Here is a 230686-nt window from a genome sequence, read left to right as displayed (position 1 = left end):
TCTTACTGGAAGCAGAGAATGATACCCACTTCCAAGCTTAGGATTGCAGCAAAAGCGCAGGGATAAAGGGCAGCAACCCAAAGAAAGATCCTTTTTCCCTTCCGCTTCACCCTTAGCAGAAGTTATATAGCACTTTTACCTTTTATATTTATTTTTATTGATATGCTTATTTTCAAAACTAAACAGCTTAACTGGGCAATGTTCTTCTTGTTAGGCTTAGGATATTTCAGTGTTATGTCTCATTTAGAAATCAACTATTTCTTAAAAAACCTGATTGCGATCGCGCCAATACAGGTGGCAGCGATTATTTATGTCACCTATTCCCGCAAGGAGGCTCACACTGAACCTGATAAGGTCAGTGCCCTTGAAGAATTGCGGGTTAAAAACGAAACGTCTTCCGAATAATAACAACCGCAGGTTATTGAAAGAGTGAAGACAGTTGAGTTTTTAACAAATAAGTCTCTGTTACAACACGACTGTTTTGATGTATTATACTCATCTGTGATTAGGTCGAAATCATGGAACAAGTATTGACGCTGGTTTGCAAACTCAACCCCACTCAAAAACAGGCTCTTGAAATCGAACTGGTACTGAAGTTTTTTGCTGATGCGTGTAACTACGCCAACCAGAAAGTTAAACCTCAGATAACCAGCAAGACCACTATTCAAAACATGGTCTATAACGAGATTCGTACTTTGTTTGGATTGAGTGCAAACTTAGCTGTTCGCGCTTGTGCCAGAGTTGGAGCTAATCGCAAAACTGCCAAACAAAAAGACAAACCAGTTAAAGCGTTTAAGCCGACATCGGCTGATTATGATGCCAGGATTTTCTCATTCAGAGAGAAAGACTGGACTGTAAGCTTAACTTTAATGAATGGTAGAGAGCATATTAAAATCGATGCTGGTAATTATCAAAAAGGGAAGCTTAAAGGTAGAAAACCAACATCAGCACAGTTATGTAAGCATCGTGACGGCAACTATTACATCCACATTCAAATTAAGGATGAAGCCCCGACACCAATGAAGTCGAATAATGTAATTGGTGTTGATTTTGGGCGCAGAAACGTTGCTGTAACTAGCAATGGTAATAAGTGGGATGGGAAACAAATTAACGATGTTAGAGACAAGTTTTCTAGGGTGAGAGCTTCTCTCCAGCATATTGCCACGAAAGGCACAAGGTCTACTCGCCGCAGGGCAAGGCAGATTTTGAAACGGCTGTCGGGTAAGGAGAGAAAATTTCAACAATGGCTAAACCACAACATTAGCAAATCCATAATTCAGGACGCATTAAAAAACAATGCGATAGTAGCAATTGAAGACTTAACAGGTATTCGTGAAAGAACTAATCAAAAGCCAAGAAATAAGACAGAACGCAGACGTTCAAACTCTTGGTCTTTTTATCAATTGCGTTCTTTTTTGGAATACAAAGGTGTTCAATTTGGAATAGAAGTAATTGCTGTTCCTCCAGCTTGGACTAGTCTTACCTGTCATCAATGCCTACATATTGGACTGCGTTCTGACAAGCGTTTCAAATGTACTAATGAGACTTGCTCTTGGAGTGGTGACGCTGATTTCAACGGAGCAAAAATTATTGCTGCTATTGGGGTGACTCTCGTAAACTCACCCAGAGGCTCGAACTGTTTGTGCTGTACTTTGCACACAGACAGTTCAGGGCTACTAAAAGCCTACACTCCCACAAGCGGTGAGCGTAGGTAGTTTACTTATCGACGTTGGAACTGTCAACCCCCAGTAGGGGAATTAAAAATTTAAAATTTAAAATTCAAAATTAAAAACTCTACAGATAAATCTGGGAACTTGGAACCTTGAATTAAGTACAGCGATAGTCGTTCATGCCCAACAAAGTACGATAAATTAAGAATTTTAATATGGTTGACATTGAGTCATAGTTCCATATTTAGCCTACGCTCGAATTAGAGACGCTTTTAGTCAGGCGTTGAATTTCTGTAGCGAATCTAAACACAAGCCATGCAACTTGTCCCGAAAACTAAGCCAGCCCTAGAACTTGACCCAATCCTAGAGAAGATTATTCTAGATGTTGGGGGTATGAAGTGTGCTGGGTGTGTGAACGCAGTAGAGCGACAGCTGACCCAACATCCAGGAGTCAAGAGTGCCTGTGTGAACCTGGCCACAGAGGTAGCAGTTGTAGAGTCAGAAGTTGGTGCAATAGATGCAGATGCACTGGCACAGCGATTAACAGCCGTTGGATTCCCGACTCAACCCCGAAAAGCTAATGGCATAGCGGGCGAAATATCGACCTTACCAGATCCAGCAGAACGACAACGCCGAGAAATGCGTTCTTCTCTATGGCAGTTGGCGATCGCAGCTGTGTTGCTGATATTGTCGGGAAGTGGACATTTTGGTAATCTTGGTAGCTCAGTGCTGCCAGTGCTAAATAACATCTGGTTTCACTGTGGACTGGCGACAGTAGCGCTGTTAATTCCCGGTCGCCCGATTTTAGTAGATGGCTGGCTGGGCTGGCGGCGAAATGCGCCTAACATGAACACCCTAGTGGGATTGGGAACGCTGACAGCTTACATTGCTAGTTTAGTAGCGTTGCTTTTTCCCCAATTAGGTTGGGAGTGCTTTTTTGACGAGCCAGTAATGATGCTAGGCTTTATTCTCTTAGGAAGGACATTAGAGCAACAAGCTAGAGGTCGCGCGGCTGCTGCATTTAGGAAATTACTAGCACTCCAGCCACTCTTAGCGCGATTGATTGCCAACCCAGAGAAAGCCGGAATGGGTTCTTCTAGTGTTGAGATTCCTGCTGAACAGGTGCGTATCGGTGAATGCTTACAAGTGCTACCAGGCGATAAAATCCCCGTTGATGGTGAAGTGGTGGTTGGTCAAACAACGGTCGATGAGTCCATGCTAACTGGGGAAGCAGTGCCAGTAATCAAGAAACCAGGAGATATGGTGACAGGGGGGACGCTAAACCAGTCAGGAGCGATCGCTATTCAGGCAACCCGGATTGGAAGTGATACAACTCTAGCTCAAATTGTCGCCCTAGTAGAAGCCGCCCAAACTCGGAAAGCCCCAGTACAAAAATTAGCGGATACAGTAGCTGGTTACTTTACCTACGGGGTGCTAACAGCATCTGTCTTAACATTTGGATTTTGGTACTTTTTCGGTACTCACATTTGGACTGATATCACCATGTCTGGTGGCATGGAAATGATGAGCCACGCTACACATGAAGCCCAGCACTCCCCACTCTCGACTCCCCATTCCCCTTTATTAATTAGTTTAAAACTAGCGATCGCAGTTATGGTAGTCGCCTGTCCCTGTGCTTTGGGACTTGCCACACCAACAGCCATTCTGGTTGGAACTGCTATGGGTGCAGAACGAGGTTTGTTAATCAAAGGTGGCGATGTTTTAGAAAGAGTACACCAGTTAAACACCGTAGTATTTGATAAAACTGGCACTCTCACCACAGGTAATCCCATCGTCACAGATTGTCTGTTAATTTCAGAAATGGGCAGTAGGAAGTGGGGAGTGGGGAATAGTGAATCCCACTACTTAATTCAACTAGCAGCAGCCGTAGAAAGCGGTACTCACCATCCCCTAGCAAAAGCGATTCAGCAAGAAGCACAGCGGCAACAGTTATCTATTCCAGAGGCTGTAGACTTTCACACGGAACCAGGACTAGGGGTATCTGCTGTGGTAGAAGACACAGTTGTATTGTTGGGTAACTGGGAATGGTTGAGTTGGCACGGCATTGCCATTAACGAAACCGCAAAACAGGTAGCACAGGATTTAGCAACAGATGGTAAAACAGTCGTTTGTGTAGCAATTGGCGGAACTTTAGCCGGACTAATTGGTGTTTCTGATACCCTCAGATCGGATGCTAGATCCACTGTAGATAAGTTGCGTCAGATGGGCTTACGGGTAATGTTGCTCAGTGGCGATCGCCTAGAAGCAGCTAGCGCCATAGCCAAACAATTAGGATTAGATAGCGCTGATGTAATTGCAGGTGTTCCCCCAGCTAAAAAAGCGGCGGCAATACAGTCTCTCCAGTTAGAAGGGACAAGGGGACAAGGAGACAAGGGGGCAAAGAAAACTCCTAACTCCCGACTCAGCACTCAGCACTCGGTAGTCGCAATGGTAGGAGATGGAATCAACGATGCTCCAGCTTTATCCCAAGCTGATGTAGGAATTGCTTTACACTCCGGGACAGATGTGGCGATGGAAACTGCTGAAATTATTTTAATGCGCGATCGCCTAAACGATGTCGTCGAATCTATTCAGCTTAGTCGCGCCACCTTCAACAAAATCCGCCAAAATTTATTCTGGGCTTTTGCATATAATACACTTGGCATTCCTTTAGCAGCAGGTGTTTTATTCCCTAGTCTGGGTTTTGTACTTAACCCATCTGGTGCTGCTGCATTAATGGCTTTTAGCTCTGTTAGCGTCGTCACCAACTCAATATTATTACGGCGATTCGCTCATCGCCTGTAGAATACTCCTTTACACGTCCAATTTGCCACCACAAATATTGGTTATCAAAACAGAATTCAGGAGTCAATCGTCAGATTAAAACACTTAGCAAAGCTATCATAGCTACTGGAGTAGAACGGCCATGTTCTACTCTTTCAAGGTATTATGCAATTTTAAAGCTTATTTAGATTAGCACCACAGACTGATGGTGCGCGAAAATGGCAAGATACGATACTAAACAAATCTTAATCAATTACAGTTCCACCGATTTGTCAATGGCAGCCGAAACCAATGAAAACCATCTACTGATTATTGAAGACGATCAAGGTCGCAAAGAATTTTCTCTGGAGCACCCCGTCTACTCTATTGGTAGAGACCGCGAATGTAATATCCGTTTAATGTCGCAGTTTGTCTCCCGCCGCCATGCCACATTAGTGAGATTGCCACGAGAGCATAATAGTCATAGCTACTATTACCGGATTGTAGATGGCGATGCCAAAGGTAAGCCTAGTTCCAACGGTTTGATGATTAATGGACGCAAGATACCAGCCCACGATCTCAGAAATGAAGACGAGATCGTTTTTGGGCCTCAAGTACGTGCCATTTATTACCTTTTAAGAAACACTCAGCGTTTAGGACAAACGGATTCGAGTGAGTATGATATTACACTAATAAACCCCGGTATGGCCGAGGATTTAGAGGAGTAGGATATTGAATTATAACTACCAATCACAGTCTGACACTTCCACGGCTTAAAGCCGTGGGAGTATGAATTCAATCGCCAAAGCTATCCTGCAATACTTTCAATCAAATGCCAATGGCGGCTACTTTCAATAGATTGCTTGATTAACTCAAACATTTGTCGACAGTAATTATCTAAGTGAAGTGGTAGTTCTTCATTTTTAATCACAATACTCATCCGGGTTTCTGTTTCAGTAGATTTTGATTTGTCAATCAGTACTTCTACCGTTATTAATTTAGGAAAAGGAACATTTCCAGGAACTTCACGACCGATAATATATTCGGCTGTGTGATATTGAATATCCAACTGACAGTCCTGTAGAAGTTCTACAAGTAACGGCAACAGATGGTCACTAGGAACAGAAACAATAAATGAACAGGTATAGCGAGCCATAATAGCCCCAAGCCTTGCAACACTCCGTCCATCCTATAATACCGAAGTATCTAAATATAAAGTCATTAAAAAATCAAAGTTTTTGAGAGCAGGTATTACCAGATATACAGTCAATGAAGAGGCAGGGGGCAGGAGGCAGGAGGCAGGGGGCAGAGGAGTAGGGGGAAAAGTTCCAAGCTACGTCTGCAAGTATCAAAGCCTCATTAATGAGTATCAAAGACTCATTAAAGGAGTTCAAAGCCTCATTAATGAGTATCAAAGACTCATTAAAGGAGTTCAAAGACTCATTAAAGGAGTTCAAAGACTCATTAATGAGTATCAAAACCTCATTAAAGGAGTTCAAAGCCTCATTAATGAGTATCAAAACCTCATTAAAGGAGTTCAAAGCCTCATTAATGAGTATCAAAGACTCATTAAAGTATAGTGACACTAACATTGCATTCTAAAACATATCTCCTCTGCCCCCTGCCCCCTGCCCCCTGCTCCTCTGACTTCTTTGGTAAGCTGAAAGTTTGATCAAAAACTTTACAATAAAGGTTTGGCTGAGGTAGAAAATGAAAGTCGCAATTACTGGGGCAACAGGATTTGTCGGTAGTCGTTTGGTACAACGATTACAGGGGGAAGGTCATACAATAGTTGTATTAACTCGGAACACCACTTTTGCTCAAAAGGTTTTTCCCTCTGAGGCTTTCCCTAGTGTAGAAATTGTTGCCTACACACCAAATGCATCTGGTTCTTGGCAAAGTGTCATCGCTGGTTGTGATGGCGTAGTTAATTTGGCAGGAGAACCTATTGGTGAAGGGCGCTGGACACCAGAACGGAAACAAGAAATCCTCAATAGCCGGAAGTTAGGTACACAAAAAATAGTTGAAGCAATAGCCAATGCTAACTCCAAACCATCTGTGTTAATTAACGCTTCAGCTATTGGCTACTACGGCACCAGTGAAACGGCTACCTTTGATGAAACCAGTCAATCTGGTAACGATTTTCTTGCCCAAGTCTGCCAAGCGTGGGAAGCTGAAGCGAGAAAAGTAAAAGATGCTGGTGTGCGACTAGTAATTTTGCGTTTTGGGATTGTTTTGGGCAATGGTGGCGCTTTAGGTAAAATGATTCCACCTTTCAAACTCTTCGCTGGTGGGCCTATTGGCAGTGGTCGGCAGTGGTTCTCATGGATTCACGTAGACGATTTAGTTAACCTGATTTTGCAAGCTTTAACTAAACCGGAAATAGAAGGTGTATACAATGCCACTGCCCCTAATCCAGTTCGGATGGCAGATTTAAGCCAAACTTTAGGACAAGTGATGAATCGTCCTTCTTGGTTGCCTGTTCCTGCTTTTGCGATCGAAGCCCTTTTAGGAGACGGGGCGATAGTAGTTTTAGAAGGTCAGCAAGTTATCCCAAAACGCACCGTGCAAACAGGTTTTGAGTACAAATATCCTAATTTGCAACCCGCATTAACACAAATTCTTAATTAAAAGGGACTGGGGACTGGGGACTGGGGACTGGGGACTGGGGATTGGGTAAAACAGGCAGAGGCGCAGAGGAGAGAAATTTTACCCCTGCTAATCTGCTTCTTTTTCATTACCCAGTCCCCAGTCCCTAATTCCCAGTCCCCAGTCTATTGACTAGAAAGAAATTTTTTGGAAACCCAACTGATAATACCGCTGAGAATGGCACCGCCCATGAGAATGCCAATTGCGGGGTTAAACAAGGGTTGCCACAGTTGATGCCACAAATCCAAACCCAGGTTTACTCCGGCGGCATCACCGATCGCAGCGATCGCTAACCAGCCAAAGCCAAACAAAACCAAAAAAACATCCGCGACTAAAACCATGTTTAGCCAATTTAATAATTTATCTTTCATGATTGGATTGGGGATTGGGGATTGGGGATTGGGGATTGGGGATTGGGGATTGGGGATTGGGAAGAGACAACCTAGAGACTTACTTCAATAAATTCCCTCTTGTCCCTCTTGTCCTCCTAGTCCTCAGTCCCCAGTCCCCATCCTCTACTTTTCAAACAGCCAATTTTTGACTTTTGTTAAACTCTGCCAATCTGGTTTTCTACTTAAACCGTCCTCAATACTACTTTTTATTTCATCACTCCATTCTTCGTTGACAAAAATCAACTGCTGTGCTATGTCAATATGTTCCCGCAAACCTTTTTGCTTTGTTTCCAGCATTGCTAAGGCGAGATTGATTCTAGCCTGGGGATCTTGTGGATTTAACTTGACTGCCTTCTGTCCAGCTTTGTAAGCCAAATTGGGTTTGTTATCGAGTAGATACAACCACGTTAAACAAACCCAAGCAGCACTAGTTTTAGGAGCGCGATCGCACACTTCTTTAAACACAGGGATTAAAGATTCTACTGATTCTCCTGCTTTATAGCGTTCTAAGCCTGTATCAAACAGGGATTCAACTGTTTGAGTCATAGTAAATTAATCATGAGTCATGAGTCATTGGTGAGTCAGTGCGGTCTTCTCCCAAAGGGAGAGGCTAGCGCCAAGGGGGTTTCCCTCATGAGCAACTGGCGAACCCGAAGGGTCAATTGTCATTTGTCTTTCGTCCAATAACCAGGGACAAATGACAACTGACAATATTACACCCCAAATGACTTACCGCAACCACAAGTTTGATTAGCATTGGGGTTAGTAAACTGGAAACCACCGCCAATCATGGCATCGCTGTAATCGAGCATTAAACCGTAGAGATATAATAAACTCTTGCGATCGCTGACAATTTTGAAGCCATCATAGTCAAAAACTTCATCATCAGGGGTGATCTTGCTGGTATCTTCAAAATCCATCATGTAAGACATCCCAGAACAGCCACCCTGACGTACTCCTACCCGTAAGCAGAAGTCTGTGCCTTGCTTGTCCCGGAGGGATTTTACCTGGTGCAATGCGGCTTCGCTCAACAGAATTCCGCGTTGTTGAGCCTGAATTGCTTGTGTCATCTGCTTTTCAACTCCTTAATTAGTATAAGCGTTACCCTGTATCGGCTTGTTAATGCTTCTGGGTTGCTCGTTAAGTGTTTTTGTATTCATTCTAGCGGCTTAGATGTTGCTAGATGCCAAATTGTAAACACTCCGTCAAAAGTAGCCAAAGATTTCTATTCTAGAATTGAGAGACTCAGTGTGTTTATACATTCGGTATTCTTAAAATTCAAGCCCTACGGCAGCAACAGAAGCAACCACCCTTCAGGTGCAGCCATAAAAATTTAATCCGAGGCTAGCTAGCCCCCAAAGTTTACTTCCAAATTGCTTCTTTTGATCTCTATGACAAGTTTTAATCGCTCTACCAGTCGTCGGTTGAAGAAATTAACTCAAATTCCTTCTGTATGGGAGGGCGATCGCCGTCCGTTGTCATCACCAAACCAGTTCTCAGACTCAGAGGCAAAGGGAGAGTGCATTCTTTGGGTAGATTTCTCCCAAGGTGTTGTTCGAGGAATGGACGTGGTAGCTTCAGATACCGGCCCAGAAGCAATAGTTCGTACCTTAATGCAAGCAATGGAGCATCCCCAAAGTCCGGCAAGACCTGCTAGACCCCAAAGAATTGTAGTTAAAGACCGCGAGATCCAATTTTACCTGCGGGGAGTGCTGCAAGATTTGGATATCGCCATTGACTATGCACCAGAACTGCCTTTAATTGACGAACTATTTCGTGGATTCGCCGACATCCTCGATAGTCAAACCCCCGACTTACCCCCACAGTATGCACAAATCTTGCGAGAGAAAGCATTTGCAATTTGGCAAGCAGCACCTTGGGAATTTTTGGAAGAACAGCAAATTTTGTCAATCGAGATTAATAAGTGGGATGTTGGCACACTCTACGCCTCAGTTATGGGAATGCTGGGAATGGAGTATGGGATTTTGTTTTATCGCTCAGAAGAATCTTTAAAACAGTTTCGCGCCGCAGTTTTAACGGATGAAGAATCAACAGAGCATCTAGAAGAAGCGTTCCTCAAGCAAGATTGCTTATTTCTCACTTTTGAGAGCGTTGACGAAACCGATGAAGATGACGATGAAGAAAATGATTTGGCGGATCTGCCATTATCAGAAATTGACCCTACTTTTGGTAATATCCACCCCTTAGAAGGACTACGGTCTGTTTTGTATGACGAAGAGGCATTGGTAATCTTGGTTGCGATAGAAAGCCTGAGCCGCTTTATTCGCGATCACCGTCGCCAACTTCATGAGGATATCTTCCCTACTCTGGGCCGTCGCTATCGCATTTCTCTACCGCAGTCGGAAGAATCAACTAAATCAGTCCCTGTGACAGTCTCTACCATGCCGCAGTTAGCAGCAGAATTAGAGGAAATGGCAGGCTTTGATATTGATGACGAGGAGATTGACAACCTTGATTTTCAATCATTGCGAGATGACTTGATACCAGAAGATTCCTTCCTCAGCTTAGGTGTAGTGTCCTGGGAAATGTTGGATTCTCTGCGAAAGGGGGTCAGCTACCACCAAGCTAGTGAAATCAAACAAGTGGGTGACGGTTTGCCGGTGATTCTGATTCAAACCTCCCGGCCTAAGGCGAAGACTGTAATTGAAAGAATTGAAGCAGCAGGCGGACTGAGAGCAATTTGCTTTAATCCAGGTGCCAATCCTTTTGATGGCGATCGCTACGACCTGGGTTTATTGCAAACTCAAAATGGCGAATTGTTCCTATTCGGTGAATTTTTAGATGAAGATCCGATTCATGTCGAAGCCCGAAAAAAATGGAATCAGCGGTGTAAAAATACTCAGGGCTACTGTGGCTTAATCATTGCCAAAGGACTAACGGGAGCCTCCCGTGGCAATCCTCAGTTACGAGATATGATGGCTTTGTTTGAAGGGCGATCGCTTTCACCTAAAGATTTAGGTATTGGCACTCTCCAACTTATGCCCCAACTGAAATTTGAGTAATTGCATGAATTGCCGCAATCCTCAATCTCAAATTATCGATATGAGAAATTAAGTTGATATGTATTTGATTGGCATATTGACTGAAACTGTAATTTGATAGGGGAAAAGGGGAAAGGCTTTGCCTTTTAACGTTTACCCCTCTTCTCTTTACCAACGGAGTAATTAATTCTGCGGTGCTGAGTACTGTCTTACCCCATAGTGAAACGGGAAGATTGAAGTAAGGGCGCATTATTTGACTGTTTCAGTGAAGTAAAAAGTACTCAGGATTTTCACTTTTATATATACCCCATACCTTATAGGCAGTCTTTTAGTCCGAAGCAGAGCGTTTCCGGTTCCACTCAGTCTTCGTCATCCGCCTAGCTATCAGAGCGCGGCACTTTCTAATGAATATTCATGTATGTGTCAATACTAATAAGCGACCAATCATGAGAAGGTAACTTTACCTGAATTTCATGAAGTATCTGTATTTTCATCGTTTTCTAGTCATTTTATATAAATATTACTCAGTATAAATAACTACAGAAAATTAAAAATTTATCTATAAAGACTGCTTGAATCAAACCTAACTGATGCACTTAGAGATTGGAATCTTTTTTTTAACAAGTTTTTGAGTTTAGCATCCTGTTATGTATCAATATCATTAAGCAAAAGTTCAAATGCATATATTTTTCTTTGTAATTTTTTTATAAAGGATGAAAAATAGCTTAGTTAGTGTCTAAATGAAGATTATTTAAAGTCCGTAAATAATAGCTATAATAAACACACTGCCGAAAAAATTAAAATATACGATTCTTTTTATAGGTATACTTACCAGATAAAAAATAGTTGTAATAAAAATTTTATTGGCAGTAATTTATCTCTTGGCTTAGAGATGAGGAAAAGATTTTATGTCAAACTTCTAGCGCCCTGCTTGGCTAAAAATGATTTATATAACCTCCAGATAGATGAAGACTAAAAATCGCAAAAAATTGCTGATTTTAAGGCAAGCTAAATCGCTAAAATGAAGATAAAAAATATGCAAAATTTCATTGCATTCTGACGATAATTTATTGTAAAAGTATGAAACAAAACTAAAATATTATTATCGACAACAGTCAAGTAACATCACATAGATTCTGGATTAATTTATCTGTGTGAAATTACAGATATTGCTGTCAAAATTTACCAATATATTTGGCATTTTACACTCAGTAGACTGAGCATTGTCCCCTTTTCCTGGCTACTATATTGGCACTTGTATTGGCACTTGTATTGGCACTGAAAAGCAATCAGCTTGATCGAGGTAAGCCAAAATTCATAACTGTTCAAGTAGCTCTTAACTTCTTAGTTGCAGTATGGTTACAGATAAGTGTTTGTCGCTTATTTGCCTACTAACAAGAGTGACTATTCACGCTCCATACACACCACTCTAACCCGCCTGTAAGCCAGGATTTCAGCATGATAATGATTCTGAAGCTTTATTTTTTGGGGTTCTAGCAGATGCTCTCTCCAAGCAGGTTTGGTGAACTTAGTTAAGAGAGAAGGTCAAATGCTTTCAACAGAGAATAACTTTGGAAATCTTGATTGAGTCAATAGTAGGTGTCTCGAAATCCTTTATAAAATTTCATTGTCAGGCTTTACTCATGCTGTTAGTAGGGTTATTATCTTCAAAAGCAACTATGTGCTATTTATGCTGTCACAATAGTAACAAATAAAGTGTAGTATTTTGATTTTTTTAGAAAATGATCAATCCTTTGACAAAACAAACATTTTTAATATTAATGGTATTACTTGTTTCCTGAGACAAACTCTGATAACCTTATCGGTTCCCTCTTTAATTTAGACTCTTTCGACCATCTAAATATACAGCAGATAGCATGATAGCAATGACAAATAAAAAATGGGCCGTTAAACGCATAACAGTTAATCTCGCAACGCAGGAAGCGGAAAAACTAGAAAAATATTGCCAACAAACAGGTAGACCTGCAACTGACGTGATTCGTGAACTGATTAGAAGTTTGCCCATCTCCGACGACGGCAAAGATGTAAATAACTAAGAAGTGACTTTCAAAACTTATCCAGAAAACTGCTTTGCCAACAAAAAAATATCTCTGATACTTTTGAGAGTCCGTCGCTATGGACAAAAGTTTGTCTAGATGATACAGACGCGTTTTTATCGCGTCTGGTCATTTACCGGGACTAAAAAAAGTAATCAAAGAAGTTTTAGTATCGATATTGGCAAGCCTTAATATGCTGCTGGAGTTGATATTAAGTAGCAAATTCCGACACCAACCCAGTTACAATCTGTAAAGAAACTGAAAAGGAACAACGGAATGCGTGTTGCAATCGTAGGTGCGGGACTGGCTGGGCTAGCAACCGCAGTAGATTTAGCTGATGCTGGTTGTGAAATAGAGATTTTTGAGTCTCGTCCGTTTGTCGGTGGTAAAGTTGGCAGTTGGGTTGATGGAGATGGCAACCATCTAGAAATGGGGTTGCATGTATTTTTCGGGTGCTACTACCAACTATTTGATTTGATGAAAAAAGTGGGGGTGTTAGAAAACTTACGCCTCAAGGAACATACCCACACTTTTATTAATAAAGGTGGGCGCACTGGTGCTTTAGATTTTCGTTTTATTACAGGTGCGCCTTTCAATGGGTTAAAGGCATTTTTCACAACTTCCCAACTATCGTTGCAGGATAAATTGCAAAATGCGATCGCTTTGGGTACTAGTCCGATAGTTCGCGGGTTGGTAGACTTTAATGGAGCGATGAAAACTATCCGCAATTTAGATAAAGTTAGCTTTGCCGATTGGTTCCGCAGTCATGGTGGGAGTAATGGCAGCATTAAGCGCTTATGGAATCCCATCGCCTACGCATTGGGATTTATTGATTGCGAAAATATGTCTGCCCGTTGTATGTTAACCATATTCCAGCTATTTGCAGTTAGAACTGAAGCTTCAGTTTTGCGAATGCTGGAAGGTTCTCCATCTGAATATTTACACAAGCCGATTCTGGAATATTTGGAAGCTAGAGGCACCAAAGTTTACACGCGCCGACAAGTTCGGGAAATTCAGTTTACAGAGTCAGCTGAACAAACCCGTGTCACTGGTATTGTAGTTGCCCAAGGTGATGCAGTAGAAACGATCGCTGCTGATGCTTACGTTTTTGCCTGTGATGTTCCAGGAATTCAACGCATCCTACCCCAGGAGTGGCGTAAGTGGTCAGAATTTGACAATATTTACAAACTGGATGCAGTGCCAGTGGCTACAGTCCAGTTACGCTTTGATGGTTGGGTGACAGAACTGAACGATGGAGAGCAACGTAAACAGCTAAACCATGCGGCTGGAATCGATAATTTACTTTACACAGCCGATGCTGACTTTTCTTGTTTTGCTGATTTAGCGTTGACTAGCCCTGCTGATTATTATCGCCCAGGACAGGGGTCGTTATTACAGTTAGTGCTGACACCAGGAGATCCGTTTATTGCACAAACTAATGAAGCGATCGCACAACATGTTCTCAAGCAAGTGCATGAACTGTTTCCCTCGTCGCGGGAGCTAAATATGACTTGGTATAGTGTTGTAAAGCTTGCTCAGTCTCTCTATCGAGAAGCGCCAGGGATGGATGCGTACCGTCCCAACCAAAAAACACCAGTAGATAATTTCTTCCTTGCAGGCAGTTATACTCAGCAAGATTACATCGACAGCATGGAAGGTGCTACTATTTCTGGACGACGTGCGGCAAAAGTGATTTTGGAGAGTTTAAAGAAATAACATAGATACCGCAGACTACCGCAAAGAGCGCGTCGCAAAGCATCTCGTAGAGAAGGAAAAAGAGAAATGCCAGACTGGTTAGAGCATACTGTGCAGGTAGAAGTAGAGGCTCCTATAGATTTAGTATGGAGCCTCTGGTCTGATTTAGAGCAAATGCCCCGGTGGATGAAGTGGATTGATTCGGTGAAAATTCCGCCAGATAATCCAGATATATCTCTTTGGAAATTAAAAACTGGCAGTCTAGAATTTAATTGGCAATCCCGAATTCTCAAAGTTATTCCCAAGCAAATTATCCAATGGGAATCGGTTGATGGTTTGCCAAATCAGGGAGCGATTCGCTTTTACGATCGCCACGATAGTAGCATTGTCAAAATGACCATTTCCTACGCTATCCCCGGCATTCTTGGCAAAATTATGGATAACTTGTTTTTGGGGCGGATAGTTGAATCAACGATTCAAGCTGATTTGGAAAGGTTTAAAGAATACGCGCTGAATGTTAAAGCTAATTGATATAGATAGCAAAACCAGGCAGTAAGAAACAAGGTATAAAAGTTTCTTATTGTCTGATGGAAAAATATGGATTTTTTAATCGCGTGTCTTTATTACGAAGTAGAAGTTAGAGAGTGCTTTATCTTTTCTATAGCTTGATTCAATCCTTTTGTGTGAATCCAACCTACATAACCACCAAAAAGCATTTTGTTGTTGTTGTCAGCTAAAAAAATATGCTTTACGTTAGCTGGATTAATAAAAATTTTAATGACAGTACCATCTTTAAGAGTAAAAATAGGTGTTGCTCTCCTGAAATCTCTGCTGTGGGCTTGAGCCATACCTGGGACATTGACTAATATTTCAACAACTTTTTGAGCGATTTGAGAAATACTGCTAGCTATTTCTGCTTCAGTATTCCATTCCTCCAGCCAATCTATTCCTTTTTGACTTAAGCGAAAATCTTCTTTTACAGCAAGCTTCTTATTCACTAAACTAGACAAATTTTTTATATACAAAATAACCGTAATAATATATAAAATAATTTTGGCAAATCTACCTGTAATCTTTGCAACTATTTGATTTGACATATTAACTATTGCCTGTTATGACGATACGATTCCTAGTCCTTAACTATAAAAATTCTCTAAATGTAAAAAACCAGTAATAATACGTGAAAATACTATTTAAACTAACTAAAATAATCCGCGATCGCACAAATTGTGCAACATTAGTTACCACCTAGTAAAGTGCGTTAACGCACCCTATTTACTGTTGGTTCTGGAAGTGAATCACCCGTAGCTTCGTAAGCAATAATTAGAGACTCTAAGGCTTCAATTCCATTTACCACAGCCAACTCATAAGTATCCCCATGAGTCCGCCAGCGTTGTCCTGGAAAATCAGGGAATCCTACTAAGAAGCAATCATCTTCCTCAGACCACTGAATAACCATTTGGTACTTAAGCTTACTCATCTTCTTTTTTTCCTTCTATTTCCTCAATTGCCTGTTTTACTTCCTTCTCTTGGTAGCGTTTAGCATCTGCTCTGTCTTTGCCTGAAATCGTGATTTTTCCATCCACTATAGAGGGGATGCACCCAGTTAGTATGACTTCCTTTTTCTGGGACTTCTGTAAAACATACTTGGGAAAGCATTTGCTTCAGTTCCCGGATTTTCTTTGGCATTAATTTTCTGAAAAAATGCGATCGCCACAGTAAGAAACAATGGGTCAAACTTTCTTGCTGTCTATCCAAAAAATCTAATCATTGATTAGGTTTTGTTTATGCATTGACTTGTTTGTACTCAGGTAATATCCGAGGAGAAATAGTTGCCTGAATTTCTTCACCCATTTTTTCTTCAGCTAGTCTAAGCTCATAATTCTTTTGTAAATTCATCCACAACTCGGCACCAGTACCAAACCATTGGCCTAATCGTAATGCTGTGTCAGCAGTAATTGCCCGTTCACCATTAATTATTTCAGTAATACGGTTTGTTGGTACATGAAGGATACGTGCTAATTCGCTTGCGCTCATCTGCAATTCATGAAGCTCATCAGCAAGAATTTTTCCAGGATGGATAGGTGGCCGTGCCATGTTGTTATTCTTTAAGAATGATAGTCTGTAATTTCGATGTTGAAAGGTTTAGATTCTTCGTCTGGCCAATTGAAACAAATTCGCCATTGCTTATTTATCCGAATGCTGTATTGACCTTTTCGATCACCCTCCAAAGACTCAAAATGGTTGCTCGGTAGTTTCATCAGAGATTCTTTGTTAGTAGCGGCGTCTAATATATCAAGTCGTTTGTATGCTTGATCTGTAAAAGCCTGAAACTCTTTTACCCTCTCACCTAAAGCAAACCGCTCCGTCCTTTTATCTTTAAACTTTGGATATTTTTCTGACGGAGACATACATTAACAATGATAGATATTATGCGTTACGTAACTCATAAGTTCTTTTATTCACAATAACACAATATAATACCCACGTAGCATACCAATCCTTATTCAATAAGAGGGGTGGCATTACCAAGTAGGGTCGCTAAACAAATTAATCGTCAATTCCTCGCGTGGCGGTATTCCGGTGATACAAGCGCGGATGATCTCTCCATCCTCTAATTCGACGGTGCAAGCGTGACAAGACCCCATGAGACAACCGGTGGGAATAAACACCCCAGCCCGGTCTGCTACATCTAAGAGGGCTTCTCCCACTTCGGCATCTACTGTGACATCATCTGGTAAAAAGCGGACACGAACAATCATCAATGTTATGCATTTAATAGAGTTGTCATTTGTCAGTTGTCCTTTGTCCTTTGCAAATGACTAATGACATTTCAAGGAATTTTAGCTTAAGACAAAAACAGACTTAAGTCTAAATGGCTTTCAACTTCAGTAGCTAGAGAGTCCAAAATCTGCTCTCGCTGTTCGCGATAGTTAGCAACACCGGTGGGCAAAGATTTTAAACCGCGCTGTTGACGGAGGCGATTTAACCAAGCGCGTCGCCAAGGGCCATTGTCAAAAAGCCCGTGGAGGTAACTACCCCACACTGATTGACAACTATCTACTAACCCTAAATTAATATCGTCAAATAGGGCATGGTAGGATTGAGGATCTATGCCTTGCTGTTCGATGCGCGATCGCCCTTGGTGGATTTCAAAGCCATTGACTGGCAAGCCTTGTTGTGGATAATTTGAGCTAACTTGGCGCTGGCGGGCGATTTTTTGTCCTGTAATGACAGTTCTAATTGGTAAAAGATTTAACCCTTGGAATCTGCCAGCTTGTCCCTCTATCCCTTCTGGATCGGCGATGATTTGACCGAGCATTTGATAGCCACCGCAGATACCTAAAACTGTTCCCCCAGAAGCAGCGTAGTTTTGGATTGCTTCTGCCATACCGCTTTTTTGCAACAGTAGCAAGTCAGCAATTGTGGTCTTTGTACCTGGGATAATTACTGCATCAGGATGTCCCAAATCTTGCTTAGGACTTAAGTATTTAACTGAAACTGTACTTTCTGATTCCAGTGGGTCAAAGTCGGTGAAATTGGCAATTCTTGGTAAGCGGATGACGGCAATGTTGAGGTCAGTTTGGGCTTTATTCGACGATGATTGACGTTCTAGCAGGTCAAGAGAATCTTCTGCTGGAAACATTTCTTGCAAGTAGGGTATAACACCGATAACGGGGATGCCTGTGCGTTCTTCTAACCATTTTATCCCCGGATCTAAGAGCGATCGCTGCCCTCGAAACTTATTAATTACTATACCTTTAATTAAGGCGCGTTCATCTGGTTCCAATAACTCTAGGGTGCCTACTACATGGGCAAAAGCACCACCCCGGTCAATATCAACTACTAACATCGTTGGCGCATTTAAATATTTTGCCACCCGCATATTAGTTAAGTCGCGGTGTTTGAGGTTAATTTCCGCAGGACTACCGGCACCTTCGCAAACCACTAAGTCAAATTCTGTTCCTAAATGCTGTAGCGATTCTTCAATTGTCCGCCACCCCAGTTCAAAATATTGCTCATAGTAATCTGAGGCACTCACTTTACCAACAGACCTACCTTTAATAATTACTTGGGAAGTCATATCCCCTTGGGGTTTGAGTAAAATTGGGTTCATTTCTACCCAAGGTACGACTCCGGCAGCCCAAGCTTGCACTGCTTGAGCGTAGCCAATTTCTCCACCACTGGCAGTGACATAAGCATTTAAAGCCATATTTTGACCTTTAAAGGGAGCCACTCGCCAACCACGCCGCGACAGAATGCGACAAATAGCTGTAGTTAAAAGTGATTTCCCTGCATGGGATGTTGTCCCCACTACCATAATTGATTTCATAGTTGCTTATCACTTAGTTTTTCAAAATACAGGTTAATTTTTAGGAGCGAACAACAGGGGAGCAGCACTTCGGCTACGCTCAGTGACCGAGGTTGCAGTAAGTTTTTCCCCTCTGCCTCTCTGCCCCTTTGCACCTCTGGCTTTTGTGCCCAATGCCCACTATAACCATCACAAATTATAGTTGGATGGTTATGGTAAAGACTTCATGAATAGATGTGATGTTTCCGTGTATATTGTTCCCTTTGATTCTCTAATCCTAACTCTGGGATTTTTTATTCTAAAAAGGTATCCGTAACCAACGAATCACTGCATCATAGAAACGATCGCGCCATGAAGGAGTACGCCAATTTTTACCCTGGTACTGTTCCACTAACTGGCGTCCCAAGGGAGTGAGACGAAAACTATCTGTAATTCCCTGACCATCGACTTCTCGGCGCAATACACCTACTTGAATCAACCAGCCCAAAGCGTCATCACAGGCTAATTCTGATAAAGGGCGCTTAGTATAGCCCTGCTTGAGTCCATTTTCCAGAGCGATCGCAGTTACTGATACACTCTGGTGGCCCATCACTTCAAATAAAGATACATTAAAAGGCGAACACACTAGCGATCGCTCGGCTCTTTCTACTGTGCTTTGAGTATAGACAAAAATATTTGGGTTTTGGGAATCAACAGCAGGCATCGTGTATGGGTATAATTTTTTCTTCTAATAAAGATTAATTTAATAATCTATTTTTTCTTATACTAAATACCCCATTAAACCAAAATTAGTTACCTAAAGTATATTTATCCTATTTTTTAGTAATTATATTTAAACATTATAAATTAATGTAAAATTTCAAGTGCATCAACAATCTGAAACAGGAAAGGTTAATTATGCCTCTAGCAGTTGGTACGGATGCACCTGCATTTACCGCCAAAGATACAAACGGCAACACAGTCTCGTTATCTGATTTTGCCGGAAAGACGGTTGTTTTGTATTTTTACCCCAAAGATGACACGCCAGGCTGCACCAAGCAAGCCTGTAGTTTTCGGGATGCCCAGTCTCAATATCAAGGTAAAGATATTGTCATCTTGGGAGTCAGTGCAGATGATGAAGTCTCCCATCAAGCATTCACCCAAAAATATAATTTGAATTTTCCTCTACTGACTGACAGCGACAAATCCCTAATCAAAGCTTTCGATGTGGATGGCGGCGGTTATGCCAAGCGCGTAACCTACGTAATTGACCCCAGCGGTAAAATTACCCATGTTGACAGTGCTGTAAATACCACCACCCATGCTAGCGATGTTTTAGCTGCACTTGGGCTGATCTGATAATTCAGGATTTTTTAAATGGTCTTAGCCCCAAGCCTCTAGAGGCTTGGGGTTCTTTATTTGAATTCAGTTACCTGATTGTGGTGTCACCAATGGCGGCGTAACTGATGGTTGTGTAACCGTTGGCAAACTGAGGGTTGGTTGCTGTTGTTGACCTTGAATTAGTTTTTGTTGCCTTGCTTTAAAGGCTGCTGCTGCTGAGTTTAGTTCTTCGTTCTGTTGGTTAGAATCCCAGTTGAGATTCCCGAAATTTGCCCGATGAATCAGATCGAACATATTGAAATTGTCTGAATTGGAACGGGCGAAAGGATCGGTATTTTGGTCTGTTGTACTATTGCTGGGGAAAGCATCCGCTGGGCTGCTGACTTGAGCGGAACTTGGTTGAGCCGTGAGCAAGGAAGCAAAGCTAATTCCTGCTGCTATAGCTACAAAGAGTCTAGTAATTTGTAAAAATGGTTTTTTCATGGGTTTTGACCCTACCTAAAATTTATCTATTCTATCTTTTTAAGCCAGAGTCCGCCGCAGTTGGGGTTGAATACTTACTAAGGCGACTAGGGCAAAGCCAAACAACACCAGCAATGCTCCCCCAAACGTAACATTGCCCCAAGGAGCCTGCATCACTACACTACCTAGTTCCCAATTACTGTGGAAATAGAGATAGCGAATTGGTTCGATCGCATAGCTAAGAGGATTCAGGGTAGCTACAACCTGTAACCACTGAGGCATGAAGGATAGAGGTGCTAAAGCAGTACTCGCAAACAATAACGGTAGGTTAGTGACAAAAATCACTGCAATCAATTCAATGTGTCCGGGTAGAGCGAAAGCTAAACCGAGGGAGATTGCTGTTACACCCAAAGCTAAGAGTAAAACAATTAGAGCGATCGCACTTAAACCCGCTAAATCTGGAAGTCCAGCCCCCAAAAATGCCGCTGCTGCTACAATTACGGCAGCTTGCAATAAACTTTGGCTGATGATGAAAATGGCTGAGGCAAAGACAATGGAAAACCGCGATGCTAACGGTGCTACCAGCAAACGATTCAAAAAGCCGAACTCGCGGTCAAACATTACAGGTAAACCAGCATTCAGCGCCCCAGCAAAGGCTGTAAACACAATGATGCCAGCAGCCAAAAATTGGCCGTAATTTGTTGTATTGCCAAATATACCCTTGGGAGCATTTTGGAACAAAGCACCAAATAGCACTAACCACATTACTGGCTGAATAATTCCAGCAATTAAAGATGAGGGACGGCGTTGCAACTGAATAAACAAGCGACGAGTTAAAGCCAACGTCTCTTGTACCAATTCACCGAAAAAGTTAGGTGCAGTATTAGCATCTGCTTGTGGCGATGCTAATGGCTGCCAATTGATATCAGATTTAGGAGTAACACTCATAGCAATTTTGGATTTTGGATTTTGGATTTTAGATTGGGCACAAGAGGTAGAGGGGCGGAGGGGAAAGACTTACTGCTACTGCTCCCCTGCTCCCCTGCTCCCCTGCTCCCCATTCCCTATCTCATATTCTGCTTCTTTTCAGCTTTGGGATCGCGGGTGGCGACGGCTGCGAGTTCTGCATCCAATAAGGTGCGTCCTGTGGCAGCGAGATAAACGTCATCGAGGCTGGGGCGAGATTGGGCGATGCCAAATATGGGCAAGCCAGCGGTATTCAGCGCTTGCTGTATGTTAATGAGAACATCATTCTGAGGTGTCACTACCAAGTTGAGCGAATTACCTTGAGCGCTGTTGATGATGACTTCTTGGACAAAGGGTAAAGGTTTCAGGAGGTTTTTAGCTTTTTCAGCTTCCTCAATGGGGGAAAACTCGCGGATTCGCAAGGTGATGCGATCGCCCCCTACTTGATCTTTCAATTGCGAAGGTGTACCACTGGCAATTACAACGCCGCGATCTATAATTGCCACGCGATCGGCTAAAGCGTCAATTTCTTCTAAGTAATGGCTGGTAATTACTACCGTCGTCCCAGAGGCGCGTAATTTTCTTAAAAAATCCCACACCACAAAACGGGTTTCTATGTCAAGTCCTACAGTTGGCTCATCCAACACTAAAACATCCGGTGCATGGAGCAATCCAGCAGCCAAGTCTAGGCGCTTGCGTAAACCGCCTGAGTAGGTTCCTGTCTTTTTATTAGCGTATTCTTGCAAACCCAGTAAATCTAATACTGTCTCAATACGCTGTTTGGCTACTGCACCTGGAAGGTGATAAAGTGCTGCTTGCAATTGCAGCAGTTCTTTTCCAGTCAACACCTTATCTATAGCGACTTCCTGAGCTACATAGCCTAGTCGTTGTCTTGCAACTCTGGGATTATCTAACACAGAGATGCCAGATACTTCAATTTTGCCAGCATCCGGTGTGGTCAGCGTACACAAAGCACGCAAGGTAGTAGTTTTCCCAGCACCGTTGGGGCCAAGCAAACCAAAAATTTCTCCTGGTTCTACCTGAAAGGAAACATCTTGGACGGCAACCACTGTACCGTAGCGCTTTTGCAAATTTTGAATGAAAACGGCGGGAGCCATGACAGCCGATCCCCAACTATACAAATCTCAATAAAGTCTATCTTTATTGTAGAAGGTAGAGAGCAAGGAAATAGCGCATGAGCGAAAATCTGTAAACAAATTCGCGTCATGCGCTATGCTGCCAAAAATTTTTAATTATTCTAAACAAGTTGCTCGATTGCGTTTGTAGCGAAACAAACCAAATACTACAGCAATTAATCCTAAAGCTGGAAGATTTGCAGGCTCTGGAACCCGAATACGAGTGGGACGCTTAGGCGGATTGTAGTACCTTATTGGGACATCTGGCAGATCGCCATTAAATAGATAGTTGTGAGACTCGCCATTTCCTGTCAAAGAAGCTACCACTACATTGCCGTTAACTTGACCGTTATTGAAATTGAAATTAGCCAAAGGCGCAAGAATACTACCTTGGATGCCAATTCCACTGGCAGTTAGGTTTGTCGCTTCATAGAAGTTGTAGATTACTTTTTGTTTATCTGCGCCAATGATATTAAACCCAAAGTTTTGCAGTGATACATCCTTACCGCTGATATTGACAACGATAGTTGAATTTGCGTCCCCCTTTATTTCAAAATAGTTTGTCTTGGAGACAGATGAGCCTGCAAGATTAAAAACATTGAAAGCAGTACCACTGCCACTAAGGTTAATAGCACCCCAAGGTTGAACTGTTGTGTTACCAGTAGGAGTCAAGGTTGCCAAATATTCGGATAACCCTCGAAGTTGTTTCCCTGCTTCATTGAAGTCGATGGGATTACCCTGGCCGAGAGTTCCTTGGGGAAATCCTACATTGCTGGATACATTGGCGCTGCCTCCATAGACAGCATTACCGTGGTAGACTTGACCGTTGCTTAAAGTTAAATTCTGTCCAGCGACTACTACGTTGCCGCTATTACCAGAAAGTCTGCTTCCAAGTCCGCCGACGAAATTTATGTTACCGCCAGCAGCAACTTTTCCTTCGATATCTGTATATTTTTGAGAGATATCTCCCAAAACAAATACATTGTAATTAGAGGCAGCGCCTAACTCAACTGCATTCGCTCTTGCTGAGAAACCCAGCGCTAAAGTGAATACAATCGGAGCTGCTACTTGCCCCCAAATATAATAGGTTTTTGATTTCATCTTATAGTTTAGGAATCATCAAGATGATCCTATGGGTATAAATCAAAGATTGCACTAGTCTACTAGCTATTTTTATTGAAGTTTCACATTGGTATAAATACTGTATATTTTTCCCTAACTCATTTTAAAAATCGCACATTTACTATTGACTTCATCAATTAGACTTTTATGAAGAATTCAGGAGTTATAAAGTTATTTCACAACTTTCAAACTTTTGACGCTAATATCATTGCAACCGCTGATAAATCCCCCCATAGCCTGGATTTGTTGTAGGTATTCAAGGACTGATTTGGTGATGACTTCTCCCGGCATTAACACAGGAATTCCAGGAGGATAGGGACAAACGATTTCAGCACAGATGCGTTTATTGGTTTGTGTCAAAGGTAGTATTTCACTGACAGCAAAAAAAGCTTCACGGGGAGAAAGTTGTAAAGCATAATCTAGTGTTCTGTCTAGATTTAGCCAAACCTGGTTTTTAACAGTCAAGTTGCTTCGTCGATATTCTTTGGCAAGAGTTGTGAAACCTTGCACTAATTGTTCAATATCGGCTAGGGTGTTGCCCAAACTAATGATAAAGGTGAGATGTTGCAGTGAGGCAAATTCAGCAGTAACGGCAAATTTTTCATCAAGAATTTCATCTGCTTCAAATCCTGTTAAACCTAAACCAGAAACAGTGACAGTTAGTCGCGTTTTGTCTAAAGCTACAAAGCCGGGAGATCCCGCCAACTGAGGCATTTCCAAAACTGATAATCCAGGAATTTCACTGATTCTCGTTCTAGCTTCTTCAGCAAGTTGCAAAGTGCGAGACATCAGCATTTTTCCGTTGAGTGCCATTTGCTGACGCGCTGCATCTAAAGAAGCTAAAAGTAAATAACTAGGACTGGTAGATTGTAGGAGTTGCAAAGCTTTACTGATGCGATCGCAATCTATCCTATTACCTCGGACGTGCAGCATCGATGCCTGTGTCATCGCACCGAGTACCTTGTGGATCGATTGTACAGTTAAATCTGCACCTGCGGCTAAAGCTGGAGTGGGTAATTCTGGATCAAAGGCAAAGTGTGCGCCGTGTGCCTCATCTACGAGTAGAGGGATATTATATTGATGTGTAATATTGGCGATCGCACTCAAATCTCCGCAAACACCATAATATGTGGGGTAAACTGTCAAAACTGCTTTAGCGTCTGGATGTTGTTGCAGTGCAGATTCTACAGCATTAGGCGTAATGCTGTGGGCAATATCTAAAACTGGATCGTATTCAGGATGGAGAAAAATTGGTATTGTACCGGAGAGAATTAAACCTGCGATCGCAGATGAATGTACATTGCGAGGCAGAATGATTTTATCACCTGTGCCACAGGTAGCCAGAATTGCCGCTTCAATCCCACAGGTAGAACCATTGACAAGGAACCATGTTTGCGAAGCACCAAACGCCTCAGCCGCTAGTTGTTGTGCTTCTTGAATAACGCCTTGGGGTGCAAAGAGATTATCTAAATCTGCTAATTCGGTTAAATCAGCGCGAAAGACAGCTTTGCCAAGTAAATCAGCCAAGGGTTGAGAAATTCCCTCACCTTGTTTATGTCCTGGGGTGTAAAAAGGCGCATGAGGTCTTGCTGCATTGGCTTTTAAGGCATCTAATAGAGGCGTTTGGTTTTGATTAAACATTTAAATAAAACAAAGCGTTAATGATAAAATTTGAAATCTATTAGAGCATATTCATAAAATAATTAGCTTCTTACTGCACGCTCTCTCACCCATTGTTTTAGCAGAGGAATTTCAAAATCATATCCTCCATTGATTTTTTGTAAAATATGATAACGCAACAAGCGGGTTAATACCTTTTCAGCAATTTCAGTAGTTATAGGTAATAAAATATCTGTCTTGGCAACTTGTAATAATAATTCTTGACCAATTACCATTTCTTCTGGTGTAGTTCCTGTAAATTCTGTCCAAATATTTGTAAAATAAGCTTGACCGGAAACAAATGCGTCATTAATAGAAGCTTGCAAGAGTTCAGCAGTAAGAAAATCAGTATGGTTAAAGTTAGCTTGATTCACCATTGATGCGCCCAATAATTGTAGGCAGTAAGGGTGACAATTGGTAATCTTTAATACTTCTTTTACAATATCTGGAGCGTAACGCAGTGTAAAATCTGGATCTGGATTAAGCAGTAAATCCTCGGCTTCGTTAGGTTCAAGATAAAGCATTTCTATCGGGACAACGCTGATAAAATAGTTACTCCAATTTGGGCCTAATTCCTCTAAAGTTTGCACCCCAGAAAAGAGAAAACCGAGTTGTTCATAATGTTGAATTAAGTGGCGTAGTTGGTCAAATAAACGTAAAGTTATCTGTCCGTTTTGGATGGCAGTACCGATTTTTTCAAATTCATCAAGGTTGAGAAGGATGCGCCGTTCGCCAATTTTGGCAGGTGCTTCATCCAACCAATCTTCTAAGGTGGTATAGGGACTTGCTTGAAAATCGGTGCGTTTAGGAATATTTGGTAATTGAACGCCTTGACTTTTGCAGTCTTTATGAATTGCACGGACTAAGCCAAAGCAAAAGTCAGATTCGTTGGTGGTAATGGCGGAACTTTGCATATCCACAAATACGGGGAGGATATCACTGGGAAGCAGGCGGGGAAAGTTATACAAAAAGGAAGTTTTACCACAGCGACGGGGGCCATGCAGCACAAGGGTAGGTCGGTCACGGTCTAAAACTCGACGGACAATTTCATTGGCAAATCTCTGACGACCTTTAAACAAGTTTTTTTGGTCAAGTCGCACCGGATTTCCATATTGGAACGGGTTGATTAGTTCGCCTTGAGAGAGTTTACGTTGTTCAGTTTGTTCCAGTTCAATAACCTTTTGCCAATGTTCCAGTACAGGTGTCCAGCGTTTGATGACTTCGTTTTTAAGTCCCAGAGAGGGTAATTGGGATTGTAATCGAACAAGCTTGTTATTGATTTGTTCTAATCCTCGTTCTCGTAGGGGTATATTTTGATTTTCAAGTGCAGATTGAATATCTTGAATAATAGTTTGCAAGCGAGGAAGAAGGATAGAAAGTTCAGGTTTAACCTTTGGTAAAGGTGTTTCTGGAGTAGGGGTGTTGCTGTCAGAATCGAGGTGATAGAAGGGGGAAATCAGGAAGGGTAATATGGGATGGTCGGAGTTGGCAGTAAAGATTAGTTCTGGAATACTTTGAATTTGCTTGAGTTGGTCGGCGACAATTTGTGGTAAGGCATTTTGCAGGGTTGTTTGAAATCCTGGTAAGGAAAAAGTTTGGGTGTATTGAAAGATTGTTAAGGCTTGTTGAGGTCTTTGACGAAATTCAGAAACAAGAAGTTGAGTATGATTAGGTAAAGGTATCCACAGGAGTTCGCTAGTGTAAGGAGGTAATTTAAAAAGTATTTTTGTTGTTTGAGGACGTAACTGCCTAATTGTTGAATCTGAAAATCTTAAAAGTTTTAGTAAATAATCAGGAAATGTATAATAACCACTTAAAGAGATGATTAAGTTAAAACTAAAGCTATAATCAGGAAATATTCTGTAATAGCTGACTAAGGTTACAGGGATAATTAATGCTGAAAGCCATCCTAAATTTTGGGCAGAAAGAGCTATTAAAATCACTGTAGTGGTGATAAAAACTCTGTTGTCTTTTGCTGGTGCAAGAGCAAAAGCGATTAAACTTGCAACAACCGAAAACCAAGTAAGCGGTAAAGTAGCAACTCCCGCCACGACTGCCGCCACGACTGCCGCCACGACTGCCGCCACGACTCCCGCCACGACTCCCGCCACGACTCCCGCCACGACTCCCGCCACGACTGCCGCCACGGCTCGCGCCACGACTCCCGCCACGACTCGCGCCACGACTCGCGCCACGACTGCCGCCACGACTACCGCCACGACTCCCGCCACGACTACCGCCACGACTGCCGCCACGACTCGCGCCACGACTGCCGCCACGGCTCGCGCCACGACTCCCGCCACGACTGCCGCCACGACTACTGCCACGACTGCCGCCACGACTGCCGCCACGACTGCCGCCACTTTGAACACCACTTCAAACGCATCATCACTATCCGTAATATTTTCTTTTAAGAAAAATAAGGCAAAGCCTGTCATCCCACTGGTTAACAACAGAAACCACCAGTTTTCAGTTGCTAACCATGCACCTAACATCACACTGATTGTTCCCCCTATCACCATTACATTATGAGTAAGGGAAAGATGTTTTTTTTCTAACCGTTGCAACACTAACCAAACAGTTAATGATAAACATACTACCAAAACTGCAAGACCTATCGTTATTTGAAGTAAAGGAGGTAAAATTTTAGTAGCTTCTATTAAGCCCTTTAACCAGCTATCAGGCTTATTTAATACAACTATTAACCACAAGAAGGAGATAACCAGCCCTAAAGGTAAAAATAAAACTCCTGTCGTATAAGCAATTAACATTACACAAGGTAACTGTAACCAATCTAATAATTGATTACGCTCAATCAGTCTTAAAATTAGAGGGATATTATAAATAAATAATAGTAATAGATACTGACTAGTAAATCGTAAGTTTCCGAAATATAAAATATCCCAAAAACTTGTGTCTGGTATGTGCCCATCTTTTTCTTCTTGAGGAAACCATTCATTCATTCGTTGCTGAAGTCTTGAAGGACAAAACATTGCCCACCAAAATAGTTCCCAAGTTTCTCGCAAAAACAGCAACATTTTTTATATTTAATATCTGATTTTTTGGCTTATTACTTTATCTTTGACCTTTTACAAACTCTGCAAACACACTGCTAAATAAACCCCCATTCTTCCGTAGTAAACCATGACGCTGAAGCCTATCTATAATTGCCAGATCAGCAATAGGTAAATTACTCTCTCCCAACTCATAACGTAATGCTAAACGTTCACCTTTGGTTAAATCTTTCCAAAGTTCTTCAAAACGAGGCTTTGCTTGAAAATTAAACTCATTTTTAGCTATTTCTTGATTCTTATTTTGCCACAACATCGCGCCCGCCATCTGCACATAATAAGGCAACCCTCCTGCTAACTCATCCACCCATTGTAATACCGCAGAATTAAGCAGAAATTCTTTATGTCCTTTCTGGATGATGCTTTGCCAAGCTTCGTCCTCTAATGCCCCTAAAATAGTCATACTGAAAATATTGTCAAAGGGAGAATCCATACCCAAAGTTTTGTAAACTTCATTAAGAGGGCGTTTGCTGGCAATTACCATTGTTAATAAACCCGCACAAGCCTTAGAACGCCAATCTCCTCCCCAATCCTGAAACAATTCCAATCTATCTTTTTTACTAGCAATGGCTTCAAACTCATCCAATAAAATAATTAAACGATACCCTTCATCTACTAACACCTGTAAGCCATCTTCTACTGCAAAGCCATCTTCATTATCTTCCTTTAACCAAGGAAAATTCCCTGTTAGTTTGTGAATCCCTCGCCTTAAGCCTTCAATAATCCCCTTTGGAGTATGAAAATTCCCACTCGTTAAATCTAAGGCAACAACTAAAGGCTTTTGTTCTGGTGAACAAAATTCGCTGATTCTTTCTCTGATATATCGCAATAGAGAGGTTTTTCCATTGCGCCGCAATCCTATCAAATTGACACATTGAGGGCTAATCGCGCCAATGCGGTTTTTAATCTCTAAAATCTCTCTTCTCCGTCCGTAAAAACGTTGTGGAGGAACAGGAGAACCATATTCAAATGGATTATCACCTTTGGGCTTTAGCTGATGAAATTGTGTATTAAGTGAGGCAATTTCGGGAAACTGTTGCACAATAACTTGAGCCGAAACTGCCCGCCCACCTAAATCGTTACTCTCATCACGGGAAAGATGTACAATTCCACAAACTTTACCTGTTAGTAAATTTAACAAAGGCGATCCACTAAAGCCTGAGATAACTTGCCCTTGCTTTAACTTATAGAGAATAATATCCTGTTTAAAACTTATTCCTTCATATTTAAAGCTTGCTGAATCCCCCTGCGAATAATCAACTTCGCTATTCTTGGGATAACCGAAAATATATAAGTCATCGTTGGTATTGGGTTCTGTGTCATCCAATTCAACACAGGGATGATCCAAACAATCTTCATCCAGTTGTAAAAGGGCTAAATCAAGGGGATATTTGCATAATTGCGTAACTTTAGCGGTGTAATTCTGGTTTCCTGCTTTCCAGAATACTTGTACAGGGTTATCTTTTGCAGATTCGACTACATGGGCGCAGGTGAGAATCCAATTCGGTGCAACAAAAAAACCTGTTCCCTGACTACTGGCAACATTTAAACGCACTGTACAGCGTTGTAAATCGTCTTCGTTACCCATTAATTGCTCTCACCTAGCATCTTTGTAAAAAGATTACCACAACTGTAAGACAATCAACTGTTATTTACCCCATTCCATCGTAATTTCCAGGTTAGCTGTGCCTGTTCCTTTCACAATTAAAGCGGTTAGTTGTCCTGACTCAACTCCAATTTGTAAACCTAGTTTGACACTAAATTTATCTGGTTTGACTGTCTGGCTAATATCTTTTAATGAACCTGCGACATCTTCAGCAATAGATTTAATAATTTCTGTGGCTTGTTTAAAGACCCTGGTTTCAGCAGAAACAGGTTGTTCTCCTATAGGCGTAACCTCTACTTTAATTATTTTGCCGTCCGAAAGTTCAAAGGAAATAATTTTGGTTTTATCTGCCATACTTTCTTTTTTTCTGTTAATTTTTCGTGCAAGGATCTTCCTAAAGAATGAGAGAAAGGTATATGGTATTGTTACATTTTTCGGGCGAGATTAATTTAAATCTGGCAAGAATTAATAATATGCTATACGTCACTTTGCTCATTTCATTTTTGAAAGGTTTCAGAACTTTATAAGCAGTAATTACAGCCTAAGTATTTTATATAGCGGTTCTCAGTTGAGTTAGGTACAATAACCCCACCCCCAACTCCTCTCGAAAACGAAAGCTGTTTCATTCCCTCAAAGACTCAAAAAAGACTTGTGTTCTGAACGAAAGTTCTCGTGTTCTGGACGAAAGTCCTCGTGTTCTGAACGAAAGTCCTCGTATTCTGAACGAAAGTCCTCGTATTCTGAACGAAAGTCCTCGTATTCTGAACGAAAGTCCTCGTGTTCTGAACGAAAGTCCTCGTATTCTGAACGAAAGTCCTCGTGTTCTGAACGAAAGTCCTTGTGTTCTGAATGAAAGTCCTTGTGTTCTGAACGAAAGCCCTTGTGTTCTGAATGAAAGTACTTGTGTTCTGGACAAAAGTACTTGTGTGTAAACCGTAGGTTCTTCGAGAGGGGACTATGATGTACTTTATGTGATTAGGAAAGGCTATATAACTTTGTATACGTAGCAAATTATTAGCGTTTACCCTTTAGAAAAAAAGTTTTTGGTTTACTGTTCAGGATTGAGAAAAATTGGTATTGCACGCAGAGGCGCAAAGGACACAGAAAAAGAAGAGACTCGTTACGCAGAATGCTATGTTTGCGTTAAAATCCGTAAGTCCTGTGTAGCTGACTAGATGAGACCTTATCATCAAATTCCGATTTTTGAGTGTGGTGAACCGCTTATAGCAATTCCTTTAGAATTGTTTGCGGTGGAATCTCCTCATCCTTATGAAAAATTAGGTGCGCCTTATAGCGATCGCTCCCCCTATTATCTCCGTCAAAGCGTCATCGAAAATTTGATCCAAGCGCAAAATTATCTTGATGTTCTGCATCCTAACTGGCATATCCAAATTTTTGATGCTTATCGCCCGATCGCAGTCCAGCAGTTTATGGTAGATTACAGCTTCGCCCAAGCAGTGCAGGATAGGGGACTGACTAAGGTGGAATTATCCCCAAACCAACGCCAAGACATTTGGGAAGCGGTTTATGCAATTTGGGCTGCACCAAGTTTGGATGAAAAAACTCCGCCTCCTCATAGTACTGGTGCAGCAGTAGATGTAACGCTGGTAGATGATGCAGGGCAGATAGTGAATATGGGTTCGCCAATTGATGAAATGTCAGAGCGATCGCATCCAGATTATTATGCAAATAGCGATCGCTCAGAAACGCAAAAGTATCATGCTCATCGTCAATTATTGCGAGATGTAATGTTAAAAGCAGGTTTTCAACGCAATCCTAGAGAATGGTGGCATTTTTCTGTTGGCGATCAAATGTGGGCTTGGCTGAATAATCAATCTAATCCAGCCAATCCTGTCACAGCACGTTATGGGCGACTTGTATAGATGCGTTATGCATCTTGAGGATTCAGTTCTTTTAACTCGTCGGTAGTGTAAGTACCAATGGGAGTCCAAACTAGATAGGGAAGGAGTAACAGCGCCGCCATTAAAGAAATCGGTAAAACGCAGATTGCCAGGACAACACCTGAAATCAAACCTATCAGCCCAAGAATTTCCCCAGCTTTGAGACTGCGAAACCTGAGCATTATAGGTATGTATGCGACGGTGATAATTTCCACCAAAAGATACAAAGCCATTAGTAGCCAAGTAATGATGCCTCCGGGATTTTTTTCCCAGACAATATAAGCTGAAGCTGCACCGCAAATAAAAATCACAGTCCAGATCACCGGAATCAGTGGCTCAAAAACTAGCCAGCGAGGGCGACTTAACTTTGCAAACCATTTAATATCACGCGGCGTGATCAAGAAACTACCAAGGGCGACGAAGAAAGTTACAGCCCCAATTATTATCCAAGATGGAATCATAATGCACTCAAGTTTTGTGTATTTTGTCAAGTCATACACTGCAAGTTTGACAATTTAAGCTATATGTTTAATCATTCTCTGGTGCGATTCTTAGGCATCTTGAGGATTGAGACGGATCATCTGCCAAGTGGTATAAGTACCAATGGGACTCCAGAGCAAATAAGGAACCAGTAATAGTGCTGCCCAACCAGAAAAACCTAAGACTGCAAGTATTAATAAAGCACAAACGATCAAACCTGTGCCACCAAGAATTGTGCCCACTTTTAGACTGCGAAGCTTAAACATTACAGGCGTATAGGCAATGGTAACAATTTCTAATAGCAGATATAAACCCATGATTAACCAGGTTGAGGTGCTTCCTGGGTCTTTTTCCCAGACAATATAAGCTGACCAAGCACCGCAAATAAATATTACAGTCCAAATAACGGGAATTGCGCCCTCAAAAGTTAGCCATCTTGGTCGTTGTAAACGCTTGAACCATTGGCGATCGCTAGGCGTAATCACGTTCGCAGCTAAAGCAACCAAGAAAGCCACGCCCCCAATCACCATCCAAGATTTAATCATGCCCGTTAGTCCTTTACAAGCGCTATCTATCGCTTAATATCACTCTTTATAGTGTGATTTTGTCAATTTAATTGCTAATTACTCATCATCCCTGAGTTTGAACCCTTCATATCGTTTGGCAGGATTTTCAATTATGGGCATTGGGTATGGGGCATCGCTACCGTTTTGGAGGCGTTGGCGTAGCCCGCCGTAGGCATCGCTTTTGCAACAACTCTATTTTTTTTGGTGAGAATCAATTCCAGCCGACGGACATCATTAGTGTGACTTTTTCAGTGACACGCGATTTCGATGCTATTTTTCCAGATGCGATCGCCAGAGCGCGTCCTGGTTGGGATAATGTGGCCATGTTGTATGTGCAGCAAATGCACGTCGAAGGTAGCTTACAGCGCTGCATTCGGTTCTTAATCCACGCCTATCTACCAGCCTCCGCCTCAATTCATCATATCTATTTACGCAACGCGGCTAGTTTGCGTTCCGACTGGAGTTTACCCCAGTCATTACAAGCATCACAGCCAGCAATGAAGTCAAAAGTGTAAAATACTCAGATTAATAAATATATGTCAAAAACAGCATAAGTTAAGTTACCACATTAGTAACGCTCCTGATCTTGTGGTGAAGCAGTACTTTGAGGTTGATTGTGGGGCAAACTATATCTAATCAATCCCAGTCCAAAGGTTTAATATGAGCAATTTCGCTGAAACTGTAAAGCATTTTTACTCTCAAGGCTACCCAAGAGTTTACGATCAGGGTGAGTTATTAAATATTGAATCACTCCCGATATTCCAACCCAGGTCTTTTCATGTTCATGGGCTAGCTCTTCCAAGAGTAGAAAATCTCAATCAAGAAGAGTTTGCTTCTGTTGATGACTATGATCAATGGGTACGTCAGGTAAGGTTTAGTTTTCATCTTGAACGTATTCAAAAATGGCTTTACGATATTTACAAAGAATCAGTTAGACATAAATCACTCTTTTGATTTTTAGCAAATGCGATCGCATAAAATTGTGCCGCAGTAGAATTTTGGGATTTTTTTGGGATGGTACTATGATTAAATTGTATGTACAACTTTATTTTTTCCAAAGTGTTGAGTAGCTAACGATAGAATCGTGCTTTGTCGGGGATAAAATTATACAGTTTTTTTATTTGCCTACACGTTTAAACGCTACTACAAGCCAATGTACACTTCCTCATGATTTTTTGAGTACTACCTCAAGAAAACCTTTATTTAAAAGTTGCGCGATGACACAGACAACTACAGAGCGTCTATACTCTTTTGAAGAATATCTCGCTTATAACGATGGTACTGATAGCCGTTATGAACTGGTGGATGGGAAACTAGAACGCATGAATCCACCAACTTTTAGACATTTACTAATTTCTGACTTTATTCAGGATAACTTTAAGGCAGAAATCAATCGCTTGAGTTTACCTTGGCTATGTTTTAGAGAGGCAGGGGTAAGAACGGGATGGCGGAAGTCAAGATTGCCTGATGTTTATGTTGTAAGGACTGAACAGGTAATGGAATTCCTTGATGAGTCTGCTGTTTGTCAGTCTGCGCCGATATTAGTAGTGGAAGTTGTCAGTCCTGATTCAGTAAAACGCGATTATCGATATAAACGTTCTGAATATGCAGCGTTAGAGATTCCTGAATATTGGATTGTAGATCCAATAGAGTCAAAAATTACGATTTTATTGTTGTCAGAAGGATTGTACGAGGAAAAAGAGTTTAGCGGGAGTCAGCAAATTGTGTCTGTAACTTTCCCAGAAATTGCGCTTACAGTTGAACAAGTGTTATCTGCGGGTAATGTTGGTTAAAAAAGAGACCATCCCTTCTACTAGTTATGACAAGACCGTAAAACTCTGGGCTTACTTAAATAACCTAGAGGATTTAATTGGATACAGTTGTGCTAAGTCGATATCAGCAAAACTTGCAACAGGCTGGAGTTGCGGTCGTTGTTCTGGTGGCATCTAGTAATCGCCTACCTGATTTGCTTCCATTTATACCCAGTGTTCGCAGTGTCTTAGCAACAGTTGAAATAGCAGATTGTTGACACGAGCTTCATACAACAACTCTATTCTTTTTGATGATGAAATCTAATTCCTAAAAAGATGTCGTAAACGAACTCAAAAAAGTCCTTTTTCTGCAACAATCCTGAAGTTTGATAACATCCTTTTTCATCTAACAGGGGCTTCATCACATAATATGCAGGCTGGTAATTATACCAAGGAATAGAAGGCCATAAATGATGAATTAAGTGGTAATTCTGTCCCATAATCAAGATATTGAGAATCGGGTTAGGATAAACGCGAGCATTTTTCCAGCGATCGCGCTCGGCAAAAGGACGATGGGGTAAATAGTCAAAAAATAATCCCAGTGCTATCCCTACCACAAAAGCCGGTAAAAACCAAAAATTCAGAATATAACCCAAAAAGTGGTACTGCACTGATATATAAACAATTACACCGACAATTAAGCGGCTGATGAACCATTCTAATAGCTCATACTTACGCCACAGTCGCCGTTGAAAGAAAAACACCTCGTGGTACAAAAACCGCACTGCAATCAGCCACAGAGGCCCACCCGTAGAGACATAATGATCTGGGTCGTCTTTAGGATGATTGACATGACCATGATGCTGTAAATGCACTCGCGTAAAGACTGGAAAAGCAAAAGCTAGCATCAACGCACTGCCATGCCCTAACATTGCATTCATCACCCGGTTGCGATGGGCAGATTGGTGACAGGCATCATGAATTACGGTTCCAGCACAATGCAAGGCAATAGTATTAACGCAAAAGCATAGCCAGTGCGGCCATTCCCAAAGCCAGTAACCAAAGTTGGATAACACCAGCATGGATACAGCTACAGAAAACAGCAGCAGCGTCGGATTGAAATCACCAGGAGGCGCTAAAAATTCCTTGGGTGGGATTGTCAGTGGCTTTTGTACCTCCGATGCGATCATCTTTAAGATTGACTCCTTTTTGAGCAGACATTACGAATATACGATAAATATTATTGAATGATAAAGTTTTGCAAATTTTTGTATAGCAATATTTATCCACAGCTTTGCATATCAGCAGATGAATAACGCTATGATTCCAGACGAAGCCTAGTCTTTACTGATAAGTGGGGTATGACAATCGGCAGAAAGTTTATGGAACAAACTCCTTCGTGGGGAGGATGGATACAAGATTGATGTACTATATCTAGTCTATCCCACAGCCCCATTCTCCCATAAACCCTCATCTAACTGCTTATATCTTATTGATATAGCAGTGACTGAAAAGGAGATGCCACTTAAGTTACGATGACTTCCCAGATAGCTCCCTAACTTCAGCCCCTATGCAATTACGAGATTCTCTGCGCCGGACAAAAATTGTCGCTACTATTGGCCCCGCCACTAGCAGTCCTGAAATGCTCAAGGCGATTATTGAAGCGGGAGCCACGACGCTGCGGCTAAACTTCTCCCACGGAACTCATGCCGACCATCAGCGTAGTATTCGCTTAATTCGGCAAACCGCTTTTGAATTAAATCAGCCAGTGGCTATTCTCCAAGACTTGCAGGGCCCAAAAATTCGCTTGGGGAAGTTTGACAACGGGTCTATAGTTTTGGCAAAAGGCGATCGCTTCACCTTGACAAATCGTCCAATAGTAGGCACGCAAGAAATTAGTTGTGTCACCTACGATTATTTAGCCGAAGAAGTCCCAGTTGGGGCAAAAATTCTCCTCGATGATGGACGAGTAGAAATGCTGGTGGAGGAAATTAATCGGGACAAAGGTGATTTGCATTGTCGGATCACCGTGCCTGGTAAACTTTCTAACAATAAAGGCGTAAACTTTCCTGGCGTTTACCTGTCAATTAAGGCAATGACCGACAAAGACCGAGAGGATCTGATGTTTGGTCTAGATCAGGGTGTCGATTGGGTGGCACTTTCCTTTGTCCGCAATCCCCAGGACATGATCGAAATTAAAGAACTAATTTCTAGTACAGGCAAGCAAGTGCCAGTGGTTGCCAAAATTGAAAAGCACGAAGCCATTGAACAAATGGAGGCAATTCTGGCTTTGTGTGATGGCGTGATGGTTGCCAGAGGGGACTTAGGGGTGGAATTGCCAGCGGAAGATGTTCCGGTACTCCAAAAGCGGTTAATTGCAACAGCAAATCGCTTGGGGATTCCGATCATCACTGCTACTCAGATGTTAGATAGCATGGTGAGCAATCCTCGTCCTACCCGCGCTGAAGTATCGGATGTGGCAAATGCGATTTTAGACGGCACAGACGCGGTGATGCTCTCCAACGAAACCGCCGTGGGTAGCTTCCCTGTAGAAGCAGTGGCGACGATGGCGCGAATTGCCGAACGTATGGAGCAGGAAGAAGCCCAACACCTAAACCTACGTTCTACGAGAGATGCCCGACGCTCCATTCCCAATGCGATTAGTCAAGCTGTCGGTCAAATTGCCGAACAACTAGGTGCAGCGGCAATTATGACCCTAACGCAAACGGGGGCAACAGCTCGCAATGTCTCTAAGTTTCGTCCTCATACACCAATTTTGGCAGTGACACCCCATGTAAATGTGGCGCGGCAGCTACAGATGGTGTGGGGAGTCAAACCGTTGTTGGTGCTAGGATTACCTTCCACTGGTCAGACATTTCAGGCTGCGATTAACGTGGCTCAGGAGCTTAAGTTACTGTCTCAGGGTGATTTAGTAGTGATGACGGCTGGTACACTCCAGGGGATTTCTGGCTCTACAGATTTGATTAAGGTAGAGGTGGTGACGGCAGTACTAGGTCACGGAATTGGACTGGGACAAGGTTCAGTAAGTGGTCGCGCACGCGTGGCTAATACTGGTATGGATGTGAGTAACTTTAATCCCGGAGATATTTTGGTTGCATCCCGCACTAGTGCCGATTTTGTTGAGGCAATTCGGAAAGCTGCCGGGATTATTACCGAAGAAGAAAGTCTCACAAGTCACGCGGCAGTAATTGGCTTGCGTCTCGGTGTACCAGTGATTGTTGGTGTGAAGCAGGCAACGCAGGTGATTCGCGATGGGGCGATTATAACGCTGGATCTACAACGGGGTTTGATTTACTCTGGGGCGGTGAGAACGGCTTAGAAGTGGGGAAGGAGCAGGGGAGCAGGGGAGCAGGGGAGCAAAGGAGTTGTAGTAAGTTTTATCCCCTCTGCCTCTTGTGCCCAATCCCCAATCCCTTTATCAAACAGTTACGATCGCAGCCCCCAGCCATCCAGCAAAGTTTTGCTGCTGTGTAGAGTTAGGATAATCAACAGGCTTTACCTGATATCGAGTGGGGCGTGGTGACGCGAGAGTGATGGAATAGGTACGGAGTTCGTCTTGGTGGAAAACTGCGATTTGGATGGTATCGTTGGGTTGGTAATCTTTCAGGCGATCGCTTAAGCCACCCGCCGTTACCTTAATCCCATCAATTGCTAACAACTCATCACCTGCATCAATTCCCCTTACTTGTGCAGGTGAACCAGTCTCCACAAACTTAACGATCTCCCGCCCATTTTCTGTATTTATTCTCACACCCAGGTAAGGTTCTTCCTGCTGATCGGCTACCAACTGCAAGCCAAAGGGTTCTAAATACTGATTGAAAGGCAAATCATCAGTACTATCAATGTAGCGTTTAAAAAAATCAGTCAAATCGATTCCGGCAACAGATTCGATAACTTCCTGCAACTGTTCTGGGGTATAGCCAATTTCATCTTGCCCAAATTGCTGCCACATTTTCAGCATTACGTCATCGAGGGAGCGCTGATTGTTGTGAGTAGAGCGAATCAGCAAATCCAGCAACAACGATACCATTTCTCCTTTTAAATAGTAGGAAATTTGGGAATTACCGCTATTGGCATCCGGGCGATAGAGTTTTATCCAGGCATCAAAACTCGACTCGGAAACGGGTTGTACCTTGCGCCCCGGTGTTATTTCATATCTGGTAATTTCCTTACCCAAGTTATTCAAATACGACTTCACATCATAAATTCCCGCCCGCAAAGGAATTAACAAGTCGTAGTAACTAGTAGTACCTTCACAAAACCATAATGATGGTGTGTAATTTTCTTGGTCGTAATCAAAAACCTCTAATGCTTTTGGGCGAATTCGCTTGACATTCCATAAGTGAAAGAACTCGTGTGCAACTAATTGCAGAAAGCGATCGTATTTTTCCTGAGCGCGAAACCCAAAACGCTGGTAAATTAAAGAGCAAGAGTCTTTATGCTCCAAGCCGCCAAAAGCTTGGCTAAATAAATGTAGCAGAAACACATATCGTTGATATGGCAAACCGCCAAACATCTGCGCTTCTACTTGGATAATTTTTTGGATATCAGCAATCATTTGCTGGGCTTGGTAATTACCTTGTCCCCAGATTGCCAATTCATGAGGTTTTCCTAAGACCTCAAATTTATACAATTGGTGGCTACCAATCTCAAAGGGAGTATCCACCAGAGTATCAAAATCGCCAGCCAAGAAAGTATTTGTTTCCTCACCAACGGGAGGTAAGGCAGTAGTTACCTGCCATTCCGGGTGTGGTGGTACGATAGTGACGCGAATGGGTTGCTTATCCCAACCTGGTATTCTAAAAAATATTGCCGCACCGTTAAAATAACCGTGAGTGGTATCTAAGTGATTGGTTCGTACCGATAGCTCATTCGCAAAAATGCGGTAACGTACAGTTAATTCCGAAACACCTATTTTGTCTACCTGCCAGTGATTTTTACCGATCTTCCGCCAAGCTAAAGGTTTATCCTCTGCAAAAGCCTCAAAATCCTGTAAATTCTTGGCGTATTCTCGGACTAAATAGGAACCTGGTGTCCAAACGGGCAATTTTAAATCGAGAATCGGTGAGGAATAATCCACAAGGCGTAAAGTCACTTCAAACAGATGGGTTTCTGGTTGGGACATTGCCACTAGGTAATGAATCGTTGACCTAGTTTCCTCAACGTAGGTATTGGGACGAGTTGCTGTTGCTTCAGTCATCTTGTTTGCTGAGGTAATTGTTAATAAGCTAGGCCCCACTGCGATCGCGGAGCATCTCATAGAAAAGACAGTAATTCGTAGTTAAGACCTTACAGATAAATCCGCTTACTCTCAAATAAAGATTACACTTTATTTATTTTCCATAACTAAAGTTATAGTACATAAATGCTACACGCAATTTGAGTATTTCAGCGATGTTTAATAGCTGCGATGTCTACGACGGGCTACGCCAACGCACCAAAAAACCGCACTAGTAAGGCCAAGTCAAAAGTAAGCTGGATGGCGCAGATTCTCCGATTGGAAAACCCATTTTGAAAATATAGTTTTCAGGTACAAACTGTAGATGCTCAAATATAATACCCGTATCCTTGACTTCTCAACAGAAGCCGAAGTTCCATCTACTGAGCGTTTATCGAAAATCGAAAATCCATGACACCTTCCGATCTAAAAGCATATTTAGACAACCTTATCCGTAAAAACTTGCAAATTAGTACGATGATTTGGGGGCCTCCTGGCATTGGCAAATCAAGCATTGTCGGACAGATAGCTCAAGAGTATGATATCGACTTTGTGGATGTCCGCCTCAGTCAACTCGCGCCCACCGACTTGCGCGGTTTACCCGTTGCCGAAGATGGTATTTCAAAGTGGTATCCGCCAGAATTCCTGCCTCGTGGCGGTAAAGGCATCCTGTTTTTAGATGAACTAAATATGGCACCGCCAGCAATGCAGGGAGTCGCTCAACAGTTGATTTTAGATCGAAAAGTCGGCTCTTACGTTGTACCATCAGGTTGGTTTGTCTGGGCTGCTGGCAACCGTAAAGAAGACCGTGCAGCTGTCTTTGATATGCCTGCACCTTTAGCAAATAGGTTTTTACATCTGGAGGCACAAGCTGATTTTAACAGCTTCAAAGCTTATGCCTTAGAAGCAGGCGTACACGAGCAAATAATAGCCTTTCTTTCCTTTCGCCCCACATTGTTGCACAAAATCGATCCCCAGCAACCCGCTTGGCCTTCACCTCGTTCTTGGGAAATGGCAAGTGCGCTACACCACGCAGAATTAGATATTACTCCGGCGGTGGGGGTTTCTACAGCGACTGAGTTTCATGCTTTTATTCAGCTTTACAAAACACTACCGAATCTGACACCTATTTTGGCAGGTAAAGGCGATCGCATTCCCTGGCCTCAAGAACCAAGTACTAAGTATGCCACAGCAGTTGGTTTAACAGTGCGGGCTGCTGACGCAAACCAAGCCTACAACGCTTTTATGTGGCTAAGTCAAGTTGCAACAGCCGAATGGGTGCAGTTATTTGCAGTCGATTTATTTCGAGTCATGCGGAGTAAAGGACATCTGGGTGTTTTGGCGCAATTAGTCCAGAAAGACGCAAAATTGCAGCAGTTTATGAAAGATTTTCAACAGCTAATGGGTTTGTAAACGAGACAGAACAGATGAATAATGAAAATAGCTCTCGGATTATCAGTGCTTCTGTGCTGCGTTTGCGGATGAAGTCGCCATTTTTCGCTACTCTGGCATTGTTTGCTCGCTTCGTTCCTTCACAGCAATTACCAACTGCTGCCACTGACGGCAAAGATATCTTTTTTAATCCAGAGTATTTGCTTTCTTTACCCACCACTCAACAGGATGGACTGCTACTGCACGAAGTTTTACACGCTGCACTTCTGCATGTGCCGCGCCGGGGTGTGCGGGAAGCGGAACTGTGGAATATTGCCGCAGATATTGTAGTTAATGGCATTATTAGCCAACAGGGTGTATTTGAACTGCCTCCGGGAAGATTGCGAGAACCTAAACTGGAGCATCTCAGTGTAGAAGAAATTTATGAATTACTGTTAAAGAATACTAATGATTCCGTAAAACTACTGCATCCCGATCTACTCAATGAAGCCCCTTTTGATGCCTCATCCTCTTCAGATGTGACTAACAATGACAGCAGAAATCAGGCAGGAGACGCTCAGGAAACAGGAAAGACAGCACACCCTAACGACTTTGCCCATCCGACTGCTGAAACTTCTTACACAAACAGCGATAGTCTGTCAGAAGCAAGAAAAGCAGCTTTAGAAGCACACTGGCGCAATGCTTTGCAACAAGCTGCTGTTATTGCTCGTACAGTTAATCAAGGCTTACTGCCAGCCGGGATAGAACGGGAACTCGGAGCATTAACCACTGCTCAAATTAATTGGCGTAGTTACCTTTGGCGTTATCTGGTACAGACTCCTACTGACTTTGCAGGCTTTGACCGCCGCTTTATTGGGCGGAAACTGTATTTGGAAACTCTGCAAGCAGAAAATGTAGAGGTATATGTAGCTGTAGATACTAGCGGTTCTATTGATAATCAGCAATTGTGGATGTTTTTAGGCGAGGTGCAGGGAATTTTGAGTGCTTATCCTCATTTAAAATGTGAGCTTTATTACGTTGATGCCGAAGCTTACGGGCCCTACAAACTCAATCTCGATTTGACTCTGCCAAAACCTCAAGGTGGTGGTGGCACATCATTTGTACCGTTTTTTGAGAAAGTTGCAGAAAGTTGGGATGGGCAAACTCAAGGCGTTTGTATTTATTTAACAGATGGTTATGGTACTTTCCCTGATAAACTACCGGAATTACCTGTGTTGTGGGTGGTAACTCCTGGTGGTTTGACTTTAGAGGAGTTTCCTTTTGGGGAAGCAGTGCGGTTATTGTCGGTTTGAAAAGTGCCTATAATTGCGATGTTCGCTTTAATTTCCACAATCGAATGCTGTTTTTGTTACTACTGGCTAACAACTTTCCGTCTGGACTAAATTTTAAATTGATTACTTCTTCTTGATCGGTTTTGAAACAGTGGATTTCTTCCATTGTCTCCAAGTCCCAGAGTCTGAGGGTACTGTCTCTACTGACACTAGCTAAGATTGGCTCTAGGGGACTGAATACTAGAGCCTGAATGCAAGAATACTCTTGTAGCGTTTTAATCTCACAATTTGTCTGCAAATTCCACAGTTTTATTGTATGGTCATAACCTCCACTGGCAAGAATTTGATCATCTGGGCTAAAGACAATTTGCTTCATCCAGTCAGAGCGATCTGTAAAAGTGTAAATCATCGTGTTTGTTTTTACATCCCACAGTGCAATTTTTCCCCGATACCCAGCCGCCAAAATATCTCCAGTCGAACTGAGTGCTAATGGATTGTCATATTCAGTACCTAAATTTACAACACCCAATTCCTCGCCAGTTTGTAAATTCCACAGTTGTACTGGTTGCTCCTCATAGCGTCTTGCCAGTACTTTTCCATCTGCGCTCAGGGTAACACGAGAGCCACAAGACCAACCGGAGCTTCTAGAGTTCCATTTCTCTTCGTCGTTGTTAGCGGGTGTAGCCTGTCTATCTTCAAATTCACCATAGAAATCGCTGCTGATTAAAACTGGATTTGATTGATTATTCCCTTGAGTAAAAGCAATAGTTGGGTAGTACCTGCGTTGCGATCGCAAACAACTATATGTTTCCTTTCTCTCTGTAACTTGCCACAGCTTAAAATCTTCAGCGCTTTTGCTGGCTAAGGTCTGACTATCAGGGCTAAAAGCCAAAGATTGCACTGCTGCTTCGTGTCCGGTGAGCAGGCAAATTTGTTTACCAGTTTGTCTGTCTAGCAGTTCTATCTGACCGTCTAAATCTGGGGCACTTCGGGCAGTGAATTTCCCATCTGGGCTGTGTGCTTGAGTGAGGATACCGCTAGAATAACCCTTTAATGTCCTTGTCTCATGACCAACGTTAATTAACTCAAAGGGTTCTCCTGTACCCATCATACCTAGACCTTCGGCATTGCCATCAAATACAATAGCCGTATAATTGGCGGAGTGGTTTTTGAGATTTTGAATTAACTCCCCCGTTAACGGGTTCCATATTTTCAATTCGTTAACATAAAAACTTTCGTAGAGATTTTGTCCATCTGCACTGAAAACGACTGAAACAACTGGTTCTGATTGCAAATCTATTTGATTAATTTGCTGGCCAGTGTTGGAATTAACCAAGATAATTTTTTCATTCCAAGTATATGCCAGCATCTCACTATCAGGACTAAAGGCAAAAGATGACTCCCATACTTTTAGCTCTAAATGTAGAGAGTGTTCAATTACTTTATCAGTTCGCCCAAAATTGCTAATTCCAAGTTAGCCTGCTTTGCCTGAGTTATTTCTGCTCCTCTTAGGTCAGATCGTGTTAAGATTGCCCCTTCTAGTTCAGTCTTAGTTAGGTCAGCCTTCTGCAAGTTAGCATTTGTCAGGTTTGCTGCTTGTAAATTACCTCCCTGCAAATAAACTTTTTGCAGGCTGGCTTGTTGTAGTTGCGCTTTTCGTAGTCTAACTCCCGTTAGATTAGCCCGATCTAAAACACATTGTTCTAAATTAGCTGCTGTTAAATCGGCACTTACTAATTCAGCTTTTTGGAGGTCGGCTTGCACTAGTTGGACACGAGGCATATAAGCATAACAAAGATTAGCTCCTACCAAAATTGCACGTTTCAAGTTAGCTGCATCCAGCTTTGCTTCGTTGAGATTGGCATCACTTAGATTAGCTGCACTCAAATCAGCGCCTTGCAAATCAACTCTTGCTAGATTGGCTCCTCTCAAGTCTTGTTCGCTGAGATTTGCCCAACTAAGATTAGCTCGATATAAATCAACTTCTTTGATGACTGCATGGCGTAAATCACTACCATTAAGATGAGCGCATCTTAAGTTGGTTTGAGTCAGGTTTGCACCACGTAAGTCTGCTTCTATCAAATTGGCTTCGCTCAGATTCGTCTTGGAAAGATTTGCATTTTTTAGGTTAGCTTTTTCTAGATTAATTCCTGTTAAGTTGGCTTGACTAAGGTCAGCATTTTCGAGGTTAACCTGAGTGAAATCACGTTCTCCAAGTTGATAAGCTGCTAGTAATCCCCCAGCGCCGCCAATTTCTCGGAATGATGTTAAAGTATGTTTTTTTGGAAGCATAATTATGAATTTTTGATTGCGAATTTAAAAGAGGATAAATTCAGTCTTAGAGGTTGTTTTAAAAGTGGTTGGTTGTGATTTTAAGTACTTATAGATCCCCCCTAGCCCCCCTTAAAAAGGGGGGAACCGGAATCAAAGTCCCCCTTTTTAAGGGGGATTTAGGGGGATCTAGAACGTTTTGCTACCGACAAGAGGACTTTTCAAACAACCTCTCTCGCAAAGGCGCAAAGACGCAAAGATAAGAGGGTATTTAGAAAACTAGAAGGAATTCCCAGTCTAAAATTTAAAATTGATGGTATGAGTTTTAAGATTGGGAGAGATTCTGCAATCTATTTTTTGCTGCTGCCCGAACTAGCTGATTGCTGTCTTGTGCCAGTTGAATGAGGATTTGTTGAGTAGCTTGGGGATTTTGAGCTACGGCTAGCCGTTCCAACCAGGAGATAGAAAGGCTTTTTTCTTGTAGTAATTCCTGGGAAATCTGGGGTTGATTTAAGGCAATAAAGCTAACTAAGGGAAATTGGGACTTGGCATAATGATTGAGCGTCACAGCAAGGCTATCAGGATGACGAGATAAAAAATCAGGATTCAGTTTCAAATACTCCGTTGCATATTCGCCGCAAAGAATACGTTCCACTGCTTCTTTCGGTAAACTGGGGTTGAGCATGGCGTTTCGACGCACTAGATTAAATGATTTCTCAACCGCTAGTTCTTCTAAAGTCTCAGCGGACAAGTTAATTTTTGAAGCAACATTCATCCGAACGTTACCGTCTTCATCTCTGGCTAATTTTTCCAGGGTGCTGATTGGCGTATTCGGGTTTTGGGCTACTGCTTCACGAACTTTTGGGTCTGGTGATTGAGCTAGTTTTTCCAAGCTGCTTATAGGGGTGTTGAGGTTTTGCGCTACAGCCTCACACACCTTAACTTTAGTTGATTCAGCAAACTGTGCTAGAAAATTAGCAGGCAAATCAAAGCGCCGAGCGAGAAAAAGACGAGCGGCTTCTCCTCCATCCTGTGCTAATCGCTGCAAAATGGTTTCTAGGGGACTGGTACTTTCTTCTGCTAGGATATCTAAGATACTCTCTACCTCAGGGTATTTACCATATTTTTCACTTGACATTCGATAGGCGATCGCTCTACTTACAGATGCGTCTCTAGCTAATTGCTTAAACAGAAGACTTATTGGTGTATTAAGATTTATACTAACCTGACGACGAACTTCAGAAGAGTCATCCTGAGCTAACTCTTCTAAAATACTGACTGATGCATTGGGGTTTTCAGCAACAGATTCACGCAGTCGTTCATCAACGCTTTTGGAAAATTCTAAGAGCAGTTCTGGCGGTGTATTTGGGTGTTTACAGACACTTCTGGGGTCTTTTTGTGCTAACTTTTCCAACACATAAGGAGGAGTTTTAGGATTCTTCCTAACCGCTTCGGCAGTATATTCCCCTTGTTGTTCTCCTATTACCCTAGCCGCAGCATTAGCAACGTGTATATCTGTATCTTTTGCCAGTCCTTTCACCACATTTAGGGGTGTATTGGGATTTTCAGCAACCCTAATACGAACTATTTGGTCTTGATTTGTACTCAAACTCTCCAAAACATCACTAGGTGTATTTAAATTACGAGCAAGAGCAGTTGGAGCTTGCTTTTCAGTGAACGATTTTCGTAGAGTCTCTGTGGGAGTATTGGGATTTTGGGCTATGCTATACCATATGTAATCATCAGTATGGTTGGCTAGGTGTTTGAGAACATTGGGAAAGGTAGCCGGAGAATCAGCGATCGCTCTACAAAAAAAGTCTTTATAGCTTGAGTCCTGCACCCAATGTTCAACCATAAATTCTGGAACAGGGCAAATCTGAGCTAGAACTGCTAAATAACCAGTACCAGCTTGGCGAGCAGAAGGAATTATTCCTTTAATCACCTCTTTAATTCTTTGTTCGTATTTCTCTGTTAATTCTCCAGCCAGATTGATGTGTAAACGAGCAGATTCCACAACTTGAGAATGTCGGCTTTGAGTTAATCGATTTAACACGCCTTTGGGAGTTTGGACGTTTTTAACTAGCGCCAGTTGTACTTCCAAGTCCGCTTGATCTGCGACTTGTTCCAAAATATATACTGGAACATTTTTCTGTCTGAGAATGCTTCGCAAAGTACTTAAAGGAATTTCTGCAACTAGATTGAGATTTTCCAAAAGCAGTAATGGAAACACGGGGTTATCTAGCAATTCGGACGGAAATTCTGCTCCCAAACGCAACAGGACATCAACTGGAGTGTTGGGATTGCCTGCAACGGACTGACGAGTTTGTTGGTCAGTAGATAATGCTAATTCGCGCAACAGTTCAGGGTCAGTACTAGGTTCTGCTGCTACTAATTGTGCCTGTGTGACGTTTTTTGTCAGGGGTGGAATGGTGTCATCCATTGGGCTAATTTCGTGAAGTACCTACACCTCTAATAAGCAAGTCAACCGACAAGAAGCTTCGGTTGACTTACTTAATATCAAAATTTGTATTGCTGAATAAATAAAACAATCACACTTTGCCAGCCAAGTTCATCAACTGTTTGAAGTTCACAAGATAAGTGATGTTGTTGGCACTATCAATTTTGATCCACCCTTTTTCATGCAGCTTTTCCATGATTTTGGTGGTTTCTTCAACACCGATTTCTGTCACCTCTGCTAAATCTTTAAAGGGAATGTTAAAAATTTCTCTTCCTAAGTCTGATTCCTGACCATAGCTTTCACCTAAAGTCACTAGAGTATGAGCGAGTTTAACTGCTGGTGGTGAAGACCGCATTTGCAAGCGCACGTTAATTTGCCGCAATCGCCGCACCATCAGTTGCAACATTCGGTGATGTAACTGCGGGTCTTTAAACAATATTTGAATAAACCGCTCTCTGGAGACACTAAGCAACTTCACGGGTGAAAGGGCAATGACATCGGTTGAGCGTGGAGATTCATCCAAAATTGCCATTTCTCCAAAAAAATCGCCACGACCAAAAATTGCTAAAGCTACTGAATCTTCCCCGACGGTACGCCGGACTTTGACCCAACCAGAAACCACGAAGTAAACGGCGTTACCCCAGGCATCTTCCATCACAACGGCTCGCCCAGAGGGGTATTCATGTTCAATTGCAACGTTGAGTAGCCATTCCAAAGTTTGTGGATTGGCTGTACTCATTAAGGGGAAAAGTTCACTAAAAACCTCAGTTAACATGAAATATTTGCAACAATAGGATTTAAGAGGGGAAACTAACTTTGCTACTATAAGTAAGTTTTTTTAACCGTAATCTTACTCAGAAGACGATCGCAAAATTTGTATTTATTTGGAGATGAATCTCTAAGCTTTATCAGTCTAGGATTCCATTACAACATAACAATTATGTATGCTAACGAAATCAGCGTTTTCACTTACTGACCGATGATTTACTCTTTGTTGGTAAATTGCTATCTAGTGCCAGTATTTTGATCTGTTGGTCTAAATTTTTCACTAATTGATTCAGGGTAACTAAAGCCTCTAATTGCTGAGAATCAAGGCTAGGATTCAGTAAAAGTCGTTCTTGTAGTTCATGTAACTTTATACTTAGTTGCTGAGAAATTCCTAAAGCATCACCGCTTAGACGCGTTAATTGCTGTTGTTGATAGAATTTTAATGCTGCTCCCCGCAATACTTGGAGTGTTCCCTCTTCACCGTACATTCCCGGCATGACTCGCAAGCGTAATAATAAGCGATTTTTTTGATATACGTATTCCTTTTCTACTTGTTTTGGTTCTGCAATCGTGGTTACAGGCAGGGAAGCAAACCGCTTTAATTCATTCAATACTCCTTGAAAAACTGAGAGCGGCAGTTTGTCTAATACAGACTGCAAAACTCCATTGTCACTCCACAGTATTCTGCCTTCGTAAGCTTGTCTTTCTAAGTACAGCCGACCAATTCCTCCAGCCAAGATTCGCCCTAGTAATTCTTCTAGTAATTTTTTTGGTGGCAGTGTTGTTAGCAACTCAATCGGACTCAGTAGTTCGGAAGCTTGTGTGGGAAAAATAGGTAAATTGTTTGATGATATGGCTTCAGAATCCTCTCCCGGTTGAGTTCTGGGAATAGGGGTCAATAACGTCGTAGTTTGAGATGATTGGTCTAACTCTGGGATAGGAGGCAAGTCTACCCGCTGTCCAGAATTTTGACGCTTTTGTGTCTGAAACACCATCAATACTGGTTGTTGATTTGATTCCGAGTCGGCATCTAAGGAAGGACTAGGTATGTCAGCAATCGTAGCTGGGCTATTCGTTGCGGGAAAGTCCACTGTTGGCTGATGCACTTGTTGGGCATCTAGCTGAGATGTATTCTTATGGTTGAGGTAGGCTGATAGTATTCTGCGGTGGGCATCGGCTGCGATCGCCTCAATCACCATTGTGCAATTGATAGAAGACAAAATGCGACCAACGTAATCTAGGGCTTCGCTCTCTTGTGGATAAACCATGCCTAACAAGAGGTTTTTGTCTTCTAATCCAAAGGGCAAAATTTGGTGGTAGAGGCAAGCTTCAAAGGACAAAAGATGATCGATTAGGTGGAACATTTGTTCGCGATCGCCTCCTTGCTCCCACCTAGTTTGAGCGGCAGTTAGCATTTGCTGTCCATTTGCTGCGGTATCATTTAGTTCGCCCTTTGAAGACAACATAGATTTGATTCGTTGGTATTTACTTATATTTTGCCTCTAATTCAATAGGTAGTTAATAAAGATACTTTGTTAAATTGTTAAAATTTAAATTATATATACTTAAGTAAATGTAAGTAGAAGATGAATTTTAGATTATGGACTGGGGATAATACTGAAGATTGGGTATTGGGCAAAAGAGTGCTGAGTTTTGTTTATTCCCTTGTCCCCTTGTCTCCTCTGCTTCTGGGTTACATAGCGTAGCCGTACCACTTGCCTACGGCAAGCTCCGCGCAGCGTCTCGTAGAGAAGTGCTGCTCCCCACTCCCCCATGCTCCATTTCCCACTACAAGCTAATCCGGGAGCAACGCGAAAAAGTGAGATCGGGGTTTGGTTCTCAATTACGCCCCTATATTCTCAACAAAACCTGGTTTTTTAGTTGCGATCGCATCCTGAAACAAGCTATATACGTCCAAGGTTTCAGCACCTCACAAAATCGCGTTGCTCCCAGCTAATCCTGGGTTCTTAAAGCTTGGGCTGTCAGATAGACTTTCGTCCATTCGCCTAGCACTTGATGGGTTTTGAGTTTTAACTGTTCGGCTATGGCTTCTATTGAGTTACCCGCTTTCCGCAAAGCTAAAATCTGCCGCCCCAGAGGAGTCAATTTTTCATCAAGTTGCTGCCATTGGTTTTGTGTTAACCCCAAGTTATGTTCTTGCAAGGAAATTGAGAGCCAACTTTCCACGAGTTCTGGTTTACCTTTGAGGGCAAAAACACGCACAGCATGATAACTAATTTTTTCTCGTAGTCGATATACCTCTTTAGTCTGCTTATTCAGTTTCTGGGCGATGTCTTCCTGGGACTTACCTTGCAGATAGAGTCGTAGCCATTCCACTGCATCTGTTCCCAGATTTTCTTGTAAATAATCTTCAAATTCTTTTTGTACTGACTGGCGTAGCCCTTGTTGTTCCTCTAGTTGTTGTGCTTCTTGATATTCTGCGATCGCCTGACTATCGACTAAGTTAACTCGATTGTCACTGTCGTCTGTGAGAACTTCTTCTGAGACTAGTCGAACCAAATCACGCCCTGGCACTTGGGTTAAACCACCGCGCTGGGTGCGACGCAAATAATTCACAAATCGGTAAGCTAATAGGGGTTGATTCCGTACTGGCCGCAAACAATATTCTTCTAAACTGGCAAATAACAAACCATCTCCCAATCTTCTATCGGTTGTATATTTGGCAATATCAGCCATTTGCTGTTGCATCTGGCTGTCGTTTTGGAGTAATTCTTGGAGTACTTCTTGTAACACATCCATCACACTGCGCTGGCGATCGCGGCTGAGGGAAACCCAAGTCTGAATCTTATTCCGTAATGTTACTAAACTTCCCAATCGGGTTATCAAGTTGCGATAAGCACGTTCTCGCCCCAGCCCCAAGTAGCGTTGACGTAAAATCCTCCAGCGATATTCCATCGCTTGCTTGGCGATATCGAGTTCTTTAGGATTATACAGATCGAACCGTTTTGAGTCAGATCCCAACAGCCAGAGAATAATGCTTTGCCTTGCGGCTTCATTTTGGTCTGGACATTCGACAGCCAAGCGCTTTTGCCAATCTAGAGCCAGTTTTTCCACATCCGTTGTCATAGTGAGATTGCATTCCTCGAAACTCAATTTTGAAGTTTGCATTACAACCCCCATTCGTCCCACCTAATTGTTTAACTGGCAGCTGCCCCAGATTTCACGAATTTCATGAATTTCATGAAAATAGCTCAGTGATTCTACTTTTATTACGTCTGAATTCATTAGAATTATGCAGAAATTTCTATATTGATGTTTTGCTTTTATTTTAAAAAGTCCAAAACCAACATATATCAAGCATTTGGGTTATTCTGCCCATTTAAACTTTTTGTAAAGTTATGTGTTTTAGTGGAGAACAGAAATCTGCTTAAACTGGGGAGGATACACCTTTCACAAAATGGATCGGGTAAATCTGACATTTTGTAACAGAGCCGAGGAACGAATCTAATTTAACTCAAAGTTGGACGTTATTCCACCAGTATAAGTTTCAACTCTGTACAAACTTTACGTAGTAAGAATATTTAGTTGAATCTCAATATCCTTAGTGTTAATGAGATTTTGCCCTGGAGATTCCGTAATCCCTTTGATAAATTGGCTTAATTTTTTGCTTTTCAAGGAGGATTGGGCTTTAACTGAATCGTGTTCAGTCAATTTTTGCGATCTTTTATGATTTTATCGAACAGAATTCAGGAGTCAGGAGTCAGAATTCAGCAATGTTTTCTGACCGAAAAAGCGGATAGCGCTAACGGCAAGCGAGTCCGCGTACTCTTTCAGAGAAGCAAGCTACGCTTTTAGCGTCTCGTAGAGAGCGTCTTGATTTTGACTCCTGTTAGCGCAGCGGGGCGTAAGCCCATTCTGACTTCTGAATTCTTCTTCAATAAGTATATATACGACAATTAGAGTTTTAAGAGATTGTTTGTTAAGTCGTTGTACAAAATCTTAGATAAATACTATCGCCATAGTGTGGAATTAGTCTCAGTATCTTATGTGGCAATGTCTATGATGGTCACGTCACTTTGTGGAAGCAAGCGTCTCCAAGAGTTGTGCGGGCTACGCCTACGCTATTCTAAATAGTAGGAATTAATAGGCAAATTTATCTTTTTTAAACTAGCTTCAGTCACAACTACACCTTTCATATTGGTTAAGTTATTCTTAAAAGTTTTATATTCCTAAAAATGAACAGTCAACAGTCAATATTGGTTTTGACTATTGACTCTGACTGTTACTTTTCCTCTGCTTCCAAATTCAACTTATGCCAAATCTAAAAACAGCAGAAATGCATTTCTCTAAAGTTTTAATAGTCAGAAGCCTGACAATAAACTTCTCTTTAAATTCATCTATGGGAATTTTTTGTTTTGAATTCCCCCGCAGGAGGTTAAATCTATCGATTGTTTGCTCTAACAATGGGATTTTCTACAGACTCTCGATACCCTTGGACTTGTTCTGTGTAACCAATTGGCAGAACAGCTTCAACGTTTTCATGGGGACGAGCAATAATTACCCAGGATTCAAGTGTACCGCCATAAACATTTTCTGCGGCTTCAACACCAGCAGCCATAGCGGCTTTTACTTCAGAAACATCGCCACGAATATTAACTGTAAAGCGAGCGCTACCTACTCTGATATAACCAACGAGGGTAACTCGACCAGCTTTTACCATAGCATCTGCTGCTGCTAGCACCGCAGGAAAACCTTTAGTTTCAAGTGCTCCAACTGCCTGTAATGACATTATTAATCTCCTGTATGAATAAACTGGGGGCTACAAGTTAATTGTACGAAGCTTCGCTACAGATTTTGATAGCAAAATTGCTTAGAACATACGGAAAGGTTCTGATTCCTCAGTGAAATGGATTGGTAATATGGTTTCCACATTTTCTGGGGGATTAGGAACGATGTAGTAGGTAATTACTGTACCAACTTTTACTTCCTCTCCAGCTACGATTCCGGCTTCAACAGCTCTATTTACTTCAGAAACGTGTCCCCGGACGGCGACTAACAAGCGGGCACTTTCCGCTTGACCATAATACACAATTGTGACTGCGGCAGCTTTGACCATTGCATCTGCTGCTGCTAAGACACTCGGAAAACCTAAAGTTTCAATTACGCCAACCGCCATTGGCATGGCATTAGCTCCTGGATTAAGGGATAAGCGATTTTAATTGTACGTGGCTTTAGTCCCCATTTTTACATTTTGGAAAACTTTCTTTGATGCCATATTTTTTTTGGAGAGTGGAGAGGCGATTAATTGTGTCTGTCCTGTAAGCGATTAATCGCGTCTGTTGGGAGTTAGAATATTTTGATATTACCTGACTTATGTTTTATATATAAATTACAAATAATACTTCAGCATCTTAGGTTGTGTAACTTTATTGTTTAACAAAATCAGTTATGCGTGGAAGCAAGCTAGTACGATAAACTGAAATTTATGTTTCCGAATTTTCTTCCTACGGCAGTTGAGCAACTCACAGAACCTACTTCGATCGCACTAGCTCGGAGTATTCAAACAACTGCGATCGCTACTCCTTTAACTAATCAAGCAGTTACCACAACATTTGTCAAGCAAGGGTGTGGTGGAACTCCGATTTTATTAATTCACGGCTTTGACAGTTCTGTATTAGAATTTCGACGGCTTTTGCCACTGCTTTCTGAAGATAATGAAACTTGGGCAGTGGATTTATTGGGTTTTGGCTTTACAGATAGACTTTCAGGAATTGCCTATAGCCCAACTGCGATTAAAACCCATCTTTATTATTTCTGGAAAAGCCTAATTAACCAACCTGTAATTTTAGTGGGCGCTTCGATGGGCGGTGCGACGGCGATTGATTTTACGTTGGCTTATCCAGAAGCAGTCAAAAAGCTGGTGTTAATTGACAGTGCGGGGTTAGCAGGTGGTTCGCCATTGAGTAAATTCATGTTTTCCCCATTAGATTATTTAGCAACTCGGTTTTTGAGTAATATGAAGGTGCGCGATCGCGTTTCTCGCATTGGATATAAAAATCAAACTCTTGCCTCTATCGATGCGTTATGTTGTGGCGCATTACATCTACAAATGCCGAGTTGGAATCAAGCTCTGATTTCTTTCACTAAAAGTGGTGGTTACAGTGCTTTTAGATTCACAGCCATATCAAAAATTGTGCAACAAACGCTAATTTTGTGGGGCGATTCTGATAAAATTTTGGGTACTAAGGATGCTATAAGATTTAAAAGGGCAATTCCACACAGTACTCTCACGTGGATTCAAGATTGTGGTCATCTCCCACACTTGGAACAACCACAAATCACCGCGCAGCATATTTTAGACTTTTGTGGTCAACCCATTAGACTTCTTGCATAAATAAAAAGCCCTCACCCTAAATCCCTCTCCCAAGCTTGGGAGAGGGACTTTGAATTGGCTTCCCTTCTCCCAATACTGTTCGGTTCTGGTAGCGAAGGGAAGCCAATATTAACTGACGCTAGTCAAGTAACCACATCTCATTAGAACTATCGGGATACTCATTTGGTTGATTTTGAGGTTGATTTTGAGCGAGTGTTTCCGATGACCGATGTGATTTTTTGTAGTTAAGTGGATTGTAGTGGTCTTTTACTGGTTTGATCGCGCTATTTTCTTTGACAACAAGTTTAGATTTCTCTTCTGCTTTTTGTTCTACTTTTTGTTCTGCTTCTTTTTTGAAAGAATTAATTTCTTCTATAAGCAGGGAATTTGCTTCTGCAAGTTGCAGCGCTGTTTTTTTGGTCTCATCAAGTTCTTTTGCTAGCTGTTCTAGTAATGATTTTTGTTCTGATGAAAATGTTTTTTGTTTAGATAATTTTGATTGCAAATCAGTAATTTCTTGTCCAAGAGATGCTTCTTTTTTGTGGCTTGTTTCTAGATTACTTGTCAACTCTTTGACAGTTGCTTCTAAATCAGCTTTAGTAGGACTGCGCTTAGTAGAAGTTGGCTCAAGTGGTTCTCCTAACGATTCCTCATCATCTGAAGCTTGTTCTTCGACAATTTTTTCTGCTGTAACTTCGATCGCAGATTCACCTTCTGGGGGTGTAAATTTTTGCGCCTCTTCTTGTAGTAAGTCAGAGAGACTTTGTTTCCTAGCCATTATTATTTTCTCCAATCACGCTGTAATTCATCAGCTGCACGGCGGTAGTCTAATTCCGCCTCCCGTGCGTTTCCTCCCCGCCATTGAGTAATCGCTACACCTTCTAGTGCTGCTCGTTCATGAGCTTTATAGGCACGGATGAAGGTATTACAAGTAGGAATACCTAAGCGAGTCAGAGTGTTTTTTGCTTCTTGTGCTTCCCCCAGACTGCGCGTATCGACTTTGGTGAGCAATACCCGATGGGGGGTTCCCAAGGGGATGACGGCTTCCTTGACTGTTTCTACGAGGATTGCTAAATCCATTGCAGATGGGGGTGTTGGCAAAACTAGATAATCTGCGTTCGCAACTACCGCCACTAATGCTTCAGAGCGCAGGGCGGGAGGTGTATCCACCACTACTAAATCGTAACCTGTTATCTTTGCTAAATCACCTAAAAGTGCAGGATCGGTTTCTTGAGATAAATCAAATCCCATTCCCTGCTGACTGCGCCCAAACCACCAACTGGCAGAACCTTGAATATCTGCATCAATCAGCAGCACCTTTTTTTTCTTCGCAAAGTTTGCAGCCAGATTGACTGCGGTAGTCGTTTTACCGACTCCTCCTTTACCGTTGAGAATAGCGATGATTTTTGGCACTGCTTACTTCCGATGCTGCCTTTTGTTAGCGGTAGCGGGGCGTTTAGCCCGTGCTGAGTACTGTTAGCGGGAGCGGGGCGTTTAGCCCGTGCTGAGTGCTGAGTTAGGAGTAGAGAGGCGATTAATCGCGTCTGTACAAGAGTCATTATTATCCTCTTTGTCTTCTTTTTCAGTTCCCAGTTTCCAGTCCCTAGTCCCCAATCATGAATATACCGCTTTCTGTAACCCTAAGTAACATGAAAAGTCGTAACAATAAAATTCAGAAGCCATCAACTCCACAAAATTCTATGACAACTACTTACAATCTACCTGATGGGCCTCAAATGCCGCGCTGGCTAAGGATGATCAAGTTTATTACTCAGCCAGTGAAATATGTGGATGATTTTGCCCAAATCTACGGTGACACTTTTACGATCAGGAGTAGTAGCTCTGATAACCATCTTGTGTATTTTAGTCAACCCCAAGCACTTGAGCAGATTTTTACTGCTGATTCCAGCCATTTTGAGGTTGGGAGGGGGAACACAGGACTAAGATTTTTACTTGGCGATCGCTCCTTTATGTTAGCGGATGGCGATCGCCACCAGAGGCAACGGCAACTATTGGCTCCTCCCTTTCATGGCGAAAGGATGCGGGCTTACGGCGAGGAAATTCGGGAAATAACCCGACAGGTGACTAATGAATGGCAAATTGGTAAGCCTTTTAAGATCCGTGAGTCGATGCAAGAAATTACCTTGCGTGTTATTCTCCGGGTTGTATTTGGTTTGAATGATGGAGAACTGTTTGAGGAACTGAGGCGATCGCTAAGTGACTTACTAGACTTCATCACTTCGCCTGTAATGTCTAGCGCCTTCTTTTTCCAGTTCATGCAAAAAGATTTCGGTGCGTGGAGTCCGTGGGGTTGGGTTCTGCAACAACGGCAAAAAATCGATCGACTGATTTATGCTTTACTTCGAGAACGCCGGGCTGAACTCGATCGAGATCGCCAAGATATCCTAAGTTTGATGATGGCGGCTCGTTACGACGATGGTCAAGGGATGTCAGATGAAGAATTACACGACGAGTTAATGACGCTGCTAGTTGCGGGACATGAAACTACCGCTTCAGCATTGACATGGGCTTTTTACTGGATTGATCGTTTACCAGAGGTGCGTGAGAAGTTGCTAAAGGAACTCAACACCATTGGAGTTAACCACGATTTGAGTAGTGTAGGTAAATTGCCCTATTTGACAGCAGTTTGCCAAGAGACACTACGAATTTACCCAATTGTCATGACTGCTTTCCCGCGGATAGTGAAGACCCCAATTACAATTATGGGTTACGAACTGCGAGAAGGAACGTTAATAGTCCCCAGTATTTATTTAGCGCATCATCGGGAAGAAGTCTACCCACAATCCAAGCAGTTCAAACCAGAACGGTTTTTAGAAAGACAATATTCACCTTATGAATATTTACCCTTTGGCGGCGGTAATCGTCGCTGTATTGGGATGGCATTTGCCCAGTATGAAATGAAAATTGTCTTGGCAACTGTTTTGTCAGAATTTCAAGTTTCGCTAGTGAATAAACGTCCCGTGCGTCCTGTGCGCCGTGGGTTAACTTTAGCTGCACCAGCCGGAATGCGGATGGTTGCTACACATCAAGTTAAGCGTGCAAATACACCAGCGCTAGTTTAGGCAATTAGGGTGGGTATTAAAATGCCCATCCTAACTTCGCAATTTGCTAAGATAATCTCGTACCCGGTCAAGAAACACTCACATGAAAAAATACTATGTACTAAAAATTTATGCACATTATCAGTCGTGCAAGACTTGTTGAGTTCTGGGAAAAGCACTCTAATGCACAAACCAGCCTGCGGTTATGGTACAAACTGACATCTGTAGCAGAGTGGCAGAATTTGGTAGAGTTACACCAGGCTTTTCCCTCAGCCGATCAAGTCGGTAATTTCACAGTTTTTAACATAAGTGGTAATAATTATCGACTTATTACTTTAGTAGATTACAAATGCCAAAAAGTCTTTATTCGCCATATCTTGACACATGCCGAATATGACAAAGATGAGTGGAAAAATGATCTTTGGTTCGCTTGATGCTAACTATTATTTTAGGATAACAATTTTACAAATCATTTTTAGACCTTGAAGCCTCAAATATATAGATAGTAATATGAACATAATTCCTAAGTTATAATTAATTAAAATCCCCTATTAGGGATTGAAGCTCTGAGATATTTGGATAGTAATATGAGCATAAGTGTTTGAGTTCCAATTAATCAAAATCCCTATTAGGGATTGAAACAATCAAATATGTGGCAAAATGACCCCTGGAACACCTGTTACTAAAACGTATATTGAATTACTCAAATCATTTCCTCCTCGTCCTGTAACTTCCGAGGAAGAATTAGTGGCTACGCAAGAAGTCATTGATTCCTTGATTGATAAAGGTGAATTAACACCAGATGAACAAGACTATCTCAATGTTTTAGGTACTCTGGTTTATGAGTATGAACAAAAACATCATTCTATACCTGATATTCATGGCGTAGAATTACTTCAAGCAATGATTGCCGAATTTGGTTTGCGACAGAAAGACTTAATTCCTATCTTTAAAACCGAGTCTATTGTATCTGAAGTTTTGAGTGGACAGAGGAAGCTAACAGTTAACCATATTCGCAAACTTGCAGAGTTTTTTCATATTTCGCCTGCTGCTTTTTTTGAGTCATAAGAGGGAAAACTTTACAGATCCTTATTGCATCCAGACTTGACAGCAAGCCATCTGATGTAGCAAGATTCATTTAAGTCCCTTTCGTCCCACATCTCGCAGTGGGTAGGAGGCAATGCATGATTGGCAGTATTTCTTTAACCACGATCGCAGCAATTTAAATCAAGGCACTTACCGCATCTTTGAGCCGGAGTGGAAAGCAGAGATTCTCCACTGGTTCAGCCAAAAGGATGTAGATAAGCAGCAGAAAGAAGATTTTATCCAAGCTTTAATAGATTTTGATGACGGTTGCGGCGATTTTTATCGGTATCGCGCCTATTTTTTGGCGGCTGAGGCTTTATCCCAGTTCCCAGAATGTAGTTTGGGTGATGCAATTGTAGAACAACTGCTCAAATGGAGTTATGCCTATTTTCGGCAAGATAAGCGAGATTGGCAGATATTACCAAAACCATTGGTGAAGACAGCTAGAAAAACGCTGGAATTAACCGATAGAAAACGGGTAATTGCTGCTTTTGTGCATTTGGTTCATACTACAGAAAGTCGTTCAATTCTCCGCGTTGCAGCCGAGAAATTAGGAACACTCGATCCGGGTAATAAAAGTGCGATCGCTGCTTTAACTTTGTTAACACCAGTTGTTGAAAATACACAAACATTCTGCCAGATTAGTCAAAATCCTGGGGAAATACCAGTTGGTGATGAAACTGCGATCGCCTCGTTAGTCCAAACCATAGAGACAACATTGAGCGAAGAAATAAATTTTTTCGCAATCATGGATTTGGGAAAAATTGCTGTGGGTAATTCAATTGCGATCGCCGCATTAATTCACCTTATGGAGACGACACTAAATAAGGACAATTGTTGTTATGCGATCGCAGGTTTGGGAAAAATTGCTGTGGGCGATCAAACTGCGATCGCCTCCCTGATAAAATTCTTGCAAATCAACCAAGGTGATAAAATCTGCTTTGATGCAGCTCAGGCTTTATGGCAAATCGATCCAGGTAATGCAGTCGCACTCAAGAGTTTAGCCTATATCCTCGAAACTTCTGTAAGTGCATCTCTTATAAATCGCGTTGCAACGTATTTACTGAAAATCGATCCAGAATATAAAACTGCGATCGCTACAGGTAATAAGGTGGCTATTAAAATGTTATTCCAGATACTTGAAACTACTGAGCATCAAGCCTCTGAGGATGAATGGGAACGTTTGTATGCAGCCGAAGGTTTAGTGAAAATTGATTCAGGTAATCCAAAGGCGATCGCTACTTTATTCCAAATACGTGAAAGTAGTCAAAATAGATTCATGCGTTTGCAAGCATCTCAAAGTTTAGTAGATGCTATTCAAAATCTAGAACAACTCGATCTAGGCAATAAATTAGTTAAAGAGAGGCTAAAACAAGCTGTCCTTCTTCTTGTTCAGGACATTGAGAATTTTCAGGAATATGATGACTACGAAAACGAATTCAGCCTTAAACCCACACATCAACTATCTTATGAATCCTGTTTATTGGATATAGCAGAAAGCTTGACGAAAATCCTCCAAAGAGAACATTTATCACAAGTAGTCATAACCCTAAAAGACTATCTGAGTGAACAGTTCTACAAAAACAGTTCTTATCGCTACGAAGCTATGTTTAACATCATCTGGTATTGTGCCGAAAATCTAACTTACCCAGATTTCCACAAAGCAATCAACTAAACAACAAGCGCAGAGTTCTTCTCCTCCTCCGCGTTCCTCTGCGCTTCCCTCCGCGTCCCTTTGCGTTAAAAAACAATCTCCCCCCTCATCCTCTCTTCCAACACATCCAATAACCCATCCACATCCTTCCCAACTTCCTCAAAACAAATCGGTGGTGCTGGTTCCGGTGCAAACTGAATTAACTTAATTTCCCCCTTCCCAATCCCAATCATCACAACTTCTACATCCGGCTGATGATTCTCAACAATCCCCAAAATTTCTTGAAGCCGATTTTCAACCTTAATATTTAAATTTTCTATCTGTTCTTTCGGACAATAAACAAAATGCGGCGTTGGCTGCAAATCAATACCAACAGTACCCTGACTGTCACCATTTGCTAACCACAATCCCCAAAACAGCGCCGCCAACTCTTGCTGATTTGCTTTGACAAACTTATCCAACTGGCGACGCCACTTAGTATCACCTGATTCTGGTTGACTATTACCAAAAAACATAAATAATTCGTAATGAAGACACAGACAATAGGCGAAACTTATCTTAAACCTGACTGTACACGCCAGAGCCCGGAATAAATACCGTCTTTCTCCAGCAATTGCTCATGGGTTCCCGACTCTACTAATTTCCCATGTTCCATGACATAAATGCAATCGGCATTGCGGATAGTGGAAAGACGATGAGCGATCGCAATTGTAGTTCTATCTACTGTAATCCGTTCTAGCGATCGCTGGATTGCCGCTTCTGTCTCATTATCCACTGCCGAGGTCGCTTCATCTAAAATCAGAATGGGGGGATTCTTTAAGACTGCACGGGCGATCGCAATCCGTTGTCTTTGTCCACCAGATAACTTTTGTCCTCTTTCCCCCACAATTGTCTCATAACCTTCGGGCAATTCAATAATAAATTCGTGCGCCTCGGCTATCTTCGCTGCCGTGATGATTTCTTGCTCTCTAGTCTCAAAGCTGCCATAGGCAATATTCTCCGCTACAGTGCCATGAAATAGAAAGACATCCTGACTCACCAAACCGATGCAGCGCCGTAAATCTTGCAAATTCAAACTTTGCAAATCAATACCATCGAGAGTAATACTTCCAGCTTGCACCTCATACAACCGCAACAAGAGTTTGACTAAAGTGCTTTTACCAGAACCGGTAGAACCGACAATTGCAATAGTTTTCCCCGCCGGAATATCCAAAGACAGATTTTTAATTACTGGAAATCTATCTTTATAGGCAAAATAAACATTGTTAAATTGCACTTCCCCGCGCACTTCATCCACAGGTAACGCTACGTCACCTGTATGAATGGCGATAGGAGTATCTAATAAATTCATGACTCGATTAGTAGAAGCCATTGCCCTTTGATATTGGTCAAATGTTTCGCCTAATCTAGTTAAAGGCCACAGCAATCGCTGAATTAAAAAAACTAATACGCTGTAAGTACCTACAGACATTGCTCCCGAAACCGCAGCCATCCCGCCATACAAAAGTAATGCCGTGAACCCCACCAAAATCAGCATCCGAATTAGCGGGACAAAAGCAGCAGAAAGAGTAATTGCCTTAGAATTACTGCGGCGATAAGCGTCACTATCTAATTCCAAACGAGAGGCTTCATAAGCTTCAGATGTGAAACTTTTAATAGTAGTAATTCCGCTGATATTGTTTGACAACCGCGAATTCAGGAAACCTACCTTTTCTCGTACTTCGGCGTAGCGAGGTGCAAGTAATCGTTGGTAGGCAAAAGAACCCCAGAGGATAAATGGCATCGGTGACAAAGCCATCCACGCTACACTAGGAGCCAAAATAAAGAAAGCAGCGCCAATAATTAGAACAGTTGCAGAAACTTGGATGATATCATTCGCTCCCCCATCCAAAAACCGCTCTAATTGGTTAATATCATCACTGAGGATAGACATTAAACCGCCAGTGCTGCGTTCTTCAAAATAAGCCAATTCCAACTCTTGCAAATGTTTGTATGCATCCAAACGCAAGTCATGCTGAATATTCTGAGCCAAATTCCGCCAAAGTCGAGCATAGGCGTACTCAAAAACCGATTCTAGTATCCAAATGACCACAGTCAGGAAGGAAATAATCAAAAATTGTTGAAAGACATCCCGTACCCCTAACTGTGCAATTATGGAATCCTGTTGCTTGACTACCACATCCACCGCCACGCCAATTAAGCCGGGTGGTGCTAAGTCGAAAAATTTATTGAGGGTAGAATAAGTAGTCGCCAGCCAAATTTGTTTACGATACTGGTGTCCATACTCAAGCAAACGCTGGAGAGGATGCGCTGAATGTTTACGCCTTCTTGATGCCCGATGAGATTTTAATACAGTAGCCACGGCTTTTTGCGGTTTCGTGTCACTGATATTACCACGGAACAAAGTCTTGAGTCCTAAGTCCTGAGTCTGAAGATTGATTCAGACAGACTAATGAGAAACTTAAATTGGGGACTGGGGATTGGGGACTGGGGNCTGGGGACTGGGAGCAGGGGGAGAATAACTAATGACAAATGACAAATGACAAATGACCAATGACAAATGACAAATGACAAATGACCAATGACTAACTAAATATTGGAGAGAGGAATTTGAAAAATCAGCAATTTGGTAATTGGCAAACCACAGTTTTCGGAATTGTGTTAGCAATACTAGTGATTATTGGGTTAAATTCCTTTATCATTATTAACCCAGGACAAGCAGGAGTAATCAGCATCTTGGGTAAAGCGAGAGATGGCGCTTTATTGGAAGGTATTCACGTGAAACCGCCTTTTATCACTGTGATAGATGTGTATGATTTAACAGTGCAAAAATTTGAAGTACCAGCGGAGAGTTCCACTAAAGATTTGCAAAATTTATCTGCGAGATTTGCGATTAACTTTCGCCTCGATCCGGTAAAGGTAGTTGAAGTTAGAAGAAAACAAGGAACATTAGAAAATATTGTATCAAAAATCATTGCCCCTCAAACACAAGAAGCATTTAAAATTGCCGCAGCCAGAAGAACAGTAGAAGAAGCGATTACCAAACGAAGTGAATTGAAAGAAGACTTCGATCAAGCTTTAGGCGATCGCTTAGACAAATATGGGATAATTGTATTAGATACTAGCGTCGTTGATTTAGCATTCTCGCCAGAATTTGCCAGAGCAGTCGAAGAAAAGCAAATTGCTGAACAACGGGCACAAAGAGCCGTTTACGTAGCACGGGAAGCTGAACAAGAAGCACAAGCAGATATTAATCGAGCCAAAGGTAGGGCAGAAGCTCAAAGACTCTTAGCAGAGACACTCAAAGCCCAAGGAGGACAGTTAGTTCTGCAAAAAGAAGCCATTGAAGCTTGGAAGACTGGCGGCGCTCAGATGCCCAAAGTCCTGGTTATGGGTAATGACTCCAAAAATGGCGTACCCTTTATATTCAACCTTGGGAATGTCCAAAATCAACCGTAAAAGGGAAGTGGGCATGAGATAACAAGGTCTAAGATTATGGAATTTGCTCTGACCTCAGACAAATTTTACAATATATTGGACTATTTCCAATTCAAAATCTAAAATCCAAAATGGGATAAGTTGGGCTAGTACAGGTTGGTGTAAATAAACCTACTATTTCATTACAGCCAGAAAGCCCGAAATTAAAGCATGAGTGACTTTTGACTTCCGCCTTGCGGTACTAGTCCCAACTCAAACACCACAGAAAAACCAACCAGATAATAGTCGAAGTTTATGTCAACCCCCAATCCTCAGAATCTCACCGCCGAAGAAGCGAAAAAATTACTGAACAAATTCAACTGTCTAGACATTGCCCCTATACTCAACTCATCAGAAAAAGTAGTAATTCGTAATGCCTTAATTTTGCTCGCCAAGCTTACTGATTACCAAATTTTAGGAATTTGTGCTGATACAGCAGAAGAAGGAATATTGGCGATGAAGACCTATTCTTTGGCTTTGGGTTATGAACCACCAAATAATTTACTGACACCCGAAGGTCCAGTTTATATCAAATTAAATGGTAAAAATGGCTTGTGTTATCTTGATTCCTATGATGGACATCATCGTGGTGTACTAGTATCTTGCCAGTCTTATGACGAAGATGGAATCAACGAAATGTATGGACACCTTCCCTTGGACTTATTTGTATAAAATTCGGCAATGTAGGTAAGGTATTTGTCTTACCTACTCACTAATGAAAAATAATTAATGACTTCAATCTTATGAGTATTATTACACTACAATCAGTAAAAAAAGACTTTGGTATCAAGGAAATTTTAAAAGATGCGAGCTTTAGCCTTGATGCTACGGATAAAGTTGGATTAATTGGTACTAACGGTTCTGGGAAATCAACCTTATTAAAAATGATCGCCGGGTTAGAATCCATTGATAGCGGTCAAATTTTAATTAACTCCGGTTCTAAAATCATCTACTTACCGCAGCAGCCAGATTTAGATGAAAATCACACAGTTTTAGAGCAAGTTTTCGCTGACAGTGGCGAACATACAGCTTTAGTACGCGAGTATGAAGAACTTTCTGATAAATTGGTTCACTATCCAGATGATAGTCAACTGATGTCTCGCCTTTCTGTGGTGATGCAACGGATGGATACGAGTGGTGCTTGGGAACTAGAAACTAATGCCAAAATCATCCTCACAAAATTAGGAATTTCTGACTTTGATGCCAAGATAAGTACTTTATCTGGAGGCTATCGCAAGCGCATTGCTTTAGCATCAGCTTTGCTATCAGAACCAGATGCTTTGCTCATGGATGAACCGACAAACCATCTTGATGCTCTTTCTGTAGAGTGGTTACAAAGTTATTTAAATCGCTATCGCGGCGCATTGTTTTTGATTACTCACGATCGCTACTTTCTAGATCGCGTTACCAATCGGATCGTGGAAATCGACCGAGGCGACATTTACACTTATACAGGTAACTATTCATATTACCTCGAAAAGAAAGCTTTAGCTGAAGAATCTGCTGTAAGTAGTCAACGCAAACACCAAGGCTTGTTGCGGCGTGAGTTAGAATGGCTCAAAAAAGGGCCGAAAGCCAGAAGTACCAAGCAAAAAGCTAGAATTGACCGCGCTCACGCTCTGCGGGATACTGAATTTAAACAAGTTCAGGGTAAAGTTGATATTTCGACAGTTGGTCGTCGCATTGGTAAAAAAGTTATTGAATTAGATAACGTTTCTAAGGCATACAATGGACGCACTCTGATTAATAATTTCACCTACGAATTTAGTCCAGAAGACCGCATCGGCATTATTGGCGCTAATGGTGCTGGTAAATCCACTTTAATGGATATCATTACTGGACGGGTTAAGCCAGATTCCGGCATTGCAGAAATTGGTACTACAATTCACATCGGTTATTTTGACCAGCATTCGGAAGAATTGCTCACAGCTTTAAACGAAAGTCAGCGCGTGATTGACTACATCAAAGAAGAAGGTGAATTTATCAAAATTACCGATGGAACTCAAATTAGTGCTTCGCAAATGTTGGAGCGGTTTTTGTTTCCTGGTAATCAGCAGTATGCCCCAATTAGTAAACTTTCGGGTGGGGAAAAACGCCGTTTATTTCTGTTGCGGGTTTTGATGGGTGCGCCCAATGTCTTAATTTTAGATGAACCGACAAACGATTTAGATGTTCAGACCTTGGCAGTATTAGAGGATTATTTAGAAGATTTTGCCGGGTGTGTAATCGTAGTTTCTCACGATCGCTACTTTCTTGATCGCACCATAGACACAGTATTTTCCTTTGAGGAAGGCGGTAATCTGCGGCAATATCCAGGTAATTACTCGATTTATCTGGACTATAAGAAGGCTGAAGAGGCACAGCTACAGGCTGCGAACGCTAAGGAGAAGCCTAAAAATGTTGAAACCCAAAATGGTGCGGCTTCACCCAAGGATGTAGAGAATACCAAGCGGCGGAGGTTATCCAATTGGGAGAAAAAAGAATTTGAGCAGTTGGAAGGTAAAATTGCCGAGTTAGAGGCTGAGAAGGCGGAAACCGAGAAAACACTAGCGAATGTTTCACCGGGTAATTATAGCCAAGTGCAGAAATTGTATGATCATGTAGAAAAGCTCAAGCACGCGATCGATGTGGCAACTGAACGCTGGTTAGAATTGGCAGAGATGGAGTCTTGAAATTACCAGCTAGTAAGCCACGGCGTAAATAAACCACTCATTCAAAATCAATGAAATGCTTACACTGTATTCATTTTTAATTTTTAATTCCGCTTTGCGGTACTAGTGGGGTGGCAGGGTAAGCTCATCTAATTTGGTATGATATGAACTTGACAAATTAAAGAAGATAAGGATAAAAAACGCACTTGACAACTGAGCAAGAGAGATCGCTAGAACTCATGGAGGAAATATTAGCGTCACCAGTGAAATCGTTGTTGGTAGCTGCTTTCAGGTACGTTTGCCATTAGCTTCTTAGTTTAATTATTAGGGTTTTGCCGAGTTTTTTTACCAAATAAACCAGACATATTTAATCCTGTCACCAACAATCCCAGAAGTCCTAATCCATTCAAAATTGGGTAGATTCCTTGCAGATGAAAGATTTCGCCTGTATGGATACTTAAGAGGAAGCTAGCTGGAACTCCTATACTCATAGACCACTCGCGGACAAAGGTTGTTAATATCCCAGTCAGCACGGTTAACATCAGTGGCACAGATAAGATGATGCCAAGGATACGATGATACTTACGAAATGAACGTTTCATGGTATTTTTCCTGTCAGTAGAAACTTTTTCCCAATACAATGTAGGCTCAATATCACCTGAAATGCAAATGAGATGAGAAAAATCGAGTCTTTTCAGACAAGACTCGAAGTCAGTAATTGGTGTGAGTAGTCTTGATAGACTCCGTGCTTAAGTTAAAGCACAGCAAGTAAAAAACTCGGAAAGAGAAAATATTGGTTCTTTCCAAGTTTTTTACCTTGATAGCATTAATATTTGAATGACAAAAATATTAGGTAATATTTTTGTTCATAGTCAGCGTAAAATATGAACGCTAGTACAAGTTGGCGGAAATAAACCTACTATTTCATTACCGCTATAAAGCCCAAAATTAAAGCATGAGTGACTTTTGAATTTTGATTTCCGCCTTGCGGTACTAATCTACACAAACGAGTTTTGATGAGGAGTTTAGAATGAATCGTTTTAATCCAGTACTGATAGTTGCTGCAATCAGCCTAATGACTTTGGTTGGATGCAATAAGGGTGACGAACCTACTGCACAGACACCACCTGCTGGGAGTTCTATCTCTGATACAGCAGCCACTCCTGCTGCGACAACTAGCCCTGGTGCAGCAGCAACTCCCGCTAAAACAACCGAATTTCAAGGTCTACAAGGTGTTGTTACCAATACTAAAGTCGCAGTTGAGGCGGGAGATTTTACCAAAGCTAAAGGGGAATTTGATAAATTTGAAGATTTTTGGTCAAAGGTTGAGGATGGAGTTAAAGCTAAATCTCCCACTACCTACAAAGAAATTGAAGATAAAGCCGATGAGATTGAGGCAGGACTGAAAGCCTCTGCACCAAATAAACCGAAATTGTCAACAGCTTTAGGGGTTCTTAACAAGGATGTCACTAGTGTTGCCAAGCCTTAAGAGCCAAATACATAGACTGAGTATTTGTTGGCAAGTGTGCTAGTAGTACGTCAAGTTGAAATTGATGGATAAGCAAGTTTGCAGTAAGGATTTTAGTCCTGATTATTTTAAGCACTAAAGTGCTTACTACAAACCTTCAAGATTAACTTAGACACTGTGCCGAACTGGAAAAGCATCAGTTTTCTACCACTACTAAACTCAATGGTGAAGCGATTTTTGCAGTGGCAGGTGTTGTGTCAGGAGATAATGTCAGGGGAGACAAAATCAATCGAAATCCTATTTTAGGCGATCGCACTTCCACAACACGCTACTATCTCTGATAAACTGCGTAGTTGACAGCCGTCGGCATCGCCTCTGCTTAACACACCCTACCATTTCATCTTTTACTTTTGAGCTTTGGAGAATCATTTTTCTCCTTTTTATCCTGCAAGCTGCGAATTTTAACCAGCACTGAAATATATTGTTGAGTCATCCAAATCAACGCCTCAATGGATGAGTTACCTTGGTCGATTCGGCTTTTAGTTTGGAAGCCAATTAAGAATAGTTGCATTGCCAGCAACAAAGCAATGGTTTTACCGAGAATTTGACGGACTTGCATTTGGTTATGTCCCAAAGAGTTGATAGATATAGGTTCTCTTTGGGGTTGTGTCCCTAAGCAAATACCCCAATGTCGCTGAAAATGCCTTAGAATCTGGATTACATGAGTTTGGGGTGGTAGTTTCAATCTGGGGTAGCCCCAAACTTCTTACTCAATTTTTTGGATGTAATGCCACGAGAATCTACTAAAGGCCCTGTAATTCAAAAGCGAGTCAAGCGTCTGCTAGAGGCGTTGCTTTGTTTTGTCGATTGGGAATTTGAGGATGGTAACTTTAAAATTGAGTCCGACTGGAAAGAAGCAGACAGCGTTAACCCCAAGCTGACTGTGCAGACTACGTTAGTCGTGTTGGAGTTGCTGACGCAAAAAGATAAATATCCTGGCAAGTTAACTAAAGCGCAAATTCGAGAAGCGCTGAATTTGCTCAAGGATTTTTTGAAGATTCTGGAAGATAACCGTCTGCAAACCAAGGGTGTTGAGGAATGGCACTTTACACTCAAGCTATGGTCAAGAGATAGGGAAAGGAACTTAAAACGGTTTGATGAGGCTTGGGAAAGTAGTAGACCAGAGAAATCGAAATTAAATAACCCCTCTCCAAACCTCTCCCCCACAGGGAGAGAGGCTTTGAATTTTCCCCATTCCCTTGTAGGGAAGGGGGTTAGGGGGTTAGGTCACACAAGTATATTTCAAGCGCCACCTTTACCCACATACTTTGTAGAACGCCCAGAGTATAGCGATGATTTAAAGACTCGTCTTTTAAATGGTTCATCGTCTGATAGTCGCACTTTAGTAATTACTGCGATTCACGGTTTGGGTTCGGTGGGCAAATCTACTTTAGCTGCGGCTTTAGCCCATAATGCAGAAATACAATCTCGTTTTTGTGATGGCATTCTTTGGGCAACATTAGGTCAACAACCCAATGTGCTTGCTTTACTTAGTGGCTGGGTGCAAGCATTAGGAGACTATAGCTTTAAACCTACAAGTGTAGAAGCAACTTCCTCGCATTTGCGGACTCTGCTTTATGACAAGGCTGTGTTGCTGGTGGTGGATGATGCTTGGAATACCGAAGATGCACAAGCGTTTAATTTTGGTGGTGCGCGTTGTCAAGTTTTAGTAACTACTCGTGAAGGTCACATTGCCGATGCCTTAGCAGCCAACACCTACAGTCTGGATATAATGAAACCAGACCAGGCAATGGAATTGCTGACGAAGAAATTAAGACGCGGGATTACAGGCATAGAACGTCACTCAGCAGAAAATTTAGCCAAAGGTGTTGGTTATCTTCCCCTAGCATTGGAACTTGCAGCCGCCGAAGTTGCCTGTGGTACAACTTGGAATGAACTGTTGGCGGATATTCAGCAAGAAGTAGCCAGATTAACAAGTTTTGACCGACCGGAAGCCGAAGAAATTACTGATGAGGCTAGTTTAAAACGCCTGAGTTTAACGGCATCATTAAATTTGAGTGTCAAGAGAATGCCACCAGAAAAGCAGCAGCATTTCTCTTGGTTAGGGGTATTGCCGGAGGATGTCAACATTAATAAGATGATGGCAGCAACGCTGTGGGAAATGGATAAGCGTGATGCTGCCAAGATGTTGCAATATTTACGGAATAAAGCATTGCTATTAACAGGAGTACCGCTTGCTGATGGTATGCCTACCTATCGCTTACATGACTTATTCCACGATTTAGCTTGTAATTTGTTAACTGCTCCCTCTGAGCCAAAGCGCCCAGGAGATTTGGCTGGGTTGGGTTTAAACCTTGCTGATGTTCACGCTGCTTTTTTAAAGAAGTATCGGCAGAAAACCCAGAATGGTTTATGGCATACTTTACTCGATGATGCTTACATTCATCAGTATTTAGTTTGGCATTTGGAAAAGGCTGGACAGTTAGAAGAGATTCACCAGTTATTGCAGGAAGAGTCTGCAACTGGAAGCAATGGCTGGTATGAAGTGCGAGAACAATTGGCACAAACTGGCGGTTACATCACAGATATTTCTCGTGCCTGGGAACTAGCAGAAGCGAATCGGACTGAATCAACACTAAGCTTGCAGTGCCGCTATGCTTTGATTACTGCATCGATGAATAGTTTGGCAGCTAATCTACCAGCAAATCTGCTGGTAGCGTTGGTCAAAAACAAGATGTGGACTCCCGAACAAGGACTAGCTTATGCCCTGCAAAAACCAGAACCACAAGAGAAAATCGACTCGCTGACAGAACTAGTTAATTATTTGCCACCAAATCTTCAAGAATTAGCATTACAAAAAGCCCTTGCTGCTGCCAGGGCGATTCAGCATGAGGATTATCGTGCCAAAGCCTTGAGTGCCTTAGCTGACAAACTACCGTCAGAGTTATTGCCAAAAGCCCTTGCTGCTGCCAGGGCGATTCAGGATGAGTATTATCGTGCCAATGCCTTGAGTGCCTTAGCTGACAAACTACCGCCAGAGTTATTGCCAGAAGCCCTTGCTGCTGCCAGGGCGATTCAGGATGAGTATTATCGTGCCAATGCCTTGAGTGCCTTAGCTGACAAACTACCAGAGTTATTGCCAGAAGCCCTTGCTGCTGCCAGGGCGATTCAGCATGAGGATTATCGTGCCAAAGCCTTGAGTGCCTTAGCTGACAAACTACCAGAGTTATTGCCAGAAGCCCTGGCAGCAGCAAGGGCGATTCAGCATGAGTATTATCGTGCCAATGCCTTGAGTACCTTAGCTGACAAACTACCGCCAGAGTTATTGCCAGAAGCCTTTGCTGCTGCCAGGGCGATTCAGCATGAGTATTATCGTGCCAATGCCTTGAGTACCTTAGCTGACAAACTACCGCCAGAGTTATTGCCAGAAGCCCTTGCTGCTGCCAGGGCGATTCAGCATGAGGATTATCGTGCCAAAGCCTTGAGTGCCTTAGCTGACAAACTACCAGAGTTATTGCCAGAAGCCCTTGCTGCTGCCAGGGCGATTCAGGATGAGAATTATCGTGCCAATGTCTTGAGTGCCTTAGCTGACAAACTGCCACCAGAGTTATTGCCAGAAGCCCTTGCTGCTGTCAGGGCGATTCAGCATGAAGATTATCGTGCCAAAGCCTTGAGTGCCTTAGCTGACAAACTACCAGAGTTATTGCCAGAAGCCCTTGCTGCTGCCAGGGCGATTCAGTCTGAGTCAAATCGTGCTAATGCCTTGAGTGCCTTAGCTGACAAACTACCGCCAGAGTTATTGCCAGAAGCCCTTGCTGCTGCCAGGACGATTCAGTCTGAGTCAAATCGTGCCAATGCCTTGAGTGCCTTAGCTGACAAACTACCAGAGTTATTGCCAGAAGCCCTTACTGCTGCCAGGGCGATTCAGTCTGAGTCAAATCGTGCCAATGCCTTGAGTGCCTTAGCTGACAAACTACCAGAGGTTTTGCCAGAAGCCCTTGCTGCTGCCAGGGCGATTCAGTCTGAGTCAAATCGTGCCAATGCCTTGAGTGCCTTAGCTGACAAACTACCAGAGGTTTTGCCAGAAGCCCTTGCTGCTGCCAGGGCGATTCAGGATGAGAATTCTCGTACCTATGCCTTGAGTGCCTTAGCTGAGAAACTGCCAGAAGTTTTGCCAGAAGCCCTTGCTGCTGCCAGGGCGATTCAGTCTGAGGATTCTCGTGCCTATGCCTTGAGTGCCTTAGCTGAGAAACTGCCACCAGAGTTATTGCCAGAAGCCCTTGCTGCTGCCAGGGCGATTCAGGATGAGAATTATCGTGCCAATGCCTTGAGTGCCTTAGCTGACAAACTACCAGAGGTTTTGCCAGAAGCCCTTGCTGCTGCCAGGGCGATTCAGGATGAGAATTCTCGTACCTATGCCTTGAGTGCCTTAGCTGAGAAACTGCCAGAAGTTTTGCCAGAAGCCCTTGCTGCTGCCAGGGCGATTCAGTCTGAGGATTCTCGTGCCTATGCCTTGAGTGCCTTAGCTGAGAAACTGCCACCAGAGTTATTGCCAGAAGCCCTTGCTGCTGCCAGGGCGATTCAGGATGAGAATTATCGTGCCAATGCCTTGAGTGCCTTAGCTGACAAACTACCAGAGGTTTTGCCAGAAGCCCTTGCTGCTGCCAGGGCGATTCAGGATGAGAATTCTCGTACCTATGCCTTGAGTGCCTTAGCTGAGAAACTGCCAGAGGTTTTGCCAGAAGCTCTTGCTGCTGCCAGGGCGATTCAGGATGAGAATTCTCGTGCCTATGCCTTGAGTGCGTTAGCTGAGAAACTGCCAGAAGTTTTGCCAGAAGCCCTTGCTGCTGCCAGGGCGATTCAGTCTGAGAATTCTCGTGCCTATGCCTTGAGTGCCTTAGCTGAGAAACTGCCACCAGAGTTATTGCCAGAAGCCCTTGCTGCTGCCAGGGCGATTCAGTCTGAGGATTCTCGTGCCTATGCCTTGAGTGCCTTAGCTGAGAAACTGCCACCAGAGTTATTGCCAGAAGCCCTTACTGCTGCCAGGGCGATTCAGTCTGAGAATTCTCGTGCCAAAGCCTTGAGTGCCTTAGCTGACAAACTACCAGAGGTTTTGCCAGAAGCCCTTGCTGCTGCCAGGGCGATTCAGTCTGAGAATTCTCGTGCCAAAGCCTTGAGTGCCTTAGCTGAGAAACTGCCACCAGAGTTATTGCCAGAAGCCCTTGCTGCTGCCAGGGCGATTCAGTCTGAGAATTATCGTGCCAATGCCTTGAGTGCCTTAGCTTCTGGTTTGTCGCAAATGCCAATTGCCGAACTTTTGCCCCTTTGGCGAGATACACTTCATCAAGTCTCTCTTCGTACTCGCCCTAATTTGCTGCAAGATATCAAGGCATTATTTCCAGTTATATTTGCATTAGGTGGTGAAGCAGCAACGGCAGAAGTTGCCCGCGCTATTGTAGATGTGGCGCAATGGTGGAAATAATTTGTAATACTTCTCTACGAGAGGCTGCGCCAACGGCTACGCTCAGTACAAATTCGTAATTCGTAATTTAAGAGAGTTAGATTTAACCTGCATCTGTAGCCTGATTTTGATCAAGTGGTATAAGGGGATGCAGGATCTATAGTTTTAAGCAAAGTGCGATCGCTATTCACAGCTACTCAACCATCAAGCAGGTATCGCATTTACAAACTATCTCTGGTGTCGATGAGTGAGCGATCGCAATTAGTCATGAAATCATCACAGAAATTGTCTAGACTGTCGATGAGCGATCGCCAGGGGTTATCTTTGGCTTTGTTCTCGTCTTTATTAGTAATGGTAGTATTTGATTGTTATTGTTGATCGCGCTATTAGCTCTCCATAAATAATACTGAATTTATGACCATACAAATTAATATTCAACTTCCAAATGATGTTTTTTCAGCACTCCGCACTAATCCAGAAACATTTGTTCAAGAGATGCGTTTAGCGGCTGCTGTTAAATGGTATGAAGTTGGTACGCTTTCCCAATCTAAGGCTGCTGAAATTGCCGGAGTTAGCCGTCAGCAATTTTTAGAAGCACTCGATCGCTATAATGTCTCACCTTTTCAAGTAACTCCTGAAGAATTAGCCCAGGAGTTAGCGCGTGACTAGACAATGGGTTGTGAATGCTTCTCCATTGATTGTGCTGACTAAGATTAACCAAGTTCATTTGCTCTCAGAACTCTGTGATGAGGTTGTCATTCCTAGCGGTGTTGTTCAAGAAATCTGCATTGCACCAGATAATGACCCTGCAAAACTCTGGATTTTGAATGAAGGAACTATTTATATTCAAGATGTACAACAAGTCGATCCAGTAATTGCTGCATGGGGTCTTGGTTTAGGAGAAAGTCACGTTCTCACCTGGATATATAACAATCCTGGCTATGAAGCAATTCTAGACGATCGCGCCGCAAAAACCGCAGCACTTGCTTTAGAGATTCCGGTGCGAGGAACTCTCGGTGTTATTCTGCTTGCGAAACGGGAAGGTAAGCTAGAAGCCGCTAAACCGATTTTTGAACAACTGATTCAGGTTGGTTTTAGAGTCAGTACACAAGTTTTGGAGTCTGCACTTAGACTTGTTGATGAGTAGTGTATTAGATGTGTAGATTGATCTTATGGGCAAATAGCGATCGCATAACTCATTATCTCTGCTCTGAGCGGTTAGCAAGATATTCATCTATAGTCACGGACTCACCATCTTTATACTCAGCGCGAGCTGCTTCAATTTCTGCCAGTGTTTCTGCGTCGTCTTCATACAAAGCTTCTTCGGCTTCAAAAATTTGTTGCTCAATTAGCTCTTGAAGTTGACGTTTTTCTATTAAATCAAGAGAAGATATTGCTTTTGCTAAAGTTTCTAAGGAGAGTTGTAGTTTAACAATGGCTGGCATTTTTCTCCTGTTGGGTGTGTTTTATTCGCATTTTGACACCATTATGCTGATTTTAACAGTTATATTTTGTCAAGCCCAAAGTCTTTGGGTTGTATTCCACGCTTGTGTGGTGCAGCGCAGCAATTGGATTTGTCTAAACTGCGATCTGCGTAGTTTACCCCCGTAGGCATCGCCCACTCATCTAGTGTTATCGTAAAGAATATTAGGAATTAATTACCAAGGCAGATGACTATTACTGTCAACGTTGCTCAAGCAACTGCCAAATTTAGTGAACTTCTGAGTCAGGTATTGCTCGGTGAAGAAGTCGTGATTGCTGAACAGGGGATTCCAGTTGCACGTCTAGTCGCCTTTACGAATATCAGTTCTCCTCGCATTCCAGGCTTAGATAAAGGTAAAGTGTTTATTGCACCAGATTTCAACGAGCCTTTACCAGAAGAAATCTTGAGTGATTTTGAAAATTCTAACCTCGTTTAGTAATGAGAGCTTTACTAGATACCCATGCATTCATTTGGTGGGTAACAAATGATCCTCAATTATCTGCCAATGCTCGTAACTTAATTGCTGATTCAGGTAACATCCTATTTTTGAGCGTGGTAAGTGCATGGGAAATTGTCATCAAAAATAAATTAGGGAAACTGACTTTACCTGAACCTGTAGAACAATATATTCCAACTCGTCTGGCAATCAATCGCTTTGAAAGTTTACCTATTCAAATGAGCCATGTTTTGCAAGTTGCTAGTTTACCAAATATCCACCGAGATCCATTTGATCGGATTTTGATTGCTCAAAGCCAAGTAGAGAATTTGCCAATTGTGACAATTGATCAGAAAATTACACAATATCTTGTTCAAACGATATGGTGATCGCGATCGCCCTTCTATAAACTGCGATCGCATCCGCAAAATCAGATCGAGTCGCTTGAAAAATGTTGCAGAACAAGCATCTGATGAAAATGCTAAAACTGCATAAAATGCAGGATAAGGCAAGAGACGCGATGAATCGCCGTTTTGACAAAAGACTGATTATTGTAGAGACGGCGATTTATCGCGTCTTTAAGAAATTCAAGAGAAATTGTTTTCAAAATACCACCTACGACTTTAGAGTGTTGAAATAACTCAAATAGCTATCTGAAGGCGAGGTATGACAACAAACTTTAGTCGGCGTGAATTTATCTTGCTCGGTTCAGCAGGGTTTGGTACTAGCTTACTGCTACAAGCTTGCAGTAATCAGACGACACCAACAGCGACAACAACGGGTAGTACTGAAGGGTTTAAAATAGCGATCGCTCTCCCTGGAATGATTACCGATAAAGGCTGGAATCAATCTGGTTATGAAGGAATTAATCTAGCAAAACAAAAGCTAGGTGCAGAAACCGCTTATGTCGAAAAAGTAGCACAAGCAGATCAAACAGAAGTATTAACAGATTTTGCTCGTAAAGGTTACAATCTCATCTTCGCGCATGGCGGACAATTTGATGCTGCAATTGAACAAGTCGCTTCACAGTTCCCCAACACATTTTTTGTCGGAGTAAATGGTAATCTCAAGGCTGAGAATATTGCTTCTTTACGAATAGATCACCTACAAGCTAGTTATTTGTGTGGCATTATCGGTGCTTCTATTACTAAATCTAATAAATTAGCTTATATTGCCGGAGAGAAGTTTCCCGCTACCGAGGGAGAACTGCGGGGATTTGAATTAGGAGCAAAGTCTGTTAAACCAAATATCCAAATTACCTCTACTTTTACAGGTGATTGGAATGATGTTGCCAAAGCCAAGGAAGCGACTCTGGCATTAATTTCTTCTGGGGCTGATGTCATCTATCAATGGTTAGATAATGCTTCAGCCGCAGTCTTACAAACAGCAGGTGAAAAAGGAGTATATGCTTTTGGTAATACCAAGGATCAATTAGACGTTGCACCAAAAGCTGTTTTAAGCAGTGCTGTCAAACGCTTAGATTTAGCCATAGCTTATATAGGAGAATTAGCTAAACAAAAACAAATTAAAGGACAAATATATACAATCGGGCTAGAAAGAACAGATATCTTATTTTTAGGAAAATTTGGGGCAATCATACCGGAGGCAGTAAAGCAAAAGGTATTGAATGCAAACCAAGAAATTGTTAGTAAAAAAATCGTGTTTGAAGACTGTAAAGAGGCTGGTAAGGATACGCGCTGCGTGAAGAAAGCAACAACATAGGTTTAGCAGACTAGATTAAAAAACAGGAATAATTGTCTTTGTAGAGACGGCGATTTATCGCGTCTGTCTGTCTAATGCGTGACGATTTATCGCGTCTGTCTAATGCGCCAGTATTTTAGACGCGATGAATCGCGTCTCTACAATGGGGGCTTTCTTATCCTCAGCGTATTAGGGTAAAACTGGATCTGACTTGTGTGTACACCTTAGCCTTACCAACGGAAGGGGTTGGGGGTGTGGTGTTAGGGACTTTTGCAAGAGGTATACTAAAGTCCTCACTACGAGCTATCGGTTTAGTGAACATGGACTATTTACGCTTAAACAATATTACCAAACGCTTTGGGTCTTTTATCGCTAACGACAATATCAATCTCTCTGTTGCATCTGGAAGCATTCATGCAATACTAGGCGAAAATGGCGCGGGTAAGAGTACTTTAATGAATATTATTAGTGGACTCTATCAACCTGATGCTGGTGAGATTTATCTCCAAGAACAACCAATAAAAATCACCTCACCAAATGAGGCAATTAAATTAGGCATTGGCATGATTTACCAACACTTCATGCTTGTACCTCAATTGACTGTCACAGAAAATATCATCTTAGGAATAGAGAAAACTTGGCGGCTAAATTTAGAAGATAAACAGCAAGAAATCGCCGCATTATCCCAAGCTTATGGATTAGAAATTGACCCCACTGCCAAAGTTGAAAATTTATCTGTTGGGGCACAACAACGGGTAGAAATTCTCAAAGTTCTCTACCGTCGAGCAAAGTTGTTGATTCTTGATGAACCTACAGCAGTTTTGACACCGCCAGAAGTAAAATCATTAATTGCTATCTTGCGCCAATTGGCAGCCGCAGGTAACACAATCATTTTTATCAGTCATAAATTAGAAGAGGTAATGAATCTCTGTGATTCAGTCACAGTTTTGCGCCAGGGAAAGGTAGTAGCAACAACTTCAACTGAAGCGGCGACACCTCAGCAGTTAGCAACATTGATGGTAGGACGAGAAGTAGCTTTACAGTTAAATAAAAGTCCGACATTACCAGGAGAAATCATTCTGTCGGTGCAAAATTTACAAGTTGTTGATGAAAGAAATATTCCGGCTGTAAATAATGTATCTTTTGAACTGCGGGCGGGAGAAATTTTAGGAATTGCTGGTGTCGATGGCAATGGACAGCGAGAATTAGCTGATGCGTTGGCAAAGCCCGTCGCAGACATCGCTCTTGTGCGGACTATTAAGCAGGGTAAAATTGAGTTTACGCCCAAGCATTCCTCAGTGGGCTACATCCCAGAAGATAGGCAGACAATGGGATTGGTGTTGCAATTTAGCATCGCCCAAAATTTGATTTTAAAAGCTTTTAAATATCTGCCATTTTGTCGCCATTTTTTGTTACAACCAGAAGCGATCGCTAATCGTGCCCAAGCTGCAATGCAAGAGTTTGACATTCGAGCATCAGGGAAAGATATCTTGGTAAGTCAGCTTTCGGGAGGAAATCAACAAAAAGTGGTGTTAGCGCGAGAACTGGCGCAAACACCAGCTTTAATTATCGCCATGCAACCTACTAGGGGGTTAGATGTAGGGGCGACAATAGCCGTCCAGTCTCGAATCTTAACAGAACGCGATCGCGGTGCCGCAATTTTGTATATTTCTACTGAGTTAGAAGAAGTGATGGCAATGAGCGATCGCATTGCTGTAATCTACAGAGGTGAGTTTGTGGCTATTTTAGATGCAGCTACGGCGAAGATAGAAGAAATTGGTTTGTTGATGGCTGGGGGATTTTCTTGATAAATTTAGTAAACGAAAATCTAAATCAGTAGACAATTAACAATAAAAACAGAAAAAATTCATAAAGGTGACTCTATGACTCAAGCTTTACCTAAAACCAAGCTAGTAACCTTTGAAGAATTTGTACAGTGGAAACCTGACGGGGGGCGATATGAACTGCATGATGGAGTAATTGTAGAAATGACACAACCATTAGGCGATCATGAAGAGATCACAGGATTTTTAGCTACAAAAATTCCAATCGAATACGATCGGCTTAAACTTCCTTACTTCATACCAAAAACAGCACTCGTAAAACCACCTGAAAATGAATCCGGTTATTCTCCAGATGTATTAATAATCAATCGCTCCAATCTGGTAAATGAACCTTTGTGGAAAAAGGAATCTACTGTTACTCAGGCTGCATCAATTCCTTTGGTGATTGAGGTAGTTAGTACCAATTGGCGTACTGACTATTACACTAAGCGTGGTATGTATGAAGAAGTTGGTATTCTAGAGTATTGGATTGTAGATTACCTAGCTCTTGCAGGCAAATCGTTCATTGGCAATTCCAAAGAGCCTACAATATCGATTTATTCACTAGTTGAGGGCGAATACCAAGTCAGACAGTTCCGTGGGAGCGATCGCATTATCTCACCTACTTTCCCGGAATTGAATTTAACCGCCGAGCAGATTTTTCAAGCTGGAAACACTAACACATAAAGTTGACTTAAATTAATTTTAGGAGATGGCAAGCTATATATAACATTGAGAAATGCAGAAAAGGCGATCGCTTTAGGAAAGTTTCAAAATGCAATTTTCTATGTTCCCCGTTATGTCTCAGTGCAAGCGTTCTATTTGGTTAGGCTCGTGCTGACACTAATTAATCGAATTCATCCTAGATTGCTGCCCATACTATCACCGTTAATCGCCATCGCCTCCGCCCTCATCGTCGGTGCTATCCTCATGTTAATTGCTGGGGCAAATCCCATCACCGCATACGGCATCCTATTTCAAGAATCTCTCTCTACCTACTTTGGATTTGGTAACACCCTCACCAAAATGACACCGCTATTGTTCGCTAGTTTAGGCGTATTAGTAGCGTTGCGGGCTGGGCAATTTAATATCGGTGGAGAAGGACAAATTTATCTAGGTGCGTTGGGAAGTACTTTAATTGGGTTATATGTGCAAGGATTACCTGCGGTGATTCATATCCCCTTAGCACTTTTGGCAGGATTTTTCTTTGGTGCAATTTGGGGTTGGATTCCTGGTTATCTCAAAGCCATACGCGGAGTGAATGAGGTAATTACTACATTGTTGCTCAACTATATCGCCGTGAATTTAGTTAGCTACCTCGTCCAAAATCCATTAATGGCAACAGGTGCGCCTAGTCCTTATTCGCCATTAATTGCTAAAACATCCCGCTTGCCGATTATCTTACCGCAAAGCCTCGCCCATGCTGGGATTTTATTCGGTTTAATTGCCGCAGGTATTTTATGGGTATTGTTAGTGCGATCGCCACTAGGTTATCAAATTACGGCAGTAGGATTTAACCCGATTGCCGCCCGTTATGCCCACATATCTGTTGAACGTACCATTATGCTGGTGATGGCTGCTGCGGGTGGTTTAGCTGGGTTAGCTGGGAGTTGTGAGGTGATGGGGTTGAAATATCGGCTATTTGAACAAGTTTCCCCAGGTTATGGATTTGATGCCATTGCGATCGCTTTTTTAAGTCGTGGTAGTGTTGTCGGTGTAGTCTTGACTTCTTTATTTTTTGCAGCCCTTCGCAGTGGTGCAAATGTGATGCAGCGTAGTGCAGGTGTGCCGGTAACAGTAGTTTACGCGATTCAAGGGTTTATGGTGTTATTTATCGCTATCAGTTTTGCAGTCGAAAGAGAGATAAGAGTAAAAACGCAAAGGGACGCAAAGGTTTAACGCAGAGGAACACAAAGAAAACTCTGCGATACTTTGCGCTTCCCTCCGCGAACCTTTGCGTTTAAAAATAACTCCATGAATAATCTCAACTTCTTCTCCGATTACTTAATAGCTACCTTACGTTTAGCCGTCCCCTTAGCATTTGCAGCCCTTGGAGGATTGTACTCGGAACGTTCGGGGGTGTTAAATATCGCCTTAGAAGGAATGTTACTTACAGGTGCGTTTACTAGTGCTGTGGCTACTTTCTACACTGGTAATCCCTGGCTTGGTATCTTTGCATCCTTAATTGCAGGGGGATTAGTCGGACTACTCCATGCTGTTTTGTGTGTAACTTTGCGTGTCGATCAATTGGTATCTGGGCTAGCAATTAATCTTGTCGCAGCTGGATTAACATCGTTTTTAGCGCGGTTAGTGTTTAGTGGCAGTAGTACGCAGCAGTTGCCTGGAATTGGGACAATTATGATTCCTGGTTTAGCCAATATTCCCCTGATCGGGCCGCTACTATTTCAGCAAGATTTTTTGGTATATTTATTATTTATCTTAGTTATTTTAACTACATACATTTTATTTAAAACTAGCTTTGGGCTGACATTGCGGGCAGTGGGTGAATCTCCGAAAGCTGCTGACACGGCTGGAATTTCGGTACAACTTGTCCGTTATATCGCAGTGGTAATTAGTGGCTGTCTTGCGAGTTTAGGAGGTGCTTATTTAACTCTCGTACAGGTAAGATTTTTTGCCGAGGGGATGAGTGCTGGTAAAGGATTTATTGCGATCGCAGCATTAATTTTTGGTAGATGGCATCCTGTAGGTAGTGCTTTGGCTTGTTTGCTGTTTGGGGCTACAGAAGCTTTACAACTACGAATTCAGGCATTAGGGGCAAATATTCCTTACCAATTTTTAGTAATGCTACCTTATGCGATCGCTTTATTAGCATTAGTAGGTAAGTTGGGGAAATCTACACCCCCGAAAGCTTTAGGTACTCCCTACTTTGGAGAAAATCGCCACTCAGACTAATTTTAGGAAAAGCAAATGGGCGTTAGCACACTAGCAAAATCAGCACATAATACAATAGCTAGCGTCCCCCAAAAGCCACTCATGCCGCAAAATAACCAAACCGCCATCGAATTCCGCGATGTCACTTTTAGCCGCAATCATCGCCCATTGGTGTCAAATCTCAACTTCACTATTCACCAAGGAGAAGCACTGGTATTACTTGGGCGCAGTGGTAGCGGCAAAACCACAACAATGAAGTTAATTAATCGCCTATTTACACCTACACAAGGCGAAGTTTTATTTGATGGCATTCCCACAACTCAATGGGATGAAATTAAACTGCGGCGAAAAATTGGTTACGTCATTCAAGAAATTGGTTTATTTCCCCATTTTACAGTTGAACGCAATGTGGGTTTAGTCCCTTCTTTAGAAGGGTGGCAACCAAAACAAATTAAAATGCGGGTTTATGAGTTGTTGCAACTGGTAGGCTTAGAACCAGCACAATTTGCCACACGTTATCCGCACGAACTTTCAGGAGGACAAAGGCAAAGAGTCGGTGTAGCCAGGGCTTTAGCAGCAGATCCGCCAGTGTTGTTGATGGATGAACCCTTTGGCGCACTCGATCCAATTACGCGCCTCGAACTGCAACAAGAGTTTCGGCATTTGCAGCAAGAGTTAGGTAAAACTGTTGTGTTTGTCACCCACGATATTCAAGAAGCCTTAGTTTTGGCATCGAGAATTGGTTTAATGTATAGCGGAGAATTGGTAGTATTGGGGACGAGAGATGAATTTATGCGATCGCAACATCCAGAAAGCCTCGCATTTCTGCAATGTCTGCGTTCCCTGCAAGATACTTTATGAAAAATTTCTTCTTGGTTAAGTATGCCCCAGAAATTCTTCAGCATACACTCGAACATCTATTTTTAGTAGGCATCGCTATCGGAATTGCCATCCTTGTAGGCATTCCATTAGGTATTTTAATTACACGTAAAACCTATCTCCGCCAACCAATTCTCGGCATAGCAAATATTCTCCAAACTATACCCAGCTTGGCACTCTTTGGTTTACTTATTCCTGTTCCGATAATTGGCGGAATTGGTGCAGTACCAGCAATTGTTGCCCTGACTGTATATTCCTTACTGCCGATAATTCGTAACACTTACACAGGTATTACTAGCGTCGATCCAGCAATTCGGGAAGCTGGGAGAGGTATGGGAATGACAGATAGACAATTGTTATTACAAGTTGAGATTCCCTTGGCAATGGGAGTAATTTTGGCAGGTGTGCGAGTTGCAACAGTAATCGCCATTGGTATTGCAACTATTGCCGCCGCAATTGGGGCTGGTGGTTTGGGAGTATTTATTTTTCGCGGTATATCAGTAGTAAACGATCAGTTAATTTTAGCTGGTGCAGTTCCGGCGGCAGTAATTGCATTATTAGCTGACTTTGCAATTGGCTGGATGGAGAATAAATTAAAAATTAAAAGTTAATGAAAAGATTTTTCACGCTTTGCTTTATAAGTTTTGCCTTGTTATTGGTAATTGTTGGCTGTACACCGAATTTAAATAGTAATAACGGTGGTAATATTATTGTTGCCTCCAAAGATTTTACCGAACAAGATATTTTAGGTGAACTGTTAGCACAGCAAATTGAAGCGACAACTAATTTAAAAGTAGCTCGTCGTCCCCGTTTAGGTGGTTCTTTTGTTTGTCATAGTGCTATTACTGCTGGCAAAATCGATGCTTATATTGAGTACACAGGCACATCTTTTACTGCAATTTTGAAGCAAAAAGCAGTTAACGATCCGAAAGAAGTTTATGAGAAGTTAAAACAAGCATACTCCCAGCAGTTCAATTTGGAAGTGATGCCCAGCTTGGGTTTTGAAAACACTTTTGCGATGATTGTCCGGGGTGAAGATGCCAGACGCTACAATATTCAAACTCTCTCCCAAGCTACTCAATATACACCACAGTGGCGTGGCGGTTTCGGTTACGAATTTTTAGAAAGAGAAGATGGTTTTCCCGGATTAGCGAAAACTTACGATTTACGTTTTGTTAAATCTCCGCAAATTATGGACTTGGGTTTAATATATCGTGCTTTGATTCAAAAACAAGTGGATATGGTGGCGGGTAATTCCACTGACGGGCAAATTTCTCGCTTGGGTTTAGTTGTACTCAAAGATGATAAACATTATTTTCCACCTTACGAGACTGTGCCAATTGTCCGACAAGAAATATTAAAAAAATATCCCGAATTAAGAACAGCGATCGCTTCCCTGGCTGGAAAGATTTCGGCAGATGAAATGCGACAGTTAAACTATTTAGTTGAAGGGGAATTACGTGATGTTAAAGATGTTGTCCAGGAGTTTCGCAAATCGAAGGGATTAAATAATTCGTAATTAAGGATAGGCTTTACCCCACCCTAACCCTCCCCTTATAAAGGGGAGGGAACTAGATTTCTTTTTTCCCACCTTTCCAAGGGGGGGATTAAGGGGGGTAATTTGACTTGTGTATACACGGTAGCCTTAGTAAGGGGGGACTACAGGGAGGGTCTTGTTATGTGCATCTTCATACAGAATTGATATAAGTAAGTTCGTAGTGGGGGGTACGAGAACGATGCCTACGACGGCAAGCTAGGCAAACAATGGTAATCAAAATCTGATAAATTAAGTACACCGAGATGCTAAATATGTATAAGATTTTATGAGGAATGGTATAAAAAAGCTTGCTGTTGCTAAACCCAAGCGAGTTGCGAGCGTAATCTTTTCTTTCACCGTCTTGCTTTACAGCCAAGTAGCATCAGCCGCCTTAACTTTACCCCTACGCAGCAAGAAGGGAATGGTGGTTTCAGCCCATCCCCTAGCAAGTGAAGCGGGAATTTTGATGTTACGCAAAGGGGGTAATGCAGTGGATGCAGCTGTAGCCACAACCTTTGCACTTTCTGTAGTTGAGCCTTTTTCAGCAGGAATCGGCGGCGGCGGATTTTTGCTGATGCACTCTGAGAAAACTGGCGATATGAAAGCCTTAGATTTCCGCGAACGCGCACCCTTGAAAGCTACAAAAAATATGTATTTGGATGCAGCAGGAAAGGTGCGTCCGAATGCAAGTATTAATGGTTATTTGGCAGTAGCGACACCAGGAACGGTAGCAGGACTTTATGAAGTGCATCGTCGCTATGGTAAGCTTTCTTGGCAAGAGGTAATGAAACCTGCGATCGCACTCGCTAAAGATGGCTTTATTCTTGGCAATGTGCTAACCCAGAGGCTCAACCAGCGCCAGGAAGCAATTCTCAAGAATCCCGCCGCGCGAGAAATTTTCACTCGCAATGGTGAATTTTATCAACCAAGGGAAAAACTGGTGCAGCGCGATCTGGCACGCACTTTAACAGCAATTACCGAAAATCCCCAAAGTTTTTACACCGGAAGTATTGCTCGTGCGATCGCTTCTGATATGGTAAAAAATGGTGGTTTAATTACTCTCGAAGACCTGAAAGCCTACAAACCAATCTGGCGCACTCCCGTTTGTGGCAACTTCCGCAAAGCTAAAATTTGCTCAATGCCACCACCATCATCAGGAGGCGTTCACCTATTGCAGATTTTAAATATTATCGGTGACACTGATCTGAAATCTTTGGGATGGCATCATCCAGACGCAATACATTTAATGGTAGAGGCAATGAAGATTGCTTACAGCGATCGCTCAAAATATTTAGGCGATCCTGATTTTGTCAAAGTCCCTGTACAAGAACTGCTCAGTCCAGCTTACGCCAAAAAACGCCGTCAAGAAATTAATATGCAAATGGCTCGACCCTCCACCGAAGTCAAGCCAGGAGATTTAAATTCAAAATGTCTGCGTCTTCCCTCATCCCCTTGTCTTCCGCATGAATCTCTCCAAACCACTCATCTGAATGTTGTGGATGAAGAACACAACGCCGTCAGTCTGACTTTCACCATTAATCTCAGTTTTGGTGCTGGTGTGGTGACACCGGCAACTGGAATTATTCTCAACAATGAGATGGATGATTTTGCCGCTGCGCCAGGAGTGCCTAATGCTTTTGGTTTAGTTGGTAACGATGCCAACAGTATTGCACCCCGTAAAACTCCCCTATCCAGTATGACTCCCACAATTGTCACAGAAAATGGTCATTTTCGGATGGCAGCAGGCGCGCCTGGTGGTAGCACCATCATCACCCAGGTTTTGCAAGTAATCCTGAATGTGCTGGAATACAACATGGATGTTGGTGCGGCTGTTTCTGTTCCACGCATACATCATCAATGGCTGCCAGATGAGTTACGCGTTGAATCCTGGGGCTTAGATGCTCTGACTTTGCAAGACTTACGACGGCGGGGGCACAAAATTAAGGAAACTACTCCTTGGGGTAATGGTAACGCGATCGCTGTTACATCTGATGGAACTTTAGAAGGAGCCGCCGATCCTCGCGGTGAAGGTTCCCCCAGAGGTTTGTGAGGGAGAGGCAAAGACGCAAAAAATAACTAATGACAAATGACTAATGACAAATGACTAATAACTATTGATTTTGAATTGTTGACTCTGCGTAGCTGTTGCTACCAAACTCGTTTGCCCGTGCGCTAGGTACTAGTGTCCAACCTGCTTTCAAAAGTTTTTGATAAGTTGCCCAACCTTTAGAACCACCTGGTATTTGATAATCTGGGACTGCAAAATGTCCAAAAGCTGTGTAAGGACGCCAGGGTTGATTGGGTTCTGTCTGCAAATACAAAATTTTCTCTCCGTCGCCACCAGACTTAGACAACCAGCACATTTGTCGAAGCATTGCAAACTCCTTTGCTTTTAGCTAATGATGCATAATAGCTGATCTTTGTCAAGCTAATTATCACCCTTGGGGATAATTTTTGCCTAATACTTTAGACAAAATGTAATTAAGTTCTATCCACTACAGGATAATTGCTTAACAACTCATAGCCTGGAAGACAGCTGTTAAAGGGACATAAAGATAAACAGCTTTGCCTCACCTTGTTTATTAGGTGAGATTTTTCCCATGTTATCCGCGTTTTTTGCGATCGTGTGTAACAATAACTACTGTTTTGACTAAGGCTTGCAATCAGACTATTTGTTTTTCTGCTTACACATATAAGCGCAGGTTTTAGAAGTTATACCAATTTGAAAAAAGAATGCGACAAATAGACCATCTGTAGAGACGCGATTCATCGCGTCTTTACCCAAGGATGTGTTGCAATCATTAATTGAATTGGTATTAGTTATAAAGTAATATGCTTGGGTTACAAAAAATTGTAGCCGCAGAAATGTTAGCTTTCGTTCCTTAACCAAACCTGATATTAGAGTATAAATAAAATTAACTGTAGGCTGGAATAGCACTTACTTAAGCTAGATTTAGATACCCGATTTCTTGAAGAAGTCGGGTATCTGGCCAGCAATTTCGGTTATTAGAAGGATGGAGCATACAACTTATCGCCGACAATCTGGCGAATTGTCTCTACTAGTTGGCTGTATGCAAAGTTAGATAAAACTGGTTGCGCTGTCTCCAAGTGAATCGATCGATCTAAATCAATCCATGACTTGCAGCCAGCGTATTTGGCGTAATAGGGAATTTCTTGCTCTTGCGATAGTTTATATGTCCGCAGGAGGAGAATATAAAGGGGTTGACGTGCTTTCCATTTGAGGCGATCGCTAATAAAATGCTCGTTCCAAATATGGAAAGGAAGTAAGGTGTTGACAATAGACTCGTCACTCACTGGCAAAATATCTGTAATTTCAGCCCAACTGCCAATGCGAACAGTTTCAGGATGCCAGCCTGATGTTACTGGGTAGACATTATTGGCGTATTCAGCTTTCAGCATGAAAGCTTGTTGATGTTCATAAGTAGGGTAAAGCAGAATTTGCTTGTGGGCAACTTGGAAATGTCCATTTCGTTCATGGATACCGCCTTTGCGGAGCAACATAATTGTTTTGCCATTTTCCAAGGCATTTATGGCAACTGCCCATTCTTTGAGAGCATGAAAAGTTGTAGTCAATTCCATCGGCATCTACTGTAACTCTGATTTAATTTGAAGCTAAGACTGATAAAGTATGAACCTGTCCAAGGTAATGAATTAGGAAGCAGTTATGGAAAAGCGAACGCTGGGTACAAGTGAAGTCAAAATCACACCCATTCTGATGGGAACTTGGCAAGCTGGTAAAAGAATGTGGGTGGGAATTGAAGATGCTGACTCGATTAAAACCATCTGAGCCGCTTATGAAGCTGGGATCACGACAATTGATACTGCTGAAGTTTATGGTGAAGCGCTAGAAAAACTGCGTCCTATAGCCCTTCTTCATGATTGTACCCTTGCTCAGTTAGCTTTAGCCTGGTTAATTGCTCAACCCCAAACAAATGCGTAGACGCGTCATAGCGGCTTGTCGTCAGACATCGCCGGAGGGCGTTATCCCGAACAAGCACGAGACAATGCATTAGCCGCCCAAATCAAGCTTTCTACCGCCGAATTGGCAGAAATTGATGCCATTGGACGTATTGTTACTGACCATCTGGATGACAATCAGATTATGTGGAATTCGTGACAATTTAGTTCGTTAGCTATGCTTACCTCTCCAAGATGCCTTCAACTTTCTTAAAAAGAGAGCTAGGGATCAAATTTCTAGCTTGATATTGCAAAATCTAACAAAACGTCAACTTTAGTAAACCAAGGGCTGCAACTCACAATTTAAGTGATAGTTTAAATAGTAGGACACCAAAGAAGATAAAACCAAACAAAAAGGGTCAATGACTTAGTGTCCCCTTGTCATCAGCCCAAGCAAATTTCAGCATATCAAATGTGATAGAAGTGGCAAAAAGCCTAATGTAAAAGGCAAAGCCAAATCCTAAAGCGGAAAAACGCAAGAATGCTGAGTTTGTTAGTTTTTCAGTCCACCCTAGTTATTAACTTTCAGCTAGTTAATTAGTTTAAAATTTGAAATCTGTAAACTCGATAAAACCTGGTCAACCTCGACCAGGTTTTTGGTATTTTATTGTAATATGATTTTCTCGGTACGGCAGGGATTACTAATGGGGCTTTGTTGGGTTGAGCGACAGATAAACTCAACAAAGTCTCGATAATGTTGGTTTACCCTTCTCCTTTAGAGACGCTATGCGTAGCTTGCTTCCACGTTCGCGTAGCGTCTCGTAGAGAAGTGGTACGGGAAGCAAGCTACGTTCCTCAATCCAACCTACATCAGTATAATTTTTAGTCTTAACTGAACTGTATTGAAGCGTACTGGACTCTAGCTAATTTTCCAGCAGGGAATAAAATAGGACAGCAACATATCCTGCTAGGAGAATTTGATGAAAAATTATCGCTTTTTAAATAAGATTACTACAGCTATGATTGTAGCTGCTCTTTCTTTTTCCTGTAAGTCTTCTGTTAGTAGAAATGCAGAACAGGCAAAAGCAACAGAGAAACCGAAGCCACAACAAAATCTTATCTATGGCGATTTAATTATTAAAGAACAATCAGATTATCTAATGATTCCTGTTAGTCTTGCAGAGCAGAATGAAGATAAAGGAGTTGATTTAAACCTTTCACGTTCTTATGAAAATGGAAGAAATAATCAATTGTATAATATCATCTTTTATCAAAAGCAAGGTAGTGAAGCTCATCTTTTATTAAATAAAAAAGCCATTATTACCTCCTTCGATTTATTGGAGGTAAAAGCGGCAAACAAGCCAACTACAAGAGTTTGGTTATATAAAATCATTGACCAAGACACAAATATAGATAAAAAACTTAATAGCGTTGATGCTACTATTGGCTATCTTTCTGATTTATCAGGTAAGAACCTCCAGCAAATTACCCCAAATAATACTCGAATTATCAGTTGGGTTGTTGTTCCAGGTCAAAATGCAATTTTTCTAAAAATTCTTAAAGACTCGGATAATAATAAAAAATTTACAAAAGAAGATAAAACAAATTTTGTGAGGGTTAATCTCGATAAAATCGGTATGGGAACTGAAATTATTAGTGACCAAATAGAGCAAGAAATTAAATCCTACGTTTTTAAATAAGCTTATTTGTAGTAAGGGCTGGAGCCGCTTACTACAAACTTTTAATTATTCATGCTCACTTACTTAGACAAAACCCAATCGCGTAAAAGTTGATTTACTCCATCGGGTACTTCATCATGGGGACAATGACCTGCTGTTAAAAAATGTTCTGTAAGTTGAGGACAATATTGACGAAACTTTAGAGAACGTTCTCTAGCATTCATCCACGGATCGGCTTCTCCCCATAACATCAACAGAGAACAAGTTAATTGCTTTAGTAGTACATCAACTTTTTCCCCTTGAGGACTGCTAAAAACTGAAACAAATACATCCAACGCACCCGGATCAAAAGCAGGGCGAGAAATTTCTTCTACTAATTGGTCTGTAATTGCACTTTTATCAAGATATACCTTTTCTAAAGTTTGGCGAATTACCCAACGTTGTCGCACGTATTGAAATAACAGAAACTGAGCTAAAGGTTGTTGAAACATCCACTTAACCGAGTCACCCAGTAATTTCTCTAAAGAAGAGGGTTGTTTGGGTGGCTGAATTTCGCTTTGCAAAGCTTCAGGTTCAGATGTCGCTTGGCTTTCGCTAAAAGGCCCGGCACTATTGAGCAGTACTAATCCAGCCGCACTGTCAGGACGTTGTGCTGCAACACACAAGCAAGCATAGCCACCAAGGGAGTTACCTGCTAATACTGCTTTTTGACCAATCACTTCGCTGATAAAATCATGGAGTTGATCGCGCCACAAGTCGCCACTGTACTGCAATTTTGGTTTCGCCGATCGCCCAAATCCCAAAAGGTCGATCGCAAATACTTCAAAATCTTGACACAATCCTGTGATATTCTTGCGCCAGTGGTCTGTGGAAGCACCAAATCCATGTACCAAAAGCAAGGGCGGACGTTCCGCTTGCTTCTCTCCCGCACGCACATAGTAAACGTTGTGCCCGCGCCACTGCCAATATTTACCAGGAATTGGAGTTGTAGAGGGGGCTGTAGTTGCCTGCATGATTTAAAGAAGTGTTAAGTAGTCTTTTAATAATTGTAGGCTACTGGAGAGTGAGGGACATGAGGGAGATGAATTAATAACCAATGCCTAATGACTAATGACTAATGACTAAAATTACAGGTAAAACTAAACTACTAGGAGTCATTGGACATCCTGTAGAACATTCACTGTCACCAGTGATGCATAATGCTGCGATCGCACAATTAGGATTAGATTATATTTATCTGCCTTTTCCGATTGAACCACAGAATTTAGAGGTGGCGATCGCAGGTTTTGCTGCTGTTGGGGTTGTCGGCTTTAGTGTGACAATACCTCACAAACAGGCAATCATCCCCCTACTCTCAGAAATTACCCCCTTGGCTCAAACTATTGGTGCAGTAAATACCGTTAGCCGCCAAAATAACCAATGGGTAGGCACAAATACAGATATAGAAGGATTTATCGCTCCTTTGCAGACAACATATAAACAAGATTGGAGTCAGAAAGTAGCGGTAATTTTAGGTAATGGTGGTGCAGCAAGAGCTGTTGTAGCAGGTTGTATTCAGCTAGGTTTTGCCCAAATTCATGTTGTTGGGCGCAATATGCAGAGATTACAAGAATTCCGCAATAGTTGGAGCAATTCATCCCTAGCTGATAAATTCCAGGTTCATCAATGGGAGGAATTACCAAAGCTCATTCCCCAAGCAAATCTGCTGGTAAACACAACTCCGATTGGGATGTATCCCAAAGTCGATGAATCGCCTTTGAGTGTAGAAGAAATCGCAAATTTACCAACGGGTGCGATCGCTTATGATTTAATATATATTCCTAAACCAACGCAATTTCTCCAGCAGGCAGAAAAACAAGGCGCAATTGCGATCGATGGATTAGAAATGCTAGTTCAACAAGGGGTAGCAGCATTAAAAATCTGGTTGCATCTGGAAACTTTACCTGTAGAAGTGATGCGCCAAGCGTTACAAAATCACCTGGGTTTAGGGGAGTGATGAAACTTAATTACCCCCCTTAATCCCCCCTTGGAAATGGGGGAAACAAGAAATCCAGTTCCCTCCCCTTTGCAAGGGGAGGGTTAGGGTGGGGTAAAATTTAGCGTAAACTCAGCCATTAACTAGATTTTCTACACTATTAGCATCATTCGGCAATGCAGCTGTTAAAACTTCGCTGCCTTCTGTAGTAACTAAAACATCATCTTCAATGCGAATTCCTCGAACATCGGCGAATTCAGATAAACGCTGCCAATTCACGACATTCTGATATTTGGAACGAACATTAACATCATTTAAAATTGCTGGTACTTGATAAAAACCAGGTTCAATTGTGACTAACATTCCTGGACGCAGGGGACGATTTAAACGGAGATAGCTTAAGCCAAAGCGATCGCTCCTTTCACGTCCCTCTTCATACCCTGCTAAATCGCCCAAATCTTCCATATCATGCACATCTAAACCCAGTAGATGACCGATACCATGAGGGAAAAACAGCGCATGAGCATCGATTTCTACTAAATCTTGGGGATTTCCTTGTAAAATGCCTAAATCTACTAAACCTTCAGCGATCGCTGTAGCCGCTTGCAGGTGAATATCCCCATATTCTACACCAGGCTGGATTTTGGCAATGCAAGCATCATGGGCTGCCAAAACGACATTATAAATATCTCTTTGGGTAGATGAAAACTTCCCTGAAACTGGCCACGTGCGAGTTACATCACCTGCCCAACCAGTCTCAGTCTCAGCGCCAACATCGGCAAGCAGTAAATCACCTGGTTGCAAACTATGGTGATAATGCTCGTTATGCAAAACTTCACCGTGAACAGTGACAATACTGTTGTAAGAGGTGGTCATATTGTGGGCAATAATCACCCCTTCCATTGCTGCCCGAACTTCTGCTTCTAGTTTGGCTTGGGGTGTTGCTGCCATCCCCGCTTTGTGAGCTTTGACAGTTAGTGCCGCAGCTTTTCGCAACTCGGTTAATGCACTATCATCGTGGGTGAGGCGGAGTGAAACGATCGCCTTCGCTAACTCCAAGTCAATTCCTTGGGGAGGACTTTGTGGTAAAACCCATCTATTTAATAGCTGCGATTGCTGCGTCCAAGTAGCTGCATCTTGAACGGCAAGTGTAGCGGCATCTTCTAGCCAAGACTCTAATTCTGCCATTGGTCGGGCGACATCCGCCCCAATCTTCTCGGCTATTACTTCGCGCGTTGGCATTTCTCCATGCCAAAGGGCGCTGCTGGGTGACGGATCATCGATGAATAGTTCTAGTTTGCCTGCTTCTAGACGAATTGCCGCCTTTGGTAATGGCAGTCCGGCGAAATAAAGGAAATGACTGTTAGCACGAAATGGAAAGGAATTTGCCGGAAAGTTGCGCGAATTATTGCTACCTGACCACAGAATTGCTGGAAAATCAATCAGGTTAGCTAGTTGTTGCCGTCGGTGGCGTAAAGTCTCGACGATGGAAGTAGAAGTTTGTGGGATAAGCATAAATGTAAACTCAAACAAAAGGAAAAAGGTGATAGTTTTGCCTTTATTTAGTCGTTATCGTCTTTATCGTCATCTTTTTGATCATTTTTGCGATCGCCATCTTTGCGATCGCCATCTTTGCGATCGCCATCTTTGTGGTCGTCATCTTTGTCGTTCTGGTTAGGTTGTAACTCTGGTTTTTGTTGCTCAATTGGTGCAAGTGGCTGTGGGGCTTCAACAACACAACTAACTAATCCTCCAGAAATTAGCGCTAAGTTGACAGCAGCAAAGATGCTTCTGAAGATTTTTATCCTCACGTTTTCGGTTTGCTTTAACATTGATTCTAGTTTTTGGAGATTGTATTTCTAATTTATAAGGTACTGTATATAGTGGTTCTCATTAAACAAGTAGGGGCACAGCCATTGGTGTCAACTTAACGCTAAACCCGCTTGGTGACAACGTTTTGCCCTCACCCCCGGCCCCTCTCCCCAAGGGAGAGGGGAGATAGATATTCAATTCCCCTTCTCCCTTGGGAGAAGGGGTTAGGGGATGAGGGCGTGAGGGATTAGCAAAACGCCTGTCCGATATAGTTTTCAGCTTAAGTTGACACCAATGGCCGCGCTCCTACACTTTGCTACTGATAAATATATTGTTGTCTAACTTTCAAAGCGACTCTAATGGGACAAATCATTACTCAGGTTGATGCTTTTACCAATACACCTTTCGCAGGTAATCCGGCTGCTGTCTGTGTTTTGCCTACTCTCCAAGATGAGCATTGGATGCAAAACTTGGCGCAGGAGATGAATTTATCTGAAACAGCTTTTCTAGTCAGACAGGATGATGGCTTTAATCTGCGTTGGTTTACGCCTACGGTGGAAGTGCCGCTTTGTGGTCACGCAACTTTAGCTAGTGCCCATGTACTTTGGTCAGAGGGACATTTGTCACCTGATGAAGTTGCACGTTTTTATACCAAAAGTGGAGTGCTGATTGCGAAGCTGCAAGGTGAGTGGATTGAGTTAGATTTTCCAGTAAATTACTCACAAGCAGCGATCGCACCTCCAGAACTCAAGCAAGCTTTGGGTGTACCCTACAAATCTGTCTTGCAGAATTCACTAGGTTATCTAGTGGAATTGGAATCTGAAGAATTGGTGCGGCAAATACAGCCTAATTTTCAACTGCTAAAAACCTTACCGATTTCTGATGTCATTGTCACCAGCCTCACTGACTCTGATTCTCAATATGATTTCGTCTCTCGCTTCTTTGCACCAGGATTAGGTATTAATGAAGACCCAGTTACGGGAGCGGCTCATTGCTGTCTTGCTTGGTTCTGGCGCGATCGCTTGCACAAAGATCAGTTTTTAGCTTATCAGGCATCAAGTCGCGGTGGAGTAGTGAAGGTGTATTATGACGGAGGCGATCGCGTCTTTCTCGCTGGACAAGCGGTAACAGTGCTGCGAGGTGAGTTATTTACTGCATAGGTAAATGTCGCTGCGAGTAAGGTTGATGTTGAGGTAGCAAGCATAGAATTTAACTTTTCAGACATCCTTTAATAAAAAACTTGCAAGCGAGGTGAAAAAATGGCAGCCGAGTATGATAACATCGCTCTCCAGTTTCAAAAACTTAACAAATTGCCTTATCGCTTGTATGGTGAGGCATATACATACTTAAATTTGATCGGAGATGTTGCCGGAAAATCAATCCTCGATCTAGCTTGTGGAGAAGGATTTTTCACACGATTGCTCAAACAGAATGGCGCTGCACGTTTGGTTGGTGTGGATATTTCCTCAGAAATGATCAAATTGGCAAGACTTGAAGAAGCCTCTGTTCCACTTGAAATTGAATATATCATCGGTGATGTCATGGAAATTGCTTCTATTGGCAGCTTCGATCTTGTGGTAGCCTCCTACTTGCTCAATTACGCTTCAACTAAAGAGCAACTACTTAAAATGTGTCAGGCCATAGCAATTCATCTTAAACCTGGTGGTCGATTCGTCAGTTTGAATAATAATTTAGAACTGCTTCCAGAGTTTTATGATAAACATCAGAAATATGGCATTGTTAGGAGATGTGCCCAGTCGCTCAAGGAAGGTACGCCCATAACCTTAACATTGAGCATTCCTGATGACGGTGAGTCTATTAGTATTGATAACTACTACCTCAGCAAAGCGACTTATGAATGGGCCTTGATGAGTGCTGGTTTTAAAGAGATCCGCTGGCACCATCCAATAGTCTCTCCCAAAGGCATAGAGAAATTTGACTCCGAGTTCTGGCAGGATTACATTGACTATCCCGATATGATCGGCATTACCTGCCTAAAATAGCTGTCAATGCGTTTGGTTATATCATGTCTGCCAAATCACCCATAATAAAAGAACCCCACCCCCAACCCCTCCCCGCAAGCGGGGAGGGGAGCTAGAGCGGAGCTTTTGCGGGGTGGGGTTCCGGTTATTATGGTCACTTACCCGGACATAATATTAGGGGCTGTTAGGGAGTTTTGCAAGATATCTAATGTTTGTCAGGCGAAAAATCGCATTGTCAGTCGATGCAATGGCATTGCAGAAAGTTGGCTTAAAATTGCACGTCAATACAAACACTAAACTGTAAGAGCGTAATTTTGCGAATAAACAACTGTCACAATATTTAAACAAGCCTATATTTTTATTTCAAAAATGTCTGCTAAACACAAAGATAGTAGAACTACTATCCAATCTCGTGATTGGCCAATTGAGGAATTACCTGGACTGAGCCACGAAGAACAATCTCAACTCCAAAATTGTGGGATTATTAGCACAGTAGCTTTAGTCAAACAAGGGAAAACTCTAGAGTCAAGACTAGCGTTAGCAAATAAACTACAGATTCATCTTCAGTATGTAAATAAATGGATGGCTTTAGCTGACTTGGCACGTATTCCCAGTGTCGGGACACAATATTGTGGTTTATTGCTTCATGCAGGTATTGTTTCTGTAGTCCAGTTAGCTCAAACTCCCACTCACAGATTGCACCAACAAATTATGCGCTTGCAGGTAGCAACAATGCAGCGCCGAGATTTGTGTCCAGCAATTGAGCTAGTACAACAGTGGAGTCAGCAAGCTAAAGCAATCATTAGTTAGGAGTTAGGAGTTAGGAGTTAAGAGTTAAAATTCATAATTCATAATTCATAACTCATAACTCCTCACTCTTTAACCAAGACACCATTAAGAAAGATATCAGCGAGTCCTTCGGCCATTTCCTGCATTTGTTGGGGAGAAGCGTCAGGTTCGATGAGGGTGTTGTTGGAAAAACCTGCGATCGCAAACATTCCTAAGAAAACTTTCGCAACTAGCTTCGCGTCTCCTTGACGATAAATACCTTTATCCATCGCTGTTTGAAAGAATGCTTCGCCGACATCTGTCATTTTGGTAATGACTTCTAATTGAATGCGATCGCGCAAATCGGGGTGAAATTGCACCTCCATAAAACAGACGCGCATCAAATCGGCATTTTTTTGGAAATTCCACATCCGACGGCGCATCACCTGAGCGACAGCTTTATAGCTGCCCATTTCACTTAATTCTGTGAGCAAATCTGTGAGAATCTCTACCCAGCCACTTGTGGCTACTTCCACCAAAATTGCTTTTTTATTCGGAAAATGACGAAATAGAGTGCCTTCAGCTACACTTGCCGCTTGTGCTAAGTCACGGGTGGTAGTACCGTCAAATCCCTTAGAAGCAAACAACCGTTGTGCTGCCTCTAAAATTCGGGTGCGCGTCTGAGCCTCTGAAGGTGGGGAAGAATTAAAAACTCGCATAACAGTTATGGTTAGATATCCGTAACAGGACTTGTAGCATTATTATCTAATGTCAAGTACTAGGAGCTACTGAAAGCTTAATACAAGATTAACGCTCTTTTGCTAAGTATCCTGTTATTTAGGTAATGTAACTTTATCTTAATTTTCGCTTATGAACCAGAATAGTCGGTCAATTTTAGATTTTAGATTGGGGATTTTGGATTGGTCAGATCGAGTATCTGTCATATTGCGGCAGTTATTTGTCATTTTCTTGACTTTAATTATCTTCTCGTGGGGATTGCTGCCAGAAGTTGCTCTAGCTCAAACTCAGACAGCACCTCCTCCTCAAGAAATTAAAGCTCAAACCCCGCCAGTTCAAAGTTCAATTCAACCTTATCTAGATCGAGTCATCAAGCAGTTAACGGAGTTTCGCCTCGACAATGGTTTGAAATTCATTGTTTTGGAACGGCATCAAGCGCCCGTAGTTTCTTTTCTTACTTATGCAAATGTTGGTGGTGTGGATGAGCCAGATGGCAAAACTGGTGTAGCTCACTTTTTGGAACATTTGGCGTTTAAAGGCACAACGCGCATTGGTACACAAGACTACAAAAAAGAAAAACCGCTACTAGATACCTTAGAGCAATTGAATGCTCAAATTAAAACAGCGAAAGCCGATGGCAAAAAAGCTGAAGTTGTTCGGTTACAAACTCAGTTTGAGCAAGTGGAATCGCAAGCCGGCAAACTAGTCAAGCAAAATGAATTGGGGCAAATTGTCGAACAATCGGGAGGTGTGGGTTTAAATGCCAATACTTCTACTGAAGCCACTCGTTATTTTTATAGCTTTCCTGCCAATAAGCTAGAACTTTGGATGTCGTTGGAGTCGGAGCGATTTCTCGATCCGGTAATTCGTCGTGAGTTTTATAAAGAGAAAGATGTCATTTTAGAAGAACGACGGATGCGGATAGAGAATTCACCCATTGGATTGATGGTGGAAAAGTTTATCGATACTGCTTACAAAGCCCATCCCTACAGGCGTCCGGTAATTGGTTATGACCAAGATATCCGCAATCTGACACCAGAAGATGTCCAAAAGTTTTTTGATACTCACTACGTACCAAGTAATTTGACCATTGCTATTGTCGGAGATGTCAATCCCACTCAGGTGAAAAAACTAGCGCAAACTTATTTTGGCCGTTTTCAAGCCAAAACCAAAGCTGTTGAACAAATCCCGGTGGAACCGTCACAACAGCAAACACGGGAAGTTACTTTACAACTACCTTCTCAACCCTGGTATTTAGAAGGTTATCATCGTCCGGCGATTACTCATCCAGATAATGCCGTCTATGAAATCATTGGCAGTTTATTAAGTGATGGGCGCACGTCGCGGCTATATAAGTCTTTGGTAGAAAAGCAGCGTTTGGCGCTAAGTGCTCAAGGTTACAGTGGATTTCCTGGAGATAAATACCCAAACTTGATCTTTTTCTATGCTCTCACATCTCCTGGTCATACAGTTGATGAGTTGGCGGTGGCTTTGCGTCAAGAAATTGACAAATTAAAAACTGAGCCTGTAGCGGCGGCTGATTTGCAACGGGTGAAAACTCAAGCACGGGCGGGTTTGTTACGCACTCTTGATTCCAATATGGGCATGGCTCAACAATTGTTGGAATATGAGGTGAAAACTGGCTCTTGGCGGAATTTGTTTAAGCAGTTGGATGACATTTCGGCGGTGACGACGGCTGATATTCAACGGGTGGCAAAGGAGACTTTTACGCCGAAAAATCGCACGATTGGGAAGTTGTTGTCGAAAGAAGCTTAAGAGAAACGAACCGCAAAGGGCGCAAAGGGCGCGAAGGAAGAGAGATATGCAGAGGTTTAAGGTGAAGGATAAAAGGCGGATGGCGTTGAAAATCAAAAATGGGAAGGGGTTGATTTATGCTTTGGTTGCTGTTTTTGCGTGTTTACTTTTAACTTGTAATTTTTCTCTGGCGGCGACGGCTGAGGCGAAACATTACACAGAATTGCAGCTACCACCGCTACCTGAGATTAAGTTACCCAAGTATGAGCGGTTTGTGCTGCAAAATGGCTTGGTTGTGTATTTGATGGAAGATCATGAGTTACCGTTGGTGAATGGTACAGCGTTTGTACGGACAGGGAATCGCTTGGAACCAATGGAGAAAGTTGGGTTGGCTGGTTTTACAGGCGGGGTAATGCGAACTGGAGGAACTAAGAACCATTCGTCTGATGAACTCAACGAAATATTGGAACAACGGGCAGCATCTGTGGAAGTTGGTATTGGTGAAGCTTCTGGTAGTGCTAGCTTTGACGCCCTCAGTGAAGATTTAGAAACAGTGTTTGGGCTGTTTGCTGAGGTGCTGCGATCGCCTGTATTTGCTCAAGAAAAGTTAGACTTGGCGAAAACTCAAGCCAAGGGTGGCATTGCCCGTCGTAATGACAATCCAGATGGGATTGCTAGTCGGGAATTTAAGAAATTGATCTACGGGAAAGATAGCCCTTATGCTCGCACAATCGAGTATGCAACGGTGGATAAGGTTGAGCGTGAGGATTTGCTCAAGTTTTATCAGCAATATTTCCACCCCAATAATATGATTTTGGGGATTGTGGGCGATTTTGATAGTAAGAAAATGCGATCGCTCATTCAAGCTAAGTTTGGCAATTGGCAGCGTAACCCAGGTATTGCTAAACCCACATTACCAAAGGTTTTGCCAGCTAACACAGGTGGAGTATTTTTTGTCAATCAGCCCCAACTAACGCAAAGTAGTGTGCTTATCGGGCATTTAGGCGGACGTTTCGACAGTCCCGATTATGCCGCGCTGGATGTATTAAATGGGGTGTTAAATGGATTTGGTGGACGCTTATTTAATGAATTGCGATCGCGTCAAGGTTTAGCTTACTCTGTATACGGCCAGTGGAGTCCCCGCTACGACTATCCTGGCATATTTATCGCTGGTGGAGAAACGCGATCGGATGCTACCGTCCAGTTTGTCAAAGCCTTACAAGCTGAAATCAAGCGCACCCAAACTCAAAGAGTTACTGCAAAAGAACTTGCTTTTGCCAAAGAGTCTACACTCAACTCCTTTGTGTTCAACTTTCAAGACCCCAGCCAAACCTTATCACGGTTGATGCGATACGAATATTACGGCTATCCTGCTGATTTTCTCTTTCGCTATCAAAAAGCCGTCGCCGCCACCACAGCAGCCGATGTCCAACGGGTAGCACGAGAATACCTCAAACCAGAAAAGATTGTGACTCTAGTAGTGGGGAATCAAACCGCCATTCAACCGCCATTGACACAGTTAACTAAACAGGTGACACCAATAGATGTAACGATTCCTGGTTCGCAGCCACAGGTGAAGAATTAATAGCGTAGATAGGTAGACACTCAATATCCAAATAAAATCGCAAGGCTCATATCCCCGACTTCTTAGACAGTCGGGGATCTTGTTGTTCAAATAATTTTCTTGATTATCGGGAAATGATTGAGGAAAAATTGGAGTAACAAGTAGAAACTAAATCAGGAACCAAAACCTCTGGGAACTCCAGAGGTTTTTTTTATTCTAGTAATCTTTTTTGGAGCGATCGCTCCAGCATACACTTCTATAAAGGGCTTCTTCAAGCAAGCGATGTCTAACGACAGGCTGCGCTGTATCTGAAAATCTAGCGATGAAGCAGCAAAAATTGTCGCAGCGAATTATTGAACTAGAGTAAGCTAAATTTAGGTTTTAGCTACTGGGAGCGAAGATGATGTTGTTGGAATTAAAGCGCATCCATGTTCCACCAGGACAAAGAGTGCTACTACGAGATGTAACCTGGCAGGAATTGGAAACAATTCTAGAGGATTTAGGGGAACACCGAGCAGCACGAATTGCTTATGATAGAGGAATACTGGAGATTATGGCACCACTGCCAGAACATGAAGACGATAAAGAAATTATTAGCGATTTAGTCAAAGCTCTTTTGGAAGAATTAGACATTGAGTTTAGATGCCTTGGTTCTACCACTTTCAAAAACCAAGCAATGGCTCAAGGTATAGAACCCGATCAGTGTTTCTATATAAAAAATGAATCCAAGATTCGCGGCAAGAAGCGGCTAGATTTAGCAGTAGATCCTCCTCCAGATTTAGCTCTAGAAATTGATATTACTTCTCGCACTCATCCTAATATTTATGAAGCGCTAAAAGTGCCTGAACTTTGGCGTTTTGAGCGAGGAAAGCTCCAAATTAATGTTTTGCAAGATGGACATTATGTAGAATCTCAACAAAGTCAAAATTTTCCTCTATTCTCATTAACTGAAGTAATTCCCCAATATCTAGAGCAAAGTACAACAGCAGGTAGAAATGCAACGCTCAAAGCTTTTCGTCTGTGGGTACAAAAACAGATACAACAGCAATAACTTATGCTGTCAACAGAATTCATAATATACAGCAGATTTCAAGTTAGTAAAGTACACAAGCTAAGTCTCCAAATAGGTATAAATAAATACAGTTAATATCAACCCAAAACCCAGACGTAGAGACGCGATTTATCGCGTCTTGAAAGACCAATCATCTATACTTCTGACTCCTGAATTCTGAATTATGCTGTATAACTATTGCCAACCTTAGTATTAGCGGATAAATTGTACTTCTTTGAAGTAATTATTACCGCATTTTAAGCTATGTTTGTTAAACCCAAAATATTTTTATCATCGCTTGCATTATTACTCAGTTTTGCAAGTCTATTTCTTAGTGCTTGGATTCTTCTTCCTGCTCCAAATATGTTTTTACTCACACTAGCGGTAGGAGCGCCAGAAGTGAGTCCTTGGTTATTATTATTAAATTTTATCTTTTTATTGCTGTCTTTATTCTATATCCGTCGCCGTCAACTACAACGTTTAGTTTGCATTTTCAGTTTAATCGGATTGCTAATTTGTGGATGGGTGCTAGTGAATATTTCACCAACTCAAATGCAGATGGCTAAAGCTATGAAACAAGGGCTGGGAACAAATTATCTAGAGCAAATTCCCGTTCAAGTAAGGGCTAAAATGCAAACCCATCCCTTTGACTTAGTTAATTTCTTCTGGGGTATTCCATTAGGGAAAACGCGTCATCAAAAAGATATTCTCTTTGCTTCTCCTAAAGGAGTGCCTTTAAAAATGGAAGTTTACCAACCCCCAAAGGTAGGGAAATATCCAGCAGTGGTAGTAATTTATGGTGGAGCTTGGCAATATGGCAATACTCATGCCAATTCCGAGTTTAATCAATATATTGCTAATCATGGATATACGGTATTTGCGATCGACTATCGACACGCACCTCAATATCAGTTTCCCTCTCAGTTAGATGATGTGCGTACAGCCCTAAATTTTATTCGCAAACATGCAGCTGAATATGAAGCCGATTCAGAACGTATGGTACTTTTAGGACGTTCTGCTGGGGCACATCTAGCAATGCTAGCGGCTTATCAACCCGATGCACCACCCATTCGTGCTGTAGTGAACTATTACGGGCCTGTTAACTTAACTGAAGGATACAAAACACCACCAAATCCCGATCCGATAAATTCTCGCGCTGTTTTAAAAGCATTTCTTGGTGGTTCTTTAGAAGAATTGCCTAATCGGTATGAAATTGCTTCACCGATAAATTACCTAACGCACCCTTTACCGCCAACTTTATTAATTTACGGCAGTCGTGACCATTTGGTGCAAGCGCGATTTGGCAGACAGATGTACGAACGTTTACATGACTCTGGTAACACTGCGGTTTTTCTAGAAATTCCTTGGGCAGAACACGCTTTTGATGCTGTTTTCAACGGTGTGAGCAATCAATTAGCGTTGTATTACACTGAGAGGTTTTTGGCTTGGGCGTTGTTCAGGCAATAATTTTATTAGCAGACTCATTCATAAGTATTAACCCAAGTTGCTATAGCGTTTCCTAATCACATGAGGTACATCTTAGCCCCTCTTCGCTTGCGGGGAGGGGGTTGGGGGAGGGGTTCTTGTACATCACTTGGGCCGAGAACCGCTATAGTTATGCTTGCAGGTGTTCAAAAGGCGTTGCATAAATAATAAATCGAGGCAGAATAGTGGGAATTTTGACTCTAGTATTAAAAGTTAAATAAATTGTGCTGCAAAATTAGTGTTATGTCTAAAAAATAGATGGTTATAAATATTTTAATTTAAATCATAAATAATGACATAAGCTTAGTTGAACGTTAACTATTAATTAACCTATTTATGATTTTTTAGGTTAGTGGTAGTGCTGATGGCACGTTAGTCTACCACCCCCGTTTTCTAAATGGGCATTTCCTGATAGCAGTAACTACAGCGCCAGTAAAGTTCTCCCAAACGCGCATGACGGAGTAAGATGTCTGAACAGTTAGGGCAAAAATGCTTACTCATCATCGATTGACTGATTGTTGTAGATATACTCAATTTGCGAGGACTCGTTAATAAAGCTTTATTTAGCATATATTTCACTAAACTTTGTCAATTTATTTGTTGATAAAGGTTAGTATGACACTGTAATGTTAGAAATCATGTTTAACCAAGCGTTTGATTTGTGTATAAGTTGTACAAGTTTTACTAAGATATTTAATTTTTAACCTTTATTTAATAACTTTTGAGCATTTGTATCTCGTATGGTGTAATCCAATTTAAAAAATATTTACAACATATAAATTTGCTGTAGTATAAGTATACATCTGTATGCCTCTACCCATATATCATTATTCTTGAATAAATTCTGTCTCTTGTTCTTTTTGGGATAATTTCTTCTTTGGAGTCCTCTTAACCAGCCGAAGTTTCATCCACTGGAAGGAAACAAGGTTGAGTAACAGACCGATGATGAACAAAATCAGCATAAGCACAACCTGATACCAAGCGATCGGTTGCACCACCGAATCTGCAACAAGATGGCAAAAATTTAGTACGGTATATAATACGGTTAAACCAAAGTGAATGCTTCGGTAGCGACTCGAATCAGTAAACAGAGTAGCAACGATCGCAGCCATCGGGAACACAAAAAAGCCCAACATTAACCACATAATCGGGGCAACTTCTGCTATGCTTTGTGCGTGGGAGTCAGCCACACTAAGACCGTGAAAAAGAGGCATTAATCCCAATTGGCTGTGAAAGAGAAGTCCCAACAAGAAAACGATCCAAAGGGTAATAATTTTTTCTTGATGTTTGATTACCATACTGTTTTGCACTCCCCTGATTTTTCAGTAATTCGAGTTTGGGTAGCTAACAGAATAAGAATAGAGTAGCAAGGATATTGTAGCGATAGAGTGCTTTTAAGCTTTCCATTTTAATTAGTGAGTTGGAGAGCATAATAGCTGCCACCTTCAGATATCTATAGTACTCTCTAAATCATATTTTAAGCAACTAAATTTGAGATTTTTGTAACGATTTGAAGGCTTTCAGTACAACTTATACAACTCAGACGCAATTCAACCTTGATTTCTAACAGCAGAATGTCACAGTAAATCTGGTTAGTAGATTCGCAATCAAAAAATTATGAAATTTGTAAAAGTATTTCTTGCTGCCGTTACATTAATTACTGCTTCAGTTAGCCCCGCCTTTGCTGATGCCAAAGTTGAAATTTTAGGTGCAAGTTATGGTGGTAGCGGTTGTCCCAATGAATCCGCCAGTGTGAGCGTTAGTCCCGATGGTCAAGAGCTAACCATTTTATTTGACAAGTTTGCAGCCATAGGAAATGTCCCCGCAGAAAGGCGAAAAAGCTGTAATTTGAGTATTCCGATCAAATTACCCCAAGGCTTTCAACTTTCCCTTTATGATGCTGATTATCGAGGTTATATTGCTCCCGGAACCACTGGGACACTAAGAGCAGAGTACTTTTTTGCTGGTACCCGCGGCCCAGTTTTTTCTCGGACTTTTGGTGGCGAAACTGACTATAATGTTCGAGATAGCTTGGCGACGGTAGCTGATGTCTGGTCGGGCTGTGGTGACAGTGTAAATATGCGGGTGAATACTGCGATGACTGCCAAAGGTCAAGGGATGGCTACTGTTGACTCCTTCGATCTTGCACACCGAGGTTTGGTTTATCACATCAAATATCGCACCTGTCGTAAAAACTAGTGTTCTGTCCCAAAAGTTTTCAGAGGTTCGTGGTGTTCAGATCCCCGACTTCGCAGAAGTTGTCGGGGATCTCGCAGCCCCGCAAAATTAATGGGACAAACCACTAGTACACTTCAGGATAATTCAGGCACAGAAAAATTATTCTGAAACCTTTTATCTAGTGGGATTTTTACTCATAGTAAACGGCAGAGTACAGTACATACTTTGCGCTAACGTCAAAGCAAATATTGACCCTAGCGCAAAATATATTCTCTACTGTATTGTTGCCCAAAAGTATGAAGTTATTAAATTAGACTAGGGAGCAGAACTGACCCAACAAGAGACAGAGTTAGGATCTGGCGACTTAGCCAATCAGCGTTTTCGCGCAGGATATGCAGAATACTACCGTGAACCACTGTTTCTATTTGTATCTGCTCTTGTACAGGTAAAGAGTAGCGGCTTTTGGGGGTGCTGGATAATTCCTGTACCCCTTCGACTACATAGCGGTTAGGGACATGACTTAGAATATGGGCAATTAACTTTTGGCGCAATTCATAAATCGAAAAAGCTAATTGATAAGGATGTTCAGGGTACTCATCTAAGACATTTTCAATTTCTTGAATGACTATTGGCAATGTTAAATTAATCAACGTATGCGACATAAGTATTCTTTGATAAGATGTTTACTTTCGAGCCTAGATTCATTTGGTTAACTGTGCAGTCTGTTATTAAAAACATTTCCAAATATTTCTAATTGCTCTTCTTGTGAAGACTGTAACAACCAGACGTTTGAAATCGAGTATTTACAAGAGTTTGATGGATAGTTGAATTGTATAAGTTGATTAACGATGCAGAAAAAACATAGGCAGATTAATTTGAATTAACCAACAAAGCGATGCCTACGGCGGGCTGCGCCTACGCCATTCTCTGTCCTTAAATTCCTTTTGTTGTTCTGACTCATATCTTGCACCTAGCCCTGGCGATTAGAAATCGCGGCTATACAAACAAAGTCCGCCTACGCGGACTAATGCAAAATCAAGGTTTTCAACCCGCGCTGGTGGTCACTGAGCGGCTGGTGAGCGGAGTCGAACCATGTCGTACCCCTCCGGGGAAACAAGCTACGCGCAGCGTCTGTCTACGACACGCTGCGCGAACGTTGAGAAGTGCGGGTTTTGCCTGTGTAGCCGTGACTTCCAGTGCAAGAGTGCAAAATGTGATGTGATCTGACGATTTTTCAGGAGAAAGCAGAAGAGAAAATATTTAGTTCTTGAAGCCTGTTTCGCAGATATAGCTAGTTACTCTTATGAGCGATCGCTTTCGGACGATAATTGATAGATATTTACAAATGTATAAAATAAGTTGATAATGTTTGATTTATTACAAAAATTAATAAATGTAACAGGATCTCACTAGAGCTAGAGTATTTTTTCTTAATTGTGTATAACCTTAACCAAAGAGAGATTTAATACCACAAAAAAAACTCTATACTGAAAAATATTAATAAAAGTTTGAGTTCTTGATTTAAAAGTTTTTTTCCTATGGTCAAGCGATCGCTTGAAGCATCACTCACTGGGATTCAAGAGGCTAAAAGAGCGTTTGCTCGCAAGGGTTGGACACAAGACTATCTAGCAGCAGAAGTCAACCTCAAGACTAGACAACCAATTTGGCGGTTTTTCAGTGGTCGTCCAGTTGAGCGTCATACCTTTATTGAAATTTGTTCAGTGTTGTCACTGAATTGGCGGGAGATTGCGACTAATCCTCCAGCAGAATTTTTGGAACGAGAAGAATATGCCCAGCCTCCTGTGCTGGATATTGATAAGTTAGTGCCATTCGTGCGATCGCAACGCTTCGACAAAATTCAAGACCAGTGTGGTATTTTGCAGTTATTGGATATCAGCCGTCCCGTTGCGATCGATGACATATATATAGATGTGAATATTTTGGAGGAGATTGCCAGCCTTCAGTACTTAGAAATCACCGATCTGCAAAACCTCGATCGCAAAGAATTCGACCGTTTTGGCTTAGGTGAAGTTGACGAGAAACAGATACCTGGTACACAGGCAGTTGAAACTTACTCCAAAATTAGGGTACTAGGTAAACCAGGAGTAGGTAAAACAACCTTTTTGCAACATCTTGCCATTGGGTGTAACCAAAACGCATTTGCGGCAAATCAAGTGCCAATATTCATCACACTGAGAAACTTTGCCCAAGAATCTAAGATTACCAAGGAGTTCAGCCTATTAAAATACATTCGCCAGGAGTTTCTCACATCTGGAATTTCCGATCCCTCAGTCATCGAAACCTTGCTGAATGCAGGCAGAGTATTGCTCTTGCTTGATGGCATGGATGAAGTTCTTAATCAACAAAGCAATGCTATCTTGAACGAAATTCGGAGGTTTTCAGAGAAGTATCACAAAAATCGGTTCGTGGCGACCTGTCGAACAGCAGCTCAAAAACTCAGACTCCGAGGCTTTACCGATGTTGAAATTGCCCCATTTACCTTAGAACAAATCCGAGCCTTCGCTCAAAAATGGTTTATGGTTTTTAGCAAGACCAGCCAAAAAGATGGTCAGGCGCAGTCCGTTCAGTTTATTCAAAAGTTGGAATTAGATGAAAATTGGCAATTTCGCCAACTCGTCGTCACACCCCTATTTTTGCATCTTGCCTGTTGGGTGTTTCACGGTAAAGGAAAATTTCCGACTAAGCGGACTGACTTTTATAAAGAAGGTTTAGACCTTCTATTAGGCAAATGGGATGAAGCCAGAGGCATTGAACGGGATGACGTTTACCGAGGGTTTTTATTATCACAAAAACTCAAGTTATTCAGTCAGATTGCAGCCGCGACATTTGAGCAGGGTCAGTACTTTTTTGAGCAACGCATCGTTGAGCAATACATTGGTGATTATATTGACAATCTAAGCAACCTGCCAATGGATGCAGAAGAATTGCAAATAGAAAGCGAAGCAGCGCTGAAGTCAATCGAGGCTCAACATGGGCTACTGGCAGAACGGGCGCGGGGAATTTTTTCCTTTTCCTATCTAGCATTTCAAGAATACTTCACAGCGAGGAAAATCGTTGCCAGCCATAACTTAGAGGCATTTGGGCAAGCGCTATTCGGTCTAGTCAGTCATATCACCGACCCCCACTGGCGCGAAATTTTCTTGTTAACCGCTACCATGCTCAAGAGTGCAGACTCTCTAGTACTGTTGATGAAGCAACAGATTGATACACTCGTTGCCCAAGATGCTTATTTACAAGAGTTTTTGACCTGGGCTAGTCAAAAATCTCGCAGTATTCCTACCCAGTCAAAAGATGCGACAGTGAGAGCATTTTACCTCGCTTTGAGTCGGACTCCTCACATAGCTTCTCACTTTGCCCTAGCCAGTAGCCTCGACCAGGGGATGTTTCTGGATGCGGCATTAGATGACCTGCTGATAGAGTGTGCAATTGATGGGAGCCAAAGCTTTGCCCACATCCACGCCTGCGGAGATGCTATGAGCAACATTCTGGGTATTGTTCTGGATGTTGGACTCCATAAATCCCTGCAACAACTCTCTGACCAGTTGCCAAAATCTGGTCAAAGTCAACAACGGTTTGAGCTATGGTCGCAAACGAACTATTCAGCTTGGGCTGAACAGGTAAACAAGACGGTGATTAATTATCGCAATATTAACCACCAGTGGCAGTTTAACCCTGAGCAAGAGCAAGTGTTGCAACGCTACTATGATGCTAATCAGTTACTACTTGATTGCCTGCATAGCAATTGTGAAGTGACAGCTGCTATTAGGCAAGAAATTGAAGCCACCTTATTGTTGCCGATAAAAGAACTTGAGGATAGGGAATGGCAATAATTCTTTTGGTTAATTCCTGAAAGAGGTTTGGATTACAAAAATCATCTTGAATTAAGTTTTGTGTCGTAGTTAATCAACTAATTCACAAAATCAAACAACACCAAATCATAGTACAGGAGCTAGGCTAATACGAAAATTCCGAACATTTATGTCTTCAAAAGAAAAAGAAATTCCAGCGATCGCTTTTACTGGCAATACTGAAGGCTCTTGCGTCTGTATATCCAAAAGCCTTTGGTGAAGCAGTTAGTAACAGAAACAGCAAAACTGCTTAAATATTCTGGTAAAAGATCATGAAAACGGCAAGAAATAACCCACTAGATATACGCCACATTAGTCTGAAAGTAACAGAGTTAATTAAGGAATACGCTGTTGTAAATAACTGTACGCAGGATGAAATGCTAGAGCGTATTGTTTTGGAGTGGAACAGCAAACAAAGCGAGAGCGAACGACCATCAGGAGACGAAGATGAATAGCTTTTTTGTACAAGCCCTTGGCGTAATTCGTAATGGGCTACGCCCCGCTTCTCTACGAGACACTTCGTGAACGCTAACGTAATTACCATTGCTTAAGGGTTTTAGAGGTTGTTTGAAAAGTCTAATTTACTACTCACCGGGCGACTAGAAGTCGCGGCTACACAAACAAAACCCACCTCCGTGGGTTAAAAACCCTTGATTTTCTCTTAGTCTACCGAGATTAAAATTTGACGTGGCTGTAAAACACTCGTTTTACATTCTCAGCCGCAGTCACGTAGAACAACACGATCGCTCCCAGAACCAGCACATAATTCAACGGCAACGGTTGAAATCCGAGTAGGGTTGCTAACGGTGTCCAGGGAATGATTATTGTCACTCCAATAGTCGCCAGTGTTGCCATTAACAAGTATTTTCCTGGCTTAGTGTTGAAAATGGATTGGCGGGTACGAACGACCAGCACAACCAGCGACGCAGAGATTACAGACTCCAGAAACCAGCCTGTTCTAAACTGTTTTGGTTGAGCGTGCAACAGCAATAGCAGTGCTCCAAAGGTGAGATAATCAAATACTGAACTCAATAAACCAAACACGATCATGAAATTGCGGATAAACTTGATATCCATCCGGCGAGGTTTGTTGACTAATTCCTTATCTACCCGATCTGTGGCGATCGTCAATTCTGGGAAATCGGTGAGTAAGTTCGTCAGCAAAATCTGACTGGGTAGCAGCGGCAAAAAGGGCAGAAACAGAGAAATTCCCGCCATACTAAACATATTGCCAAAATTGGCGCTAGTTGCCATAAATACATACTTTAAAGTGTTGGCAAATGTCACCCGTCCTTCCTTTACGCCTTCGATGAGGACATTCAAATCCTTTGCCATCAACACAATATCAGCAGCTTCCTTAGCGACATCGACTGCACTTTCAACGGAGATGCCAACATCGGCAGCATGAAGGGCAGAGGCATCGTTAATGCCATCTCCCAGATATCCAACTACATTCCCCGCTTTTTTGAGGGCGATAATGATCCGCTCTTTTTGGTTTGGCTCTACCTCGGCAAAGACATTTGTATCTTGTACTTGATGCATCAAGGCTTCATCACTGAGCTTCTCTAGTTCGGAGCCTGTCAACGCCTTTGGTTCGGGCAGTCCTACTTGCTGAATGATACTCATTGCAACTGCCTTGCTATCTCCGGTAATCATCTTTGGGGTAATTCCCAGCAGTTGCAACTCTTTGAGGGTGTCAGCGATACCAGCTTTGGGCGGATCGAAAAGAGCAAGGTAGCCGAGAAATGTCATGTTTGTTTCATCGTCTTTGCTGAAGGAATCTTGATTAAAATCACGATAAGCCACACCCAAGGCTCTAAATCCTTTACTGCCCAAGTCGTCAGCCTGTTGGTGGAGTTTTTGTCGCTGATCTGCAATAGCGATCGCTTTCCCCTCACCAGTCTCAACAGTTGAGCAAACATCCAGAATATTTTTCAGTGCGCCTTTGGTAATAATCAGATGCGTACTTTCTTGTTTGAATAAGATGCTTAGACGTTTGCGGTTAAAGTCATAAGGCACTTCATCTAGCTTTTGATAGGCAGAAATATCGAATGTTTTGTATTCACGAATTGCTGCATCGATGGGATTGACATAACCCGACTCAGATGCAGCATTCAAATAAGCGTAAAGTAGAACGTGATCGCTTTCTTTCCCCTCCACATCAACCGCAGAGTGAATTTTCACCTCTCCTTCCGTCAGCGTACCCGTTTTATCGGTGCAAAACACGTTCATGCTGCCAAAGTTTTCAATGGCAGGCAAGCGCTTCACGATCACCTGCTTTTTCGCCATTTTCTTGGCACCACGAGCCAGGTTAACGCTTACAATCGCAGGTAGTAGTTGAGGAGTCAAACCGACTGCCAGCGCCAGAGAAAATAGAAAGGATTCCAGTACTGGGCGATGGAGGTAGACGTTAGCGACAAAAATTAGAACTACCAAAATTAGCGTTACTTCCATGAGAAAGTAGCCAAACTTGCTCAGTCCCCTTTCAAATTCGGTTTCGCTCGGTCTGAGTTTTAGGCGTTCCGATACTTTGCCGAATTCAGTTTCTTTCCCAGTATGAACGACTACTGCTTTTGCGGTTCCACTAATAACATTAGTTCCCAGATAGAGGGAATTGGTGCGTTGGCTCAGTCCAGTTTCAGCCGGCAATACGCCACTTAGCTTGTCAACCGGATAGGTTTCTCCTGTGAGTGCGGCTTCATCCACCGATAGGTCTTTTGACTCTAAAACTAGACAGTCGCCCGGAATATTTTTACCTGCACTCAGCAACACAATGTCACCCCTTACCACTTCCTCATTGGGGATTTCTTGAGATTGACCATCTCTCAAAACAGTTGCTTTAACTTGCACTAATGCCAATAATTTTTCGACGGCATTCGAGGCTCCTTGCTCTTGCCAAAATCCTAATAGCCCACTGATGAGGACAATCGTCAAAATGATTATGGCATCTGCCGCATCTTTGAGAAAAATCGATAGCACCGCCGCAAAAATCAGAATCAAGATAATCGGACTCTTGAACTGATTGAGCAACAGCATCCATGCGCTCGATTTGTGTTTTTGTTTGAGGCTGTTTGCGCCAAACTCGCTTAGGCGTTGTTTTGCATCTTGACGGCTTAACCCTGCGGTTGTAGAGTGCATCTGCTGAAGCACCTGATCCGTGGATAAGCTCCAAAATGTGGACTGTGGATTCATTATTTTCTACCTTTCATTTTAGGTATCTGAAGTGATTCATAAGTACCTTTATGAGGTGAATGGCCTTACCCCAGATAGCTCATAACAAGTTTGATGAATGAGACTGATACACCTTTAACTGTGCCCGTAATTGGGCAATTTCAGTTGTCATATCTAGCACCATTGCCGCTCCGACTAAGTTTAGCCCCAAATCTCGACGCAAACGTTGAATCTGAGCAATCCGCGCAATCTCGCGGGAATGCAGCAAATCACCGATGGGTTCGATTACGCCTAACTCAACATAAAACTTCACCAGGGTAATCGAAGTCTTAGTGATCAATGCAGCATATTCAAAGCTGTAGAGTTGCTCACCTTCGAGGGAAACCACGGTTTTAGAAAGGCTGAAGGTCATAATTTTATCTCCTCTAACTGGGTACGTGGGTTAAAACTAGTGTTTGCCTGGATTTTTTCGTAGTATTCTTGCTCGATCGCACTCAGGTCTTGTGGCGTGACAATCTGAAGTTTGGCAAATAAGTCACCTCGTCCCCCTTTTGGCAATGTCCAGCCTTTACCGCGCAGTCTCAGCGATTGCCCCGATCGCACCCCTTTAGGAATTTTCATCATCACGCTACCATCGGGGGTAGGGACGCTGATTTCTGCCCCTAAAACCGCTTCATCGGGGCGAATTGGAATGTCACAAAGGAGGTTATCGCCCTCAAATCGATAGAAGGGATGGGTTAACACCTCGATAGTTAAATATAAATCGCCGCGCTGTTGAGAGAACGGACTAGGACGACCTTTACCCTTGAGCCGAATTCTACTGCCTGGTTTTGCACCTGCGGGAATGCGGACATTGATCGTTTCGTTGTCGAGTTGCAGCCGCTTTTGGACACCGTGAAATGCTTCGGAAAATGTGAGTGCGATGCCTGCGGCGGGCTACGCCTACGCAGCTTCGGTATCCGGTGCGGGAGCTTGAGAATGAAATCCCCCATTAAAATCATCAAAGCCACCAGTAGAGGTTTTACGTCTCGATCGACCCAGCAGATCGTTAATAAACGAATCAAAGTCGCCGTACTGATCGAAGTCGGTTGTACCAACATTAGTGGAACTGGGTGGCGGCGCTTCAGTGTAACCAGGATGATTCCAGTGCTGACCAAAGCGATCGTACTTCTGCCGCTTCTGTGGATCAGAGAGTACTTCATTCGCTTCGTTCAGTTCTTTGAACTTTGTTTCTGCGTCTTTGTCTCCAGGATTGAGGTCAGGATGATATTTGCGGGCAAGCTTGCGATAAACCCGTTTGATTTCTTCTGGGGTTGCGGTTTTACTCACTCCCAAAATGGCATAGTAGTCTTTAAAGTCTGTTGTAGTTGGCATCAGTTACCTCTTGTTCGCGTAGCGGCGATCTAGGAGAATCGCAGGTTATTCTGCGGTGGGTGCATTTTCAGTTAGAGATAAGTTCCAATTCGATCATGCTAACAATTGCTCTCACCAAGTCTAGGGAAGCTTCACACTTTTTCTTTCAAGGCGATTCTTGTGTTTTGTATAAGCAAAGCCACTAGCAATAATCATCACAAAGGCAGGAGCCGCAAGCCATAACCAGAAACCAGGAAGTAACTTGATTAATAAAAGCTGACTATTAGGACTACTACCATTAGGTAACGCAAACCAATATGTTGAGATTGTGCCTGTAAAGCCTACAATAATTGAACTAAAAGCAGAAGCTATTGAGAACTTGTATTTCTTCTGTACAAAAAATTTACAGGAATACCAATAAAGTGGATTAGCCAACCAGCCAATAGCCGGCGCTTGAAGAAATAACAATCCAAGTACTCCCCCAATAGTAGCTTCAACCCCCTTCATGATATAAATCGAACCTGTGTGTATTGTCTTGTGTTCGACTATCTCAAAAGTTAGTGCTGGCAAGCTAAGTGCCATTATATAAATAAATAAAGATATTCCTAATAAAAACAATGGTTGTGTTAATAAAGATGCTTTTTTCATCAGGTGGATTCTATACAGAGTTACTTGGCCATTCAAGATAAAATGAGAACAACATTGAAAATGCAAAACTCCCGATAAACGTTAAGGTAAATAAGTTTGTATCTTGAGTTTGATGCGCTTCGGGAAGAATTTCTTCAACGATCGCCACCATTAAAGTGCCTGTTGTAAAGGCAAGTACAATTAACTTGGGAAGATCAGTTTGTCCGCGTAATCCCCAATAGCCCAGTGTCGCGCCCAGCCAAACAGGAATCAGAAATTCCTGCATAGGTCAGGCTCCGCTAGTGGTAACAGACTTTTTGATGTTTGATCGGTCTACCGATAAATTGCATCATCAATTGTGGCTCGGAAGAATTCGCCCTCTGACTCAAACTGCTCAGTGCCAAAGTACCATCCAATTCGCAGACGAGTCGGAATAGTGTAGCCAGAGAATGTGCGTTCTTCCTCCATAATTCCACCAAAGTCCATATAATGAAACTCAGAGCCATCAAGGTTATTCCAGCGCGGCAGCTTAAAGGTCTTGAGCCGACCCGTTTGATCGATGGTGAAATCTAGTTCGGCTCTCTCACCTTGTACTACAAAACTAGAATGAAGATGCGATGAATCTGTTGTTGTCCATGACACATGATCCCCACAAAACACAGATGGCAAACAGATTGACTCAGACTGAAGACGACCAACCGCAGACCGCGTAATATCGGAACCTGAAGCTATCATCACCGGGAAAATTCCTAAAAGTTTCCATTGCATTGCACCTACACCGTCTATAATTCGATCCGATCCCACAATTGGCAAACCATTCATCCATGCCGTAGCGCTCCAAATCAATCCATGCTCCCAGCAAATGACTTGCTCTGCTTTGAATGGAATCCAACTTTTCAATTTGATTTCGCCGTGCATCTGCAATCGAACCGCAGATGCGATCGCAGTTCCAGGAGCGATCGCGTGTTCGAGATATCGTCTTGCTGCTTCTGGCAAATGAGCGAATTCGTCTGAATGAAATACACGATCCTTAGATGTCGCTGAATTCCATAGCGTATTGAGAGAAATTTGTTTAGTCATCATTGCCTCAAGTATTTTTAATTCAGAATTTGATAGATTGTGATGATAAAAATAATTATGAAAATAGATGTATAGATTGACTTAGTATATTTGGCTAACCAACTTGGAAGATAAATATCAAAATTCTCCTTTTGGGAATTGGAATATTTTCGTGCAAGCAGATTTAATGGGCAGTGTAATTTAAAGGTTAATAGGGTTAGCCCTTCTAGAAATACAAATCCATAACCAATCCAGAGCCAGAGATCGAGTTTATTTGCAATCGCAGCATAAAGCATATAGAAAATCACAAAGTTGAAGAATATCCATATCAACGTGTGAATAATTTTAATCAGCGTCAATTTGGTTTCACTTTTCATAAAAGCAATGCAAGAACCAAAATGTCTTTACTTTATTTCAACTACCTACTTGTTGGTATTTTTGACTCCATTAGTCTTGTCAGTATTCTTGATCTCATTGATTGAGTCTAATTAACAAATCTGGCTTTTGCTATCATCGTGACAGGCGATCGTTTGATTTCCTGAATGAATTGATTGAATACGATACAATATGTAACTAAAAATGCACAATCCCATCATTTCCCTAGAAATCAATCAATTGGTCATTTGATCTCTTCGTCATCCTTACTTACGCTTTACCAAAAAATAATCGTTATACTGCTTTGGTTCTGGAAATAAACTAGTTTTATATTTAGATTCAATCGGCTTAACTCTTTTTACCAACCCATAAAATCTACCAGTTGCTAAAACAGGTTCGCGTTCAATTTGTAAAATAGATTTTTCTTTATTTGCATCAATGATTGTACTTGAATCTAAAACAACAATTGTTTTGACAAACAGAAAATTCTGAGCGTCGGAAGTCGGCGCTCAGAATTTCAAAGACAAAACTGGCGTGGAAATATGCACTGTTTATTTGCCTAACAGTTTAAAATCGGTAGTTGCGATCACGCACCCACATACTAAGTGGCACAGCCTTTCCTTGTGGATCTACTTTCGCCTTGACCACAATGGGTGGTACTTGTCCTCTGCGGGCGCGTTGGGCTTGTAAATCGTTCCGAATCTGCTGCCGTTGGTTTTCTGGGATGTAATATGTTTCCAAACCGTAGTTAACGGAACCATCCTGATAAACACCTTTTAAGGCTACTTGGTTAGCTCTAAGAGTATTGGGGCGATCGCTACTTACTCGTAACGGTCTCCAAGCTCTAGGAACACCGCGACCGGTGGATAATTGCTCTTGTAAAGTCACGTAAATATTGGTTCCTTCAGGCAATCTTCTGCCACTTCCACGACCTTTGCTGACTAATGTTTGCCAGCCAGGTAGTCTGCTCAAATTTGAGGTACGGGAGATGTTGTAATCTAACGCTAAGGTGTTACCTTCGATCGCATTGTTAGGGTCTACAGGTACGGTTTGCAAAATCACCGTCTTACCTGTTACGTCTGTATAAACTGCTTGGGCTGGTACTGCCATAATTAGCCCTGTTTGCAGCGCCAGGGGAGCTAGTAACCGCCAAAAAGGCAAGGGCTTATTCGATTTTTGTTCAGTAGCAATCAAGTAATCCCGAAAAGTCACCTTATTGGAAAATTCGGCTTCAGGAGACAAGGGTTTATTCTTAGATTCAGAAGAAGTATTAGTCATGAGCGTAGTCCTACAAAGCAGAGGTCTTGAGGAGGTTAAAAGTAACGAGATTAGGACTGACGCAGAGAAACTTTAAAAATTTTGACGCACAGAGATTTTTAGTTAAGAGTTAAGAGTTAGGAGTTAGGAATCATTCAATTTTAGATTTAGTGAACTTTTCCTGAATTCTGACTCCTGAATTCTTTCATCTTTTGCCCTACTTTTTACTTGTAGAGCTACCACCGGGTAGGCGGCGTTCAAACCAGAGTCCAGCGCTAATTAAAGCAGAACCGCACAAGACATAGACTAGCGACTTAAAAAGTAAGTCGGTGTCGTACTCCTGCACGCGACTGATAATTTGCAGTGTTACTAACAGCATACCGCCCCAAAAGGAACTTCTGTTGCTTAATTTCAATCCTTCTTGAATTAGTCCCCAGGCTAATGTTGCAAGAAGTACATTGAAAATAAAAATGCCAAGTTCATCAATCCGGCTGATAGTTTGATGCCAAAAAGGTACGATTGCAATAAAGACAAGAAATGTACTAATGACAGCAGTTGTGAAAATCACTTCGCGGCGCGGAGGGTTATTTCTTTGGCGCAGTAGAAACAACCATTGTAAAACCGCCAAGCCGCTGAGAATCCCCAAATCGATAATCGGCAGAGACTCGAATAAGTTTGTCAAATTCGTTGGCTGATTATAACTATAATCTGGAGATTCCCAGACCCAACGAAAAGACAAAACGTAAAAGACAACGCCAAAGCTTAACAACGCTAAATTACGGGCTAGAGATTGAAACAATCTGTAATTTATGGTTGGAAACAGTAAATCATCATAACTCCAGAATAATGCAGGTGGCAGTGTAAAAGCAAAAGATGCCACCCAAGGGGCTATATCAGCATAATTTAGCAGTGGCAGAGGATTAAGGTTAGCTTGTAAGGAACTAGCAAAAACAAAGGCTGCTAGACCAAAAATCCAACGCGATCGACAGAAGTAGGCTAAGGGTACAAATACCAGCCATGCCAACAGAGGCAGATGTTGCACTACTAGCCGCGACCAAGTTAACTCACCTGAAGCGTACCATAAGTCTTCTAGTCCAGTCCAGTAGCCGATTTCCACGAGGACAATTGACAGAATTCCTAAAGAATTTAAGGACAAACTGAAGGCCATGACCACAACACCGAATCCCCAAGCGAGAAACAGTTGGGAAGCAGAACCGATGATATTAAACATCTGGGCCATCAGCAGTAAATTTGCACCGAAGATGAAGGCGCTTAAAATTAGCAACCCCTCTCCTAGTAAGCGTTTGCTTCGTTCTGGTTTCTTCCCTTCAGGCGGTTTCCAAGTGTAAAATCCAGTGATGGCGATCGCAAAAAACAAACTCATCATCAGAATAATTTTGACTTCTCGCGATCCTCCCTGCCAGTTTCCTGATACAAAGGTAATTATGCCTAAGCATAAAAGTATGCTACCGATAGCGATCGCGATCGCTTTATTGCGATCGCGTGCAGCAGCTTCCAGGTTTTTAAATTGATAACGTTCTGCTATCTGCTCATACTGCGAAGAACTAATTAATCCTTCATCCCTCCATAATTGTGCTTGTTTGCGTAATTTGTCCTGAAAACTATCTAAAAACATGACCTTCTCCGGTGCAGTGGGGTAGCTTGGCCATTGCGTTCCCAATGGCGGTCATTATATTTTGAGTATGAAGCCAAAAGCCTTAGTTACATTGTTCTTGTGTAACAGTTTGATTTTGATTTAGATACAACGTACTAATTCGTAATTCGTAATTTGTAATTCGGAATTAATAACTCATCATCTACATGGAAAAACCTTCTAATTTATTACTTAAAGTCTCGCGGCGTTTGTTCGCTAATCCAGATGAGCAAGAAAAGTTTATTGAGGCTTTAATGAATCCTCAGCCTTTTTCACCTAGTATTCTTTGGTGTCAAGAAAAGCCAGATATTGTGCCTTTGGCAGTGGAAACACCAACAGCTTGGCAACCACAATTTATAGACCGTTTATCTCTGGGAGAAAAACCTGGTAAGCATCCCTTGCATGAAAAAGGATATTTCTATTGTTTAGATTTTTCTTCGGTGTTTGCAGCTACTACTTTGTTAGCTATTCCTGAGCCAGTGCGTTTAGTTTTTGATATGTGTGCCGCACCGGGAGGTAAAAGTATCTTCGCTTGGAGAGCTTTAAAACCTGAATTACTCATCAGTAATGAAGTAATTGGCAAACGTCTGGGAATGCTAATTTCTAATTTGAAGCGTTGCCAGGTTAGCCCTAGCGCGGTGGTTAATCGAGATTCGAGCATATTTGCCGAAATGTTTCCCGGCTCTAGCAATCTAGTCGTAGTAGATGCTCCGTGTACTGGACAATCTTTACTTGCTAAAGGTGAAAAAGCACCCGGATGTTTTCACCCAACTGCTATTAACAAGAGTGCAAATCGGCAAAAGCGTATTATAGCTAACTCCGCTAAAATTGTTTCACCACAAGGCTATCTTGCTTATATGACTTGCACATATTCGCCCGAAGAAAATGAGCAAGTTTGTGAATGGTTTCTGGAACGCTTTCCGCAGTTTGAAGCAATAGAAATTAGTAATTTAACCAAATATCAATCGCATTTAACTACGATGCCTTGTTATCGGATATTTCCTCAAGATAGGTTAGGCGCTGGTGCATTTACAGTCCTGTTTAAAAATACTAATGCGGATGAATATGAGCCTAAAGAAGTAGATTTAAATACAATTTCTTCGCTGTATATCTACCAAAATTTGAAAAATTAAAATTATATGACGTGCGTATAATTAGTTATGACTTAGTTGGGGAACTATATTTGATTAATCGTAACCCTTCTAATCTGAGAGCTTCAGGATAGAGAGCTTTGTAAATATTGCAATTTGGAGATTGAATATCGTAACGACCTGTAGCTTTAAATGTTGCCAGAGAACAACCACCTGTACACCAATATTTCCACTCACAAGTACGACAGCCTTCTTTTTCTTCAACTGACAAATTCTGAATACCTGCTTTATCTTGTCGCACAAGAGTTAAAGGATCTTGAGTTTTAGAGGCAGATATAGTTTTATGTAGCTGCATCTGGCATTTAGCAATTTGCCCTTTGTAATCAAATACGAGATAGCTTTGCCCAACTCCACAAGTTCGTTTATGAGGAGATGCTAAATTAGCACGATCGATTAATGAACCTAGTAAACTTCGATTAGGTAATTTCAATTCGATAACTTTGAATGCTGCCAACATTCCCTCAATTAACCGAGATTCTTCTAGTTGCAAGTCTTCATAAGAAGCTGACAGTTCGTTTTCTCGATAGAAATTTAAACTAAAGGGCAGATTATATTCCAATATCCATTCTAGAAGATCGGGCAATCCTTCTGCATTCCGCCCACTAACTGTAATGGAAATATCTGGAATAATACCATTTTTCAAGGCAATCTTAATACCTCGCTCGACATCTTGAAACGATCCCTTTCCGCTTGCATAAGAACGTTGAATATCATGGAAATTTGATAATCCATCTAGTGAAATCATTAGACGCAGATTCAATATTTGTAACATCTCAATAATTTCAGGCGTAATCAATGTTCCATTACTGAGAACCACTCCATCTAATATAATGTCTGTTTCTTTGCTAAGGGATTGAGCGTACAAATGGAGATCCTTAATTAAAGGAGAGCAGAGTAATGCCTCTCCTCCTGCATATTTCAGTTTGACGCGGCGGTAATTATTTAAGGTTGCAGAGCGAAATGTAGATTCAATAGCTGCTTTACCTATATCGATTGACATATCTTTTGCTTCGTGTGGAAGATAGCAATAGTCACATCTTAAATTACAGCGATCGGTGATATGCAACCATGCTGTTAAAGTTTCTGGTATTTCATTTAAGTTAAATGATGAATAATTATTGGGTGCAATTAAACGTGCTTGATATAATTCCTGAATAGCTGCCTGTAAATTTATTGGGTCAATCTCAGAATGCTCTATTGCAATATCATCTAATTTATGAGGATTTGTAAATTGTTCGAGTAAATATATCGCTGATTGATTCAAAACTGCTACTTGATGATAAGTACCAAAACAGATAGAATAAGTATCATCTAAATTCATCATCTGCGAGTTAGGAACTCTCACAAACTCTGTCTCTGACATCCCCAGAGATAATCGAAAATCTGAGGTTAATTCTGTTAAAGGGGATAAGTCACAGGCACAATCCCCGCCATCACAGTCGCATTGCCCAGTTGGTACATAAGTAGAATTAAGAGAAACTAAAATTTGGGGTCGATCAATTTTTTTACTAAGCATGAGAAGATGGCTGTTTTGTAGCACGTATTCTAGTCAAAAACATTTGTTGATCGCACCATTCATTAAGAGCTTTATGATCTTTCCACTGAGATTTTAGTTGTTGAATCAGAGTTTTAGAAAGTTCTATAGGCAACCGTTCAATTTTCTTTTGGAGCAGATTTAGCTCATGTTTGATCGAATACGGGCCGAAACCTCCATGTTGAAAGATTTGGGGTATTCCTTGAGCATATTTACTAAAAGCAAAATTGTAGTTAGCTTGTTGAAATGCAACATCACCTTCTATGCGTAACATGCGGCCAAAGTATAGTGTATGGATATTTTGATATGATTGGAAGCGATCGCTAAGTTCTTGTGCATAATCGGAAATATGCTCGTAGGCTTTTGCATAATAATCAAACTCTGCTTTACCTACCAGGCTATCGATGGCATACCGCATGTCATTGTACTCTAAACTAGTCTGATAAGAGCGATCGTTGAGTTTTAAAGCTTGGTCTTGTAGGGTGCGATCGCCTGTTTGAAACCCAAGATGCCAATAGACACTAGCAATTTGGTGCAAAATTCCAGGTAATTCCTCTTCAAGTCCATATTTCTCTGCCAGTTTCAGGCTTTTTTCTAAAGCATTTTGAGCAAGACTTAGCACATTGAGATCCCACTGCACCTGTGTCACATCCCAAACAGCTTCATTTACTACCTCAGCACTAAACCACTGATTTAAGCCTAACTGAAAATATGCCCTACACAATATTTGATTATCGTTTTCTTCATTGTCACAACGGCTTAACGCTCGTTCAAGTAGCTGTTGAGCTTTAACATAATTACCATTATCTACCAAAATAGTAGCAGAGGCAATTTCGGCGTTGGCTATTTCGCGTTCACTCTCAACACTCGACCACATATCAATAGCAGCCTTAAAACATTGTTCAGCCTTTACATAATCTTTTTGTTGTCCGTACAAAAATCCCAAATTATTCTGAATGCTAGCCATAACTTGAGTTAAGCCTTTGTCAGGAGTATCAATTTCCATAGCAGCCTCCCAACCTAGTTTGTAATATTTCTCAGCTTCCTGAAAGTTGTTGAGTTGTCGATGCAGATAACCAACTAAGTTAGCCACAGCAGGAATAGCATGTGATAGCTTTTTGCCTTGAACTAGGGATAAACACTCTTGCTGATATTTTAAAGCTTCTTCATAAAGGTGTAACTTGGTATTTAGCATTCCCAAGACATTGTAAATATCCGCTTGATGAGAAGAATTAGAAGATTGAGCGGATAGCATTCCTTCCAGCTTTACTAGTTCATTTTCTTTTGTACTCTTATCTTTAAGAGCATGAACAATCTTTGATTCAAAAATAATCAATTTAAATTTTTGATCGGGATTTATTTCTGTTTCAAACTGTTTGGCAATTGCCAATAATTGATTTACAAAGCCAAATTTTTTCGATTGGCGGCGTATCCTATCAGTAACTTCGTGCCAAGTTTCAAAGCCGATGATCGGATCGGCATATAAAGCATTCCAGAGCCATCGCGTAGTATTAAATTCTCGCAGTTGTTTAACTTCTTCAATCAGAAACTCAATATTAGCAACTTCATGAGAATCATCAGAATAACGTTGAACCTCCAATATCCTTTTTTGTGGGCCTAAATCATAATCTTTTTGCTCGAAATATTTGGCAGCAATCCGACTATCTCGTTTTCTCCATTCCAAATCGGGGTCAATATCAGCCCATACATATTTCTCAACTAAGTCTCGGACAATATCATGTAATGATATTTGAGAACCACCGATTACTGGTTTGATAAAAAAGTAGCTTTGTGCATCAATAAATAATCTTTGAGCATCTTCTGTAGATAGTTCTAATAAATTAGCAATATCAAAGCTATCTAATGGGTAGATACGTGAAAGCAACAGAGTTAACCGATCCATTGATGTCCGAAGCTGCGTAATATGTCGAACCATCTCAGCTTCAAATCCACCAGTTTTTTTTAACCTGCTGGGAATAGTTTCTATATCTTCACTCTCTAACCAATCTGGTATGACTTCCCGATAAGCATACTCTACTCCAAATTCAATCATGATCGGGCTACCACCAGAAAGAACTATGATCTTTTTAACCAATTCTTGTCCGAGAGTAAAGTGAAGCTGCTCCTCCTTGCAACGAATGTATGTTTGTACATCTTCATGGGTAAATTCATTTAATTCCAAATAAGTTAATTCTTCTTCTTTGAATGATTTTTCTAGAATTTGATGAGCAATGGTAGGACGGCCTGCTAAAATAAATACCGCATTCTCTAGTTGATGGCATAAATCGCCAATACACTTCCAAACTTGCTCTCTGACATCTGCTTGTCCTAACTTCTCAACCGTATCAATTAGAAATACCAATCTCTGTTGGCTGGATTTTCGATTAATTTCATCGACTAAGAACTTTTCAATTTGTCTACGTTCTTGTTCGTATGCAATTTGACTGAGGCGGTTTTCATCTTCTCGCAGTTGTCGTAACCGCAGCAACCATTCTTTATATGTAGAATCGTATAATTGTTTGGCAATTTGAGTGTATAAATCTTCTGCATCATTAAAAACAGGGATATCGCAATCAATAATTTCACTTGTTCCAATTTGAACTTGGTTTAGACGGGATTTTAATGCATGAAGTAACCAAGTTTTGCCAATTCCGCCTCTACCCTCTACTAAAACTACACGCAGTTTATTAGAATCCTGAACAAGGGAAATAATTCGATTTAGATGTTCTGCACGACCAACAAACTCTAATTTATTTAGTTCAGACATAATAGACTCCTATTTAATTGTTAGTTATTTTGAATGGCTTCATCAAGCTTTTGAATTAAATATCGGTAGGGTGCGTCATTATATTCATCATTGTGTAGATAATAATTGACAACAAATTGAAATTCCCAGTCATTTTCTACTTCAGATTTAAGTGTATAAATAAATTCATGGAATTGCTCTCGATCTGTATTGCGGAATATTCCCAAAGTTTCCTCAACAGTTTTGTCAAAGAAATCATTACGAAGTTCTTGTCGATAAGCCAGACTATTAGGACCAAAATTGATAAATCCAGCGTGTTTCTGAAGACTTTGAAAAAAATACTGCATAGACCAAGTACCCGCAACAGCAGAATTATTCTTTGATTTCAGTTCGTGAATATATTCCCAGCAAATTTGAGCCGCTTCACTACAAAGCTCTTGAAAATTATCAGGCGAGGTTTCTCGGAGCAGACCAATAACTAACAGCCGTCGTGTCATCCCATCTTTAATAATCGTTTTATCACGAGTAAAAATAGATGTTTTTGTCAGTTCAGCATTTAATTTAAAACTATCATCACTGAAAGGTAACTTAAATCTCCGAACAGCTTCCTTTAATATCCAAGTTCCATTGAGTATAGGAAATATGCTCAATTTTTCAATAGATTCGTATAAATAATTATTTTCTTTTGTCAAGCTTTCTTTAATCTGATCTCTACACTTTTTGAGGTTTTTTTCCCATAATTGGTTGCCATAACTGTTTAAAAGCCAACTAACTGTGTAACAACCATCTCGATAAACTTTTAGTGCTTCAGCAATTCCCCCTGGATGTCCACCAGTTAAATACAGTAAGTGTCCTGCTAGTAAAGCAAGACTTTCAGAAGTCATCTCTATAGGCTTAAGATATTTTGTTGCTGTATCCTGAATTACTTCCCAGTTAAAAGGAGAGAGTATTAGTTTAGGAAAAGTCCGATCTAATGGGAGATCGATCAAACAACGAGCTGCAATTACAACTCGAAGTCTCCGCGAATTATCTTTAAAGAACTGTAATTCTTTCAAACATTTTTCAATTCTCCAGGCAAATTCCTTAAAGTCATTAAAAAGTTCATTTAAACGTTGCTTTTGTGGGGCACAGCCATCCAGATCGATTAGCAGCACAATACCTTTTTTGCCCTGTGATTGCCATTTAGCCCAATTTCTATGCAATAGTGAACCTAAACGTTCTCCCCAATTTAAATCATGTCCTTCAGGGAGCGTAAGTTGCAGAGAATTTGCTAACCGTTTTTCTAAGTCTTCAATAGTTTCATAACCAGAGATGGGAGCGTAAGCACAACACCATTGCAATTCTTGAAACCGTCCCAGGATCTGTTTGAGAAATTCTGTTTTTCCATAACCTTCAGGTGCTGTCACCAGACGATAAGGAGGAGAATTAATTGCTGTAATTTCATTAATTGCAGCATCGCGATTAGTGAATGGAATATTATCAGATTCAACTTGCACTAAAGATTGTTGATTTAGCTGATTTAACTCTGATTCGATTTTATACATTTCCTCGAATTTATCATCAACTTGCCTTTGCAATTTATTTTTATCTACATCATTGCTCGTCCAAGCCATTTGCTTGCTGAGACTTTCAACCTCACTTTTTAAATTGGCTATTAACTGTTCTAGATAGTTCTTTCGTAAATCTACAGAGATGTTCATTTTATTTAAGTATTAAATTAATAGTTTATGGTATTAAGTTGGCTTTCTACTCGCTCTAGTTCTTGTAAGATACTATCAATTTGGCGTTGGATGATATTGCGATCGCTCGCACTAAGTGTATAGTTGAGTTGATTGTAAGCCACCTCATAATCACTACTAAGAACGTCAAAGTGTTGTTGCAAAGTTTTGATTTTGAGTTGTTGAACTCTACTAGGAATATTCTGGATATGTGCATGGGATGAAATAGACAAGCCGATTTCATTCCATGCTTCAATCAATACATCCGCAGGAATCATGAAAGCAGTTTTGATATCTTCTCGCCGCTTCTCTGCCGCTACTGCCATCCCAACCACTCCTACAAGGGTTTCATCCCATATCGGCGCACCACTAAAACCCGGTTCTATTCTGTAGCCAGTTACCTTACTATCTTCCAGTTGCACCCATCCCTTTCCTTGTCCATCTCGCAACACGCCTGTGGCCCAAACGCCATCATTATGTCCGTTAGGAAAACCGAATATGCGGAAAGGATGCTGCCAAATATTGTTAGCTCTTATTAGTTGGATAGCTTGGGTTTCTTTAGGCAACTGCTCTTCGATTTGCAACCCGGCAATATCTTCAGGCTCAGAGGTTGATGCATTACTGACAACGGGTTGCCAAAAAACAACTTTAGCTTTTAGTTGTTGTCCTGATGCAATTAGGGGGAAATCTAAATAAATATCATTATTAGGAGCTTCAACTATATCTTCTGCTAAAGATAGGGCTGAAGTAACAACGTGAGCGCAAGTCAGAATGTAATTTCGAGTTCGCCCAGAGACTAAAAAACCTACACCAACTACCGCACCATTGGCATGAAAAATCCGCGCGATCGCTGACCTAAAAGTTTGAATATAATTATCTGTATTCGCTACCATACTATGCCTTGTCTTGCTTCCATTTCAAGGTAATTTCGTAGTTAGCTTCACCACTTACAGAGGTAAAAATTGCACCCGCCGCCGCATTTAATTTAATACCAAACTTAACCTCTACCTCATTGGCAGGTGTATTAAGCTGACTCAGTTTGGTAATAATTGCTGAAGCGACAGGTTGTATTTGATCTAATACATCTTCAAATTTCTTTTTAGCTTCAACTACCATTTGCCCTGTGTCTGGTCTAGCAACACGCACAAGAGCATTGCTATTTTCTGGCTCATCAACTTCAGCTAAAAACTTCGTGCCATCTTTGAGAGAAAACTCTGCTATCTGTTTCTGATTCATAGTGAAACCGGTTATTTGGAACTAATAGTTTAATGTGTTGACCATCAAAAGAGTTTGCCGAAAATTTTGTAATTTTATTTTCATTTAATGGTTAACTCGTTAAATACTTCTCTAGCAATTCTTTACTTTTTTCTCCCATTTCATTAAGCTTCTGCCAAGACTCTTCCTACCGATTGTTTATTGATTGACAGCTTACTAGTGTTCTGTCCCAAAAGTTTTCAGAGGTTCGTGGTGTTCAGATCCCCGACTTCTTCAAGAAGTCGGGGATCTCGCAGCCCCGCAAAATTAATGGGACAGACCACTAGTAATCCATTAAGCTAACTTTGCCTGCTACGTAGTAAACACTTAAGTGATTAACACAGGACTAAGGTCTTGACTACAAACTGATTTATCCAGCATCGTTGACTTGATAGCCTACTAGAAGTTTGTGAAGTTTCTAAATAAACTGACCAACTTCCCGCTGCTTGGGCATTACAGGCTGCTTGACTGTCATGTAATAGATTTAATAATTGTTATATTAGTTATATATGTAGCTTTAGTTCAATTAGTAATTATACTGACTAAGCTGGAAAATTGCTTGAATCTAACTAAGTAGGCAAGAATAATAGAACCTATATTACGCAATGTAAATTTAATTAAATTTTCTCGTAGGAACGTTATGTAAACCCTGAAAATCCTAATACCTTCGATCGATGCGCGCCTTATGGTTATCGACTCATGCCATGTCCGGCTAGTGTTTGATGCTGAAGCAGATTGCTGCGAGTTTCCTAAAGAGCTACTATAGAGACAAGTTTAACTATGAATATGGACGAAGTTTAGGAATCCTTGCAGGAGTTACGAACAAAAATATCCCCGACTTATTGAAAAAGTCGGGGATTTCAAGCTGTCGAAACGAGAATGAATATGTGTTGAAGAATTAATTGAATTGCTGGTTTTCGGAAGTACCGAGGAATTTTTCTGACAAACAGTCCATCAATTCGGAGAACAGTTGGCACAAAAATCAGGACTGAATTTACAGTATTGGCTACCTGTCAATTGGTAAGCTGTACAATAAGGAAAACTTGTAAGTTCAATTTTAGCTGCTTGTAATTTGGAACCATTCGCCAATGTTTCAGTAAGTTTGGTTTTATCAGCCAAAAGAATAGCTAAAATCTTCGGTAACGCTATGCAAGCAGCAATATTGAGCAACGTTAGCATTATGCCGTCGATAAAATTCATAGGTAATCATCTCCTGTGAAACATAGGCGATTGCTGTTTTTAGATGCAAACACAATCATTGCTTGCACTCTATGTAAATTAACTTTAACATAAATTTTTGTAAATATAAACGTGGAATTCCTGGAATTATCGTACACAGAAGGGTATGTGGATAATAAGGATGGTTATTGTAGCGGAATAACAAAATAAGCTGGAAAATAATCAGTTTAAAATCTTTAAGTAAGGTGTTATGTCAACAACCCAAACCGCGTCTTCTTTTTTATCTAACATTAACGAGCGAGAACGGCAAGCATTAAAGCGGTTGGTAGATTACACAAATGTGGAATCGTTACCAGAAATTTGGCCTTTGGCAGCTCAACGATTTGGTGATGTTGTCGCTCTCCGCAATCCTCACGCTAAACCAGAGGTAGCGATTACTTATACCCAGTTGGCAGAGCAAATGCAACTATTTGCTGCTGGGTTACAAGGGTTGGGAATAAAGGTAGGCGATCGCATTTCCCTAATTGCTGACAATAGTCCTCGCTGGTTTATTGCCGATCAAGGCATAATGACTGCTGGAGGCGTTGATGCGGTGCGTAGTTCCCAAGCCGAAAAAGAAGAACTGCTGTTTATTATCACTAATAGCGGCAGTACAGCGATCGTCGTTGAAGATTTAAAAACACTTAAAAAACTCCAAGATCGCCTCAAAGATTTACCAATTCAAGTGGTAATCTTACTTTCCGATGAAGCACCACCAACAGACGAAACCCTAAAGGTACTCAACTTTTCACAGTTGCTCGAAATCGGGAAAAGTCATAATTTTGTGCCAGTCAAGCAAAATCGTGACGCTCTAGCAACTCTAATTTATACCTCTGGTACTACGGGTAAACCCAAGGGTGTAATGCTGTCTTATAACAACTTGATGCACCAAGTGATCAGTTTTGGGACAATATTGCAACCAAATGTCGGCGATATCGTTCTCAGTATCCTGCCTTCGTGGCACAGCTATGAACGAACTGTTGAATATTACCTACTATCTCAAGGTTGTACCCAAGTTTATACCAACTTGCGCTTTGTAAAAGGGGATTTGAGACAATTTAAACCCAATTACATGGTCGGTGTACCCCGCCTGTGGGAATCGATTTATGAAGGAGTGCAAAAGCAGTTCCGCGAACAACCAGCCAACAAGCAACGCCTAATTAAATTTTTATTGGGCATTAGCGACAAATATATCAAAGCGCAGCGAACTGCTCAGGGATTGGATTTAAATAATCTTCATGCTTCAGCCGTCGAACGATTAGCAGCTAAGATCCAAGCATCGGCTTTATTACCCCTCCATGCCTTGGGAGAACGACTGGTTTACGCCAAAGTTCGGGAAGCTACAGGAGGACAAGTTAAGCAGATGATTAGCGGTGGTGGTGCGCTTCCCAGACACATAGATAATTTCTTTGAAATTATTGGCGTGCAGATTTTGCAAGGCTATGGCTTGACAGAAACTTCTCCTGTCACCCATGTACGGCGTCCTTGGCGGAATTTGATTGGCGCATCAGGGCTACCACTCCCGGCTACAGAAGCTAAAATCGTCGATCCTGAGACAAAAGCGCCTTTACCAATAGAGAAGCGAGGCTTAGTATTGTTGAGGGGTCCGCAGATTATGCAAGGCTATTACCAAAATCCCGAAGCGACAGCAAAAGCAATTGACGCGGAAGGTTGGTTTGATAGCGGCGATTTGGGTTGGCTGACACCACAAGATGACTTAGTGCTGACTGGCAGGGCGAAGGATACGATTGTATTGACTAACGGGGAAAACATCGAGCCACAGCCGATCGAAGATGCGTGTTTGCGATCGCCATACATCGATCAAATTATGCTCATCGGCCAAGATCGGCGCAGCCTGGGAGCCTTAATTGTCCCCAATGTCGAAGCCTTAGAAAAATGGGCAGCAAGTCAGAATCTAACGCTGGATACGCCCAACAATCAGGTGACTTCCTCAGATAGTCAAAAAATTGACTTGGAGAGTAGAATGATCCAGGATTTATTTCGCCAAGAATTGAATCGGGAAGTCCAAAATCGTCCAGGCTATCGACCGGATGACCGCATCGGAACGTTTAAACTCATCCTGGAACCGTTTTCCATCGAAAATGGCTTGATGACACAAACACTAAAAGTTCGCCGACATGTCGTCACGGAACGCTATCGCGATATTATTGACGGCATGTTTGCCTGATCATTCCACCTGCTAACCGTAAAGAGTGAACGTGAAATATTTATGGATGTCTCCAAATCTAATTTGCTTCTGAAACGCGTCGTTAACGTTAAAGTCATTGTGACTCCTCTCTGGAAAGAGGAAGTACAACAGCAGCTGCAAACCCAGATCAATCAACTCGATCAGCAACTGCAACAGCTAGACGTTGAAGGACAAAGAGCGATCGCAGCAATTCAAAAGCAGAGTCTGCAACCACCTGGGCCTCAGACTCTCCAACAAATTGACAATATCCAACTCCAAGTCAATCAAAAGAAGAGCGAATTTTTAGAGCAGAAAAATCAGTTGCTGCAAAACCTCCAGCAAGTGCAGTTTCTCCAACAAGATCAGGAAGTCAACCAATTCCAAATGGAAGGCTTTTTCCGGGTGGAAATTGGTGATAACCTGATTAGCAAAATGCAAGTCGAAATCGTTCTGCGCGATGGCGTTGTAGAAGAAATTCGCGGCGACATTTAAATTTGTCATTTGTCATTAGTCATTTGTTTTGCTAGCAATGACCAATGACTAATGACAGATGTGATTTAACTTAGTGTGACGGCTCCCAGCCCAACATTCCACCTGGGAGCCAGCCCAAACGATTTGCCACACTGGAGGTGAGCTAATAAAAAGCGATCGCCCAAAGGTTGTCATCTCCGCTCGATATTTAACCGTCCCAACTGAATTATTACCCCGCTTGATTTGCGTAATCGTCACTAACGCCTGATTTGGTTGGGGATAAACTACCTCTATCTTTCGCGATCCTCCCACTGCTATCTCCTCAAAGGCATTCAGGGCAAGGGTAGTAGGATTACTGCCTTGGAGAGATGAGTTAAGTTTTTCTAAAGGTATAGTTTGATAATCGGAACGCTCTGAGAATGCTGCAACTTCCTGAGACTGATGTATTGCTCCCATCTGCTGGGTTTGCTCATCACTAGTCTCAACAATCGGTGCAGATTGCTGGTGCTGGATAATATAAACTCCAGTACCAGCCGTAGCAGAGATACTTAATATCACAATCAAAAAGAATTTCAGCTTTGCCGACATAAAAGTAAACAGGAATTTCAAATAGGTTTATTACCAATTTTGAATTCTAGATTGAACTACATCCTATATCCTCTATCCGTGAGAAGCTCTTGTATCTTAAGTAGTGGTTATGAGGAATATTAAATAGCAATCCCATTTAATCTGTGAGAAACTCATGGTGGTTTTTGCAAGTCAATGACTAACAAGATCGAGATATTAGCTAACCATTGAGGATAGCTCTGTACTATAGACTTCTAAGCTATATTTAGGTTCCTAGAGTCATTAGTGAATAGCCAATGCCCTTCAGGAGTGCTGAGTAGGGAATCTTACTTCTTTACTCAGCACGGGCTAAACCTTAGCTATCCGCTAACGGAACTCGGAACTTGGAACTACTATGCCCAATGCCCAACCTAAAATATAAACAGTCTAAAACTCTCCCATCAAGATACAATTCGATCTGACAAAAACTGTTAAAGTCCATAAACCATTGATTTCCAAACCACCCTATGAGCATTCACGAAGTATTTATGCCGGCGCTGAGTTCCACCATGACGGAAGGCAAAATCGTCTCCTGGGTGAAATCGCCTGGGGACAAAGTGGAAAAAGGCGAAACAGTGGTGGTTGTAGAGTCAGATAAGGCAGATATGGATGTAGAAACCTTTTATGAGGGATTTCTTGCCCATATCATAGTTGAAGCTGGTGAAACTGCCCCAGTAGGATCTGCGATCGCCTTCATCGCTGAAACGGAAGCTGAAATTGAACAGGCGAAATCTCTTGCCAATTCCTCTGGCGCGGCTGCTACTCCTACCTCTTCCCCAGAACCAGTTGCCGCCACAGCCTCAGCCGCAACACCTGCCTTAGCGTCTCAAAACGGGTCTAACCACAAAGAAGGAAGGCTGGTAGCTTCACCCCGTGCCCGCAAGTTAGCCAAAGAACTCAAAGTTGATTTAACTACACTCCAAGGTAGTGGCCCCCACGGTCGTATTGTCGCCGAAGATGTAGAAGCATTGTCTAATAAAGGCAAGCAACCTGCACCTGCCCCAGTTGCTCCACCAGCACCCGTACCAACCAGCGCCCCAGTTGCACCCCCAGCACCTCGCACACCAGCACCTGCACCCGTGGCAGCGGCTGTTCCTGGTCAAACTGTACCTTTAACTACCTTCCAAAATGCCGTAGTGCGGAACATGGTAGCTACTATATCCGTGCCCGTCTTCCGTGTGGGTTATACAATTACCACCGATGGATTAGACAAACTTTATAAACAAATTAAATCCAAAGGCGTGACAATGACAGCGCTATTGGCGAAAGCTGTAGCAGTGACATTGCAAAAACACCCATTGTTAAATGCTAGTTACTCAGACCAGGGTATTGTTTATCATTCTGATATCAACATTTCCGTAGCAGTAGCGATGGATGACGGGGGATTGATTACACCTGTGCTGCAAAATGCAGACGCAGTGGATATATATTCTCTATCGCGTACTTGGAAGTCTTTGGTAGAACGTGCTAGGGCAAAACAACTACAACCCCAAGAATACAACAGTGGTACTTTTACCTTGTCCAATTTGGGGATGTTTGGCGTAGATAAATTTGATGCAATTTTACCGCCTGGACAAGGTTCAATTTTAGCGATCGGGGCATCTCGTCCGCAAGTAGTAGCAACACCCGACGGTTTATTTGGCGTGCGTCAACAAATGCAAGTCAATATTACTTCTGACCACCGGATTATTTATGGTGCCCATGCTGCGGCGTTCTTGCAAGATTTAGCAAAATTGATTGAGACGAATCCTCAATCTTTGACACTGTAATTTTGAAAAGACACCAAATTTAAATGTTAGCGCTATCAGCGAACAGCAGTTTTTCGTAGAGTAGCGCTAACAACAAACAATACTTACGCTTCAATACTACAAACTTTAATTGATTTACGCCTAGCTATTTATCACGAGTGACATACGACAACACCCTAAAATATCTGGTTGAGCAGTATCCAGAAGATTTTATCCGCTACTTACTCGCATCTGAAGCAACGGATATCCAGATTCTCAAAACAGAATTAAATCAAGAACCAATCCGTGCCGACTCAGTAACCTTTTTGCAAACTGCCAATCAAATACTGCATTTAGAGTTTCAAACCTTACCAGCATCCACTCCACCCTTGCCACTGCGGATGTTGGATTATTGGGTGCGGCTATATCGACAATACAATTGTGATATCGAGCAGGTAGTGATTTTTCTTAAACCCACAACTTCAGAAGCTGTCTTTGTAGATCAATTTACTGCCCGCAATACTACCCACCGTTATCGCATCATCCGAATTTGGGAACAAGATCCAGAACCTTTATTGTTATCTCCTGGTTTATTACCTCTGGCAACTTTGGCGCGAACAGATTCTCCTCAAAACTTACTTCAACAGGTGGCAGTTCAAGTGAGTATGATTGAAGAAGAAGCCACCAAGCAGAGTATCTCGGTATGTACCCAACTTCTAGCAGGGTTGGTATTCGAGCCAGAACTAATTCGTCAGTTTTTGAGGAGAGAAGATATGAGAGAATCTGCGATTTATCAAGAAATTCTTGAAGAAGGACTTCAAGAAGGTAGACAAAGAGGCATTGAACAAGGTATTGAACAAGGTATTGAACAAGGTATTGAACAAGGTATTGAACAAGGTATTGAACAAGGAAGACAATCAGAACTAAGGCTAGTGATACGTCTATTAACTCGTCGGCTTGGTTCAATTAATTCTCAGTTACAATCTCGCTTGCAAGAGTTGTCCTTGGCTCAGTTAGAGGACTTGGGTGAAGTATTACTAGATTTTGTCAGTGAAGCTGATTTGATGAATTGGCTAAATACAATAGAAAATTAGAGTTTGCTCTAAACCTTTATACCAGTTACAAAAAAAGTCAGATTTTCGTACCTAGCTCATTGCTCGGTTGCTTCTGCTTCAATTTTTTGACGATACTCTGCTTTTAATTCTGCCATTTGCTCTAGATTGCCGTATAAACAAATAATTCTCCAAAACCAAAAGAATATAAGACTTTAATAAAGATAAAAATGGTGAATATTTTTAACTTTCTATAAACACTAGTAATTTATCATCCACTTATACTTTTTTTTGGATGCAAGTAATACCGCCTAACAATCTCTACATCCAGTCTTGATGAATAATTGGGCAACCTCAGTGATTAATTTATTTTCACTAGCGCTGGCAGATGGCTCTATTTGTTCAGTCGATTCACTTAAAACAATCATTTCTTCCTCAGCGTACCTCTGCGCTTATCTCAGCATACCTCAGCCTTTAAAAAAATAAAAAAGGTGGGCATTACCCACCTGACAAATTTATCCCTTAACACAAAGAACTTGCTTGAGCGTTGCTACAACCTCAACCAAATCCGCTTGATTTGCCATAACTTGTTCTATCGGCTTATAAGCACCAGGAATTTCATCTAAGACACCCTCATCTTTGCGGCATTCTACGCCATTTGTTTGCTCTATCAAATCATCAAGCGTGTAGACATTTTTTGCCTTATTTCTAGACATCAAACGTCCTGCACCATGAGAACAAGAACAAAAACTATGAGCATTACCTTTACCCTTAACGATAAAAGATTTCGCCCCCATCGAACCAGGAATAATCCCATAATCTTCAGTCTGGGCGCGGACTGCACCCTTACGAGTGACGTATACATCCTCGTCAAAATGCACTTCTTTTTCGGCGTAATTGTGATGACAATTAACCTGCAATAAAGGTTTAGTTGCCTTCCCACCTGCCAGATGCTTCTCAACTATGTGCTTAAAACGCGCCATCATTACATCGCGGTTGACACGCGCATAGTTTTGTGACCATTGTAAATCATGCCAATATGCTTGGAATTCTGGTGTACCAGCGACAAAGTGAGCCAAATCTGGGTCAGGCAATTTATTACCTGCCATTTTTGCTAATTCTCTGGCTGTGTGAATATGACACTGGGCGAGTTTATTGCCAATGTTACGCGAACCAGAATGCAGCATCAGCCAAACTTGATTCTCTGTATCGAGGCACACTTCAATAAAGTGATTTCCTCCACCGAGAGAACCCATCTGTTTCATTGCTTTACTTTGTAGGTCTTGCACACCGCGATGCAAGTCTTTAAAATTATCCCAGTGTTGCCAATTACTGACGGATTTTTCAACGTCTTTATTTTCGTTAAATCCAGTTGGAATTGCTGCTTCAATATCCAAGCGTATTTTCTTCAGTTTACCTTCTAGTTGTTCGGCGGTAAATGCTGTTTTGATAGCGCTCATTCCGCAACCAATATCCACACCGACAGCCGCTGGGATAATTGCCTCTTTGGTTGCAATTACAGAACCCACTAAAGCACCTTTTCCTAAGTGAACATCTGGCATTAATGCCACGTGCTTAAATACAAATGGTAATGATGCCACATTCTTAGCCATCCTGGTTTCTTCTGGGCTCAAAGAGTGATTTGCCCAAGATAAAACGGGTGCTGGTGTGGTAATTTCTAACTTTTCGTAGGGCATAATCGTTTCTATTTTGGATTTTAAATTTTAGAGTTTGGATTGGGTATTGGGCACTGTTAATTATCGGTATGACTTATAACCCATTACCTAGTTAGTTGTAGCAATTTAAATGTTGTATTGTCTTTCATCTGGCTCCCTCAATTTTCGTGAAGCTGAAGAACTACTTTTAGGAGTTACACATTGTAATACAAATGTAGCAAATTGGATTACAGGCGTCAACCTATCACCACAGACAGAAAGCAGATACTTCCCAGATGTATTAAAATTTGTAAAGAAAATCACTTTGTTTAAATAGCTCCTTAAAGTTCTGACACAATATGGCAGTCCGTCAAGATACAATCTGGGAACGTTTTTTATCCCCTGTAGTGCGTCTTTTGATTGATGAAGATGGGTTACGGCGTTACGCTGATAGTATTGATTGGGAAAAAGAGAGCGATCGCTATCGGCGAGATGATGTCATAATTCCGTCGTACTACAGTAATCAAAACTTTCACGGGATTGCTGGCGGATATCTCAATTCCGATGCAGCAGTTACTTACGATCCGATTACTCAATACGTTCTACCGCCTAATGAAGGTATTGTCCGTCAAGCTTTAGTTGATGCTGTCCAGGTGAAACCACGACGCATACTCGATTTAGGCTGCGGCACTGGTTCCACTACATTAATGTTAAAACAGGCTTTCCCCGAAGCGGAAGTTATTGGTTTGGACTTATCACCTTATATGTTGGTAAGGGCGGAAGATAAAGCTAGAAATACTGGCTTGGAGATCCTTTGGCGACACGGAAATGCTGAAAAAACTGGTTTGAGGGATGCAACATTTGACTTAGTAACAGCTTCTTTGCTATTCCACGAAACACCAGATGCAGTGTCTCTAGCAATTTTACGAGAAAGCTTCCGGTTGCTGGTAACTGGAGGACAAGTATTAATTCTAGATGGGAATCAGAAGACTCTGCGTCAGTTAGAATGGCTCAATGACGTTTTTGAGGAGCCATATATTCGTGAGTATGCTGCTAGTAGTACAGAAGCGAATATGGGTGCAGCCGGATTTGAAGCAGTGCGATCGCAGGATGTATGGTGGATAAATCAGGTAACTAGCGGCATTAAACCAATAGCAACCGAAAATGTCCGTCAGTATACTCCCACATCAGTAGATAATAATGATTTGGAGGGAATTGGTTCTCCAGCGTTTGGCATAAGGGCATGAGTTTAAAGGCAGTTCTCTTTGATTTTAATGGTGTCATCATTAACGATGAGCCAATCCACCTGCAACTGATCGATGAGATTCTCATTGAAGAAAATCTCCAACCCCAAAAGGTGAGTGAGCGTCAAGCTTCTTTAGGACGCAGCGATCGCGCTTGTTTTGGGCAACTACTCGCTAATCGTGGTAGAGTAGGCAATGAAAACTATTTAACTCAGTTGCTGTACCGCAAAGCCCAAGCTTATACGGTGGAACTAGAAAAAATAAAGAAACTGCCTTTATATCCAGGTGTAGAAGACTTAATATTTCAGGTGCGATCGCGGAATCTGAAACTAGGATTAGTTAGTGGCGCGATTCGCAAAGAAATAGAATTGGTACTGAATCGCGCTAAACTAGCCGAACATTTTAAAATTATCGTCGCGGGTGATGACATCACCACCAGTAAACCAGAACCCGATGGTTATTTACTGGCAGTAAAACGCTTGAATAAAGAATATCCCGAATTGAATCTCCAACCACAAGAGTGTCTGGCAATTGAAGATACTCCAGCAGGTATCGAAGCGGCGAAGCGATCGCAGATGCAAGTTGTTGGGGTAGCGAATACATACCCATTCCACATGCTTCAGCGCTGCTGTAACTGGACTGTTGATTATCTCAGTGATTTGGAACTCGAACGCGTACAGAAGGTTTATTCTCAAAAACAGCCTCAGCAATCGGTAACTGAATGTTAGAATAATCTATGGTGATAATGTATTGAGTTAATGAGTGATATTACTCTTGACTTAGCACCGATTAAGGGGAATTAGCTCAGTTGGTAGAGTGCTGCGATCGCACCGCAGAGGTCAGGGGTTCGAGTCTCCTATTCTCCATTTTTATAAACTGAAAGTTGCGCCGTTTTTTGCTAACCACTCTTTTCTATCCACACAGTCAGGTAAGATTCGCTCTACCCTGTCCCAGAAATCTCTATTGTGGTTGGGTTGAATTAAGTGAACCATTTCATGAACGACTATATATTGTATCATGGAACTAGGAAGCAAAGCAACCCGCCAATGGAAATAAATATCACCTTTGGGATTACATGAACCCCAACGATTACCGAGTTCGCGCACTTGTATAGAAGTCGGTTCTTTGCCGATTCTGTTGGCGATGGATGTAATAATTGATTCTAAATGCTCTTGAATATGTACGCGATACCACTGAATAAATAAATCTCGACCTTGCTGTTGATGCGATAGCGAGGCGCTGCTGCTTTCAGCAGATCGCAAAAGTTCAAAGCGTCCTTGGTAAAGTCTAAGTGGGTTGTTTGCGGTGTCTACTAATTTCAAGCGATAGCTGCGTCCTAAATAGTGAAAGCCTTCGCCAGGTAAATAAGTTTTTTGTGCAGTTGGCTGTTTTATCGCTGATTTTTTTAGCAGTTTGCTGTAAATCCAGAAGCGGCGTTGTTCAATAATTTCCCCTAGTTTTTCTAGAGGGACTTGAGGTGGTGTTGTCAAGACTAGTTTACCGTCGCGTTCGATAGTAATTTCAACTGTGCGACGACGGGGACTTTCGCGCAGTTCAAAAGAGAGTTCTCCAACATTAATGGTTTTCATCGCCCTCGATTTGCATCATGTCGTTCGGCTAATTGGGTGATTTGGTCTGCTAAGTCATCTAGTTTACTATCTGGGAAGAGATTTAAATCTTCTAATTTTAACCAGATTTGTTTGCGGAGATTATCTCTAGCTACCAAGTCGTTCCAGAAGCCGATTAGATGACTTTGATTGTAGATAAAATCTACCAGTTCAGTGGTAAAGTTTTGTAGTTGGGTGGAAATTTCGGGTGCTGGTGATTGCAGCGTATCGATGAGAAGATTGAAGAAAGGACGAATTCGGGCTGATGGTTGATTTTCGCTGACTTCGGTTTGTTCGGCTCGGACTTTTTGGGCTAAGGTTAAAAATTCTGTAGCGATCGCATCCCAATTGTCACCAAAACGTTGTAAAATTTCTTCTAGTTTATCGCTGAGGTTGCGGTAATAAACTGGGTCATCGTCTAGATGGGTGCGGATGTGATAGCGGATGGCGTGTTCCATTTCCGCCGCGCGAGTTTGTATGGAATGTCTTTGTTGTACCCGTTGCTCAAAGTCCAAGTCTAAAATATTTACTGGTGGAACTTTCAGGTTAATACCCTGAGATTGGATATGTTCGTCTATCAGCGCTTGAACTTTTTCTTTAGCGTCTTCTGGGCGTTCATCTCGGAAAATATCATCAACTAATTTCTTTAATTCTCCCAATTTTTTGGCATCTTTGAGGTAGCGCAAAGCTTGGGGACGAGGTAAAAAGGCATCCATTGCTTGCAGAAATTCCCGCAGTAGTTGATAAAATTCTGCACGCGACCGCTCGTCATGATTTAGGATATTTACACAAGCTTCTTTGTCATCGTCAATATTTAAGTTGCGTTCTTGCCAAAAGTTCATTACCAGGCGGTGGGTTTCGTCTAATTTGGGTAATTCTTCTTGGATATCAAACCAAGCACCATCGACATCTTCTTGATCGTAGACACTCATAGCGGCGGCGATGTCGATACCATAATAGTCTACAATTAAACCGTAGTCTTTACCTTCGGCGGTGCGATTAGTACGAGCGATCGCTTGTAATAAATCATGTTCTACTAAGCTGCGGTCTACATATAGCACTTGTTCTAAAGGTGCGTCGAAGCCTACCAGCAATTTATTATTCACAATTAAAAAAGCTAAACCGTCTTCATCTAAGTTTTTCCAGAAGCGGTTTTTGTAAGTAGTGTGGTTGTTTTCATCCGTCCATTGTTTCCAGGCTTGGGGGTCTTGTTTGCTGTTGGCGGAGATAATCGCCGCAAATTCCAGGCGCTTGATGGTATCTAGGTAAGAATAAGCTTGTACCAAGGTGCGGTATTCGGCTGGTGCGGATTCTAATGTCAGACTTTGCAAAATAACGGCTTTTGATTCTAATTCTTGAATCAGTTCGGTTTTAGCTGCGGTAAGATATTCTTGGTACAAAACACAAGCTTGGCGATCGCTAGCTGCTACCTGAGCTTTAAATTTATCCGGCATGATGCGCGTAACATAGTGCCGTAAGATATGTCTAGCCTTGGCTCTCATCAATTCTTTAGCGTTGAGAACGTTCCTTTTTCCGGCGTATTTGGATTTAATCGCAGCCCGTTCTTCTGCGGTAGAATCTTGAAATAGTACCTCAAAAAGTTGGTCTAGAGTCGTGGCTCCTTTGACTGCTCCCATTGTTTCCAGTCCTTCGTAGAAAATGGGAACGGTGACATTATCTTTTTGGGAATCCCGAATACTGTAGATATCAATATAAGGATTTTCGTCATTGGCAAAGATTTCGGCGGTTTTCTTTTTCTGCGCCGAGATGATGGGAGTTCCTGTAAAACCAATTTTGGCGCAGTTGGGTAAAGCTGCTGATAAATATGCGTGGAGAGTTTTATTATGAGAGCGGTGTGCTTCATCGATTAATAGTAAAATGTCTGCGGATGAATTGAGAGCATTGTTTAGTTCATCAATATCAGCGTATTCTTTCGGTTCATTAATTTTGTTAAATTTCTGAACCATCCCAAAAACAATACCCGGCCCTGTTTGTCGCAGTTTCTTCGCTAAATCTTTGATGTTTTGGGCGACTTGCAAAGTTTGACCGGAAAGGGTTGCTGTTTCTGATAGTTGGTCTTCTAAATCTGTGCGATCGGTAACGATGACCGCTTTAAACTGTTGAAGTTGGGGAATTGTCCGCAGTTTGCGGAGGATAAACACCATATCCAAGCTTTTACCAGAGCCTTGGTAGTGCCAGATAATACCGCCGCGCTGGTCTTGGCTCCCGTGTTCTGTTTTAGTTTTACCGTGTAGCAAGCGTTCAACGGCTTTGGATACGCCTCGGAATTGTTGGTAACGCGGGACTATTTTGATCCGACGGTTGTGTTTGGTTGTGAACAGAATGTAGTGGCGCAGGATGTCCAGCAAATTCGCGGGGTGAAGCATTCCGGCGATGAGTTGCTGGCGGCGGTTAAGTCCCGATATATCAATTAAATCCTCGTTTGTAGTGGGTGCTTCAGCGCTCAAATCAACACTAAAATTCTGACTACAAACCTGGGCGATGAAGTTGGAATCAAACGGGCTGGTGTCTTTCCATTCCAGATAATGCTTAGGTTGACTCCCCACCGTACCCACCACAGCCCGCCCGGAGGTGCAGGAAATCATCAATTGATTGTAGTGAAATAAGCGCTCAATTCCTTCGGGTTGCTGGCTGTGGCGTTGGTTGGAGTAAGTTAGCAAGTCTTGAATCCCAGATTTGAGCATATCTGCACCTGGGGCTTTGCATTCGATGACGACGAGGGGGATACCGTTGACAAACAAAATTATATCGGGGCGGTAGTGACCTTTGGGGCCTTTTACTCCCGGTGGGTCGATGCGGAATTGGCTGATGGCGAGAAAGTCGTTACGTTCCGGGTGGTCGAAGTCTATCAGGTTGATGGTAATTTGTTTACCTGTGAGTCCTTCGACTTTTACGCCTGTGAGGAGGAGTTTTGTCAGGGTTTCGTTTTTCTCCATCAGCTTACCGGGGCCGAGGTTTTGCAGTTGGTTGATGGCTTGGTTGATGCGGCGTTCGTCTAGCCAGGGTTGTCCGTTGGCGTCGGGGTTGATTTCTCGCAGTTGGCGCTGGAGTCGGGGAATTAGGAGAACTTCGTGGTAATTGTCCCGTTGTTCGGGGGTTGCTGCTAAATGGTTTGCTTCGATGTATTCCCAGCCTAAACCGCCGGGAAGTTGTCGCATTTTTTGGAGTTGTTCGATTGTGGGTAGTTCTGTATGCGTGTATTCAAGTCCCGTCATTTTGCGCCTCCTGTGGCGGAAGTTCTACATCTTCGTACAGCAGTGCGATAGGAAATTTAAACTCAATACAAACTAACTCAATTTCGTCGCCGTTGGTATAAGAAGTTAGTTCCCATTTGCTGCGTTCGTTGATGCGGAATATTTCTACACCAATGCTTTCGGAATTAATTAGTACGTATTCCTGTAAGCTCTCTAGGCGGCGATATTGGGCAAATTTAGCACCTCGGTCGTAGGCTTCAGTTCCGGGAGAAAGAACTTCAACAATTAATTTAGGGAATCGAATGACTTGAATCGCTTGTCTATCTTGGGCGTTGCAGGTTACGAGTACATCAGGATAGAAGAAGGAACCTTTTTCTGTAATTCCCACTTTGGCGTCAGAACCTAAAACCCTGCAAGAACTTCCTCTTACATGGGGTCTAAGTGCGGCGATGAGGTTAACAGCTATAGCATTATGGGGAATTGTCCCGCCTGTCATGGCGTAAACTTCGCCATTTATATACTCGTGTTTAATCTCCTGTGTCGCTTCCCATTGGAGATATTCGTCAGGAGTCATCTGGTATTTATTGGGTGTTGCAATCATTGCCTTTTTTGCCGGTTTTTTTGTATTTTATATTTGAATACGGTTTAGTTAAGTCTTAACTCTTTGGTCAAAGCCAATTTTTTTTAACGAACCGCAGAGACGCAGAGAACACAGAGAGAAGAAATAAATGCTTAACTGAACTGTATTGTTTTATATTCTTCTCAGTTTTATCCTTTGTTGGTTAAATTTTGACGCGCACTCGTCCGGTTAATAGGTCTGACATTAAGCCTTTTTTTAAAAGTTTGAGTTTATCTAGACAAATTTTTCTCGTAATAATCCTAGATTCATAACATCGCAATTGGTGAATAATTGCATCCTGTTCTTGTTTAGGTGGAATCGGAATTAACAGCTTAAGTAATGTGCTGCCTCTAAGATTTTTTTGGACACCGCCCTCAGCTTCATTAAGCACTCTTGCCCTACCCAATTCATAATTAAAGTACCTTCTGATAAACTCTGCTTTCACACTTTCTTTAAGTCGAAAGCGAATCAAGAAAGCTCCTGGCAATACTGGGATATTAAATCCTGGAAATACTGCTGTTATTCCACATGTCCCACTGCGGGAAATTAATAAATCACCTACTTCAAGAATATGTAAATTGAAAAGCTCAAGATTGAGATGAGCAAGTGGCATAGTAGATAAATCGAGATTTCCCTCTTCATCCATGTCGGTTGTTCGGAGGGTTGCAACGTTGCCATCATCTGCGTAGAGACTAGATGAAAATCGTGGCCCGAATGCACTAGAAAGTGTATGTTTGTGAAGTGGTTCTACATCCCAATCTTTCGGGATTATCCCCAAGAGCGATCGCTTAAACAATTCAGGGTTACGTGTATAATCTCTCAGTTCGCCATGATCGTCAATACCGCGTGTGAGGAGGTCGTGCAGCAGTCCGGCTTTAGCTTTTTTAAGTTTTGTGATGTGAGTGTCGGTGAGTGCGATCGCTTTATCAACTGTGTCTAATATTTTAGCGATGTCAGCACGTTCTTTTGTTGGAGGTAAGGGAATCAAAAAAGCACGAAGCTGTTGATAATTTAATCCTTCACGATTTCCACCTGCATTAAGTTTGTTAATTTGAGATTCACCAATATAAGATGCAAGCACAGATGATAAAAATATTGCATTCTCGCTGTTAGAATTTGGTAAACGAATAGCACAAACATGTTGATTAACATTAACTTTTCCAAGTCCTTCTGGAAGTGGACAGCAACGGCCTATTGATGCGCCTGTGATATTCAAAAGAACATCATGGGCAAAAACCTCACTGCGTTTCATGATTTTGTGAATTCTTTCATCAATGTGGGCTACATCATCTAGCAATAAGCCCTCAAAAGTAACGTTCTGACTTCGGATAAATAAAATTCCTTCTTTCTTATAAATATTACTTCCGCCTTTAGGAGTTATTCCACTACCCACATAAGTAGCAATATCACCAATAGCTACAATATCCCAATCTAATGGAAAATTTCCGATAGGTGTATTATTGAAAGTCTCCGACTTAACGAGGGCTTCAGACATAACCCAACCCCTTCAACAACTCACTCAACCTTAGATTAACCTCCTCCTCCTCCTTCTCAATTTCCGCCAACGTCACCCGATACTTATCCCACCAATTCTCAACCGCAGCAATCACCATCTGACGGTGTTCACTGACATATCTCTCCAACTGCATCAACAAATCCGCCTTAAACAAATCCAACACTAACCCCTGCGCTTTCTCCTCACTTAAACCTGCACTCGCTGCTTCCAACTCTTTAACAAGCAACCCTTTCAACTCCCGCACACCCTTACGTGCTTCCTTCAACCTTTCCAAAATCTCCTTATAAGGTTGCAATTGCACCTCAATCTCGGCAATTTCCTGCTCTTTTGGAATCACCATTGATTGCAGATTAGCCAATTCCTCTTCTAAATCAGTGGTATCATTTCCCTGCTTATTCTCATACTTAATCGACCCCTTCTTGCGGTCAGTTCCCAGCAATTCCTTCAGCCGTTTTTGACCATCCTTAATTGCATATTTCAAATCTTTCAGTTGTTCTTCTAATTGCTTGACAAAATTAACAGCTTCCCCATCTTCCGACGCTTCCCCTTCCTCCCCTTGTTCAAAAGCTTCCTTCTCCTGTTCCAACGTCGCCACATCCGCCTCAGCATCTTCCAACTGTTGCAAATACTGGGGAACCAGCGCCGGGACAATTTTGTGACTCAAAGCGTCAAACTTATTACCAGATTGCTTACTTTCCGTATCTTCCAAAGCATCCCGAATTGTATCCACCCAAGAATCAATCAAACCTTTAAAACCCAAATTCGCTAAACGTTTCAAATCCGCAGAAACCTCATAAGCATCTTCCCACCAACTAGCAATAACTCCCATAGTCTTAAACCTATCTAACAAACCAATGGGACGCACCGCCGCTTCAAATGTCTGTAAAAATTCTGCCCGCAGCTTCATCAACTGCTTATTTTTAGGCAAATCAATTAAACGCTGTTGATGTTCTTGCCACCAATTGAGAGTAACTTGCCGCAGTTTCTCCTCCTGTTGTACAATCCCGGCATCTGTTTCAATGCGCTGCTTAATTTGGGCGCGTTCGGTTAACGTTGGCTGAAAATCTAAATATTCTTCCATGTTTATTAATTCGTAATTAATTTTGACCTCTCTCCAAACCTCTCTCCTAAGAGGAGAGAGGCTTTGAATCTTACTCCCCTTCCCTTGTAGGGAAGGGGCTGGGGGTTAGGTTTTATTGGTTTCCTAAGTAGTTGTAGTAGCGTGTCAAGGCTAAATTTGTGCATTAGCAAACTCTTGTGGGATGGGCTTCTAGCCCGTCCTTCTTGGCGGGCAAGATGCCCGCCCCACAAGAAAATTTATTGCATTATTTTAGTCTTGACACGCTAGTAGTAGCGTGGCAAGACTAAAATAATGCATTAGGCGTAAGTTGGGTGGAGCGGAGCGCAACCCAACATATATCAGGATGTTGGGTTACGCAAAGCCTCCACCCAACCTACATTTTTTTGCAACATTTTAGCCTTGTCACGCCAGTAGGGTGTGTTACCGCGTTAGCGTAACGCACCAAAAACCGCGAATAATACGTTAGTGTTATGCCAATACATCGCCTCGTTATGCCAATACATCGCCTCGTTATGCCAATACATCGCCTCGTTATGCCAATACATCGCCTCGTTATGCCAATACATCGCCTTGTTATGCCAATACATCGCCTCGTTATGCCAATACATTGCCTTGTTATGCCAATGCATCGCCTTGTTATGCCAATGCATCGCCTTGTTATGCCAATACATCGCCTTGTTATACATCCATATTTTTAAACTTGGGGACTCATCCCATAGAGTAATTACAAATTACGAATTACGAATTACGAATTAATCAACCCTTGCTTGCAACAAAGTCATCGGGTCAAAACCGTGACTAGCAAACAATTCCTGCTTTGCATCCACCTCAGACTTTGGTACACCACCCAAGATGTGCGATCGCACATCTTGAGGTTCTGGCGGTGGGGTATTATCAGCATAGCGGCGAATATTGCAGTTATATTCATAGTCAGCTAATTGTTGTTGAGTCACCACCGCCGCATAACCAGGAATCCCCGGATAATCGGCATTAGTTGTAAAATCTTCATAAGCTGAAACAATTTTTTCTATATGTTCAGGACGCAAAGAATTTTGAGCGCGTCCAGCCTGAAATTCTGCATCAGCGTTGATAAATAACACCTTACCTTGAGTTGCTGCTGGTTTGGCACCTTTGGGACGCATCACCAAAATACACGCCGGAATCCCAGTACCATAAAATAATTGTGGTGGTAAGCCAATCACCGCCTCTAAATTATCTTCTTGAATAAATAACTGGCGGATTTTCTTCTCTTCTCCACCGCGAAACAGTACCCCATGCGGCATAACTGTCGCCATAATCCCATCTTGCTTTAACACCGCTAGGATATGCTGGGCGAACATTAAATCAGCTTTTCCACTCGTAGGGCAAAAAACGCGGAATCGTTCTTTAAACTCCATCTGGTTATCTTTATTACCCAGGCTGTAGTTTTGCGAAAATGGCGGATTACTCAATATTCGGTCATAATGCTTTAAGTTTCCCGCGTCTTTAATCGGCACCATCAAGGTATCGTCGTTATGAAGCACAGCGTTGGGGATGCCATGCAGTAATAAATTCATCTTGCAGATAGCCCAAACTCCCCCGTTATTGTCTTGGCCGTAAAGCCTCAAATTGCGGGAGTTTCCACCGTGTTCTTCTGCTGCTTCGACAAAATTAACATTCCCCCCGAACCTACGCAGGGGTCATAAACCTCCATCCTTTCTTGGGGGTTGACAATTCGCACCATTAACTTTACCACCCCACGGGGAGTATAAAATTCACCGCCTTTTTTACCAGCAGAGTCCGCAAAGAAATAAATTAAATACTCATAGGCTGCACCCAACAAATCGGGAAATTCTAAATCTTCATTACGTAGCGATCGCTTGTCAAAATGTTCTATCATTTGGCGTAATTGCAAATCGCTTAACGTACTCTTGCCACCCACCTGCTTATTAAAATCAATATGCTCAAAAACATCCCGTAACACTGCCGGATTAGCATCAGCAAGTTTGTGTAGGGCAATATTAAGTTTGTTGCCTATCTGTTGATGAAAGGTGTTAACTATGGTACTCCAACGAGATTCTATCGGTACAAATAACGTATAGGCTTCTGCATCAGTTGCAATATAGCGGTTATCATTTTCCGCCCTTTCCTTAGCAGCTTCCTCACTCAGCCCTTTATCCATAAAATTCTTGACAATTTGCTGATAGCGGACATCAAACACATCAGCAGCCCGCTTTAAAAACAGCATTCCAAAAATAAATTCCTTATATTCAGAAGCGTCCATCTTCCCGCGCAAAATATCAGCCGCCGCAAAAAGGTGACGTTCCAGCTTCGGAAGGGTGAGTTTTGCCATAACAGTAGAATCCCTGACTTTGTGATCAGCAGAAATTTGCCTTTACTTCGTGGGTATTAGCACTTATTGATAGCGAGTATAAACAAAGCCAGCATTAATGACCTTTTGACTAACTTACTCTCTGTTTAACCCATCAATCAATTAAATAAATGTCTTTTTACAGACAATCACTAATGTTACCACCAGAAGGCAAAAAAGTATTTTATACCCGGCTGATTGGCTTTATTTTTGTTAGAGTTTATTAAAAACAACTGCCAACTGTGAAATGCTGTTAATGCTTATACAGTAAAGGGCTTGCCATCAATTAGGAAAATAAAACTGTTCTTCTTTACAATATTTAGGGGATTCGGAAGTTTTGCACAATTGTTAGTAATGTGAGTTTTTATGTTTGAACAGCAACCTGAAGATTTACGATTTTATGTTAAAAAATTAGCTACCGAAGCTGTACAAAACTCAGAACCATCGGCATGGTTTGAAGTGTTATATACCGAAGCTAAAGGTGATACAGCAAAAATTCCTTGGGCAAAGTTAACTCCTCACCCTTATCTACAAGATTGGTTGAAGAATCATCAACCGTTCGCTTCTGAGCAAAAGGCGCTAGTCATTGGTTGCGGCTTGGGAGATGATGCCGAAGCTTTAGCTCATCTGGGATTTGAAGTAACTGCCTTTGATATTTCACCGACAGCGATCGCTTGGTGTCAAGAGCGATTTCCAGATTCGACTGTCAACTATGTAGTCGCAGATTTGTTAGCAATTCCCTCACAATGGCATCAAGCTTTTGATTTTGTTTTTGAATGTCGTAATATTCAAGCTTTGCCGTTGAATGTGCGTTCTGGGGTTATTTCTTCAGTTACCTCCTTTGTTGCTCCTAGTGGCATACTTTTGCTGATTACTCGTGTTCGAGATACAGAAGTTGAACCCTCTGGCCCACCTTGGCCATTATCAGACTCAGAATTAGCACAGTTTGAAAATGTGGGATTACAGCAAGTAGAAAAACTCGTATTTTTAGAATCTGAGCTTGACGTTAAGCAAGTGCGGATTGAATATCAAAGGCATAATTATTTGACAGATTTAAATTATGCAGCCAAAACCTAATTCCTTGCTGCGTAAGGATTTTACAAATTCTCAAAGTTATTATTCTGGTTTACCGAACAGAGAAATTAGAGTAAACCGTAATCTTTTTTTAGGTCTAATTAAGTGCGGTAATCATCATTTAATTAGGTGATGATTACCGAATTTACAGGAGTTTGAACCATACTTATTATGAATACATACAGCACAAAATCAAGTGCAAAAACGATTAAACAATAGCTGAATTTTTCCGAGAAAGAGTTATGGTACTAGTTCGTTACAACCCCTGGCAAGAATTGAACGCTTTAGAACGTCACATCAACGGCTTATTTGGAGATACCAGAGTACCATCTGCACGGCTTGAAAAAGGCTTTGTCAGAGTTCCGGCTGCTGAGTTGCACGAAACTGATGATGCGATTCATCTCAAGCTAGAACTGCCAGGACTGGAAGCTAAAGACTTAGATATTCAAGTCACCCAAGACGCTGTTCACATTAGCGGTGAGCGCAAGTCTGAAACTAAAACCCAAGACAAGGGTATTACCAAGAGTGAATTTTACTACGGCAAGTTCCAACGTGTAATTCCTCTATCTGCTAGGGTTCAAAATACCAATGTTACCGCAGATTATAAAGACGGGATCTTGAATTTGACACTGCCCAAGTCCGAGCAAGAAAAGAACAAAGTTGTCAAGGTTAATCTAGAACAACCTGCTTCATAAGTGCGAAACTACTCACCTCCAATAATTGATTGAGATAGCTAAAAGCCCAGTTAGAAATGACTGGGCTTTTTTGTATGCGATCTCTACTTTAAGCTACTTTAATGGGCTGTGACGCTCCTACGTCGCTATCGCTCTCTTTAGCTCTAAGAATTGGAGCGATCGCTGCACTGTTAATGAATTTACATTAATTACTCAAGAATCAATATCAATACAAATCACTGTAACGTATGGATTAATTACTGATTCAGGCACATCAATTGTTAATTCTCCTAACGGATTAGAATTGAGGATAGAATCAATAATTGCACAGCGACTTGTGTAGGTTAGTGCTGTGCCGTCAGCAAGAACAAACACCGATTTTACTTGTTTGATTGGTATACCCCTAACTGATATTGTTTCGTAAGGTTTCATTAATAGGTGTAAATAAATGCGATTGCCCTTACGAGTTGAGGGGCCATAAAATTGCCACGGTTCTAATCCTGGGGTTGTATCAAGTATACTTTCAGAGTGGCTCCCCATCCAATCTGCTATATCTTTGAGGCGCTCTGACTGCTCAGGAGGGATTTGTCCATTACCCATTGGACTAACATTAAGCAAGAGGTTGCCCCCTTTGCCTGCTACTTCGCAAAGAGTGTGAATCAATTGACGAGACGATTTGAAGTTGCAATCATCTGAATTATATCCCCAACTCTCGTTAATAGTCAGACAAGTTTCCCAAGTACGATCGGGTGGGTGAGGAGGAATAAACTGCTCAGGAGTCTCAAAATCTCCACAATTCGGAAGACGATCGTTGATGAGAATATTAGGTTGTAAATCACGAATCATTTTTGCTAATTCTTGAGCCTGCCATTGCTCTGGAGTGCGTTCCCAACTTCCGTCAAACCAAATGATGTCAATTTGACCATAGTTAGTCAATAATTCTCGTATCTGATTGAACATAAATTGGATATATCGCTCCCACTGTTCTGCTGTAGGTTGAGGTAGCCGGTCAAAGCGATAAGGTTTATCTGTTTCTGTAAAAGCTGGATAATCTGGATGATGCCAGTCACTAAGCGAAAAATAAAGACCAATACGCAATCCTACAGAGCGCATCGCTTCGATATATTCACGTACAATATCTTTTTTATAAGGTGCAGATGCAATTGAAAAGTTTGATTCTTGCGTATGGAATAGGGCAAAACCATTATGATGTTTGGCTGTTAATATGGCATATTTCATTCCTAGACTTTTTGCTAAATCTGCCCATTCTTGAGGATTGTATTGCTGTGGATTGAAAGTATTCGCTGTGTAGTGATATTTCTCAACTGGAATATCTTTGCAAAAAGGTAGGCTGAATACACCCCCAACTAACGGCCAAGATAACTCACATCCTTGTTGGGAACTATGTCCCCAATGAATAAACATCCCCAATCGAGCTGTATCAAACCAGTTATTCATCATGGTGAAATTTGGTAATAATTCTGCTTAATAAAGGAGAAATAGCTCCCTTTGCATATTAGTACATATACAGATTTTGGTTGTTATTATTTGTTGGCTGAGGTGAAAATGCGATCGCATTGGTTATAGAACCCAGTTGTCACGACTTATCCTCAATCACCAATGTAGACTCAGCAGTACGCCCAAATTCTTCTGGCGTATATTGCAAGTGAACTTCTGCACCAGGCCAAGAAAATGTACCAGGAGTAACAGAACGGACTAAGTAATGGAGGCTATAAACTCCTGGTTCCAGGTGGTCGGCGTAGGCGATAATGCGATCGCGGTACACATTCTTAAAACCAAGTTCCCAGCTATCGGCTTTTGCTTGTAATGCAGCTGTGGTAGTTTGAAAACTTGCATCCACTGCCTCAAAACCTGATGGTAACGGATCTTTTATCACCAGATGATCCACAGAACGATCGGCGATGATTTCTAAACCAATATCAAACACCTGTCCAGAGGCTAAAGTCAAGGGTTTATCGAAAGCATAAAGACCTGTTTTTTGCAAAACTTTCTCTTTATTTACTTGACTAATTTCTCGTGTTATGCGTAGTCCGTTAAATCTGCCTGCTTGATTTCCTTGCAAGCGATAATTGTAAGCAACCAGATAGTGCAAAGTGCCATTACCTGATTTTTGCAGCGTTAAATCATTACGCCCACGAGGTAATTTATTCATCGGCACATTTAGCTGTAAGCTGGAATTTTGGTAGCCATTAAACTGATTTTCTCCTAACTTATTACCAGCTAATTCCACTGTGGCAACAAAATTAGGTGGTGTGGCTTGCAGTTGACTATAATCTACCAAAGCTGTTAAAGCTTGGGCATTATTATAGTTAGTTTGCCATGTACCATCTCGTCGCAATGCCAAAAGACTTTGGAATAACTTATCTATAACTTCGGGTTTACTTTGTTTGGCAATAAATAATCGTAAAGCTTGCGCTTGCGTCGTGGTAGATGAACTCATCCATCCCCAACTAGTTGGTAAACTCACAACTGCTGTGCGACCAGTTTCATAAATATTCTGTTGCAGCTTATTCACTAATTGCTGAGATTCATCTTGCCATTCTGGGAATTGAGATAAGTATCCTGCTAGTTTAATTTGAGTTGCTACATCAAAGTTATTGCGCTGTTCATAAATATCTGCGAGGAAAGTATTGCGTTTGTCTCCCAAGTCTGCTAAAGAGATTAAAGCATTAAGTTGTAGCTGCCTTTTACAGAGTAGTTGTTTACAAAAGTCGTATTCTCCGGGGTTTGCTAGAACTTTTTGTAAATAGGCTTTCAGGCGAGATACCATTGCAGAATCGACTAAATTAGGGAACACCTGACTAGCTTTAGCCAAAGATTCACCCGTATAGGAAGAAACCCAAGGGTCGGATTTTTCTTGTCCAGGGAAAGCAGCAAAACCACCATCGGCTATTTGGAGTTTTTGTAATTTTTCAATTGCTTGACTCGCTTGTTGGCTAGGATTAAATTCTGCAAAGGTCTGACCATATTTTTGGGCAAGAGTTTGCAAATTTGCCGCAATTATTAACTGACTCGCCGCCGGTTCTGTAAATGGTAAATCATCATCTTCTAAAACTTGTTTTGCTGGTGCTTTAATTTCTGGAATCAAAGTACTCGCCAACTGAATATCTAAACCCCCCGCATCAGGGAAGGTATTTTTATCAACATTCAAAGGAATCTTCACCTGTTTGTCAGTAACACCAGATTCAACGACTTGTTCTGTAATTTCAATTGGCTTAATTTCCAAAGGTACTTCAAAAGCATCTGCGGCTGTACCATTTAGCTGAGTCGTAAAGCGAACTTTACCAGTTCCCACACTATCCGCCAGCATGGGAAAGCGATAAGCATGAGTTGCAGATTCGGCTTTGGTTTGCAAAGAAGTCGCTGTGGGGTTTTTGTCAGTAAACTTCACATTACCGCTAAGTTCGCCATTAATTGAGAGATTTCCTGTATTCCCAGTGTTATTAGTTACAGATAAACCAGCGAGGATGCGATCGCCTGGACGGGCAAACTGTGGCAAGATGGCATTAGTTAGCAGTGGCTTGGTGCTGATAAAGGTCGCCTCCCCATTCCCGAAACGCAGATTTCCATCGGTGGCCACAGCCATCACTCGCCATGTAGTTAAGTCATCCGGGAGTTTAAAGGTTATCTGTGCATTACCATTTGCATCGGTGAGAACAGAACCGTTGTAGTAAGCTAAGGCTTGAAAGTCGGTGCGGGCGCGAGTATTGGCTGCACCAGTTGAGAAACCACCGCCATAACCCCAACCTTTGGGTTTAGCTATATTTTGTGGTTGTAATATGACATCTGGTCGATTATCGCTAAAGCGCGTGGAAATTGGCTGTTCTGCATAAACTGTATCTACCAAATCTGGCGGACGATAACCAGAAAGTTGTAACACTGCCTCGTTTACCACCATGACTGTAAACTGTCCTTTGGTGGGGTTTCCTTGATTGTCCTTCAGTTCTAGTTGTACCGTTTCTTCTGCGCCAGGTTCTAATGATGCTTGCACTGGTTTAACTTGCAGTTTTAAATACTTATCTTCTAAATTAACTTTAAAAGGAGTAAAACCAATCTTCACCAAGTTATCTAAACTTCCCGCTTCCACTTGGTTAATGGGTTTACCTTGTCTTACTAAGACAGCTTCAATGGCTGCATTTGGCAGCATTTCTGGTGTAACTTGAAACTGAATTTGTGGTGCGCCTCCCTGAACTTTAATAATCTGCTGATAAAGAGGTTTATCTTTAATCACAGCAAAGTACAATTCTGCATCTGGATAGGGAGATTGAATTAATACAGTAGCGGTTTCGCCTGCTTTGAACTCTTTTTTATCTAGTTTAACTTCTAAGACATCTTCTTGTCTAGAACCCCAAAATACCGGATTTTCTCCAGTTGCCCAAATTTGCAAATCTGTAGCACTTGATTCGCTTTTTGCATCGCTAAAATTAACTCTAATCCGATATGAAGCGGATTCCGGTGCTGTTAAACTTACTGATTGCGGATTACTTGCAGATGTAATTTCTGCTTGTCCCACTGTTTTATATTCAATTTGATTTTTTGGAGTTCGGCTACCTTCCACCAACTGCGTGACGCTGCTATATTTAATCTGTTGTAATTCCAGGTGCACCCGTTGACCTGTGATTGGTTTTCCTGTAGGGTCAGTAACAATCACTTCAATCGGGAAAGGCTTACCAGCATCAGCAATAAAATTACTTTTTAATCCGATGAGGCGATTACTCGGTAAAGCTGTAAATGTTTTAGAATTCGCTACAGACAAATTAGAAACATCTGCAACTTGCACATCTACTTGGTAAGTCATCGGATATGGTAAATCATTAGCCACATTTACAGTTTGACTACTTTTACCATTAGCATCTAGTTGGGCATTAGTTTGCAATACATCAGTAGATATAGTAGGCGTTTCCTCCGGCCATAACCATTGCCTACCAAAAGTAAATCCTTCCCAACCTTTAGGAACAAAATCAGCCTGCTGGCGAGTGATAAAATATTTTGCTTCTCCACCTTCTACAGGTGCGCCAAACAAATAATTGCTTGTAGCATTAATATTAACTTTCTCGTCAATGAGAGCAAATTCTTTATCTAAGTTGAGTTCGACTTTAAAATTGGGTGGCTTAAACTCAGCTACCCGAAATTCTCCAGAAATTTCTTGTCCATTTTTACCTTTCGCTTGGATTGTATAGTAGCCTAAGCGCTGAGTAGTTTTAATTGGCAGTTCCAGAGAAAAACTGCCAAATTCATTTGTAGTTTGCGTACCTAAGCTAGTTTTTTGTCCATCGGGATTTACCAAAGTTAATTGGTAAGCAGCATTTTTATCCTGCTGAATTACACCATTTTGTAAATAGTCTGCAAAACCAGTTAACCAAGCCTTTTCGCCTGGTTGATATAACTGTCTATCCGAGAAAATTACCCCGCGTGATTCTGGCTTCTTATCTTGCCAACCCGCATCAATACCGTAGCCATAAACACCGCTATATTCTTCAGTTCTAGCAAATGCCCAATCTTGATTCTCACGGGCAATTACTAATAACTGTGGTGATTTACTAGAGCTTTCATTCCCAGAATAACATTTCTGTAATCCTTCACGAGCAATTCTAAAAATTCCATTGTCATCAGTTTTACCTGTTGCACAAGGTAAAGGTTCGGGGCGAGATTTTGCTTGTAATTTTGATTGATAAATTTCAACAGCAGCCGCTTTAACTGGCGAACCATCTGTAAGATGATTGACACGAATTAACCCTGACTCAGGAAACCACTGAGTAAATACGCCCAAATTAGTCAATTCAACTAAGCCATAAGTCGTAGGTTCGCGCCACAGTTCCTTACCATTATCCTGATATTTATTAGTGCGGGCTTGAACTCCATAAGCTAACATCCCCGTAGCAGCACTAATTTTTTCTCGCAAAGGAACAGCAACATCAACTGATTGATTTTTCTTACCCGATACCTTAAAGCTTTGCCAATCAGAAGGTTGTGGTAATAAATCACTACTATTATTAAAATAAACTAAATCTATTGGTTGAACTACTCGATAAGCGGCTTTATATTTAGATTCTGGCAGATTACCCGTACTAATATTTAGCTGTAAATCTTTACTTGTGGGGAAAATATTCAAATCTGATGGTACCCAAATATCACCAGCTAAATCTCCAGTATCATATTTAAGGGTGACGGGTTTACCCAAAGTTTGCCCAAACTTATCTTTGAGATTTTCGCCGATAGTAATTGTATAAGTCTTAGCAGGTTCTAGCGCATAAGGATTGATACCGACAATTTTATCTTCATCATTAACTTCCAAAATTCTCGAAATTTCTTTTGGTGCTGGATTAATAGTAATGTTTTCTTTAGCTGAATCGGCTAATAAAACGTTATTAAATTCTAGCTGCGGACTGCCTTTAACAAATCGTCCAAATGTTCCGCCTGAATCCGGCTGTCCGTAAAAGTTAATTTTCTGAAATGCCAAAGGCGAATAAGTTGCTAATTTACTGGCAAATTCTTTCGCTGTAGCTAGATTGCCATAAGCAGGAAGGATTCCGGGAGAAAATACTAGCCGATAACTAGTTGCTTTTTCCAGATTTTGCTGTGGGATGAGATTATAAATCCAATTGCGTGCTGAAGGGTCAAACTTTTCTAAAGGGTCTTCTTCATTTTTTAATGGTTTTTCTTCTTTGTTTAATTCGACTTTAAAACCTATACCTTTATTTTTACCTTCGGGAATTAACTGTAAATGTTCTTGTACAGAAGCTAAATCCAATTCTACATTGGAAGTAAACTGTAACTTTTGTTGTAAATCAATTGGCTCGATATCAGCCTTTTCAATGGGGTTGACACCGGGTAAATTAGTCAGGTTGATAGATTCGGTATTAAAAGTCCAAGGCAAATCTTTGTCTAGGCGATGATTTTTTAAATCAGCTAAACCTGCTTTTAGAGTGACTTGAAATCGTGTCGCTATTGGTAATGCCTTCTCAGCTTGAAATCCCACCATACGCGGTGTTAAAAAGCGAAATTGACCGGGTAAAGGCGGCCAAAGGGCAAATTTTTGTAATATTTTTTGCTGTTCTGGACTATCAAGACTTTCAACTGGGATTAAAGCCTCTTTAAAACGGATGCGGATTTGATTGAGGGGTTTTGCATCTCCAATGGGACTTATTTGTTCAATCCAGCCTGGTAATTTTGGTGGTGTGAGTGAGGAAACTGCTGGAAGTTGTTCTTTACTTGAGTTGATACCAAAAAAATTACACCCTGCCATCCCTAATATAAATGTAAAAAGAAGAAGAAACTGTATTGTTCTCTTCCGCCTTGAAAAACGTCTAATTTTTTTTAACGTAGACGCTTCTCTACGAGACGCTACGCGAACGGCTTGCCGCAGGCTACTGCCAATAACCCTAAGAAGGCGATAGGTTATTTTATGCTGGAAACGCAGTAAAACTCTGATAATCATTTTTCTAGTAATTAAAAATAAAAAATTCACGCACTATAGCAAATAAAAACTTTCATTCCCTGATGGAGTCGGAAATGCCAAGGCTAATAAAGGACGTAAGATAACTAGTTGTTTTTACACAAACTGCGGATGTAACGTATGTTTATTTACATAGATAACTAATCTAGTGTTATTGTTCCAAAAATAACTACAATTCTTAACTATAAAGAAGTATTTAAATTTCGCAAACATTAATTTACATCTGCTGAGTTAGTAAAAATTAATTATTAAGGATTTGAAATATTTACTGATGTAGATGTAATCGCTGCGTCAAGATTAAGGTAGGTATTCTTGGACAGGGGATTCCCTGATGAAACTAATTTTACGATCGCTACTCAAACTTAAGCGCACTAGTAAAGTTATCATAGCTGTGCTGCTAATCTGTCTGCTGGTACGCTTACTCCCTTATTTTGCGCCCATTCGGGCCGCAGATATTGCCCAAAATCATTTGGCTATGCAATTTAGCGATCGCAATGGTTTACCATTAGGAACATTGCTCACCCGCGACCAAGAACATACATCAGTAGTACCGCTAAATCAGGTTTCGCCCCATTTTATCCATGCCATTTTAGCCGCCGAAGATGGCAGCTTTTATCATCATGGGGCGTTGGATATGAAAGCTGTTATCCGCGCCAGCAAAGAAGCCATCCACGCGAAACGAATTGTTTCCGGTGCTTCCACAATTACTATGCAGTTGGCGCGGATGTTAGATCCAGTGCCCCGCAGCTTCTCTGGTAAACTGAGTGAGATTTGGCTATCTTGGCGGTTAACAGCAGGGATGAACAAAGATGAAATTCTCTCTGCATATATTAATCGGCTACCAATGGGCGGGAATATATATGGTGTGGAAGCAGCTGCGCGGACTTATTTTTCCATTCCAGCTAGTGAATTGAATCTTGCTCAAGCTAGTTTGTTAGCTGCTATTCCCAATAATCCCACATACTTTAATCCTTACGAACATTGGGAACGGCTGAAGCAACGGCAAAAATACGTCCTTAATCGGATGATACAGGAAAAGTATATTAGTGGTGCGATGGCTGCGCCAACGTCTGCGACGAACGCAACCCGAACACATACTGAAAAAGTTGTGTTTCAGTCTCGCCAAGGGGGAATTATCGCTGCACCACACTTTTTATTTTGGTTAGCCAATCAGTTTGATAAAACGCAAACAGAACAAAATTCCCCCATCCGCACGACTATAAATCGCCCTTTGCAGCAGTTTGTGGAAGCACAGGTACAGCAGGTAATTTCTTCCCTAGCCGCTAACAATGTCCATGATGCTGCTGCGTTAGTGATTGATAACCACACTGGTGAAGTTTTGGCTTATGTCGGTTCACCTGATTATTTTAATGAAGCCAAACTGGGACGCAATGATGGAGTGCAAGCACTACGTCAACCAGGTTCTACCCTTAAGCCTTTTGTCTATGAACTAGCTTTAGAAAAAGGTTTAATTCGCCCAAACAGTATTTTGGCAGATGTACCCGCTCATTATGCAATTCCCGGTGCGAAACTTTACAGCCCCACAGATTACACCGAACGGTTTCTTGGCCCGGTGCGGGTGCGAATCGCTTTAGCAAATTCTTTAAATGTACCTGCAATAAAGGTGTTAGAAAAAGTTGGTGTGGAAACTTTTTTAGAACGACTCCATCAACTGGGGTTTGAACACCTCAATCAAACTCCAGAACATTATGGTTTAGGTTTGACTCTAGGTAGTGGCGAAGTCAGTCTTTGGGAATTAGCCCGTGCATACTTAACCATCGCACGACAAGGAGATGCTACCCCAATAGTCAGCACATTTTCCAATTCCCCAATCCAAAATCGTTCGACTGAGCAAAGTCGAAGTCCCAAATCTCAAATCGTTCGACTGAGCGTTCGCGTAGCGTCTCGGAGAGAAGTCGAAGTCCAAAATCCGACAATATGGCAATTAATCACCAATATACTCAGTGATAGCTATGCTCGTGCAACAGCATTTGGTGTAGACTCGGTGTTAAATTTACCTTTTCCTGTTGCTGTTAAAACTGGCACTTCTTCCAATTTTCGTGACACTTGGACTGTTGGCTTCACCACAGATTACACCGTCGCTACTTGGGTAGGGAATTTCAACGGTGAACCGATGCGACAGGTTTCAGGTGTGACAGGCGCAGCACCCTTATGGAATCGAATTATGTTACATCTGCACGAACATCAAGAACCAGCAGGTTTTCCACCTCCAGAAGGTTTAGTGCAATTACCTGTCTGTGCAATTTCTGGGTTACGACCCACCCCAGACTGTACCTCAGTGGTGCAAGAATATTTCTATCCTGAAGATAAAAGTAATTACGAACGTGACAATCAATTCAATTTGCCACCAGAGTATGATGAATGGTTAGCAAAACAACAGCAGTCAAATTTTACTTCTACCAATTTGAGAATTTTATCTCCGCATCATGGCGATTTATTTTTAGTTTATCCTGGTGAAGAAGCAAAGCAAAAACTCGAATTTAAACTAGCGGGAAATAAATCTGCACCAGTGGAGTGGTGGTTAAATGGCGAAAAGTTAGATACAAACTCAGCTAATTCTTTATTTTGGAATTTACGTCCTGGTAAGTGGACTTTGGAAGCGAAAAGCGGGGAAATGATGGACAAAGTAAGTTTTCAGGTGGAGTTAGCTAATATTAAACCTACGCGTCGAGGATTTTCTATTAGTAATAATTGAAATAGCAAAGATGGCTCTCTGTCAATGGGTAACTATTGAACGTGTCTGCTTGATAGGAATCTCAATGATAAACTCTGTACCCTTACCAGGTACAGAAATACACTGAATTTTTCCTTGATGTTTTTCCACGATAATCTCGTAACTAATAGATAATCCTAAGCCAGTACCTTTACCTATAGGTTTAGTAGTAAAGAAAGGGTCAAATAATCTGGTTTGATCTTCTTCAGTTATTCCTAAACCATTATCTTTTATACTAATAATTACGCATTCTTCATTTTTAACTTGAGTATGGATAATAATAGAATTAAGCTGCCTTTCAATATCTCCTTTTAAACACTCTACTTCCCGTTGATGTAAAGCATCAATAGCGTTACTGAGGATATTCATAAAGACCTGATTTAACCCTCCTGCATAACATTCAACAAGAGGCAAATTCCCATAATCTTTAATAATTGCAATTTCCTGCTGTTTCTGATTTTCTTTGAAACGATACTGTAAAATTAATAGGGTGCTATTAATTCCTTCATGAATATCAACAAATTTCATTTCTGCTTCATCAAGGCGTGAGAAGTTACGCAAAGTTAGTACAATTTCGCGAATTCGTTCAGTACCAACTGCCATTGATGATAAGATTTTTGGCATATCATCAACAATAAACTCTAAATCTATCTCATTAATTAGAGTAGTTATTTCTGATTTCTCACTAGAACAGTGTTGCTGATACAGTTTAATTAAAGTTAGTAATTGCTGACTATATTCTCTAATATGTATCAGATTACCATAAATAAAATTAACTGGATTATTGATTTCATGAGCAACACCAGCAACTAGCTGACCTAATGAAGACATTTTTTCAGTTTGAATAAGTTGTACTTGAGTGTGTTGCAATTCTTGCAGTGTATTTTGTAGCTGAACATTTTTATGTTTTAATTTTGCCGTTCTCTCCGTAACTTGCATTTCCAATCGATAATTCGTTTCTTCTAAAGCCGCTTGAGCAAATTTTTTAGCTTTTAAGTATTGCTGTAATAAATGCAATACTAAAAGCCATGCTGGAATCAGCATGGCTAAACTTATAATAGACTCCGAAATTGCCCATAATATTCGTTGATAATATTCATCAATCCTCTGCTGTAATTGTAGTGAGATATTAGACTTTCTTTTCATCACCCCATCAGCATAAATTTGCTTCTGAGTTTCATATCCGCGGCTAAAAAGTAGTTGTTGTGCTGTCTGTTTTTGATTCTTATTAACTAAATCAAAAGATTGATATTCCATTGTCACCAGATGCTGATTTGCAGCATCAATTTTCTTAGCATCCTCATTTTTATATGCTTTAGGAGCTAGTTTAATCGATTCTTGAATAGCAATATCAAGCTTAGGTTCAAATTGGCGATATCGTTGTTCCCAAATAGTGTTTCCTGTAGCAGCGTTCATGCGGGCTGACATAGTTAGTACTTCATCAAGATAAATAATTTCATCACTTAATCTTTGAAGTTTAAATTCATTTTTAGTAATGCTATTGAAGTTATAATATGCTTGCAAGTTGAGCCAAACTTGAGGAATGAATAAGAGCAGAGTAAGCAGTACTGTTACAGTTATTAGTTGAGAGGAAGCAAATCTCAGTTTATAAAGTAGGTGCATTTTGATACTATTTTTTAGATATGTTTTAATTCGGTATTGTCGCTATTAATACTCTGGCATCAGTTTAGACTTATCAGTATTGATACCGAAAAAATTTCTCAAAAATCCTATAGTTTCATTTTGGTAAATTTCAAAGTTAATTTCATTTATTTGTTTAATTTTAATATTTCTGCCATAAATAAATCCTAACTTAAAACTTATTAAGTCTAACTTTGAAAAATTATAAGGAACTGGATAGATAAATTTAGCAAAGAATTGATAGATGAATAAATGTAGTTGATTAGTCTTTAAGTCATTACCCATTGTAAATCCTATGACAAAGGCTTCATCTTGAGAAGAAATCCCTCTATCTAAAAGTATGTGAATATAATCATGATGGAGCAGACTAATTTTTCCAGGTAATGCTATTATGCTATTAGGATTCTCCAGTAACCAAATGACAAAAGGAATTTTCGGTTCACCATGTACGCTAAATACTAATGAATGTGCTTTTTTCAAATTCATTTGAGCGATATCTATTTGAAAAGCTTTATCTAAATCAAAAGCCATATTCTGTATATTTATAATCAAACAACTAACTTATTAATATTTGTTTTTCTTCTAATTTGTCTATAATTCTCAACAAATTTATTTTTATTTTTATAATTAAGTATATAAAAAAAATTTTACATAAAGTTACAGTATTATCACTGAAGCTTGTGCTAAGGGCAAAAGCTTCTATAGCAGTTCTCAGTTGAGTGAGGTACAAGAACCCCACCCCCAACCCCCTCCCCGCAAGCAAGGAGGGGACTATGATGTACCTCGAATGCGTTGCTCGATACAAGTAACGAATTAGATACCGGAAAGTGTCAAACTAAATATGAAGTTTATAGAAAAACTGCAAACTCAAACCATGACTCAGCAACCAACTGATTTAGATAATAAAGCTGTATTTGAGCAGTTGTGGGAGATTACAAAGGAACTCCGCCAAAAATTAGAGGCTCGTTTTCAGTTACATCCAGACCCTTCTGTAGAAAATTTACAGCAATACAGCAGTCTTGATGGCAATATGAAGGGTTCGCTAACCGCTTTTTCTGGGGAAGAAATTGACTGGCTAGTGCATTCGTGGTTGGGAAACCCGGAAAAATCAAACTTTGGGACTATGCGCCTCACCACTTGGTTGAAGTCCCATATTCAGGTTCCTCATTTGGCCTTCGAGTTTGGCACACTTCCAAATATTTTCTTTTATATAGATTACATTGCCCGAACTGAGCTTATAACCGATTTGGCATCTCTAGATCGCTACTATGAGCCAGTTAATGAAACATTCTTAAAGTTACAGCAAGATTCGCGGCTCAAGGTATTTACTAGCAAAAGTGCGTATATTCGCTTATTTCAATCGCCCGTTAGTCTTTGCTACACAGGCGCACCTACTTTTGAAACTCTCGAACTAACTCGCACACTTGCACACGAAACACTCGATCGCTGGTTAACTTGGGTAGATGGCGCTGAACCTGTGCCAGAAAATGCACGCACGGCTTTAGCTGCTCGTGATTTGGCGCTCCGCCGTATCAGTGCTGAACGCGATCCAGGTAATAAATTTGCCGCACAGATGTTTGGCTCGGAATTGACAGAGAAACTTGTGCGATCGCTTTGGGGTGGCGATCGCATTCTCTAAATTAGTCATTTGTCATTGGTCATTTGTCCTTAGTCCCATACCCTATGCCCACTAATTTAGAATCATTCCGCGCTTTGGCACTGCAAGTTACCTGTCATGCAGTCAATCAAACTAGCAATCGTCACGAAGCGCGATCGCTCATGCAAAACTCCATCAACCGCCTAGCTCAACAAATTGCTGCCAGTATCGCTTTCATTGGCTTTGATTGTCGTTTAATTGTACTGCCAGAATATTTCCTGACTGGTTTCCCAATGGGAGATACTCTATCAGGGTGGGCAGAAAAAGCCTGTATAGAAATGGCTGGTGCTGAGTATGAGGTGCTGGGTAAAATTGCCCAAAAGCATAAAATCTTTTTAGCAGGTAACGCCTACGAAGTTGACCCCAACTTTCCCGGATTGTACTTTCAAACCTGCTTTATTCTTGACCCTTCTGGCTCAATCATCTTGCGGTATCGGCGGCTAAATTCCTTATTTGCTCCCACCCCCCATGATGTTTGGGATAAATATCTTGACTGCTATGGCTTAGAAGGAGTTTTCCCCGTTGCCAAAACTGCGATCGGTAATTTGGCTGCTTTAGCATCAGAAGAAATTTTGTATCCAGAAGTAGCGCGGTGCTTGGCGATGCGAGGAGCAGAGATTTTTGTCCATTCCACTTCGGAAGTATACAACAAAAACCTCACGCCCAAAGACGCGGCAAAAATCACTCGTGCCGTGGAAAATCTGGCTTATGTAGTTTCAGCTAATACCGCAGGCATCGCTAATATTGCCATCCCCATTGCTTCAGCTGATGGTGGCTCTAAAATCATTGACCATCGCGGAATCGTATTAGCAGAAACAGGTACAGGCGAGAGCATGGCAGCATTTGCAGAGATTGATTTAGCAGCATTACGCCGCGATCGCCGCCGACCGGGGTTAAATAATTTACTTTCCCGCCAACGCTTTGAACTATACGCCGAAAGTTATCGCCAATCACACTTTTACCCCGCTAATACTATGCTGGAAGGAGAAGTAGACCGCAAACATTTCCTGCAAACACAGCAAGCCACCATTGAGCGTTTAACCCAATTGGGCATAATTTGAATTTGGGAATGGGGCATTAAGCATGGAGCATGGGGAAATAAAGAATAGATAACTCTTGACAAATGACTAATGACCAATGACAAATGACAAAAACAATAGAAGTCCGCAATCCCCGAACTGGCAAATTTGACTACGTAATTATCCCGCCACCTCCAAGGTTGGTGGTACAGCAATGTAAGCGCACGCGCCGGGCACAAGTTCGCTGGCAGAAATTGGGCTTAGAGGGGAGAATTGAAGCCTTACAGCAGTGGAAACAGGCGATATTATCTGAACGCGATCGCCTTACAGAAGCTTTGGTAAATGATACAGGAAGATTGTCAACCTCGGTATTAGAAATAGACTCTTTCCTCTCCAGCATCGATCGCTGGTGTCGGCTAGCACCGGAATTGCTGCAAGAATCGGCAAAAAATACAGCCATTCCATTTATTGCTTTACAACAAACATCCGTTCCTTATCCTCTAGTCGGGGTAATTAGCCCGTGGAATTTTCCGCTGTTACTGTCTACCATTGATACCATCCCGGCATTATTGGCGGGTTGTGCTGTCATTGTCAAACCCAGTGAAATCGCTCCCCGCTTCGTAGCACCACTCAAAACAGCACTCAACGCCGTTCCCGAATTGCGCGATGTTTTAACTTTTGTGGAAGGAGCAGGCGAAACTGGATCTGTTTTGATTGAAAATGTAGATTTAGTATGCTTTACAGGCAGTGTAGCCACGGGGAGAAAAGTTGCACAAGCGGCTGCAAAACAGTTTATTCCAGCTTTTTTGGAATTAGGAGGAAAAGATCCTGCGATCGTTTTAGAATCAGCCAATTTAGAATTAGCAACCTCAGCGATATTGTGGGGTTCCGTTGTCAACACCGGACAGTCATGCCTCTCAATTGAGCGAATTTACGTTGCAGAATCGATATTTGAAAAGTTTTACCATCAATTAGTAGCCAAAGCACATCGCCTTGAGCTAGCCTACCCCACAGTCGAAAGTGGAGAAATTGGCCCCATCATCGCCGAAAAACAAGCAGCCATTATTAGCGATCATCTCCTAGATGCAGTGGAAAAAGGAGCAGTAATTCACTGCGGTGGTGTAATAGAGGATTTAGGTGGGGGTTGGTGGTGTCGTCCCACAGTGCTTACCCAGGTCAATCATTCCATGAAAGTGATGACCGAAGAGACTTTTGGCCCCATTATGCCAATAATGCCTTTTTCCACAGTTGAGGAAGCGGTGTCTTTAGCCAATGACTCAATCTATGGATTAAGTGCTGCTGTATTTGCCTCGCAAACAGAAGCCTTAGAAGTTGCCCACCAAATAGATGCAGGTGCTATTAGTATCAACGATGCTGGACTCACCGCCATCATGCACGAAGGAGAGAAAAACGCCTTTAAATTCTCTGGTTTGGGAGGTTCACGTATGGGTGCGGCGGCGCTGAAACGGTTCATGCGAAAAAAAGCTATTTTGATCAAAACTAACGCTACTAATGACCCTTGGTGGTTTAATAATGAAGTTTGAAGGAGTCAAGAGGGAGGAGACAGGGTTTCGACTACGCTCAACAAACAGAAGGTAATGTTTTTAAGAGCAGTGTAATGCATTGGCTCACAATGCAATTGTCTCGGCTCACAATACCATTGTATCGACTTACAATGTTAATGCTAACATTCAGCAGTTTTTGTAGAGTAAGCACTGCTTACCAGCTCAAACAGTTGTTTTTACCTAAGGTTGTTGAGAGGGGAATTACAATGTCAAATATTCGAGAAGGAATGCCCGTGCTTGCCCGTCATGAAGGAGATTGGGTAGGAACTTATACATTAATTGATACAACAGGAAAAATTCTTGACAAGTATGAATCTCACTTAACTTGTCAATTTCCAGAAAATGGCCCTCATCCCTACTACCAAATCAATCGCTACAAATGGTCTGATGGTAAACGAGAAGAATATGAATTTCCAGGAATCTATAAAGATAATAAACTTTGGTTTAACACCGATCGCATAGACGGAAAAGCCTGGGAAGCCGATGATTCGATTGTTATTTTGTGGTTTAGTTATAAGACAAACCCAGAAATGAGCTTATATGAAATGATTTACATTAGTCCTGACAATAACAATCGTGCCCGCACTTGGCATTGGTTTAAAAACAATCAAATCTTTCAACGCACCCTAATTCAAGAAGAACGGGTAAGATAGTAATTTCTCCCCTCAAAGATAAATCTCGTTATTCTCTAGTCCGCGCAGGCGGACTTTGTTTGTGTAGCCACGGCTTCCAGTCGTTAAGCTTTCATCTCCAATCTCAACTTAGTAAGGTACACGCATGGCCAAAGGTGACAAAATAAACTTTTCTACCCCTAGCGGGTTTCCAGAATTTCTTCCTAGCGAAAAGCGTCTAGAATTATATTTGCTAGATATCATCCGTAGAGTTTTTGAAAGCTATGGATTTACGCCCATCGAAACACCTGCTGTAGAACGTTTAGAAGTACTGCAAGCTAAAGGGAATCAAGGCGATAATATCATTTATGGAATCGATCCTATATTGCCACCAAATCGACAAGCCGAGAGAGATAAATCGGGCGAAACAGGTTCGGAAGCAAGAGCTTTAAAGTTTGATCAAACAGTTCCATTAGCAGCGTATATTGCCCGTCACCTGAATGAATTAACCTTTCCCTTTGCCCGTTATCAAACCGATGTAGTTTTTCGGGGAGAACGGGCGAAAGATGGGCGTTTTCGTCAGTTCCGTCAATGTGATATTGATGTAGTTGCGCGTCGTGAACTCAGCTTGCTCTATGATGCTCAGATGCCTGCAATTATCACTGAGATATTTGAAGCAATTAATATTGGTGATTTTCTAATTCGCATCAATAACCGAAAAGTTCTTACTGGTTTCTTTAAATCATTGGGAATTGCCGAAAATCAAATTAAATCTTGTATTGGTATTGTTGATACTCTAGAAAAGATTGGTGAAAGTAAAGTAAAACAAGATTTAGAAAAAGAAGGAATTGCAGCCGAACAGTCACAAAAAATTATTGAGTTTATTAAAATTGACGGTTCCGTTGATGAAGTCTTAGATAAGCTCAAGCATCTCGCCCAAAATCTGCCAGAAACCGAGCAATTGAGTTTAGGAGTTACCGAATTAGAAACGGTAATTGCTGGGGTGCGTAATCTCGGTGTTGCCGAAAACCGTTTCTGTATTGATTTATCCATTGCCCGTGGTCTTGATTACTATACTGGCACTGTTTACGAAACAACTCTATTAGGACATGAAGCTTTAGGTAGTATTTGTTCTGGCGGGAGATATGAAGAATTAGTCGGAGTATTTTTGGGCGAAAAGATGCCTGGTGTCGGCATTTCTATTGGCTTAACTCGTTTAATTAGTCGTTTATTAAAAGCTGGTATTCTAAATACCTTAGCTGCTACACCAGCCCAAGTGATGGTAGTGAATATGCAAGAAGATTTAATGCCTACTTATTTAAAAGTTTCTCAACATCTGCGTCAGGCGGGAATTAATGTGATAACTAACTTTGATAAGCGTCCCTTGGGTAAACAATTTCAATTAGCAGACAAACAAGGAATTCAATTTTGCGTAATTATTGGTTCTGAAGAAGCAGCAGCGCAAAAGTCATCGCTCAAAGATTTGAAAACAGGCGAGCAAGTAGAAGTACTACTAGAAAATTTGGCTGAGGAAGTGAAAAGAAGACTTAAGTAGCTAGGTATAATTCAACATAAAGTCAAATCCTATTTCGGAGTCAGCGATTCATCGCTCAAAGCAAGGATTATGAGGACTAAAGTCCTTACTACAAACTTTAATTTATTTACGTCTAGCTACTTACCTAAAAGTTGATTTATAAAGTAGCAACTGTCTATTGCCATCTGCCTCATATACCCTACTTATTTGGAAGTCATTTATGAGTTTATCGGATGTCCCTAATCTCTGGGTTCCTATAGCACTTTTAGGTTTGATTGTTATCGCTGCTGTATTTTTCAGCCGCAGCAATTGATATTTAAAGCATTACAGTTGAGGTGGAGGTTCAGTTGTATGTTTGCTGTTGTCACACCCGATGCAATCCATTTGCCCCCAGGTGCGGTAGTACGCCTACCTGGAAGTTGGCAAGATTATCAAGCACTCAATGAACAACTAGGCGATCGCTCCTCTCCTCGTATCAAATATCGAGATGGAGAAATTCTCTTGATGGCACCATTACCAGAACATGGGCGTAAAGTAAGTGTAATTGCAGATGTAGTAAAAGTTTTGCTCGATCATCTGGGACGAGAATACGAGGCATTTACCCCCATCACAATGGAACTACCACAGGAAAGTGGTATAGAACCAGACTACTGTTTTTATATTGAAAACTGGGAAGCGATTGCAGGTAAAGATCGGATTAATTGGGGTGTCGATCCATCACCTGATTTAGTGGTGGAGATAGACATCACCAGCTACACCGATGTAAATGACTACCTACCTTATCAAGTATCAGAAGTTTGGTTGTTTAGGAAGAACCAGCTTGTAATTTACAGATTGCAGGGCGATGTCTACCGACAAGCCGCTTCTCTGCGAGACGCTCCGCGAACGCGTCTACGCTACACTGTTGAAACCAGTAGCCGTTATTTCCCTAACATCAATGTGTCAGAAGTAGTTACAGAGTGTTTTAAAATTGCCTACGAGCGCAATACTAGCGCTGCTATTCGGGAATTACGGCGGAAATTGGCAAGTGAGAATTAAAGATTTTGATTTTGCGATGCCTTCTCTACGAGACGCTTTGTGTAGCTTGCTTCTCCAAAGGAGTACGACGGGCTACGCCAACGCAGACAATCTTTATCAATGGCGGCTACTTGGTACGATAAAGTACAGAGTGTCACAACTTACTTTCAAGTAAATAGAAAAGGAATGCGTACATGGGAAAAGGGAGATTAGAAGCATTCAGCGATGGGGTGATTGCCATCATCATCACCATCATGGTGCTGGAAATCAAAGTACCGCATGGGTTCGATTTAGCTGCGCTACGTCCATTAATCCCGGTATTTCTGAGCTATGTGTTGAGTTTTATTTATATCGGCATCTACTGGAACAATCACCATCACCTACTACAAGCAGTCCGACAGGTTAATGGGCGTATCCTTTGGGCCAATTTGCATCTGCTGTTTTGGTTGTCGCTAATCCCCTTCGTCACTGGTTGGATGGGCGAGAATCACTTTGCCGCTATGCCAGTTGCCCTTTATGGTGCGGTGTTGTTGTTGGCTGCGATCGCTTACTTCATTCTTACTCGCACCCTGATTTCTCACCACGGCAAGGATTCGACTCTAGCGATCGCAGTTGGTGAAGACTTCAAAGGAAAATTATCAGTAGTTGTCTATGCTGTGGCAATTCCACTTGCCTTAATGAACTCATGGTTTGCCTGTGCATTATACGCTTTAGTCGCAGTCATCTGGCTAATCCCCGATCGTCGCATTGAGAAGACTCTCACTTCCTAAGCGAATTACGAATTACCTACAAGTGCAATACCTAAACACAAAAAATATCAAAACTGCAAAACCAGCCGCGGCATAAAACACACTACTAATTCCGCCAAAACCAAAGGCATAGCCCATCAATAACGGGCCTAATGTTTGTCCTAATCCATAGAATGTCCCGTTTACCGATATAATCGTCGCCAAATATTCTCTTGGTGCTAAATCTGCTAAAAGTGTTTGGCTGCTAGGAAAACCAATACCAAGTCCAATCCCAAAAATTGTACTTGGAATTAATAGTAACCAGATATTTGACACAAAGGGAACTATTAACATTGCTAATGCATAGAAAACATAAGATGCACTAATTAAACTTGTGGCGGGAAATCTTCTCGCTAATCTACCTAACTGGGAAGATGTAATCGTAATTGCCACGGAAACACTAGAAAGGAGCAATCCAATAATTGTGGGTGGCGCTTTAAAGGTATCGTTAATCAGTTGTGGTAAATATGTGACATAAGCACCATAAAGAAAAACAAAGTTAGCAGCACTGGCAATAAAAATTCCAAATAGCTGGCGATTTTTCAGAACTTTCATGGCATTGCTCAAATACTCTTTGAGGTTACGCTCGCCTTTTGGTTCGGGATTCTTAAGTGCAAACAACACCAACAACCCAAGAGGAATCGCTAATATCGGCAACATAAAGGGATAATACCAGCCCATTGTAGCTAATGCACCACCAATTATTGGATAACTTGATGTGCCGACACTGCTGATACTGGCATTGTAACCCATTGCCGTAGTCCGTCTGTCTCCTGTGTATAAATCGCCGATTAAGGTGATACTCAAAGAAAGCAAAGAAGCAGCACCAATTCCTTGCAGCAAACGCAACCATAATAATAAATTAAAATCGCGGGCGAAGGCGCAAGCAGTACCAGCTATGCCAAATATAAATAGTGAAGGAACGATAATTCTCTTTCTGCCCAATCTATCGGCAAGAATACCAATAATTGGCCCTAAAATAAGAGATGGTAATGTAAATGCTGTAATCAACAAACCCAAATTTTTCGGGTTAATATTTAAATCTTTAGCTAACTTAGGAAAAGCCGGAGTCACGCTAGAAACTCCAATAACAGCAATTAGTACAACTGCACAAATAATCTGAAAATTTAGCTCTAGATAAACTGGTTTCTTTCGTTCAGATTGGCTATTATCTTCTGGTAAATGCACGATCAAACCCTGTGTATAAATAATTATGAACGCAAAGCATCCCAAGAGACGCTTCGCGTTTATTTGCTAAAAAAGTGCCTAATTGATTGTCGTCTTAAGCTGCAACTTTTTCCTCAAATGGTTTAAAGGTTTTTTTGCTAGCACCGCAAATCGGACATTCCCAGTCTTCAGGAATTTCTTCAAAAGGTGTACCAGGTGCAATTCCCGAATCAGGATCGCCAGCAACGGGATCGTAAATCATGCTGCATTGTCTACAAATCCATTTCTGAGTTTTAGGATCTTCACCAGCAACTCTGGTTGCTGTTTGTCCACCGTTTAATACTTCTAAGGCTTCAGTGTAGCGATCGGCGTGATAATTTTCGATGAATTTTAACAAGCCAAAACGGTGTGCAGCTTCCCGAAATGTGTTGGCATGATCGGTAGATTCTTGAACTTGTTTGAGAAATTCTTCAGCTGCCGGATTATCGCGTTGGCTCTGCCCGCCGTAGGCATCGCGTTGTGCATCTGCGGCAAACTCTGGATACATTGTGGTATATTCATAAGTCTCGCCTTCAATTGCCAAAGATAAACAGCGAGATACAATTTCCCGTTTTTGTTCATCAGTTAAAGCAGCTGCATCTTCTACCACAAGCTCTGGATGTAGTAACTTAAAATGTGCAAAAGCATGTTCAGTTTCTTGATCTGCTGTTTCTTTAAAAAGTTTCGCTAAGTCTGTAAACCCAAGTTGACGCGCCACCTCAGCGAAAAACAGATATTTACGATTTGCCATCGATTCACCACCGAAGGCAGCTTCTAAGTTTTGAAGTGTAGTAAAGTTGGACAAATCCATAATTTTGGAATGACAGTGAATTGATATTGAGTACGAAAACACAGACTCTACAACCGCATAGCCAAGCCGTTATTTGTATAAGTTATAAATTGTTTATACAAATTTTTTCAGCCCAGATTTAGAAATCCGTTTTATTTGTAAGATAGAATGGCTGTCCTATCTTACTTGGACAATTATAAAACCGAAAAGTTTTGCAGATGAAAAACTATATTTTTGATTTAGAGATGACTGTGATTAATTTAAGTTGTCTGAAGTTCTAAAAATGGCTAGTCGGTGTATCCTGTGGCGTCAGGGGCATAAAATGTTTTTGGATCTGGAGCGTTTAAATGTGCGTTACAGCACTTTGCAAGTAAATGAAGTACAACCTTCCATTGCTTGGGGCTACAAGTAAATTACCCCCCTTAATCCCCCCGATATATTGGGGGGAAACAGCAAATCTAGTTCCCTCCCCAATATATCGGGGAGGGTTAGGGTGGGGTAATTTTGTACCTCACCAACTCGCAATCTGCTGTAAGTTCTAAACGTTTTGGTAAGTCAGGATTCGCGGAATTGCTCGACAATCTCGGAAATTTCTGGGGTTTCTAAAGCGCGGGGAGTTTCCAACGATACTTTACCTATGGGTATGTGGAGTGATATGATGTCCGGGCAATTAAACATAATACTCGGAACCCCAGCCCGCCAAAGCTGCGCTTTAGCTCCCCTCCCGAAGAGCGGGGAGCAGGGTGGATTAATTGTCGAGAGAGAAAATATAACATGGAAGAATGATTCCTTGAGAAAAAGACCAAAACCAGAGGAAAGTTGGGAATGAATTTAATCGAAGCAATTCAAGGGGTTCCCGATTATCGACATGCCAGAGGGATTAGACATAGACTTTGGATAATACTAACTATAGTTTTGTTAGGTAGTTGCACAGGATATTGGGGATATAAACCTTTAGCTGAGTTCACTAAAAATCATCGATTATCCCTAATCAAATTATTAGATTTATCTCCAGATATTCAATTTCCGTCAGCATCAACATTTAGAAATATCATGATGTCTATTGATTTTCAGATATTAGCTGAACTGTTTAACGTCTGGGCAGAAAATAGTTTGCCAATTAATCACAAAGAATTATTTGCCATCGATGGTAAATGTATTAAAAGTACTGTCACAGGGGGAAATAAATCTTATCAAAACTTTGTGAGTATCGTTTCAGTTTATAGTCATCAGCAAGGATGGGTAGTCAGACATCAAGCTATGGAGAATCACGCTCATAGTGAGATTAGTGTGGTAGAAGAGCTAATTAAAACACTTTCTGGGTATCATGTCGTGATTACAGCAGATGCGCTACATTGCCAAAAAAAACTGTTGAGTTAATTATTGAGGGAGAAAATGACTACATTATTACTATTAAAGGAAACCAGCCAAATCTGCTGAAAGTAGCTACTGAGCTAGCTGAATCCTCAATCGCTATCGATACCAATCACCATTATGAAAATTTGCATGGACGAAAGACCACTCGTCAAGTCAAAGTCTATCCAATTCCATCTGAGTCATTACCTGATTGGGTTGCCGCTAAAAGTTTAGTTGAGGTTAACAGACATGGAACTCGACCTCAAGGAAAGAAAAGTCGTCGTCAGATTGTTGATTATCATGAACGACACTTTTATTTGAGTAGCTTAAATTGTTCAGCCTCAAAATTCGCTCTCCTTATTCGTGGCCATTGGTCAATCGAAAATCAACTTCATTGGGTCAAGGATGTAACTTTAAATGAAGATAACTGTATTCATACTGGCGGTTTTTCACCAGCTAATTGGGCGATGGTCAGACAGTTTTTAGTTTCCCTCGCTCGTCAGTTACATTGTCGGACTCTTCCTGAAGCGTTAAGGCTGATGGCTAACCAACTTCAAATGATTTTTGATGCGCTATTTGAGCACTTTGACTTCTCTTCCAGAATACCTATGAGTCCAACGGTCGAGTCAGAAAACTTTTTCTCTCTCCACAATTAATCCACCCTGCCTCCCGAAGAGCGGGGAGGGGTTGGGGGTGGGGTGCAATGACTGTGGAAATCATAACTAATTATGCGGACATGAGTTGCAAAAAAATTCTGCCCCCTTGTTCGTGTACTGCATTAGTTATCAACCGCCATCCTGCCACTTGCTCTTCTAAGTAAGTTCCCGTACAGATAATGTATACTAAAGTTGCTTTTGATCACGCGATTCCACCGTTGACACGAATGTTTTGCCCAGTGATCCACCTAGCTTCGTCGCTAGCGAGAAACGCTACTACATCGGCGATTTCTTGCACATCTCCCAGTTTGCCAAAAGCAGCCATTTGGGCTAAACGATCTATCTGTTCTTGTGTTTTGCCTTCTCGGAATAGTTCTGTATCGGTGGGGCCAGGAGAAATAACATTAACTGCGATCGCTTTTGCACCCAATTCTTTAGCTAGTACCCGCGTGATTTGTTCAACAGCACCCTTAGTTCCTACATAAGCACTATAAGTTGGCAGCATCATCACTGTAGTAGATGAGGAAAAGTTGATAATCCGTCCCCCTTCTGCCATGTGTTGCGCCGCTTGCTGGCAAGTAAAATAAGTGCCTTTGACGTTAATGGCAAAAATCGCGTCGAAATCTTCTTCTGTCACCTGAGAAATTGGTTTATAGAAGGCGATTCCGGCATTATTGACCAAAATATCGAGTTTGCCAAAGCGTTCAAGTGTTTGCTCAAATAACCGTTGGATGTCGGCTACTTTGCTAATATCAGCTTGGATAGCGATCGCTTCTACTCCCAACTTTTCAATTTCTGCAACAACTTCTTGTGCTTTGCCTGCATTCCCCGCATAGTTAACGACAATAGATGCACCGTTACCAGCTAATTTTAGTGCGATCGCTCGTCCAATTCCCCGCGATGCACCAGTGATAATTGCAACTTTCCCTGTTAAAGATGCCATAGATTAATCGAGTTTAATTTTGGTTAACTAAAGTGATTATCTATTGTTAAAGGTACTGTACTAAGGTTAAATTTAGCGATCGCTGCTCAAACTGCCGACTTCAATCCAGCCAAAATCCCGCCAGCGAATTCAAGTAACTCTCAGGCGGGAGAAATGAAAATACTTTGCAAAAGGTGAGGATACGTGCCCAACATCTTTTAGAAATTGTCTGTCTTCGTTAACCAAAAGCTCATCTGGTTTATCATATCTGCGTAGATTAAATTATTTGAAGAAGGGATTTTCTAGACCTATCTCGGATTCAATCTCAATCGGACATGTTGGCTCAGATAAGAGTGTTCCATTAAATGTATAAGTAGTGCCTTGGGAATTGATAGCATTACCACTTATCCTCCGATCTGGAACAAAGTCTCCTCTTACTTGACCGCTAAGTGCGATACTTTCTTCTGAATTTGGACTTGTTACTGCTTGCCAATTTCTCTGATCCCGACCTAGATTTGTACGGCTATAAGTAGCATCTAGTCCAACAAAGCGAAGGCTCCTACCATCGGCGTTAAATTCAAAACAAGCAGTAAAATTATCTCCCTGACTCGAATTAACATTGACATCGTAGCTTTTGCCCTCCACTCCAGCTTGTACTGGCGCAGCCAACAACATTATCTGTCCAACTAAACAAGTTAAAACTAAACCGCACTTAGATTGGATGATTTTCACTGACATAATTGTTTACCTCTGTTACGTAATCAAGTAATTGCTTACTTTTACTCATTGGTGACAGGTTAAGGTCATTAACCTGTCACCAATAAGTAGTGGTGATTAAATTTAGTCAAAATCGAGGTTATAAACGTAAATTTCTAGCCTGTGATGCCTTCGCATAGCGTTTCATAGACAAGACTAGCTACGCCTACGCATATTTAAAAGCATCGTTCATCCTTGCCATAAAATTTAGTATAAAGCTTAATTAGATACTCGATATTATAGATAATTTACAGCGTAATCACTATTGACAAAACGAGTTATATCTTAAAATTTCACCAATGCTTTCTTTTTAGGAGAAAAGAATGGAAGTGAGTTCAGAGTGTATTGCATAGATAGACACCTAGAGACTACTTTACAAGTTCTCCAACAAAGAGCGATCGCTATAGTTAACGCTCTGGGGTGAAGATTGGTAGGAGACAAGATTGAGACTTCTCCCCTGCTCCTCCTCTCTACTCCCCTTAATTAAAATTCTGGAACGATCGCAACACCATCCCTGAGATTGAGCAACCCTGAAATAATAACTTTATCTTCTGGCTGTAATCCTTCAATAACTTGGTAATTGTTACCTTTAATCTCGCCTAGCTTCACTCGTCTTTGCCGAGCTACTTGTTGGGATACACCTTGGGGAGATATCTCTGTTTCAACTACATAAACAAAAGTGTCCCCGCCTACACGAGTCATTGCTGTTGTGGGAATTAAAACTCCGGGGCGCTGATTCCAGAACACTCTCGCTCTGACTAATTGATCTGCACGTAGCTGACCGTTAGTGTTGTCAAAAAGTGCTTTAATCAGTATCGTTTGTGTTTCATTGCTGGCATTGGGTGCAATAAAAAATATCCTACTTCTACCAAGCTTTTGACCTTGTGTGTTCATCACCTCTACTGGCATACCCTTACGCAATTGAGGCCCTTGCTGTAGTGGTACAGAGATATTCACTTCTAAAGGTCGATTTTGTGTGATATTAACTAATGGTGTAGAAGTATTAACTAAATCACCCACTTTCACAGGGATATTGCCAACTGTGCCACTAAAAGGAGCGGTAATTTTGTCAGACTGGGGCTGTTGTGTTTGAGTATTTACATTAGATTGCTGCAAGGATTTTTCAGCCTGCAAGATGGTGGCTCGTTGTGCTTGAATTCTGGAATCAATTGCATCCAGACTAGTCTTAGCATTGGCCAGCCGATTAGCAAACTGATTGCTAGTCTGTCGAGACACGGCTCCTTGTTCAGCTAGGCTGACAAACTTTTCGTAGTTCTGCTGGTACAATTGCAGATTCGCAACGTAGGATGGTCGTTCTGCTTCTAAAGATTTGAGTGTGGCGCGGGCATTTGCCAGTTGCACTAAAAATGCTTGAGGCACAGTATTGCTTCCACTGATACCTGCTGGTCGTGTAGGATCTACTTGGAGAATTGCAGCTCCTTCGACGACAGGATCTCCCGATTTGACAAGTATCTGGGTAACTTGACCCTGAATCCTCGGTTGGAGTGTGACTGAGCGCAGGGATTTTAGACTAGCAATAAAATCTGAACTTTCCTCAATTATGCCGCTTTGTACTGTTGATATTTTGACTCTTACCCCTTGAGGTTGAGCGTTAGTATTTGAAGGTGCTGAATTTTGTGGAGTGAGTAAACGCCAGACTAGAGTTGCTCCGCCCCCTAACAATAAGAGTGCGGCTAAACTCAACCAAAGCCACCGCCGTTTTCCAGAAGGTGGCTCAAATGACGTTTGTGGAGCTTTTTCTCCAAAATCAGTTTGAGGCTCAGGGGATGTCATGGCTTTTGAGGAACTTAAGGAACAAATTAACTAGAATTCAATCAAAATTTCATCTGTCAATCTTGAAATTACTGATTTAGCATGAGGTTTTGCGGCAAATTATGTGTTATCCCATCCAAATATACAGTTTTGATGATTCTGTCTAAATCTACCAAAAGGTGAATCCGCTCCTTAAATTTCTTACTTCAGCTATATCCTTCAAAAAGTCAGGATCTTTTTATTCGTAACTCCTGCACAAATTGCTATAGATGCATTGAAATAATTTCATCATAATCACTGTTATTTAAGTATAAATAAAGACTAGAATTTTGCTTGTTTCGGATATTTAAATTAAAACTAGCTACCACATTCAGATCGCTGCGTTGAACTCATATTTTATTAAGTAGTAAGAATAACTGTTAAATATTGATGCAAAATCGGGTAATTTCTTGAATTTGCTTCGGAAAGTTTCAGATTATGTTTTCAACCATTAATAAATTTCAGGAGCAAATCTAGGTGTTGACTTCAACCTTACTCGCTGCTGCAACCACACCTCTGCAATGGAGTCCTACAGTTGGACTGATTATGATTATTGCTAATATCGTTGCCATTGCCTTTGGCAAATCTAGCATCAGGTATCCCAACGCAGAACCAAAACTACCCTCAGGTAATTTCCTTGGTAATTTTGGTTTACCAGCCTTTTTAGCAAGTGCTGCCTTTGGCCATATCTTAGGTGTGGGCACTATTTTAGGGCTGCATAACCTGGGAAGAATTTAGGTTCTTACCCAAGTTAGCCTTTATTTGATGATTCTTTTGTCTCCAGCTTTGAGCCAGAGAACTAACTCTCTGGCTCTTTTTTATGAGAGACTAAGTAATATCAGTATCTCAACAGCATGACAGATATAACAGATTTATCAAAAAGAATTGCCAGCAAAGGCGATAATCCGCTAATTTTGTCACCTGCCAACTTGCAGTCACCAGAAGACTTAGAAGTTGAGCAAAAACTGCGAGAACTCAAGTTTAAACAAGAACTAAGAAAAGATTGGATTTTATTTATTGTCAGGGATGTAGTAATTTTTCCTGCCGCCATCCTTTTTATTTTTGCTGCCAGTGGTTATTCCCTATTTATGCATATTCATGGGTGACATATCTGGCTAGAATTTTTAATCAACCGCAGAGGCGCAGAGTACACAGAGAAAAGAGAGATGATAAGTAGGTAGACATAATTAAATACAATAAAATAAACTTTTAGTTTGAGTGAGCGATTTATCGTTCAGAGCAAGGATTATCAGGACTAAAGTCCTTACTACAAACTTTAATTTATTTCACTCTGCGTTCTCTGCGCCTCTGCGGTTATTTAAAAAATCCTACATCAGTAAACTTGCGTAACTAATTTTACAGACGACGAAGCCAACTTGCGACAAGTAGACTCATCTTTATATCCACATAAATTCTGCTGGATATGAAGATTACCGTGATTGGTAAATCTGCAAAAAAGTAAGTACCTGATGGAAATAATCTAAAAATATGGGGCTTTTAATATTTGCTGTTGCTTTAGTCGCCATTGTTGCTGTAATTATCATTAATAGCTACAACGATTTAGTTAAGTATCGCAACCGTTACAAAAATGCTTACTCTCAAATCGATGTTCAATTACAGCGCCGCTATGACTTAATTCCCAACTTGGTGGAAACAGCCAAAGGGTATATGAAACATGAGCGAGAAACCTTAGAAGCAGTTATTGCCGCCCGAAACTCTGCAATTAATGCTAGCAGTCGTGCCGCTCAAAATCCTGGAGATCCCCAAGCGATGCAACAGTTGGGCAATGCTGAAGGGGCACTGACGGGTGCGTTAAGTCGGTTGATGGTACTTTCAGAATCTTATCCAGAATTGAAAGCCGATCGCGCCATGACTCAGGTTATGGAAGAATTATCTTCCACTGAAAACCGGATTGCTTTTGCCCGTCAGGCTTTTAATGACGCGGTGACACTTTACAACACCAAGAGCGAATCTTTCCCCAGCAACCTGGTGGCAAATACATTTAACTTTACTGTTGCAGAATTGCTCCCCGAAGCTACTCCAGAAATCAGAAATGCTCCACGCGTGTCTTTTTAGAAATCTATGAATTTCTTTGAACATCAGGATCGGGCACGCCAAAATACGCAACAATTAATTGGGTTATTTTCCCTGTCGATCGCAGTCATGATTATGGCAATTTATATTGTCACTTTATTTCTGTTTCGCATGGCTCCCCGTGTTTGGTGGCATCCAGGGATATTTCTTTACGTGGCTGGGATTACAATAATTGCGATCGCAATCGGAAGTCTGTACAAAATTGCCTGTCTCCGGGAGGGCGGAAGCGTAATTGCCCAAGAGTTAGGAGGAAGACTCCTGCTACCAGAAATGGCCGACGAACAAGGGCGACAACTATTAAATATTGTCGAGGAAATGGCGATCGCTTCTGGTATTTCTGTCCCCCAAGTTTATCTCCTCGACAGAGAAACCGGCATTAATGCCTTTGCTGCCGGATTTACGCCCAATGATGCTGTAATTGGAGTTACCCGTGGAACTTTGGAACACCTGAGCCGGGATGAACTACAAGGAGTCATCGGCCACGAATTCAGTCATATTCTCAATGGAGATATGCGGCTGAATTTGCGTTTAGTGGGACTACTGCATGGAATTTTGTTCATTTACTTAACTGGGGAATTGCTGTTGCGCCTTCGCGGTAGCTTCCGCTTAGGAAAGGAAGACAAGGGTTTACCTATCTGGGCGTTTGGTTTGGCACTAATGGCAATTGGCGGTATCGGATTACTTTGCGGACGCTTGATTAAAGCCGCCGTCTCTCGCCAACGCGAATTTCTCGCTGATGCTTCAGCCGTACAGTTCACTCGCAACCCCAACGGACTTACCGGAGTCTTTCAAAAACTCCAACAGATGGATTCACGCTTAATATCGCCGGGTGCAGAAGCCTCTAGCCACATGTTTTTTGGCAATGCCCTCAACCCCTCTTTCTGGGAAAATATGTTTTCTACCCACCCACCCTTAGCAGAACGTATCCGCCGCGTTGGGGGTTTGAACGTCAGTAATTTAGCAGCAATGCCATCTCGCAATCAGATGCGTTCCCCTTCCCCTTCCCAGGAATCTCTAACAATGGGCTTTGCTGGTGGTTCTAACGCCACGCCATCACAGGTTGTAAACCAAGTTGGAAGCGTTACACCAGAGCATTTTGCCCATGCTCAAGCGCTGTTATCACAGTTACCAGAATCTTTGCGTTTGGGTGCGCGTGAGCAACAAAGTGCAATGGCGATCGCTTTGGCGCTAGCGTTAGATACGGAAAATCTCCAAATTCAAGAACGTCAGATTGCTTGGTTACGAGAGGTACAACCTGCTGATTTGGTAGAGAAAACCTTGCAACTAAGTAGGGAAATTAGCCAGTTAGATCCCAGAATTCGCTTGCCACTTGTAGATTTGGCAGTGCCTATATTGCGCCAAAACTCTGCCAAAGAATGCCAAAGGGTGTGCAAATGCATCCACGGTTTAGTTGTAGCCACCGGAAGTTTATCGCTGTGGCATTTTGTGTTGCAGTTAATACTGTGGCATCGTCTTCAACCTAGTATAAATCCTGCATCTACTACAACGGTAGAATTCACCTCCATCGAACAGATTTGGCCAGATAGTCTATTAATATTGTCCGTAATTGCCCGTGTCGGACACTCCCAACCGGATGCGTCCACTGAAGACATCGCCTATGCTTTTCGTTCTGGAGTTTTTCGACTCCCCAAAGCTGGGGAGCAAGAAAAACCAGAAAAACCACTAAACTGTAATTTTACTGAACTCAAAAAAAGTATTGAGCGTCTGCGTCTTGCTACTCCTAAACTCAAACAGACTATTGTTGATGCTTGCGCCCACACGGTACTATTAGATAACAAAGTTACTCCTTCAGAAGCAGACTTACTCAGAGCGATCGCCATGACGCTAGACTGCCCTATCCCACCATTTTTAAACCCTCAGCCTAGTGTTTCAAAGCAGAAACAACCTTCTCCAAAGCGAAGTTAATGTAACGACTGAGACATGATTATTTATAACTCAAAAAATAAAGTCCGCAAAAACGGACTTTTCCATTATTAAATGACCGTTTTCCAGAACAAGAACCTGTTGCCTTGCGATCTATTTACAGGCAATTAATTTGTTTTTTATCCTGACTATTACATAGCAATCCGATTTATTTTGTGAGAATTGCAACCCGTAGATCCCCGATTTATTAAATAAGTCGAGAATCTTGTTTCTCACGAATGATTTAGGATTGCTATAGTAGACAGCAGATTTCAAGTTGGTGAGGTACACAACCTAAGTCTCCTACCCAGGTATAAAGAGTGTTTTACTCCTGTTATCGCCGCCGGGCGTAGCTCATTCTATATTCTGAATTCTGCTGTAAATAGTTATCTTGGCAAAATAGTATCCTATTGTACAAAAATCTTGACATTGCTTATAAGTATTAACTTGCACGAAAAAGTTTAGACAAAATGCCAGCATTCTAGAAATTTGATTGCTATATTAGATTAAATAACTATTCTGGCAAGGGTTTAAAAGCTGTGCGGGATGATTTACAGGGCTTGGAAATTAGTCAGAACGATCTGCAAAAGCTGACTAATTTACCTGTCAACGGGGAACTTTTAATCATTACAAATCCTCTCAAGAGATTAGCCAATATATATATACAAAAACTTAAAAGCTCTGAAGGAGCAACTGTAGTTTTTATTGGATTTTCTACATTTGTTTTTGTCTATATTTTATTTGATATAATTATTAAAATTTTTGTTACGTGGATAACAATTCCATCTTGGATATTATTAATTGTCTTAGGTCTGTGGCTTGGTGGTTTGACGCAAAGCATCTTATATTTTATCTGGAAAACTAGAAGTAAGCTTGTTAAAGCTAATATGACAAAATCTCTGCAAATCCTATTAAATGAGGTTAATAGATATAATACTGTTATTAGAGTTATAGATATCAATGACCAAATAGAAGAAGCTGGTAATCCAGAAGTGATTATAAAGGAAAGAGAGGATGTAATTGAAGCACTTAAACTCACCAAAGCTGATTTAGTTCGCGCTTTAAAGACAGAAAGGATTTTGAGAGAGAATAAGAATTTTATCCTGAGTAATACAGAACTATTCGTCAACAATTTAGCAACTTTAACAGCTATGCAAGTAACAGAGGAGGCTACTGAGCATGGAAGGTTACTCAATGAAGCATTACAAATTGCATTAGATGTGCAATACGAAATGAAAAGATTACAGACTCAACGTTAAGATAATTCGTAATTAAGTTTTGTAATGGGAATGTAGAAAGCACTCGTAAATTCGCTCGGTACTCAGTAAGAGTTAGAGAAAGCGTAGATGCTGCTGATAAATCCATAGAGGTTGCTGGGTAAGTTGGCTTCCAATCTACTAATCCAATCTACTAATCCAATCTACTAGTACAACACGGCGGAAATAAACCAACCATTCCAAATCAACGAAACGCTTATACTGTATTAATTTTTAATTTTTAATTCCGCCTTGCGGTACTAGTCAATATTCTCAATGGCTTTTTTCCATAATCTTTCCCACGGTTGCAATCCTCGGTCTAACATAAAGAATAATCGTAAAGCGATCGCTTATCCGCATGGACTGGAAAGAAATTAGAGGAAACTGGGTAATCATTCCCCGAAATCCCATAGGTATCGTTCATTTTTTAGGAGGTGCATTTGTCGCCACTGCACCGCACATCACTTATCGCTGGTTACTCGAACAACTGGCAAGTAAAGGCTATGTTGTAATTGCTACGCCTTTCGTCAATACATTGGATCATACTGCGATCGCAAAATCCGTGCTGTTAAACTTTGACCGCACCCTCGAACGATTGCATGATTCTGGGGCATTACGCAAGCTTTACTTTCCCATCTACGGCGTTGGACACAGTATGGGCTGTAAACTCCACTTGCTGATTGGTAGCCTTTTTAAAGTAGAACGTGCAGGCAATATTTTAATATCCTTCAACAACTACGCCGCGAAAGAAGCTATCCCTCTAGTAGAACAATTCAATTCTACTTTTAAAATCGAGTTTACCCCTTCGCCGTTGGAAACTAACAAACTTGTCCAAGAATCTTACAATATCCGGCGCAATTTATTAATAAAATTTAGTAATGACACCATCGATCAATCGGCAGCTTTAACCAAAATCTTACAAGAACGTTTTGATGAGATGGTGACAGCGCAAACTTTACCAGGAAATCATACAACACCTTTAGGTCAAGATATTAAATGGCAAACGGGAACATCTTTTACCCCCTTTGATGCTTTAGGACAATGGTTCAAGCAAGAAGCATACCGCGACTTAAACCAGTTAAAAAGTAACATTCTTTTATGGCTAAATCCTTTAGGAGCGCCATAATATTTTATGACTGTTAAACAGTCGTAAATTCCATGAGTAAATAGAAATGAGTTATAGTGCTTCTCATTTGAGTCTAATAAAGACCAAACCCTCAACTCCTTACGCCTGTGGCTACAACGTAGGGTACTCTCTCTTAAAAAGAGAGAGTAGTCAAAGTCTATTGCATACATAGACGCGAGCGGCTACTTTACGAGTTCTCTGTTCGCGCTAGCGTCTCCCCTTCTCCCAAAGGGAGAGGCTAACGCCAAGGGATAAGGAGTACCCGCAGGGTACGATAAGCGCTATAGCAGCATTTCTGTATTGATACTACTAGCTCATATCATATTTTTATTTTCTATTTTGACAAAAAATTATTAATGAGTGTTTTCAAAAAATTTATATGTTTCAAATACTAATAATTGATGATGACCATTCAATAAAAACACTCCTGAAAAGGATGTTAGAAAAACAGGGTTATGAAGTAGTTACTGCCAGTAGCGGCGAGGAAGGAATAGAAAAGGCACTAGCTTATAATCCAGCACTAATTATTTGTGATTGGATTATGCCGGGGTTGACTGGTCTGGAAGTTTGCCACCGCATTAAGACAGACCCCAAATTTTTCACCACATTCTTTATTTTATTAACATCCTTAGATTCCGTTGCTGATTGCGTCAAAGGTCTAGATGCTGGTGCTGATGATTTTATATCTAAACCTATTGAGCATAATGAATTACAAGCACGAGTAAGAGCAGGATTACGCCTGCATCAGTTGAGTAGAGATTTGCAGGCTCAAAAGTTGCTTCTAGAATCAGAAATGTCAGAAGCAGCAGAATATGTGCGATCGCTGCTACCTTTTTCCATGACCGAACCCTTCAATATAAATTTCCGATTCATTCCCTCGCGACAACTCGGCGGTGACTGTTTCGATTACTATTGGCTCGATGATGACTATCTGGCAATTTATTTACTCGATACCGCCGGACATGGACTCAAAGCTACTCTTCCCTCTGTTTCAGTGCTGAATCTACTGCGTTCTCGTGCGCTCAAAGGTCTTGATTACTATCAACCTAGTGATGTATTAAAGGCTTTAAATGACACTTTTCAGATGAATTATCAAAATGATAAATACTTTACGATTTGGTACGGAGTTTACAATCGAATCAATCGCCAGCTAATTTATGCTAGCGCAGGTCATCCACCAGCAGTTTTAGTAACCGGCACATCTCCAAGAAAATCTGAAGTTCAACTATTAAAAACCCCTGGTATGCCAGTTGGCATGTTTCCAGAGGCAAAATATCTTGATGGATTTTGCAATATTGAAAAATCCACTACCCTTTATATTTTTAGTGATGGCGCTTATGAAATAACTAAATCAGACGGCACACTTTGGAGTTTGGATGCTTTTATTCAACTCCTAGTTAGCCTACAAGATCCTGTTGATAACCAACTCGATCGCGTACTAAGTTATTTAATCGCTCTGAACTCCAAAGATGCTTTTGATGATGATTTATCTATTTTGCAAATGAAGTTTGATTAATTACGTATTAGAGACTAAAACCTGATTAAAGGCATCTTGACTAGGAAAGATTTCAAATACTTTATCCATATTAGTCAGTTCAAATAATATCCTGACTTGCTCATTAATTGAGCAGAGAACAAGCTTAGTATCGGCTGCACGCAAGGTTTTAAAAGCTAATACTAAAGCTCCCAAACCCGAACTATCCATAAAGGTTACATCTTTAAAATCAACTAAGACAATTTTTGCACCAACTTCTAGAATATCAGTGATATTTTGGCGAAAGTCTTGTGAAGTTGTGGCGTTCAAATTACCACTAAGCTTAATAACTTTTACTTGTTCTCTCATCATTATGTCACTCTGATTTGTGTAAATAATTCTCTGATTTCGCCATTATAGAACATTTAAAAATGCTTGTAAAATAAAATTTAAAATTATCTATTGAGTAACTATTAATAATTAATCAGGATAGATAAAGATTAATTATAAAATTTTGAATCTATTTTTTTTGTAATCAAAACAAATCATTAGCTTAATTCAGTATAGTTTTCTTACTAGAAATAGACCAATTATAAATAAACAAGCTAAGTCCGTTGGCATGATAAACAACTGGTATATTTAGTTTTGTAAAAATGTTGTAATGACGAATTTATAAGCGGTTCGTTGATTTGATGTTTTGTCATGTATGTTAATTTTTTAACGCCGACTCACTTGTATCTCATGGATTTAGATATATACTTACATAGAAGCTGAAGTTATTGCTTTTCAGATTATTTACCAAAAATTTTTGCAAAACTGAGATTCTCTAATAAATCTCATGATAATAATTACCATTAAACAATTCATAATTCAACTACTTGCAGCAATGCTTACGGCGGGCTACGCCTACACATAGCTAAACCGAGTCTAGCAGTAGCTTTTCCTCCCTGAGTACTTATGATGGTAACTAGGATCTATATTTATTTATGTCCAATTACTTACATAATTGAAATAATTTACCTCTGGACTACCGCTCTAGAGCCAAAAAATTAGGTTTCAACAGCGCCAAGCAAGCTAGAACCGACACTAAGGCTTTAAAAGAAGTTTTCTGAAGGCGATCGCCTCTGCTATTTTAGTATTCCCAATATCTGTCATTTCTCGACAGACAAGACAAAAAGTAAAGAATTGTGAATTTGTTACTCCCAACTCCTCACTCTCTCAAACAGGACTCACTTTGGCTCTGTGAAGCAGCTTCTCACCTTGAAGGTAGCCAGTGTAGCGTACTTTGACTGTTTCTCCAGGTTGTGCAGTTCCCTCCAGCAATTGGTGCAGTTGGGGATCGTAAGGTAATTCTGCTCCCACAGGTGCGATCGCTTCCACTCCCCACGCCAGTAAAAGCTTTTCCAGGGGTTTCTGCACCAACGGTACTATTTTGACAGCTGCTAGCTGGGGATTCTCCTGCGCTGTCTTTGCTGCTGTTGGCCATTGCAATAATAAAGACTCCAGCAGTTGCAAGCTAGACTGCTGGAGTTCTTGCAGTAATATTTCTCGCTGTTGTTCTAATTGAAGTTGAGAGCGATCGTACTCTTTTCTTAAATTTGTAATTTCTTGTAACAATTCCTGAGTTGGCGCTGTTTTCTCTTGTAATAACTCTACGGTTGAAAAAGTTGCGATCAATTCATTCAATGGCATCTGTAGCACTGACGACAGCTTGAGCAGTACATCTACCCGCATCTGCTCTAGCTTTCCCTGGCGTAATCGCAAAATTTGACGCTCTGAGACGCCAGCAGCGCGACTCAGCCCTTTAAAACTAGAAATACTTAGCTGCTGCATTAAATCTTGCAACTTTTGAGTATGGGGCATTGGAGATTGGGGATTGGAGATTGGGGACTGGGGATTGGGGATTGGGGATTGGTGACTGGGGATTGGTGACTGGGGATTGGTGACTGGCTGGCAAAAAAATTAAGTCTTTATTTGTTAGTACCCAGTCCCTAGTCCCCAGTCCCCAGCCCCTAGTCCCCAGTCCCTAATTCCTATTCTTCCAGTAAACTTCTCAACATCCAAGCTGTCTTTTCGTGTACTTGCATCCGTTGAGTCAATAAATCGGCGGTAGGTTCGTCGTTAACTTCCTCTATCACGGGAAAAATAGATCGTGCAGTTCTGACTACGGCTTCTTGTCCTTCCACTAACAAGCTGATCATTTCCACAGCTTTAGGAACTCCAGGAGTTTCTGGAATCGAACTCAGTTTGGCGTATTCGCTGTAGGTTCCTGGTGCAGGATAGCCAAGTGCTCTAATTCTCTCGGCTATTAAATCAACTGCTAACGCTAATTCTGTATACTGGGTCTCAAACATCAAATGCAATGTTTGAAACATCGGCCCCGTTACATTCCAATGAAAGTTATGAGTTTTCAGATACAGTGTATAAGTGTCAGCCAACAGGTGAGATAAACCGTCGGCAATTTTAGCCCTACTCGCCTCGTCAATGCCGATATTTACATTTTTGACTGTTACTTTTGATGACATAATTTTCTCCTAATTAGGTTATATGTAATTGGGGATTGGAAATTCGGAATGGGGCATTGGGGATTGGCAAGAAAATTAAGCCCTTGATTCCTAGTCCCCACTCCCCATTGTCTATGCTAAGTGCATCTTCAAAACGCTACGGGGTGCTTTACGGACTCTTGCTAAAACGGTTTCTTTGCCTAAACGCTGGCAAGCTTCATACCGATGGCAACCAGAAAAGCCATAATATTGTCCATCTACTTCTAGAACATCAATAGGTTCTTGCTGCCCAATCGCCGCAATCGATTCCATTAAGGCTTGGACTTTATTTGGATCGTTTGTACGGGGCAATGGCCGTTTTATCTGATTTAATGGAATTTCTTGGACTTTAACCATAAAGAGTTTATCCAACTAGTTCTGTTTTTTGTCTCTAAATAAATCATAGTCATTATGACTTCGTTTTGCAACTAGTATTTAGGGCAAAATTGGTAATGGTATCATTGGAGCATTCATGCGACAAAAAAACCGCGCTACAAAGCAATTGGAAAATCAGCTCCAACGACTCATTAAGGGGCAGAAGACCCTCTCTACGAGAGATTACTCACGATCGCAACTCTTGGAGACGCTACGCGAACGCTATCAGGTAGCCATGAAATTTTCGTTTTGGCGTTTTCCCCACACTGTGCTGACAACATTTTGTCTATTGGGACTGACTGCTGCATCAGGGCCTGAGAGCAACATCCAGGATATAGAACTGAAAATTGGAATTGTGCAGCGATTTGGCGCCGAAGCCACAGCCAAGCTGCAACTGGAACCCATAAAAGGCGATCGCTTAAGGTTAAAATTTCAAGCGGGCAATAAGCAGCAAATCCTGTTTACTAAGAATCCTGTAAAGCTAGAAACAGTCATGCAAGCTTTACCCCAGCCAGCAGTCGAAGAAGTAGTAGTTTTGGGCACATACCGCACTTTTGAAACTGCGGAAGACAGTGCTAATAAATGGCGTTCTCAGGGAATGGAAGTAGAAATAGCCCAGCCAGAACGTTGGCAGGTTTGGGCAAAACGAGATGTTTACAGTACTCCTTTACTGCGACGCTTGTTATTACAAAACATCCAAGCTTCTACACAAGAAAAAGTATATCTTGATACTAAAGTCTTGAAAAAAGTGCCGCGAGTGAGTTGGGTGGTGGATGGTAATCGCTATAGCCCCAATGACTTGGAAATTAGCACTGATAAAAACTTGATTCGGGTAAATAAAAGCGAAAAACAAGAGTTTGCTCGTCTTTATGCCGGTCGAATGAATTTGCAGCCAAACGCTTATGGCACATACACTCTCGTTAACCAAGTACCTTTAGAAACTTATTTGCGTGGGGTTGTACCTTACGAAATAGGAACAGATGCACCAAAAGCGGCGCTAGAAGCTCAGGCAATTCTCGCTCGGACTTATGCCTTGAGAAATTTACGTAGGTTTGCCGCAGATAACTATCAGTTGTGTGCTGATACTCACTGCCAAGTTTATTATGGGTTGAAGGGAGCAGCTGCCAAAACAGACCAAGCGATCGCCTCAACTAGGGGTAAAATACTAACTTATAAAAATGAACTCGTAGACGCCCTGTATTCTTCTACCACTGGTGGCGTCACTGCTTCCTTTAGCGATGTCTGGAATGGCGACGATCGTCCCTATCTGCGCCCTGTACTGGATGCTCCGAATAATTTTTGGGACTTGTCTAAGCAGAGTTTAGCAGATGAAAAGAATTTCCAGAAATTTATTAATACGCAACAAGGATTTAATGAAAGCAAGTGGGATATGTTTCGTTGGCATAAGGAAACCCCTTTAAAGGATATTATCAAGGACTTGCAGAAATTTTTACAGGTGAAAAACAGTCCCCATGCCAAATTTAAAACAATTCAGGCTATGGCAGTAGTGGAGCGAAGCCAGAGTGGACGTATCCTTGAACTTGCAGTTAAAACCGATCGCAGCACCTTTATTTTGCACAAAGACGAAGTTCGCAGTGCTTTTGCAGCCCCTACAAGTACGCTTTTTTACATCGAACCTCTGAACAAAGGCAAATCGGAACTCTGGGGATACGCTTTTGTTGGTGGTGGATTAGGACATGGAGTCGGCTTGAGTCAAACTGGCGCTCAGAATTTAGCGAAACTAGGTTGGTCAAGTCCAAAAATTCTCCAATTTTATTATCCTGGTACTCAGATTCAAATTCTCAACAAAGAGATTAAGCTTTGAGCTATTGGCATTCAAGTTGTATCTGTGAGCTGGGAGTCGGGAGTTAAGAAAAGGCCCAAATTATAGAATAGATAGGAAACTCCATACTTAAAAAATTAAGCAGGAACACAAGATTTACTGTGTTCCTGCCCAACATAAAATTAGACTTTTTGTCAAAGTCGCCTTCAGAGGTACACACGGAATTGCATTGCAAGGGTGTTAACTCTAGATATTTTGCTTCTATTTTGTCGACATTAGTAACTCTTGCAAGAGGTTCATGTTTGAGTTGCTTAACTCTTAGTAAAGGTCTTCTTCTTTGTGAGTTTCGATTGTTACGTCAGAGGTTGGATAAGCAACACAAGTCAGTACATATCCCTTTTCTATTTGTTCATCATCTAAGAATGACTGATCGCCCTGATCGACAGTACCCTTGGTGATTTTACCTGCACAGGTCGAGCAAGCACCAGCGCGACAAGAGTAGGGCAAGTCAAGACCAGCTTCTTCGGCAGCATCTAGAATATAGACATCATCATCAACGTCAAGTGTTTGGTTCAGACCTTCGGCTTCGTTGAGTAGTGTCACTTTATAAGTTGGCATTGAGTAATCCTCTCTTTTGTAAACGGCAGTATAAGTTATCTTAAGGCAAAGGTCACGGCTGTTCTGTGGAATTAGCCGCTGGTTTAAATTTGCTTCAATTCTGATACTACGAGAAAAATTAAACGATGTAACTGGAAATTGAACCCGATTAGTAATGAAATTTAGTTACTTAATCCCGATAAGTTTTCTTTATATTATTTTCTACCCTAGTCAGGTTGTGATTAGAAAAACTTATATACCCTAGAAGGAAACATGAGTAAGGTTAATGTTACCGAGATTTTGTAGGACTTACGTAGAAGAGATTCCCCAACTCCTTTAAAAAGTAGGGCTGTTTCATTTTCTAATCTGAATTAAACGCGCCCGTTATAAATGAAAGAAACATAACAGTACAGTAGAGATGTAATTTTTCTTTTGCCATTTTTTAGTTCATTGTATTGACAAATTTCTAACATTATGGGTAAAAAAGGGGCTTTTCTTTTGAAGTCTTCCTTTTTAAGTACACGTAATTCTATCTAGCTGCAAATAAAGTCTTACTTGCCCTTGAGGGGGTAGGACGAATGTTGTAGAGTCTAGACTGGTGAACCCCATGAAGAGAGAATCTCACCACTAGAAGCGTGGGAAGATCGAGAACAGAACTAATGAGGATCATGTATAATTCAGAAGCAGCTTTGGAAAAAGCAAAAGTGCGTGTAGGTTTGGTAGGTACTGGGTATGCAGCAAAGTTTCGGGCTGAGGCATTGTTCCATGATGAGCGATCGCACATAGTCGCAGTTGTTGGTCATACAAGAGAAAAAACCGAAACCTTTGCTAGAGAGTACCAAATTGAAGTCTTGAATACTTGGCAAGAGCTAGTAGAGCGTGAAGATATAGACCTAGTAGCGATATCAACTATTAATCGAGATCATGGTGCGATCGCTCGTGCAGCACTTACCAACGGCAAACATGTAATTGTAGAGTATCCTCTTTCGTTGGATGTATTTGAAGCTGAGGAACTAATTGCCTTAGCCAAAGCACAACAAAAACTCCTACACGTTGAACATCTGGAACTTTTGGGTGGTTTGCATCAAGCTTTGAAGCAAAACTTAGACAAAGTTGGTGAAGTGTTTTATGTTCGCTACAGCACCATCAATCCCCAGAATCCTGCACCCCGCAAATGGACTTATAACCACGAGTTTTTTGGCTTTCCCTTAATTGGTGCCCTGTCTCGCCTACATCGCCTCATCGATTTATTTGGTACAGTATTTACTGTTAACTGTCACCAGCGATATTGGGAAATAGAACCGGAATACTACCGAACTTGTTTCTGCACTAGTGAACTGTCCTTTAACAGTGGACTTCTAGCCCAAGTAGTTTATGGCAAAGGCGAAAGTATTTGGCAATCAGAACGCAAGTTTGAAGTTCACGGTGAAAAAGGTGGTTTAATTTTTGATGGCGACACCGGAATATTCGTCCAGCCAGGGGAAACAACACCTATAGAGGTTGGGCCTCGCCGGGGTTTGTTCGCCAAAGATACGAGTATGGTGTTAGACCATCTTTTTGACGGGACTCCTTTGTACGTTACCCCAGAGGAGAGCTTGTATACCCTCAAGGTTGCTGATACTGCACAAAGAGCTGCACAGACTGGGTTAACTATGTTTATGAAAGATACTTTAGATAAAAGTTAATGAAAACTGAACTAATTGTTATTTTATCCCAACGAGAAATAGAGAAAATGCGTCAAGCTGGGCGTTTAGCAGCTAAACTCCTCCAGCATCTAGAACCCTTTGTGAAACCAGGGGTTAGCACTCTCGAACTAAATGATGAAGCCGAACGTTGGACGCAAGCGCATGGAGCAAAAAGCGCACCTCTTGGCTATAAGGGTTATCCTAAATCGATTTGCACCAGTGTAAATGAGGTAATTTGTCACGGCATTCCCAATGCCAAGCAAATTCTTAATGAAGGTGACATCATTAATATTGATGTCACGCCCATTGTTGAAGGTTATCACGGCGATACATCCAAGACATTCTTTGTTGGTACTCCTTCTCCAAAAACGAGAAAGCTGGTAGAGGTGACAGAAGAGTGTCTGCGTCTGGGTATTGCTGAAGTTAAACCTGGGGCACGCATTGGCGATATTGGTGCAGCCATTCAAGAGTATGCTGAAGGGCAAGGCTTTTCTGTAGTGCGAGATTTTGTTGGACACGGTATCAGTAATATTTTCCATACTGCGCCGGATGTTCCCCATTATGGTACTCGCGGTAAAGGCAAGCGCCTGAGACCGGGGATGGTTTTTACTATTGAGCCAATGATTAACGAAGGTACTTACGAAGTCGAAGTTCTCAGCGATAAATGGACTGCGGTAACGCGCGATCGCAAGCTTTCTGCTCAATGCGAGCATACCTTAGCTGTAACTGAAGACGGCGTTGAAATCCTCACCCTTCCTGAAGGTGTGAATTACTGGAACCTAGATAAAACAGCTAGTTAGAATAATTAAGAGCAGCAATACCTGCTCTAGTTCTGAACCTGGAAGGACAAATCTTGATGGTTTCAGCCACTATTAATATAAGCAATCTTAGCTCTGAGGCATTCGTTGCTGGCTATCTGGATGATGTACGCTACGAGTTAATTGATGGAGAACTAATCGACTTGGAACCCAGTGGACTTGATGAACAGGTAGCTGGGTTAATTAATCGTAAGCTCAACGTCGCAATTGATCTGCTCAACTTGCCTTGGTTTATTCCCATGAAATGCCTGATTAAACCATTAGGTCAAAATTCAGCCTTTAGACCCGATATTGTGATTCTTGATCAGATGGGTTTGGCGAATGAGCCATTATGGAAAACTGAGCCAGTGATTACACTAGGCAAATCTGTTAAATTGGTCGTGGAGGTTGTGAGTACCAATTGGCAGAATGACTATGCCCGGAAAGTGGAAGACTACGAAGCTTTAGGTATTGGGGAGTATTGGATCGCAGATTATCTAGGGCTAGGAGGCAAACGCTACATCGGTTTATCCAAGCAACCTGTAATCACGATTTATCAGTTAATCAATGGAACTTATCAAGGACAACAGTTTAGGGGAACAGAACGCCTCATCTCCCAAACATTTCCACACCTGAATTTGACCGCAGAACAGATATTTGTTGCGGGTCGCTAGAGTTTGAGATTGGGGAATTAGAAATACTAACTGTAGGTTGGGTTAAGCGGAGCGAAACCCAACGTTTCCGCGCTTGTTGGGTTTCCTTCCTCAACCCAACCTACAAAAAATTAAATTTCGATCCTTTTTTAGGGTGACGTGTACTAAGTTCCTATATTGAATTCGGGCAGTCGTTGATTGAATTTGGACAGTCGTTGATTGAATTTAGGCAACCCCCAAGAATTTACATAAAGCCATTTAATATATTTGTAATCCTAATCAACATTTATTGCATGATAAAGTAAAACATATATGGAGGTAAGATTATGACTCAAGCGTTGCCCAAATTACTCACCTTCAATGAATTTATCGAATGGTATCCCAACGATGGAAAACGCTATGAGTTGCACAAAGGAGTAATTATTGAAATGCCACCTCCAACCGGAGAACATGAGAAAGTTATTGCGTTTTTGTCGCGGAAATTAACCGTAGAGTTTGATCGTCTTAATTTACCCTATGGAATCCCCAAAACTGCATTGGTCAAAACTCCTTCTGCCGAATCCGCTTATTCGCCTGATGTGTTGCTGCTAAATCTTGATAATCTCGACAATGAACCGCTTTTTAAAAAACAGTCAACAGTAAGCCAAGCAGCATCGGTTCCAATAGTTATTGAAGTTGTTTCAACCAACTGGCGAGATGATTACTACAATAAACTTAGGGATTATGCTCGCGTAGCGTCTCGAAGAGAAGAAATGGGCATTCCCGAATATTGGATTGCTGATTATGCTGCATTGGGTGCAAGAAAGTTCATCGGCAATCCCAAACAACCCACTATTTTTGTATGTGAATTAGTTGATGGTGAATATCAAATGACAGCGTTTCAAGGTAACACCGCGATTTCATCACCTATCTTTCCCCAATTAAATTTAACTGCACAGCAGATTTTTAATGCGGCTAACTAATTTTTTATCTAGTCTTATAGTTATCTTCCCAACTTATTGGGAATGCCTTCACAACCACCAGGAATAGTACCTCTGGTTTTTTCGCCACCCCAAGTGCAACAGTAGCAACGCGCAGACTCAGACATCCGCTGCACATTCGTAAAATCGGCATTTTCCACCACAGCGCCAGTGTGTTCGCCGATTTCATAATCTGGTCGTTCAGTCCGACTGCGGGGTGATGCTTTTTCCAGTACACCGTAGAATAGGCGAATCCCGTTCAGGTCAGCACCACTGAGATTAGCATTATATAAAATTGTACGAGAAAGGTTAGCTTTTACTAAGTCACAACCGACCAGATTAGCGCGGACAAGATTAGCTTCGCTCAAATCAGTCCAACGCAAATCAGTGCCAGAAAGGTCTGCGCCGGCTAGCATTACGCCTAAATCGATGACGCGCACACCTTCAAGGCGGTCTTCTGCATATCCGCCACTCCCGTCAAGAATGGCTCGACCTAATCGGCCATCGCGTTGTAGGGGTGAGAGCAACTTGGAACGTGACAAAAAACGGAGAATTTTCGCTTTCCCACTACCATCGACACTACTTAAAATTGCCGCAGTGCGTCCTTCCGCGATCGCTCTTTCTTGGGGCCAATCTTCTAATAATCCTTCTTCATCTAATACTAAGTCGGAAACGCCTTGGAAATAGGAATCAATCGTCTGTTGCTGGGTGATAATGTTTTGCTGAACTGTCAGCAGGTTTTGCTGAATTGTCAAGTCTTTGGAAATGACATATTGTCGCCATGCTACGTAAACGGCAATGATAGCGATGAGAATTTGCCCCAAAGCGCCAAACCAATCTGCTAGGGTTCCAGCAATGTCCCAGTTAATTTTGCGTCCCAAAACAAGCAAGCGATCGCCTACACCTGTGAATCTAATCAAGCCGATGATGGCTACTATTAGTCCCAAAAAGGCTACAAATAGGGTACGTTCTTGGGGTGAAAACCACTCGTCTAAAACTTCTTGGAACCAAGGCAATAATATCGCCAGGGATAACAGCAAGGTTATCAGTGTTCCGATAATACCAACGATCCAGTTATTGAGGATAACTCCAACGAGGGTGATGGCGATCGCTATTAAAATAATCAGCAATGCCCTCGGCTTAACTGTGAATTGCTTGGCAATGGGTTGCTTGAAGTCAGAACGGGCTTGTTGTAAAGCAGTTGTATGTTGCGGAGATTTTAAAGATGCGATCGCCGCTAGTGCTTGTTGTGTCGCTAGTGCTTCTGAGTTTAGGTTCTTCTCAGCTGCACCACCGTCAAAGTCATTTGGTTGCGAATCGTTTTCGGGGCCTGGTTCTGGGGTTGGTAGATTAGAGGAATTGGATTCAATCGTCATGTTTTCTATTTTGCCCCAGCAAACTCAGAACAACATCTGTTTTATCAGAAATTGCACTAAAGCAAAGACGTATATTCCCTGAGATTGAGAAACGCTTGCCCTCTGACTTGAAAGTACTCAGTAGGTAAAAATACCAGTCCCCAGTCCCTAGTTATTCTTTCATTCAAGGCTTTTGAAACTTGTTTCATCGGGACTGCCTTATGTTTGGTCTACAGTTTGAATTGTCAGCATTTGAGGGGGCGTAGCATCAGGTGGGTAGAGAAAATCCACTTCTACCAGTCGGCGCTGTCCAGGAGATATTTTTAATTGTGCAAGTGGTTCTCCCATCTGTCCTCGTTGTTGAACTAAATGCCAATATTGGGTTCTGGGTAAGCCATTATCGTCATTGTAGCGAATACGAACTGTGCCTCGGAAAAAGACAGATGATGCGGATGGTGAAAAAAAGCGCAGCCCTGGTTTACTTAACTCATCTTCTTTAATAGGCGTTTGAAAAAGTACATTTATAGTTTGCAGCTTATCCGTATTATTAAATAATGGTAGAGAGATATTGTATTCAATGCCGTAGTTGCCGTGAGCTTCGTAAGCAGTACCAGGATAACGCGCTACGAGTTTAGCAGTTTGGTTTTGTCCAGTACCCATTTTGCCTGCTAAAAGGGTACTTAAACCGTAAGAAAAAGCCTGCCCTGATTCGGGAATTGTCAGGTATGAACTATTAGAGTCGGTAACTTGTGCTTGCCAACGAGAGCCAACAGCTACCCCCGCTACCCGTCCGTAAATTTCTGTTGCCCCTGCAAGTTTATCTGGAGGACTGGGGGCAGGTTCACGGGGCCCTGCAAAATCACCATTTTCTAACAAATTATCCCATTCTTCTAAAGTGGGCGCTCGTTCACTACCATCGGGATTGGGTTTAGCAAACATGGCCAGGTTCGCCATATAAACAGGACGATCGCTATACAAACGTAACAAAGTAGAACGTCCATTCAATGGCGGTGTTAAAGTCCGCACTGGAATTGGATGATTCATTAACATCCGGCTTTGTTTTGGTGGAATTACCAACTGGGCTGGCCATCCTTGTCGTTTGACTCGCAGCAGATCATTCATCACGCGATCGCCCGGCCCAGCATAAATGTTTCCCGAATTATTTGACAGCATGGGGGGAAGCTTGACAAAAGGTGCATCAGGTTGACTTACATAACTAGCTGCTTGCAATATATTGACAGTTGCAGGGCGATCGCTGGGATTGTAAACAATCACTCCCAAATAAAGAGTCCGCAAATCATTTGGCGTCTCAATCGCTCTAGCAATATGGTGAGAAAATAAATCAAACCTTCCCTGAAATGGAAAGTTCAGATGTGCGCTGGGCACTTTTTTGCCTTGAGGAGGAAATGTAGACAGCAGAATTCCTTCACTCTTAACTACTTCTGGATTATTACTGTTAAATACTGGTACTTCGTCAAGATGTCCTGTTAAAGGTCTTGTTTGTTGGGGAACAAAGATTTCCTGTGGTGCAAGTGGAGGAGAAGGCGATGCTTGAGCCAAAAACAAATAGGAAATAAAATTAAGCATTTATTCAAAAAGCAATTTATCGCTGAAGTTCAGAATACAGCATCCTAATATATACCTCCTGCGACCCGTGACAAGTTAGAGGAGGTTGCCTAGTTGAGCAAGTGGCTAGGGTGAAATTAAAATCCCCGTGTCTTTAGACCGGGGAGCAATACGGTTTGGTTAAGGTTTTTTGATGAAAATTTTAGATCGCTAAAGATGCGATAAATCATCACAAAGACGCGATAAATCGCCGTCTCTACAAAATATTAATTATTGTAGAGACGGCGATTCATCGCGTCTCTTGCATTAACCGAACAGTATTGAACCAGGAAGTGTCAATTGTTGCAATTTACAGAATTCCACACTCAATTAAGGTGCAAGGGCATTACCCCGAATTAGGCTACCAATCGTTTTGGCAGTAATCTTCAATTGGGTGATGGGATTAGCTGGGACAACCGTCTTATACAGATAGCTATCGAATGTTAGCCTTTGCACATCGAGATCATCACACATTTCCACAAACGCCTCACGGGTAGCATCGGAACGATAGAACACGGTTTGCAGAATGTCCAACACCTTGTAGGTGAGTCCGTATCTTTTATCCCAACGCTTCAGGTAAACCTTAAGGTCGCCTTCTGTAGGAATACGGCTACCACTGTTAGATGTTTCGACAATGGTTTCGGCACACATCCGCCCAGACTTAGCGGCAAAATAAATACCTTCACCAGAGGACTTGGTAACATAACCAGCAGCATCTCCCACCAAGGCGATGCGACCGACAACACGACGGGGACGGGGATGTTCGGGAATTGGGTGGGCTTCTACTTTGATGATTTTACCGCCTGCCAACTTCTCGGAAGCACGGGCGCGGATACCAGCTTGTAACTGTTTGATGCTGGCCTTATTGATGTGCATCGTACCAGTACCGACAGCTACGTGGTCATGTTTGGGGAAAACCCAAGCGTAGAAGTCAGTAGAAACGTCATCACCGACATACATTTCGGCGAGGTCGTTATAGTAGGCCATTTTGTCTTCGGGTAAGCGAATTCGCTCTTGGAAGGCGATCGCATAATTGTAATCCCCAGCGTCCATTTCTTTAGCAACGCGAGAATTAGCCCCATCGGCCCCAATAATTAGATCCACCTTCAAAGTTTTGGCAATACCCTGTGATATCCCATCTGTGTGGTCAATGTAATGAATGGTATAGGGATCGGTATTGTTTCCTGGTATATCGAGTTTATGAACAGTTGCATTAATTAAATTTGCGCCGACTTTTGCCGCGCGATCGCGCAAAAAGCCATCCAGCACTTCCCGGCGGCACATTCCTATATATTCATCTTCATTTACCAGATTAATATCAACCTCGCGATTGGAAGGCGAAATCATTTTCATCTTCCGTACCCGGCGATCGATAATCTCTGGTGGTAAGTCAAATTCACTCACCATACACAGGGGAATTGCGCCCCCACAAGGCTTTGCATTGTCTAGCTTCCGCTCAAACAGGTAGGTTTCAATCCCAGAGGCTGCCAGTGTTTCAGCGGCAGATGAACCAGCAGGGCCTGACCCAATAACAGCAACCCGTAGTGTCAAAGGTCTTTCTCCCAATCTTCACATTTACCGAGAGCATACTACCACGGTCTTTCTAGTGATTTGGCGCTTTTCCTCCAGGTTTCTGCACAAATGCAATATTCCTTAATGTTTCGATACGAATTGGATGAGGGACTGGGGACTGGGGACTGGGGACTGGGGACNAGTGTGAGAGTATCCATGTTGGGGATTGGGGATTAGGGATTAGGGATTGGGGATTAGGTATTGGGAAGAATGAAGAATATTAATATCGCCTACCTAATCATCAGTACCCAGTCCCCAGTCCTGAATATGCAGATTTCCTTATTCGATTCTTTTACTAGACAAGTTAGTACTGGTGCAATTACTGGATATCAAAAACATATTTCTCCGCACAAAGGTTTTGCTTGTGCCCACAGAATACTATATGGCGGCGAATCTTGCTCTCAATACATCAAGCAGGTAGTTGCCAAGGAAGGGTTAAAAGCAGCTTTTTTTAATTCCCGTGAACGATTTCAAGCTTGCAAGCAAGCCAACCAAATTTTGCGAATGCATAGCGAAAACTCAGAAGAATCCATAGAGGAGGAAGCAGACACGCAGCAACGACAACCATCTGGTAAAGTTACTCAAAAATCCTCGTTTATTAGTAGTGAGAATACCAACTGTTTTGATTGTGCCGATTTGGGCTGCAATTGTGCTGAAATGGCTACCGTGATTCCTGATTGTGGTTCCCTAGATTGTGGTGCTGCTGATTGCAGTTCCCTAGATTGCAGTGGCGCTGATTGTAGCTTCCTCGATTGCGGCAGTTGCGGTAGCTAAATCTTGTTCATCTATAAATAACGATGTATGGTATATGTAAGACACAGTAATCCTACCAAGGATCTGTAGATTTAGTTGCAGAGGTACAGCAGCAGTGGGCATAGTAGTTGAGAACGTATCCAAACAATTTGGTAGTTTCAAGGCAGTTGATCAGGTCAGCCTGGAAATTAAGAGTGGTTCGCTAGTTGCATTACTCGGGCCATCGGGATCGGGTAAATCTACGCTACTACGGTTAATTTCAGGTTTAGAAATGCCAGATAGCGGCAAAATCCTGCTTACCGGTAAGGACGCTACATACCAAAGTGTGCAACAACGAAATATTGGCTTTGTATTTCAGCACTATGCCCTATTCAAGCATCTGACTGTTAAGCAAAATATTGCCTTTGGCTTAGAAATTCGTAAGGCACAACCAAAGAAAATTAAGGGGCGGGTAGAACAGTTACTCGAATTGGTGCAATTGACTGGATTAGGCGATCGCTATCCATCACAACTTTCTGGCGGTCAAAGACAACGAGTAGCTTTAGCAAGGGCACTGGCAGTAGAACCTGACGTATTACTTCTAGATGAACCCTTTGGCGCACTTGATGCTAAAGTTCGTAAAGACTTGCGGGCATGGTTACGCCGCCTCCATGATGAGGTTCATGTTACCACAGTTTTCGTTACCCACGACCAAGAGGAAGCAATGGAAGTTTCTGATGAGGTTGTGGTCATGAATAAAGGACGTGTGGAACAAGTAGGGACACCATCTGAAATTTACGATGATCCCGCCACTGCATTTGTAATGAGCTTCATTGGCCCAGTAAACATATTACCTAGTACCTCGAAGATTTTTAAAAGTAGCGGCTTTGATGCGCCACACCCACAAGTATTTTTACGTCCACAAGATGTGATTTTTGAAAAGGTTGCTAACGGTGCTACTACACCTGCCACAGTGAGCCGATTGGTACATTTAGGTTGGGAAATTCAGGTGGAATTAACTTTCGATGACGGGCAAGTAGTGATGGCGCATTTAACACGCGATCGCTTTAATGATTTAGAGTTAGAACCTCTACAGCGAGTGTATGTGAAGCCAAAGGATGCAAAGTCCTTCCCAGTGTCTTATTCAATTTGAATGAGGCAGGAGGCAGGAGGCAGGAGGCAGAAGGTACGAGGCAGGAGGCAGGAGGCAGGAGGCAGGAGGCAGGAGGCAGGAGGTGATATAGCGTTTACTAATCAATACCTTTGCCAAAATAAGAGCCTACAAAAATTTTGGCAAAAATGGCAAAAATACTGATACATGGGCGTTTAGCTGACAAACGAGCTTGGAGGGTCAAACCCAATACCCGTGNAGGTAATACGTAAAAAAAGCTTGCGGGAAACCTTGAAGGAATTTTTAGGACTTATTGTTTTTGCCTAACCCAAGAGACAAGCGAGTTAACATATCAACTCACCCTCGTAAATTGGCGAAGGTATTGCTAATCACATGAGGTACATCATAGTCCCCTCCCCGCAAGCGGGGAGGGGGTTGGGGGTGGGGTTCTTGTACCTCACTCAACTGAGAACCGCTATATTAGCCATCCTAAATCATTCGTAAACAATGAGATCCCCGACTTCTTAGAGAAGTCGGGGATCTTGTTATTGCGATTTTTACCAATCAGATAGGATTGTTATTTATCTGAAATAATTAGCTACCCTTGGTTACACTATCTTCAGGCCCGGCGGTGACAATCACCAGATTTTCTGGCTTAATTAAATCTTCAATTGCCTGTTGCATATTAGCCATAGTGACTGCTTGAATCCGCTGGGGAAACTCTCGGATTTCTGACCGTGAAAGCCCCAAGACAGAATTATCCAAAATGATGCTTGATACACTACTGGGATTAGCTAAATCCACGGGGTAGCTATTGGTAATTGAGCGTTTTGCTGTATTGAATTCAGCCTCAGTTACTCCTTGCTCGCGTAACTGTTTTAGTAGAGCGAGAGTACTGGCGATCGCTTTTTGGGCATCACCAGGAGCAGTTTGCATTTGAATCAAGAACGGCCCAGGATTGATTCCGGCGGCAAAAGCACTATATATACCGTAGGTTAAACCTTGGCGATCGCGCACTTCTGTACCCAGGCGGCTGGCTAAGGTATCACCACCCAAAATTTGATTTAGCACTAGTGCCGCATAATAACGTGGATCTTTCCGAGAGATGCCGTTGTAGCCGATGTATGTGACAGCCTCAGCTTTACCGGGAATTACTTTATTTAGTTGTGTCAAAGTTTTCGGAAATGGTACGGTTGGTATTTTGAGAACAGGTAGCTTACCTGTAGCTTGCCATTTACCAAATACTTCATTTAGCAAAGCTTTTACCTTAACTGAATCAAAGTCTCCAACTAAAGCGATCGTCGTGGCATCTGGTCGGTAGTGTGTCTGGTAGAAAGCAAGCAAATCATCACGAGTAATAGTCTTTAAACTCTCGGCTGTGGGAAAGCTATGGAATGGATGATTTTCAGGGTAAATTGCCTGCTGAAAGACTTGCCTTCCCAAACCTCTAGGGTCATCTAGCTGGACTTTCAGACTTGTCAGTGCCCTTTGGCGGCTCAGTTCTAACTGATCGGCGGGGAAAGTAGCGTTTTCTAACACATCTGCTAGAGTTTGAATCAATATTGGCAGATTTACAGAAAGTCCCTCACCGCTGACGTTAACTCCCTCACGGCTAGCACTGAAGCTCAAACCGGCTCCCAGGTCTTCTAAGGTTTTTGCTAGGGTCAGAGCATTTTTAGTCTGCGTCCCATTCATTAAGTTGCTTGCAGTTAGATTCGCTAATCCAGCTTTTTGATTGCCGTCAAATTCAGTACCAGCGTCAATTTGTCCACTCAGGTTAATAGTGGGAAGATTGCGAGCGCTCAACAGCAAAACCTTCAAACCATTCTTTAAGGTAAACTCTTCTGGTAGCGATTGTTTATTAGAATCTGTCTCTGATGTAGCAGGTGGCAAATATTTTGCTAGTTCTGCTGGATCTACAGGCTTACCAGGGCTGAAATTTTCCACCGTGCGTCCAGAACCAGCGTTAGAAGTCCCTGGTTTACCATCTGGTTGAGTCGGCTCAAAGAAGCCGATGGTTTGTTGAGCCGGATTGAGATAAGTTTTCGCTGCTTTTTGGACTTGAGCAGGAGTCACTTTCGCGATCGCAGCCAGATACCTTTCAATAAAACGATAATCCCCTGCGATCGTTTGATTATATCCCAGTTGATTAGCCTGACTAGTAATATCTTGATTACCCAAAATATACGAGGCTTGCAGTTGCGTCTTCGCCCGCTTCAACTCTTCTGAGGTGACAGGCTGCTCTTGCAATTTTACTAAAGATTCCTGGAGTACCTGGGCAATTTTCCCCAACTCTTGACCGGGAGCCGCTGTAGCATCAATTTCATACCAACCCGGTTCGATGAGTTCGGCAGCACCACCACTCACTGAACTAGCGAGTCCAGATTCCACCAAAGCCTGATAAAGCCGAGAACTACGTCCACCTGTAAGAATGGCATCCATCAAATCAATTGCTGGAACATCAGGATGTTTGATATCTGGCAGAGGATACACCACTTGCAATAGTGCTGTACTTCCAGGTTGCTTGAGGACAATCGGTGCTTTTTTCGCAACAGGGGTAGACGGGGAAGCGTCAGCAATGGAAGAAGATGGCGAGGAATTATCAATTGCTCTCCTGGAATTAGGGAGTGCCGTGTCCTTTTTTGCTCGTTGCGATAACTTACCAAAAGTTTCTTGGACAACTTTGAGTGCGGGTTTTGTGGCAAAATCTCCGGTAATCACCAACGTGGCATTTTCTGGGCTGTAGTAGGTTTGGTAATAATTCCGTACCTGCTCCACCGTGAATTTCTCTACATCGGCTTTTGTGCCTCCCACCGATAAGCCATAGGCTCGATTAGGGAAAGCAGCCCTCATCACTGCCCGACTCAGACGATAGCTTGGTGAATTTTCGTATCCCTGTAACTCGGAGATCACCACCCGCTTTTCACTGGTGAGTTGTTCAGGCCCAATTAAGGAGTTTTCCATGCGATCGGCTTCCAGTGTTAGCAGTGCTTCCAATTTGTCTCGCTGCACTGTGCCAAAATAAGCTGTTTCGTCATAACTAGTAAAAGCATTAAACTGGCTACCCAAAGCACTAAACAACCGTCCAAACTGTACAGGACGGTCATTTGTGCCTTTGAACATCAAATGTTCTAGCTGGTGAGAAATACCATTCTCTCCCTTAACCTCGTTGCGTGAGCCAACTTTATACCAAACTTGCACACTCACCACAGGAGCAGTATGAACTTCTTTGGTTAGTACCGTTAAGCCGTTGTCTAATACCGTTTTTTGCACTCCTTGGGTAAATGAGACAGTAGATACAGGTGCAACGGCTGTTGGTGTTGCAGCATTAGTGAAATTGCCAGGCATTGGCACGATAGTTAAAAGAAGGCTGAGGAAAAATCCTAGAATCATGTATGGTCGCCGTTTCATAAGCAATACAAAATTTCCAATTTTAAAATAAAACCCCAAAGGGTATTTCAAAATCTAAATCTAACTCAAGTTGCTAGTTATGGAGGGATAAGACAAAAATGCAATCAAATCCCCTCAAAAGAAATGTGGCAGGAGATGATATATAAACTTAGGTTCTTCAGTACATAGTATGCTTAACTAATAGTTAAAATGCCAATTCAATAAGCATCTAACTCGGAAATTGTCAAAGTTTCTAAATCCATAACCGGAACGTTTAATCAACTTGATCTTGTTATTAATACCTTCCACAGCACCACTACTTGTCCCATTATCAAAGTAAGCAATTATCTCATCAAACCAACGGATAATAGTATTGTTACTCTTGGGAAAATATTTTTTAGCTTTCGATAACCACATACCGAGTTTAAAAACTCCCGGATACCAATTATCTGTCTTATTAAAAATCTTTCTAAATTTTTCTTTTAATTCATGCATTTCTTTTAAGACAGGAGATACATTCTTGACTTCAGAAAGTTTATTTATTTGCTCTTCATTTAAGTCTGACTCATTTTTAAGTAAAACGTACTTACTATTTTTTAATCCCGATAAAAGTTTTTCATATTCAGCTTTTTGTGCTGATAATTGCGCTTTTTTAATTAATTCTTCTAGACTCCGTTTCTCTCGTTTTCTCTGTGTATCTAATTCTTTATTAATCTGTGTCATTACATGAAATCTATCTGCTACTACTTGAGCATTGGGCATTAATTCTGTGACAACGTTTTTATAACCAACCCACAAATCTATACTCACTTCCTCAATTTGTTCTAAGACCTCATATCCCCATTCTAAAAGGGTTTCCTTCACTACTTCTTGCGTGCGCCCATTTAAAATAGTTACTAGCTTAGATGTATCTAAATCTATTAGTACGGCGCAGTAATTACCCTTGCCCTTAACCAGAGCTATCTCATCGATTCCAAGTCTTTTTATCAGAGAAGGTTTGTCATCAGATAATTCAAGCGAAGCGTCTTTTAACATTCTTTCTATTTCTTCTGTTGTCACTATCCCTTGATCAGCTACACTGTGGATATCGTTTTCTACTACCTCTTGTATTATCTTGTGTGCCAGCCGTTTTGTATAAGTTCTTTTCTGGCTCACGAAATCTAAATTCTCACTAAAGGGTTTTTTACATTCTTCGCATTTGAATTGTCTTCTATTTATTTCTAAAAATACTGGTTTCTCACCGAAAGGTAAATCTTTAACAATGTATCGATGATTTTGATGTAATCTATGGCTTTTTGTACCACAGCGAGGACAAGTACTGTATGATTTTATTGATTCTATTTGTAAAATCATTCCTATCCCGACATGAAGGCGATGTGATATAACTTTCACATCTTTTAAATCTAGAAGCTCTGTTAGTATTTTAATATTTTGTTTCCTGTTCATAACTGTAAATAGACAAAAAATACTTTTCTAGTACTTACAGTTAATAATGAATCTGCGTCCTAAGTCAATTATGTCAAAAGTTTTACTAAATATTTTATGCAATTCTTTATACTTTTTAACCTTCGCAGCTAATAATTTAGCATAGTAAGTACTGAAGAACCTAAACTTATTGCTGCACTACTTTTTGCCTATACCATATCTGGGTACATTTGTTAAAACTACCCAAGGGTTATCAGGTCACAGATAAAATTTTTACAGAATATTAGAAATTATTGCAAATAGATTAACAAGCATTGCAATGTGTTCCATTTTACACGATTGTAGTAATATCTACTTTTAAAATTGGTTTGATACCTGTTGTCATCCCATTCGGGTAAGTATCTCGGTCAAACTAGCAAAAACTTTTTTAGATATGCAAACAAGAAACTTAATTGGATCGTTTACATTAGGTATGCTGTTAACAGCAATACCTGTATTATCAGCTAATGCCTCAGAAGTAGTACCAAATTTATACCAGTTTCAAGGTAAGAACGTCAGCATTAGTTACTCAACGACAAGCTTTATTGGCAAGCCCCTTTTTACCTATAAAGATAAGCAACAGACATTAAACTTCCAAGGTACTGAGCAGATCCGTAGTGTAGAAACAGAAATTGGTACACTAGTAACTGTAACTATCCGTAAGACAGTAGATACTGGCAATACCATATTTACTTTGATCTTACCCCGTGTAAACCTTGGAAAAAGCAACTCAGCCGCAGTAGAAACTAAGGGAATCACAACAACAAATCTCTTTTCTGTGATTCCTAAATTCAACCAGGGGCAAAGACAAACTTATACGACAATCCATTTGACTGGTACAGCCCAAGCTGTCGCGTTTTAACTACACAAGTTCGGTTAAGACAAGACGCGATGAATCGCCGTCTCTACAATAATCAGTTCTTTGTATAAACAGTGATTTATCGCATCTTTAACGATCTAGAATTTTCATCAAAAAACCTTAAACGAACCGTATTGAGGGTGAAGGCAAACAATTATTTACCTTCACCATTATCGTTTAACCCTTTGTCAAGGTTGATATCGCATTATTTATGAAATAGATAAAGTTTATTTTTATTCAATCTTTAATTAAAGATTATCAATACTTTTAAGATATATTATAAAAATAAGTAATTTAGGCGATGCCTACGGCGGTAAACTACGCTCTCTCCCATATTCTCTATAATTACCGTTTAATTTGCTTAGGAAACTTAGGAACTAACAAAGATTGCTCTAATTCCCCTTGCTCATTATAGAATTTTATTTGACCTTGTTCATTACATAACCACACCTCCAAAGCTTGAGCTTCTAAATATAAATTTCTTTTAAATTCCATTTCTTCCAAAGTGTTACCACTTGATTTGACTTCTACACAAATTTCTGGTGCAATAGAAGCTGATACTTCATCTTCAATTTGAGAAAATCTTTCTTCTGAACACCAGACAACATCAGCAACTTTCACACCGTCTGATGTGTTGATAGCACATTCTGGCATTACTTCTCCTGTATTCAAGCAAGATTCTAATAAACGTTGGATTCTTCCTTGATAAAAAGAATGTTTAATTTTGACTGGACTCATAACGATTTGACCCCATTTATTTAATTCAATTTTGAAGGGTAAATCTTGTAATTGTTTGTGTTCGCAAACTTCTTCCCATCTCATAGTTAATATCTGCCTAGAGTGATGATTTAATTTTAACTCATCTATTAATATTGAGACTCACCCTCTGATTGCAGATAAGAGAGTGGAATGAAACCCAGCCTTACTATCTCAATTAATTTATGAAAATTATTGAACAAAATCAGCATCGGCTCCTTTTGCGTTTCCAAAAATCGCTTTGGGGTATATTACTCATTAGTATAACTTTGATTCCATTTGGTCTTTTCCTTTGTTTATTGGGGTTGGTACTCCAGCGTGCTGATTATCCTGGAATCATCGCCGTAGTAAGTGGATGTGTAATGGTTGCAATCAGTCTATATATAATAATTAAAGATACAGAAATTACTACTTATACCTTTGATAAACCCAAAAATTCTATTCTCTGGGAAAGACAAAATCGATTTGAAATTTTACACACAAAATCTGTTGAGTTTCCGTGTCATATTATTTCAGGTATTGAAGTAGAAGATGTCAGTGGTTCTGAAGGAGGAATGGCTTTTTATCCGAGATTAATTTTGGCATCAATCTACTGGCGCTTTTATCTAAAGTCTGATGGTAGCTATGAGAGTGCTGTAAGTATTGCCAAAACGATTGCACAGTTTTTAGATATCCCCTATTTTGCTAACAAATCGGAAGCACCTACTTCAACGCTTGATATGAAAATTATGGCAAACCGAGAACCTGGGCAATCTTCTTGGCAATACCTAGAAAATCAAGTAGAGCTTTTGCGGCAACAGTTAGAGCATCATCCTAACGATCCAGACATTCATCAAGACTTAGGAATTTCGTTGTACTATCTGAATAGATGTATACATCGAAAGGAAGCAGTTACGCATCTGCACCAAGCAGAAAGATTATTTGAGTCTAGAGAGGATAGCGATCGCGCGGCTATTGCAAGGGTAATGACAGCGCTTGTAAGTTGTAACTACTGATGTCGGGGAAAACTTTTTAGTTAGTTTAGCCTCCTAGAGTGGGCAATGCCCACCCTACAAAGTTGCTAAACTTCAACATTCAAAGCACGTACCAAAAAAGCCCATTTATCTGCGGCTTCCTCGATAATTTTAGCCGTGGGTTTACCCGCACCATGTCCGGCTTTAGTCTCAATTCTAATTAGCGTTGGCGCATCACCAGTGTGAGCCTCTTGCAAAGCGGCGGCAAATTTGAAACTATGAGCAGGGACAACGCGATCGTCATGATCGGCTGTGGTAATTAAGGTTGCTGGGTAAGCTGTATCTGGTTTGATGTTGTGTAATGGCGAATAAGCATACAGCGCCGGAAACTCTTCTGGATTATCCGCAGAACCATATTCGGAAGTCCAAGCCCAACCGATGGTAAATTTGTGGAATCGCAACATATCCATAACGCCGACTGCCGGTAAAGCTGCACCAAACAAATCGGGACGTTGCGTTATACAAGCACCCACTAATAAACCGCCGTTACTACCACCTGCGATCGCTAGTTTCTCAGTTTTAGTATACTTGTTAGCAATCAACCACTCAGCAGCACCAATAAAGTCATCAAATACATTCTGCTTTTGATCCTTTATTCCTGCTTGATGCCATTCTTCGCCATATTCTCCACCGCCGCGGATATTGGGCATAACATAGATACCACCCATCTCCATCCACACCAACAAACTCACAGAAAAGCTAGGTGTCATTGAAGCATTAAAACCGCCATAGGCATAGAGATAAGTAGGGTTATTTCCATCTAATTTAATGCCCTTTTTGTGGGTAATAAACATTGGTATTCTAGTACCATCTTTGCTGTGATAAAAGACTTGTTTTGTCTCGTAATCATCAGGATTAAAATCTACCTGTGGTTGACGGAAAAGCTCACTTTTTCCTGTCACTATGTCGTAGCGATAAATAGTGCCTGGTATAGTAAAGCTGGTAAAACTATAAAAAGTTTCAGTATCATAACGCTTACCACCAAAACCTCCGGCTGAACCGAGTCCGGGTAGTTCTACCTCTCGAATAAACGCACCTTTGAGGTCAAAAATTTTTATTTGGCTGTGAGCATCTTTGAGGTAATCAGCAACGAACTGATTATTAAGTATACCGACACTTTCCAAAGTTTCCGCAGATTGGGGAATAATTTCTCGCCAATTTACTGGTGCAGGGTTTTTCGTGTCAATCGCAATAACTCTTCCCCGTGGTGCATTTAAATCTGTGCGAAAATAAAAGACGCTATCATCATTGTCGATAAAGCTATAATCTGCCTCAAATTGATTAATTAGTTCTACGACTTCCGCATTAGGGTTAGTTAAATCTTTGGAAAAAACCAAATTTTTAGAGTCAGTACCTAGCCAAATTGAAATTATTAGATAGCGTCCATCTTCAGTAACACCACCACTAAAACCCCATTCTTTTTGGTCAGGACGATGATAAATTAGTACGTCTTCTGATTGAGATTTCCCTAGTTGATGATAGTAGAGCTTTTGATAATAGTTGACATCTTCTAATTGAGTTTTTTCATTTGGTTCATCGTAGCGACTGTAGAAAAAACCTTGATGATCGTGTGTCCAAGATGCTCCAGAGAATTTAATCCACTTGAGGTGGTCTTGGAGGTCTTCACCAGTTTCAACATCGCGTACTTTCCACTCTTGCCAATCAGAACCAGAGGAGGATAGACCATAAGCTAAAAGTTTACCATCCTCGCTAATCGACAATCCCGAAAGAGCAACAGTGCCATCTTCTGAGAGTTTATTGGGATCTAGTAAAACTTGGGGTTGGTCGTCGAGAGTTTTCAAGGTGTAAAGCACACTTTGATTTTGCAGTCCGTCATTTTTGAAATAAAAGTAACGTTCGCCTTCTTTAAAAGGAATACCGTATTTTTCATAATCCCAAAGTTTGGTGAGGCGCTGTTTAATTTTTTCCCTAGCAGGAATTTCACTCAGGTAGCCAAAAGTAATTTGATTTTGTGCCTCAATCCAAGTTCTTGTTTCTTCGGAGTCAGGATCTTCTAACCAACGGTAAGGATCTGCGACTAAAGTACCGTGGTAATTATCAGCTTGATTGCTCTTATGGCTGGTTGGGTAAGTGAGAGATTTTTCAGAAGAAGGCATAGTCTTAGGTCAAAGTGCTTCTTTACATACTACAAAGATAGACCCAAGACTTGGGGTATACACTCTAATTGGTCTCAAAAAGAAAGCCCCGGCTTCTGACGGGGCAATACGTGCTATTTTTGCTTATAGAACAATTGTACTACTAAAAAATAGTATCAGTTTTAATCGAGGTAGAAGCGTGTACACTTTTCCCTCAAATCGAAGTCTTTTGGTTGATTTAGTTAACGAGTTTTTCTCCTTTCAGCATCCGCGCCGCAGCTTCAAGTAGAGCTTCTTCGAGATAGGGCTTGGTAAAGTAGCCACTAGCACCGAGTTGAGCGGCAATTTGTCTGTGCTTGTCTGCACCCCGCGAGGTGAGCATTGCGATCGGTAAGTGGTTAAGGTTAGAGTCTTTTTGGATGCGAGAGAGTAATTCCAGACCGTCGCAACGGGGCATTTCAATATCGCAAAATACGATATCGCAAGGCAGACCGGAGCGGAGTTTATCCCAAGCTTCCTGACCGTCACGCGCTTGTTCTACGCGATAACCTGCTTTGTTAAATGTCAGGGATAGCAATTCTCGGACTGTGATTGAGTCATCGACAATCAGCACTGTCGGGTCAATCTTCGCGGGAGAGGTATCTGGGGGAGTGAGTTTTTGTTGCCAAGAATTGCCACCAGCTTGTGTAGAAATCCGTCCCTGGAAGATGTCAATTATTTCTAGCACGTCAGCAATGGGCATAATCCGACCATCACCCAAGACTGTAGCACCAGCAACACCAATGGGTTTAGGTGCTGGCCCTTCAAATTGCTTAATTACAATTTCTTGTTCGCTTAACACCAAGTCAATCTGTAGAGCAATCATGGTATTTGCCGATCGCACCACAACCACAGAAACCATATCATCATCTCTGGTGCCGCCATAGACATTACCGCGACTGATTTGGCGATTGAAGGTTAAAAGTTCCTTCAGGGGTCGGAATGGTAGCACTGTATCGCGCCAGGAAATAAATGATTGCCCATTGTCATCGTGCTGAATATTTTTGACTGGAATATCTAGCGTATCTTCTACGCCGTCCATCGGGAAGGCGATCCTGGCGCGATCGGAGACGCAGCAAAGAGCTTTACAAATACTCAGAGTCAGTGGTAAACGAATCGTGAAGGTGGTTCCCTTGCCGATCGCAGAATCGGTGTTAACTGTTCCCCGAATTTCGCTAATCTCGGAGCGCACCACGTCCATACCGACGCCACGACCAGAAATTTCATCGGCTTGGTCTTTAATCGTAAAACCAGACTGGAATAGTAGATCGTAGACTTCCAGGCGAGACATCGCTTTTGCCTGCGCTTCTGTAATCATGCCAATTTTCACCGCCTTAGCCTTAACCCTGGCGGAATCGATACCTGCGCCATCATCGCCTACAGAAATGATCGTTTGGTTGCCTTGGTGGAAGGCACGGATAGTAATGATTCCTACAGATGGTTTACCAGCAGCTTGCCTCTCTTCTGGCGTTTCAATACCGTGAGCGATCGCATTATTCAACATATGAGTCAGCGGATCGGTAAGATGATCCAAAATCATCTTGTCAATTAAGGTCTCGCCACCTTCGATCACCAACTCTACTTGTTTGCCACACTTAATGGCGTTGTCGCGCACTCCTCGCCGCCAGCGATCGATAGTTTGAGCAAAAGGCACCATTCGCGCTCTAGTTAATCCCTCTTGTAGCTGGGTGGTTACTTGGCGGAACTGCCTGGCAACTCGTTCGGTTTCTTCGGTAACAAAATCAATGTCACTAGCCGACTCACGCACTCGTACAATACGTTCAATCATCTGCTGTGAGAGTGTGTGGAAGGGAGTAAAACGATCCATTTCTAGTTCGCTAAAACCCCGATCGGCATTAAAATCAGGAGCTTGTAAGCCGCCGGGGTCTTTCTTTTTGCGTCCAGCTAACAGAGACGCTTCCAGTAGCGATCGCTCGTACAACTCCTGCATCCTTGCACCTACATCTGAGAGTTGTTGTACCTGAATCAGCAAGTTATCTAATGACTGTCGTAGTCGTTCATGATCCTGCTCTAAGGTATTGCGATTTACCACCAACTCCCCAACTAAATTACTCATATCGTCCAGTTGCTTAACTGGAACCTTCATCGTTTCTTCAAATCTGGCAGCCCGACGAGTAGAGGGACGGTTAGCTTGGCTGGTGTTCGATTTTACTACAGTAGAATGGGATATTGTTTGATTTGCTTCTGCCAGCAACTTTTCTAAGTCACCAAATTCATCTTTTATAACTGGTGATGGAATAGTATTTTTAGCTGAGACTGGTTGAGTGTTGAAAGGCTGGCGTTGACGTAGCCCGTCATAGACATCGCTGTTGTTATCTGTGCTTAGTAAGTCTTCCAGGGCAGCAAAATCTACTTCTGGTATCTTCTTAGCTTTGGGGATGGGTGCTACTTCCTCTCCTAATAATGCTGCCAAGTCTGCAAATTCATCTTCTTGAGAAACTATTTCAGTGGTTTCTGTAAACAATAAATTATTTTCAACAACTGTGTTTTCTGTTAATTCAAAGGTAGTTTCTAAATTATTATTTTCCTCTATTTCTAAAACTTCTAGGCTTGTCTGGGCTGAATCTGAACTTTCCCCAAAACTGATAGTTTCTGATAGTTCATCCACAGTATTCTCTGTGGTTTCCATCTGAATATAGGTCAATTCATTTATAGCGACATCCTCAGAGTCGAACAAATCATCTAACTGTGCTTGGAATGATGCTGAATCTGAATTTTCCTCAAAACTGATAGTTTCTGATAGTTCATCCACAGTATTCTCTGTGGTGTCCATCTGAATATAGGTCAATTCATTTGTAGCGACATCTTCAAACAGCAGTTGTGGATTCTCATCGAAAGAACCGAACAATTCACTTGGCTGTGTTTCGGGTGATGCTGAATCTGAATTTTCCCCAAAACTGATAGTTTCTGATAGTTCATCCACAGTATTCTCTGTGGTTTCCATCTGAATATAGGTCAATTCATTTGTAGCGACATCTTCGGAGTCGAACAAATCATCTAGCTGTGCTTGGAATANATGCTGAATCTGAATTTTCCTCAAAACTGATAGTTTCTGATAGTTCATCCACAGTATTCTCTGTGGTGTCCATCTGAATATAGGTCAATTCATTTGTAGCGACATCTTCAAACAGCAGTTGTGGATTTTCATCGAAAGAACCGAACAATTCACTTGGCTGTGCTTCGGGTGGCGCTGAATCTGAAGTTTCCCCAAAACTGATAGTTTCTGATAGCTCATCCACAGTATTTTCTGTGGTTTCCATCTGAATATAGGTCAATTCATTTGTAACTACATCTTCAAACAGCAGTTGCGGATTCTCATCGAAAGAGCCTAATAAATTAACTTCCAGATCAACAGCAGATATTTCCGGGGTCTGATTAGCAAATTCTGGAACAAAATCTAAAGATTCTGGTTGTTGCGGTCTGAGAATTTCTTCTCCAGGATGCTGTGCGAACAAAAGCGTCTCAGGCGTGGAGGTATCGTTGATTACAGGAGAAATAGTTGAGCTACTTGATGTTAATTCATCAAATAAATTATCTCCAGAATCTGATGATATTAAATCTAGCGGTTCTTGATGCTGGAAATTAATATCAAAATCTTCTTCTATATCAAAACTGGCTATAGGAGAAGATATGGATTGCTGATTATCAGCAAAAATGTCATCAGCCGCCGCAGTAAACAAACTTTCATCTAACGCCCTTTCCACATTCTGCTCAATTAAGGAATCAAATTCGTCCTTTTCCTCTGTGGTTTCCTGGTTCCAGAAGTTGCTCAGATCGTTTTCTGATTGAGAAAACTCAGGTTCTGTTACTGGAGGTGTATCAAATAAATCACTGATTTCTGGTTCACTTGTCGATAGTTGTGGCTGTTCTTCCATTTCAGCAAACAGGTTGTCCAAAGACAAGTCTGTTGGCTGGGGTAATTCTATGTAGTCACTAGGGGTAATTTCTTCTACCCAATTTGCATTTTTATTTTCTAAGAATAAGTTATCAAAATTGTTTTGTTGGTTGGTAGATAGTTCCACACTGGCGAACGGCTCAGTTTCTGGTTGAGTAACTTCGCCTGTTGGCAATAGTTCATCATCATCTAACTCCAGTGTCAAGAAATCTTCGACTACACTATTTTGGACAATCTCGCTAGTAGTCTGGTTTGTATCACTAGAAATATCAATAAATTCTTGTAAAAGTTCGGAAGAAGATGAGTCTAAATTTATATCAAATTCGTTAATATCGCTCAACTCTAAAGGCGTAGCAGATATTTGTTGATTTTGCGGTTCTGAATTATCTTTTTCTAGGAAATGGTCGCCAAATAACAGGGATAAATCTTCTGTTGTAGCTGTGGTTGTTGGGTGTAGTGCATTGCTTATATCTTCATTAAAGGAGAGTAAGTCAGATAAATCGTTATGAGCGTCTTCAGCCTCAGTGCTGCTCAAATCAATTCCAAAGTCATCGGTAGTAACAATATCTAAGGTTTCTTCTTGATGCCAGCTTTCATCTAGTTCGGGAGTCTCACCGTCAAATAAATCGGCAAGGGTATTTAACTCAGCTATTCCTACCTCTGGCCCATTGGGATCGAGATTGTTACTGATTGGATGTGCTTCGTCATGTGTGGTGAAAGTAAGACTAGTGTTTCTACTTTCATTTAGTGGTGTTCCTTGTAACTGAAGGGAGGGGCGTTCATCAGAGACGTTGGCGTAGCTATGTTCTTCAGTTGTCTGGGCTAACGCCTTGGTGTCACCAGATAGAATTGACTCTGATTCTGTCAAAACCGGAGATTGTTCTTCAAATAAATCAGGGGTAATTTCTAATAACTCAATTTCTGCAAAGCTTAAAAGTGCTTCTAGTTGCTGACTAATTGCAATTTCGGCTTCTCTACCTTGCAGAACTAATTCTTGAGCTTGTTTTATTTCGGTAATGACAATTTTAGCTAAACTCAGATAAGTATTTTCGGGATTGCCGATCGCACTGGCTGCTGCTTGACACAAACCACACCATTTGGGCAAATTCCAAGTTTTACCAAGTTTGACTAACTGGTGACAGCATTGCTGGAGGTTTTGCCGAGTTGAAGGTGTTGTAGTTTGCTTAAATAATTGCAACATTTCCCGCAGTGTTTGCAGCACTTGGGCTTGAAACTCGCTCCAGTTATTATTTTCTTTAGCGGTGACTGACGATAGCGCAGCGTTAGCGAGTCCGCGAGCGTCTAGCGCCTCTTGGGGTGCTACCGAGTCTGGAGATTCCTGATGGGTGTATTCTGCCAGATCGGGAATATCTCGCCGCATGAAAATTTCTGTAAGTGTGGAGACATTCTCTATAGAGGTTGTGAGTTCTGTTGCGTCAGAAGTGTTGACTACTCCACTCTTTGCTTGTTCTACAAGTAGTTCCAGATGCTGATACAGCCATTGAAAGACTGGCTCAGTTTCTGACATCAAAGTATTAGCTGCATCTTCAGAAAGACCATAAGGCCCACTCAAATGCTCTAACAGCGATTTTAGGGTATCAGAGACACCAAGAAATAAAGACTCTAACTTTTGGTCAATCTGAACCGGATTATCTTTGAGAATTTTGAAACAATCTTCCAGACGGTGGGAGGTATGCTGGATGCTAGTCAATCCAAGCATCGCCGCTCCTCCTTTGATGGAGTGAGCCGCCCGGAAGACCTCACTGATCATTTCCGGGTCGTTTAGAGTACCCTCTAAATTCAGCAAGCCCTGCTCAATGGTATTCAGGTGATCCCTGGCTTCTTCGATAAAGTAACCCAAAATCCGCTGTTGTTGTTCCGGCAGCATAGTTTTTTAGTCAAGAGTCATTAGTCATTGGTCATTGGTCATTGGTCATTGGTCATTAGTCATTGGCAAATAAAAAGGACAAAGGACAAATGACAATTTATCTGGTTTCCATAGTTTCCACTCGGAAACGTTCAACGGAGGCGATTAAGTCACGGGATACACCTACTAAGTGTTGTAGGGCACCTGAAACTCTTTGTGCTTCTTGGGAAGTTTCTTGGGCGGTCAGTTCTACTGATTGCATTACATGAGCGACGGCGCGGGAGGTTTCCGTTTGTTCCACAGTGTCGCTGGTAATGGAGCGCACAAGAATATCGATGCGATTTGCCACTTGAATAATGTTTTCGAGCGATCGCTTGGCTTCTTCTGCCAATTTTGTGCCTTTAATTACTTGTTGTGTGCCTTCTTCCATTGCGGTCATTACAGAGCCTGTTTCGCTTTGGATTTGCATCACAATTTGTTCAATTTCCTTGAGCGATTTAGCAGATTTATCTGCTAGCTGACGCACTTCATCTGCGACGATCGCAAACCCGCGTCCAGCTTCTCCCGCCCTTGCCGCCTCAATACTAGCATTCAGTGCCAGCAAGTTTGTTCTGGAAGCAATCTGAGAAATCAACGCCACAATTTTAGAAATTTCTTGGGAAGATTCCGCCAACCGCTTCACTTTGCGAGTGGTTTCGGCAACGGTTTCTCGAATTTCTAAAATCCCTGCTACGGTATTTTCTACTGCTTCGCCACCCTTGAGAGCGATCATACTAGCATCGCGGGCAACGGTTTCAGCTTCCCGCGCCGCTTCTGCTACCCGCTGAATCGAGTCGGTCATTACTTGTACAGAATTCAGCGTTACTGCCAACTCTTCTGCTTGGCGCAAAGCATCACCAGATAAGGCTCTAGCAAAAGTTTCAGAGTTGGTTGCACCTTTTGTCACATCCTTCGCTGCCACTTTTACCTGTTGGACAATATCCCGCAGGTTTTGAATTGTTAGGTTAAAGGCGTCAGCTACGGCTCCCAGTACGTCAGCTGTCACTTCCGCTTGAACTGTTAAATCACCTCTCGCAGCTCCTTCCACATCATCCAAGAGGCGGATCACCTGACGTTGCAGGTTTTCTTTGGCTTCCTCTTGTTCATCGGCTTTGCGTTGGGCTTCACTTGTGGTTGTGAAAATTACCCGCGCCATTTCATTAAAGCCAGTGGATAAATGCCCCAATTCATCTTCGGAATATACTGTAGCTTGAGCATTCAGATTTCCTTGACGTACAGCCTCAAACTGAGCTTGCAGGTCATTAGTTGTGCGCCGAATTTGTTTAAGCGCCAGATTCCCCATGAAGCCTGCGGTAGCAAAACCTGCAATCCCAGCGGCTAGTGACATTGCCCAACCGGTGTTTCTGACTGTTTCTCGTTGTTGGGGTGGCGAAAATGTGGTAGCGACAAAGCTAACTGTGGCTACAACCAGCGCCGAAACAATGCCCACACTTCCAGCGATTAACCATTGTTTTCGTTCGATGGAGGCATTTTCTAATGGTGCTAACCATCCTTGCTCAATGCTGACGTTGGGTTCTAGTTTGGAGATATCTGTTTGGCTAAAGACTGGAACGGCTTCATGGGAACCAGTCATTGAGAAAAGTTCTTCTTCGCGATCGGCTGAATTACTTGCAAAAGCCTCCCCTACTTGCGGGCGTCCAGTATCACTAGTTTCTGCTGAACCAGAATGCATTGCCGCATTACCGAAGTTAGAATCTCCTTCCATCAGGTCAAACCCTGGAATATTGCCTAAATCGTCAAATTCCTCAAAGTCATCTAAAAACTCGATATTGCTCTTAGAATTTTCTCCATTTAGTATATTGCTTGAGTCTTCATAAGAGTTTAAACTCTCTGAGCCAAAGGCAGACTCAAATGCTTCCATATCAAAATTTTCATCGTCATCGAAGCTATTTTTCCCGATGAATTCGCCTGATTTAAACTGCTTTTCCTTCTGAGGTAAATTACTATTAAAAGATGATGTATTATCAGGTAAATTCCGCTGAAAGTCTGATTCTGACTCCACTTTTTTTGGTGTTAACCAACTATGGGATTCGGTTTCAGACAAGTTATCGTGACTGCCGTATTCCAAGTTATTTGTTGTTGGCGAATCATTTCTCGGTTCTTCTGAAACAATCAGTAAAGTTTCGTCTCCAAAACTAGATTTTTTATATTCTAAATTTCCCATACTCTGAGATGGAGACTTTGGCTCACTCAACAAATCAGGGAAATTATTCTCGTTATTACCAGTTTGTGAATTAGAAGATGAAGGGTTATTATTGTCAATAGTTGAATTTCCGTAAGGAGAATTTATCCCATTATCTGAGAATTGACTATTTGCTAATGATTCTTCGGAAATCTCTTCTGAGATACTTTCCTGCCAAAAAGCAGGCAACTCTAATTCTGTGTTCTCCTCCCAGTTTTTATTTGACTCCTGTTCCTGTGATTCTTCATTCATGGCAAAAGGGTCATCACCAAAAGCTATAGAAGAATCTGAGATTTTTTCTGTTCCAATACTATCTTCTGTGGGCAGATCGAATGGACTTTTTGAAGATGTATCTTCAACACCATTCATACTTTCTTGATGCTCTCCAAAAAAGTTCAAATCAAGGTTTTCGCTGTCAAACTCCTGATTAGCGCTTAAATCTTCTAATTCTGATTCGCTATATGCCAGTGGATCGGATATCTCTGAAGAGTTTATTTCCTCTTGACTTTCTGATGGATCGATCTGCCCACTAAATGACTCTAAATATTGATTGATATTGTCAATTCCATTCTTGGCAAAACCAATAATTTCTCGATCGTTAGTCAAGCCTAACACCTGTTGATATTCTTCTTTTGCTACATCATAGTGCTGTAAAACATAGTAGATGTGACCCCTCAACAAATGGGTATTGGGGTCATCTGGTAAATTTTGCACCACTTGGTCAACTAAAGTGGCCGCAACCTCATAATTTCTTTGAACATAGGCGGTCATCGCCTGTTGATATGTTGGCTCGTAATTATCAATACTTGCTGTCATTTCCTCCTCCAATTTCATCCTGCCCACCTAGCACTTCGTACAATTGCCATTTGATCGAGCAGTCGTAGACACTGATTGTTTTTAGCACCTAATGACCACTCTCCACGTAAAAAGGGAGCCATCGTATCTGGAACACTAGTTGGTGGCATCAGATTCTGGACATCCAACCAGTCCATACCACCGATTTCCTCTACTGCTAAACCCACTATTGTGTCTTGCTCTTCAATAGCAATCACCGAAATTTCAGCTCTATCCGTGTTTAATGCACCTGCTTCCCCCAGAAATTGACCCAAGTCGGCCACCCAAATAACTCGACCTCGTAAATTTAGAGTACCCAAAAGTAAAGGAGAAGCATTAGGAATCGGGGTGATTCTATCAGGACTTAGTTCAATTACCTCTCGGATGCCAGTTGCTTGTAGTGCAAACTCCTGATGCGAGGGAATGTAAAACCTCAAATGTAACTCACCTTCAGGACTTTCTACTTGTAATTCTGGTCGAAAGTGGTCTTGACCGCTGCCACTTAAAAAGTCCGGTTTGCTGACCATGTTGTTTTTATCCTTATCCTCGCAGCAGTTGTTTGACTGTTCCTACCAACTCGGTTGGTTGAAACGGTTTGGCTATGTAGGCGTCTGCACCCTGCTTCATGCCCCAATAGCGATCGAATTCTTCGCCTTTAGAAGAACACATAACTACTGGGACATTTTGGGTTTTTGGATCGGATTTTAACCGCCGACAAACTTCGTAGCCGTTCATTCGGGGCATGACAATATCTAATACCACTAAATCTGGAGGTGCTATTTGAATTGCCTCTAATGCTTCTAATCCATCACTAGCATGGGTAACTGTTAGGCCAGTTGCTTTCAGGAGGTCTGTAATCATCTCCCTTTGCGCTATACTGTCTTCCACAATCAGAACTGTGCTCATAATTGTCTATTTACCTCCTGATTTAGACGTTCCTAATTGGAACATTCCCTGATTCCTCCGCAAGTATTAACTGTATAAATTAATTTTATGCCTTCACTATTTTCCCGGAGATTGACGTTTTACTCAGTTAACTGACTCTGTGATAACATCTTTTAACTCATCTTTTAGTAGATCAACAAATCTTTGATCTCTTTATATGCCCCATAGGTGAGAGAGATGAGGGAAAAATAATTAATGCCCCATGCCCAATTTTCATTGGTTGTTGATATATTTTTCTACGAGCATAAGTAACTCAGTATCTGTAAACGGCTTTGTCAAATAATCTGTTGCCCCGACCATCCTAGCTTTGACTCGATCCATAAACCCATCTTTCCCAGTAAGCATGATAATCGGTGTGAGCCGAAACGCTGTTGAATGTCGCAGCATGGCACAAACCTCGTACCCCTCTAATTCCGACATGGCAATGTCGCATAAAATTAAATCTGGTTTGAGTTGAAAAACCAGACTCAGTGCTTCTAAGGGATTGGTGAGAGCGATCGCTTCATAACCTTGTGGTTGTAAGATGGAATTTATAGTCTCACCGATGGCGATCGCATCGTCAATACATACTATCCGCCCCATTGGTTTTTCTTTCAATTCCCAGCTACCCGTGTGTGTACCTGGGTGATTAGTCTCTGAATATACTAGTTGTAGCCAACTTTGTTGCACATAAGGATATATTGCCTTAGCGACTGTCAAAATGTCTCGGTTGAGATGGCGAGCTAGTTGTCGTAAGGATGTTTTACCATCAGCCCAATGTTGTAGCTTATTCACGGTTGCTTCTGGTAAAGAAGATTGTAGCTGAACTTTGTCAGATAGCACTGGCAATTGTTCTGGAGACTGAATGTGTGGATAGAGTTGCTTCCACTGTTGCAGCTGCTTGGTGATTTTTGTCACCAATGGAGCAATTTCATAAGTGTTTAATTGCGGGGCAAGTGCTGCACCCTGATGGAAAATGAAGTTACCTTGGCGTAAACTCAGCAAATCAAAGAGAGTTTCATGCACCAAACCGTAAATGATACTACCAGCTATCTTTGGGTTGATGATATTCCGCTCCAAGAGTGCCCAAAGATAGGCATACTCTGGCGCGTCGGTTGGTGTTAGGGAGGCAATTTGTTTGTCAGTGAGTCGCATCTCAACTCGATAATGACGTAAATAATCGCTAATTCTGGATAAACTACTCTCGCCTTCTTGGCAATAAATAATTTGACCATTCACGAAAAAGACGAACCAAGACTGTTGTTTAGGGCGATAAATGCTTGCTCCATCTCCACCCAGTTTGTTGTTATGGTGAGAGCTATAAGCTTCTACCCATAGTTGCCCTGTTCGCTGTCCCAATTCAATCAATTGCAGGATACTGCAAATATCAATTTCATTTAAATTTCCCTGCATTTAGCTAAAAAGTACTCCTTAAGTATTGCTGAGTTCTGAATCGTGAATTATGACTTCTTCTTTAAGTATTGATTATGGAGTATTGAAAAGATTTTTACTTTGTTCTGATTGTCATTAGGGAATACATTAAACTATAAACCTTCATCTTTCGTAATACACTTTGACAAAGCTAGTGTTAACACGGAAGTCATCATCACTGTCATCAGTACAAAATATAAAGGCGCGACCAGATCGCTTCTATAAGTATCAAGACGTAACATCTTGCGTCTATAGTTTTGTCTGTCTTGTTCTCCTCAACCTCGGTTCAGTGAGACAAGTTAACAGAATTATTTAAGGTATATCTCAAAACACGAACTTTAAGTGCATCAATAAAGGACTAACGGTGTGCTGTATTTAGCAGAAGTACAAAAACAGAAAGGTGGTTTACTCAGTGGCGGTGCCAAAACTGAACTGAAACTGCTAGCTTGTCAGCGAACTGACCAGAATTGGAGTACTGTGTCGGAAGAAGTGATTGCCGCTGAGGACGCAAGCAAATTAAATGATGGTGCTTTAGTACTGGCTGAACTGAATCCGAATCGTCAAGTGCAGCGGATTCAAGAAGCAGGACGTCCACTCGTCAACATTTTGCAGAATTTTTCCCGCCAGTTGGAGAAATTTAAGCTCAAGGAAGATGAGATCGATCAGTGGAAACAGTCACTAACATTTCAGGCGCAAGAGTTGAATCGCCGTGAAATGGACATGGAGGTACGCTCGGAACAGTTGCAACAATTGGAAGATGAGGTACAACACCTAGAGGAGCAAAAACAGGAAGTTGACACCTCCCGCCAGGAAATTGAACGATTACAAGGAGAAATTGAGCGCAACCGCCAAGAGTTGGAAGGCGCTTGGGAGCATTTACGGGGTGAGCAGCGTCGCCTGGAAGAACGCCAAGCGGATTTTCAACAAGGGACGGTTTTGGATGAGGAGCAAAGTCGAGTAATGAGTGAGTTACTCGATCGCTTGTCTAGTCATGTTGTTCCGACGGTAACAGTCAGAGAACACTTGCATCTAGCCTTTGAATTGGTCGAAAAGCAGCAAGCGACTCTTACCCCGCACTGGCAAAAACTGGAGGAGGAAAAAATTGCGATCGCACAACAGCAAGAAGAAGTTGAGCGTTTGTCACAAACCTTTAGCGATCGCCAAAATGCATTGCAAGAAGCACAAAATTCTTTAGTTCAGCAAACAGCCCAATTACAAATAAATACAGCAGACCTTACCAGTAAGCAAGAGTATGCTCGGCTCGTCAAAGAGCAGTTACGAAACGCCGAAGAGTTATATCAACAGATTCACTCTTTAGCGGCAACATCTGGTGATGTAGTTCTCGGCAGGCAAGCTGATGTGGAGGCTTTGGATAAAATGCCTTTAGAAGAACTACAAAAGATAGTGCAAGACTTGCAGCATAAGTTAGAAATCGATGCTAGCTTTGTTCACGATCAAGAACAAGAACTGAAATATAAACAAGAAGCTATAGAAGAACTCCAAACTAAATTAAATCAAGCATCTGACAATGACCATATCAATTTGGAACTAGAACTAACTGATGAAAAAGACCTTTATCAGATGCTAAATTCCAGTTTGGTGGGACAACGCCGCAATATGCTACAGCACCAGAAGTTTCTCAAGCAACACAAAGCTGTAATGCTGCGACGCCAAGGACATACTGTTACTGAAGAAGAAGAAAGTAACAACAAAATTAATTTAGAACCGATTCTGCTACAAATTGAAACCCAGCGACAACAATATTCACAGGAAATCCAAAAGCTGGAACGTGAGATTGAGCAGATTCGTTCTGGTATTGAGCTAAATCAGGGAATGATTGACAATCAAACTCACGATCTAGATGAAAAGCGCCAAGAACTGAAAGCGATCGAGGAAAATTTGCTATCCCTACGAAGAACAACTGCTGAATTATCTGGTCGAGTGAATCTTTATCAAGAAGCGCTACAACCAATTCAGGATTCTCTAGATGGATTACGGCAAAAGCTGCAAGGAATTGCAGAATCTTTGGATCAATTCCAGGAAACTGGTGATTATCAAGTCCAAGCGATCGCTCAGTTGCGTCATACTCTCCAGAGTTTAATGCCTCAGCCAGTATTACTAGCGTCTTAATAAGTTTTGGGGCTTTAGCTATAGGAATCCTATTTGATTTTTGAAAAAGACTACGAGATAATACGGATGAGTTGACAAGTGTAAGAGCAGACAATGATAAACCAGCATCTACAATCGGCAATACTACCTGGAGGAGTGGCAACTGCGATGCCTGCGGCGGGCGTAGCCATCGCTGAGTTACAAGATTTCATAGCAGCTTGTCGTGATGCCCGTGAAGCAAGAAAAGCTTTGGCAGTTAAATTGATTTACCAAGATTACTTGTACGAAGAAATCCAAGCTATTCTAGATGTGTCTTTAGGCTCGATAACAGGCTGGAAACAAGCCTATGAGCAGGATGGAATTAATGGACTGTGCTTGAACTACACTCGTGAGAAAAAGCTACCTGAGTGCTGAACAGCGAGAAGAAGTGTTGAGTTGGCTGCAAACCAAGAACTGCTGGGAACTGGGTGAACTGGAGTACAAATTAGCTTTTGAGTACGACGTAGTTTATGATTCGAAACAAAGTTACTACGACTTATTTGATGCCGCTGACATCAGTTGGAAGAAAACCACAAAGCTGAATCCCAAAGCCGACGAGAATGCTGTTGCAGCAAAAAAAAAGAGATTGAGACATTGCTGGCACATCACAAGCGTGGAAATCGAAACAGGAAAGTTGAGAGTACTGCTAATTGATGAATGCCATTTAATGTGGGGAGAAATAAGATGGTTACGTATGGGGAAAAAGTGACCAAGAAATATCAGTCCCAGTTGTTAATGAACGAGATAAGCAGACATACTATGGGGCAATTGACTATCTGCAAGGAAAATTAGTTCTCAAAGCTTATGATGCGGGAAATTCAAAAAATACTATTGATTACCTACAATATCTGCTAGCTGACTCTCCCGATCAGCAATTACTAATTTTTTGGGATGGCGCTAGTTACCACCGTTCTAAAGAAGTTCGAGGTTTTTTGGACGAGGTAAATCTTGGGTTGTCATCTGAACAATGGAAAATACATTGCGAACGCTAAAGCTCCCAATTGCCCAGTACAAAATCCTATTGAGGATATTTGGTTGCAGGCTAAAACATGGGTTCGACGTTTTTGTGCTTTGGTTCCTTCATTCTCTCATTTAAAGTGGATGTTTGAGTGGTTTATCCGACACACTACCTTTGATTTCGCTACTCTCCAGATGTACGGAGTTTTTTCAAAAATCAAATAGGAGTCCTATAGGCTAAAGCCCAAGTATGAACTACGAGTTTAGTTTATTACTCTATAAATAAACTAGATTCTACATGAAAAAACTCTCCCAGTTTACGAGCTTGTTCTGTATTTATCTTTTCTTGTCCATTTAAAATATTATCAACCAAATTTTCTGTCCCTAAAACTGATACTAAATCATCTCTACTTCTCTCAGATTCTTCTAAAAGAAATAGCAACATAGACGTAGAATTATTTTGCTGGCTTGGCTGATAATATTCTTGTTCAAACTTTTCAATTAAAGTAATTAATAACTGATAAAGTTCGTCTTCTTCTAGGGTGCGTTCCCGGTGCATTAAATCTTCCACTATCCCTAAAGCTTGCTCGTTTTCAGCTTCACTTTTTATAAGCTTGGGAAGATAAGCTGTTAATAATTCCTTGTATTTATCTGGATTAAAACTAAGGGTCATTTTTCCAGTTCTCTTTATCATATTCTGCATGGTTGAGTATATATTTAATATAAATTAACTGTCCTTCATAATCTATACTAACAATCAAGCGATATTTATTTCCTTTAATATTGAATACTGTAAAGTTACTAACAGCTTCAGCTTTAATAAAAATTTGCTGTACTTCAATAGACATCTCCAAAATAGTAATATTCTGTGCTAAAAGAACATCATGAGAAGTTTTTCGACACAAAAATATGAGTGACATACTGAATCACATTGAGGAAAATCCCAAAGAAACAAAGCGGTTAATTGGTATGGGGCATGAACAGTTACAACAATTAATCTATAATGCGGAAAAATTACACAATGAACAACAAGCGTTGTTAGAATCCCAGAAAGTTAGAATTATTGCTGGCGGTGGAGGTCGTAAATCAAAGTTATCTATCAAAGAACAAATAATTTTAACCTTGGTATATCTGAGGCATCTGACAACTTTTCAACTTTTGGGTATCCAGTTTGGAGTAAGTGAGTCCACAGCAAATGATACATTTAATTATTGGTTGCCACTACTGAGAGAATTGTTACCATCTAGTTTAATTGAACAGGTAAAAAAAAATAATCTGACTATGAAGTAGTTAAAGAGGTACTGACAGAATATGAATTAATTGTAGATAGCTATGAACAAGTGAGGGAAAGACCTGGAGACAATAAAGAGCAAGAAAAATATTATTCAGGAAAGGCAAGAAAACATACATTTAAAAGTCAGATAATTATCTTGCCACATGCCGGGGATATCGTTGATGTTATCGCTGGCGAACCTGGTCCAAAAAGCGACATAATTTTGTTTAGAGAAAACCGTGATAACTTTGACCCAAAACAGAAATTTAAGGGGGATTTAGGATATCTAGGAGAAGATTTAATTGACACCCCAATTAAAACACCGAGAAATAGCAAGTTAACAATTGACCAGAAAAAAGAAAATAAGGAGTTTTCATCCAAACGAGTATTTGTTGAACACCGAATCCGTTCAGTCAAAATATTTCGAGTTGTTCAAGATAGATTTAGATTAAATCTAAAAAGTATGAACAAGTAATTTTGACAATTTGTGGACTAGTCAGATTGCGAATTGGAGCGTTAATATTGCCAACAACAATAGCTCCTTTGCCATCAGGCTAAAATCAACGCATATAACTACATATTTTTGCCTCATTATTATCAAGAAATATCTCAAAGCCTTATTTTATCGTATAGACTAGCTAGTTAGCTAACCTTGCGCTTAGATATTATGAGCTAGTCACAGCAAAGCTTTGATAGTTTTTGGAGATGTCTAATTAAATTTGACCATTTCGCTTTAGTAGCAACCTTATACCAATTGCTTAATGCTTCCTGACAATCTGCATGGTTTTCTGCATATTCTCTTAAGATTCTAAAACTAATAATGTGCATCCTCCCTGATAACAAAAAGCCTTTAAATAACTATTTCAAACAGATCCAGTCGCCTTCTACTTGAGCGATCGCACCACCAGGAAATGGGTCGGTTTGCGATCGGTTGGGCGCTATAATTAAAGCCGTTAATTTTTCGATGTGTTCAAAACTAGGCGCATCAGTCAGTATTTGCTGCAATACCTGACGCATCACCCGACGTTGCAACGCCAGTGGTGCTTTCTGTAATACCCGACGATTTAACCGTAAGGGAAGAAGAGTAAGAGAATCTTTTTCATGTCTCACGCCTAATGCCCCATCCCGCAACTGCTGGGCAGCTTTTTCCAAATATTCCACTTCCGCTTGTAAAAGTTCTGCTGTTTGGGCTAGGGCTGATTCTACTTGGGGGTTGAAATTATCTCGCAAATATGGTAATAATTCTTGGCGGATGCGGTTGCGGGCATATTGCAAATCTTGATTGGTGGAATCTTCCCAAATTGGTAATTTAAATTCTTCACAAAATTGCGCTGTTTGTGTGCGAGTAATTTCTAAAAGTGGACGTACTAACAGAATGCCTGTAGTTAGAGGGCGTTGCCAAGTCAGGGCTTGTAAGCCATCAGCACCAGTACCGCGAATTAAATTGTAGAGGAGAGTTTCGGCGCGATCGCTAGCGGTGTGTCCTGTCACTATATACTGATAATTATTTGCCTGAGCGATCGCACTTAAAACTTGATAGCGCCAATCGCGTGCAGTAGCTTCACTATTTATCGGTTTGTTCGCTGTTTCTAAATAAAAGGATATACCCCAAGTTTTAGCTAAATTTTCGACGTGGTTAGCATTAGCTTCGGAGTCAGAACGCCAGCGATGATCGCAGTGAGCAATACCTAAATACCATCCCCATTTGGATTGTAAATCTAAAAGTAATTTTATTAAACACAGAGAATCTTGTCCGCCGGAAACAGCGATTAATAGCCGCTGGTTGCGCTCAAATAAGTGACGCGATCGGATGGTGCGATGGATTTTCGCGTGTAGGGGAGTCCATACCATTTTATTTTTTCAGCGCACACAGACACAGATAATTTTCTATTATATCTGTGTATATCAACTTGGGTATTAGTTTTTACCTTCATTCAGTTGCTGCCGAAGGTCGTCAAGGGGAGAGTTTTCGTGTTTGATATCTAATCGATTATCTTCGATTTCAGTTTCATCAGGGCAGAATTCTAGGCGTACTCTAATTTTACCTGTCCGCCATTGTTGACCGGGTATTAAAACACAACATTCAAATCCTTCTCCAAATACTCTTGATCCTGACGATGTAAAGTGTTCTGCCCAAATTTTTTTGATTTCCTTGAATAACTGAAACACTATTTGAGTGCGGGGTAAATTTTCAAATGCTTCTTGATGAAAATGCACAACATCATCATCAGGATTTAAAGGTTCCCATTCATCATTCATAATCAATTTCCTGTAACTAAATTTATAGTTCCCAAGAGACTGGAATGAATTGTTTGGATTTGACTGACAGCCGCAACTTATTTAACTATCACTGCTAGTTGGGGGAAACTAATGAAGAGTCATGAGTACAGTTAGCGATAGCGGGGCGTTGAGTAGCGATCATCACCCTGAAGATGGGGTGATAGAGATAACTTACTTAAAACAGATAGTGCTAATTAAAACTTAGTATCTATCTCTTACCCAAGGGTAGAGGACATTATACATCATAAATTTATGTTGTAATTAGTGCCGGGTAGAGGTAGCGTAAAGTGGACAATTTGACAATCTTTAATACTCAAACTACTTGGCGTATAGTCATAATCTGTCCGCACGCAAGAAGAACGCAAGACACTTAATATATGGTTCAGAATCTCGAAAGAACACGCCAGAGTGCAAGGTTTCCAGAAACTGCACCGGCTGCTAATCCCGTATTTTTTAGAACCTATAGCCGCCGTACAAAGGCGGGACTAAGGGAAACATGGGATGAGGTATGCGATCGCACTATACTCGGCTTAGTCGAATTGGGAAAGCTAACTCAAGAAGAAGCTGCCACACTGGATAAGATGCAGCGCAACTTGAAAGCTATGCCCAGTGGACGCTGGTTATGGGTTGGTGGTACAGATTGGATAACCAAGCCAAAGAACTTTTCCGGGGCTTATAATTGCACTTCTACCAATCTCGAAGACTGGAGTGCCTTCGGCTTAATGATGGATCTAGCAATGATGGGCTGTGGTACTGGAGCCGTCCTAGAACCACAATTTATTAACCAGTTGCCTCCGATTCGCAATCAACTGAATGTCACTGTAAAAGGTGAAATTGGCAGCACTCCTGTCCAACAGCGACGTGAATATACTGAAACTCATATAGAAGGCAATAACGTCACTATTCACGTTGGAGATAGCCGTGAAGGTTGGGTTGAATCATATCAAGCCTTATTAGAACTCTCTACTGATGAGCAATTTTCAGCAGAAGTGGAAGTATTAGTTGATATCAGCGATGTCCGAAAAGCAGGAGAAACTCTCAACGGCTTTGGAGGAGTTGCAAATCCGGTGAAATTGCCCGGACTTTATCAGCGTTGTGCTTCCATCTTGAATAAAACTGTAGGGCGGCAATTAAATTCAGTTGAATGCTGTCTGTTAATCGATCAAGCTGCTGTAACAATTGTTGCCGGGAACATTAGGCGATCGGCTGGTATGAGGCAAGGTTCTAGCGAAGATAGTTTGTTTGCCGATGCCAAAGATAACTTATGGCAGCAAGATGAAAATGGCAACTGGCGAATCGATCCAGAGCGTGATGCACTCAGGATGGCAAATCATACCAGAGTTTTTCACCGCAAGCCGACCTTAGAAGAATGTGTTGGTGCTGTCCGCAAACAATATTACAGCGGAGAGGGAGCGATTCAATGGGCTGGTGAAGCTGTAGCGCGATCGAACATAGATTTGCTACCAACACAAGCTCTGAAAGTTGAGTTTTTACAAGCCTATGAACAAGGAACAGCAAAACAGTGGTTAGAAGAACGTTATTCAAATCTTGATGCTAATGAGTTAGAACATCGTTTAGCTCGTTACGCTTTAAATCCGTGTGGTAATTGATTTTGCCTCACGTTAAAAACCTCGCAAAAACGGGGAAAGCTGAGATGCTAATCCCGTGGTAATCAAAGGAATTAAAAAGTCTTTGACACCGTACAGCGTAGAGAGTGAAACTAGATTACATCCGAAATTGGTGTCTAGAATATAATCTCTCCAAGAGTGCGGGGGCGGATGTGAAAAACACTTGTGTTGAGCGGAGCCGAAACACTTTTATTATTTGAAGTCACATCTGCAAAATGTACGCGGAGCTACTGCAAATAATCAAGCAGTAGAACTAGGGGATAAAAAGCCTCTAGGGTAACAAATCTGGAAATCATCGGCTCTAATTTCCACTGCAATTTGTCAGAGGTTCATCTTAATCAAATTGACCCACATAACTACAAAGAACAGGAGGAAGCTTTCACCGCTGGGGCGTTATCTGTAGCAACACTTTTAAATCACAAATTCCTGGAACCACGCTATCAATACAGCCGTGAATTAGACCCGATTGTGGGAGTTTCTTTTACAGGTTTATTTGATTTCTTTGTCCATGCTTTTGGTGTTGATTGGCTGCGCTGGTGGGAAGAAGGAAGACCAGCAACTCCACAAGGATTAGCTTTCAAGCGTGAGGAAGAGAAATACCTCAGTTCTTGGAGAGATATTGTACATCGGGTAGTTTGGGATTATTGCGATCGCCACAATCTCAAGCGCCCAAATCGCTGCACCACAGTGCAACCCAGTGGTACTAAGGCTTTATTAACTAATGCTAGTTCAGGGTGGCATCCTCCCAAAGCTCAAAGATTCATTCGTCGAATCACCTTCGGTAAAAATGACCCAGTAGCCTTAGCTTGTATTGACTATGGTTACAACGTCATTCCCTCTCAATCAGACAAAGATGAACACGGCAATTTGCTTAACGATCCCTTTGATTCACGGGTGAGTGAATGGCTAGTGGAAATCCCTGTTTCTGTGACTTGGGCTGATTTACCAGGGGCTGATGAAATTGATGTTTCTAAGTTTTCAGTCTTAGCCCAATTTGATTTTGTCCTCCAGGTTCAACGTTGGTACGTGACTCACAACACATCAGCTACTTTGGAACTTCGCTCTGATGAAATCGAGCCTTTAGGACAGCGCATTTACGAAACCATTCAGAATGATGAGGGATATATTTCAGCAGCTCTTTTAGCACGTTTTGACGATTTGCAATCATTCCCACGTTTGCCATTTGAACCAATAAATAAATCAACCTACGATCGCTTAACTCAAGAAGTGAAAGCGCGGCGCAAAACAGATGATTTCTGTGCAGTACTAAGCCGCTACGATTTAGGCGAAATGACAGAGGCTGGCCCTAGTGGTTGTGATTCTGATAAGTGTATGTTTCCCGATCAGCAACCAAGCTCATAAGGTGAAGTGATATCATGTCCGTATAATTAGTTATGATTTCCACAGTCATTGCACCCCACCCCAGCCCCTCCCCGCAAGCGGGGAACTCGGGGCCCCCTCTGGGGATTAGGGG

At 41.6% G+C, this 230686-nt stretch carries 188 protein-coding genes, 1 tRNA gene and 10 pseudogenes; 100 read left to right on the top strand and 99 right to left on the bottom strand.

Features of this window, described 5'->3' with window-relative positions; all coding sequences use genetic code 11:
• The first annotated feature begins 162 nt into the window (after positions 1-162).
• The 4 genes from CDG76_RS29960 (at position 163) to CDG76_RS29945 (ending at position 5161) form a co-directional block, all read left to right on the top strand.
• Positions 163-405, top strand: a complete 243-nt coding sequence (locus CDG76_RS29960; protein ID WP_094352476.1) for a hypothetical protein — start codon at positions 163-165, stop codon at positions 403-405.
• A 113-nt stretch (positions 406-518) separates the two neighbouring features.
• Positions 519-1715 carry an RNA-guided endonuclease InsQ/TnpB family protein gene (locus tag CDG76_RS29955; protein WP_094352475.1) on the top strand — a complete coding sequence of 399 codons (1197 nt, stop codon included), beginning with the start codon at positions 519-521 and terminating at the stop codon, positions 1713-1715.
• 270 nt (positions 1716-1985) lie between these two features.
• On the top strand, positions 1986-4475 hold the full coding sequence (locus tag CDG76_RS29950; protein ID WP_094352474.1) for a heavy metal translocating P-type ATPase: 2490 nt from the start codon (positions 1986-1988) through the stop codon (positions 4473-4475).
• Positions 4476-4672: 197 nt separating this feature from the next.
• Positions 4673-5161, top strand: coding sequence for an FHA domain-containing protein (locus CDG76_RS29945; RefSeq protein WP_094352473.1), 489 nt, complete (start codon positions 4673-4675; stop codon positions 5159-5161).
• 80 nt (positions 5162-5241) lie between these two features.
• Here CDG76_RS29945 and CDG76_RS29940 read toward each other — a convergent pair whose 3' ends face one another.
• Positions 5242-5589, bottom strand: coding sequence for a hypothetical protein (locus CDG76_RS29940; RefSeq protein WP_094352472.1), 348 nt, complete (start codon positions 5587-5589; stop codon positions 5242-5244).
• Between the two features lie 82 nt (positions 5590-5671).
• Here CDG76_RS29940 and CDG76_RS37830 point away from each other — a divergent pair, with 82 nt between their 5' ends.
• Positions 5672-6013, top strand: a complete 342-nt coding sequence (locus CDG76_RS37830) for a hypothetical protein (protein WP_190241025.1) — start codon at positions 5672-5674, stop codon at positions 6011-6013.
• Between the two features lie 130 nt (positions 6014-6143).
• On the top strand, positions 6144-7064 hold the full coding sequence (thyD, locus tag CDG76_RS29930) for a thylakoid membrane protein ThyD (protein ID WP_094352471.1): 921 nt from the start codon (positions 6144-6146) through the stop codon (positions 7062-7064).
• Positions 7065-7207: 143 nt separating this feature from the next.
• Here the strand turns inward: thyD and CDG76_RS29925 are convergent, their stop codons facing one another.
• From CDG76_RS29925 to CDG76_RS29915, 3 genes are all read right to left on the bottom strand, one after another.
• On the bottom strand, positions 7208-7453 hold the full coding sequence (locus CDG76_RS29925) for a hypothetical protein (RefSeq protein WP_094352470.1): 246 nt from the start codon (positions 7451-7453) through the stop codon (positions 7208-7210).
• Positions 7454-7597: 144 nt separating this feature from the next.
• Complete coding sequence (locus CDG76_RS29920) at positions 7598-8020, bottom strand: tetratricopeptide repeat protein (RefSeq protein WP_094352469.1); 423 nt, start codon at positions 8018-8020, stop codon at positions 7598-7600.
• Between the two features lie 167 nt (positions 8021-8187).
• Entirely contained in the window at positions 8188-8544 is a 357-nt protein-coding gene (locus CDG76_RS29915) for an iron-sulfur cluster assembly accessory protein (protein ID WP_094352468.1), read from the bottom strand.
• A 321-nt stretch (positions 8545-8865) separates the two neighbouring features.
• Between CDG76_RS29915 and CDG76_RS29910 the strand changes: the two genes are divergently transcribed.
• The 4 genes from CDG76_RS29910 (at position 8866) to CDG76_RS29895 (ending at position 14759) form a co-directional block, all read left to right on the top strand.
• Positions 8866-10497 (top strand): DUF6930 domain-containing protein, encoded by a 1632-nt coding sequence (locus tag CDG76_RS29910; protein ID WP_094352467.1) that lies wholly within the window; start codon positions 8866-8868, stop codon positions 10495-10497.
• A 1859-nt stretch (positions 10498-12356) separates the two neighbouring features.
• Positions 12357-12533: a CopG family transcriptional regulator gene (locus tag CDG76_RS29905; RefSeq protein WP_442946396.1), complete on the top strand. Its 177-nt coding sequence runs from the start codon at positions 12357-12359 to the stop codon at positions 12531-12533.
• Positions 12534-12809: 276 nt separating this feature from the next.
• Entirely contained in the window at positions 12810-14249 is a 1440-nt protein-coding gene (gene zds, locus CDG76_RS29900) for a 9,9'-di-cis-zeta-carotene desaturase (protein WP_094352466.1), read from the top strand.
• 66 nt (positions 14250-14315) lie between these two features.
• The gene (locus CDG76_RS29895; RefSeq protein ID WP_094352465.1) at positions 14316-14759 is read left to right on the top strand and encodes an SRPBCC family protein; all 444 of its coding nucleotides are present in this window, start codon (positions 14316-14318) and stop codon (positions 14757-14759) included.
• Between the two features lie 92 nt (positions 14760-14851).
• On the opposite strand, the gene CDG76_RS29890 is transcribed toward CDG76_RS29895, so the two are convergent.
• The 8 genes and pseudogenes from CDG76_RS29890 to CDG76_RS29855 all read right to left on the bottom strand — a co-directional run bounded on the left by CDG76_RS29890 (position 14852) and on the right by CDG76_RS29855 (position 19243).
• Positions 14852-15325 carry a hypothetical protein gene (locus CDG76_RS29890; protein ID WP_223265450.1) on the bottom strand — a complete coding sequence of 158 codons (474 nt, stop codon included), beginning with the start codon at positions 15323-15325 and terminating at the stop codon, positions 14852-14854.
• Between the two features lie 164 nt (positions 15326-15489).
• Positions 15490-15708: a type II toxin-antitoxin system HicB family antitoxin gene (locus CDG76_RS29885; protein WP_094352464.1), complete on the bottom strand. Its 219-nt coding sequence runs from the start codon at positions 15706-15708 to the stop codon at positions 15490-15492.
• Positions 15701-15917 (bottom strand): annotated as a pseudogene (locus CDG76_RS29880) (type II toxin-antitoxin system HicA family toxin). The gene CDG76_RS29885 and the pseudogene CDG76_RS29880 overlap by 8 nt, the downstream one beginning before the upstream one ends.
• A gap of 96 nt (positions 15918-16013) precedes the next feature.
• Complete coding sequence (locus CDG76_RS29875; RefSeq protein WP_094352463.1) at positions 16014-16325, bottom strand: HigA family addiction module antitoxin; 312 nt, start codon at positions 16323-16325, stop codon at positions 16014-16016.
• An 11-nt stretch (positions 16326-16336) separates the two neighbouring features.
• On the bottom strand, positions 16337-16639 hold the full coding sequence (locus CDG76_RS29870; protein ID WP_094352462.1) for a type II toxin-antitoxin system RelE/ParE family toxin: 303 nt from the start codon (positions 16637-16639) through the stop codon (positions 16337-16339).
• A 114-nt stretch (positions 16640-16753) separates the two neighbouring features.
• On the bottom strand, positions 16754-16990 hold the full coding sequence (locus tag CDG76_RS29865; protein ID WP_094352461.1) for a 2Fe-2S iron-sulfur cluster-binding protein: 237 nt from the start codon (positions 16988-16990) through the stop codon (positions 16754-16756).
• 86 nt (positions 16991-17076) lie between these two features.
• Positions 17077-18561, bottom strand: a complete 1485-nt coding sequence (gene cobQ, locus CDG76_RS29860) for a cobyric acid synthase CobQ (protein WP_094352460.1) — start codon at positions 18559-18561, stop codon at positions 17077-17079.
• Between the two features lie 277 nt (positions 18562-18838).
• A complete protein-coding gene (locus CDG76_RS29855) occupies positions 18839-19243 on the bottom strand; it encodes an Npun_F0494 family protein (RefSeq protein ID WP_094352459.1) in 405 nt (134 codons plus the stop codon).
• 194 nt (positions 19244-19437) lie between these two features.
• On the opposite strand from CDG76_RS29855, the gene CDG76_RS29850 reads away from it, so the two are divergent.
• Positions 19438-19878, top strand: coding sequence for a peroxiredoxin (locus CDG76_RS29850; protein WP_094352458.1), 441 nt, complete (start codon positions 19438-19440; stop codon positions 19876-19878).
• A gap of 66 nt (positions 19879-19944) precedes the next feature.
• Here CDG76_RS29850 and CDG76_RS29845 read toward each other — a convergent pair whose 3' ends face one another.
• The 8 genes from CDG76_RS29845 to CDG76_RS29810 form a co-directional block, all read right to left on the bottom strand.
• The gene (locus CDG76_RS29845; RefSeq protein ID WP_094352457.1) at positions 19945-20343 is read right to left on the bottom strand and encodes a hypothetical protein; all 399 of its coding nucleotides are present in this window, start codon (positions 20341-20343) and stop codon (positions 19945-19947) included.
• A gap of 39 nt (positions 20344-20382) precedes the next feature.
• A complete protein-coding gene (locus CDG76_RS29840; protein ID WP_094352456.1) occupies positions 20383-21270 on the bottom strand; it encodes an ABC transporter permease in 888 nt (295 codons plus the stop codon).
• 116 nt (positions 21271-21386) lie between these two features.
• Entirely contained in the window at positions 21387-22406 is a 1020-nt protein-coding gene (locus CDG76_RS29835) for an ABC transporter ATP-binding protein (protein ID WP_094352455.1), read from the bottom strand.
• 135 nt (positions 22407-22541) lie between these two features.
• Positions 22542-23525 carry a choice-of-anchor A family protein gene (locus tag CDG76_RS29830; RefSeq protein WP_094352454.1) on the bottom strand — a complete coding sequence of 328 codons (984 nt, stop codon included), beginning with the start codon at positions 23523-23525 and terminating at the stop codon, positions 22542-22544.
• A 192-nt stretch (positions 23526-23717) separates the two neighbouring features.
• Positions 23718-25187: an aminotransferase class I/II-fold pyridoxal phosphate-dependent enzyme gene (locus CDG76_RS29825; protein WP_094352453.1), complete on the bottom strand. Its 1470-nt coding sequence runs from the start codon at positions 25185-25187 to the stop codon at positions 23718-23720.
• Between the two features lie 62 nt (positions 25188-25249).
• Positions 25250-28243 (bottom strand): hypothetical protein, encoded by a 2994-nt coding sequence (locus CDG76_RS38730; protein WP_223265449.1) that lies wholly within the window; start codon positions 28241-28243, stop codon positions 25250-25252.
• A 37-nt stretch (positions 28244-28280) separates the two neighbouring features.
• Entirely contained in the window at positions 28281-29864 is a 1584-nt protein-coding gene (locus CDG76_RS29815) for a serine protease (RefSeq protein ID WP_094352452.1), read from the bottom strand.
• Between the two features lie 60 nt (positions 29865-29924).
• A complete protein-coding gene (locus CDG76_RS29810; protein WP_094352451.1) occupies positions 29925-30236 on the bottom strand; it encodes a CU044_2847 family protein in 312 nt (103 codons plus the stop codon).
• Positions 30237-31057: 821 nt separating this feature from the next.
• Here CDG76_RS29810 and CDG76_RS29805 point away from each other — a divergent pair.
• On the top strand, positions 31058-31765 hold the full coding sequence (locus CDG76_RS29805) for a M15 family metallopeptidase (RefSeq protein ID WP_094352450.1): 708 nt from the start codon (positions 31058-31060) through the stop codon (positions 31763-31765).
• A 5-nt stretch (positions 31766-31770) separates the two neighbouring features.
• Here the strand turns inward: CDG76_RS29805 and CDG76_RS29800 are convergent, their stop codons facing one another.
• Entirely contained in the window at positions 31771-32244 is a 474-nt protein-coding gene (locus tag CDG76_RS29800) for a TspO/MBR family protein (protein ID WP_094352449.1), read from the bottom strand.
• Between the two features lie 90 nt (positions 32245-32334).
• Positions 32335-32808, bottom strand: a complete 474-nt coding sequence (locus CDG76_RS29795; RefSeq protein ID WP_094352448.1) for a TspO/MBR family protein — start codon at positions 32806-32808, stop codon at positions 32335-32337.
• 146 nt (positions 32809-32954) lie between these two features.
• On the opposite strand from CDG76_RS29795, the gene aroH reads away from it, so the two are divergent.
• The 4 genes from aroH (at position 32955) to CDG76_RS37825 (ending at position 34858) form a co-directional block, all read left to right on the top strand.
• Positions 32955-33344, top strand: a complete 390-nt coding sequence (gene aroH, locus CDG76_RS29790) for a chorismate mutase (RefSeq protein ID WP_223265448.1) — start codon at positions 32955-32957, stop codon at positions 33342-33344.
• Positions 33345-33489: 145 nt separating this feature from the next.
• Entirely contained in the window at positions 33490-33783 is a 294-nt protein-coding gene (locus CDG76_RS29785) for a hypothetical protein (protein ID WP_094352447.1), read from the top strand.
• A 263-nt stretch (positions 33784-34046) separates the two neighbouring features.
• A complete protein-coding gene (locus tag CDG76_RS29780) occupies positions 34047-34622 on the top strand; it encodes a Uma2 family endonuclease (RefSeq protein ID WP_094352446.1) in 576 nt (191 codons plus the stop codon).
• An 89-nt stretch (positions 34623-34711) separates the two neighbouring features.
• Positions 34712-34858, top strand: coding sequence for a hypothetical protein (locus CDG76_RS37825; RefSeq protein ID WP_190241028.1), 147 nt, complete (start codon positions 34712-34714; stop codon positions 34856-34858).
• Between the two features lie 21 nt (positions 34859-34879).
• On the opposite strand, the gene crtR is transcribed toward CDG76_RS37825, so the two are convergent.
• The gene (gene crtR, locus CDG76_RS29775; RefSeq protein WP_094352445.1) at positions 34880-35770 is read right to left on the bottom strand and encodes a beta-carotene hydroxylase; all 891 of its coding nucleotides are present in this window, start codon (positions 35768-35770) and stop codon (positions 34880-34882) included.
• Positions 35771-36150: 380 nt separating this feature from the next.
• Between crtR and pyk the strand changes: the two genes are divergently transcribed.
• Complete coding sequence (pyk, locus tag CDG76_RS29770; RefSeq protein WP_094352444.1) at positions 36151-37920, top strand: pyruvate kinase; 1770 nt, start codon at positions 36151-36153, stop codon at positions 37918-37920.
• 99 nt (positions 37921-38019) lie between these two features.
• On the opposite strand, the gene CDG76_RS29765 is transcribed toward pyk, so the two are convergent.
• On the bottom strand, positions 38020-39801 hold the full coding sequence (locus tag CDG76_RS29765) for a M61 family metallopeptidase (protein WP_094352443.1): 1782 nt from the start codon (positions 39799-39801) through the stop codon (positions 38020-38022).
• Between the two features lie 429 nt (positions 39802-40230).
• Between CDG76_RS29765 and CDG76_RS29760 the strand changes: the two genes are divergently transcribed.
• Both CDG76_RS29760 and CDG76_RS29755 read left to right on the top strand, forming a co-directional pair.
• On the top strand, positions 40231-41232 hold the full coding sequence (locus CDG76_RS29760) for an AAA family ATPase (RefSeq protein WP_094352442.1): 1002 nt from the start codon (positions 40231-40233) through the stop codon (positions 41230-41232).
• Between the two features lie 14 nt (positions 41233-41246).
• Positions 41247-42503 carry a vWA domain-containing protein gene (locus tag CDG76_RS29755; RefSeq protein WP_094352441.1) on the top strand — a complete coding sequence of 419 codons (1257 nt, stop codon included), beginning with the start codon at positions 41247-41249 and terminating at the stop codon, positions 42501-42503.
• Positions 42504-42510: 7 nt separating this feature from the next.
• Here the strand turns inward: CDG76_RS29755 and CDG76_RS29750 are convergent, their stop codons facing one another.
• From CDG76_RS29750 to CDG76_RS39760, 5 genes and pseudogenes are all read right to left on the bottom strand, one after another.
• Positions 42511-43851: a WD40 repeat domain-containing protein gene (locus CDG76_RS29750; protein WP_094352440.1), complete on the bottom strand. Its 1341-nt coding sequence runs from the start codon at positions 43849-43851 to the stop codon at positions 42511-42513.
• A gap of 68 nt (positions 43852-43919) precedes the next feature.
• Positions 43920-44774 carry a pentapeptide repeat-containing protein gene (locus CDG76_RS29745; RefSeq protein WP_094352439.1) on the bottom strand — a complete coding sequence of 285 codons (855 nt, stop codon included), beginning with the start codon at positions 44772-44774 and terminating at the stop codon, positions 43920-43922.
• Positions 44775-45078: 304 nt separating this feature from the next.
• A complete protein-coding gene (locus CDG76_RS29740; RefSeq protein ID WP_094352438.1) occupies positions 45079-47193 on the bottom strand; it encodes a HEAT repeat domain-containing protein in 2115 nt (704 codons plus the stop codon).
• 109 nt (positions 47194-47302) lie between these two features.
• Positions 47303-47986 carry a Crp/Fnr family transcriptional regulator gene (locus CDG76_RS29735; RefSeq protein ID WP_094352437.1) on the bottom strand — a complete coding sequence of 228 codons (684 nt, stop codon included), beginning with the start codon at positions 47984-47986 and terminating at the stop codon, positions 47303-47305.
• A gap of 190 nt (positions 47987-48176) precedes the next feature.
• Positions 48177-48737 (bottom strand): annotated as a pseudogene (locus CDG76_RS39760) (pilus assembly protein PilB); the annotation flags it as partial.
• An 866-nt stretch (positions 48738-49603) separates the two neighbouring features.
• Between CDG76_RS39760 and CDG76_RS29725 the strand changes: the two are divergent.
• The gene (locus CDG76_RS29725; protein ID WP_094352435.1) at positions 49604-49936 is read left to right on the top strand and encodes a hypothetical protein; all 333 of its coding nucleotides are present in this window, start codon (positions 49604-49606) and stop codon (positions 49934-49936) included.
• On the opposite strand, the gene CDG76_RS29720 is transcribed toward CDG76_RS29725, so the two are convergent.
• The 3 genes from CDG76_RS29720 to CDG76_RS29710 all read right to left on the bottom strand — a co-directional run bounded on the left by CDG76_RS29720 (position 49933) and on the right by CDG76_RS29710 (position 53122).
• Positions 49933-51120: a HetZ-related protein 2 gene (locus CDG76_RS29720; RefSeq protein ID WP_094352434.1), complete on the bottom strand. Its 1188-nt coding sequence runs from the start codon at positions 51118-51120 to the stop codon at positions 49933-49935. The genes CDG76_RS29725 and CDG76_RS29720 overlap by 4 nt on opposite strands.
• Before the next feature lie 1261 nt (positions 51121-52381).
• Entirely contained in the window at positions 52382-52729 is a 348-nt protein-coding gene (locus CDG76_RS29715; RefSeq protein ID WP_094352433.1) for a carbon dioxide-concentrating mechanism protein CcmK, read from the bottom strand.
• An 81-nt stretch (positions 52730-52810) separates the two neighbouring features.
• On the bottom strand, positions 52811-53122 hold the full coding sequence (locus CDG76_RS29710; RefSeq protein ID WP_094352432.1) for a BMC domain-containing protein: 312 nt from the start codon (positions 53120-53122) through the stop codon (positions 52811-52813).
• A 303-nt stretch (positions 53123-53425) separates the two neighbouring features.
• On the opposite strand from CDG76_RS29710, the gene CDG76_RS29705 reads away from it, so the two are divergent.
• On the top strand, positions 53426-54334 hold the full coding sequence (locus tag CDG76_RS29705) for an alpha/beta fold hydrolase (protein ID WP_094352431.1): 909 nt from the start codon (positions 53426-53428) through the stop codon (positions 54332-54334).
• A 118-nt stretch (positions 54335-54452) separates the two neighbouring features.
• Here the strand turns inward: CDG76_RS29705 and CDG76_RS29700 are convergent, their stop codons facing one another.
• Entirely contained in the window at positions 54453-55091 is a 639-nt protein-coding gene (locus tag CDG76_RS29700) for a hypothetical protein (RefSeq protein ID WP_094352430.1), read from the bottom strand.
• 2 nt (positions 55092-55093) lie between these two features.
• Positions 55094-55726, bottom strand: coding sequence for a ParA family protein (locus CDG76_RS29695; RefSeq protein ID WP_094352429.1), 633 nt, complete (start codon positions 55724-55726; stop codon positions 55094-55096).
• A gap of 287 nt (positions 55727-56013) precedes the next feature.
• On the opposite strand from CDG76_RS29695, the gene CDG76_RS29690 reads away from it, so the two are divergent.
• From CDG76_RS29690 to CDG76_RS29675, 4 genes are all read left to right on the top strand, one after another.
• Positions 56014-57396 (top strand): cytochrome P450, encoded by a 1383-nt coding sequence (locus CDG76_RS29690; protein ID WP_094352428.1) that lies wholly within the window; start codon positions 56014-56016, stop codon positions 57394-57396.
• Positions 57397-57506: 110 nt separating this feature from the next.
• Positions 57507-57809, top strand: a complete 303-nt coding sequence (locus CDG76_RS29685) for a type II toxin-antitoxin system HigB family toxin (protein WP_094352427.1) — start codon at positions 57507-57509, stop codon at positions 57807-57809.
• Positions 57810-58035: 226 nt separating this feature from the next.
• Positions 58036-58443, top strand: a complete 408-nt coding sequence (locus tag CDG76_RS29680; protein ID WP_094352426.1) for a helix-turn-helix domain-containing protein — start codon at positions 58036-58038, stop codon at positions 58441-58443.
• 112 nt (positions 58444-58555) lie between these two features.
• Complete coding sequence (locus tag CDG76_RS29675) at positions 58556-60136, top strand: HEAT repeat domain-containing protein (RefSeq protein ID WP_094352425.1); 1581 nt, start codon at positions 58556-58558, stop codon at positions 60134-60136.
• A gap of 65 nt (positions 60137-60201) precedes the next feature.
• Here CDG76_RS29675 and ccmS read toward each other — a convergent pair whose 3' ends face one another.
• Positions 60202-60630: a beta-carboxysome assembly chaperone CcmS gene (ccmS, locus tag CDG76_RS29670; RefSeq protein WP_094352424.1), complete on the bottom strand. Its 429-nt coding sequence runs from the start codon at positions 60628-60630 to the stop codon at positions 60202-60204.
• Positions 60631-60668: 38 nt separating this feature from the next.
• Positions 60669-62477 carry an ABC transporter ATP-binding protein gene (locus tag CDG76_RS29665; RefSeq protein ID WP_094352423.1) on the bottom strand — a complete coding sequence of 603 codons (1809 nt, stop codon included), beginning with the start codon at positions 62475-62477 and terminating at the stop codon, positions 60669-60671.
• A 248-nt stretch (positions 62478-62725) separates the two neighbouring features.
• On the opposite strand from CDG76_RS29665, the gene CDG76_RS29660 reads away from it, so the two are divergent.
• The 3 genes from CDG76_RS29660 (at position 62726) to CDG76_RS29650 (ending at position 66264) form a co-directional block, all read left to right on the top strand.
• Positions 62726-63574 (top strand): prohibitin family protein, encoded by an 849-nt coding sequence (locus CDG76_RS29660; protein ID WP_190241024.1) that lies wholly within the window; start codon positions 62726-62728, stop codon positions 63572-63574.
• Between the two features lie 273 nt (positions 63575-63847).
• Positions 63848-64264: a DUF1824 family protein gene (locus tag CDG76_RS29655; RefSeq protein ID WP_094352421.1), complete on the top strand. Its 417-nt coding sequence runs from the start codon at positions 63848-63850 to the stop codon at positions 64262-64264.
• A gap of 71 nt (positions 64265-64335) precedes the next feature.
• Positions 64336-66264: an ABC-F family ATP-binding cassette domain-containing protein gene (locus CDG76_RS29650; protein WP_094352420.1), complete on the top strand. Its 1929-nt coding sequence runs from the start codon at positions 64336-64338 to the stop codon at positions 66262-66264.
• Positions 66265-66560: 296 nt separating this feature from the next.
• Here CDG76_RS29650 and CDG76_RS29645 read toward each other — a convergent pair whose 3' ends face one another.
• Entirely contained in the window at positions 66561-66845 is a 285-nt protein-coding gene (locus CDG76_RS29645) for a peptidase (protein ID WP_094352419.1), read from the bottom strand.
• Between the two features lie 428 nt (positions 66846-67273).
• Here CDG76_RS29645 and CDG76_RS29640 point away from each other — a divergent pair, with 428 nt between their 5' ends.
• The gene (locus tag CDG76_RS29640) at positions 67274-67732 is read left to right on the top strand and encodes a DUF4363 domain-containing protein (protein ID WP_094352418.1); all 459 of its coding nucleotides are present in this window, start codon (positions 67274-67276) and stop codon (positions 67730-67732) included.
• A gap of 376 nt (positions 67733-68108) precedes the next feature.
• Here the strand turns inward: CDG76_RS29640 and CDG76_RS38720 are convergent, their stop codons facing one another.
• Positions 68109-68456 carry a hypothetical protein gene (locus tag CDG76_RS38720; RefSeq protein WP_223265447.1) on the bottom strand — a complete coding sequence of 116 codons (348 nt, stop codon included), beginning with the start codon at positions 68454-68456 and terminating at the stop codon, positions 68109-68111.
• A 42-nt stretch (positions 68457-68498) separates the two neighbouring features.
• Between CDG76_RS38720 and CDG76_RS29630 the strand changes: the two genes are divergently transcribed.
• From CDG76_RS29630 to CDG76_RS29615, 4 genes are all read left to right on the top strand, one after another.
• Positions 68499-73214 (top strand): NB-ARC domain-containing protein, encoded by a 4716-nt coding sequence (locus tag CDG76_RS29630; RefSeq protein WP_094352417.1) that lies wholly within the window; start codon positions 68499-68501, stop codon positions 73212-73214.
• A 153-nt stretch (positions 73215-73367) separates the two neighbouring features.
• Positions 73368-73571, top strand: a complete 204-nt coding sequence (locus CDG76_RS37820; RefSeq protein WP_190241023.1) for a hypothetical protein — start codon at positions 73368-73370, stop codon at positions 73569-73571.
• Positions 73572-73607: 36 nt separating this feature from the next.
• Positions 73608-73862: a UPF0175 family protein gene (locus CDG76_RS29620; protein WP_094352416.1), complete on the top strand. Its 255-nt coding sequence runs from the start codon at positions 73608-73610 to the stop codon at positions 73860-73862.
• Positions 73855-74340, top strand: coding sequence for a DUF3368 domain-containing protein (locus CDG76_RS29615; protein WP_094352415.1), 486 nt, complete (start codon positions 73855-73857; stop codon positions 74338-74340). The genes CDG76_RS29620 and CDG76_RS29615 overlap by 8 nt, the downstream gene beginning before the upstream one ends.
• 52 nt (positions 74341-74392) lie before the next feature.
• Here the strand turns inward: CDG76_RS29615 and CDG76_RS29610 are convergent, their stop codons facing one another.
• Positions 74393-74638: a hypothetical protein gene (locus CDG76_RS29610; RefSeq protein ID WP_094352414.1), complete on the bottom strand. Its 246-nt coding sequence runs from the start codon at positions 74636-74638 to the stop codon at positions 74393-74395.
• 225 nt (positions 74639-74863) lie between these two features.
• Here CDG76_RS29610 and CDG76_RS29605 point away from each other — a divergent pair, with 225 nt between their 5' ends.
• The 12 genes from CDG76_RS29605 (at position 74864) to ggt (ending at position 85994) form a co-directional block, all read left to right on the top strand.
• Complete coding sequence (locus tag CDG76_RS29605; protein WP_094352413.1) at positions 74864-75112, top strand: type II toxin-antitoxin system Phd/YefM family antitoxin; 249 nt, start codon at positions 74864-74866, stop codon at positions 75110-75112.
• Between the two features lie 2 nt (positions 75113-75114).
• A complete protein-coding gene (locus tag CDG76_RS29600; protein WP_094352412.1) occupies positions 75115-75501 on the top strand; it encodes a type II toxin-antitoxin system VapC family toxin in 387 nt (128 codons plus the stop codon).
• Positions 75482-75607 carry a hypothetical protein gene (locus CDG76_RS39265; RefSeq protein ID WP_262984375.1) on the top strand — a complete coding sequence of 42 codons (126 nt, stop codon included), beginning with the start codon at positions 75482-75484 and terminating at the stop codon, positions 75605-75607. Before CDG76_RS29600 ends, CDG76_RS39265 begins: the two co-directional genes overlap by 20 nt.
• Before the next feature lie 171 nt (positions 75608-75778).
• The gene (locus CDG76_RS29590) at positions 75779-76834 is read left to right on the top strand and encodes a BMP family protein (protein ID WP_094352410.1); all 1056 of its coding nucleotides are present in this window, start codon (positions 75779-75781) and stop codon (positions 76832-76834) included.
• A 299-nt stretch (positions 76835-77133) separates the two neighbouring features.
• Positions 77134-78621 (top strand): ABC transporter ATP-binding protein, encoded by a 1488-nt coding sequence (locus CDG76_RS29585; protein WP_094352520.1) that lies wholly within the window; start codon positions 77134-77136, stop codon positions 78619-78621.
• A gap of 75 nt (positions 78622-78696) precedes the next feature.
• Positions 78697-79323: a Uma2 family endonuclease gene (locus tag CDG76_RS29580; RefSeq protein ID WP_094352409.1), complete on the top strand. Its 627-nt coding sequence runs from the start codon at positions 78697-78699 to the stop codon at positions 79321-79323.
• A 147-nt stretch (positions 79324-79470) separates the two neighbouring features.
• On the top strand, positions 79471-80535 hold the full coding sequence (locus CDG76_RS29575; RefSeq protein WP_190241027.1) for an ABC transporter permease: 1065 nt from the start codon (positions 79471-79473) through the stop codon (positions 80533-80535).
• Between the two features lie 75 nt (positions 80536-80610).
• Complete coding sequence (locus CDG76_RS29570; protein ID WP_094352408.1) at positions 80611-81549, top strand: ABC transporter permease; 939 nt, start codon at positions 80611-80613, stop codon at positions 81547-81549.
• A gap of 81 nt (positions 81550-81630) precedes the next feature.
• Entirely contained in the window at positions 81631-82389 is a 759-nt protein-coding gene (locus CDG76_RS29565) for an ATP-binding cassette domain-containing protein (RefSeq protein ID WP_094352518.1), read from the top strand.
• Positions 82386-83018, top strand: coding sequence for an ABC transporter permease (locus tag CDG76_RS29560; RefSeq protein ID WP_094352407.1), 633 nt, complete (start codon positions 82386-82388; stop codon positions 83016-83018). The genes CDG76_RS29565 and CDG76_RS29560 overlap by 4 nt, the downstream gene beginning before the upstream one ends.
• Positions 83018-83926 (top strand): glycine betaine ABC transporter substrate-binding protein, encoded by a 909-nt coding sequence (locus CDG76_RS29555; RefSeq protein WP_094352406.1) that lies wholly within the window; start codon positions 83018-83020, stop codon positions 83924-83926. The genes CDG76_RS29560 and CDG76_RS29555 overlap by 1 nt, the downstream gene beginning before the upstream one ends.
• 304 nt (positions 83927-84230) lie before the next feature.
• On the top strand, positions 84231-85994 hold the full coding sequence (gene ggt, locus CDG76_RS29550) for a gamma-glutamyltransferase (RefSeq protein ID WP_094352405.1): 1764 nt from the start codon (positions 84231-84233) through the stop codon (positions 85992-85994).
• Positions 85995-86055: 61 nt separating this feature from the next.
• Here the strand turns inward: ggt and CDG76_RS29545 are convergent, their stop codons facing one another.
• Together CDG76_RS29545 and CDG76_RS29540 are read right to left on the bottom strand one after the other, a co-directional pair.
• Positions 86056-86319, bottom strand: a complete 264-nt coding sequence (locus CDG76_RS29545) for a hypothetical protein (protein WP_094352404.1) — start codon at positions 86317-86319, stop codon at positions 86056-86058.
• A gap of 631 nt (positions 86320-86950) precedes the next feature.
• Positions 86951-87550 (bottom strand): DUF1802 family protein, encoded by a 600-nt coding sequence (locus CDG76_RS29540; protein WP_094352403.1) that lies wholly within the window; start codon positions 87548-87550, stop codon positions 86951-86953.
• A 79-nt stretch (positions 87551-87629) separates the two neighbouring features.
• On the opposite strand from CDG76_RS29540, the pseudogene CDG76_RS29535 reads away from it, so the two are divergent.
• Together CDG76_RS29535 and CDG76_RS29530 are read left to right on the top strand one after the other, a co-directional pair.
• Positions 87630-88082: pseudogene (locus CDG76_RS29535) on the top strand (aldo/keto reductase family protein).
• A gap of 760 nt (positions 88083-88842) precedes the next feature.
• Positions 88843-89562 (top strand): hypothetical protein, encoded by a 720-nt coding sequence (locus CDG76_RS29530; RefSeq protein WP_094352402.1) that lies wholly within the window; start codon positions 88843-88845, stop codon positions 89560-89562.
• 59 nt (positions 89563-89621) lie between these two features.
• Here CDG76_RS29530 and CDG76_RS29525 read toward each other — a convergent pair whose 3' ends face one another.
• Entirely contained in the window at positions 89622-90554 is a 933-nt protein-coding gene (locus CDG76_RS29525; protein ID WP_094352401.1) for an alpha/beta fold hydrolase, read from the bottom strand.
• A gap of 104 nt (positions 90555-90658) precedes the next feature.
• Between CDG76_RS29525 and CDG76_RS29520 the strand changes: the two genes are divergently transcribed.
• Positions 90659-91537 carry a shikimate dehydrogenase gene (locus tag CDG76_RS29520; RefSeq protein WP_094352400.1) on the top strand — a complete coding sequence of 293 codons (879 nt, stop codon included), beginning with the start codon at positions 90659-90661 and terminating at the stop codon, positions 91535-91537.
• A 111-nt stretch (positions 91538-91648) separates the two neighbouring features.
• Here CDG76_RS29520 and CDG76_RS29515 read toward each other — a convergent pair whose 3' ends face one another.
• Positions 91649-93031, bottom strand: coding sequence for an aminopeptidase P family protein (locus CDG76_RS29515; protein ID WP_094352399.1), 1383 nt, complete (start codon positions 93029-93031; stop codon positions 91649-91651).
• A gap of 47 nt (positions 93032-93078) precedes the next feature.
• Positions 93079-93348, bottom strand: coding sequence for a hypothetical protein (locus CDG76_RS29510; RefSeq protein ID WP_094352398.1), 270 nt, complete (start codon positions 93346-93348; stop codon positions 93079-93081).
• A 339-nt stretch (positions 93349-93687) separates the two neighbouring features.
• Here CDG76_RS29510 and CDG76_RS29505 point away from each other — a divergent pair, with 339 nt between their 5' ends.
• From CDG76_RS29505 to CDG76_RS29495, 3 genes are all read left to right on the top strand, one after another.
• Positions 93688-94488: a PhzF family phenazine biosynthesis protein gene (locus CDG76_RS29505; RefSeq protein ID WP_094352397.1), complete on the top strand. Its 801-nt coding sequence runs from the start codon at positions 93688-93690 to the stop codon at positions 94486-94488.
• Between the two features lie 99 nt (positions 94489-94587).
• On the top strand, positions 94588-95331 hold the full coding sequence (locus CDG76_RS29500; protein WP_094352396.1) for a class I SAM-dependent methyltransferase: 744 nt from the start codon (positions 94588-94590) through the stop codon (positions 95329-95331).
• A gap of 348 nt (positions 95332-95679) precedes the next feature.
• On the top strand, positions 95680-96120 hold the full coding sequence (locus CDG76_RS29495; protein WP_094352395.1) for a DUF4332 domain-containing protein: 441 nt from the start codon (positions 95680-95682) through the stop codon (positions 96118-96120).
• A 62-nt stretch (positions 96121-96182) separates the two neighbouring features.
• Here CDG76_RS29495 and CDG76_RS29490 read toward each other — a convergent pair whose 3' ends face one another.
• Positions 96183-96797 carry a TetR/AcrR family transcriptional regulator gene (locus tag CDG76_RS29490; RefSeq protein ID WP_094352394.1) on the bottom strand — a complete coding sequence of 205 codons (615 nt, stop codon included), beginning with the start codon at positions 96795-96797 and terminating at the stop codon, positions 96183-96185.
• 151 nt (positions 96798-96948) lie between these two features.
• On the opposite strand from CDG76_RS29490, the gene CDG76_RS29485 reads away from it, so the two are divergent.
• The 4 genes from CDG76_RS29485 to CDG76_RS29470 all read left to right on the top strand — a co-directional run bounded on the left by CDG76_RS29485 (position 96949) and on the right by CDG76_RS29470 (position 102653).
• Positions 96949-98592: a M16 family metallopeptidase gene (locus CDG76_RS29485; RefSeq protein ID WP_094352393.1), complete on the top strand. Its 1644-nt coding sequence runs from the start codon at positions 96949-96951 to the stop codon at positions 98590-98592.
• Positions 98593-98638: 46 nt separating this feature from the next.
• Positions 98639-100156: a M16 family metallopeptidase gene (locus tag CDG76_RS29480; protein WP_094352392.1), complete on the top strand. Its 1518-nt coding sequence runs from the start codon at positions 98639-98641 to the stop codon at positions 100154-100156.
• A gap of 382 nt (positions 100157-100538) precedes the next feature.
• Complete coding sequence (locus CDG76_RS29475) at positions 100539-101186, top strand: Uma2 family endonuclease (protein ID WP_094352391.1); 648 nt, start codon at positions 100539-100541, stop codon at positions 101184-101186.
• Between the two features lie 264 nt (positions 101187-101450).
• Positions 101451-102653 carry an alpha/beta hydrolase gene (locus CDG76_RS29470; protein ID WP_094352390.1) on the top strand — a complete coding sequence of 401 codons (1203 nt, stop codon included), beginning with the start codon at positions 101451-101453 and terminating at the stop codon, positions 102651-102653.
• An 845-nt stretch (positions 102654-103498) separates the two neighbouring features.
• Here the strand turns inward: CDG76_RS29470 and CDG76_RS29465 are convergent.
• A complete protein-coding gene (locus CDG76_RS29465) occupies positions 103499-103969 on the bottom strand; it encodes a hypothetical protein (RefSeq protein WP_223265446.1) in 471 nt (156 codons plus the stop codon).
• Positions 103970-104288: 319 nt separating this feature from the next.
• Here CDG76_RS29465 and CDG76_RS29460 point away from each other — a divergent pair, with 319 nt between their 5' ends.
• Positions 104289-104870: a DUF4360 domain-containing protein gene (locus tag CDG76_RS29460; protein WP_094352389.1), complete on the top strand. Its 582-nt coding sequence runs from the start codon at positions 104289-104291 to the stop codon at positions 104868-104870.
• Between the two features lie 284 nt (positions 104871-105154).
• Here the strand turns inward: CDG76_RS29460 and CDG76_RS29455 are convergent, their stop codons facing one another.
• Positions 105155-105511 (bottom strand): hypothetical protein, encoded by a 357-nt coding sequence (locus tag CDG76_RS29455; protein WP_094352388.1) that lies wholly within the window; start codon positions 105509-105511, stop codon positions 105155-105157.
• A gap of 302 nt (positions 105512-105813) precedes the next feature.
• On the opposite strand from CDG76_RS29455, the gene CDG76_RS36630 reads away from it, so the two are divergent.
• The 3 genes from CDG76_RS36630 (at position 105814) to CDG76_RS29445 (ending at position 109173) form a co-directional block, all read left to right on the top strand.
• Positions 105814-106071 (top strand): hypothetical protein, encoded by a 258-nt coding sequence (locus CDG76_RS36630; protein ID WP_143854193.1) that lies wholly within the window; start codon positions 105814-105816, stop codon positions 106069-106071.
• A 316-nt stretch (positions 106072-106387) separates the two neighbouring features.
• Positions 106388-108700: an NACHT domain-containing protein gene (locus CDG76_RS29450; RefSeq protein ID WP_094352387.1), complete on the top strand. Its 2313-nt coding sequence runs from the start codon at positions 106388-106390 to the stop codon at positions 108698-108700.
• A gap of 290 nt (positions 108701-108990) precedes the next feature.
• Positions 108991-109173 carry a hypothetical protein gene (locus CDG76_RS29445; RefSeq protein ID WP_094352386.1) on the top strand — a complete coding sequence of 61 codons (183 nt, stop codon included), beginning with the start codon at positions 108991-108993 and terminating at the stop codon, positions 109171-109173.
• A 220-nt stretch (positions 109174-109393) separates the two neighbouring features.
• Here the strand turns inward: CDG76_RS29445 and mgtA are convergent, their stop codons facing one another.
• The 8 genes and pseudogenes from mgtA to CDG76_RS29400 form a co-directional block, all read right to left on the bottom strand.
• The gene (gene mgtA / locus CDG76_RS29440) at positions 109394-111910 is read right to left on the bottom strand and encodes a magnesium-translocating P-type ATPase (RefSeq protein WP_094352385.1); all 2517 of its coding nucleotides are present in this window, start codon (positions 111908-111910) and stop codon (positions 109394-109396) included.
• A gap of 79 nt (positions 111911-111989) precedes the next feature.
• Positions 111990-112301 carry a chaperone modulator CbpM gene (locus CDG76_RS29435; protein WP_094352384.1) on the bottom strand — a complete coding sequence of 104 codons (312 nt, stop codon included), beginning with the start codon at positions 112299-112301 and terminating at the stop codon, positions 111990-111992.
• A pseudogene (locus CDG76_RS29430) lies at positions 112298-113263 on the bottom strand (DnaJ C-terminal domain-containing protein). The gene CDG76_RS29435 and the pseudogene CDG76_RS29430 overlap by 4 nt, the downstream one beginning before the upstream one ends.
• A 120-nt stretch (positions 113264-113383) precedes the next feature.
• Positions 113384-113890 carry a hypothetical protein gene (locus CDG76_RS29425; protein ID WP_094352383.1) on the bottom strand — a complete coding sequence of 169 codons (507 nt, stop codon included), beginning with the start codon at positions 113888-113890 and terminating at the stop codon, positions 113384-113386.
• Between the two features lie 10 nt (positions 113891-113900).
• The gene (locus CDG76_RS29420; protein ID WP_223265445.1) at positions 113901-114155 is read right to left on the bottom strand and encodes a hypothetical protein; all 255 of its coding nucleotides are present in this window, start codon (positions 114153-114155) and stop codon (positions 113901-113903) included.
• Between the two features lie 47 nt (positions 114156-114202).
• Positions 114203-114952: a DUF6920 family protein gene (locus tag CDG76_RS29415; protein WP_223265444.1), complete on the bottom strand. Its 750-nt coding sequence runs from the start codon at positions 114950-114952 to the stop codon at positions 114203-114205.
• Between the two features lie 918 nt (positions 114953-115870).
• Positions 115871-116581, bottom strand: coding sequence for a GDYXXLXY domain-containing protein (locus CDG76_RS29405; RefSeq protein ID WP_094352380.1), 711 nt, complete (start codon positions 116579-116581; stop codon positions 115871-115873).
• Positions 116582-116777: 196 nt separating this feature from the next.
• A complete protein-coding gene (locus CDG76_RS29400; RefSeq protein WP_094352379.1) occupies positions 116778-118196 on the bottom strand; it encodes a DUF2157 domain-containing protein in 1419 nt (472 codons plus the stop codon).
• Positions 118197-118381: 185 nt separating this feature from the next.
• Here CDG76_RS29400 and CDG76_RS29395 point away from each other — a divergent pair, with 185 nt between their 5' ends.
• On the top strand, positions 118382-119347 hold the full coding sequence (locus CDG76_RS29395; protein ID WP_094352378.1) for an RsmB/NOP family class I SAM-dependent RNA methyltransferase: 966 nt from the start codon (positions 118382-118384) through the stop codon (positions 119345-119347).
• Between the two features lie 25 nt (positions 119348-119372).
• Here CDG76_RS29395 and CDG76_RS29390 read toward each other — a convergent pair whose 3' ends face one another.
• The 6 genes from CDG76_RS29390 to CDG76_RS29365 form a co-directional block, all read right to left on the bottom strand.
• Positions 119373-120881, bottom strand: coding sequence for a radical SAM/SPASM domain-containing protein (locus CDG76_RS29390; protein ID WP_094352377.1), 1509 nt, complete (start codon positions 120879-120881; stop codon positions 119373-119375).
• On the bottom strand, positions 120874-123666 hold the full coding sequence (locus CDG76_RS29385) for a tetratricopeptide repeat protein (protein WP_094352376.1): 2793 nt from the start codon (positions 123664-123666) through the stop codon (positions 120874-120876). Before CDG76_RS29385 ends, CDG76_RS29390 begins: the two co-directional genes overlap by 8 nt.
• Positions 123667-123686: 20 nt before the next feature.
• On the bottom strand, positions 123687-125345 hold the full coding sequence (locus CDG76_RS29380) for an ATP-binding protein (RefSeq protein ID WP_094352375.1): 1659 nt from the start codon (positions 125343-125345) through the stop codon (positions 123687-123689).
• 17 nt (positions 125346-125362) lie between these two features.
• A complete protein-coding gene (locus CDG76_RS29375; protein WP_094352374.1) occupies positions 125363-126256 on the bottom strand; it encodes a trypsin-like peptidase domain-containing protein in 894 nt (297 codons plus the stop codon).
• A gap of 1 nt (position 126257) precedes the next feature.
• Positions 126258-126599 (bottom strand): CU044_2847 family protein, encoded by a 342-nt coding sequence (locus tag CDG76_RS29370; protein ID WP_094352373.1) that lies wholly within the window; start codon positions 126597-126599, stop codon positions 126258-126260.
• Positions 126600-127571: 972 nt separating this feature from the next.
• Entirely contained in the window at positions 127572-127817 is a 246-nt protein-coding gene (locus tag CDG76_RS29365; RefSeq protein WP_094352372.1) for a hypothetical protein, read from the bottom strand.
• Positions 127818-128046: 229 nt separating this feature from the next.
• On the opposite strand from CDG76_RS29365, the gene CDG76_RS29360 reads away from it, so the two are divergent.
• Positions 128047-130023 carry an AMP-dependent synthetase/ligase gene (locus CDG76_RS29360; protein ID WP_094352371.1) on the top strand — a complete coding sequence of 659 codons (1977 nt, stop codon included), beginning with the start codon at positions 128047-128049 and terminating at the stop codon, positions 130021-130023.
• 42 nt (positions 130024-130065) lie between these two features.
• Complete coding sequence (locus CDG76_RS29355; RefSeq protein ID WP_012412623.1) at positions 130066-130515, top strand: YlqD family protein; 450 nt, start codon at positions 130066-130068, stop codon at positions 130513-130515.
• A 48-nt stretch (positions 130516-130563) separates the two neighbouring features.
• Here CDG76_RS29355 and CDG76_RS29350 read toward each other — a convergent pair whose 3' ends face one another.
• Complete coding sequence (locus tag CDG76_RS29350; RefSeq protein ID WP_094352370.1) at positions 130564-131082, bottom strand: hypothetical protein; 519 nt, start codon at positions 131080-131082, stop codon at positions 130564-130566.
• 485 nt (positions 131083-131567) lie between these two features.
• On the opposite strand from CDG76_RS29350, the gene CDG76_RS29345 reads away from it, so the two are divergent.
• Both CDG76_RS29345 and CDG76_RS29340 read left to right on the top strand, forming a co-directional pair.
• Positions 131568-132869: a dihydrolipoamide acetyltransferase family protein gene (locus CDG76_RS29345; protein ID WP_094352369.1), complete on the top strand. Its 1302-nt coding sequence runs from the start codon at positions 131568-131570 to the stop codon at positions 132867-132869.
• A gap of 137 nt (positions 132870-133006) precedes the next feature.
• Positions 133007-133921, top strand: a complete 915-nt coding sequence (locus CDG76_RS29340) for an Rpn family recombination-promoting nuclease/putative transposase (RefSeq protein WP_094352368.1) — start codon at positions 133007-133009, stop codon at positions 133919-133921.
• Between the two features lie 473 nt (positions 133922-134394).
• Here CDG76_RS29340 and CDG76_RS29335 read toward each other — a convergent pair whose 3' ends face one another.
• Entirely contained in the window at positions 134395-135576 is a 1182-nt protein-coding gene (locus CDG76_RS29335) for an RtcB family protein (RefSeq protein WP_094352367.1), read from the bottom strand.
• 317 nt (positions 135577-135893) lie between these two features.
• On the opposite strand from CDG76_RS29335, the gene CDG76_RS29330 reads away from it, so the two are divergent.
• The 3 genes from CDG76_RS29330 (at position 135894) to CDG76_RS29320 (ending at position 137644) form a co-directional block, all read left to right on the top strand.
• Entirely contained in the window at positions 135894-136781 is an 888-nt protein-coding gene (locus CDG76_RS29330; RefSeq protein ID WP_094352366.1) for a class I SAM-dependent methyltransferase, read from the top strand.
• Positions 136778-137506, top strand: a complete 729-nt coding sequence (locus tag CDG76_RS29325; protein WP_094352365.1) for an HAD family hydrolase — start codon at positions 136778-136780, stop codon at positions 137504-137506. Before CDG76_RS29330 ends, CDG76_RS29325 begins: the two co-directional genes overlap by 4 nt.
• 65 nt (positions 137507-137571) lie before the next feature.
• Positions 137572-137644 (top strand) — tRNA-Ala (locus CDG76_RS29320).
• Positions 137645-137647: 3 nt separating this feature from the next.
• Here the strand turns inward: CDG76_RS29320 and CDG76_RS29315 are convergent.
• The 6 genes and pseudogenes from CDG76_RS29315 to CDG76_RS29285 form a co-directional block, all read right to left on the bottom strand.
• Positions 137648-138367 (bottom strand): M48 family metallopeptidase, encoded by a 720-nt coding sequence (locus CDG76_RS29315; protein ID WP_094352364.1) that lies wholly within the window; start codon positions 138365-138367, stop codon positions 137648-137650.
• Positions 138364-141621 (bottom strand): type I restriction endonuclease subunit R, encoded by a 3258-nt coding sequence (locus CDG76_RS29310; RefSeq protein WP_094352363.1) that lies wholly within the window; start codon positions 141619-141621, stop codon positions 138364-138366. The genes CDG76_RS29315 and CDG76_RS29310 overlap by 4 nt, the downstream gene beginning before the upstream one ends.
• Positions 141608-142201, bottom strand: a complete 594-nt coding sequence (locus CDG76_RS29305) for a Uma2 family endonuclease (protein ID WP_094352362.1) — start codon at positions 142199-142201, stop codon at positions 141608-141610. Before CDG76_RS29305 ends, CDG76_RS29310 begins: the two co-directional genes overlap by 14 nt.
• A 181-nt stretch (positions 142202-142382) precedes the next feature.
• Positions 142383-143714 carry a restriction endonuclease subunit S gene (locus CDG76_RS29300; RefSeq protein WP_094352361.1) on the bottom strand — a complete coding sequence of 444 codons (1332 nt, stop codon included), beginning with the start codon at positions 143712-143714 and terminating at the stop codon, positions 142383-142385.
• Positions 143707-144816, bottom strand: a complete 1110-nt coding sequence (locus CDG76_RS29295) for a hypothetical protein (protein WP_094352360.1) — start codon at positions 144814-144816, stop codon at positions 143707-143709. The genes CDG76_RS29300 and CDG76_RS29295 overlap by 8 nt, the downstream gene beginning before the upstream one ends.
• Before the next feature lie 752 nt (positions 144817-145568).
• Positions 145569-147079 (bottom strand): annotated as a pseudogene (locus CDG76_RS29285) (type I restriction-modification system subunit M).
• Between the two features lie 453 nt (positions 147080-147532).
• On the opposite strand from CDG76_RS29285, the gene CDG76_RS29280 reads away from it, so the two are divergent.
• Entirely contained in the window at positions 147533-148243 is a 711-nt protein-coding gene (locus tag CDG76_RS29280) for a class I SAM-dependent methyltransferase (RefSeq protein ID WP_094352358.1), read from the top strand.
• Positions 148244-148482: 239 nt separating this feature from the next.
• Entirely contained in the window at positions 148483-148935 is a 453-nt protein-coding gene (locus CDG76_RS29275) for an Hsp20/alpha crystallin family protein (RefSeq protein ID WP_094352357.1), read from the top strand.
• Positions 148936-149127: 192 nt separating this feature from the next.
• Here CDG76_RS29275 and CDG76_RS29270 read toward each other — a convergent pair whose 3' ends face one another.
• A complete protein-coding gene (locus tag CDG76_RS29270) occupies positions 149128-150375 on the bottom strand; it encodes an alpha-L-fucosidase (RefSeq protein ID WP_094352356.1) in 1248 nt (415 codons plus the stop codon).
• A 136-nt stretch (positions 150376-150511) separates the two neighbouring features.
• Entirely contained in the window at positions 150512-156181 is a 5670-nt protein-coding gene (locus tag CDG76_RS29265) for an alpha-2-macroglobulin family protein (RefSeq protein ID WP_190241021.1), read from the bottom strand.
• Between the two features lie 541 nt (positions 156182-156722).
• On the opposite strand from CDG76_RS29265, the gene pbpC reads away from it, so the two are divergent.
• Positions 156723-159107 (top strand): penicillin-binding protein 1C, encoded by a 2385-nt coding sequence (gene pbpC / locus CDG76_RS29260; RefSeq protein WP_094352355.1) that lies wholly within the window; start codon positions 156723-156725, stop codon positions 159105-159107.
• Positions 159108-159128: 21 nt separating this feature from the next.
• On the opposite strand, the gene CDG76_RS29255 is transcribed toward pbpC, so the two are convergent.
• A complete protein-coding gene (locus CDG76_RS29255) occupies positions 159129-160748 on the bottom strand; it encodes a sensor histidine kinase (RefSeq protein WP_094352354.1) in 1620 nt (539 codons plus the stop codon).
• A gap of 45 nt (positions 160749-160793) precedes the next feature.
• Positions 160794-161297 carry a hypothetical protein gene (locus tag CDG76_RS29250; RefSeq protein WP_094352353.1) on the bottom strand — a complete coding sequence of 168 codons (504 nt, stop codon included), beginning with the start codon at positions 161295-161297 and terminating at the stop codon, positions 160794-160796.
• Between the two features lie 343 nt (positions 161298-161640).
• Between CDG76_RS29250 and CDG76_RS29245 the strand changes: the two genes are divergently transcribed.
• The 7 genes from CDG76_RS29245 to CDG76_RS29215 all read left to right on the top strand — a co-directional run bounded on the left by CDG76_RS29245 (position 161641) and on the right by CDG76_RS29215 (position 168939).
• The gene (locus tag CDG76_RS29245) at positions 161641-162405 is read left to right on the top strand and encodes a red chlorophyll catabolite reductase (protein WP_094352516.1); all 765 of its coding nucleotides are present in this window, start codon (positions 161641-161643) and stop codon (positions 162403-162405) included.
• A gap of 44 nt (positions 162406-162449) precedes the next feature.
• On the top strand, positions 162450-163484 hold the full coding sequence (locus tag CDG76_RS29240) for a nitrilase-related carbon-nitrogen hydrolase (RefSeq protein WP_094352352.1): 1035 nt from the start codon (positions 162450-162452) through the stop codon (positions 163482-163484).
• An 83-nt stretch (positions 163485-163567) separates the two neighbouring features.
• Positions 163568-164986 carry an aldehyde dehydrogenase family protein gene (locus tag CDG76_RS29235; RefSeq protein WP_094352351.1) on the top strand — a complete coding sequence of 473 codons (1419 nt, stop codon included), beginning with the start codon at positions 163568-163570 and terminating at the stop codon, positions 164984-164986.
• Positions 164987-165213: 227 nt separating this feature from the next.
• Positions 165214-165660 (top strand): DUF3598 family protein, encoded by a 447-nt coding sequence (locus CDG76_RS29230; RefSeq protein WP_094352515.1) that lies wholly within the window; start codon positions 165214-165216, stop codon positions 165658-165660.
• A 124-nt stretch (positions 165661-165784) separates the two neighbouring features.
• Positions 165785-167173 carry a histidine--tRNA ligase gene (gene hisS, locus CDG76_RS29225; protein ID WP_094352350.1) on the top strand — a complete coding sequence of 463 codons (1389 nt, stop codon included), beginning with the start codon at positions 165785-165787 and terminating at the stop codon, positions 167171-167173.
• Between the two features lie 330 nt (positions 167174-167503).
• On the top strand, positions 167504-168190 hold the full coding sequence (locus tag CDG76_RS29220; RefSeq protein WP_094352349.1) for a Uma2 family endonuclease: 687 nt from the start codon (positions 167504-167506) through the stop codon (positions 168188-168190).
• A gap of 173 nt (positions 168191-168363) precedes the next feature.
• Entirely contained in the window at positions 168364-168939 is a 576-nt protein-coding gene (locus CDG76_RS29215) for a TMEM175 family protein (RefSeq protein ID WP_094352348.1), read from the top strand.
• Between the two features lie 12 nt (positions 168940-168951).
• Here the strand turns inward: CDG76_RS29215 and CDG76_RS29210 are convergent, their stop codons facing one another.
• Both CDG76_RS29210 and CDG76_RS39460 read right to left on the bottom strand, forming a co-directional pair.
• The gene (locus CDG76_RS29210; RefSeq protein WP_223265443.1) at positions 168952-170145 is read right to left on the bottom strand and encodes an MFS transporter; all 1194 of its coding nucleotides are present in this window, start codon (positions 170143-170145) and stop codon (positions 168952-168954) included.
• Between the two features lie 94 nt (positions 170146-170239).
• Positions 170240-170974: a rubrerythrin family protein gene (locus tag CDG76_RS39460; protein ID WP_094352347.1), complete on the bottom strand. Its 735-nt coding sequence runs from the start codon at positions 170972-170974 to the stop codon at positions 170240-170242.
• Between the two features lie 262 nt (positions 170975-171236).
• Between CDG76_RS39460 and CDG76_RS39250 the strand changes: the two genes are divergently transcribed.
• Both CDG76_RS39250 and CDG76_RS39755 read left to right on the top strand, forming a co-directional pair.
• Positions 171237-171365, top strand: a complete 129-nt coding sequence (locus CDG76_RS39250) for a hypothetical protein (RefSeq protein WP_262984374.1) — start codon at positions 171237-171239, stop codon at positions 171363-171365.
• A gap of 413 nt (positions 171366-171778) precedes the next feature.
• A pseudogene (locus CDG76_RS39755) lies at positions 171779-172965 on the top strand (ISAs1 family transposase).
• Positions 172966-173167: 202 nt separating this feature from the next.
• Here the strand turns inward: CDG76_RS39755 and CDG76_RS29190 are convergent.
• From CDG76_RS29190 to CDG76_RS29180, 3 genes are all read right to left on the bottom strand, one after another.
• A complete protein-coding gene (locus tag CDG76_RS29190; RefSeq protein ID WP_094352346.1) occupies positions 173168-173908 on the bottom strand; it encodes an SDR family oxidoreductase in 741 nt (246 codons plus the stop codon).
• 261 nt (positions 173909-174169) lie between these two features.
• Positions 174170-174625, bottom strand: a complete 456-nt coding sequence (locus CDG76_RS29185) for a hypothetical protein (RefSeq protein WP_094352345.1) — start codon at positions 174623-174625, stop codon at positions 174170-174172.
• A 501-nt stretch (positions 174626-175126) separates the two neighbouring features.
• Positions 175127-176437, bottom strand: coding sequence for an efflux RND transporter periplasmic adaptor subunit (locus CDG76_RS29180; protein ID WP_094352344.1), 1311 nt, complete (start codon positions 176435-176437; stop codon positions 175127-175129).
• 495 nt (positions 176438-176932) lie between these two features.
• Here CDG76_RS29180 and psaK point away from each other — a divergent pair, with 495 nt between their 5' ends.
• The 7 genes from psaK to CDG76_RS29145 all read left to right on the top strand — a co-directional run bounded on the left by psaK (position 176933) and on the right by CDG76_RS29145 (position 184370).
• Positions 176933-177193, top strand: a complete 261-nt coding sequence (gene psaK / locus CDG76_RS29175) for a photosystem I reaction center subunit PsaK (protein WP_094352343.1) — start codon at positions 176933-176935, stop codon at positions 177191-177193.
• A gap of 116 nt (positions 177194-177309) precedes the next feature.
• On the top strand, positions 177310-177561 hold the full coding sequence (locus CDG76_RS29170; RefSeq protein WP_094352342.1) for a hypothetical protein: 252 nt from the start codon (positions 177310-177312) through the stop codon (positions 177559-177561).
• A gap of 382 nt (positions 177562-177943) precedes the next feature.
• A complete protein-coding gene (locus CDG76_RS29165; RefSeq protein WP_094352341.1) occupies positions 177944-178531 on the top strand; it encodes a LemA family protein in 588 nt (195 codons plus the stop codon).
• 6 nt (positions 178532-178537) lie between these two features.
• Positions 178538-180475: a M48 family metallopeptidase gene (locus CDG76_RS29160; protein WP_094352340.1), complete on the top strand. Its 1938-nt coding sequence runs from the start codon at positions 178538-178540 to the stop codon at positions 180473-180475.
• Positions 180476-181011: 536 nt separating this feature from the next.
• Positions 181012-181731, top strand: coding sequence for a hypothetical protein (locus tag CDG76_RS29155; RefSeq protein WP_094352339.1), 720 nt, complete (start codon positions 181012-181014; stop codon positions 181729-181731).
• A gap of 355 nt (positions 181732-182086) precedes the next feature.
• Positions 182087-182854: a DUF1350 family protein gene (locus CDG76_RS29150; RefSeq protein WP_094352338.1), complete on the top strand. Its 768-nt coding sequence runs from the start codon at positions 182087-182089 to the stop codon at positions 182852-182854.
• Between the two features lie 379 nt (positions 182855-183233).
• Positions 183234-184370: a PP2C family protein-serine/threonine phosphatase gene (locus CDG76_RS29145; protein ID WP_094352337.1), complete on the top strand. Its 1137-nt coding sequence runs from the start codon at positions 183234-183236 to the stop codon at positions 184368-184370.
• Here the strand turns inward: CDG76_RS29145 and CDG76_RS29140 are convergent, their stop codons facing one another.
• The 4 genes from CDG76_RS29140 to CDG76_RS29125 all read right to left on the bottom strand — a co-directional run bounded on the left by CDG76_RS29140 (position 184371) and on the right by CDG76_RS29125 (position 187228).
• Positions 184371-184697 (bottom strand): STAS domain-containing protein, encoded by a 327-nt coding sequence (locus CDG76_RS29140; RefSeq protein WP_094352336.1) that lies wholly within the window; start codon positions 184695-184697, stop codon positions 184371-184373.
• A gap of 849 nt (positions 184698-185546) precedes the next feature.
• A complete protein-coding gene (gene grpE, locus CDG76_RS29135) occupies positions 185547-186191 on the bottom strand; it encodes a nucleotide exchange factor GrpE (RefSeq protein WP_094352513.1) in 645 nt (214 codons plus the stop codon).
• Positions 186192-186361: 170 nt separating this feature from the next.
• Positions 186362-186853 (bottom strand): Dps family protein, encoded by a 492-nt coding sequence (locus tag CDG76_RS29130; protein ID WP_094352335.1) that lies wholly within the window; start codon positions 186851-186853, stop codon positions 186362-186364.
• Between the two features lie 111 nt (positions 186854-186964).
• On the bottom strand, positions 186965-187228 hold the full coding sequence (locus CDG76_RS29125; RefSeq protein WP_094352334.1) for a ParB N-terminal domain-containing protein: 264 nt from the start codon (positions 187226-187228) through the stop codon (positions 186965-186967).
• Positions 187229-187343: 115 nt separating this feature from the next.
• On the opposite strand from CDG76_RS29125, the gene CDG76_RS29120 reads away from it, so the two are divergent.
• Positions 187344-189071 carry a SpoIID/LytB domain-containing protein gene (locus CDG76_RS29120; protein ID WP_190241020.1) on the top strand — a complete coding sequence of 576 codons (1728 nt, stop codon included), beginning with the start codon at positions 187344-187346 and terminating at the stop codon, positions 189069-189071.
• A gap of 276 nt (positions 189072-189347) precedes the next feature.
• Here CDG76_RS29120 and CDG76_RS29115 read toward each other — a convergent pair whose 3' ends face one another.
• Positions 189348-189647 (bottom strand): ferredoxin, encoded by a 300-nt coding sequence (locus tag CDG76_RS29115; protein ID WP_094352333.1) that lies wholly within the window; start codon positions 189645-189647, stop codon positions 189348-189350.
• A 647-nt stretch (positions 189648-190294) separates the two neighbouring features.
• Between CDG76_RS29115 and CDG76_RS29110 the strand changes: the two genes are divergently transcribed.
• From CDG76_RS29110 to CDG76_RS29095, 4 genes are all read left to right on the top strand, one after another.
• Complete coding sequence (locus CDG76_RS29110) at positions 190295-191311, top strand: Gfo/Idh/MocA family protein (protein ID WP_094352332.1); 1017 nt, start codon at positions 190295-190297, stop codon at positions 191309-191311.
• Positions 191311-192111: a type I methionyl aminopeptidase gene (map, locus tag CDG76_RS29105; protein WP_094352331.1), complete on the top strand. Its 801-nt coding sequence runs from the start codon at positions 191311-191313 to the stop codon at positions 192109-192111. The genes CDG76_RS29110 and map overlap by 1 nt, the downstream gene beginning before the upstream one ends.
• Positions 192112-192167: 56 nt before the next feature.
• Positions 192168-192782, top strand: coding sequence for a Uma2 family endonuclease (locus CDG76_RS29100; protein WP_190241019.1), 615 nt, complete (start codon positions 192168-192170; stop codon positions 192780-192782).
• A gap of 305 nt (positions 192783-193087) precedes the next feature.
• Positions 193088-193723: a Uma2 family endonuclease gene (locus CDG76_RS29095; RefSeq protein ID WP_094352329.1), complete on the top strand. Its 636-nt coding sequence runs from the start codon at positions 193088-193090 to the stop codon at positions 193721-193723.
• A 20-nt stretch (positions 193724-193743) separates the two neighbouring features.
• On the opposite strand, the gene CDG76_RS29090 is transcribed toward CDG76_RS29095, so the two are convergent.
• The 3 genes from CDG76_RS29090 to chlP all read right to left on the bottom strand — a co-directional run bounded on the left by CDG76_RS29090 (position 193744) and on the right by chlP (position 198231).
• Entirely contained in the window at positions 193744-195096 is a 1353-nt protein-coding gene (locus tag CDG76_RS29090; RefSeq protein WP_094352328.1) for a pentapeptide repeat-containing protein, read from the bottom strand.
• A gap of 198 nt (positions 195097-195294) precedes the next feature.
• Positions 195295-196662, bottom strand: coding sequence for a DUF3370 domain-containing protein (locus CDG76_RS29085; RefSeq protein ID WP_094352327.1), 1368 nt, complete (start codon positions 196660-196662; stop codon positions 195295-195297).
• A gap of 348 nt (positions 196663-197010) precedes the next feature.
• Complete coding sequence (gene chlP / locus CDG76_RS29080; RefSeq protein WP_094352326.1) at positions 197011-198231, bottom strand: geranylgeranyl reductase; 1221 nt, start codon at positions 198229-198231, stop codon at positions 197011-197013.
• A gap of 288 nt (positions 198232-198519) precedes the next feature.
• Between chlP and yidD the strand changes: the two genes are divergently transcribed.
• Together yidD and CDG76_RS29070 are read left to right on the top strand one after the other, a co-directional pair.
• Positions 198520-199026 carry a membrane protein insertion efficiency factor YidD gene (gene yidD, locus CDG76_RS29075; protein WP_094352511.1) on the top strand — a complete coding sequence of 169 codons (507 nt, stop codon included), beginning with the start codon at positions 198520-198522 and terminating at the stop codon, positions 199024-199026.
• A gap of 94 nt (positions 199027-199120) precedes the next feature.
• The gene (locus CDG76_RS29070; RefSeq protein ID WP_094352325.1) at positions 199121-200137 is read left to right on the top strand and encodes a sulfate/molybdate ABC transporter ATP-binding protein; all 1017 of its coding nucleotides are present in this window, start codon (positions 199121-199123) and stop codon (positions 200135-200137) included.
• Positions 200138-200689: 552 nt separating this feature from the next.
• Here CDG76_RS29070 and CDG76_RS29065 read toward each other — a convergent pair.
• On the bottom strand, positions 200690-203506 hold the full coding sequence (locus CDG76_RS29065; RefSeq protein ID WP_094352324.1) for a M16 family metallopeptidase: 2817 nt from the start codon (positions 203504-203506) through the stop codon (positions 200690-200692).
• A 177-nt stretch (positions 203507-203683) separates the two neighbouring features.
• The gene (locus CDG76_RS29060) at positions 203684-204931 is read right to left on the bottom strand and encodes an ISL3 family transposase (RefSeq protein WP_442946355.1); all 1248 of its coding nucleotides are present in this window, start codon (positions 204929-204931) and stop codon (positions 203684-203686) included.
• 412 nt (positions 204932-205343) lie between these two features.
• Here CDG76_RS29060 and CDG76_RS29055 point away from each other — a divergent pair, with 412 nt between their 5' ends.
• Complete coding sequence (locus CDG76_RS29055) at positions 205344-205811, top strand: hypothetical protein (protein WP_223265442.1); 468 nt, start codon at positions 205344-205346, stop codon at positions 205809-205811.
• 342 nt (positions 205812-206153) lie between these two features.
• Here CDG76_RS29055 and CDG76_RS29050 read toward each other — a convergent pair whose 3' ends face one another.
• The gene (locus tag CDG76_RS29050; RefSeq protein ID WP_094352323.1) at positions 206154-206630 is read right to left on the bottom strand and encodes a Uma2 family endonuclease; all 477 of its coding nucleotides are present in this window, start codon (positions 206628-206630) and stop codon (positions 206154-206156) included.
• A gap of 119 nt (positions 206631-206749) precedes the next feature.
• Here CDG76_RS29050 and CDG76_RS29045 point away from each other — a divergent pair, with 119 nt between their 5' ends.
• On the top strand, positions 206750-207559 hold the full coding sequence (locus CDG76_RS29045; protein ID WP_094352322.1) for a tetratricopeptide repeat protein: 810 nt from the start codon (positions 206750-206752) through the stop codon (positions 207557-207559).
• A gap of 65 nt (positions 207560-207624) precedes the next feature.
• Here the strand turns inward: CDG76_RS29045 and CDG76_RS29040 are convergent, their stop codons facing one another.
• From CDG76_RS29040 to CDG76_RS29015, 6 genes and pseudogenes are all read right to left on the bottom strand, one after another.
• Positions 207625-209694 (bottom strand): prolyl oligopeptidase family serine peptidase, encoded by a 2070-nt coding sequence (locus tag CDG76_RS29040; protein ID WP_094352321.1) that lies wholly within the window; start codon positions 209692-209694, stop codon positions 207625-207627.
• 217 nt (positions 209695-209911) lie between these two features.
• Positions 209912-215516, bottom strand: a pseudogene (locus CDG76_RS38710) (response regulator).
• Positions 215517-215613: 97 nt separating this feature from the next.
• Positions 215614-218553 (bottom strand): methyl-accepting chemotaxis protein, encoded by a 2940-nt coding sequence (locus tag CDG76_RS29030; RefSeq protein ID WP_094352509.1) that lies wholly within the window; start codon positions 218551-218553, stop codon positions 215614-215616.
• 14 nt (positions 218554-218567) lie between these two features.
• Complete coding sequence (locus CDG76_RS29025) at positions 218568-219098, bottom strand: chemotaxis protein CheW (RefSeq protein ID WP_094352320.1); 531 nt, start codon at positions 219096-219098, stop codon at positions 218568-218570.
• 13 nt (positions 219099-219111) lie between these two features.
• Positions 219112-219477 carry a response regulator transcription factor gene (locus tag CDG76_RS29020; RefSeq protein ID WP_069073698.1) on the bottom strand — a complete coding sequence of 122 codons (366 nt, stop codon included), beginning with the start codon at positions 219475-219477 and terminating at the stop codon, positions 219112-219114.
• A 252-nt stretch (positions 219478-219729) separates the two neighbouring features.
• Positions 219730-220908: a response regulator gene (locus tag CDG76_RS29015; protein ID WP_094352319.1), complete on the bottom strand. Its 1179-nt coding sequence runs from the start codon at positions 220906-220908 to the stop codon at positions 219730-219732.
• Between the two features lie 384 nt (positions 220909-221292).
• Between CDG76_RS29015 and hmpF the strand changes: the two genes are divergently transcribed.
• Complete coding sequence (gene hmpF, locus CDG76_RS29010) at positions 221293-223056, top strand: pilus motility taxis protein HmpF (RefSeq protein WP_094352318.1); 1764 nt, start codon at positions 221293-221295, stop codon at positions 223054-223056.
• A 93-nt stretch (positions 223057-223149) separates the two neighbouring features.
• A pseudogene (locus tag CDG76_RS29005) lies at positions 223150-224256 on the top strand (IS630 family transposase).
• A gap of 46 nt (positions 224257-224302) precedes the next feature.
• Here CDG76_RS29005 and CDG76_RS29000 read toward each other — a convergent pair.
• Together CDG76_RS29000 and CDG76_RS28995 are read right to left on the bottom strand one after the other, a co-directional pair.
• A complete protein-coding gene (locus CDG76_RS29000; RefSeq protein ID WP_094352317.1) occupies positions 224303-224704 on the bottom strand; it encodes a helix-turn-helix domain-containing protein in 402 nt (133 codons plus the stop codon).
• Positions 224694-224873: pseudogene (locus CDG76_RS28995) on the bottom strand (type II toxin-antitoxin system HigB family toxin); the annotation flags it as partial. The pseudogene CDG76_RS28995 and the gene CDG76_RS29000, both read right to left, overlap by 11 nt.
• Positions 224874-224940: 67 nt before the next feature.
• On the opposite strand from CDG76_RS28995, the gene CDG76_RS38705 reads away from it, so the two are divergent.
• Positions 224941-225321 (top strand): helix-turn-helix domain-containing protein, encoded by a 381-nt coding sequence (locus CDG76_RS38705; RefSeq protein WP_223265441.1) that lies wholly within the window; start codon positions 224941-224943, stop codon positions 225319-225321.
• Positions 225322-225371: 50 nt separating this feature from the next.
• Positions 225372-225779 carry a transposase family protein gene (locus CDG76_RS38700; RefSeq protein ID WP_262984373.1) on the top strand — a complete coding sequence of 136 codons (408 nt, stop codon included), beginning with the start codon at positions 225372-225374 and terminating at the stop codon, positions 225777-225779.
• 383 nt (positions 225780-226162) lie between these two features.
• Here CDG76_RS38700 and tilS read toward each other — a convergent pair whose 3' ends face one another.
• Together tilS and CDG76_RS28980 are read right to left on the bottom strand one after the other, a co-directional pair.
• Positions 226163-227155, bottom strand: a complete 993-nt coding sequence (gene tilS, locus CDG76_RS28985; RefSeq protein ID WP_094352316.1) for a tRNA lysidine(34) synthetase TilS — start codon at positions 227153-227155, stop codon at positions 226163-226165.
• A gap of 66 nt (positions 227156-227221) precedes the next feature.
• Positions 227222-227563 carry a KGK domain-containing protein gene (locus tag CDG76_RS28980; RefSeq protein ID WP_094352315.1) on the bottom strand — a complete coding sequence of 114 codons (342 nt, stop codon included), beginning with the start codon at positions 227561-227563 and terminating at the stop codon, positions 227222-227224.
• A gap of 398 nt (positions 227564-227961) precedes the next feature.
• Between CDG76_RS28980 and nrdJ the strand changes: the two are divergent.
• Positions 227962-230574, top strand: a pseudogene (gene nrdJ, locus CDG76_RS39750) (ribonucleoside-triphosphate reductase, adenosylcobalamin-dependent).
• Positions 230575-230686 lie beyond the last annotated feature (112 nt).

The organism is Nostoc sp. 'Peltigera membranacea cyanobiont' 210A (assembly GCF_002246015.1).
In the GTDB taxonomy this organism is placed as follows: Bacteria; Cyanobacteriota; Cyanobacteriia; order Cyanobacteriales; family Nostocaceae; genus Nostoc.
This window is presented reverse-complemented; position numbering and strand designations above follow the sequence as displayed.

Excerpts from the sequence above, each read along its gene's own strand:
- CDG76_RS29230 (WP_094352515.1), top strand. The coding sequence starts at position 165,214 with ATGTCAAATATTCGAGAAGGAATGCCCGTGCTTGCCCGTCATGAAGGA.
- CDG76_RS29850 (WP_094352458.1), top strand. The coding sequence starts at position 19,438 with ATGCCTCTAGCAGTTGGTACGGATGCACCTGCATTTACCGCCAAAGAT.
- CDG76_RS29815 (WP_094352452.1), bottom strand. The coding sequence starts at position 29,864 with ATGGGTAACGAAGACGATTTACAACGCTGTACAGTGCGTTTAAATGTT.
- CDG76_RS29855 (WP_094352459.1), bottom strand. The coding sequence starts at position 19,243 with ATGCCTGCTGTTGATTCCCAAAACCCAAATATTTTTGTCTATACTCAA.
- CDG76_RS29890 (WP_223265450.1), bottom strand. The coding sequence starts at position 15,325 with ATGTCAAATCAAATAGTTGCAAAGATTACAGGTAGATTTGCCAAAATT.
- CDG76_RS29525 (WP_094352401.1), bottom strand. The coding sequence starts at position 90,554 with ATGCAGGCAACTACAGCCCCCTCTACAACTCCAATTCCTGGTAAATAT.
- aroH (WP_223265448.1), top strand. The coding sequence starts at position 32,955 with ATGGGGCATCGCTACCGTTTTGGAGGCGTTGGCGTAGCCCGCCGTAGG.
- ggt (WP_094352405.1), top strand. The coding sequence starts at position 84,231 with ATGAGGAATGGTATAAAAAAGCTTGCTGTTGCTAAACCCAAGCGAGTT.
- CDG76_RS29120 (WP_190241020.1), top strand. The coding sequence starts at position 187,344 with ATGCGACAAAAAAACCGCGCTACAAAGCAATTGGAAAATCAGCTCCAA.
- CDG76_RS29515 (WP_094352399.1), bottom strand. The coding sequence starts at position 93,031 with ATGCTTATCCCACAAACTTCTACTTCCATCGTCGAGACTTTACGCCAC.
- crtR (WP_094352445.1), bottom strand. The coding sequence starts at position 35,770 with ATGATCGCATCGGAGGTACAAAAGCCACTGACAATCCCACCCAAGGAA.
- cobQ (WP_094352460.1), bottom strand. The coding sequence starts at position 18,561 with ATGAAATCAATTATGGTAGTGGGGACAACATCCCATGCAGGGAAATCA.
- CDG76_RS29305 (WP_094352362.1), bottom strand. The coding sequence starts at position 142,201 with ATGATTGCAACACCCAATAAATACCAGATGACTCCTGACGAATATCTC.
- CDG76_RS29240 (WP_094352352.1), top strand. The coding sequence starts at position 162,450 with ATGCCCACTAATTTAGAATCATTCCGCGCTTTGGCACTGCAAGTTACC.
- CDG76_RS29100 (WP_190241019.1), top strand. The coding sequence starts at position 192,168 with ATGGTTTCAGCCACTATTAATATAAGCAATCTTAGCTCTGAGGCATTC.
- CDG76_RS29465 (WP_223265446.1), bottom strand. The coding sequence starts at position 103,969 with ATGGTAATCAAACATCAAGAAAAAATTATTACCCTTTGGATCGTTTTC.
- CDG76_RS29650 (WP_094352420.1), top strand. The coding sequence starts at position 64,336 with ATGAGTATTATTACACTACAATCAGTAAAAAAAGACTTTGGTATCAAG.
- CDG76_RS29040 (WP_094352321.1), bottom strand. The coding sequence starts at position 209,694 with ATGCCTTCTTCTGAAAAATCTCTCACTTACCCAACCAGCCATAAGAGC.
- CDG76_RS29160 (WP_094352340.1), top strand. The coding sequence starts at position 178,538 with ATGAATTTCTTTGAACATCAGGATCGGGCACGCCAAAATACGCAACAA.
- CDG76_RS29250 (WP_094352353.1), bottom strand. The coding sequence starts at position 161,297 with ATGGCTTTTGATTTAGATAAAGCTTTTCAAATAGATATCGCTCAAATG.
- CDG76_RS29145 (WP_094352337.1), top strand. The coding sequence starts at position 183,234 with ATGTTTCAAATACTAATAATTGATGATGACCATTCAATAAAAACACTC.
- CDG76_RS29130 (WP_094352335.1), bottom strand. The coding sequence starts at position 186,853 with ATGTCATCAAAAGTAACAGTCAAAAATGTAAATATCGGCATTGACGAG.
- CDG76_RS29685 (WP_094352427.1), top strand. The coding sequence starts at position 57,507 with ATGCACATTATCAGTCGTGCAAGACTTGTTGAGTTCTGGGAAAAGCAC.
- CDG76_RS29845 (WP_094352457.1), bottom strand. The coding sequence starts at position 20,343 with ATGAAAAAACCATTTTTACAAATTACTAGACTCTTTGTAGCTATAGCA.
- CDG76_RS29170 (WP_094352342.1), top strand. The coding sequence starts at position 177,310 with ATGACAGATATAACAGATTTATCAAAAAGAATTGCCAGCAAAGGCGAT.
- CDG76_RS29065 (WP_094352324.1), bottom strand. The coding sequence starts at position 203,506 with ATGAAACGGCGACCATACATGATTCTAGGATTTTTCCTCAGCCTTCTT.
- CDG76_RS29425 (WP_094352383.1), bottom strand. The coding sequence starts at position 113,890 with ATGAAAAAAGCATCTTTATTAACACAACCATTGTTTTTATTAGGAATA.
- CDG76_RS29600 (WP_094352412.1), top strand. The coding sequence starts at position 75,115 with ATGAGAGCTTTACTAGATACCCATGCATTCATTTGGTGGGTAACAAAT.
- CDG76_RS29140 (WP_094352336.1), bottom strand. The coding sequence starts at position 184,697 with ATGAGAGAACAAGTAAAAGTTATTAAGCTTAGTGGTAATTTGAACGCC.
- CDG76_RS29115 (WP_094352333.1), bottom strand. The coding sequence starts at position 189,647 with ATGCCAACTTATAAAGTGACACTACTCAACGAAGCCGAAGGTCTGAAC.
- CDG76_RS29190 (WP_094352346.1), bottom strand. The coding sequence starts at position 173,908 with ATGGCATCTTTAACAGGGAAAGTTGCAATTATCACTGGTGCATCGCGG.
- CDG76_RS29055 (WP_223265442.1), top strand. The coding sequence starts at position 205,344 with ATGCAAACAAGAAACTTAATTGGATCGTTTACATTAGGTATGCTGTTA.
- CDG76_RS29765 (WP_094352443.1), bottom strand. The coding sequence starts at position 39,801 with ATGACTGAAGCAACAGCAACTCGTCCCAATACCTACGTTGAGGAAACT.
- CDG76_RS29810 (WP_094352451.1), bottom strand. The coding sequence starts at position 30,236 with ATGGCAGATAAAACCAAAATTATTTCCTTTGAACTTTCGGACGGCAAA.
- CDG76_RS29745 (WP_094352439.1), bottom strand. The coding sequence starts at position 44,774 with ATGCTTCCAAAAAAACATACTTTAACATCATTCCGAGAAATTGGCGGC.
- CDG76_RS29590 (WP_094352410.1), top strand. The coding sequence starts at position 75,779 with ATGACAACAAACTTTAGTCGGCGTGAATTTATCTTGCTCGGTTCAGCA.
- CDG76_RS29955 (WP_094352475.1), top strand. The coding sequence starts at position 519 with ATGGAACAAGTATTGACGCTGGTTTGCAAACTCAACCCCACTCAAAAA.
- CDG76_RS29185 (WP_094352345.1), bottom strand. The coding sequence starts at position 174,625 with ATGTCAGTGAAAATCATCCAATCTAAGTGCGGTTTAGTTTTAACTTGT.
- CDG76_RS39250 (WP_262984374.1), top strand. The coding sequence starts at position 171,237 with ATGGCTAGTCGGTGTATCCTGTGGCGTCAGGGGCATAAAATGTTTTTG.
- CDG76_RS29475 (WP_094352391.1), top strand. The coding sequence starts at position 100,539 with ATGTTGTTGGAATTAAAGCGCATCCATGTTCCACCAGGACAAAGAGTG.
- CDG76_RS39460 (WP_094352347.1), bottom strand. The coding sequence starts at position 170,974 with ATGGATTTGTCCAACTTTACTACACTTCAAAACTTAGAAGCTGCCTTC.
- CDG76_RS29110 (WP_094352332.1), top strand. The coding sequence starts at position 190,295 with ATGTATAATTCAGAAGCAGCTTTGGAAAAAGCAAAAGTGCGTGTAGGT.
- CDG76_RS29335 (WP_094352367.1), bottom strand. The coding sequence starts at position 135,576 with ATGCCCTACGAAAAGTTAGAAATTACCACACCAGCACCCGTTTTATCT.
- CDG76_RS29405 (WP_094352380.1), bottom strand. The coding sequence starts at position 116,581 with ATGACTAATACTTCTTCTGAATCTAAGAATAAACCCTTGTCTCCTGAA.
- pyk (WP_094352444.1), top strand. The coding sequence starts at position 36,151 with ATGCAATTACGAGATTCTCTGCGCCGGACAAAAATTGTCGCTACTATT.
- CDG76_RS29325 (WP_094352365.1), top strand. The coding sequence starts at position 136,778 with ATGAGTTTAAAGGCAGTTCTCTTTGATTTTAATGGTGTCATCATTAAC.
- CDG76_RS29825 (WP_094352453.1), bottom strand. The coding sequence starts at position 25,187 with ATGTTTAATCAAAACCAAACGCCTCTATTAGATGCCTTAAAAGCCAAT.
- CDG76_RS29735 (WP_094352437.1), bottom strand. The coding sequence starts at position 47,986 with ATGTTAACTGAGGTTTTTAGTGAACTTTTCCCCTTAATGAGTACAGCC.
- CDG76_RS29310 (WP_094352363.1), bottom strand. The coding sequence starts at position 141,621 with ATGACGGGACTTGAATACACGCATACAGAACTACCCACAATCGAACAA.
- grpE (WP_094352513.1), bottom strand. The coding sequence starts at position 186,191 with ATGCCCCATACTCAAAAGTTGCAAGATTTAATGCAGCAGCTAAGTATT.
- CDG76_RS29580 (WP_094352409.1), top strand. The coding sequence starts at position 78,697 with ATGACTCAAGCTTTACCTAAAACCAAGCTAGTAACCTTTGAAGAATTT.
- yidD (WP_094352511.1), top strand. The coding sequence starts at position 198,520 with ATGCAGATTTCCTTATTCGATTCTTTTACTAGACAAGTTAGTACTGGT.
- CDG76_RS29925 (WP_094352470.1), bottom strand. The coding sequence starts at position 7,453 with ATGAAAGATAAATTATTAAATTGGCTAAACATGGTTTTAGTCGCGGAT.
- CDG76_RS29915 (WP_094352468.1), bottom strand. The coding sequence starts at position 8,544 with ATGACACAAGCAATTCAGGCTCAACAACGCGGAATTCTGTTGAGCGAA.
- CDG76_RS29415 (WP_223265444.1), bottom strand. The coding sequence starts at position 114,952 with ATGATGACTAAACAAATTTCTCTCAATACGCTATGGAATTCAGCGACA.
- CDG76_RS29385 (WP_094352376.1), bottom strand. The coding sequence starts at position 123,666 with ATGTCTGAACTAAATAAATTAGAGTTTGTTGGTCGTGCAGAACATCTA.
- CDG76_RS29715 (WP_094352433.1), bottom strand. The coding sequence starts at position 52,729 with ATGTCATTACAGGCAGTTGGAGCACTTGAAACTAAAGGTTTTCCTGCG.
- tilS (WP_094352316.1), bottom strand. The coding sequence starts at position 227,155 with ATGGTATGGACTCCCCTACACGCGAAAATCCATCGCACCATCCGATCG.
- CDG76_RS29445 (WP_094352386.1), top strand. The coding sequence starts at position 108,991 with ATGAAAACGGCAAGAAATAACCCACTAGATATACGCCACATTAGTCTG.
- CDG76_RS29045 (WP_094352322.1), top strand. The coding sequence starts at position 206,750 with ATGAAAATTATTGAACAAAATCAGCATCGGCTCCTTTTGCGTTTCCAA.
- CDG76_RS29620 (WP_094352416.1), top strand. The coding sequence starts at position 73,608 with ATGACCATACAAATTAATATTCAACTTCCAAATGATGTTTTTTCAGCA.
- CDG76_RS29450 (WP_094352387.1), top strand. The coding sequence starts at position 106,388 with ATGGTCAAGCGATCGCTTGAAGCATCACTCACTGGGATTCAAGAGGCT.
- CDG76_RS29245 (WP_094352516.1), top strand. The coding sequence starts at position 161,641 with ATGACTCAGCAACCAACTGATTTAGATAATAAAGCTGTATTTGAGCAG.
- CDG76_RS29785 (WP_094352447.1), top strand. The coding sequence starts at position 33,490 with ATGAGCAATTTCGCTGAAACTGTAAAGCATTTTTACTCTCAAGGCTAC.
- CDG76_RS29875 (WP_094352463.1), bottom strand. The coding sequence starts at position 16,325 with ATGGCACGGCCACCTATCCATCCTGGAAAAATTCTTGCTGATGAGCTT.
- ccmS (WP_094352424.1), bottom strand. The coding sequence starts at position 60,630 with ATGTTTTTTGGTAATAGTCAACCAGAATCAGGTGATACTAAGTGGCGT.
- pbpC (WP_094352355.1), top strand. The coding sequence starts at position 156,723 with ATGAAACTAATTTTACGATCGCTACTCAAACTTAAGCGCACTAGTAAA.
- CDG76_RS29755 (WP_094352441.1), top strand. The coding sequence starts at position 41,247 with ATGAATAATGAAAATAGCTCTCGGATTATCAGTGCTTCTGTGCTGCGT.
- CDG76_RS29485 (WP_094352393.1), top strand. The coding sequence starts at position 96,949 with ATGAACCAGAATAGTCGGTCAATTTTAGATTTTAGATTGGGGATTTTG.
- CDG76_RS29555 (WP_094352406.1), top strand. The coding sequence starts at position 83,018 with ATGAAAAGATTTTTCACGCTTTGCTTTATAAGTTTTGCCTTGTTATTG.
- CDG76_RS29870 (WP_094352462.1), bottom strand. The coding sequence starts at position 16,639 with ATGTCTCCGTCAGAAAAATATCCAAAGTTTAAAGATAAAAGGACGGAG.
- CDG76_RS29125 (WP_094352334.1), bottom strand. The coding sequence starts at position 187,228 with ATGGTTAAAGTCCAAGAAATTCCATTAAATCAGATAAAACGGCCATTG.
- CDG76_RS29365 (WP_094352372.1), bottom strand. The coding sequence starts at position 127,817 with ATGAATTTTATCGACGGCATAATGCTAACGTTGCTCAATATTGCTGCT.
- CDG76_RS29950 (WP_094352474.1), top strand. The coding sequence starts at position 1,986 with ATGCAACTTGTCCCGAAAACTAAGCCAGCCCTAGAACTTGACCCAATC.
- CDG76_RS29050 (WP_094352323.1), bottom strand. The coding sequence starts at position 206,630 with ATGAGATGGGAAGAAGTTTGCGAACACAAACAATTACAAGATTTACCC.
- CDG76_RS29530 (WP_094352402.1), top strand. The coding sequence starts at position 88,843 with ATGAAAAATTATCGCTTTTTAAATAAGATTACTACAGCTATGATTGTA.
- CDG76_RS29180 (WP_094352344.1), bottom strand. The coding sequence starts at position 176,437 with ATGACATCCCCTGAGCCTCAAACTGATTTTGGAGAAAAAGCTCCACAA.
- hisS (WP_094352350.1), top strand. The coding sequence starts at position 165,785 with ATGGCCAAAGGTGACAAAATAAACTTTTCTACCCCTAGCGGGTTTCCA.
- CDG76_RS29705 (WP_094352431.1), top strand. The coding sequence starts at position 53,426 with ATGTTTCCGAATTTTCTTCCTACGGCAGTTGAGCAACTCACAGAACCT.
- CDG76_RS29690 (WP_094352428.1), top strand. The coding sequence starts at position 56,014 with ATGACAACTACTTACAATCTACCTGATGGGCCTCAAATGCCGCGCTGG.
- CDG76_RS29395 (WP_094352378.1), top strand. The coding sequence starts at position 118,382 with ATGGAAAAACCTTCTAATTTATTACTTAAAGTCTCGCGGCGTTTGTTC.
- map (WP_094352331.1), top strand. The coding sequence starts at position 191,311 with ATGAAAACTGAACTAATTGTTATTTTATCCCAACGAGAAATAGAGAAA.
- CDG76_RS29150 (WP_094352338.1), top strand. The coding sequence starts at position 182,087 with ATGGACTGGAAAGAAATTAGAGGAAACTGGGTAATCATTCCCCGAAAT.
- CDG76_RS29630 (WP_094352417.1), top strand. The coding sequence starts at position 68,499 with ATGCCACGAGAATCTACTAAAGGCCCTGTAATTCAAAAGCGAGTCAAG.
- thyD (WP_094352471.1), top strand. The coding sequence starts at position 6,144 with ATGAAAGTCGCAATTACTGGGGCAACAGGATTTGTCGGTAGTCGTTTG.
- CDG76_RS29500 (WP_094352396.1), top strand. The coding sequence starts at position 94,588 with ATGGCAGCCGAGTATGATAACATCGCTCTCCAGTTTCAAAAACTTAAC.
- CDG76_RS29330 (WP_094352366.1), top strand. The coding sequence starts at position 135,894 with ATGGCAGTCCGTCAAGATACAATCTGGGAACGTTTTTTATCCCCTGTA.
- CDG76_RS29355 (WP_012412623.1), top strand. The coding sequence starts at position 130,066 with ATGGATGTCTCCAAATCTAATTTGCTTCTGAAACGCGTCGTTAACGTT.
- CDG76_RS29835 (WP_094352455.1), bottom strand. The coding sequence starts at position 22,406 with ATGGCTCCCGCCGTTTTCATTCAAAATTTGCAAAAGCGCTACGGTACA.
- CDG76_RS29275 (WP_094352357.1), top strand. The coding sequence starts at position 148,483 with ATGGTACTAGTTCGTTACAACCCCTGGCAAGAATTGAACGCTTTAGAA.
- CDG76_RS29640 (WP_094352418.1), top strand. The coding sequence starts at position 67,274 with ATGAATCGTTTTAATCCAGTACTGATAGTTGCTGCAATCAGCCTAATG.
- CDG76_RS29505 (WP_094352397.1), top strand. The coding sequence starts at position 93,688 with ATGGGACAAATCATTACTCAGGTTGATGCTTTTACCAATACACCTTTC.
- CDG76_RS29360 (WP_094352371.1), top strand. The coding sequence starts at position 128,047 with ATGTCAACAACCCAAACCGCGTCTTCTTTTTTATCTAACATTAACGAG.
- CDG76_RS29865 (WP_094352461.1), bottom strand. The coding sequence starts at position 16,990 with ATGATTGTTCGTGTCCGCTTTTTACCAGATGATGTCACAGTAGATGCC.
- CDG76_RS29025 (WP_094352320.1), bottom strand. The coding sequence starts at position 219,098 with ATGGTCAGCAAACCGGACTTTTTAAGTGGCAGCGGTCAAGACCACTTT.
- mgtA (WP_094352385.1), bottom strand. The coding sequence starts at position 111,910 with ATGAATCCACAGTCCACATTTTGGAGCTTATCCACGGATCAGGTGCTT.
- CDG76_RS29435 (WP_094352384.1), bottom strand. The coding sequence starts at position 112,301 with ATGACCTTCAGCCTTTCTAAAACCGTGGTTTCCCTCGAAGGTGAGCAA.
- CDG76_RS29390 (WP_094352377.1), bottom strand. The coding sequence starts at position 120,881 with ATGCTTAGTAAAAAAATTGATCGACCCCAAATTTTAGTTTCTCTTAAT.
- CDG76_RS29750 (WP_094352440.1), bottom strand. The coding sequence starts at position 43,851 with ATGCTGGCATATACTTGGAATGAAAAAATTATCTTGGTTAATTCCAAC.
- CDG76_RS29315 (WP_094352364.1), bottom strand. The coding sequence starts at position 138,367 with ATGAAAACCATTAATGTTGGAGAACTCTCTTTTGAACTGCGCGAAAGT.
- CDG76_RS29795 (WP_094352448.1), bottom strand. The coding sequence starts at position 32,808 with ATGATTAAATCTTGGATGGTGATTGGGGGCGTGGCTTTCTTGGTTGCT.
- CDG76_RS29455 (WP_094352388.1), bottom strand. The coding sequence starts at position 105,511 with ATGTCGCATACGTTGATTAATTTAACATTGCCAATAGTCATTCAAGAA.
- CDG76_RS29960 (WP_094352476.1), top strand. The coding sequence starts at position 163 with ATGCTTATTTTCAAAACTAAACAGCTTAACTGGGCAATGTTCTTCTTG.
- CDG76_RS38705 (WP_223265441.1), top strand. The coding sequence starts at position 224,941 with ATGAGTGACATACTGAATCACATTGAGGAAAATCCCAAAGAAACAAAG.
- CDG76_RS29480 (WP_094352392.1), top strand. The coding sequence starts at position 98,639 with ATGCAGAGGTTTAAGGTGAAGGATAAAAGGCGGATGGCGTTGAAAATC.
- CDG76_RS29510 (WP_094352398.1), bottom strand. The coding sequence starts at position 93,348 with ATGTTAAAGCAAACCGAAAACGTGAGGATAAAAATCTTCAGAAGCATC.
- CDG76_RS29780 (WP_094352446.1), top strand. The coding sequence starts at position 34,047 with ATGACACAGACAACTACAGAGCGTCTATACTCTTTTGAAGAATATCTC.
- CDG76_RS29345 (WP_094352369.1), top strand. The coding sequence starts at position 131,568 with ATGAGCATTCACGAAGTATTTATGCCGGCGCTGAGTTCCACCATGACG.
- CDG76_RS29940 (WP_094352472.1), bottom strand. The coding sequence starts at position 5,589 with ATGGCTCGCTATACCTGTTCATTTATTGTTTCTGTTCCTAGTGACCAT.
- CDG76_RS29085 (WP_094352327.1), bottom strand. The coding sequence starts at position 196,662 with ATGCTTAATTTTATTTCCTATTTGTTTTTGGCTCAAGCATCGCCTTCT.
- CDG76_RS29760 (WP_094352442.1), top strand. The coding sequence starts at position 40,231 with ATGACACCTTCCGATCTAAAAGCATATTTAGACAACCTTATCCGTAAA.
- CDG76_RS29400 (WP_094352379.1), bottom strand. The coding sequence starts at position 118,196 with ATGTTTTTAGATAGTTTTCAGGACAAATTACGCAAACAAGCACAATTA.
- CDG76_RS29540 (WP_094352403.1), bottom strand. The coding sequence starts at position 87,550 with ATGCCGATGGAATTGACTACAACTTTTCATGCTCTCAAAGAATGGGCA.
- CDG76_RS29610 (WP_094352414.1), bottom strand. The coding sequence starts at position 74,638 with ATGCCAGCCATTGTTAAACTACAACTCTCCTTAGAAACTTTAGCAAAA.
- CDG76_RS29710 (WP_094352432.1), bottom strand. The coding sequence starts at position 53,122 with ATGCCAATGGCGGTTGGCGTAATTGAAACTTTAGGTTTTCCGAGTGTC.
- CDG76_RS29920 (WP_094352469.1), bottom strand. The coding sequence starts at position 8,020 with ATGACTCAAACAGTTGAATCCCTGTTTGATACAGGCTTAGAACGCTAT.
- CDG76_RS29910 (WP_094352467.1), top strand. The coding sequence starts at position 8,866 with ATGACAAGTTTTAATCGCTCTACCAGTCGTCGGTTGAAGAAATTAACT.
- CDG76_RS29300 (WP_094352361.1), bottom strand. The coding sequence starts at position 143,714 with ATGTCTGAAGCCCTCGTTAAGTCGGAGACTTTCAATAATACACCTATC.
- CDG76_RS29015 (WP_094352319.1), bottom strand. The coding sequence starts at position 220,908 with ATGCAGGGAAATTTAAATGAAATTGATATTTGCAGTATCCTGCAATTG.
- CDG76_RS29520 (WP_094352400.1), top strand. The coding sequence starts at position 90,659 with ATGACTAAAATTACAGGTAAAACTAAACTACTAGGAGTCATTGGACAT.
- CDG76_RS29030 (WP_094352509.1), bottom strand. The coding sequence starts at position 218,553 with ATGACAGCAAGTATTGATAATTACGAGCCAACATATCAACAGGCGATG.
- CDG76_RS29265 (WP_190241021.1), bottom strand. The coding sequence starts at position 156,181 with ATGGCAGGGTGTAATTTTTTTGGTATCAACTCAAGTAAAGAACAACTT.
- CDG76_RS29020 (WP_069073698.1), bottom strand. The coding sequence starts at position 219,477 with ATGAGCACAGTTCTGATTGTGGAAGACAGTATAGCGCAAAGGGAGATG.
- CDG76_RS28980 (WP_094352315.1), bottom strand. The coding sequence starts at position 227,563 with ATGAATGATGAATGGGAACCTTTAAATCCTGATGATGATGTTGTGCAT.
- CDG76_RS29565 (WP_094352518.1), top strand. The coding sequence starts at position 81,631 with ATGCCGCAAAATAACCAAACCGCCATCGAATTCCGCGATGTCACTTTT.
- CDG76_RS29885 (WP_094352464.1), bottom strand. The coding sequence starts at position 15,708 with ATGAGTAAGCTTAAGTACCAAATGGTTATTCAGTGGTCTGAGGAAGAT.
- CDG76_RS29215 (WP_094352348.1), top strand. The coding sequence starts at position 168,364 with ATGGGAAAAGGGAGATTAGAAGCATTCAGCGATGGGGTGATTGCCATC.
- CDG76_RS29545 (WP_094352404.1), bottom strand. The coding sequence starts at position 86,319 with ATGCTTCGACAAATGTGCTGGTTGTCTAAGTCTGGTGGCGACGGAGAG.
- CDG76_RS29570 (WP_094352408.1), top strand. The coding sequence starts at position 80,611 with ATGAATAATCTCAACTTCTTCTCCGATTACTTAATAGCTACCTTACGT.
- CDG76_RS29830 (WP_094352454.1), bottom strand. The coding sequence starts at position 23,525 with ATGAAATCAAAAACCTATTATATTTGGGGGCAAGTAGCAGCTCCGATT.
- CDG76_RS29645 (WP_094352419.1), bottom strand. The coding sequence starts at position 66,845 with ATGAAACGTTCATTTCGTAAGTATCATCGTATCCTTGGCATCATCTTA.
- CDG76_RS29420 (WP_223265445.1), bottom strand. The coding sequence starts at position 114,155 with ATGCAGGAATTTCTGATTCCTGTTTGGCTGGGCGCGACACTGGGCTAT.
- CDG76_RS29605 (WP_094352413.1), top strand. The coding sequence starts at position 74,864 with ATGACTATTACTGTCAACGTTGCTCAAGCAACTGCCAAATTTAGTGAA.
- CDG76_RS29165 (WP_094352341.1), top strand. The coding sequence starts at position 177,944 with ATGGGGCTTTTAATATTTGCTGTTGCTTTAGTCGCCATTGTTGCTGTA.
- CDG76_RS29740 (WP_094352438.1), bottom strand. The coding sequence starts at position 47,193 with ATGGATGACACCATTCCACCCCTGACAAAAAACGTCACACAGGCACAA.
- CDG76_RS29235 (WP_094352351.1), top strand. The coding sequence starts at position 163,568 with ATGACAAAAACAATAGAAGTCCGCAATCCCCGAACTGGCAAATTTGAC.
- CDG76_RS29495 (WP_094352395.1), top strand. The coding sequence starts at position 95,680 with ATGTCTGCTAAACACAAAGATAGTAGAACTACTATCCAATCTCGTGAT.
- CDG76_RS29720 (WP_094352434.1), bottom strand. The coding sequence starts at position 51,120 with ATGGGGGTTGTAATGCAAACTTCAAAATTGAGTTTCGAGGAATGCAAT.
- CDG76_RS29460 (WP_094352389.1), top strand. The coding sequence starts at position 104,289 with ATGAAATTTGTAAAAGTATTTCTTGCTGCCGTTACATTAATTACTGCT.
- CDG76_RS29000 (WP_094352317.1), bottom strand. The coding sequence starts at position 224,704 with ATGACCCTTAGTTTTAATCCAGATAAATACAAGGAATTATTAACAGCT.
- CDG76_RS38730 (WP_223265449.1), bottom strand. The coding sequence starts at position 28,243 with ATGTTGCTGTTTTTGCGAGAAACTTGGGAACTATTTTGGTGGGCAATG.
- CDG76_RS29945 (WP_094352473.1), top strand. The coding sequence starts at position 4,673 with ATGGCAAGATACGATACTAAACAAATCTTAATCAATTACAGTTCCACC.
- CDG76_RS29805 (WP_094352450.1), top strand. The coding sequence starts at position 31,058 with ATGAGACCTTATCATCAAATTCCGATTTTTGAGTGTGGTGAACCGCTT.
- CDG76_RS29655 (WP_094352421.1), top strand. The coding sequence starts at position 63,848 with ATGTCAACCCCCAATCCTCAGAATCTCACCGCCGAAGAAGCGAAAAAA.
- CDG76_RS29060 (WP_442946355.1), bottom strand. The coding sequence starts at position 204,931 with ATGAACAGGAAACAAAATATTAAAATACTAACAGAGCTTCTAGATTTA.
- CDG76_RS29255 (WP_094352354.1), bottom strand. The coding sequence starts at position 160,748 with ATGCACCTACTTTATAAACTGAGATTTGCTTCCTCTCAACTAATAACT.
- zds (WP_094352466.1), top strand. The coding sequence starts at position 12,810 with ATGCGTGTTGCAATCGTAGGTGCGGGACTGGCTGGGCTAGCAACCGCA.
- CDG76_RS29090 (WP_094352328.1), bottom strand. The coding sequence starts at position 195,096 with ATGACGATTGAATCCAATTCCTCTAATCTACCAACCCCAGAACCAGGC.
- CDG76_RS29350 (WP_094352370.1), bottom strand. The coding sequence starts at position 131,082 with ATGTCGGCAAAGCTGAAATTCTTTTTGATTGTGATATTAAGTATCTCT.
- CDG76_RS29490 (WP_094352394.1), bottom strand. The coding sequence starts at position 96,797 with ATGCGAGTTTTTAATTCTTCCCCACCTTCAGAGGCTCAGACGCGCACC.
- CDG76_RS29280 (WP_094352358.1), top strand. The coding sequence starts at position 147,533 with ATGTTTGAACAGCAACCTGAAGATTTACGATTTTATGTTAAAAAATTA.
- CDG76_RS29700 (WP_094352430.1), bottom strand. The coding sequence starts at position 55,091 with ATGGCTAGGAAACAAAGTCTCTCTGACTTACTACAAGAAGAGGCGCAA.
- CDG76_RS29270 (WP_094352356.1), bottom strand. The coding sequence starts at position 150,375 with ATGATGAATAACTGGTTTGATACAGCTCGATTGGGGATGTTTATTCAT.
- CDG76_RS29675 (WP_094352425.1), top strand. The coding sequence starts at position 58,556 with ATGCATGATTGGCAGTATTTCTTTAACCACGATCGCAGCAATTTAAAT.
- CDG76_RS29585 (WP_094352520.1), top strand. The coding sequence starts at position 77,134 with ATGGACTATTTACGCTTAAACAATATTACCAAACGCTTTGGGTCTTTT.
- CDG76_RS29840 (WP_094352456.1), bottom strand. The coding sequence starts at position 21,270 with ATGAGTGTTACTCCTAAATCTGATATCAATTGGCAGCCATTAGCATCG.
- CDG76_RS29295 (WP_094352360.1), bottom strand. The coding sequence starts at position 144,816 with ATGGAAGAATATTTAGATTTTCAGCCAACGTTAACCGAACGCGCCCAA.
- CDG76_RS29680 (WP_094352426.1), top strand. The coding sequence starts at position 58,036 with ATGACCCCTGGAACACCTGTTACTAAAACGTATATTGAATTACTCAAA.
- CDG76_RS29375 (WP_094352374.1), bottom strand. The coding sequence starts at position 126,256 with ATGGTAGCGAATACAGATAATTATATTCAAACTTTTAGGTCAGCGATC.
- CDG76_RS29220 (WP_094352349.1), top strand. The coding sequence starts at position 167,504 with ATGTTTGCTGTTGTCACACCCGATGCAATCCATTTGCCCCCAGGTGCG.
- CDG76_RS29095 (WP_094352329.1), top strand. The coding sequence starts at position 193,088 with ATGACTCAAGCGTTGCCCAAATTACTCACCTTCAATGAATTTATCGAA.
- CDG76_RS29560 (WP_094352407.1), top strand. The coding sequence starts at position 82,386 with ATGAAAAATTTCTTCTTGGTTAAGTATGCCCCAGAAATTCTTCAGCAT.
- CDG76_RS29470 (WP_094352390.1), top strand. The coding sequence starts at position 101,451 with ATGTTTGTTAAACCCAAAATATTTTTATCATCGCTTGCATTATTACTC.
- CDG76_RS29370 (WP_094352373.1), bottom strand. The coding sequence starts at position 126,599 with ATGAATCAGAAACAGATAGCAGAGTTTTCTCTCAAAGATGGCACGAAG.
- CDG76_RS29800 (WP_094352449.1), bottom strand. The coding sequence starts at position 32,244 with ATGATTCCATCTTGGATAATAATTGGGGCTGTAACTTTCTTCGTCGCC.
- CDG76_RS29380 (WP_094352375.1), bottom strand. The coding sequence starts at position 125,345 with ATGAACATCTCTGTAGATTTACGAAAGAACTATCTAGAACAGTTAATA.
- CDG76_RS29895 (WP_094352465.1), top strand. The coding sequence starts at position 14,316 with ATGCCAGACTGGTTAGAGCATACTGTGCAGGTAGAAGTAGAGGCTCCT.